Below are 214,658 nucleotides of genomic sequence, written 5' to 3' on the forward strand. Positions count from 1 at the left end.
TGCAAAACTGTGCGGCGGTGTAAAACTTGATAACGAAGTGATTCTTCGTCAGGTAAAAAATCTTTTCCCGCTGAAGCAGGAACTGGATGAAAAAACACAGACTTCCGGAAAAACTTCATCCCGCGAAAAAGAAGCAGAGAAACTGGCAGCAGAACAGAATCTGAACGTTGCGCAGCTGTATGCGGCAGATTTTACGACAGAAGTCATCGAATATAAGAAAAACAGTGAACTCTGTGAAAAAGATGCGCTGGATTTTGTCAACACACTGACAGAAAAAGAGCTGATCGATCTGGCAGCCGGAGATCCGGGCAAAGCACAGGGCGGAAACCTCGGTGTGGCAGGTATTTCTGTTCCGGGATCCGCAGGTGAAACACACCGCTGTGCAATCGACAAAGGCCTGGCAAGTATCGTACTGGCAGACGGTCCGGCGGGACTTCGTCTCATGAAATACTACCACGTGAACGATGGAAGCATTGTGACCATGCCGTTTGAATTCAGTCTGGAAGGCGGCCTTTTCTACGATGATTCCAGAGAACTTCCGGGCGAGAGATACTATCAGTACTGTACCGCGATTCCTGTAGGAACCCTGCTTGCACAGACATGGAATCGTGCACTGATCCGTGAAGTTGGTGCGATGATCGGTACAGAGATGGAATATTTCGGTGTGACACTCTGGCTGGCACCGGGAATGAACATTCACAGAAATCCGCTCTGTGGAAGAAACTTCGAATATTATTCTGAAGATCCGTATGTGGCAGGAACCATCGCAGCAGCAATGACAGAAGGTGTACAGTCCAACTATGGATGTGGCACAACCATTAAGCATTTCGCATGTAACAACCAGGAAGACAACCGTATGGGATCTGACAGTGTGATTTCCGAGCGTACACTCCGCGAAGTATACCTTAAAGGATTTGAAATCGCAGTCAGAGAATCTCAGCCACTGTCTATCATGACAAGCTATAACCTGATCAACGGTGTTCATGCAGCGAATAATTATGATCTCTGTACAGAGACCGCACGTAATGAATGGGGGTTCAAGGGTATGATCATGACAGACTGGACAACAACAGAAGTTGATGAGAAATGCACCGCATCCGGATGTATGAGAGCCGGAAACGACCTCGTGATGCCGGGATGTTTCGGAGACCATGACAACATGCATAAAGAACTGGCAGAAGGAACCTTAAAGATCGAAGACCTGAAAGCATGTATTGCACGACTGGTAAGTGTGATCTGGAAATCCAACCAGTACCTTCAGTAAAGCTATGAATCGTTTAATTTTTCATATTGATGTAAACAGTGCGTTCCTTTCATGGGAATCGGTACGCAGAGTGAAACAGGGACTTCCGGATCTCCGGAGTGTCCCTGCTTGCATTGGAGGAGATCCGAAAAAGCGTACGGGAATCGTTGTGGCGAAGTCCATTCCGGCAAAAAAATACGGAGTTCAGACAGGAGAACCTGTGGCAATGGCACTCCGAAAATGTCCGGACCTCGTCATTGCAAAAAGTGATTTTGAACTGTATATCAAATGCTCCAGAGCGTTCAAAGAGATCTGTGCATCCTATGCGCCTGTAATGGAATCTTTTTCAATTGATGAAGTTTTTCTGGACATGACAGGCACTTCATTGATTTATCCTGATCCGGTTCGGACGGCTCACGAGATCAAAGACAAGATACGAAATGAGCTTGGTTTTACAGTAAATGTGGGGATTTCTGCGAACAAACTTCTGGCAAAAATGGCATCTGATTTTGAGAAACCGGATAAGGTGCATACTCTTTTTCCAGAGGAGATTCCGACGAAGATGTGGCCGCTTCCGGTACGTGATCTTCTGTTCTTGGGTAAAGCTTCCGAGAAGAAACTGACAGAAGCAGGCATTCATACGATCGGTGATATGGCACATGCAAGAGAGGCGGAAATCCAGACTTTACTCGGGAACAAAGCTGGCCATCAGCTTTGGCAGTATGCGCGCGGAATTGATGATTCTCCGGTCAGGGCACAGCCGGAAGAAGCAAAAGGTTTCAGTGTGGAAACAACCTTTAATGATGATATTGTTTCCGTAGAACAGGTGCTTCCGATCCTTCTGGAACAGTGCGATGTTGTAGCGACAAGGATGCGCAGAAAAGAGAAAAAATGTACCTCCGTATCGGTAACTTTCCGCACACTGGATTTCCGAAACAAATCGCATCAGACAACTCTTCCGAATGCAACGGACATGACAGATGAGATATACAAAAATGCGAAAAAACTGTTTATCGAATCATGGAAGGGGGAGCCACTTCGGCTGATCGGGGTGGCACTTACAAACCTTACGGACGAGAGCTTTGAACAGATGTCTCTGTTCGAAGACAATGAGCAGAAAGAGCGCCACAGAAAGCTGGATGCTACGATGGATGCAATCCGTCAGAAGTTCGGCAATGACAAAATTACCCGTGCGAGTATCATGAACAGCAACACCGGAATTGCGCGAAAAGCACGCGCACAGATGAAAAATGAGGACGAGAATAAATAGAGGGAGAACCATAATGAGAGTACTAATTACAGGGACGAGCTCCGGTATCGGAAAAGGAATTGCAGAAAAATTTCTGAAAGAAGGACACAATGTTACAGGCATTGACCGTAAAGATGCATCAATACAGCATAAGAATTATACGCATATCTGCATGGATATCCGGGCAAAAGAGCAGTATCCGGAATTGGAGCCGTTTGATATTGTGATTAACAATGCAGGTGTACAGAACGAAGAAGATATTGATGTAAACTTAAAAGGGACCATAGGCATTACAGAAAAATACGGGATTCGTCCGGGCATCCGATCGGTACTGATGATCGGATCTGCCAGCGGACACAACGGCTCGGAATTTCCTGAATATGTAGCAAGCAAGGGAGGAGTTCTTTCCTATACAAAAAATGTTGCCCTGCGCATTGCAAAATACGGTGCAGTATGCAACAGTCTTGATTTTGGCGGAGTCCTTACAGAATTGAACAAACCTGTCATGGAAGATAAAGCTTTGTGGGACGAGATCATGGAGCAGACGCCGCTTAAGAGATGGATGACTGTAGAAGAGACTGCTGACTGGGCATATTTTATGACCGTGACCAACCGTTTCTGCACCGGCCAGAATATCCTGATCGATGGACTCGAAGCCGGAAATGCGCATTTCGTATGGCCGGAGACAGACAACTGAAAAAGAATGATAAGTGACCGGATCCGAAGAGGATTCGGTTTTTTTTGAGCCTTTTTGAGATTGACGTTTTTTTGTCAAAATGCTACAATGGTGGAAACTGAAAAACTTAAAAGAGTTTCCGGGTTTCCAAATGGAGGATTGAATGCGGGAAAAAATTATTGATGCAACGGTTGAGGAATTTAAACAGAACGGTTTGAAATTTACAATGAACGATCTGGCGAAACGGCTGGGAATCAGTAAAAAGACAATCTATACCGTTTTTGAAAGCAAACAGGCAGTTCTGGTAGCGGTGGCTGACCGTTATGCAGCAGATTTATACAGTATGCAGGAAGAACTGGAGGCGGACGTAAGCCTGAATGTGGTACAGAAACTGGAGAAGCTTTTGTGCGCGCTTCCGGAGAAATATTCCAACATTGGACTGAGCCGGATTTACGAACTTGCGGAGAAATATCCGAAGCCATACAGACATCTGATGCGGTCAGTAAACAATGGATGGGAACAGGCAGAACAGTACCTGAGGAAAGGCATGGAAGAAGGTCTGATACGGGAAGTTTCCATTCCGGTAGTCATGGCAATGGTAAAAGGTACTGTAATCCGTTTTATGGAGTCAGATGTTCTGTACCAGAATGAACTGACCTATGAACAGGCCAAAAAAGAAATGGTGGAAATATTAATGAAAGGAATAAAAGCAGGTGGAAAAAGTTAGAATTCTTGAGATTAAAGAAAGCGTGTTTGCAGACAATGACAGACAGGCTGACCAGCTTCGAGCCAGGCTGAAAGAAAAAGGCGTATTCCTGATGAACCTGATGTCATCACCCGGTTCCGGTAAGACGACAACACTGAAAAAAACGATAGAAGCACTGAAAAATGATTTCCGTATCGGTGTTATGGAGGCAGATATTGATTCGGATGTGGACGCACTTGCGATTGCAGAAACAGGTGCAAAAGCAATCCAGTTACATACCGGCGGCATGTGTCATCTGGATGCAAAAATGACAGAGCAGGGGATCGAAGGATTGGGCATTGAAGATGTAGATCTGGCAATTCTTGAAAATGTGGGAAACCTCGTCTGTCCTGCCGAGTTTGACACAGGTGCATCCAAAAATGTGATGATTCTTTCCGTTCCGGAGGGACATGACAAACCGCTGAAATACCCCTTGATGTTTGAAGTATGCGATGCTGTTCTGATCAATAAGATTGATGTACTTCCATACTTTGATTTCGATATGGAACTGGTGAAAAAATACATTCATCAGAGAAATCCCAAAGCAGAGATTTTCCCGGTCAGTGCAAAGACAGGAGAAGGTATAGAGGCATGGACAACATGGCTGAAAAAGCAGGTTGCTGACTGGAAATCATAAAAAGAAACAGAGAGAAGGGAAAGGAAAGAGAGATGAAAAAAGGACTCGACAAAGAACTTTATCCGGATTATGTTTACCCGGAATTTACGCCTGATCCGAATGAACCATTTCGTGAACCAATTGCGAAACTGGGTAAAAAGATCACGGACCGTATTCCGCAGAAACTGGGCCTTAAAAAGATCACCAGAAACGATCCGGAGTATTGGGGACTGGCCGGAGTGCTTTCCGATGAGGAAGCAGAACTGGCACTGAAACTTGGGGTGAGAAAGCCAAAAACACTGCCGGAGATCGTGAAATTATCTGGTATGGAAGAGAAAAAATGTGAGGCGCTTCTGGAAGAAATGTCACGCAAAGGCCTTCTCGAATACAACTGGGAAAACGCTGCACATGAGAAGCAGTATGTCCTGCCGATGTATGTACCGGGATGCGCAGAATTTTTTAATATGAATGCAAAAATTCTGGAATCCAATCCGGAGATGGGAACATTTTTTGAGCATATGTCCCGCCTGCCGCTGGAAAAAATCACCCCATTTGTACCGGAGGGCGGTGCCGGAATAGGCATGCATGTCATCCCTGTAGAAAAAGCAATTGAGATGGAAAATGAGTCTGTAGATCTGGAACACATTTCCTACTGGCTCAGTAAATACGAGGGAAAATATGCTGCAAGTCCATGTTCCTGCCGTCGTTCCAGACTGACACATAACGAAGGCTGTGCAGATGATCCGGAAGGCTGGTGCATTGCGATCGGAGACATGGCGGACTACGTTGTGGAGACGCAGAAAGACGGACGTTATATTACGAAAGAAGAAGCTCTGGATATTTTCAGACAGGCAGAAGAAAACGGCTTTGTACATCAGATCACAAATATTGATGGCAAAGATAAAATTTTTGCTATCTGTAACTGTAACGTAAATGTCTGTTATGCGCTTCGTACATCACAGCTTTTTAATACACCGAATATGTCCCGTTCTGCATACATTGCAAAAGTTGAGAAACAGAACTGTGTTGCATGCGGCAAATGTGTGGAGGCCTGTCCGGCAGGTGCTGTCAAACTGGGACAGAAACTCTGTGATAAAGAAGGCTGTGAGATTACATATCCACGTATCCCGCTTCCGGGTGATCAGCCATGGGGCGAACATATGTGGTCACACAACTACCGCGATACGAACCGCATCAACTGCTATGATACAGGTACTGCACCGTGCAAAACAGCCTGTCCGGCACATATTGGCATACAGGGATATCTGCAGCTCGCAAAAGAAGGTCGCTACGAGGATGCACTTGCGCTGATCAAAAAAGACAATCCACTTCCGGCTGTCTGCGGACATGTATGTAACCGCCGCTGTGAAGATGCCTGCACAAGAGGCACGATCGACGAAGCGGTAGCAATTGATGAAGTTAAACGCTTTATCGCAGAACGTGATCTGAATGCAGAGACACGCTTCATTCCGAAAAAAACAATTCCGTCACTGAAAGGTGGATTTAAAGAAAAAATCGCGATTATCGGCGCAGGACCGGCTGGTTTATCATGTGCATATTTCCTTGCACTGACCGGATACAAACCGACGATTTTTGAAAAAAATGCAGAACCGGGCGGCATGCTTCGCTATGGAATTCCGTCCTACAAACTGGAAAAAGATCTTCTTGCTGCAGAGATCGATGTGATCCGTCAGCTTGGCGTAGAGATCCGCTGTGGTGTAGAAGTCGGAAAAGACGTTACAATCGAAGATTTACGAGAGCAGGGTTATAAAGGATTTTATGCTGCAATCGGATGTCAGAGAGGAAGAAAACCGGGAATCAGTGGAGAAAATGCCGAAGGTGCATATACGGCGGTGGATTTCTTAAGAAAAGCAGGTGGATCAGAAAGCTTCCCGCTTGAAGGTGATGTGGTCGTGGTCGGCGGCGGAAACGTAGCCATTGATGCGGCAAGAGTCAGCAGCAGATGTACCGATGCGAAGATTTCCATGTTCTGTCTGGAAACAAGAGAAAAAATGCCGGCGAGCAACGAAGAAATCGAAGAAGCTCTCGAAGAAGGAATTGAGCTGAACTGTGGCTGGGGACCGAAAGAAATTCTGGAAGAAGACGGTCATGTAAGAGGCGCCGTTTTCAAAAAATGTACTCGTGTGTTTGATGCACAGGGCAGATTTTCACCTGAATATGATGAGAATGATACAGTGACAGTGCCGTGTCGTCATGTGATCTTTTCCGTAGGACAGGCAATCGACTGGGGCCATATGCTGGACAATCTTCATGTGGAACTTCGCCCGAACGGCGGCGCACTTGCCAACAAACTGACTTACCAGACTTCCGAACCGGATATTTTTGTAGGCGGTGACGTCTATACAGGTCCGAAATTTGCTATCGATGCGATCGCAGCCGGACGTGAAGGCGCGGTTTCTCTGCATCGTTATGTGCATGAGAATTGTACACTGACCATCGGACGTAACCGACGCGATTTCATTGAACTGGATAAAGAAAATATTAAAGTGGAAACTTACGACTCATCCAGCCGTCAGATTCCGCCGAAAGCCGATGTAAAAGAACAGGCAAAAACTTTCCGTGATCTGTCACAGAGCCTGAGCGAAGAGCAGGTGAAAAAAGAAACTTCACGATGCCTGTCCTGTGGCGCATCTGTCGTGGATCCGAATAAATGTATCGGTTGTGGTATCTGTACTACGAAATGTATGTTTGATGCAATACATCTGCACAGAGGACTGCCGGGAGCATCTGTGATGCATACATCCGAAGAAAAACTGAAATACATTCTTCCGAATATGGTGAAGCAGTCGATCAAAGTGAAATTCAAAAAGAAAAAATAAGAGCTGTGCAGCAGCTCTCGGGTAAAGGAGAAGCGTTATGCACGAGCTTGGAGTAACATTTCATATCATGGACCACCTTGAAAAGGTGGCCGAAGAAAATAAGGTGACACATATTCGTAAAGTCACCCTTGAGCTGGGGGAGGTCTCGACAGTGATCGAGTCCTATCTGCAGAATTGCTGGACGTGGGCGGCCCAAAAACGGCCGCTGTTCAATGAATCTGAATTAGTGGTGGAAACATTACCTGCAGTTACATACTGTGAAGACTGTCAGAAGACATATCCGACCGTGGAGCATGGCAGGATCTGCCCACATTGCGGAAGCGAGCACACATATTTACTGCAGGGAAATGAGTTCAACATTAAGGAAATAGAAGTAGAGTAAAGGAAAGAAAGAGGGAGAGAGTATGTTTTTTCAAATCTATGGAGAGACAGCCGGATGGCAGCTTCTTGGATGGCTGCTGGTATTTACCGGACTTGTCGTAATGAATGAAATCGCAAGAAGATCCAAAGCAGGCGGCATTGCATGTTTTCTGATTCTTCCTGCAGCACTTACCGTGTATTTTATTGCTATCTATGTCGGTGCAGCAATGGGAGCTGAATGGGCACTTAATAATGATACGTACGTGCATATGAACAGCTGGTTCCATTATGCAAAACTGTATGCTGCAACAGCCGGCTGTATCGGATTTATGATTCTTAAGTATCACTGGGGAAAACTCGGAAAATCTCATGGATTTAAAGCGTTTCCGTTTATTATCGTTGCAATCAACATCCTGATCGCGGTAGTATCAGACTTTGAATCAGCAGTCCGTGCCGGTTCTCTGGCAGGTGGCTGGTGGCTTTCTTCCGAAGGCGTATGGCTTTACGGCGGCTGGTGGAACGTATTAAACGGACTGGCCGGTCTTTTGAATATTTTCTGTATGACAGGCTGGTGGGGAATCTACTCCTCAAAAGACAAAAAAGATATGCTTTGGCCGGACATGATCTGGGTATATGTCCTTGCATATGACATCTGGAATTTCCAGTATACATATCTGAACCTGCCTATACATTCCTGGTACTGCGGTCTCGCACTTCTGCTCGCACCGACCTTTGCAGCAGCACTCTGGAACAAAGGCGGCTGGATACAGAACCGTGCCAACACGCTGGCACTCTGGTGCATGTTCGCACAGGTATTCCCGCTGTTCCAGAATGCAAGCCGTTTTACAACAGTCACTTCCGTATACGGACAGGGCGGCATCGCAGCAGCAATGGGAAGCAGTATGCCGACTACCGCAGAACCGACCGCACAGGGAATTATTTCCGTACTGTCATTTGCAGTGAATGTATTCGTCTTCGCATACATCCTGAAACGTGCAAAAGTACAGAAAAAGAATCCGTGGAAGAACGAGATTTTTACAGATACAAAAGACTACAAAGAAGCAATGGAAAGAGCATAAAGAAGAGAAGGGCACTGACGGAGGGCAGTGTCTTTTTTTGCATAAGATAAAGAGATATAACTCAAGATAGAAGAAGCTAATATTTAAGCATAAAATATTTTAGAATATAAACACTATTCGCAAAATTCATGAATATACGTACTAATATTCGGTTAATATTACGAGTTGTATGATTGATGAAAACGACATATAATGACCTTATACTAAGGATGAAGGGGGAATGAGGGAATCAGACTTTCTAAATATAAGATTTGGAAAATCGAAGAATCCGTTTGAAGTTGTAATTGAAGATAAAGAATGTCTATGGTACAATAAGAACAAAAATTTGATATTAAAGAGGGAAAATATATGGCAGTATCATACAACGGATTATGGAAATTATTGATCGATAAAAACATGAAAAAAGTTGATTTGATGAACCGTATTGAAATCAGCAGCAGTACCATGGCAAAAATGACAAAAGAAGAACTGGTGTCTCTAAAAGTCCTGGAAAAAATCTGTGCAGAACTGGACTGTGACTTCGGAGATATTATCCATTATGAAAAAGTGCAGAATAAGGATAGTGTACAGTAATGGAATACATCTATTATGGTAATTGAAAATATGTGTGTAGAAAGGAATAAAGAGGTCAATATGGGAAAAATTGAAGGTGTTCAGATTAAAAATTTTGGTCCACTTAGAGATATTGTAATGGGAAAAACTTTAAACTATCAACAGGGGGATGCTCTTGGAAATGTTACAGCCATCATTGGGCCGAGTGGTAATGGAAAGAGTACACTTGCAGATGCATTTGGATTTTTGGCCGATTGTTTGGAGATGGGTGTAGAAGAAGCTTGTGATACAAAAAACAGAGGTGGTTTCCAGCAAATTCGTTCACAGGGAGTTGAAGAACCTGTAAAATTTGAATTATATTATCGAGAAAAGAGTAACACACGTCCAATCACATATGAACTGGAAATAGATGAAGATTCTATGGGCCGTCCATATGTAAAAGAGGAACGTCTGCGTCAACGCGTAACCAAGAGAGGGCGACCGTTATCTTTTTTACTTCTTCAAAATGGGCGCGGTTATGCGTATGAGGGAAAAGAAGGCGGTGCAGATGATGATGGACGTAGCGTGCAGGGAGAAAAAGTAGATGTAGAATTGGCTGATATCAGAAAACTTGGTATTGTAACTTTGGGAGCAATGAAACAATATGAGCGAATTGAAAAATTTTTGAATTTTTTAAAAAGCTGGTATCTCTGTTATTTTTCACCAGATGCTGCGCGTACTTTGCAAACAGCGGCACCACAGCCATATTTGAATCGTACGGGAAGTAACATAAATAATGTTGCGCAGTATATGTATCGAGAAAATAAAAGGGAGTTTACGAAAGTCTTAAAAGAAATTCAAACAAAACTGCCCAATATTGAGAAAATTGAGCCGGTCAAATTTGACAATGGACAAATGATGCTTAAATTTTGGGAAAAAGGATTTGAGAAAGCGATTTATTCTCCGAAGATGTCTGATGGTACTCTGAAATTGTTTGCTTACTATTTATTATTGCACGAAAGTAATCCACGTCAGCTAGTATTTATTGAAGAACCGGAAAACGGATTATATCATCAATATTTAAAACTTCTGGCAGATGAAATGGTGAAAAGTGTTGGGACGGGATTTTCAAAGCAGTTGTTCGTTACTACACATAGTCCTTTTTTTGTAAATGCGTTATCTCCAGAAAATGTGTGGGTACTTGAAAAGGGTGATGATGGCTTTTCAAAAGTTAAACGAGCGTCAGAATATGCATTTGTAAAAGAACTTTCAGAAGAAGGAATTCCGTTAGGGGACATGTGGTATAGCAAATATTTCGGATGATGGGAGAGAACTATGTATTTTCAGTTTTTGATAGAAGATAAATCAACAGAGATTTTGGTAAATCATATCATGGAAAAAATAAAGGAAATGTATCCAGATATATTTATTGATTTCAATATAAAATCATTTAACGGGATTGGACATTTATCAACACATGGAAGTCTACAGGAACGCAAAGGAAGCGGATTGTTGAATAATCTTCCTTTATATTTGAGAGGGTTTGATCGTTCTCTGGCGCAAATGCCGCAGGCAGTTATTGTTGTTGTGTTGGACAATGATAAACGTGATTGCACAGAATTCCAAAATGCGTTAGACAAAATTGCAAAAGAATCTGTGCAATTAATTGACTGGGTAGTTTGTATTGCTGTAAAAGAAATGGAGGCGTGGTTATTAGGAGATGAGAATGCTATTACCAGTGCCTACCCAAATGCAAAGAAAAAATATTTGAAAGCCTATGAGCAGGATGGCATATGTGATACATGGGAAGTGTTGGCAAACATGTTATATCCCGGTGGACTGGCAGCTTTAAAGAAAAAGTCTAAGAATAGCTATAGTGTAACCGGAAGTGCAAAGTGCGAATGGGCAGATAAAATTGGTAAAGAGTTAAATCTGGAATGCAATCTTTCTCCAAGCTTTAATAGATTTTTACGGTCACTTCAATTGCGAATTGATGCTGCATAATACATATTAGGAGAGAGGACAAAGAGACTTGTAAAATATACAAAGGATGTGAAGACATAGAATCTTATTGATGAGATGATTTGCTATTTGTGAATATTGAGAAAGACACTGACGGCGGTCGGTGTCTTTTTTGGGCTAAAAATACAGGTATCAGAGTTGTAAATATTGTAGCGGCTTGGTGGAAAAAGTAAGAATAAATGAATTAATTCCTGTCTGGGAAGAAGAACACCATATTAAAATAGAGTATGTAAAACGGACCGATACATTGTATGTGTGAACAAAAATTCCGAAAACGAAACACCAGACAGGCACGACAGAGAATGGAAGAGCTGTTTCGAAATATTGAAAATGAAAATCCAGAGATAAAGAAACTGGCATTTTGCTGAGAGAGAATGGTTATTTTGGAGAATATAAGAAATATTACAGAATAACGTGTAAAGCATGAAATTGTATTAGTATAATCTGGCTGTTATGCTATAATTAAAAATAACAGTTCATAAAAGTAAACGTACCTTCGGAGGAAACCATGTGTAAAAAGAACTATGCTACAAAATTATGTGCAGTAATGACTGCAATGTCCATAGTATTGTCAGGATGTGCTCAAAGTACGGGGACAGATGTAAATGACAATTCATCATCAACATCTGAAAATCAAATAACTGAAGAAGCGAATAATAAAATTGCAGAGGATATCGAAGCAGAAGCGGACGATATCATTGATTCTGAAGACGTAGAAGAATCAAGTTTAACTCCTACACAGCGAAATTCTGTTAATATGTTGAACTATATGTCCGCACTAACCCAAGAAATAAATGCATCAAGTGGAAATCAGATGTTTTTGGAAGAGGCATATTCTTCGCTGGTTAATGATATTTATCCTAATGCTGTAGATACGGAAACACAGGCAGAGATTACCAGTCTTATGGATACGATAGAGAATTATAGGATGATTACAGTAAAGCGTAAAAGACTGGAGTATATCTATGAGCAGAATCGTGCGCAAGCACTTCGTCAGAAAATTCCCAATCCTGTTGGGGTATTAAGTGCTGTTCAGTCTGGAAGTATATTAAAGTCTGCTGCATCTGTTCTTTATATGGCAGTTGACTCTGTTTCCAGTTATAAGGCGGCTACTTCACAGGCAGATCTTCAATATATACAAGATGGATGGGAACTTGAAGATCAAGAGCTAACTGAATTACATAACAGTACAAAAAATGCTTTGAGCTATATGTTTGATATGGTAAGAGATTACAATTTTGATGGAGATTATGCTTTATCGGAGGAGGCAATAAAAGATTTTGTTAAATGGAAATCTAAACCAGATTCGCAGCTTATCAGTAAAATTGAATGGTTCAAATCTCATAAGGATACTTATCAGAATTTTGGTCGGTATTGGCTGGAATTGGTAAAGGACTATTATAATTCAGAGGATTATGAGAATTGCATTGAATCAATTAGGCAGTATGAATCTGTTTCAACTCGGATTTTTCGTAAAGATACAGACAAAGCAAATGTTCTTCCTATGGTCATCATTGCGGCAAAAGAAACTTTAAGCGAGGCAGAATATATTGAACTTGCCAATAGCTATTGTTCTGAAATTTATGATAACACAAAGGATGATGACTGGAGCCTTAGATATTTTGTGGCTCAGATATACATGGATTTAAATATCTTAACAAAAGATGAGCTATATTTGGAGAAAGCCTACGAAATTGCGCTTGGCAATGTTAATGTTCTGGTTGACGAGCAAAGAACTTTGAACAAAACATATATGGAGGAAATCCAAAAAATTGAAGCAGATAAAGATTCTACAAAAAGAGAAAAAGAGGAAATCAAAAAGTATAATAAGTTGTTGAAAGAACAGCGAAAAGTAGAATTACCTCCTGTAAGTGAAGCCTTGTATCTCAATATAGAATTGTTATTTGCATTAGCCAATGAGATGCAAGTTTCAGATGAAGAACAGAAACGGATAAATGCAATTTTACATGAAAATGGAAATGAAATTTTCCTTACAAAAGCATTAGATAATAGATTTTGGTTTGGTAAAAAATCAGAAGATATCAATCTGGATGAGGTAGAAATCTCTTTTGATGGAGAAAATTTATCTATTCCGGCAGCGTACATTGCAGAGGGATATGCTATCCAAATGACAATATCCGGTGGCAAAAAAGACACTCAAATAGAAGACTGGAGTGTTAAAAAAGTTAAAAGACCTAAAAAGGAAAAAGAATGTTCGGAATTTGTTGTTTCATTTGAAAGTAAAAAGGCAAAGGATTATAAATATCATGTCGGTGATAAAATAACGATAAAAGTAGATCCTGTTGCAGATACACCTGATGGTAATATAACGCTCAATTACAAAGTAAAGTCGAGTAAAAAATTCGGTGTATTTGATGGCATTAAATTTGAAAGGCAGAAATAATGATTAAACGCATATGGGTACTGCTTTTGAGCTGTCTCCTTTTCTTTTCTTTAGCAACGACTGCAGTGGCTTGTGATGAAGAGCAGACAAATACATGTGTTCCGCAAATACTATTTGGGAAAAGTTTGCCAAGAAAAGTTAATGATGAAAATGTTCAGATGCTTTTGAGCGCATTATATCTTTGTAGTATGCAAGCTGATGGAGTTGGAGAAGACAAGGTTAAATACTTAAAACAGCGAAAAGTTTCGGGCGTTTCAAAGCTGAAAAAATTAGATGTTTCTGGAAAAACGGTATTAGAATGTTCTCATAATACCTGGGAACATGAATGTGTAAGGGTTAAGAAACAGCAGGAAAATAGAAAAGAAGTCCTTCAAAATACTGTTAACAAAATTTGTGACTTTGGTTTTATTAATAATTTAGTTGGGAGTAAAAAAGGCAAATGTAATAGTTTTGCTGCATTACTTTATTATTCCCATATCCTATCTGATTATTTGGCTGATGAATCTATTGAAACAGGTGTAAATATAAATGGAAAAGAAGTTCCGTCATACACCGGAGAAAAAGTTGTTAAATTGAATGGAAATAGACCATCTTTTACTCCAAAACAGAAAAAAAGTTCGGAATCCTTTATTGAAACAAGTCCACTGGACAGTCAAAAAAGAGCTGGAGTTGTATTTGCTAATATAGGAACTGATATATTGGACACTGTGGGTGAAAGAGAGAATATGGTGGGAATAAGACCATCGGGATGGAATCAAAAGAAATATAAAGGACTGGTTACTTCGCAGCCACCGTATCTTTATAACAGATGTCACCTGCTTGCTCATCAGCTTGGTGGAAAAGAAAAAGAAAATAATTTAATTACCGGAACGCGCTATTTGAATGAAGCAATGATACCTTATGAAAATGAAGTTGCGGACTATGTAAAAAATACAGGCAATCATGTTTTGTACCGTGCAACGCCAATTTTCAAAAAAGATAATAAACTTGCTTCAGGAATTCAGTTAGAAGCATATTCAGTTGAAGACTCAGGAAAAGGAGTATGCTTCAATGTTTATTGCTATAATGTTCAACCGGGAGTTGACATTAACTATATGAATGGTAAAAATAAAAAAGCCGATTACATATTCGGAAAGAAAAAGGTTCTTCCGTTCATAGCCCCAAAAGGTTCTTCGAATCTTATTGATGAGATGAATAAACATCTTGCTGTTTTATTTGATAGTTCCCAAAACAAAAATACATATCATGCAATGATAAATGATATTAAAACCATTGCGAACGAGGCCCGTGGAGTTGAAGGTAGAAAAAATAGCGCGAAGTACTATATAGATTTGAAGAAATATGAATACAAGTATTTGGAAGTATTAAAAAGTTATGTTCCTCGGTTGCTTAAAAAAGAAGAATTTTTTCAATCAGCGTTTTAATTAAAAAATTGTTATTTGAAGGAGAGACGACAATGGACTTAAATAAACTACAAACCATTTTTACAATAGGAGAAACCGTAGCAGTAGAGTTTAAACGTTGCGGCAATGGAATCGAATCAGATACCTATGAAACTGTGTGTTCTTTCCTGAATCGGTTTGGTGGAGATGTTTTTCTTGGTGTGCTGGATGATGGAACAGTAGTTGGAGTGTCGGAAAAGGCGGCAGCAGATATGGTGAAAAACTTTATAAAGACAGTAAGCAATCCAACAGTATTTTCACCGACAATATATCTGGTACCAGAGATTATAAAATATGATAATAAACGTACGATTATTCATGTTCATATCCCACCAAGTGCAGAAGTACACAGTTACAAAAAAGTGATTTATGACCGTATAGATGATGCTGATGTCAAAGTAACTGCTACTGGGACGATTGCACAGATGTATATTCGTAAACAGAATATTTTTACAGAGAAGAAAATATATCCATATGCCAGAATGGAAGATTTACGTTTAGATTTATTACCACAAATTCGAGTTATGGCGCAGAATCATGCAGGTGGACAACATCCCTGGACGGCAATGAGCGATGAAGAATTATTAAAAAGCGCAGGATTATATGGTCGTGATATTGCTACAGGAGAAGAGGGATATAATCTTGCGGCAATCATGCTTTTGGGAAAAGATGATGTAATTTTAAATGTAGCACCGGCATACGTGACAGATGCATTGGTACGTAAAGTTAATGTAGATCGATATGATGACCGTGAAGTTGTAAAAACAAATTTAATTGAGAGCTATAAACTGCTCATTGAATTTGGGCGGAAAAATTTGCCGGATAAATTTTTCTTAGAAGATACAGTGAATAAGAGCCTAAGAAATACAATCGTAAGAGAAATGGTAAGCAATACTTTGATGCATCGTGAATTTACAAGCAGCTATACGGCAAAGTTTGTAATTGAAAAGAATCGTATGTATGTTGAGAATGCGAATCGTGCTTCACGCGAAGGCATTATTACTGTGAACAATCTGGAACCAAATCCAAAGAATCCTATTATTGCAGCATTTTTCAGAAATATTGGTTATGCAGATCAGCTTGGTTCAGGTGTACGAAATCTGTTTAAATATAGCAAGTTTTATTCAGGAAAAGAACCAGAGTTTGCAGAAGGAGATGTGTTCAGGATAGTTGTTCCGCTGGATGAAGCGTATTCATACGACTTTGGTCAGGATAATGAAGTCAAAATTGCGACTAAAGAAGAAAAAACTGCGACTAAGGATGGCGAAATTGCAACTATAGGAGTCAAAAATGCGACTAAGGAAGCAATAATTGAGACTAAAAAGGAATTAACAAAAGAGGAAATACAAATCCTTCGTCTAATTGAAGAAGACCCGTTTGTTAAACAGAAAATGCTTCATGAAAAAACAGGTATTTCTCTGGGAACAATAAAAAGAATTTTACCAAGATTACAGGGAAAAGGCGTACTTGTCAGAGAAGGTGGTAAACGTTTCGGAAAATGGATTATTAAAGAGATAAAACAGGAGTAAGAATAGTGACAGGAGAAACAATAAAACAGATTTTAAAATTTCGAGATGACCGTGACTGGAAACAATTCCACAATCCCAAAGATCTGGCGATTTCCATTTCCCTGGAGGCGGCAGAACTTCTTGAAGTATTCCAGTGGAGTGGCACGGATGTTTCCAATGAGGGAAAACAGGAAAAAATCAAAGAAGAACTTGCAGATGTTTTAAATTATTGCGTGCTCATGGCAGATGCCTGTGGGCTGGATATCGATGAAATTGTACAGGAGAAAATTAAGATTAATAATGAGAAATATTCTGTGAGTAAGGCAAAAGGGAAGAAAGAGAAATATAATAAGCTATAAAAAAGAAAAGATTTTGTAGCCGCTTTTTTATATATTGGATAATGTAGTGAAAAAGAGTGGTATAGGATATAGATTGATGCTATAATTTAAGAAACATTAATTGGTAAGTAATAGTATTAGACAAAAATACATAACAGGAACTAGAAGATATGCTCAGGAAAAAAGAAAGTCTATCTGAAAAGTACGCTACTAAAGCATATGAGCTGTTTGAAAAGAAAAAATGGAAGGTGGAGTATTGCGAAACGGAACGATCAGTATTTGATTGTTTTTGTGATAGACTGGCAATGCTGGATAACGATGAACAAAGGGATTTAATATTAGAATTAACAGAAGATTATCTGAAAATAACATTAAAAGATTACGAAGCTCTTTTGATTGAGGTATGGAAAGAATACTTAAAAAATAATAAAATTCAACTTAATAGCGAAGAACGATTTTGTATATGTCCAATATTGATAGAAGCGGACTTCAAAAAACAAAAAAGCAGTACAGCGATGTTATATTTATGTGGCTCTTTGGAGTTGAGAAGTTTTGGTATGTTTGCAGATGAACAAATAAGATTGTGTTCAACACCAGAAGCATTGGTTCGTGATATAGTTGACAAAGAAGTTCCATTGGGACGGCTTGTTTTGATTGATGATTATATTGGATCAGGTGAAACTGCTTTGGAATGTATTGAATATATTAAAAAGAATCATGTGGATGTAGAAAAAGTTGATGTACTTTCTTTGGTTGCGCAAGAGGAAGCAATAAATAATTTAGAAAAAGAAAATGTAAAAGTGTATGCAGCAGTGGTTAGAAAAAAAGGAATTTCTGATAAATATGCAATCGGTATAGTAGAAAAGAAAAAATGCATTATGCATGAGATAGAAGATATATTAAAGGTGGATTCTAAATATAGTTTCGGATTTAACCAAACGGAGGCATTGATATCTCTAATAAAGACACCTAATAATACATTTCCTGTATATTGGTATGAAAATAACTCAATTAAATCCAAGGCACCTTTTCCAAGAAAAGAAAATATTAAAATGTTATGAGACAGCGAGAGTAAAATGAAAAAAATGATTGAAAAGATGATATTAGAAACAATTAACAATACAGGGTCTATAATGCCGTTGTTTAAGACGGGATATGCATATTCACAGGTTCTTAACTGGTGCAATGAATTAGAAAAAGAAGGCTTGATTTGTCGGAATGAAGATGATATTCGAATATTGAGTGTAAGTGGGTGTCAGAAGCTTAATGAATACAATAAAATATCAGAAAAGACAATGTATTATATAAAACCGTTAAAACAGTATGAAACAGAAAAATTAGGAGTTGAAGATGTTTTTTTGCCGTGATATAATTATAAAAATTAATATTCCTCGATTCTTAGAACTATGCACAATGGTGCGGGAATGGCGAGTCGTCATTCTTAGAAGAACTTGCTTTTCTAGCCATATGACAGATTACTCGTCAATTTATGGGAATAAATTACCAAGTAATCTGTCACAGTGCTTCCCAAACTGAAAAGTATTGCTCAGCTTGTATACTGTTGATGAATATTCATTCATCAACAGTATACAATGATATATAGTGAGAATCGAGGTTTTTTATGGATTGGAATAAATATAGAGAAGATTTTTTAATTAAAGCGAAAAATCAAAAGAAAGATAAAAAATACTGTGATAAATGGTTAAGCTATGCACATAATTTATATGAACAAGAACTTCCTATTATTTATAATCAAGAGCACTTCTGTAAATTGGTAGGCTATATGCCAGAATATGTCTATGCAGCTTCTAATTCTGCAGATCATTTTTATCGCACTTTTTTTATCCCCAAAAAGAGCGGAGGATTGAGAAAAATTTGTGAGCCGTTACCTAATCTTAAAGAAATTCAAAAATGGATTTTAGAAACTATATTAAGTAAGATGCAGGTAAGTGTATATGCGAAAGCATATATAAAAGGGAAAAATGTGAAAGAGAATGCGAGATTTCATAGAGCTCAGAAAAAAGTACTTTCTTTAGATATTCAAGATTTTTTTTCAAAAATTTCTCCGTTTTTAGTGTATGAAACATTTATAAATGTGGGATATAATAAAGATGTTTCGATGATGATAACAATGTTATGTTGTAAAGAAGGAGGATTGCCGCAAGGTGCACCAACGAGTGCATTGTTATCTAATATTATAATGAAAAATTTTGATAATGTTATAGGGGATTATATAATAAAAAATAAGATTAGGTATACTCGTTATGCAGATGATATGACATTTTCAGGAGAGTTTGATGAATTAGAAATAATTAGGTTGGTAAGGCATGAGTTAAAAAAATATGGATTTTGTTTAAATGGAAAGAAAACAAGACTGAGGCAAGAAGGTCAGAGACAAGAAGTTACTGGAATAATTGTTAATAAAAAATTGCAAATATCAAAAGATCAACGAAAAAAAATTCGTCAGGAAATTTATTTTATAAAAAAATATGGATTGCAATCTCATTTGACATATACAAATGAGCAGCGAAAAGGTTATATTGAACACTTATTTGGAAAAATAAGTTATGCTTTATATATTAATCCTAAAGATGAAGAATTAAAAGAATATCGTGAGTTTTTATTGCAATATAAAAGTAATAGTGAGATTTCTTTAAATTAAAATTCAGGGTCAATAGATTATCTTAATTAGACCGGATTCTGGAAAGAGTCCGGTTTTTTGCATTTTATCTGTAAATGTGCTAGTTACGGAATGTAAAAGAGTGGTGGAAAATATTGAGGGATGATCTAGTTTAGATAGAGTTGATTGTTTTTTTACATTTATAGATTAGAAGATAAAAGTATATTTGACGGGAGGAGCACTTTTGGAAAAAACGTGATTAGTGAAATTAATAATGGATTAGAAACAGCTTTTATCAACAGCACAATAGACTCTAATCTTGCCTATAGACCGCAGTTTATCACCAACGATCATAAACGTGGGATTAAAGTTCTGACACATATTGAAAATCAATTGATGCACTGTGATGAATTTTCAATTAGTGTGGCTTTCATTAGTCGAAGTGGTTTTGTGGAGCTGTCGGAAACTCTTAAGGAACTAGAAAGAAGAGGTATCAAGGGACGGATTTTGACTACGGATTATTTACATTTTAGTGATCCGTATGCACTGGACAGGCTTGCAGCTGGTGCTAGAATATAAATAGTACAAGCCAAAATGAGAAATTCCAAATATATATAAGCATGGTACAATAGAAACATGCTGAAGGAGGATCTCATATGAGGCTGTGAGAAAAAGTCTGTAAATAAGATTCTTCTATGATATGCAAGGGTGACAAGCCTGAAAATCAGGCTTCTCACCCTTGTTTTATATATAACAGTTGTTGAATGGCATGTCAAGAGCAGGCGGTTTTCCGCCCGTCTTATTCGCCCGTTTATTCGTTACTCTGGGAGGCGTCCTTCGTACATAATACTCAGTTCACCATACACCTGTGCCCAGTTGCGGATCGTACTGGTCCATTTCTTTGTAGCTTCAAATGTGGCAAGATACAGTGCCTTTAATAGAGCTGTATCGCTTGGAAATACGCTTCTCTGGCGATTCAGTTTCCGGTATGCAGTTTACGGCATCCAGCGGTCGCCATTCTGTTTTAGAACGGCCATTTTCCGAAACCAACGGCCGCCCATTTTTTAGTTAGAAGATTACCGCTTATCGTGTGTTAATCTTAATCGTGTAGTGTTTTGTAGCTCTCTTCATGATGGAATTGGCAGATACCTCATCGTTGAGAATCATTGCTTTCCAGTTATCCGGATCACGTTGTGAGCATACGATGGTGCTTTTTCTCTGCTCGTTCCGCTTCTCGAGAAGCTCAAAGAGGATTTTAATCTCTCTTTCGTCAGTGATTGTGTGGAGCAGGAAATCATCCAGGATGATCAGTTCCCATTTGAGATACTTCTTCATCTTGCGGGCATATTTATCGTAATCTTGCTCTTTAAGAGCTACCATGCTTTCCAGAAGTTCCTCGCTGTGAAAGTAACCGACGTTATATCGGTTGCAGGCCTTTATGCCGATAGCTTTTGCAAGGTAAGATTTTCCGGAATCTGATTCTCCGAGAATACAGACATTGTAACCTCTTTCAATAAAGTCAAAAGAGGAAAGCACCTCTGTTATACCAGCAGGCAGATACTCCCGCTTGTCAGAGTCCACACAGCCTGACAATTCTTCAGGTGAGCCCTTCAGATGTGCAGCTGTTAAGCGATTCTTTAATGTCGTGCTGACCTTTTCCTGAAACTGTGGTCCAATCAGTTCTGCAATAAGCGTAAGTCGATCCATTTCCAGAAATCCGGGTTTGTGATACAGATCATCCAATGTAGCTGCCATAGTGGAAAGCTTAAGTTCGTTCAGTTCATCAACGAGTTCATTTATCAGTGCAGTTCCTGTAAGCATCATTCATCGACCTTCTCTCGTATCTGATCAGCAAGAGCCTTGCTGCGTGATAAAAGAATGTCGATACTGGAAGCTTCCGGTGGCATTACATACCCTCCTCGTACCGGTTCTTTCTTTGTAGGTGTGGAATGACGGTATCCTGCCTCTCCGAGATCATCTGCTACAACAGATATCGTATTTTTAATAAAGGTATATTTTTGCTTATTCAGAGCAATCGCTTGCTTACAGCACTCCTCCAGAGCCTTATTGCTATACTTCTTTGTAAAGTTCAGAATACCTAAGCACATACGATAGGTCTGTACTTCGTATGGTCTGGATTTGAGGATCGTCCGGATAACAGTTTCTGTATTCCTGCCAATGAGCTGCGCTTTCTGGATAAAGTAAGGACCATTCCACTGAGTGAATCCTTTATAGTTATCTGGCAAGTGTTCAGGATTGGTTGACCACTGTCCTTTGCGGGTAGCTCTGGGCCATTCACAAAGGAACTCTCCGGCAAGAGAATAAATACGAACAACAGTTGAAGATGCCTTAATAGATACTTTCTTATGCAAAAACGCTTTATCTACGCTATAATAAGCATTGTCAAAGCGTACGTGGAAGTCACTTGACACCTTTGCCGTTTTTCTCTCCATGTACTCGTAATGCATGGAGGGGAGCGGCATCAATTCAAGTTTCTCTTCTTCCCAATAGTAGCATCTATTGTGTTCTTTCTTCTTGAATGGCTCTTTATTCAGAGCCTCCAGTTCCTTCCAGAGATCCTTATTAAACTGTTCCAGTGAGAAATACTGGCGTTCTTCAAGTTTGTGGAAGAGGCCCTTCTCGAGAATGCCTACTGCGTTTTCTACAGAACTTTTGAACTTCGGCTTACGAACCTTCGCTGGAAGAATAACGGTGCCATAGTGGTCAGCCCAGTCAGCATAATCCTTGTTTAGTTCAGGTTCAATCCAGTCTTGATTAACGATAACAGCTTGTTTACAGTTATCACAGACTACTAATGCAGGAACTCCACCAAAGTAATTCAATGCATGATTATTGACATCAATCCACTGTGGCTCCTTCGTTGAGAGCATTCCTTCTGCATAGATATACTGTGAATAAGGCAGGATAGCTACAAAAACGACGATGGTCATAATCTCACCGGTAAGAGGATCTGTCATGGAGAACGTCTGTCCAGCAAAGTCAACTTCCATCTTTTGCGCGACAACAGCATCAAAGTGGGCGGTCTCATAATTCTCTTCACACCACTTGTTGTAGAGCTCACAATACTGGCCGTATTGATAGAAACGAGTGCCTTCTTCTTCACACTTTTTCTTATAGCGGTTCCAAAGAAACATGAGTGCCATGTTTTTACGGGTAGCCATAAGCTTGGCAGCCTCTTCATAATCAGGTAACTCGATGTTCTCATTTCGACCTCCTGATCCAGGTACAGATCCATACACCTTCAGGGCAATACCATAGTTAGTGATGCCTGCTGGTAATGGATAGCTCAGATCTTCGCACTTCTTGAATGCTCTCAAGAAGTCATTAACGCCAGACTTGCTGAAACCAGTCTGACGAGCTATTTCGCTACCGGACATTGATAGCGCGTAGTGTTTGATAATGATGTCCTTGTAATCCAACTGCATACATTATCCTCCTTAAAATGATGTATTCACCATCCCTGAGATGGCTACTATCATTATAAGGATTAGATTACACAGACTGGTAGCAATTCGGCTGTTCAGAAACGGAATGCGACCGTTTTGCTTCGCAAATCCGGCCGTTTAGCTTCGCAATATGCACGGTAGGTAGAATTCAGGGATTCAATAGCATTTGTCGTATAAATCACCGTTCTGACCGTCGTTGAAAATTTAAAGATCGGCGAGATTGCGTCCCAGTTATCCTTCCAGCGCTTCATGGAATTCGGATATTTCGGTGTCCATTTTTCTGTTACACGCTCTAAGGCTGCCAGAGCTTTCTTTTCATCTGTGGCCTGATAAATGGTTTTCAGATCCGTAGCGAAGGCTTTTCTGTCTTTATCCGGGACATATTTCAACGTGTTTCTTACCTGGTGTACAATACAGCGCTGGTATTCCGTCTTTGGAAAAGCTGCTGCGATCGCTTCTTTGATTCCGGTTAAACCATCGGCACAGATGATTAATACATCTTTGACACCACGATTTTTCAGTTCATTCATAATGGAAAGCCAGTATTTTGCGCTTTCGTTATCGCCAACACTGATGGTTAAAACTTCTTTTTTTCCTTCCGTGTTGATTCCCAGAATCACGTAAGCAGCAAGCTTTCGGATCACGCCATTATCCCTTACAGAATAATGGATTGCATCAATGTAGAGAATGGGATAGACCTCGTCCAGTGGCCGGTTCTGCCAGTCTTCGATCTGTGGTAGGATCTTATCAGTCACATCAGAAATAAAGCTTTCAGAAGTTTCAAAGCCATAAATATCTTCGATGGTTTCGGAAATCTGCCGGGTAGTCATTCCTTTGGCATACATGGAAATGATCTTCTGATCAATATCGGAAATATCTTTCTGACGTTTTTTCACAACCTGTGGTTCAAACGTTGATTTGCGATCCTGTGGCACTTCGATTTCCATCGAGCCATACCGGCTGTTGACCTGTTTCCGCTTATAACCATTGCGATAATCATCATTATCTGAGCGTTCGGATTTTTCGTAACCAAGATGATCATCCATTTCAGCTTCCATCATTTCCTTAATGGTGCCGCCTAAAAGATCCTTGAGCGCATCCTGAATGTCTTCTGCAGACTGGATATCATACTCTTCCAGGAGCTGATGGATAATGTTTCGCTTTCCTTCTGTCATTTGTACACGATGTACAGGTTTCTTTTGTCTTGCCATAATAAAAGGCCCTCCTAATGATATTTATTGTATCATAGAAGAACCTTATAAACATTATTTTACAGAAAAAGTTTCATACTCTCTCTTATATGGCAAAGCAACATGACAAACAATTTAAACTTGACGCAGTCCAGTATTATCAGGATCACAAAGATTGAATAATCCGGTGCCCGTGGCTCTTCCGCAATTATCCGTTATTATTGTTATATCCCATGTACCTCAACTTTGCTTCAAGCAACTGCCTGCCACATCTTCCATACATTGTACGTTTTATCATTTTTAATCTGCTATTAGTTCCTTCCACAAATCCATTACTGTAATCATATGCTACAGCATTTTCAACTGCATCTATATCTCTTTTTAATCCCTCAGCAAAACTTCTTAAGGGTTTAAGAAGATTTTTACTATATTTTTCAACAAATAAATAGAGCATTGGCACATTATGATTTTTAAAAATATTTCTAAACTCTCTTATGCAGCATTGAAGTTCCCAAATATTTGGATACTTTTCATAAATATATTCCTTATGATTATCTGAAAGCTCAGTATTCATCCACATGTACCTAAACACACCTTCTCGTGTAATATAATCTTTATCTTTTCCCTTACTGCCGGTTTTGTATTTTAAACACTCCGTCATTGTTCTGACATATGGCTGTGGCTCAAAACATTTATTTTCTTTTTGCTCTATTTTGCACAAATAATCAAAAGCATTGCTTTTGAATCCAGAATATCCTTTTTCGTATATTGCCTTTACAGTTTTGCTTTTACTCCATCCTTCTTTAAGACAATCTATAATAAAATCATGAAATGGATCAAGTTTGCTTTGATGAATTCCATACATACTTAATTCTTTTGGATCACCTTTACGATATTTTGCAATTGTGTTGCGACCTATTCCCATACGTTTGGCAATTTCACGGTAACTACAGCCTTCTTTTAAAAAATTTTGCATTTGGCAGATCATTTGATAACGTTTTTCTGAAAAAGCAGCATAATTATCCACATCAGATGCGATTTTTTTTACAATGTTCTTCTGCATCGATAAATGTATCATTGTGTGGGATACTTATTGTTGCAGGGATTTCTTGATTCAGAGCTTTTTTTATTGTTTCCAGTAGGTTCTGATGTAAATGAAATCGGTCTGCCACTTGCATTGCATCGGGTAATTCTTCTGATATTACTTTCGCATATGCACTTGCCCTATCTCTTGTAACCACTTTAACATTTTTATTATTCTTAAGCCATTCCCGCAATGTATCCCCATTTCTTCCATTCAACAATGTTATAGGCTCGTGCGTTTTTTCATTTACTATGATCGTCCCATATGTATGGCGCTTTTTATATGCAAAATCATCCACACCTATTACATCACTAACTTCCGGTTGGGGAAGAGATTCATATCTTTTTAAAAGTAATCGTATTACGGTATCACCACTAGTTTTTATCCCTAATGTGTGGCAGACACGGGCACAGCCTTCACAACTGGTTTCAAGAGCCAATGTACAGATAAAATCAGCACATCTTTCTGTCATACGACTATAATTATTAAGGAATCCATCAAAAGTCTCAGCAATAGAAATAACCTCACATTCGTCATTCAAACATGCATACTCATGTGAACAAATTTCAAGTTGAACATTTTTGCCTAAAATAGGTAAATCCTGTACTTTACGAGTATATGTTCCATGATATTTTTGTGTTATACGATTACACTTTGGACATTTACAGCTGCTTGAAGTTGATTTCATCTGAATTATAATTTTATCACTTTGCTGATCAATATCTGTTATCATCAAATCCTTTTCCGGGTAAAATTTATCTAAGCATAATGTATTATTAGACTTTGCCATAAATAATTCTCCTCATACATCCTAATACAAACATTATACTATATATCTGATCATGCTAAAAGAGCCAAAACGGATAATTGCGGAAGAGCCAGAGAGCCCCGGAATAATCATGACATACAGTTGGTAAAAGATTTGTGGCTGTATACAATAACAAAAATTGTACAGTTAGGATGTGATGATCCATTTGAAACAGAAAATACAGCGCAGGATATTATGGATAAATTAGAAATTGACCACGAGATTTCGGTTTCTGAACATTTGAATGCCATGGAATGGAACGGAGCATATCAAAAATATATTGAAAGTGCATTTGGAGAAAACCTTATATATCCGGGAATGTTCTGGGAAATGTTGGCATGTATGAATGGCAGGGAAGAACAAGATGGCGATGATGTTACAATTTATTTTGTCAAGAAGTATTTGGATTTTTTGAAGGCGTTTGGAAATTATTTGAAATTATGTAATCAAAACATGGATTATGATGAGGTGATGCAGGAATACATTAATGATTTTTTTTATAAACAAAGGGGAATTGGAGAGAAAATGGGACAATATACTGATCAGTCATTATTAAATCCACTTGTTAATAATTCAGAGAAGTAAAAAACGATAAGGTTTCAGATTGACGAGTGCTGTAAACCAAGTATAAGATTAAGACACGTTGAAGGTGCACTGTTTCAATAATAATTCTTGGAGGATACTATAATGAATGGATTGAAATATATAAGAACACGCTGCAATTTATCGTTAAGTGAGTTGGCAGATATGATTGGGGTAAGCAGACAGGCATTAAGTTTCTGGGAAAATGGAAGAAAAGATATTCCGGAACAAAGATTGGAACAGCTGGCGGAATTCTTTGGTGTTAACAGAGAATTTCTGGGAGAAATCTCGGATGAGATGAAAAATGAACTCATCGATAAAGCAATGTTTCGTTATGATGAGAATGGAAAAGAATATTATCGTTTTAGACCACAGGAGGGTGTGACGAGTCTGGATCAAACCAGAGTTTCTTTCTTTTTTGATAATTCACAAAAAAGTCTGGATGAAGAATATATTCTGGCAAGGCATAAGAAACAGGAGATGCTTGAGGCAATAAAGAATATCATTAAATGGACGGAAAATGCGGGAAGTATTTCTGCGCAAATTGTATGTATCAATCGAGGATGTTATGTTTATGGTATGATTAATGAAATGATGGAGGAAATGAAGAAAAAGGATGCTCATCTAAAAATGCCGTTTTTCTATGAATTGGTAGATGTGTGGAAAGCAATGCTTGTAGCGTATGGTATAATAGATAAGGAAGAAATCAGTAAATGCGACAGAAAAAAGAGTTATTGTGGCGAAGATAGAGAATGGATTTTAGAATTGAGCAAGCAAATTAAAGAACATTGGGACACAGAATATGTTTATTGTGAAGAATATCGTCAAGATATGCAGAACAAATTGAAAGTCAAAGAGACTGAGCTCAAAGAAACGAAAAGTCTTGAGGAGCAGATTGCAGATATAGAAAATGACAGAAAAGAATTTATTATGAGCCGTACATTAATGGAGAAAAAGAATTGCGTGAGCTCAATGAAGAATACAGAGGCAACACAGGGATTGTGAAATAGGTAGCATTAGGAGAATAAGATGAACATACAGATTTTTGGCACAAAGAAATGCAATGACACTAAGAAAGCAGAACGTTTTTTCAAGGAACGTGGCATTAAGTATCAGTTTATCGATATGAAAGAAAAAGGTATGAGTAAGGGTGAGTTTACATCCGTTGCACAAGTAAATGGCGGGCTTGAAAATATGATCAACTGGGAAGGCAGGGACAAAGATACACTTGCGTTGGTCAAGTATATTGCGGATGAAGATAAACTGACGAAAGTACTCGAGAACCCGCAGGTAATTAAAACGCCTGTAGTCCGAAATGGAAAACAGTCTACACTGGGATACCAGCCAAATGTGTGGAAGAGTTGGAAATAATATATGAACCAAGACAGAAGCATAACTGTTCCATTATATATAATTGATTAAGATTGACATCTGTCAGAAATGGCAGGTGTCTTTTATAAATTACAAGATATACAAAATAAACAAAAATATAAAATATATAACAAAACCATTGTATAATTAAAATAAAAATGATAGTATCACTATCATAAAGAAATAAATGAAAAATCACATTGAAAAACATTAAAATATTACACAAAGGGGAGAGGAAGGCACTGGAAATGATAGAGAAAGCAATTTCGACAAGGGAGCGTCAGGCGCAGCAGCGCAGGGAGCGGATACTCGGGGCTTCTATGGAGTTGTTCTGGGAAAAGTGTGTGGAAGACGCATCGATGGAAGAGGTGGCGAAGCGCGCAGGAGCAGGACCGGCTACAGTGTATCGGTATTTTTCTACCAAGGTAGAGCTGGTGATTGAAACTGCCGAATTATATTGGGAGAGGGTTGCGAGGAAATATCTGCAGGAACTGGAAGAGGCAAACACCGGTTATGCGCAGATTGAGAAGACACTGGATATTTTTTATAAAATATTTCAGGACGAAAAACCTTTTTTGAAGTTTTTGCAGGAGTTCGATGTTTTTGTAAAAAAATATCAGATATCAGAAGAAAGGCTGACGGATTATGAGAGTGGAATCCTGAAGTTGAAGCCATATGTGACAGATTCACTGGAAAGAGGTTTAGCAGACAATAGCTTGTTTTTTACCTGTTCTGTAGATGAGATGTATTTTTCGCTGATGCATACGTTATTGGCATTGATGGAAAAACTGGCAGTCGGAGGGGATATTCTTTCTTCGGATCAGGAAGTCGAAGGGCAGAAACAGTTTCAGATTGTCACGGAGTTACTGTTACGAGGAATCAAAGGATAAAATCATCTTATTGGGAGGTGCAACATGAAAAAATTAACAACAGCAAAAATATGGCAGTTTGCAGCAGGACAGTTTGGGTGGGCAATGTTGTCCGGTATTATTTCGAACTGGCTCGTTTATTTTTATCAGCCGGATCAGGCATCGATCAGCCAGGGACAGACGGTATTTATTCCACAGGGGCTTGTTGTGCTTGGTATTTTTACGATTATCGGCGGAATCACGGCATTCGGAAGAATTTTTGATGCATTTACGGACCCGATGATCGCATCATGGTCTGACCGATGCACTTCGAAGAACGGGCGCAGGATTCCGTTTTTGAAGTGGGCTTCATTGCCATTGGCACTTTCAACGGTGCTTGTTTTCTGGTCGCCAGTAAATAAAAACAGCTGGATCAATGCAGCCTTTTTGCTCGTAATGATTCTGGCTTATTATCTTTCTATCACTGCCTATTGTACTCCGTATAATGCATTGATTCCGGAGCTTGGACATACACAGCAGGAAAGACTGAATATTTCAACAGTGATTTCGTTTACTTTTATTGCCGGAACTGCGGTGGCATATCTGGCACCGACGATCTGGGGAGCCTTTATTCCGACATTTGGAAGAGTTGGAGCTATCCGTATTACATTTACTCTGATGGCAGCGGTGGCTTTTATCTGTATGCTTGTTCCGGTCTTTTGTATCAGAGAAAAGGATTATGTAAATACGGTTCCGGCGAAAGAATCTGCTTTTCGTTCTCTTGTTTCCACATTCAGAAACGGAGAGTTTCGCAAATTTGTAGGCTCGGATATTTTTTACTGGATCGCACTTACTATGTTTCAGACAGGCCTGCCTTTTTTTGTTACCAGCCTTCTGAAACTTCCGGAAACCATGACAACACTATATTTTGTCGGGATGACGGCATTATCACTGGTATTTTATGTTCCGGTGAATAAACTTACACCGAAACTTGGCAAGAAAAAGATGATTTTGTTTGCATTTGCAGTATTCAGTCTCGCTTATTTCTATACAGGATTTATGGGAAAAATATCGTTTATTCCGGCGACAGTTCAGGGGGTGATTCTGACTGTTGCAGCGGCACTTCCGATAGCAATTTTCGGCATTCTTCCACAGGCGGTTGTGGCGGATATTGCACAGAGCGATTCTATAAAAACGGGAAGCAATCGAGAAGGTATGTTTTATGCAGCAAGAACCTTTGCGTTCAAACTGGGGCAGAGTCTTTCTATGCTGATTTTTACAGCCGTTTCTACCATTGGGTCAGGAGACGGAACGGGATATCGCATGGCGGCTTTTGGTGCGGCGGTGTTCTGTTGTATCGGAGGAATCATACTGGTATTTTACAATGAGAAAAAAATCAACGGCATTATTTGTGGAAAACAACAGCAGGGATAAAAGAAGTGGTGCAAAAATCTGGAGTATACGAATATGAAAATCATACAGGAAGAAAATTATGAATATGCAATGCGAAATGAAGTAGAACCATATCTGGCAGAACACTGCCGGGACAAGTTTGTTACTGGAGCAAAGGAAGACGGACAGGGAAAAACAACTCGGGCAGCGAAACTTCATGTTAAATTTTATGAGACGGAAAGGCCGAAAGGTGTGGTGATCGTCAGTCACGGTTTTACCGAAGGTGTACCAAAATATGATGAGATGGTTTACTATTTCCTGAAAGCAGGTTATCATGTATGCATACCGGAGCATACGGGACACGGTTTAAGTTACCGGCTTACAGAGGATCCGTCGTTAGTACATATTGATACATGGAAACGTTTTGTACGGGATTTTTTGAAAATATGCCATCATACAGTAAGAAGATATCCGAATCTTCCCCGTTTTTTGTTCGCTCATTCGATGGGCGGTGCAATCGGTACGATTGCCGCTGCGTGGGAACCGGATCTATTTCAGAAAATCATACTGAGTTCGCCGATGATCCGGCCACTTACGGGAAATGTGCCGTGGCCGTTGACTGTTGCAATCGCACAGACGGAATGTCTTGTGGGAAGAGCGAAGAAATATGTGATTGGACAGAAGCCATACGAGGGAAATGAAACTCTTGAAACAAGTGCGGCTGTGTCAGAAGCACGATTTACAAGATACAATGAAATCCGCAAACGGTGCAAAGATATTCAGACAAGTGCAGCTTCCTATGGCTGGTTGCTGGCATCCATAAAAATGAGCTGGTATTTGCAATATTATGGATGGAAAAAACTTGCTGCACCGGTTATCGTTTTTCAGGCGGAAAAAGATGCATTTGTTTCAGTCCGCACAATGCAAAAATTTGCAAAGAAGATACAGCGGCGAGGGAAGACTTCCTGTGAGTATGTTTACATAGCGGAAAGCAAACATGAAATTTTCGGAAGTGATGATAGGACTGTGAAGGCATACATAGAGCGGATTTTAAATTTTATGGCGAAATAAAGACAGCAAGGAGCTTTTTATGGATCAAAATGAAACACAATGGGACAGGTTATTAAAAATAAAAACGACCGGACGGGATGATTCGCATTCGGATCAGTATCGTTATCCATATGAGCCGACGCAATATTGTGTACTGGAGCGGCTGGCACACAGTGGGCTGATCGGCAAGAAAAATGTGCTGCTTGATTATGGAACCGGAAAGGGGCGCGTCTGTTTTTATTTGTCTTATCAGACACGATGCAGATCCATTGGGGTAGAATATGATGAACGGATTTTTAAAGCTGCAGAAGTAAATGTGAAACATGCGGTGTCAGGAAAAAGGATTATTTTTGAACCTGTCAGTGCAGAAGATTATCCGGTACCGACAGAGGTGGACAGATGCTATTTTTTTAATCCGTTTTCGGTAGAAATTTTGCGGAAAGTGCTGGCAAGAATTTACGAATCGTATTATGAAAATCCGAGAGAAATTTTGCTGTTTTTCTATTATCCGTCAGAAGAGTATGTAAGCTGTCTGATGACCGAAGAACAGTTGATGTTTTATGATGAGATCAGCACAGAAGATCTATTTGAGGGTAAAAATACCCGGGAAAAGATTTTGATATTTTCAGTGGAATGAGGAGAAGAATGTAAAATAATGCAGACGGACTACAATACCTACGAAGGGCTCCGGGCAATACTGGAGAAAGAAACACCGATTCTTATTGCTCAGATTCGTGCGTTGTATAGAGAATTAGATAAAAAATTTCATCTTCAGGGAGCAAAAGTGCCTATAACTTTTGGATTTGAGACGGATTCATTGGGATCCTATAATCAGAATGGACACGGGCAGAAAGAACATTTTCATTTTTCACTGTTTTTTATAGGATATGCAGTGAAAAATCCGCTCAGTAAAGAAGATAGAATGGATCTTTACAAACACGAATATGCACATTACATGAGATACAACATGTCTGTGCCGAAGCAGTATCAGTGGCAGCCGGGAATTCACGGAAGTGCATGGAAATACTGCTGTTCGTTAGTTGGTGCGGCACCAACTCCCTATTACAAAGCAGGCGAGGCACTGATGAATCATAATTATGAAAAAACTCTCAGGAATCCGATTCACGACAAAACAGTTGTTATACGGGATCAGCATCGAAGAGAGCAGGAATACAGAAGAACTCAGAATGTGATCATAAAATATGAAACAGGGGAAAGCGTCGATCACCCGAAGTTCGGTGAGGGAATAATAGAAAAAATAGAACAGCAGCCGGGCTCTGTGACGCTTCATATCCGCTTCGGAGAAGACCTTAAAGTTATCGATCAGAAATGGCTTATTCAGACAAAATACAAAAAGGGAAAGATCCAGAGAGATTGAATAATCAGTAACAAATCATGAAAGGAGGAACTGGATCATGCGTCAGGAAAAATTTAAGATGGAGAGACCGGGACTTCTGGAAATCGGAGATAAAGTGCAGATCTCGGAATTTCAGTCTTATATGAATTACAGTTATATCATAGAACCGGCCGTTGCAATGTCCGGCTGCTACAAAAATGCAGACCGCATTAAGGCAAAAGAAGGCATTGTAACCAATATCGAGCATACACCGCAGGGATATTACATAACAGCGGAATTTGAAGCGTAATGAAGATGGATATATGGCTTTGGTATGGCTGATGAATTCATTGGAAATGCCGTTGGCAAATGTATGCGGCCATGGAGATGTCCGGATTCCAGCAAGAGACGTGATTATGAAATGTTGCAAAAAAGTAGGGTTAAAAGTGGAAAATTTGGAGTGGCACTGATGATAATGATATAGCACGAAAAGTTTTAGCATATCTTCCGGATGATTTTTCAGGAAATTCTTTTGCATGTTATATTCTTTTTCAGAAAGAAAGACTATATATACAGGTAAGAAAAGTGATATTTGCTTTTATCTCAAGACAAAAAGCAGAGGCATTTCTGAAAATATGCTCCCTGACATATAGGACATTTGCAAATTTCCTTGCAGGCCAGTGCCTTGAAGCTATAATTCTGGGCTCTATGTTTGTTCTTAAAAGCCGATACAGAATTTTGGGATCCAGTATCGGCTTTGTTGATTGTACAAAGGTTTTGAAAAATTTATTTGCTATGGTTCATCAGTGCTTTGATGTCTTCTTCTGGTGTGGTGACAGGTGCTATACCATAATTTTCCACCAGAAAATTCAGAATATTAGGAGACAAAAACGCCGGAAGTGAAGGACCAAGACGGATATTTTTAATACCAAGGTGCAGGAGCGTTAACAGGATGCAGACTGCTTTCTGTTCGTACCAGGAGAGAACGAAGGAAAGCGGAAGCTCATTTACAGAACATCCAAATGCATTCGAAAGTGCTACGGCAACCTGAATCGCACCATAAGCATCATTACACTGGCCCATATCCATCAGTCGTGGCAGACCACCAATTTCTCCCAGATTGAGATCATTGAAACGGAATTTGCCACATGCCAGGGTGAGGATGATACTGTCAGAAGGTGTCTGTTTCACAAATTCGGTGTAATAGTTTCGTCCCGGTTTAGCACCATCACAGCCGGCAACAAGGAAGAAATGGCGGATCGCACCTGATTTTACAGCTTCTATTACAGTATTTGCATGGGACAGGATAGCAGCATGACCAAAACCGGTTGTCACTGTTGTTCCGCCATTGATGCCTGTGAGTATCTGATCTTCTTTGTAACCACCCAGTTCCAGCGCTTTTTCAATGACCGGCGTAAAATCTTTCTTCTCGTCGATATGAACCGTACCTGGGAAAGCAACCACTTCTGTTGTAAATACTCTGTCAGCGTAGCTGTTTTTTGGCGGCATCAGACAGTTGGTGGTATAGAGAATCGGAGCCGGAATATGATCAAACTCTTTCTGCTGATTCTGCCATGCGGTTCCGAAATTCCCTTTTAAGTGTGAGAATTTTTTTAAAAGTGGATAGGCATGGGCAGGGAGCATTTCACCATGAGTATAGATGTTGATTCCTTTTCCCGCTGTCTGTTCAAGTAAAAGCTGCAGATCTTTCAGATCATGACCGGTCACGACAATAAAAGGTCCTTTTTCTATCGTAAGAGTAACATCGGTTGGTTCTGGCGTTCCATAGGTTTCTGTATTTGCCTTATCAAGAAGTGCCATACACTTCAGGTTGATTTCTCCTACTTTCAGTACGGTAGGAAGCAGAGTCTCCGCACTTTCTTCATACCCAATCTTAAATAATGCCTCGCAGAAGAAACGATTTACTTCGGCATCTTCGTAATTCAGAACACTTGCATGGTAGGCATAGGCTGCCATTCCACGAATTCCGAATAGAATAAGAGACTTTAAAGAGCGGATATCTTCGTCGGCATTCCACAGCTGCTGCATATCGTATTCGTCTGTTTTACCGCACGGTGACTGACAGTTGCCGCAGTCAGGAACCAGTCTTTCTTTCTCAGCTCTGACCTTTTGTATCATATTTCTGATTGCTGCATCATCAAAACTTACATTTGTAACTGTAGTAAACAGCCCTTCGATTATGACCTGTCCGGTACTTTGGGAAATAGTTTCTGCGCCATCGACAGCTCTTGCAAGACCAATCAACGCACCTGTCAGTTCGTCCTGTAATTTAGCTGTATCCGCCTTTTTTCCACAGACACCGGCATTTCCTGTGCAGCCGGTACATCCCACTGTCTGTTCACATTGATAACAAAACATTTTTTTATTCATTGTTGTATCCTCCTTTATTCTATAATATTTCCATAAATACTTATCGTTATAACCTGCCATGGTAAGAATTTTCCACTGCTTTGAAGTGCTTTTTTGCCGCCATTTCCAGTCCACCACAGCATGGAACTTCCATTCTTACAATTGTCACACTTTGAATATTGTTGTTTTGAATAATCCAGGTCAGTTTCTCACTATAATCCACCTGATCTAATTTTGGACAACCAATTAAAGTTACCTTTCATTTTTTTCCTCCGTCAATAGCATTTAACTTTTGTTTCTGCTGGAATTATAGTATGATAAATACAACTTGTATGTTTGATTTCCAACAGGAGGAACGATTTTGGAAAAATATTTACATATTCTAAGAAACAGCCCATTTTTTAAAGGTCTTACTGATAACGAGATATTAAAGTTACAAAAAGAAGGCTTTATAAAAACAAATCGAAATCATTTTGAATTGATTTTCTCTAATGATGCGGATTCAAGAATAAGAATATGATATATATCACGGAAAATATAAAATTAATTAGAAGGCTATTATATGTGCAAGAGGAGGAAACTTTAAATGATCAATAAATTACATTTGGCAATGATTGAATTATACAGAGGGGATACAAAGAGAATTCAACATTTTTGCAAAGTGCATAGCTATGCAAAATTGATAGCAGAAACGGAGAATGTAGATGAAAAATGTTTGTTTATCATTGAAGCGGCAGCTTTGACACATGATATTGGAATTCATTTCTGCGAAGAAAAATATGGAAATTGCAATGGAAAATTACAGGAGCAAGAAGGCCCTGCAATAGCAGAAAGGCTGCTTGAAAAACTGGGATTTGAGAAAGATATATCTGAGCGTGTTCAGTATTTGATCGCACATCACCATACATATAATAATATTAATGAAATTGATTATCAGATATTGGTGGAGGCTGATTTTCTGGTTAATATTATGGAGGATGGCTTATCGAAAGAAGCAGCTCTAAAAGCATATCGTAATATTTTCAAAACAGTATGTGGAAAAACAATTTGCAGGGAGATGTTTGATATTGACATAAAATATGAAAATTTTTAGTTAGATTTTAAACATTTTATGGTAAACTAATATTGTATATCAAAAATGGGAGGGAAACTTAAAAATGAGCAAAAGAGAAGGAAAAGGGTTAAAGTCTTTTAACAAGGGATTCCAGGTGCCTGATACCTACATTATCATCTTTTTTGTAGTTGTTGTCGCAGCACTTCTGACATTTCTTGTACCAAAGGGATTCTACGAAACACAGGATATTTCATATATGATCAATGGTGTTGAGAAAACCCGTACAGTAATCAAAGATGGAAGTTTCCAGTATCTGACAGATGATGCAGGAAATGTAGTAACAGAAGGAGTAGCACTCTTTAGTGGAGATGGCGGAACTGGATTCTTCAACTATATGTATAACGGAATTGTAAATAGTTCTGCAATCGAGATTATCGCATTTCTTATGGTAGTAGGTGGTGCATTCGGTATCATGATCCGTACAGGTGCGATTGAATCCGGATTGATTGGATTGATCCGTAAGGCAAAGGGAGCAGAAAAACTACTGATTCCGGTACTTTTCGTACTGTTTTCTCTTGGTGGAGCAGTTTTTGGGATGGGAGAAGAAGCACTTCCGTTTACCATGATTCTTTGTCCATTGTTTGTAGCAGTTGGATATGATTCAGTGATTGCAGTTCTTGTTACTTATGTTGCAACACAGATTGGTTTCGGTTCATCTTGGATGAATCCATTCTCTGTAGGTATTGCACAGGGTATTGCAGGTATTGACGTATTCTCCGGAGCAGGATTTCGTATGGTAATGTGGGTAGTATTTACAGCACTCGGCTGCGGAATGACTATGTTCTATGCATCAAAGATCAAAAAGACTCCGACAATTTCAATCGCATATAAGACGGATGCATATTTCCGTGAGCAGAATGAAAAAACAGGAATTGACGAAGGACATTCATTTGGTCTTGGACACATTTTAGTTCTTCTGGCACTGGCTGTTACAGTAGTATGGGTAATCTGGGGAGTTATGACTCAAGGATATTACATGCCAGAGATTGCTACACAGTTCTTCATTATGGGAATTGTTTCCGGTGTGATCGGAGTTATCTTTAAACTGAACGATATGAAACTGAATGATATCGCAACATCATTCAAAGATGGAGCAAAAGATCTGATCGGTGCTGCACTTGTTGTTGCTATGGCACAGGGTATCATGCAGGTTCTTGGTGGATCTGATCCGACAACACCTACAGTTATCAATACAATTATGTATAATATTTCAAATGCACTGTCTGGAGTTTCAGGGGCAGTTGCAGCAGTACTTATGTATCTGTTTCAGTCCGTATTCAACTTCTTCGTTGTCTCCGGAACAGGACAGGCTGCGATCACAATGCCGATCATGGCTCCACTGTCAGACCTGTTAGGTGTTTCACGTCAGACAGCAGTAGTTGCATTCCAGCTTGGTGATGCATTTACAAACCTGATTGTTCCTACATCCGGATGTCTGATCGGATCTCTTGCGATTGCAAAGATTGAGTGGTCTAACTGGATTAAATTCATGTGGAAATTCCTTGGCGTCTTAATGATTGGTGCAATCATTACAATTCTTATTGCAGTTGGAATTGGATTCTAAAACATGCATCTGACAATTGGGAGTGATTTATGATGAAATTAATTCAGAATATTGATGTTTATGCCCCACAGCATCTGGGGAAAAAAGATGTACTTACAATCAATGATAAGATTGTTAAGATTAAAGATGCAGGTTCCATATCCGCAGACGGATTTCTTGCTGAGGCAGAAATGATTAATGGAGAGGGGTTACTTTTAACTCCGGGATTCATTGATAGTCATGTTCATGTACTCGGAGGCGGTGGCGAAGGTGGATTCGCCAATCGTACTCCGGAAGCAACTATGGAAGGACTTACGAAGTTTGGAGTCACAACAGTTGTTGGCTGCCTTGGAACAGATGGAATTGGCCGTGATATGTGCGCACTGGTTGCAAAGACAAAAGGATTGAATGAGCAGGGAATGTCTGCATACTGTTATACGGGCAGTTATCAGATTCCGGTTCGCACGTTGACTGACAGTATTGTGAAAGATATTATGATGATTCAGGAAATCATTGGAACTGGAGAAATCGCGATTTCTGATCATCGTTCTTCACAGCCGACTTTTGAGGAATTTACACGTGTCATTGCGGATACAAGACTTGGTGGTGTTCTTTCCGGGAAAGCTGGTATTGTAAATGTTCATCTTGGTGACAGTCCGAGATGCTTAGATCTTATTGAACGAGTAGTAGATGAGACAGAGATACCGGTTTCTCAAATACTGCCAACACATATCAATCGAAATGAGATGCTTTTTGGCAAGTCAATTGAGTATGCGCTGAAAGGCGGAGCAGTAGACTTTACCGGAAATGAAGATATTGATTATTGGGAAACTATCTGTGATGAGGTACGTGTATGTAATGGTATCAAACGGATGTTAGATGCAGGAGTAAATCCTGACCGCATGACAATTTCTTCTGATGGACAGGGGAGCCTTCCGATGTACAGTAGTGATGGAGAATTTCTTGGAATGGGTGTTGGACGGTCCAGCTGCCTTCTGAAGGAAGTAAAGGAATGTGTATTTAAAACAGAAATTCCTTTAGAAATAGCTATTTCTACAATTACATCTAATCCAGCAGAAATTCTTCGTCTCAAAGGAAAAGGTAAGGTTGAAGAAGGCTATGATGCTGATCTTTGTATTCTTGACGCGGAACTTCAGCTTGTTGAAGTAATTGCAAAGGGGAATACAGTTTATACAAAATAAAGTATATTGATGATGGAGAAAACGAAAATTATGATTAAAAGACTATTCATCTGCCATGGCAGGACTATGGAATATCGGACAGAATGAACTGGAATGGGGATAATTGTTAAAAGGTATTAAAGGAAGAATATGGATATTATTAGGGCGTGTGAGGAGTGAGACTTGCACGCCTTTTTGATATAAAAAGCACTTTTAATGGTTCATCAGTGGTTTGATGTTTTCTTTCGGTGTGGTGATAGGTGCAATACCATAATTTTCCACCAGATAGTTCAGAATATTAGGAGACAGGAATGCCGGAAGAGAAGGATCAAGACGAATGTTTTTGATATCCAGGTGTAAAAGTGTCAGCAGAATCCATCAGACATTCATCGTTATCGTTTGATATTCCGTTTGACCGGCAGCAGCTGGCAGATTATCTTTGTATTGATCGTGCAGCAATGTCTACAGAGATATCAAAGTTACAAAAAGAAGGCTTTATAAAAACAAATCGAAATCATTTTGAGTTGATTGCTTGTAATGAAACAGATTTACAAGATAACAAATGATGGTATAATTCTATTGTTGAGCTGATAGAAAGGGTATAGATATGAGAAAAGCAATCATATTTGCATCGGTACATCATGGAAATACAGAAAAAATAGTAAAAAGCATAGCAGAAAGATGTCAGGTTGATTTGATTGATGCAGTAAAACAGTCAGATGCAGATCTGAGAAGTTATGATATGATCGGGTTTGCATCAGGAATCTATTTTTCGAAATTTCATCAGTCGATATTAAAATTTGCAGAAAAGAATTTGTCAGATGACAAAAAGGTATTCCTGATCTGCACTTATGGTGGAAGTGCGAATTATAGATCCATAGAGCAGATTCTGGATAAAAAACATGCCAGCGTAGTAGGGAAATTTGGATGCAAAGGATATGATACATTTGGTCCCTTCAAACTGGTTGGAGGTATTGCAAAAGGACATCCGGATGATAAAGATATCCAAAATGCAGTGGAGTTTGTAAAAGACTTATAAACACGTAAAGAAGAAATAGAAATATAGGCAGGAATGTGAAATAATGCAGACAGATTATAATACTTGTGAAGGCCTTCGTGCAATACTTGAGAAAGAAACACCGATTCTTATAGCGCAGATTCGTGCGTTATACAGAGAATTAGATAAGAAATTTCATCTTCAGGGAGCAAAAGTGCCGATTACTTTTGGGTTTGATACGGACTCATTGGGGTCTTATAATCAAAATGGACACGGGCAGAAAGAACATTTTCATTTTTCGCTGTTTTTTATAGGATATGCCGTAAAGAATCCACTCAGTAAAGAAGACAGAATGGATCTTTACAAACACGAATATGCACATTATATGCGTTACAATATGCCTATTCCGAAACAGTATCAGTGGCAGCCTGGGATTCACGGAAGTGCATGGAAATATTGCTGTTCGTTGGTAGGCGCGGCACCAACGCCCCATTACAAAGCAGGTGAGACACTAATGAATCACAATTATGAAAAAACTCTCAGGAATCCGATTCATGACAAAACTGTTACCATACGGGATCAGCACCGAAGAGAGCAGGAATACAAAAGAACGCAGAATGTGATTTTAAAATACAAAAAAGCTGCAGAACAATGAAGACTCAAGTTCTGCAGCTTCTTTTGTGTAAATATGATGTGTCTTTTGCGGTTGAGATACAGCTATAGATTTTCCGGTCTGCAAAATAACGGCAGAGGGGCAAGGGAAATCAGGTATGGCTTCCTTCGGTCAGGGAACAGCCATCCATCATGCGGATTCCGTTTATGGTATCCAGATAGGTGTCATACATTTCCTTCCATTCGTCAGAGGCATCCTCGGAGTACTGGCTGATGGTGGAAAGAAGATCGTATTTTTTGCCATCGACTGTTTCGATACGGCCGAGATAGCCCTGCCATACACTGTCCAGAGGCTGGTCTTCGCCATCGTAATATCTGGCTTCCAGGGTCAGCACAGGAACATCCTCATTGTAATAAGTCAGTTTATATCCACCATTTTCGGTTTCGGTCGTTTCATAATGGCAGAGATATTTCCAACGCTCCGGAGTAAGAACCTGGAAGTAATCCGTCATGGCCATATCTACAGACTCTGCGTAAATGAAATCTATGGATTTGATCAGCTCTGTAGCTTTCTTTTCAGCAGCTTTATCATAGGCGTCTGACGGAGTCAGGATAAAAAGTCCAAATGTATAATCGTCAGTCTGGCATACAAGCGCATCAACATTTTTTTCTTCTTCGTTGACTGCGGTTAAATATTGATATTTCGTAGCAGGATAAGATTCAAAGGTAAGATCCTTTTGAGTGATGATCTCACCCTTTACCGGATAGTATTCTGCCAGAAAACCCTTCAGGGAAGAATCCTCCAGAGAAGAATTAGCTACTTTTAAAGCAAAGGCAGTACTTTTTCCCTCATTTACGGAACGTTGCTCGAAATAACTTTCTTTTTCAGGCATGGATTCTCTGATCGTATCATCAGCAGTGAATCCAACCCGCATATGAAGTTCGCCACGCTTTTCTGATTTAGAGTATTCTTCTGAAGAATCCCCGGAGGAGGAAGCAGCTTCTGATTCGGAATATTCCTGAAGATTGCCGTAGTCATCAATATAGTATTTATCTCTGGAGCCAATATAAGTGGTTCCGGTAGCGTCCTCCAGCCACACACTGCCATCCTCATAATAATAATGAGGTTCAAAATAACCGTCCTGTTCGGTCCAGCCGGCATCGTTGCCTTCCATCAGTTCACCGGAATCCGGATCAGGGGCATAATTACCTTCGCCGATATATTCATCCTCGGAACCATTGCGGTACCAGTAATCTCCGTTTTCATCCTGCCAGATGTACTGACCATCATCAGTTGGAGGGTCAGAAGCGAGGGCTGGGATTGCAGATATGGAAAGAGCGATCAAGCCTGTTAAAAGAAATAAGATTTTTTTATGCATAGGCACCTCCTGATAAAAAGAACTTGTCTGTTAAGTATATTGTAACAGACAGATTCTGATATTCAGAAATGTGAAGAAAAAGAGACATTTACCGGCAGGTAAAAAGATATCCCTTACCATAAACCGAGACAATGTCATATTCATCGGTATCCTCGGCACCGATCTTAACCCGTAAGTTAAAGATATGCCGTCGTACCGTGCTGGTATCTGTTCCCGCACAGCTGCCCCATACTGCTTCATAGAGTTCCTTTGCAGAAAAAACCTTCTCCTGGTTTTCGGCAAGGAGACGCAGCAGGGAGAATTCGGTACGGGTAAGACCTGTGTCGGCATTATTGAGATATGCATGGCCGTCCGAAAGATCCAGCCGCAGGCTTCCGATGGTGATCTGGTGGGAAGCCTGAAATTTTTCTTTTATTTTTTCTTCTATTCGTTTCTGGCGTTCCAGAAGCATCTGGATCACGGCCAGAAATTCGTCAAAATTATAAGGTTTGGTGAGATAATAGTCGCCTCCCTGCTGAAGCCCTTCTACCTTATCGCGGATATCGCTTTTTCCTGTGAGAAAAAGAACAGGGTTCATGGTTTTTTCGCGGAAGTGGCGGCAGATATCCAAGCCGTTTCCGTCCGGAAGCATAATGTCCAGGATGAGAAGATCCGGCAGCTGTTCTTCAAGCTGATGACAGACTTCGGAGACTGTCTGTGCAGTGCGGACATCGTAGCCACGGCGCCGTAGCATCCGGCAGTTGGTATTCAGCACCTGTTCTTCATCCTCAACCATAAGGATAAGCGATTTCTTTTCATTCATTTATGATACCTCCTCCGGAAGTGAGAAGAACACCTGAGTTCCCTCGCCTTCTTTGCTTTTCAGCCATATTTTGCCGCCGTGGGCAGTGATGATCTGATGACAGACATAGAGGCCTATGCCGTGTCGCCAGTAATCTTTATCTGCGGAAACATAACCCTTAAGTGCGTTTTTTCGCATTTCTTCTGACATGCCGGTTCCGGTGTCGGAGACGCAGATGGTCTGCCAGCCCGGTTCACCTGTAAGGGAAATGGTGATGGTTCCGTTTTGGGTGTGACGCTCTGCATTGGAGATCAGATTGGTGATAACCTGGATCAGCCGTTCAGAGTCTGCAGAGATTTCCGGGAGGTCAGATTGTATCGTAAGGACCAGCTGGTTATTCCCGGAACTTGGATGACTGCTGAAATCTTTTTTTACAGAATGTAAAAGTGCTCCCAGATCTGATGGTACAAGGGAAAGGGCCAGCCGTCCCTGCTCAATGGAAACGGTATCCATCAAATCCAGCACGATCCGGTCGATCCGCATTACCGACTGTTCAATGGTATGGAGATTTTCCTGCATAAGAGAGAAATCCAGAGGTTCTTCCGCAAGGAGCTCGGAGGTGTCCCGGGCATGGAGGGAGATGGAACTCAGAGGATTTTTGATCTCGTGGGCAACGGTGGTCAGGAAAGTAGACTTGGCATTGTCAAGGGAGCGCAGCCGCCGGTTCTGTTCCTCTAGAAGGAGCTGCTGCTGGTTGTATTCCTTCAGATGAAAATAGAGAACAATGCCGCAGACAGTACTTACAGAGACAAATGCCAGAAGAATATCTGCCAGCCGGTCTGCTTCCGTGGCAAAAGGAGTTACAAAGTGCGGAAAATGGTATGCGACCAGACACAGTCCTATATATAGGACAATCTCCAGCAGAGAAACGATCAGAGCCCGTCTTTTTTCCAGCATCAGCACGGTAAAAATAATGGCAAACACGAAGAAGGCCGGCATACCGCCATGATATCCGCCGCTGGTAAAAAACATCACCGGAAAAACGATCAGAAAAATCATGACAATGGTGATCAGATAGCATCGCTGATATTTCCCACTGTAATAGGAATAAAGAAAAAGTCCTCCTGAGACTGCGACCAGCACAATGTTGATCAGGACATTTCCCCAGGAACCAGTTCCGAGACTGAGAAGGGCCATGATCAGGCTGATCACAGTGCCTCCTAAAGCCAGGATATTAAACAGCCGGACACGAAAATCAAGGGTGAGACTGAATAATGAGTGAAAAAAATGATGTATTTCCTGCATTGAAAAATCCTCCGGTAAAAAGAAAACAATGGGAAAGTTTCTGAAGTTACTGTGATTTTATCATAAACAGAGTAAGAAAAACAGTCTGGTTATGTGAAATCGGAGGAGGCGTGAAATGTAATGGAAACTGGATTGGAAAAAATATGGAAAACTGGATAACCGTTAGAGTGAAGGATTAAGATGATTGTAAAACATGCACTTTGTAGGCTATGATTCCTGCCCGATGTTTTGTATAATATTACCATAAAATATACGGCAGGAGGTAAGTGTTATGGCATTTTCACTTGACAGCAAAGTAAAGGATATCCTGAAAAATCCGGAAGCGTCAGCAGTTCTGGATAAGTACAGCCCTGACGCTTCAAAAAATCCACAGATGAAACTGGTTGGTGGTCTGACCTTACGGAAACTGGCATCTTTCCCGCAGTCGGCATTTTTGAAACCACATCTGGAAGAACTGGAAAAAGAGCTTCAGGCAATCGAATAATCTTCAAAAAAGAAGCAGTCTCCAATTTGGAGACTGTTTCTTTTTTTGAACTCAAATCTGGAAACATTTTTCTGTGTGAAGTAGATCACAAACTTTTTAGACATGGCATAGGCCAGACCAGCGCGGAAAAACTCACCTTTGACCATATTGACGGTTCCAATTGCATTGATGCGGATGATATTTTCTGTTGTTGTGTCGCTCGGTGAGACTCATATATATCCTCCCTTATTTTTTAGAAACATGTCCAGCCGCCGTCACATTTAAGTTCTTCACCGTTAACATAGCGGGACTGGTCGCTTGCGAGAAACAGGATTGCGTCAGCCAAGTCCTCCGGCATAGCAAGCTCACCGGAGAAGTTCAGCAGCATGCTGGTTCGGCCAAAGCCGAACTCGTCGGAAGGAGGCATGACCAGAGGAATGTCAGTTACGACACCACCGGGTGAAAGTGCATTACAGCGGATGCCTTCTTCCATGTACATGAATGCTGTGTTTTTTGTTGCTGCCAGCACAGCACCCTTGCTTGCACAGTAGGCAGCACCGGAAGTCTGGTGTGTTGCGCCGACGGAGCAGATGTTGACGATTACGCCACCGTTGCCCTGTGCAAGATACTGTCTGCATTCTTCACGCATTCCATACATGAGACCAAATGTGTTGATGCGGAATGTTTCCATAAGCATTGTGTCAGACATGTCCGCAATAGCGGTGTTGTCATCCATGATACCGGCATCGTTTACGGCGATATCCAGTTTTCCGAATGTCTCCACTGCTTTTTTTACCATGTTTACAGCAGTTGCCGGATCACCGACATCACCTGCATGCCAGATTATCTCGCCAGGTAGTTCGCTGCATTCTTCGGCCAGGTCTCTAAGACGCTCTTCGCGGCGAGCAACCGCCACGACCTTGGCACCTTCACGGCAGAACAGTTCTGCTGTGGCACGGCCGATACCTGCAGATGCACCTGTTACGATACAGACTTTTCCATCTAATCTTCCCATAATGTCCTCCTTTCTCAGCAGAAAACTTTGTTTACCACGATGGCCGGAGAATCATTGCAGCCAACGGTCAGCTCCGCACCATCGGGTATGTCAGCGCGGACGGTGGCAAAACCAATGTTTTTGTCGACTGTATAGCCGTAGATTGTCTGTGCACAGCGGCCGACTTCCACACCGTACCAGTATACACGCTCCCAGATGGAGATATCTTCTGTTGATTCACGTGAAAATTCAAGACCGACCATACGATATTTCGGATGTTCTTTACGCGCCAGTGCTGCCTCTTTACCAATGAAATCTTTATCAGCGGCAACGGCCCATCCGAGTCCACACTCATATGGACTCAGGTGCTTAAAGTCCTGTTTGAGCGCGAAGCCTTTTTCCATTGGGATAGATCGGACATAGACTTCAAGAGTTTGAAGTTCACGTCCTCCGACAGCTTCGACAGCTTTCAGTGCTAAATTGTGAATTTCTGCACTCTTATCAAATGCAGAATAGATTTCATAGCCATTTTCACCGGTGAAGCCGGAACGGTGAATATAGACAGGAATATCGCCAATCTTACGCTCGCAGATGCCAAACCGTTTGAGTTCGTCAATCGGTTTATCTAACATGGCATTCATCGCATTGATACTATCAGGTCCCTGTATGGCATACATATCCCAGTCATAGGTGATGATTTTTGTCTGAATATCAGCTGTACCTTTGTGCTTCTCAATCCACGGTAGCAAACGTGGTCCATAGAGGTCGGAGACCCAGTACAGACCATCTGCCATGTGCATGACGATCACATCGTCAATGATTTCACCGTTTTCATCCAGCGATGCAGTGTATTTTGAACGTCCGACAGCAACTTTGGAAATGTTGCTGATATAAATCTTTTGAAGAACCTCCAGTGCGTCTTTGCCGGTAATCTCTACGATATCGTGTGTCCAGCGGTAAAATCCCACACCCTTACGTATAGCATCAGCGTCTGCACGTGCGACGTTATCTTCTCTAAACAGCATATTTTGTCCTCCTCCTTTACAGCATTCGCGAGTCTTCCTTGCGGATGACCTTGATGTACATTTCTTCTTCGTCACGATTTTCGATTACACAGGACCATTCCGTGCTGACCAGCGTTTTAGCTGCACCATTCCACTGTGCCTCGTAGGCATCTACCAGTTCATCCAGAGGTGCCATCTCATAACGGGCAGTAAAGTCCTCTGATTTGACCTTGATCCAGGTTTCATCCTTGGTCCAGCGAACCATCTCATAGGGGACCTGTTGTACGTCCAGCATATAGCGGATATATCCGCCGAGAATACGGCCGTCGTTCTCGTCCATATCATGAGGAATGCCCAGAAAACTCCGCAGACCTTCTTTTGCAAAGGGATCGATAAACTGATTTTTACCGGCAGTAGCAAAGATAATGCGGAATACTCGCATGAATTCATCTTCATCAGGCGCCATCTCTTTAATAGCCATCATTGGGAACTGGATAGACCATACCCAGCCCATTTGCGCAACCCAGTGATATGCTTTTTCCAGCGATGTTTCCTCGCCGAAGTTCTGTGTGTATTGACCATTACGCAGACACTGACCATCTTTGACCATGCGTTCTCGAGGCGTATCATGAATAGGATCTACAGGTTGCTGCATATGTTCCAGCCAATCCTGCTTCGGCAGTCCATAGACATCCCGTCGTTCTGCCACGACACGACAGTGCTTGTTACCACAGCCTCGTGCCTGGCACATATTCAGTGCCACTTCGTTTTCTGTTCCGTTGGAAGAAGCCAGATCGAAGTTTGCAGTGAACATACTGGTGGTCATATTGCACAGTTCGCTGCCCACAATATCCCAGGGACAGGTATCCAGCTCTTTTTCCACTCGATTTCGGGTAAACTGTATTACTCGACCGGCCATATTTTCCCATTCATCGCCGGAGTCACCGGTAATGCCACCAAGCCAGCTGGATTTTTCACAAAGCTCCGGGATGTTAAATGCTTCATAGAGAGCAGCATTAACATAGTTTTTCTGTTCATCGGGGCTTCCTGCAACTGCCATATTCATCATATTGGCAATATTGCAGATGGCTGCGGTGCGTTTTTCCCAGTTAGGTTCAAAAATGCGCATGACCTGAAAAAGATTGGCAGTCATAGCGGCAATTTGGCGATTCAGCTGTCGATAGGCTTCTTCCTCCGTAATTAGTCTGCCCCAGGCAGTTGAAAAGCATTTTTTCGTCTCCAGTTTTTCTTTTAGCATGGTATACCTCCTGTCTACTTTTGTTTTGATTTATTATAGTCAAAAAATACTGCATCGAACATTCTACAAAAAGATGGTTTTTATCTTCTTCTTTACATACAATTTGTATTCTAAAAAACCATACAATTTATATGGCCATTATTTGTGAATAATGCATATAAAACACAGATGCCACCCATACAAAACGTATGGGTGATATCTTGACAGCTTTTTTTTGAAAAATTATAATATTTTTAGAATAATTTGGGAGGCTGGTTATGAAGTTATGCGCGGATATTCTTTATTGGAGGCTGAAAGAAGAACTGACAGGAGTTTTGTTTCATGGCAGGAAGAACAGTACACTGATCTTGAACCGACCGGAATTTTATCTGGATCGATCTCAGTCCTTTGAGGAAAATAGTGTCTATGTCTGTTCTGCAGATCATTTACCACAGACACCAGAGTTGGGAGAAAATGTCTGTCTGGTATGTTTGGGAGAACACTGGAATCTTAATGCCTACTATGAGCGGTGCAGCGTTATTCTTATACATGGCAGCCAGGACATTTTTCGAATATTCAATTTGGTGCAGGAGGTATTCAATCAATATGATACCTGGGAGGAAAGGCTCTGGTTCATCCTGCGCCATGGTGCAGCTTTGTCTCAAATGCTGGATGCCAGCAGAGGCATCTTTGAAAATCCAATGCTGCTTATAGGCTCGGATTTTCGCTATCTGGGAGTGACGGAGGAAGAGTACCTGAAAAAACAATTGGGATTGCAATTGGATACGCAATCTTTCGATGTTGAGAAAATGGCAACATTTCTGTCTCTGCATGATATGTCCAACTATGTTCGCGAACCTCTGTTGCTGGAATTACAGGGAAAGCGTTCTCTCTCTGTAAATATTTTCGATCAGGAAGAATACTTAGGATGTCTGACTGTTTTTGAAGGATCTCGTCCATTCAGGTCCTCTGACAGGGCATTGGCAGTTTTCTTTTCCAAACTTCTGCGACAGGCTATTCAGCAGAATCCGATTTTGTCCAGTACCCGTACCGCTGTACGACGAGCCTTGCGCAGCGTCATTTCCGGGCAGCGTATTGATTTTGAATATCGTCGTGCTTTGAGTATGGAAAATGGAAAGCATGATTGGATCTGTATGAAGCTGATTCCGGAATCCAGCGGTAGTCATCTTTCAGGAACCTATCTTTCTGCTGCTTTGGAGGAGCGACATCCAGGATCATTTGCATTTGAATTTGAGGATGCTGTTGTAGAATTTCTGCCTGCTGATCAGGTTCAAAAGGAATCAATGGATTCGCTGACTTCCGTTTTGGAAAAACTTGGAGCCATTTGTGGTGTTTCCTCCTCATTTAACAATCTCTACGATGGAAATCATGCCTGGTTTCAGGCTTCTGCGGCGTTGCAGAACGGACTTTCTCAGGAAGATAATTCTATCATATTCTATTTTCAGGACTATTTGCTTCCGCAGCTTCTCAACAGTGCTCTGGCGGGACGGCCAAGCTGGGTTTATTATACGGAAGGCCTGAAACGCCTGAAGAAACATGATGACAGTTCACAGGTTTCTTATTTACATACTCTGAGGGTGTATTTGGACAATAATCTTTCTGTTACAAAAACTGCTGCGGCGCTTTATCTGCATCGTTCTACTCTGCTCGATCGGTTATCTCATATTACTGCCATGCTTGGCAGTGATCTGAGGGATCCGGACTATTGTCTGACACTTGGGATTATTCTTAGGGCCGAGTTGGAGCAACGACGAATAGAGAAAATTTATCTGAAATAACTTATCACATAAGACTGTAAAATGTCACATTAAAGATATAGATGATGTCTGGGATGCAACATGATAGAATGGTTAGAATAAAAAATTTGTAGGAATATAAAGATATGGAATTAAGATTATTACGCTATTTTTTGACAGTAGCAAAAGAACAGAGCTTTACAAAAGCAGCAGAACAATTGCATATTACCCAGCCAACACTTTCCAGACAAATGGCAACATTTGAAGAGGAACTTGGAGTAACATTGTTTAATCGAAGTGGAAAGAAGATTTCTCTTACTGATGAAGGAGTTTTGTTAAAAAGACGTGCTTTGGAGATTCTTGATCTTGAAGAAAAAACATTGGAGGAACTTAAGGGAAAAGAAGATGTTGTGGAAGGTACCATAACCATTGGCTGTGGTGAATTTGCAGCGGTGGAGACATTGGCGGAGATATGCAAAACATATAAAGAAAAATATCCACTGGTTCAGATTGTGTTGCATACTGCAACAGCAGATACAGTGTATGAGATGATGAACAAAGGACTTGTAGACATTGCATTATTCCTGGAGCCGGTGGACACGGAAGGGCTGGATTATATCTGGATTACGGATTCTTCTTTAAAATATCATCTTCAAAATGCAAAAAATCATGGTGTAACACAAAAAGAGATGGTATTTCCTATCGGTGCACCAAATGATGGGTTTGCACCGTATTTTCCGGCAGAAGTGAAACACTGGCATGGTGCCGCACCGGATGAATGGTTTTCTCATCTTGCTGTGAACGATAGCAACAGTGCTAACCAAATAGCTCACAGAACCCACCACGTCTCTTGGTGAGGGGAAGCGCGTTGGGGCTTTTGAAAGGATATTGATTACAGAGAATCCGTTGGGGTTCTCTTTTTTGTTCTTTGTAAAAAATAATTAATAGAAAGAAGAAACATTGTTTGATAAAAATAGTAAAATACAGGCGAAATACACAGCAAATCATACAAAAGTAGTATTTTTCTAAAAGAAAGCTGCGGCTATAATAAAACCATAAAAAAACATAGAAGGAGGTTGGCAAGTGAGCGATAATCCATTACTTAACCTGAATCCGGATGACTTGGCCGGTATGAGCCTTCAGAATCTGGAATCACTGGAGCAGGTTTTCAGTAAAGGTCTGATCGGAAAAACGCTGTTGTGATCGGAGGAGCTACAGGGCTTGCTTGTAATGAAACAGATTTACAAGCTGACAAATGATGGTATAATTCTATTATTGATCTGATAGAAAGGGGAGATATGAGAAAAGCAATTGTATATGCATCGGTGCATCATGGAAATACAGAAAAAATAGTAAATAGTATAGCAGAAACGTGTCGGGTCGATATTGAAAATAGAACAACAATCTACAAAAAAGAAAATGAAAAGAATCATTTTTATTTACTGTAATAAACTAATATGATGTAGGGAGAATAATATGGTTATAAATAAAGAATGTAAAAAATGTCAGATAAAACGAAATGTTGATAAATACCCTGATAATGTAACTAAAGAAGAAATAAAAAAATATCAATATGAAGTTAACGAAATCATAAGGAATAGTGATGGATTAACTACACCACAGATAGCAGAGAAAATGGACAACCTTCGTCGGGATATGTTTGGGAATTTAATGGACTATACGGAAATTAAAAAACATTATAATCAATTAATGTTGGAATGTCTTCCATATATGAAAAATAGAGTTAATATAGCTGAAGATCATTTGAAAATGGCAATACAGTATGCGATGGTTGGAAATTATATTGATTTTGGTGCATTAGAAAATGTGAATGAAATTAAGTTAAAAACTCAGCTGGATGAAGCAGTAAATATACATATAGATCCTAATCTGCTGACTGTTTTTCAGAAAGATATAGTCAATGCAAACAGGTTAGTTTATTTTACAGATAACTGCGGAGAAATTGTAACAGATAAGTTATTCATTTCAACTCTTCGAGATATTAATCCTGATTTGTATATATCTGTAATTGTAAGAGGAAAGCCGGTTCTAAATGATGCGACATTAGAGGATGCAAAATATATTCATATGGAAAATGTTGCGCAAAAGGTAATTGGAAACGGTACAGGAATGCCAGGTAACGTTATAGGAGCAATATCCCAGGAAGCAATGGAGGAGATCAAGAACGCTGATTTGCTGATTTCTAAAGGTCAGGGGAATTATGAAGGATTAAGTGGTTGCGGATTAAATATTTATTATTTTTTCCTATGCAAATGTGAAATGTTTATGAGACGTTTTGGCGTTGAACAATTTACGGGGATTATGACAAGAGAAGAAGTTATTAAATGATACAGGGTGATCAAGGTAGGGTAAAAATTCACTCAAGAAAATAATATATCATGGATTAACCGTTTTTCTAAAAGATGAGTCGGAGGTCACGGATAACAATGTGGCTTTCGGCTTTTTTGTTTTTGAACGTTAAAACGGTTATTTTTTTTCTTGTGTATAATAGAGCGTTAAAGTATAATAAAATCAGTTTTTTGCATAAGTTTAAAAGCTATAATCTATAATAAGGAAATCGGCAAACCAGATGAAAGTCTGGGACGCAAAGCTACAGGGCCTTTAAAATGGCAGCCAGTTGCATGAAATGAGGTGCACTGTCTGTCTGACGGTGCTTTTTTACGGTGTTATTTCATAGACGTAACAATAATGATTTTGTCAGGAAAGAATGAGGAAAATAAGAGTATGAAAAAGGCAAAACGTTGTCTGATAGCAGTGGTGTCAGGTATACTTGCAACAACTGCTGTTTTGTCTGGATGTGGACAGTCAAAGAAAGAAATATCTAAAAACGATGATCATCTTACCGTTTATCTGTGGGAAAATCGTTTGATGAAAAATATTGCACCTTATATCCATGAACAGTTTCCTGATCAGGATATTGAATTTATTATTGGTAACAATGATACCGATTTATACAGTTATTTTAAAGAACATGATGAATTACCGGATATCATAACAGTACGTCGATTCTCCGGAACAGATGCACAGGACTTACAGCCTTATCTTATGGATTTTGCTTCTTATGATGTTGTTTCTAAGTATTATTCTTATGCGGTGCAATATTATAAGAATGAGGAGGATGAAATCCAGTGGCTGCCAATCTGTGGTATTCCGCAGACGATCATTGCCAACAAAACACTATTTGATCAGTATGGCGTAAAGATTCCAGAAAATTATGAGGAATATGTACAGGCCTGTCAGCAGTTTTATGATAATGGCATAAAACCGTATTCCATGGATCTTGGGGAAGACTGGTCTAATAATGAAATCATCCAGGCGGCGGCAATCGGTGAGTTTACAAGCCTGGATGGTATTGAATGGCGAAACGGTGCAGAGACTGCAGCGGATGAAGTGAAGTTTGATGATGTATTATGGAAACGTATTTTTTCAGAAACCAGTCAGTTTCTTAAGGACTCGCATTTTGGCAAAGAAGATATCAATATTGACGTCGATACAGGAATCCAGATGTTTGTCGAGGGAAAATCAGCAATGTTTCATGGACATCCGACGGTTATGCAGCAGGTGCAGAAACAGATGGATGCGGAGCTGATCCGTATTCCTTACTTTTCACAGACATCGGATGAATCCTATGTGTACATGACTCCGTCCTTAAACATTGCATTTAACAAAAATCTGGAAAAAGACCGGGAGAAACTGGATACTGCACTGGATGTGCTGGATTGTATGATTTCAGAAGAGGGGCAAAAGCTGATTGCGGATGGAAGCGGTGTTATTTCATTGAATACAGATGTTCCAACCATGATGCAGGATGTGCCAGGACTGAAAGAGGAAATTAATAATAATGCTGTTTATATCCGGTATTCCGCTCAAAAATCATTTGATGCAAGTCTTGAGGCTGTTCACGGATTACTGACAGGGGAAATGGATGAAACACAGGCTTATGATACTTTTCGCAGTGTAATGAATCGTAAAGATCCAGAAGAAAAAGCAATGGTGAATTTTGAAAATGAATATTCCATTTCACTGAACGATAGAAATGGCCGTGATGCAGCATCTTCCATTTTAACTACGATCAGAGAAGAAAATGATGCACAGCTGGCGCTGGCACCATATTATTATTTTACTTCTTCTATGTACAAAGGAGAATGCACCAATAGCCGGGTTGGCATGATGACAGCGAAGAGTTCAGATACAGTATTATATTTTGCAAAAATTAATGGTAAACAGGTTTATGAACTCGTGGAAAATTATCTCGCCGAAGCTGATGAGAATTTTTATGTAACAAATAAATACGAATTACCAATTGCATCCGGTATGAAAATGATCGTCAATCAAGAGGAAAGTGGATTTTCATTAAAGGACTTGACAGTTAATGATAAGAAAATAGACAAAGAAAAGGAATACTCTATTCTTCTTACAGACACCACAATGTCTGTTTTGAAAAAAATAAATCCGAAATGTGAGATTGAGCAGCTTAAAGATACAACATTATCAAGTGCATGGATCGAAGCAATGTCAAAAGGACAGCAGCCGTCAGCACCGGAAGACTATATAGAGGTTGAACAGTAAAAGTGGAGGTAGAACAAACGGTAAATAAAAGAAAAAAAATAACAAGGCTGTTGCTTATACTACTTATTATTCTTTTAAGCTTAGTTTGTATAAAGTATCTTATAAGTAAGTCTGGCAAGTATATCAGCGAAAATGGAAAAAGCAGTATGGAAGCTGTTGTTGAACAGATACAGCAGACCTATGATCTTCAAGTGAGTGGATACTACAACCAGCTGCAGTTGGTTGAGGAATTTTTACTTCATGAGAGGGAGCTGTCTCTTGAAACGGATGTGAACAAAAGTTTCTTTGAAGCATGGGAAAAAGAATCGGAAAGTACACTTATATTCCTTCAGGAAAATGGTCAGGCAATATCAGCAGGTGGAACAAAAATGCGGATTGATATGCCAAGTAAACTTCTGCTGGACTTAAAGAACGGATACAATATTGGAAAACTGGTGCGTCTTGATTATGATCAGAAGAAAAAAGACGGTTATCTGGTTGCGATCCCATGTCAGGAATATACCATCAATGGGGAAACTTATACGGCAATTGGAACTGTGTATGATCATTCGAAACTGGATTCCATGTTAAAATTGAAAGGTTATCATGGGAAAGCATATTTGTTCATGCTGGATAATGACGGAAATATTACGTATACGAACCAGAGTGGAGATAAATACCTGCGTAATTATTCTTTGTTAAAACATTTAAAAGGGGAACAGGCTATTACAGAAGAAGAGGCTGATTTGTTCAAAAAGAAGTTTGATAACAGAGAATCCGGAGTTGTATTTTTGGGAAAACAGAATCCCTATTATCTGGGGTATTGCCCGATAGAAAGCAACAACACCATTTTGGTATGCATTGTGGCAAGGGGAGTTGTTGACAATGTGCTGACGGATTACCAGAAAACGGTGTTGTTTACAACAATACTCATGGCAGGTTTTATACTTTTACTTTTTACCGGATTATTCTACAGTATTTCCAGACTCAGTCTTGCAGATCAAAAAGCAGAATATGAAAAAAGAAATAATGAACTTCATTTACAAACAATGAAGGAAATGGAAGTAGTCAATCAAAAACTGAAAAAGGCAAAGAACGTTGCAACAGAGGCTTTACAGACAGCTGAAAATGCAAATAAGGCGAAAACGGATTTCCTGTCTAATATGTCACATGATATTCGCACACCTATGAATGCAATCATTGGTATCACATCTTTGATCAGACATGATGCAGGTAATAAAGCAAAAGTTATAGAGTATGCAGAAAAAATAGACATTTCATCACAGCATCTGTTGGGAATTATCAATGACGTTCTGGATATGAGCAAGATTGAAGCAGGAAAAACAGTCTTCAAGTATTCTGACTTTTCTATTCTGGATTTTATGCAGGAACTTGACATTATATTTCATTCTCAAATATATGAAAAGCATCAGACCTTTACAATCATAAAAGAAAATATTCAGCATGAGTGGGTGAATGGGGATCAGGTTCATTTGATGCAGATTTTCAGTAATCTGCTGTCTAATGCCATAAAATATACGCAGGAGGGTGGAAAAATTCAGCTTCTGGTAGAAGAATGTGAGACAAAGTCATCTGTCTATGCAAAGTACCGTTTCTTAGTCAGCGATAATGGTATGGGAATGTCGGCAGATTTCAAGGATACAATTTTTGATGCGTTTACCCGTGCGGAAAGTTCCCTTACAAATAAAATACAGGGAACCGGACTTGGAATGGCGATTACTAAGAATCTGGTTGAGGCAATGGGAGGTACTATTGATGTGGAGAGTGAATTGGGACAGGGAAGCTGTTTTGAGGTTCTCTTGGATCTGAAAATTGCAGAGGATAGAACGGTTGCTCTGGCGGCACAAGAAGAAACAGATGAGCAGGATGGAAATATTCTGCAGGGAATGAAATTCCTGTGTGCAGAGGATAATGAGTTGAACGCAGAGATCCTGACGGAACTGTTAAAGATTGAAGGTGCGGAATGTACCATCTGTGAAAATGGCGAAGAGATTTTGAAAGCATTTGAGCAGTCTGCTCCAGGTGATTATGACATGATCCTGATGGATGTGCAGATGCCTGTTATGAATGGTTATGAGGCAACGAAGGCAATCCGCAGAAGCTCCCATGAACTGGCAAAGACGATTCCGATCATTGCCATGACTGCGAATGCATTTTCAGAAGATATTCAGCATTCTTTTGCTGCTGGCATGAATGCACATGTTTCAAAACCGGTTGAGATGAAGATGCTGGAAAAGACGATCAGAAGCATAAAATCTGGTGGGGGGGGTACCGAACCGCAGGTCACTGAACAGTGACAAATGGATTTGATGCGGCAGTGCAATTTTATTAAACCAGGAGATTACAAGGAGATGTATAGAGAAATATGTTTGACAGACAGGAGATTTAAAATATGATTTCGAGAGCTAAGAAATATGTGGCAGTGTTACTGGCTTTTGTATGCGTGTGTATGATATTTTCTCCCCAGACTGCATATGCAGCCGAGGACAGTTCGCAGCATGAAACTGTCAAAGTCGGTTTCTTTGCCATGGATGGTTATCATGTGATGGATGAAGAAGGCAACCGCAGTGGGTATGGCTATGATTTTCTTCGGCTGATGGCCCGTTATTGGGATGTAGATTACGAATATGTCGGATATGATAAGAGCTGGGATGATATGCAGCAGATGCTTGAAGATGGCGAGATTGATATGGTAACATCTCCCCGCAAAACACCGGAAAGAGAAGAAAAGTTTGATTTTTCACATCCGATCGGAACCAATAATGGGATTCTGACCGTCCGCAGTGACAACAGCACGATTGTGGATGGCAATTACAGTACTTACAACGGTATGCGTGTGGCATTTTTGAATGGAAGCTCCGAGATAAAGAGTTTTGCGGATTTTGCAGGCAACAAAGGATTTACATATGATCCATTTTATTTTGATACGACAGCAGAGATGGAGGAAGCTCTTCAGAGCGGAAATGTTGATGCTATTGCTGCTAGTTCTCTGAGAAAAACAAACAATGAGCGTATCGTGGATAAATTTGACAGCAGCGATTTCTATGTCATGGTTAAAAAAGGTAATACAGAATTGCTGAATGAGATCAATTATGCAATCGACCAGATGAATGCAGTTGAGGGTGACTGGAAAACGACACTTTATAATAAAAATTATGAAAGCATAGAAACTAAGAATCTGGAATATACGGAGAAAGAAAAAAGTATTATTTCACAGTATTCCAAGGACAACCCGCTTCATGTTCTGTGTGATCCGACCCGTTATCCATATTCTTATAATGAAAATGGTGAGATGAAGGGTATTATCCCGGATTACTTCCGGAAAATTGCAGACTATGCCGGGATTTCCTATGAGTTTCTTACACCTGCCACCAGAGATGAGTATATTGCTTATCAGAAAAATAAGGAAACCACAGATATGAGCATCGATGCGCGCCTGGAAACAGATAACTATGCTGAGACGAAAAAATGGGGGATTACTGCACCCTTCATTATGATGCAGCTGGCAAGGGTGACACGGCGTGACTTTGATGGAAAAATTAATGTTGTTACTACTGTTGACCAGACAGTATCAAATTCAATTGAAGATGCAATGGCACCCGGTGCAGAAAAACTGATGTGCAGTACCCGACAGGAAATGATGGAAGCTGTCCGTGAGGGTAAAGCAGATGCTGCCTTCGTCTACTATTACATGGCACAGGCGTTTGTGAACAGTGACGCTACGGGCACCATGACATATACTCTGCTGGAACAGCCTACATTCACCTACCGCATGGTAATTTCATCAACTGAGAACCATGCGCTGGCTGGTATTCTGACGAAAGCAATGTATGCCATGCCCAAAAATCTTGTTGAAGATCTTGCAGCACAGTATACCACATACAAAGCAACAGAGCTGACATTTGTTGACTGGATCCGTCTGCATCCTGTTGTTACTGTTTGGGTTCTTCTTATTTTTGGATGGCTGCTGACTATTATGGCTGTGACAATGGTGCGTCTCAGTGCAAGAAAAAAAGCTCAGAAGGCGGCCCAGGAGAAAGCTGAGAAAATGGCGGAACTGGCAGAGCATGCACAGGCTGCAAACAAGGCAAAAACAGCATTTCTGTCACATATGTCCCATGATATGAGGACACCGATGAATGCAATCATAGGATTTACCGGTATTGCAATGAAAAACAATCCGTCAGACGAAGTGAAAAATTGTCTGGAAAAGATTGACGAAAGCTCAGAGCATTTACTGTCGCTGATCAATGATGTATTAGATCTGACCCGCATCGAAAGTGGAAAAGTGAAATACAATCCGGTACCGGTGGATGTGAAAAACATTACAGATTCTGCATTGGATATTACAAAAGGTTTTCTTACGAACAGGGATATCAACTTTAAGATTCAGCGTGAAGAAGCAAAGATTCCAAATGTACTTGCGGATTCTGCACGCCTGCGTGATGTGCTGGTCAATATTCTGAGCAATGCCGTGAAATTCACTCCGGATGGAGGGACGATTACATTTGAAGCCCGGTGTCAGGAAAAGGGCGGGGATGGATATATAAATATGCGTTACCGCATTTCGGATACTGGTATTGGCATGAGTGAGGAATTTACAAAAGAAGTTTTTGAGGAATTTGCACAGGAAGATTCCGGTGTGAGAACGCAGTACCATGGAGTTGGACTGGGGATGGCTATCGTAAAGAAGTATGTAGATATGATGGGTGGGACCATTTCCGTGCAGAGTAAAAAGCATGAGGGAACCACATTTACTGTGGATATTCCTTTGGAAATTACAGATAAGGAATGTAATAAGTCAGACACAGGTATTTCTGAAAAGGTGAATCTTACAGGTGTGAATGTCCTTCTTGCAGAGGATAATGAACTGAATGCAGAGATTGCTGCCGTGCAGTTGGAAGAGTTCGGGATGAATGTAGAAAGAGCTGTGGATGGAAAGAATGCTGTTGAGATTTTCAGAAATCATCCGGAAGGCACATTTGATGTAATCCTGATGGATATCATGATGCCTGAAATGAATGGTTATGAAGCAGCAAAAGCAATCAGGGCAATGAATGACAGACCGGATGGAAAAAACATTCCTATTATAGCAATGACAGCTAATTCATTTGCAGAAGATGTTCAGGCATCACTGGATGCAGGAATGAACGCACATTTGTCAAAGCCGATTGTGATTGATGAAGTTATAAAAACGATTATAAGGTATGTATATAATTGATTAGCAGAGGTTCATGAATTAGTGGAATACAATTGACAGGAGGACTAAAATATGACAATGCGAGAGTGCTTGGAAGATCATAAAAAACGAGTGGATAAAGGAAAGAAAAATATGGATAAAAAACAAAAATACTGATTGTAGATGATGCTTTTAGATATGCAACAGCTACATTTTCATCATTTACACATGAACCGGAAGTAGTGAAGTTCTAAGGATAAGATAAGATGGCGAAAAGTAAGAAGAAAAAAATACATAAAAAGATAGATGGTCAGCTTTTACAGATGAACAAGAAGTTTAGTAATCTCAAGGTGAAACAGAAGGATAAGATTACAGGCTGGGTGTATGAAGAATACAAAAAGTATGTAACAGAACATGATAAAACACCTGATTCGCTGGCAGATGCACAGATTGTTGAAGCTGTACTTGATAAGATAAATGAGGCACAAATCTGGATACCAGATGCAGAAATATACGATTATTATCGAAGAAAGAAACCACAACTTCAAAAGAGGCTGGATAATGAAAAGGTGATTAAGTTTAAATCTTATGTCAGCTTTTATAAAAGTATTGTTGATCAGGACAGAGCATCCATTGTTATATGCAATCTTAATCATGAGATTATTTACATGAATCCGGCAGCTGTTATCAGTTATGCGAAGCGAGGTGGCGATAAACTAGTTGGAAGAAGTTTGTTAGATTGTCATAATCCGGAATCAAGAGATAAAATACAGCAGGTAGTGGACTGGTTTGCAGTAGATGAAAGTCATAATATCGTTTATACTTTTCACAATGAGAAACAGAATAAAGATGTTTATATGGTGGCACTCAGAGATGATGGGAAGTTGATAGGATATTATGAGAAACATGAATATCGAAATACAGAGACTATGAAACAATACGAATTGTGGTGATGACATGACGAAGGATGAATGGTACAAGCAGTTATTTGAGCGACTGGATAATTCCAAGTTTCGAAGCAGTTTCCATCTGAAGCAGAAGGATATTGATTACATAAACGAAAAAGGACTGGATACAATCAGACAACATGCAAAGGAGTTTATCGCAAAGAGAGAAGCTCCGGCATATATAGCAAATGATGGCAAGCAGACACCAATGCGTGGGCATCCGGTATTTATTGCCCAGCATGCAACGGCAACATGTTGCAGAGATTGCATTCGGAAGTGGCATAAAATGCAACCGGGAAAGAAACTAAGCCAAGTGCAGCAGGAATATCTTGTAGATATAATTATGACATGGATTCAAAAAGAAATGGAGAGGAACTAGTGCAAATATTTGTTGATGCAGATGCCTGCCCTGTAGTTGCAATGGCATTGAGAAAAGGTGCTTATGCTATTCATCAATCAGGTAAATGGTACACGAATGATAAAAATGTGAAACAGGGTCTTCAGCTTTTTCTGCAAGTCCTGTTTTTCCGGAGGGCAGCAGCCTGTTCTGATTCAAGATTTTCTATCTGATTCTGGATTTTATTAGAGCTTGGGATTTTGGTAATACTGAGATCCTGAAGCTCTTTTTTTAATGAATCGTGGAGCTGGTATTCTGCCTGATGCTTGGTTCAGTAAGCTTTTGGATTTTTTGCAGATTTGCAATCTTCTATCACTTTACGGCAGAGCCGGTAAGAATCGCAGTGTTTCTGAATGACTTTCTGCGTGCTCAGATCACTGTTGATGTGTGCTGCTCTCTGATCAATGAGGCCTTCCGTTAATCGGTCAATGGGTATATACTCATATTAACCGAACTGGTCAACGGAGGTGATTTATAAATGATAAATTTTTCGCTTTGTCGGAAGAAAAACAATCACAAGTATTGAATGTCGCCCATACGACATTGGAAATGGTTTATAGGAAGGGGAACAGAAAATTACATTAGTGTTTTTACCGGGACTTACGGCAGACCACCGGCTTTTTGAGAAGCAGACAGAATATTTTGAGAATAAACAGAATGTGTTTGTATGGGATGCACCATCACATGCATTATCCAGACCATTTACGAATAATTACAGTTTATCAGACATGGCAGAATGGCTTTATGAAATCCTGGCAAAAGAAGAAATTTATAATCCGATCATTATCGGTCAGTCTATGGGCGGATATCTGGCTCAAATGTATATGGAATTATATCCGGATAAGATAAAAGGCTTTATCTCCATTGATTCGGCACCGCTTCAAAAGTCTTATATGACTGCGATGGAAATATGGCTTCTTGAAAGAGCAGAGCCATTATATAAGATATATCCATGGAAAGCACTTCTTAGGGCTGGTTCAAGAGGGTGTGCAGAGACGGATTATGGTCAGAATCTTATGCGGAAGATGATGATGTCCTATAATCCAGATCATAAAGAATATGCAAGGCTTGTCGCTGATAGAGAAAAAGCAAAAGACATTTTAAAAAGAGTAAATTATTATCGCTTTACGGGTTATGCTTTGCAATTCAGACAAGAGCCTTCTGGTAGTGACTATATTGAAAAAGCAGAAGTATATTATAGGACACAGATAGTATATGGATTTTCAATAGCCAAATGTATAGAAGCTCCGCATGATTAGCATTACGATGAAAATAATTTCTATAACAAAAAGGGTTACAAGGAAGTTATGGAAAATTTCAGCAGGGAGAAAAATTATTATAAAGATAGTCTGATTGTAAAACATCACAAATTGAAATATTCTAGCAAAATGCCGTTGTGGGTTATTGTAGAATTTAGTAAGAAATCATTGATTCAGACGGTGGAAACAGTGATAGATGAATATAGGGACGACATTGATTTGAATCTGATTGGATTCCCGGAAAATTATTTGGAAATTATGAAGAATAATTTGTGAGAAAGCGAATAATTATATAGTTTATATTGAATACGATCAGAAAGAACCTGAACATAAACAGGTTCTTTTTGTTATAATGCTGCATACTCACTTTCGGTAAAAAGATATATGGTATCATTATTGCGTAGCAAGATAATATTTTCAATAGGTATCTCACATTGATTCAAATAAATTTTCTTTTCAATGTTAGCCAAAGGTGCTATATGGGTAATGCAGATTTCACTCATCTTTATATGTTCAAAAGAGAAGATATGTAAAGATTGGTATGGAATAATTGAATATAGTGGTTCAGTTGAGGAAGAGTAGGTGAGTAATATGAGATACGAAGATTCGATGAAAGGTGTAGCTGATCAGATAATCAAAGAACAGCAGCGAGCCAGTAAAATTAAAAACAATCCAGAAGAATTCCATTGGCATGACGAATATGCAACGTTGAATTTCTTTCGGTTTATCTGCAAAAATATCGGTAACTTGAGAAATGGAGAAATTGAAAAAATGGTCACACGCTTAAAGAACATAGATCAGAAAGCAGTGGAAAACCATGTGAATGGTGCGGTTTGGGCATTTGCTTAGGATAAGATGTTCTGTGTACTGATGGAAAATGAAATTTGCCGAAAGGTGTGTGAAAAGAATAAATATAATAGTTGGACGAAGCTGATTGGACAGTATTGTGTTTCAAGGACTTAAAGACGAAGAAAGTTGTTGTAGAGAAATAATTTCCAGCAACTCTGTCTTTAATGAATAGAGTTCATTTTTTTATTCAACTATTCCCATGATATATACAATATGTAAATGTGCAATTCAAATATCAGTTTATGCTAAGTGTAAAAATGATAATAATTACTATTATTGACAAAAGAATAATTATCATGTATAATACAGATATACAAGAAACAAAGTGTTAGAAAAATTGCTAGAAACTTGGTAACAAAAATAAATCGACATTGAAAATGGAAAATGACTATGATAAAATATGAATGTGAACCATGTGGATATATTTATGATTCGGCAGTAGGAGATCCAGACGCTGGTATCGATCCAGAAACTGCATTTGAGGATATTCCAGATGACTGGACATGCCCAATCTGCGGATTAGGAAAAGATGTTTTCGTTCCTGTAGAAGACTAAGCAGAAAATGCAGGTACGAAACTGCCATACATTAAAAGAGCCTAAGAGAACATATAAAAGAAATGGAGGTCAAATTATGACTTACGATTTAAACATTACCTTTGATGACAATTTAGTAACAGGAAATGAAACAATTGATACCCAGCATAAAGAATTGATCGACCGTATCCAGAACTTTGTAACTGCCTGTCAAAATGGCGACAGCAAAGTAAAAGCAATCAAAATGCTGGATTATCTGGATGAATATACTGACTTTCATTTCAAAGAAGAGGAAAAGCTTCAGGAAAAATCCGGTTATCCAGAGCGTGAAAAACATTATGAAAAACATGAAGAGTTTAAAAAGACAATTCAGGAACTGTATGAATACCTTCAGGAGTATGAAGGACCAACAGATCGGTTCAGTGAACTTGTACAGAAAAATGTAATCGACTGGCTGTTTGGACACATTAAAACATACGACCGCTCTGTGGCAAAATTTATCTTTATGAAACAAAATCCAGACCGATGCTAAAATAAACCAGGGAACGAGTTCACTCAGAATGTAGACAACGTGATGAAGTAAACTAGGGGCTGTCACAATGCAGCCCCTTTCCTGTTATAGCGATATTCTAGGTAATATATTGCGCTGGCATGACATATTATTTTACTACTACTATATGGGAAGAGCAAGCAGCTCTTCTTTTTTGTTGTCCTTTTTATCCAATTTTAAGTTGTAAAGTCTCTTTTCATTCGACAAAATTCTCCACAGACAGAGGATATGCGACGAGCATTGATATGAACATCTATTTATGGAAAGAGGATATTGAAGACGGGGAATCGGTAATGACAGCCGAATATAGACCTGTAGAATACGGAAAGGACTATGATGTTGTCAATAATCCTGATAAATTTCAACTATATATAGATGGAAAAGAGATTAAATAGTAATCTCCTGAAAGCAAGCTTTTTGTCAATTATTTCAAAGAAAAATTAAAGGATAACAATACATAGTTTTGACAATGATATTTTGAAAAAATTTATAGGAATGCTCTATTATCAAATTGACATAGGAATATGGTAGCGTATAATTAGAATTGAATACACTGAAAAAATGGAGGAATTACATGAAAGCACATAAATATTGGTCAGTAGGAGCATTGATCACAATGCTTGGGACTTTTTACACTGGATATAAAAAGCAAAAATCAAGTCACAAATACTTTGCTTTAAGTTCTATGTTATGTATGGTAATGGCGATATATACAGGTCATAAAATGATTACCAGGAATAGGAAAAAAAAGGCGAATAAAGAGAAAGATACAGAAAGGGAGGGATAAATAATGTTGGAAGTAGGGGTTAAGGCACCGGATTTTGAGTTGCCAGATCAAAATGGGAAAATACATAGATTATCGGATTATACAGGAAAAAAAGTGATCTTATATTTCTATCCCAAGGATAATACAGCGGGATGCACGAAACAGGCATGTGGGTTTTCTGAGCGATACCCTCAGTTTACCGAAAAAGGAGCAGTTATTCTTGGAGTCAGTAAGGATTCTGTATCCTCTCATAAGAGATTTGAGGAAAAATATGGATTGACATTTACACTTTTAGCAGATCCAGAGCGGAAAGTTATTGAAGCATATGATGTATGGAAAGAAAAGAAAAATTATGGCAAAGTCTCTATGGGAGTAGTAAGAACCACATATCTTATTGATGAACAGGGGATTATTATAAAGGCAAATGATAAAGTCAAGGCTGCAGATGATCCTGAAAATATGCTTAAGGAATTGGCATAATGAAGATTATTTTATCACCTGCAAAAAAGATGATTGTAGATACCGATAACTTAGCACCGGTTGAACTGCCTGTCTATATTGATAAGACAGCAGAAGTATTAAACTGGATGAAAAGCAAATCAAAAGAAGAACTGAAAGCTATCTGGAAATGTAATGACAAGATTGCAGAGCAGAACTTTAACAGATTGGAAAATATGGATCTTTATAACAGTCTTACTCCGGCTGTTTTAGCATATGAAGGGATTGCATTTCAATATATGGCACCATCTGTGTTTGAAATCCAGCAGTTTGAGTATTTGCAAAATCATTTAAGAATCTTGTCTGCGTTTTATGGCATTTTAAAACCAATGGATGGTGTGACCCCTTATCGTCTTGAAATGCAGGCAAAGGTTGGAATTGGAGATGCAAAAAATCTGTATGAGTACTGGGGAGAATTGTTATACCGCTCAGTAATAGATGACAGTAGGATTATCATTAATCTTGCATCAAAAGAATACTCAAAATGTATAGAAAAGTATCTGACACCACAGGACAGATATATTACGATTGTATTTTGTGAGTTATCCGGAGATAAATTGGTAACAAAAGGTACCTATGCCAAGATGGCTCGTGGTGAAATGGTCAGATTCATAGCGGAAAATAATATTGAAAATCCGGTGGAGATTCAGAAATTTGACAGACTCGGATATTCGTTTAGGTCTGATTTATCTTCAGATTCAGAATATGTATTTGAACGCAAAATAAAATGGTTATTCATGTGAAAGATGCTCAGTTTGGCGACTTCTTAATAATAAGAACTATTACTATTTGTTGACAACAGGATAATAGTGGTATATAATCCTTATTGAGAACTAATCCTAATAAGGAGGACGAATGACAAGTAGGAGAAATACCATTCAAAAAGATCTTGTAAGAAATACCGTATACGAAATGAAAAGACACGTTACGGCAAATGAAGTGTATGAATTTATAAAAGAAGCATATCCAGCAATTGGAAAAGGAACTGTATATAGAAATCTTGATATATTGGTAGAGGAAGGTGCATTAAGAAAGGTTGAAGTTCCGAATGGACCGAACCGATTTGATTTTACATTGAAAAATCATTACCATGTAAGATGTATAAAGTGCGGTGAAATTTTTGATGTGGATATGGATCAAATACCGGATTTGCTGGAAAGAATTCATAACACTCATGGAATTGAATTTGTGGATTATGATATTTCATTTAAAGGCATTTGCCCGAAATGCAGGGAGAAGGTAAAGTAGGAATTACCAGATGACTTTATATGTCCTTTGTGCAAGCACCCGGCATCAGATTTTGAAAATGTAGTAAAGAAAACGGAGGTAAAAGAGATGGAAGCAAACAAATATGCAGGAACACAGACAGAGAAGAATTTACAGGAGGCATTTGCAGGGGAATCACAGGCAAGAAATAAGTATACCTTTTTTGCTTCTGTAGCAAAAAAGGAAGGTTACGAGCAGATGTCAGCATTGTTTTTAAAGACTGCAGATAATGAGAAAGAACATGCAAAGATGTGGTTCAAGGAATTAGCAGGAATTGGTGATACAAAGGAAAACCTGGCAGCAGCGGCAGAAGGCGAAAATTATGAGTGGACAGATATGTATGATGGCTTTGCTAAAACAGCTGAGGAAGAAGGATTCCCTGAGCTTGCAGCAAAATTCAGGGCAGTAGGTGAGATTGAGAAGCACCATGAGGAAAGATATCGTGCACTTCTTAAGAATATTGAAACTGCACAGGTATTTGAAAAGAGCGAAGTTAAGGTATGGGAATGCCGTAACTGCGGACATATTGTGGTAGGAACTAAGGCGCCTGAAGTATGTCCGGTATGTAATCATCCACAGAGCTATTTTGAAGTACATGAAGAGAATTATTAAGGAGATAAGATTATTATGAAGAAAGTGATTAATTCAAAAAAAGCAGTAATGATAGGCTGTGGCTTTGTTGGTTCTGCATCGGTATTTGCTCTGATGCAGAGTGGCTTGTTTACAGAGATTGTCCTTATCGATGCAGATAAGAACAAGGCAGAAGGAGAAGCAATGGATATCAGTCATGGTATTCCATTTGCAAGTCCGATGAAAATATATGCCGGAGATTATGATGATGTGGCTGATGCTGCAATTGTTGTCATATCTGCCGGAGCTGGACAGAAACCGGGAGAGACAAGGCTTGATCTCGTAAATAAAAATGTAGCAATATTTAAGTCAATCATTCCTGAAATAGCAAAGAGAAATTTTGCAGGTATCATGCTTGTAGTTGCGAATCCGGTAGATATCCTGACTCAGGTAGCCATAAAGTTATCCGGACTTCCAGAAAACAGGGTTATTGGATCGGGTACTGTGTTAGATAGTGCCAGATTAAGATATAAGCTTGGTGAGCATTTATCTGTGGACAGCAGGAGTGTTCATGCATTTATAGTAGGTGAGCATGGAGACAGCGAAGTTGTAGCATGGTCATCAGCCAATGTATCTGGTGTTCCATTAAGTGAAATGTGTGAAATGCGTGGACATTACAAGTACAAGGAAAACACGGCAGAAATAGCTACAGCAGTCAAGAACAGTGCTTATGAGATTATAAACAAAAAGCACGCTACATATTATGGAATTGCAATGTCTGTAAAAAGAATCTGCGAAGTGATTATGAGAGATGAAAAATCAATACTTCCTGTATCACACATGATTCATGGAGTATATGATATTGACGAAGTATCGTTAAGTATGCCAGCTATTGTAGGTGCAGATGGTATTGAGTCTGATATACCTATTAATTTAAGTGGCGAGGAAGCGTTAAAGCTTAAGGAATCTGCAGATTCATTGAAAAAGATTATGGAGACAATTGAATTATAAATTTTACACATGGAAGGAGAAAAAGGCATGGAAGTAAGGTATTATATTTGTAAGCATTGTGGAAACATTGTTGAAAAGGTAAAGGATAAGGGTGTACCTGTAATTTGTTGCGGAGAACCTATGCAGGAATTAAAAGCCGGAGTGACAGATGCTGCTGTCGAGAAGCATGTACCTGTATATACGGTAGAAGGCAGTCATGTTCATGTCGTGGTCGGAGAGACAAAACATCCAATGCTTGAAGCGCATTTCATTGAGTGGATTACATTAAATACAAACCAGGGAATATACAGAAAACAGTTAAATCCAGGGCAGGAGCCGGTAGCAGATTTTTGTCTTTGCGATGGTGAACAGGTAGAAGAAGTATATGCATATTGTAACCTGCATGGATTATGGAAATGCTAAAAGCATTTATACATATTAAGGTTACAGAACAACACAAATACAACAGTAATATATGCTGTGTATTAATATATTTATAAGGAGGAACAAACTAATGAAATATGTATGTGACGTTTGCGGATGGGAATATGATGAAGAGGAAGGTTATCCTGAAGGTGGTATTGCACCAGGAACAAAGTGGGAGGATGTTCCGGAAGATTTTGAATGCCCATTATGTAATGTTGGAAAAGATCAGTTTTCAGAAGTTGAATAGAAGCCTAATCTTGTGTTAAATATGGATGGATAAATCAAAACCCTGTTGCGTGAGCAACAGGGTTTTTTATTGCGATATTTTGTGATGATATCACAGAAAATAATCTACCTTTTGCTTATAATGTAGCTAGAAACTAAGTAAGGAGGTAGTCTAAATGAGATTAAAAGATAAAGTTGCAATCATCACGGGTGGAAGCCGTGGCATAGGATTTGCTACAGCTGATAAATTCTTGAAGGAAGGCGCTACAGTTGTGTTGGCAGCAAGTTCACAGGAATCGGCAGATGTTGCTGTAGATAAATTAAAAGAAAAATATCCCAATGCAATAGTTGCTGGAATTAGTCCAAATCTGGCAAGCATGGAGTCTGTCAGAAAGGCTTTTAAAGAGGCAACTGAAAAATATGGATGTGTCGACATACTGGTAAATAATGCAGGGATTTCAGAAAACACCTCATTTATGGATTATACAGAGGAGACTTTCGATAAAGTCATGGATCTAAATGTAAAAGGAGTATTTAATACTACTCGTGTAGCAGCAGAATGTATGGTGGCAAGAGGCAAGGGGGTCATTCTCTCAACTTCTTCCATGGTGAGTATTTCGGGACAGCCAAGTGGGTTTGCTTATCCGGCATCGAAGTTTGCAGTAAACGGATTGACTGTATCATTAGCAAGAGAACTAGGACCTAAAGGTATTCGTGTTAATGCTGTTGCACCTGGGATTACAGAAACTGATATGATGAAGGCCGTGCCAAAGGAAGTTATCGAACCTATGATTGAAAGAATTCCATTGCGTCGTCTTGGACAGCCAGAAGATATTGCCAATGCGTTTGTGTTTCTTGCTTCAGATGAGGCGAGTTACATTACAGGTGTTATATTAAGTGTAGATGGTATGGCAAGAAGTTAAGTTAATGAGGTATGGTGATGTAATCACGGAAAATAAATGAAATTAAGACTATAATAAATTTACAAAAAGAAAAAGATAAGGAGGACTGTAAAATGTCTGCTATTAATATCAATAAAAATAATTTTCAGAACGAAGTACTGAATTCCGATAAACCCGTTCTTTTAGATTTTTGGGCATCTTGGTGTGCACCTTGCCGCATGGTAGTACCTATTGTAGAGGAGATTGCAAGTGAGCGTAGAGATATTAAAGTTGGAAAGATTAATGTAGGTGAAGAGCCTGAACTGGCAAATAAGTTCAGTATTATGAGCATTCCGACTTTAGTGGTTATGAAGAATGGGAAGATTGTACAGCAGGTTTCAGGGGCGAGACCTAAGAATGCGATTTTAGAAATGCTTTAGGGAGGTGTGCTAATGGGATTTTTTGATCTCTTTAAACAGTCAAATATTAATCAAGGCATAGAAGAATATAAAAGGACTGATGATGCAGTTCTGCTGGATGTACGTACACCGCAGGAATATCAGGAAGGACATATACCAGAAAGTAAAAATGTGCCGTTGCAGCAACTTGACAATATTGCTTCTGTAGCGAAGAATAAGGATATCCCACTGTTTGTATACTGTTATTCCGGTTCACGAAGCCGCCAGGCAACTGGGATACTGCAACGAATGGGATATTCTAAAGTAAATAATATCGGTGGCATTGCTGCTTATTCAGGAAAGGTGGAAAAATAAGATGAAGGTAATAATTGTAGGCGGTGTAGCTGGAGGAGCTACAGCCGCAGCAAGAATACGAAGACTGGATGAACATGCAGAAATTACTGTGTTTGAAAGATCCGGATACATATCCTATGCGAATTGTGGGCTTCCATATTATATTGGAGATGTGATCACAGATCCGGAAGAACTTACACTACAGACACCTGAGAGTTTTTTTAAACGCTTCCGTATTAATATGAAAATTCATCATGAAGTTATCTCCATACATCCGGATCGTAAAACGGTTTCAGTGAAGAATTTAGAAAACGGTGAAATATTTGAAGAAAATTACGATAAACTTATCCTTTCTCCAGGTGCAAAGCCAACACAGCCGAGACTTCCTGGAGTAGGTATTGATAAACTTTTTACACTTCGTACTGTAGAAGATACTTTTCGGATAAAGGAATATATAAATAAGAATCATCCAAAATCGGCTGTATTGGCTGGTGGCGGTTTTATTGGTTTAGAGCTGGCAGAAAATTTGAGGGAGCTTGGCATGGATGTTACGATTGTCCAGCGGCCTAAGCAGCTGATGAATCCTTTTGATCCGGATATGGCATCCATGATCCATAATGAAATGAGAAAGCATGGAATAAAACTGGTATTGGGCTATACAGTAGAAGGATTTAAAGAAAAAGACAATGGAGTGGAGGTCTTATTGAAAGATAATCCATCTCTTCAGGCTGATATGGTGGTGCTGGCAATCGGAGTTACACCAGACACAGCATTAGCAAAAGAAGCCGGTCTGGAACTTGGCATCAAAGAAAGTATTGTAGTGAATGACAGAATGGAAACCTCTGTACCGGATATTTATGCTGCAGGTGATGCAGTTCAGGTAAAACATTATGTTACTGGCAATGATGCGTTAATCTCTTTGGCGGGACCTGCTAATAAACAGGGCAGGATCATCGCGGATAACATTTGTGGTGGTGATAGTCGTTACCTGGGCAGTCAGGGAAGTTCTGTTATCAAAGTATTTGATATGACAGCAGCCACTACAGGTATCAATGAAACCAATGCCAAAAAGTCAGGATTAGAGGTAGATACAGTAATTCTTTCTCCTATGAGTCATGCCGGTTACTATCCCGGTGGAAAAGTGATGACCATGAAGGTGGTTTTTGAAAAAGAGACTTATCGCTTGCTTGGTGCTCAGATTATTGGATATGAAGGAGTTGATAAACGTATTGATGTACTGGCAACAGCAATTCATGCAGGGCTGAAGGCAACCCAGTTGAAAGATTTGGATCTCGCATATGCACCGCCTTATTCCTCTGCAAAGGATCCTGTAAATATGGCCGGATTCATGATAGACAATATAGCAAAAGGGACCTTAAAACAATGGCATCTGGAAGATATGGATAAGATTTCTAAAGATAAAAATGCTGTGTTGCTGGATGTGAGAACGGTAGATGAATTTAGCAGGGGGCATATTAATGGATTCAAAAATACTCCTGTAGATGAACTGAGGGAACGAATTAACGAAATTGAGAAAGGAAAGCCTGTGTATCTGATATGCCAAAGTGGTCTGCGCAGTTACATTGCCAGCCGTATTCTGGAAGGAAATGGATATGAAACATATAACTTTTCCGGTGGATTCCGCTTCTATGATGCAGTGGTTAATGACCGTACGCTGATCGAAAGGGCATATGCATGCGGTATGGATTATTAGAAATAAACAAATTTTTTATAGTTTAATCGTAGTATAAAAAGATCCCCCATTTATTAGAACGACTTTCATAATTCTGATAAATGGAGGATTCTTTAAATGTTATAGAAAAACAGTTTTATGATCTTTGTAGTGTTTCCAGTCTTTTCGAATCAAGGATTGTGATTTTACCGCGGGAGAGTTTGACGAGTCCTTCGCTTTGAAAGTATCGGAGCATTCGAGTGATAACTTCCCTGTGGGAACCAAGATGGTTGGCGATGGTTTCGTGAGTGATCTTTAATTCATTTGTTCCTTCGATAGAGGTCTCTTCTAAAAGAAATGAAGCAACACGCTTATCCAAACTCTTCCACATGATTTGTTCAATCAGCCACATGACATCAGAAAAACGGGTAGCCATTAACTCATTGGTATAGTTTGCGACAGGAGCAGAATCCTTCATGATGCCCTTATAGATTTCAGCAGGGATAATCCAAAGATCAGTATCTTTTTCAGCTTCAATGGTTACTTCAAATTGGATGGACCGCATGATACATGAGGCGGATAAAAGACACATATCCATATCGAACAGACGGTAAAGTGTAATCTCCCGTCCTTCATCTGAAAGTATGTAGGTTCGAAGCTGCCCAGATTTAACCAGTAATAATCCAGTACAGTCCAGGTTTCCGTTGTGAATGATCGTTCCTTTTTTAACAACCTGTGTGATTAAATTGTCTGAAATTAGTTTTTTCTGTGCTGTATTTAAGTCACTCCATAGTGGAAAATGATTTTCGAAGTTCATAACAGTTATCTCCTTTACGAACATAGTATACTTGCTTTTTTAAGATGCGTCAATTAAATAATTGACATATGCCATAAATAAAAATATACTGACTATAGTACATGACGGTTGTAAATATGAGGGAGGGATAAATAATGCAGGGAGATGTCAGTTTTACATTTTTGAACCGAATTGAAGAAGTAGAACTGAATATTGTAGATGGACGATGGCAGTCTGCACTGGCATTGGCATTGACTTTGCCAGATATTTGTGGAGGTATTGCTTTCCCGGAAATTGTTAAACATTATCGATATGGCCGGGTTATGCTGGATCGGCAAAAAAATCCGACTCGTGATGTGGGAACCCAATATATCCGCTGGTTTGATGAATATGCAGGGGACCACTTTAAATATGGTAAGGGGTAAAATATCGTTTGCGACAACATATAAAATTGCTTTTAATTAGTTTATGGTGATGAGCTTTCAATTTTGAATGCCAGGTTCGATGTAATCAGAGTAGTTAAACTGCTGCCCCTTAAAAATTCTCTATCCCGAATGATGTTTCTGGGATTTTCCTGCCTGCTGCCCTGGCCGTTTCTATCCATTCACTGATCACATTTTTCACATTTTCAAATGCCTCGTTAGGCGTCCTTCCATCCGCCATACATCCTAGCAGATCTGGAACGGTCACAATATAGCAATTTTCTTTTGCGGAATATTTCATCACTATACAATAATTCATCAAAATCCCTCCAAACAAATTAAACTATAAACAGTATAGCATAAAATTTAGAATTGAAAATAGAATGGATTATTATTTGTTAGGCAAATGATTAAAAACAGAAGAAAAACAGATAAAATACGAAAAAAATGGAGAGATTACAAGACACTATCTGATTTTTTTCTGTTTTTCATAAAAAATCACATATTAATACCGATAAAAAGATTTTGAAGAAAATGGAGGTATTAATATGATTACAAAGAATGAAGTCCCGCTCTGGAAAAAATATGCACTTACCCTTTCAGAGGCTGCTCAGTATTTTGGGATTGGCGAAAGAAAACTGCAGCAGATTGCAGATGATAATCGTGATACCGGTATTGTGATATATAACGGTGTCAAGTTGTTATTCAAACGTGAGAGATTTTCTGAATGGCTGAATGAAGTAAATTCGATTTGAGAGCGTGATGACAAAAGGACACCAGTATGATATTATAATTTTACTGGTGCCCTTTTTATATGAAAGGGTAGTTTGTATATGAAAAAGGTTAGCACAAAAAGACGTGATAGTAAAGGAAGGATTTTGCAAAACGGCGAAAGTCAAATGTCGGACGGACGTTATCGATATTTCTATTACGTCGGCGGTAAACAGAAAAATTTGTATTCCTGGAAATTGGAAAAGAATGACCGGTTACCGGCAGGAAAAAGGGAATGCGTAGCACTGCGCGAGAGAGAAAAAGAACTGCAGTTACAAAACTTACAGGGCGTTAATCCTGAAAAAATGACAGTTCTTGAACTGGTGGAAAGATATCTTGCAATCAAAGATTTAAGTGTAAAAAAGACTACAAAAGCAGGACACCAGACAGTGTTAAATGTCTTGAAGAAAGAGAAGTTTGCACAGATGGAAATTAGCAAAGTGAAGGTATCTGATGCAAAGCTATTTCTCATCAAATTGCAGCAGGAGGATGGGAAGAGTTACAGTACGATTCATATATCATCCGGGGTGTATTAAGACCTGCTTTCCAGATGGCGCTTGAAGATGATCTCATTTTAAGAAATCCGTTTGAGTTTCAGGTATCAGTAGTGTTGGTAAATGATTCCGTAACCAGAGAAGCAATCACTGTAGACCAAATGCGGAAATTCTTAAACTTTGTAAAGGAAGATGAGCATTTCAGCAGGTATTATGAGGCATTTTATATTCTGTTCCATACCGGCATGCGTATTTCGGAATTTTGCGGATTGACGGTAAAAGATCTGAATATGAAGGAAGGCAAAATTAATATTGACCATCAGCTTATGAGATGGTCTGATATGAAATACGGAATAGAAAGCCCCAAGACTAATGCCGGAACCAGGCAGATCCCGATGACGTCTGAAGTTTATGAATGCTTCAAAATTATTTTGGAGCAGCGTAAAAAATACAAGGTTGAGCCGGTTATCGATGGCTACAGGGGATTCCTGTTTTTGGATAAAAACAAAATGCCGTTGGTGGCATTGCACTGGGAGAAGTATTTTCAACACGCTGTCGAAAAATATAACAGTATCTATAAAGCGCAGCTTCCAAAGATCACGTCTCATGTATGTCGACACACCTACTGTAGCAATCAGGCGCGTGCCGGCATGAATCCAAAAACACTGCAGTACCTGATGGGACATTCTGATATCGGGGTTACACTCAATACATATACTCATATCAAATACGACGACGCTAAAGATGAAGTTCTTAAAATGGCTGGAAGTCGCTAAAAATGTGTAATGTTAAGAGTTTTCAATTTAACATGATTGACGACAGAGATATGAAGAGATATGAGGAGTTATGCAGAATTACACCAGAAACACAAAAATCCGGAAATGCTTGTAAAATCGGCATAAATCCGCATAAGTCAGCATAAAGGAGTATAAGTCAACAATGATAAAAGTACTTTTCGTATGCCACGGCAGTGTTTAAGGGATGCCGTGAAAGCCTTGGTTTTAAAGAATTTTTTGATGATTGACGAATAATTTGCACCTTATTTATACCTTTGGAAGACCGGATCGGAATAATAGAGAAAATAAAGAAATAGATAAATATAACAGGAAGCAATTTTGTCATATTGGAAATAATTAGAATTTGCTGAACCGTGTTGATTTTTTGATTGATTGAGTATAATAAAAGTAAGAACAGAAATGTTCTCGATGTAAGAGCATCGTTAAAAGTTGGGCTGCAGATGGAGCAGGATAAAATTCCATCTCATTAGATGTCTTAACTGGATATCGAGGCTGACAACCAGCAGAAAACTCTTTTACAAAAGTAATTCTCAGAAGAGTGTGGTTAAATGCCACACTCTTCTTTGCGTATAAGGTATAAATGGCAACAAAGGTAGATAAGAAAAACGCAATACGACAAGGTATTATAGAGGCGGCAATTGTATATAGCCAGAGTTTGGCGGGTAAAACATTTCTGTATGTATATGGAGATGAATATTTTGAAGCTTCTTTTCCGGTGGATCATTTTCTGCATTTAACAGGAGTGGAGACAAGACGTTCTGCAAAGGATTTTTATAGGAATGCAAAAAAGGCTATTCTTACAAATAATCAGTTTTATTTTGATGCAAGACATATATATGCAAATGCCAAAAAGAACTTCTCTATTTCGGATTCCGCATCATAGATGGTCATTCCGTCAAAAATGGTAGCTTTCTCAAATTGCTCAAAGCACTCTCGGAAATCTTTTCCATGACAGCGAAAAACATAGTTCTCATCGCCGAAGCACTCGAAAATAACTGTCGGAGGGTAAGACTGCGAATCCTTGCAGTAAGTTCTTCCAAATAGAACGGCTTTGCCAAATAATCGTTTGCACCTGCATCCAAACCGTCAACCTTATCAGACACTTCACTACGGGCAGACAAAATCAGCACCTTTGTGTCACGGTCGTTTTTTCTGAGTGTTCTCAAAACAGTCATGCCGTCAGCACCCGGTAAATTCAAATCAAGCACAACGAGGTCAAAGTTATCGTCAGCAAGCATTTGCATTGCGGTTATTCCGTCATAGCAACAGTCAACGCTATAAGCAAGACGCTTCAAGCATTTCTGTTCTTAACGAAAATTTTATATCCGATGTGCTACAATGACGCCAGAAAATGAAAGGAGTGATTGAATTGACCAGAGCAAAAAAGGCTTTATCACAGGCAGTACTGCTTATTTCGGGGGCTATTATGCTCGGCTTCGGTGCGATGCGTGGCGAAGTTGAAACCGTTTTGAGCAAGGCAATCAGGCTTTGTTTGGAGTGTGTAGGAATTGGATAAAAAGAAAACAAAGAATAAAAACCATAATAAGAAAAAACATTCGGCATCTAACCAATTAGCCAAATTTTGAGGATGGATTCAGGCAGGAGCAACTCTGCTGACAAATATTCATCTGCCAAACTTTTTCAAAGGCGAAATATATCAGGGCAATGGCAAAGCCGTTTGTGTGCCGGGTCTGAACTGCTATTCCTGTCCTGCTGCATCGGGTGCTTGCCCAATCGGCTCGTTTCAGGCAGTAGTCGGCTCGTCAAAATATAAGTTTTCCTATTATATAACAGGATTTCTCATTTTGTTGGGAGTTCTGCTCGGACGCTTTATCTGCGGATTTTTGTGTCCGTTTGGTTGGTTACAGGATTTGTTGCACAAAGTCCCGACCAAAAAGTTTTCAACAAAAAAACTCAAGCCACTGACATATATCAAATATGCAGTACTGCTGTTGGCAGTTGTTTTATTACCGGTGCTCATAGTAAATGATTTGGGGATGGGCGACCCATATTTCTGCAAATATATATGTCCGCAAGGTGTGCTTGAGGGTGCGTTGCCACTTTCGGCAGTCAACGAAGGTATCCGTTTGGCATTAGGAAAACTGTTTTCGTGGAAACTTGTTGTGCTGATTTCGGTAGTCGTTTTGAGCGTGCTGTTTTACAGACCGTTCTGCAAATGGATTTGCCCACTCGGTGCATTCTACGCACTGTTCAACAAGGTTTCGCTGTTTGGGATGAAGGTAGACGAGCACAAATGCGTTTCGTGCGGAAAATGTGCAAAGGTGTGCAAAATGGATGTTGATGTTACAAAAACGCCTAACAGCACCGAATGTATCCGATGCGGAAAGTGCATAAGTGCCTGTCCTACCGACGCAGTCAGCTTTCAATACGGCTTTGGCATGCTTGGAAAAACAGTAGACGAAAACGCAAAAATCGAAAACAAAACAAACAAAAAAGAAACAAAAGAGGAATTATAACGGAGGAATAATTATGAAGTTTTCAAAACTCTCAAAAATCTTAACAGTAGTATTATTAGTTCCTGTGTTGGCAATCAGCCTTATTGCTTGCTCAACATCAAAGGACAACAAAGACGAAAAACAATCAACAGATTCAAGCATTTCAACCTTGATGGCAACAGAGCCAAGTGATGCTGATGAAGCTTCAAAGCTCTACAATCAGTTTATGAAAAAAGAAAACGAAATTTTGTCAACAGACAAAGCCCTTTGGGAAAAAGTATTTATGGCTTCAAACAAGGAAACCACAATGATTGAGGACGGCACAAATTACGGCGACTTTCTTCTCAAGACAATCGAAAGTGCAAAGGACCAATTCACAGATGAGGAATACAAAAAACTCGTTGCCGGTGCAGAACAAATCAAGGAAATTGAGGGCAAGCTCACAATCTTGGAGCAAAAATATCCTGAATGTGCAAATGCACCTTCAAACGGTGACAGCGTTCCGGCTGACAGCAACGGCGTTGTTTCAAACAGCAGTGACGCAACAAGTTTTCCGTCATTTGACGGCAAGGACCTTGACGGCAACGATGTAAAGAGCAGTGAACTTTTCGCAAACAGCAATGTAACAGTTGTTAACTACTGGTTCAGCACTTGCAAGCCTTGTGTCGGCGAACTTTCCGAATTGGAAGCACTCAACAAAAAGCTTGCAGAAAAAGACGGTCAGGTTGTCGGCATCAACACTTTTACACTTGACGGTGACAAGACAGCAATTTCAGAAGCAAAAGACATCCTTTCAAAGAAAGGTGTAACCTACAAGAACATCTGGTTTGATTCAAACAGCGATGCAGGCAAGTTTACATCAGGTATCTTCTCTTACCCAACAACATATGTTGTCGACAAGAACGGCAACATTGTAGGCGAGCCAATCGTTGGTGCAATCACTGAAAAAAATCAAGCAAAGACACTTGAAAAACTCATAGACCAGGCTTTACAGGTCAAATAAGAATAAGGCATACACAGCTAAACCGAAAGCTCTTTGACGTTATGACGAAGGGTTCCGGCGATGCCCGTATGCAGCCTTTGTATTTCCTGATCACGACTGCCGGAACCGATACCAATTCTATCTGCTATGAAACACACCAGAAGGCAGTGGATATTTTGGAAGGAAGGAAAAAAGACAGTACTTTTTATCCAGTGATTTATGGAGCTGAGATGGATGAGGACTGGACTGATCCAAAGGTCTGGAAGAAGGCAAACCCATCTTTGGGGGAGACGATCGGCATGGATAAGGTCAAAGCAGCCTGCGAATCAGCAAGGCAGAATCCCGGAGAAGAGAACTCCTTCCGGCAGCTCCGTTTAAACCAGTGGGTGAAACAGGCAGTTCGTTGGATGCCGATGGAGAAGTGGGATGCCTGTGCATTCCCTGTTGATCCGGAAGAACTGAAAGGACGAGTATGTTATGGTGGACTTGACCTTTCCAGTACCACAGACCTTACCTGCTTTTGTCTGGTGTTTCCACCGGAAGATGAAAGCGAGCCATATTATATTTTGCCATATTACTGGCTTCCGGAAGAAACCCTGCCGCTTCGAGTAAACCGGGATCATGTTCCCTATGATGTTTGGGAACGGCAGGGATACATTCAGACTACGGAAGGAAACGTGGTGCATTATGGATTTATCGAAAAATTCATAGAAGCCTTGGGAGAGAAATATAACATTCGGGAGATTGCTTTCGACCGATGGGGAGCCATTCAGATGGTACAGAATCTTGAGGGTATGGGATTTACCGTTGTACCAATGGGACAGGGATTTGCAAGCATGAGTCCACCAACTAAAGAACTGATGAAGCTGTCTATGATCGTGTACGGCTATACATGGCTGGCAATTTTTCATTGCTAAATACATCCACGCTTTTTTATGTTATACTGCCCGTATCAAGTACATAGGAGGTATGATATGAGAAAAAAAGCGTTTAAATTGTGGCTGGAGACATATGGAAAACATGGTGTAGAACCAATGTCAAAGAGACCGATTGATGATGCCTTGTCGCGATGTAATCGGATAGAAAAAGGACTTGCTGTTGATCTGGATATCGAATATGAACAGGATCGAGGTGAGAGCATTCTTGCTCTGTTAGAATACACAAAAGATGATAAAAATGTGGGAAAGGAAGCACCAAAAGGGCTGTTCTTTAAACAGGGGGCAGATTTATATAATGCAATGGCTTCGTTAAGGAGTGCAGTAAAAAAGTATTTTGAATTTTATACAGCAACAAAATAGTAACACAGGCATCTACCAGAAATGGCAGGTGCTTTTTTCATGCAGATTTTGAGGAGGGATTTACAGCAATGAGTTTTTTACAGGGATTATTTCGTACCAGAGATATCTGGCAGCCGTCTTATCAGTCTGGGGAGCCGGATCGTGTGCTTGGCTATGAAGTACATACTTCTGCGTATGCTCCGAAGGATGCGATTTCCTTTGGCGATTACAAATACTACAATATTGGTGATCGTGGAGCCAGATCTTTTAAACAGTTGAATGAGTTGTTTGCCGGAAATGGTATGATCGGTTATGTGGCAAAGGAACGTGTGTATGGATATCGCCCGGGTGGAAGATCAGCAGGAGTTTGAACAAAGTCCGAATGCCAAGATTGCAGTCCAGTATGCCGTTGCTTATCAGTATGAACACAGGGAAGAAGCAGACCACCATGGCGTAGTGATTCCAGATGAATTTTGTGAAGGAAGTTTTTGCAGTAGGCTTTATGAAGAAATAGCAAAACGAAAGAAAAAGATTTGTGAAAAACTTCAGGTAGATGAAGATATAGATCTTGAGCATATCATCAATTTCATGGAAGATTTTACAAGGTATATGTCTATGAAAATGTATGAGTACGGTGCTTTGATGGGTACAAAAGAGTAAAGGTTATACTATATAGTGGCACCTGGCAAAAAAGTCAGGTGCCTTTTTAGGAATAACTTTAGCAGAGAGTTAAAAATTATCATGTTATAGTATCAACAAATGAAGGATTTTTTCGTATAATATCACGAAATAGAAAGTCTATTGTGATTAAAAATTCAAGAAAGGTTGTCGTAAAACATGGAAAGAAATAATAATGGATTCACACTTGTAGAATTGGTAGTTGTGATTTCTATTATTGGTGTATTGATTGCAATTTTAGCTCCAGGGTATACATCGAAAATACACAAGGCGAAAGTAGCAACGGATTGGGCGAATGTGAAATCTTATTATAATGAGATACAAACAGATTATATGTTTACTGATAAGTACAATCCTAAAGTTCCCACTGATTGGCATACAAATCCAAATTATAATTGGAAGATGCTTACTTCATTAAGTGGGGAAAAAGTACCGATGAAAACAGGAGTGTGTGCTGTGAGTTTTGAAGAAAGCAACGGCTATTCCATAACATATCAGTGTAATGCAGGACATTCACAATGCGAGTTTGAGGTGGGAGTACAGAAATCTGATTCATAATAAAAAAAGAGATTGATTGTGAAAAGCCATATGGTAAATAGTATTTTAAGATATATACGGTTGTAAATGATCATTTGTTAGTTTGAAAATTTTATAATGTTACATAGAACATCTGTCAGAAATGGCAGGTGTTTTTCATTTGTTTGGAGCTCAAGAGGCTCCTTTTTTTGTATCCGTTTTTAAGGAGGTGAGAGTTTATGGCAGGTCGTATTCAGGGTATTACTGTAGAGATTGGCGGAGATACAACTAAATTACAAAATGCCCTGAAGGGTGTGAACGGACAGATTAAGTCTACACAGCAGCAACTGAAGGATGTGGACAAACTTTTAAAGCTAGATCCGGGAAATACAGAGCTTTTGGCACAAAAACACAAGCTCCTTGGAGAAGCAGTGGAGGGAACGAAAGAGAAACTTACTACTTTAAAGGCAGCCGCAGAACAGGCAAATACAGCCCTCGCAAATAGAGAGATTTCGCAGTCACAGTATGATGCGCTTCAAAGAGAGATTATTGAGACTGAGCAGGACTTAAAGAGACTGGAGGAACAGGCCAATCAGTCTGCAACTGCTGCAAATTTTGAGTCCTCCATGGTGGTGAAATGAGTGTAAAGCGGGAAGATAATATCTGTACGATTACTTTTGAAGATGAAAACTGGAAAGAGGAAGCACCGGAAGTATTCACTGTTACGGATGGTGCAGTTCCTTTTTATACAGCAGATACGTGGAAATATAATAAAAAAAATACATTCCGAAGTGGAGAGATCGGAAACAGTGCGACCTCAGAGACAACGATCAAGGTCATGTATGAGGAAGAAGGGTTACTGAATTTAAACTGTGCAGTATTCAGTGAGCAGGGCTATGACAAGCTGCACGTTCTGATTGATGGAGTAGAAAAGGTTACGCTTTCCGGTACGGTAAATTTTAAAGAATATGAGTTTGCTATGACAGCCGGAGAACACAGGTGTAACTTTGAATGTATATACTCATGTGGGATTGGACGATGCAGAAAAAGAATTGAAAAATGCAAAAGTTGTAGAAATATGCAATTTTATAGATGGAATTAGGAGAGTATATAGTTTTTCGAATCTTAATGATTTTTTTAAAATGGATATTCCAAATATAAAAAGTATATTGGAAGCGATTGATATTAATGAATTAAGTAAAGAAAAAAAGACTCGGAAGATAGCAGTGGAGAAATTAAAAATTAAATTACAAGAATACTTAGAACTCATTGAAACACCTATATACAAAATATAAAATACACAGTATTATGATTATTGTGAAAGAACACTTTTTTACACAACTGGTATCTTAATTTAGCTTTTATAAGTATAATGATAAAGAGGATGCTGATAGTAGTCTGCACCCCCTAAACTGACTACGATTTGACTACTACACACGGAAGTGATTTACTCCGTTTTGCAGTATTATGCAAAAAGTGTAGTCTAAACGATGAAAATAAATGCTCTTGCCGGACAGGGCAAAATGCCCCAAAACTCGGCATCTCTTAGCATTTTAAGAGGAGAAAATATTATGATACGAGTACTTTTCATCTGCCACGGCACTCTTTGAAAGCTTCGTCAAAAAGCCAGTAAAATCAAGATCTGGAGGGCATAGGCGGTTAGAAAATAACCCGAAAATAACCCATGGGATTTTGTGCAGGTATTACATGTAAATATAGATGATATTTGGGACGCAACATGATAGAAAAGCTGTAAGATTTTGAAAAGAGAAATCTTATGGCTTTTTTGCAAACAAATAGAAGAGAAAAATAGTGTTAAAATGTAAAAAAATATTTTACAATATTATTGATAAATACTCTTTATTTGAATATAATTAGGGTAGAAAAGAGAAAAGGAGGTCATCACAATGAAGTTTGATGAATTATTTGAACAGAGAAGTCTGGTGGCTTCGAAGTTAAAAGATTGTATTAGAGATATGGGGTATACAAAAGTATCCTTTGCGACAAAGGCAGATATTTCACGACCAACTCTTGATAAGTTGCTGAATGGCAGTATAGACAGCAAGAGTTCTTTTGATCGCCATCTGCAGAAAATACTGAAATTACTCAATATGACGGTAGAAGACTTGATGTTGTATCATTCAGCTCCCTCAAAGCTCTCTACAGCAACGGTGTATTCACAGAACGCACCGATGGATCATGAAATGAACGATACAGCAAAGAAGCAGTATAATTTACTTCTTGATGTAATTGATTTGTGTGCGATTTATTATTAAAGGTACCTATAATTTACCGAATAGCAGTTTTGTGTCAATCGAAATGAAATGGAGATGTGGATTAGATGAGTGAATTAATTACTGCCCAAAATTTGGAGCTTGTTATAGAAAAGAATCATGAGATTAAAGAGGAAGTTCTAGCACAGGCAATTAGACTCCAGACAAATCCATCTATAATGAAAGTTGCATCAGCTCCCCAACTTGCACTACTAATTTTACAGGGATTTGGTTTGATTCAGATGCCTATAGAAGATAAATATTGGAGTGGAGCTATATTTGTTAAGGACGAAAAGATTATTCCTGTTATAAATACTGCACTCCCCAGAGCAAACCAATATTTTACAGCGTGGCATGAGATATATCATTTGATGTTTGATAAAGTATCATTTGACCATTTTATTGAAACTGATAATACACTAGAAGAGAGAAAAGCGGAGTATTTTGCAGCATGTATGCTGTTAAATGGTGTTGACAGGTATTTTACAGAACTTCCGGAAGCAGAGTTTGTTTCAAAAATATTCCATTGTATGTCAACATTTCAAGCACCATATAAAGCAGTGTTGGTATCTTTATATGAATATGCTATACAAAGTGAAAATGAAAAGCTTTGTGGCAAAATCAAAGAAGTATTTGACCTTCAATTTGATGATTTACCAAACAGATTCAGAATGCTTGGATTGGACGACAGTCTGGTATGCCCTTCTTATGTTGTCAATACGTCTTCTTTACAAGAAAAAATAAAGAGGACAAGAGATGAAAATCCTGAGCTTCGTTATCATGAAGATAATGAGGATTATTTAAAGAATATTATGGCTGAAATAGCTCTGATAACAAGGAGGAGGGAATGATAGATATAGAAAAAATTGAAAACATAGATGATAAAAAGCATATCGCTCTTTTAGATACTTCATCAATCTCTTTTATGCAGGGACTGAAAATGAAAGGCATACAACCAGAGGACATATTGAAAGATTATGATTTGATTCTGATTCCGGAATGGGTGTTAACTGAAATAAATGATGCTCCAGGAAGAGCTAATTATGTACAAGGATTAATAGAAATGGGATACCCGATATACTGCATTAAAGAGGAATCATATTCGGATTTGACAAATAACGAAGAAGGGAATCTTTATCAGATAGTCCTGGCATCAACGCACCAGTTGGAAAGAATCAGAAGCTATTTGCGTCGTCATGTTGAAAAAGTGGATCCGCTTGATATGGAAGCATGTCTGGGATGCAATATGATAGAATGATTTACAAGAAAAATTTGTAGGAATATAAAGATATGGAATTAAGATTATTACGCTATTTTTTAACAGTAGCAAAAGAACAGAGCTTTACAAAAGCAGCAGAACAATTGCATATTACCCAGCCAACACTTTCCAGACAAATGGCAACATTTGAAGAGGAACTTGGAGTAACATTGTTTAATCGAAGTGGAAAGAAGATTTCTCTTACTGATGAAGGAGTTTTGTTAAAAAGACGTGCTTTGGAGATTCTTGATCTTGAAGAAAAAACATTGGAGGAACTTAAGGGAAAAGAAGATGTTGTGGAGGGTACCATAACCATTGGATGCGGTGAATTTGCAGCAGTGGAGACATTGGCGAAAATATGCAAAACATATAAAGAAAAATATCCGCTGGTTCAGATTGTATTGCATACTGCAACAGCAGATGCAGTGTATGAGATGATGAACAAAGGACTTGTAGATATTGCATTATTCATGGAGCCGGTGGACACTGAAGGGCTGGATTATATCCGGATCACAGATTACGATCACTGGTGTGTCGGAATGCGGCCGGATGATCCGCTGGCAGAAAAAGAGTTTATAAAAAAAGAAGATCTTATTGGAAAGCCCTTGATCCTGCCGGAAAGAATGAACGTTCAAAGTGAACTTGCCAACTGGTTTGGGAAAGACTTTTCAAAATTACAGATTGCTTTTACGAGTAATCTTGGAACGAATGCCGGAGTTATGGCGGCAAATGGACTGGGGTATCCGATTTCAATTGAGGGTGCTGCAAAGTATTGGCGAGAGGATATTCTTGTACAGCGAAGAATTTCTCCTGAAATCACGACCAGTACGGTGATTGCCTGGCGACGGAATATCCCATATTCTTTGGCAGTCCGTAAAATGATCGAGGAGATTAATGCTTTTCAGGCATAAAACAAAATTCAATATAAGCATTAGACATAATGAAGCGATAGAGCTTAAAATAGATGTGTAAGATGAATGTAAATCTTATACATCTATTTTTTTGTGAAAAATACGTATAGAAAGGGGCTTTTTATTATGAGTAAAAAATTAGTGGCATTTTTCAGTGCAAGCGGAACAACAAAAAAAGTAGCACAGATGATCGCAGAGGAAGCAAAAGCGGATTTGTTTGAGATTGAGCCGAAAGTTCCATATACAAAGCCTGATCTTGACTGGATGAATAAAAAATCCAGAAGCAGTGTGGAAATGAGTGATAAAAAATATAGACCGGCGATTATGAAAAAAGAGATGGATATGAGTTCTTATGACGAGATCCTTCTGGGATTCCCAATCTGGTGGTATGTGGCTCCGACAATCATCAATACATTTTTAGAAACTTACGATTTCAGTGGTAAAAAGATTGTGCTTTTTGCAACATCCGGAGGAAGTGGATTTGGGAATACTGTGAAAGAATTGCAGTCATCTGCATCAGACGCAGTTATTACAGAAGGCAGACTGTTAAATTGTGGAACGAAACAGGAAATCACTGAATGGGTAAACTCTTTATAAATAACAGCGTTATGGAGGTATCAGAATATGGGAAAAATAGTACAGACAGCAGGAAGAAATACACTTGGTGAATTCGCACCGGAATTTGCACATTTTAACGATGATGTACTTTTCGGCGAAAACTGGAATAACCAGGACATCGACGTAAAAACAAGAAGCATTATTACCGTGGTTGCTCTGATGGCTTCCGGAATTACGGATTCATCTTTAAGATATCATCTTCAAAATGCAAAAAATCATGGTGTGACACAAAAAGAGATTGCTGCAGTGATCACACATGCTGCATTCTATGCAGGTTGGCCAAAAGCATGGGCTGTTTTCAATCTTGCAAAGGAAGTGTGGGAAACAGGCGAAGGAGATTTGCCATACGAAGAGGAAGCGATGCGGGCGCATGCAAAAGAGATGGTATTTCCAATTGGTGCACCAAACGATGGCTTTGCACAGTATTTTTCGGGCAGAAGTTTTCTTGCACCGATTTCTATTTCTCAGGTTGGAATTTTCAATGTGACATTCGAACCAGAATGCAGAAATAACTGGCATATCCATCATGCAAAAAGTGGAGGCGGACAGATTCTGGTATGCGTTGCCGGAAGAGGATATTATCAGGTAGAAGGTAAAGAAGCTGTAGAAATGAAGCCAGGCGACTGCATCAATATTCCGGCAGAAGTGAAACACTGGCATGGCGCCGCACCGGATGAATGGTTTAGCCATCTTGCAATAGAGGTGCCGGGCGAAAATAGTTCCAATGAATGGCTTGAACCGGTAAGTGATGAAGAATATAGAAAACTAAAATAGGAAGGTTGAAAAAAGTATATTTACAAGACAATTTGCAGATGGGGGTTATATTTATGTTGAAAACAGAAGAATTAAAACTAGTATCAGAATGGGATAAAACTTTTCCAAAAAGTGAAAAAGTAGATCATGAGAAAGTAACATTTGTAAATCGTTATGGAATCACACTTGCTGCAGATTTGTATAAGCCGAAAAATGCATTTGGGAAATATCCAGCGATTGCTGTAAGTGGACCATTTGGTGCAGTCAAAGAACAGTGTTCCGGACTGTATGCGCAGACGATGGCTGAAAAAGGATACCTTACTATTGCATTTGATCCTTCTTTTACGGGAGAAAGTGGAGGCAATCCAAGATACATGGCTTCTCCGGATATTAATACAGAAGATTTCATGGCTGCTGTTGATTTCCTTTCTGTTCGGGAAGAGGTAGATCAAGATAGAATAGGAATCATTGGAATCTGTGGCTGGGGTGGGATGGCTCTTAACGCAGCTGCACTCGATACAAGAATAAAAGCAACGGTTGCATCTACCATGTATGATATGACAAGGGTAAATGCGAATGGGTACTTTGATTCTGAAGACAGTGAAGAAGCACGTTATGCGAAGAAGCAGTCGCTGAATACCCTCAGAACACAAGAATACTGTAAAGGCGAATATTCCAGAGCTGGTGGTTGTGTTTCTCTTCCGGTTCCAGAGGATGCCCCTTTCTTTGTAAAAGATTACAGTGAGTATTATAAAGGCAGATGTTATCATAAAAGAAGCCTGAATTCCAATGATGGCTGGAACAGTATTGGATGTATGTCATTTATGAATCAGCCAATATTAAAGTACAGTAATGAAATCAGAAGTGCAGTCCTCATTGTTCACGGAGAAAAAGCACACAGCTATTATTTTGGAAAAGATGCTTATGAAAATATGATTAAGGACAGCAAGTACACATCCAATAAAGAGCTGCTAACAATTCCAGGGGCTGTTCATACAGATCTTTACGATAATCTGGATGTAATCCCATTTGATAAAATCCAGAAATTTTTTGAAGAAAACGGAGTTGGTTAATTATGGTAAAAAAAGTATTGATCATATCGACAAGTCTTCGAGGAGGGAGCAATTCTGATATACTTGCAAATGAGTGTGCAAAGGGAGCAAAAGAAGCGGGGCATGATGTGGAACTTCTTTCTTTGAAAGGAAAAGATATAAAATATTGTATCGGTTGTCTATCCTGCCAGAGGACTGGGATGTGTGTACAGAAGGATGATATTGCAGATATTATGGCAAAGGTAAAGAATGCAGAAGTTATTGTCTATGCAACTCCAATTTATTATTATGAGATGTGCGGTCAGATGAAAACACTTCTTGATAGATTGAATCCTTTATATTCGGCAGATTATTTATTCAGAGATATTTATATGATTGCAACTGCGGCAGAGAATGATGAAAGTGCATTTGAGAAAGCCTATAATGGGCTGCAAGGCTGGGTAGATTGTTTTGAAAAGGCTTCCTTAAAAGGCATGGTCGGTGGCGGTGGAATTGATGCAGCAAATACAGCTGAGGATCATGTGGATATAATGAAGAAGGCATATGAACTTGGAAAAAATTTATAAGTTGATAAAATAATTCTAATTATTAAAACTAATAGTAACTCAATATTATCAATAGCAAAGCTATAAGATTTCAAAAAATGGAGTCTTATAGCTATTTTTTGCATTTGCCCACTGTATTTTACCCTCTGAGCGTTTCGTTATATGAGGGCGTAAAAAAGAAAGTCTGATGCAGTGGCAAAGAAATTAAATCCATAACACTGGTCAGATAGACAAATCCATCTATTGTCCAGATGTAGGTAATATCCGAACACCAGACTGCATTCGGACGATCAGGATTAAATTGCTCATCAAGGATATTTTGTAATTCAGTGCTGAAATCGGAATCTTTTGTGGCAATCGTCCATGGTTTGCTCAACTGAGCACGGATTTCCATTTGGCGCATATGAGAGCGTTTCAAGTTTTGTGTAAACAGAAAAAACTGATATAAGATATGTCATTAGTTATCGAGGACAGAACCTGTTTTTCAGGCTTCTGTCCTTGTTTGTATTATAATGCAGTTTTAGGGCATATATTATGGCTCTATATACATACTGTCTGTCAGCAAGAAAAGCGGTGGTTTTGGAAAATATAGAGATGGAGGGACTTTCGGAAGCGGAGCTTTCTATGGTAAAATTAGAGAGTGTCAGGGAAGTGTTATTTCAGGCATTATTGCTTGATGATCCATTGTATAAGTCAAATTGCTGAGCAAGCTAATAAATTAAGTGCTTTTCATAATGTGTCGGCTTTTAACTATCCCGAGATGCAAGAATTAGAGAAAATAGCTGATAGATACAATCATATATCGAATGATTTGGAAACCGTGATAGATGATGGTGCGAATAACCAATACCATGAGGATGAAAATGAAACTATATATGATAAAAAAGAAGATAAAGATACAAAGTAGAAATACATTTTGTTTGAATTGATTGAAATGGAATGTATTAATTGAAGGAGAGAATAGATGTGGATAGTTTGAAATTAAATCTAGTACAAAAAGCAGCATTTTCATTAATCCAGCAGGATCTTCAATATATTTATACGGTCATAAAATACATAAAACCGCACGAATCAAATTATATACCTTCTATGTTGCCGTATTTGGGTGTTGTTATAGATGGAGCAGAGGATTGGGTAAAGGCTATTAATAATTCAAGTAAATGCAAATTACAAATACCTTTATTTAAAGAATCAGAGTCCGTTTTTTATGAACAAATCAGAAATAGTATTAAGATGTGGAATCAGGACTATGACAAAATATATAAACTTTTAAAAAATGCCTATCATAAAAGCGATGAGTATTTTGGAAGTGTCTGCAATCCAATTGCTAAAGCGGTTCATCTCTATGATATTTATGGGATGGATACTATAAATGGCGCAATTTGTGGTAACACTATTCTATGCCAATATTATTCACCCTTTTTTTCATATACTGGCAATAATGGAGAGTACATAAAATCAATGACCGAAATTGCTGGTCAATATATTAGACTGTTTAATAGCATAAGTGAATACACTGTAAATAATGATTTTAAATTAGATGTTCAAGATTATGGAGGCTTTGTGAAATCGCCGGTTGGCAATAGATTTAGTGATAAATTTGTGCTGGTATCAATTATATGTCAGATTAATTTTTTGCTGTATGGTGTTGAACAATGGATAAAAGAAGAAATACCCACAAAATTGAGATTTGGGTATATATTGTATTTTTATCTAATAAATGTGGTTGAGCAAATAAATACAAAGTTAGGAATTACTTTAAAAATCGATACAAAATGGAAATCAGATAGATTTCGGAATGCTATGGCACATTACAAGTTGGGAATAGTATTAAAAGAGGATGAATTGATAAATAGCGATGTAATGTTTGGATTAACAAGAAAATTACTTGGAGAGGATTATCTTATCGTAAAGAAATCAATTTATAAGGAACTTAAGGGATTAGCGAAACAGATAGGTGAGTATCTTGAGTTGCCCAAAAGAATGGTATATTTACAGTAATTAGTAGTAACTCCACCCGCTTTTTACTACGTTTCTACTACGATTGCTGTACACATCTTGCAGTATTTTGCTAAGTTTTGCATTTTATGTACAGAAATGACCGATACATAATGAAGAATTTACACCGCGCAAATCGCTGCAAATGGCAGCAGGACAGCGCATTTTGAAAGGAGTTTTTATGAGTATACGCGTACTTTTCGTTTGCCACGGCAATGTTTAAAGTATGGCGAGAAAGACTTGATTTTGTAGGATTTTCTAGATAGAAACAGATAATTTACACCTTATTTATACCTTTGGAAGACCGAATCGGAATAATTAAAAAAGTTGTCATAATTCAGTTGGTCAAAAAATAATACTACACTCAAAATCAATTAAAAAATCAATCGTAAAAAAATACGATTGATTTTTTGTGCATTTTTGCATATAATATAATCATTATGGTTGGAAAGGGAACGATTACTATGCGTGAAACAAGAATATTAGAATTCAAGGAAACGATTACGAATACTTTTTTGAAAACAGTTAGTGCCTTTTCGAATTACAATGGTGGAACAATTCTTTTTGGGGTTGATGATAATGGAAATGTGAAAGGATTGCTAGATGTAAAACAGGCCTGTCTGGATATCGAAAATAAAATCAATGACAGTATATCACCTCAACCAAACTATACACTTGAAATACAGAATAATGACCAGACGATAAAACTTACTGTAAAAAGTGGTCTTCAAAAACCGTATTTATATAAATCAAAAGCATACAAACGAAATGATACAGCAACGATAGAGGTAGATACATTGGAATTTTCAAGGCTTGTATTAGATGGAAAAAATATTAGCTTCGAAGAATTACCTTGTAAAGATCAGGAGCTATCTTTTAAAATTTTACAGTGTAAACTGAAAGAAAATATTTACATTGAAACTTTCAATCAAGATACTTTAAAGACATTGAACCTGTATGACAATATAAATGGTTATAATAATGCAGCGGGACTTTTGGCAGATAAAAATCATTTTTCAGGAATTGATATTGTTAAGTTCGGTGAGAATATCAGTATTATTCAAAAAAGAGTAACGTTTGAACATATATCGGTTTTAGAAATATATGAAAAAGCACTTGCTGTATTTAGAGATTATTACCAATATGAAGTAATACAGGGGGCTGACAGAAAGATGGTAGAGAAAATACCGGAAGCAGCTTTCAGAGAAGCAATTGCAAATGCTTTGATTCATAGGGTATGGGATATTAATTCACACATCAGAGTTTCTATGTTTGATGATAGAATAGAAGTAGTGTCTCCTGGTGGATTGCCGGCTGGAATAACGGCAGAAGAATATTTATCAGGTAAACTATCTATTTTAAGAAATAGAAATCTTGCAAATGTATTTTACAGACTGGGATTAGTAGAGATATTTGGAACAGGAATTACACGAATCAAACAACTGTATGCAGAGAGTTTGATAAAACCAGAATTTGAAGTGTCAGAAAATGCTATAAAAATTGTACTACCGATATTTGAAACGAATGTCAATTTAACCGAAGACGAAAAAGTGATTTACAAATTTTTAAGTAAGACGATGCTGAAACCAATAAGTGAAATTGCACCATATGTCCCATTTGGCAAATCAAAAACAACACAATTACTGAAAGCTATGGAGAAAAAGGGTGTGATTGCAGTTGAAGGAAAAGGCAGAGGAACAAAATATATCATTAAGTGATTGAGAACATAGAGGGTTCAAATTACACAATCTTTCAATAACACAAGGAGAAAATCATATGATAAAAATCTTATTTATATGCCACGGCACTCCAGTTTTACTATAATGCAGGGCTTTGCAAAGTGGGGCAGAGTACGGCAAAATATGGCAAAAAGTATTGGAATTACTACGGTTTAGACTACTAAGGCTCATGGGCAGAATCGGGATAAAGGCAAAGGTTTTGGGAGAAATCCTTAGTAGTAATGAATTACTTAGAGAGATGAAATATGAATGATAAAGCCACAATCGTTGGTGGGGAGATTACCGGGATTGTGGCTATTTTTTTATAAAAATATTTCCTTTTCAAAATTTTTAAGTGCATTAGTTTTGCACTCATCAGCTTTATCATAATAAACCTTTGCACCATCTTTTGCGTCATTGAATCTCTTTACTATATCTTGTTGAATTGGAATGGAAGGCACAGGAATTCGAATGGCACCGATTTCATCACTGTTTAAGTTGTATTGTCCGCCACCTTGTCTTCTCATAACAGCTATTTGCTCTCGAACAAGAGGTGTCATAAATAAAATATTTACATATTCCGGCAATACAATACTTGTGTCAAAGCGATATCTTATAAGATAAGATGCATATGTATAAACATCATCACTATCGAATACCGCAGATTTACCTACTAAATCTTTGCTTCCATTAGTACGAGTTATTAAAAAGTCGCCTTTCCTTAAAATCCATTTATTAGGCTCCTTTGCTGTAGATGCACAACTCGCAGGTAAATACTTCAATTCAGAAAAATCCAATTCCCCATTTATAACGTTTGACATTCTTAATACCGGAATCATTCCTTTTTTCTGCTCTAATGAAGCTTTTACAGAAAGTCCAAATAGTGATTCTACTTGCAAATCTTTTATTCTGTATTCGGTGTATTTGAAACTGTTATACACACTTTCCAATCGACCTTCTTTTTGAATATATCCAACTTCCCAACGTCTGGTTGAAGTAAAGGGTATTATTTGCAAAATGGAAGATGATACATTTTCTTTTTTAACCTCTTTCTTAAAATCTGAAACACCTGACTGAATATTTAACAGCAAGCCATCACTGTAATTGTTGCCTTTCTTTATATTATCTTCAGCCTCACCAAGCTTTGTGTGATAAATATCAAGTATTTTCTGCTGAACTGGTAAAGAAGGCACCGGAATATTAAAGTTTTTAATAAATTCATATCTAGCTCTAGTTTTCATTCCTTTAGGTTTTACCATTGCTACATACTCCATAAAAGCAGGACATCTTAAAGTTAAAAACAAGTATTCAGGTATAACCTTTGTTGTGTCAATAATATAAGAGGTATAGTCTGTTGAAGCGTAAATATCTCCCCATTCGTTTACTGCAAATGCTCCTTTTTCAAAATTTATATTTGACACTAGTAAATCATTCAAATATGATTTATTCATATCATTCTTAATTACTCTGTCTTTGAAAAATACAGCACCATCCACAAATCTAATTTTGGACACAATTGACCTCTTTTTAGGTATATCGGCAGGTTTAATTTTTTCTTTTCGAGGCACAATGATTTTCTCCAATTTCATCATGGAATAAGTGCTTGATAAGTCTTTTGAAAACAAAATCATATCAATATTCCAATCCTTGAATTGAGAAAACTTTTTTGGAGTTAAAATCATAGATTTCTAACCTCCTTACCATCTAGTGAGCAACAATATTTACAGTCGTTATTCTGATAATATTCGTACGCTAAATGCTTATCAGACCACAAATTATTCTGTGTTCTATATGTTAAATATTCATCTACTAACTGAGGGAGCTGATTACCTTCAGATGCTGCACCAGTAGTTGTGATTCCGGCATCATCAACCTTTGCAATAGGAATATCATAATCAAACTTTTTTTTGATTACAGGCTTTACTTCTTCCGAAATCTTCTTCTTAAGATCTTTTAATTCTTTTTCAGCTTTTTTCTTATTTGCTTTATTATCTACCTGCTCCTGTTTAATTGTAGCAATTTCAACTTCTATAGAAGATGTGTTCTTCTTGTCTTTCTTTGCCTGTTTTAATCTTGCATGAGCATCTTTTAAATCATCTTTCAATGAATCTGTGAGGCTGTCAGCAATAGCTATTGCATTTTCAAAAGAATCTAATTCAGCCTGATGTAATGCAGTGACCTCAGCAAGCGCCTCTGTTTTACATCTTGCATATTCAGCTTCTTCGTCAACAGTAAATCTACGCATGAATACAAGGCTTGGTTTTACCGTTGCGCCTGCAGCGATAAACACATCCTGAGGGATAGAACAAATAAGAATGATTTTAGCTCTGCCCTCAAAGTATTCACGAACTGATTGAAGATTCTTATTGTTAAGTACTCCCTCTGGAAGAACCATACCCATACGACCTCCCTTTTTAAGAAGTCTAAGGCATCGTTCCATAAATAAAACCTCTGTCAGAGTAGAAGTGCTACCAAGATCGTAAAGTGAAAGTAATGTTTTACCAATGTGGTCATCAACTTGCTTTAATGCCTCGTCATAAGCTGTACCATACTTTTCTTTATATTTCTTCTTCATTTCCTCATCGGTAAATTTGTCTGCTTCAGAAATAATCTGATTTTTATCGACATTTTGACCGAATGGTGGATTAGTCAGAATCACATCAAATCTTTCCTCGAATATGCCATTTACATTGAGCAGTCCATCGTGATGATGAACGCCGCCATGTCCATCGCCATGCATGATCATATTCATCTTTGATGTTCTGGCCATTCTTGGGTTAGCATCTGTACCATAAATACAATTATGAGAAAGTTGATACATACGGCTATTTTCAATGCTTGTATCAAGTTCAGTATTTAAGGCAGATTGCATATCATCTATTTTTTCACTGATTTCAGCCTGCTCCTGTTCAGATTTAGAGTTGAAATCTGCCCCTTCTAAATCCTCTCTGAGTTTATCTTTTTGCACTTTGATATCGCGCTCAATTTTTTCTCTTACATACTCAAAAGCCTTGATAAGGAATCCACCAGAACCACAAGTAGGGTCGCATATAACCTCGCCTTCTTGAGGGTCTAAGATTTCTGTCATAAAGTCAACGATAGTACGAGGGGTAAAGAATTGACCAAGTTCACCTCGGAAAGTTGTTCCGAGGAACTGCTCGAAGGCGATACCCTTAACATCGTCCTGTGTATCAGAAAGATTGAAATTCTGTAGTTTTTCTAAAATCTGAATAAAACTGTTTTCTCTGATTTTAATTTCGTCACTTTCCTCAAAGAGATGATCGTCCTTAAATTCAACCTTTGTAGTATTGAAAAGGTTCTGCATATAAGGCTGGTCAATACCTGCCGATTTTAAGCCTGGACGGATATTCTTTTCATAGTTCTCAGCCTGTGCAATATATTCTTCCTTAGTGAATACTTTAGTGCCTTTCTGTTGACGCTCATATCTAATCTTCATAAATAGGAGCTTACTGATTTCATCGAATGCAGCTTCAGGAGAAAGTTTATCGTTATTTCTGATGATGTTATGACAGGACTGAAGTGTTTTTGTGAATTCCTCACGAGTAAAAGTTTTGGTTTGATTTTTTAACTGTTCAATTTTCTTAGCATTATCGACATCTTTAGCGGTTGGAATTGCAACGACTTCTTCAAGCTTCTGAGGAAGATATGCTGGGTCAACATTAAAGAATTTTGTTTCCTTTTCATTTGTGGTTACGAAGAACTCTGCATGTGCCCATGAAGCATAGTTAAATCCCTGATAGAAGTCCTCTACATGGATTTTTACATTTTCTGCTTTACATTCAACTACAATAAAGGCGGCTTTTTTAGCATCCTTATCTGACTTATTTTTCCATATAACAATATCTGCACGAGCTTTACCCTGTCCACGTTGTGAGTTTGTTACCTTGATTTCTTGTGCCATCTGGTCAAGAGAGTATCCGTAATCGTTTACAAGAGTACAAATATATCTCTGGCGCACTTTTTCCTCTGGCTTGGCTATCAACCAAGCATTTTTGAGCGGACAAAATATTGTTCCGTTCTTTTCCTGTACTTCCAACTTCGCCATAATAGTTCTCCTTTGCTGCATTCTATCCTCCCGTGGGGGATTAATAATCTCTACCTCTTTTTGGACTATAGACCGATGCCCCCTCAAACGCATATTTCTGTGAAATTGCATAGGGGGTATTCCGTCAGCCAAGATAAAAGGCTATTTTCTTATAATTCTCTATAACCACGTACAAATTACTTATAGAGAATAGCGTACATTAATCTGATCTTGCGTCAGATTGTTTCGATTTTTGTCTCTTTTTCTGCTCTGAATGAGCCTTTTTAATAGCTTTTCGCTCCCGATAGGCTTTCTGCTTTCGAGCATTTCTAACTTTTTGACATTCTTCAGAATCACAAAATTCCTGTCTGTTACTTTTCCTTATTATAAATTTGCCACAGTTACGGCAGCATATCATAATGCCTTCCGGTCTTGAATCATTATTGAATCTGTTTTCAAAAGCAGGATCTTCTGAAATCATTTTTGCGAGAGTGTACCACGCTATATCAAATACGGAATCAATATCAGCAGAAAATTCGTATCTTCCGGTAGCAGAATTGAGCTTTAATTTCATATTAAATTCTGGGATAAAGTCTGCAAGCGTTTTCCGAAGCTCATCATAATCATCATAGGGATTATTGTTAAAATCAAACGAACCTTCTGGCGGTTGTTCTACAGGGTGATTTTCTATGTACTGATTAGTACGCATCATGCTTTCCAACAGTTCTTGAGGAGTGTTTGGTTCACCAACTATATCATTCGGTACTTCGGGAACTGCATGTTTGTATTTCTCAAAGTAGGAGTAACTTTCAAAATATCGTCCTTCTTCATAAAGATTATATGCTACATCATCTTCGGCAAAGAGGATTCCTTCAAGTGCAACATAGAATCGAACGGCATTATAAAGCTTTCCTAAATCATTCATAAACCTGTCAATCTCAAAGATGCCATCATGCTCGACCATTTCTGCGTCAATAGTATTGATATCGAAATTTTCTACAAGTTCTGAGTAGATAAAGTCAATGCTGTAAGGGTGCATATTTTCCATACACCATCGGACTATAAGTTGTTCCTTAGGAATCTTGTTCTCAAAACTGTCTATTACCTTTGCAAGATTACATAGGCTTACAAGGATTCCTCGTCCTGTCAGAGTATCATCATTAGGGAATATTGGCTCTTGCCCCTTCTTGCATACGGGATAAGCACAATAATCTTTTCCGTCATAGCTGATATCATAACTTGCAAATCTGAATGGGTGATATATGAGCTGTCCGATACCACCTATTTCTTTTGAACTCAATATGTCGGTTGTCTTATCTGCCTTAGACGGAATATAGTCTCCGTTCCAGTTAAATGGCATTTTCTCACCTCACAAATCTATCATTAATCTGTAACCGTTAGCGTTACCGTCAGTTTTTGGACTTCGGTTATATTATATCTTAAAATACTCTTGAAAACAATAAAAAGTTACACAAAATAGTGTAACGGATTTGTACCTTGACAATTTCATCCCGTTCTCAATGAACAAGCCTTTGTTACTGCCAAGACTGGTAGCCGCCAAGAGCGGTAGTAGAGAAACGACTCATTGAAGAGACGGACACAGCAAAATTCACGAAAGGAGCAACAGTTTATGGAAAAAACAACTATGAGTGTGCAGGAATTATCCGCACAGATGGGAATCAGCCTGCCAAAGGCATATGAACTGGTAAAGACACCGGGATTTCCGACAATACGAATCGGAGCAAGAATTCTGATTCCGATTGAAGCCTATAAAGAATGGCTTGTAAGAACATCTATTAATCATTAAACAGGATTGCAGAAAAGGAGGAGGTGAGCAGGATGGGAGATATGACAGTGGATGAATTAAAGGATAAAAAGCTGTGGTTTTTATGGTCAGCAAAACCCGGCAGGAATGGGAAAGTTACCAAAGTTCCATTCGCAGCAAACGGAGGAGCTACAGGAACAGATGATGCACATAAGGGTACATGGGTATCTTTTGATGATGCAGAATCAGCCAGAAATCAGTTTCAGGCATCGGGGATTGGCTTGAAGATTCCGAAAGGCTTCTTCTTATTAGATATAGACCATAAGGATATTTCAGATCCATTTGCACAGCTTATGTTATCTCGGTTTTCCTCCTATGCAGAAGTATCTCCAAGTGGCAAAGGGATTCATATTATTGGTCAGTGTGATATTACAAAACTTCCGGTACATTTTGATGACAGAAGGAAGAAACTTGTGCTGGACAGTGAATATTATCAGAAACGTTCTGATATTGGATTGGAACTTTATATCGGTGATATTACAAACCGATATGGCACTTTTACAGGAAATACGATTAACAGTCTGCCAATAGCTGATTGTACACAGGCGGTTCTTACCACCTTGGATAAGGAAATGAGGAAAAAGCCGAAAGCGAAGTATAGTGCAAAGCGTGATGGAGATAGGGCAGTATTTGATATTGTCTGTGATCTTCGTAAGCAGAAGAACGGAGACAAGTTCATCCGGCTTTATGATAAAGGTGATTTCAGTGAATATGGTTCCCAGTCTGAGGCGGATGCTGCCCTTTGTGCTTTAATAGCATTTAGGACAGGAGCAGACCCGGATGCGATTGATGAAGTGTTTCGCAGCTCTGCTTTATATCGAAGCAAATGGGAAAGGGATGATTACAGGGAAAACACAATCAATGCAGGAATTTCAGCCTGTAATGGTGTATTTCACAGGTCGAAAATGGAACATCCTGATTTCATAAAGTTTAATGAACAGACAGGAGAACCATATGTGAGTGTACCGCTTCTTGCAAAATATGTAAGAGAGCATCTGCAATATATTTTAGTCCGGGACAATGGTAAACAGGGACTTTTGAAATATGTATACGAAGGTGGATGTTACAGGCTTTATGCAGATAATATGCTGCTTGGAATCATAAAAAAGTATATTGCTGATTATGACGAGGAACTTGTAAAGATGAGTAAGGTCAATGAGGCGCTTTTGCATATTACCACAGACCTTACATATGTAAGTCAGGATTCGCTGAATGCAGATGAGGATATCATCAATTTTCAGAATGGAATTTTGAAGATTACTGCAACTGATACAGAACTGATACCACATTCAGCAGATATACTTTCCACTATACAACTTCCTTGTGAATGGTCAGATGAGGATATTGATACTCCAGTATTTGATTCTTATATGGACACGCTTACTAACGGAGATGAGATGGTAAAGCAGCTGCTGATGGAATTTATTGGTGTCTGTATTTCCAATGTGAAAGGCTGGCGGATGAAAAAAGCATTATTTCTTGTAGGGCAGGGAGATACAGGAAAATCACAGCTTAAAAGCCTTGTGGAGCGTCTGCTTGGCAGGGGCAACTTTATAGGCATTGATCTGAAAGAAATTGAATCCCGGTTTGGAACAGGAGCAGTATATGGGACAAGGCTTGCAGGAAGTTCGGATATGAGTTTTTTGTCTGTTGATGAATTGAAAACATTCAAGAAAATGACAGGCGGGGACAGCCTTTTTGCAGAATTTAAAGGACAGCAGGCTTTTGAATTTACATTTAATGGATTGCTGTGGTTTTGTATGAACCGACTGCCGAAGTTCGGAGGAGATGACGGCAAATGGGTATATGACCGCATCATGGTGGTGGATTGCCCGAATGTGATACCGAAAGAACAGCAGGACAAGCAGCTTTTAGAAAAAATGTTTGCAGAGCGCAGAGGCATTGTGAAAAAAGCTGTGAAAGCGTTGCAGACTGTTATAGCAAATGGATATCGATTTACAGAGCCGGATAGCATTGCAGAGGCAAGAAGAGATTACCAGAGTGCAAACAGTACAGTGATTTCTTTTTATGAAGAATGCATGTGTCCTTGGGAGAATGGAAAGATTGTCAGACATTGTACCACAGGGAGGATATACAAGGTATATCAGGCTTGGTGCAGGGAGAACAATCATGGTTATGCCAGAACTGCAAAAGAGTTCAGAGAACAGCTTGCAGGATATCTTGGTGGTACGTTTGCTGATGTGACAACAAGGCAGAAGGGTAATACCTATTACAAAGATTTCACGATAACAGAGGAAACCAAGGAACTTTATGCCAAGGAATATGGATATGAGGAAACAGAGTTCCTTGCCGGGTAGCAGAGGTAGCAGTACGGGTAGCAGTGATTTTAAAGACTGCTACCTATGAAAAGTCAGTAAACACAAGGCTTTGAGTATATTGGCAGCAATGGGTAGCAGAGTTTTTAATTTCTTAGCTGAAAAATAAAAAGTTTAATGCAGAAATAAAACGGCATATAAAAAAGAGTAATTGTGATTATAAAACAGTGAGAACTGCTACCTTCTGCTACCGAATAGCCGGAAACCCTTGCTATATAAGGGAAAAACGGGGTAGCAGTTACAAAAACTGTTGCTACCTGTACTGCTACCTCGGAGGAAAGAACTGCTACCCACAGATAAAAGGAAGGAGAGAAGAAGATGACACACAGAATATTTTATGGCACAGACTTCAAGTTGACAGATACTGATAAGAAGATGTTTTCGAGAGAAGGGTATGAATGCAAAGATTTATTGCAGGGTAGGGCAGGATTGCCTGTGGTGGTATCTCAGAAACAGGATAAGGATTTTCCAATATGGAAAGTGCAGTATGGATTTTCGTGTCTGGTGTTTCCTACTTATGAAGATGTGATGGATTTCTGCAGAGACAGATTTACAAGATTAGATGGAAAGGCGGTGTAGCAGATGCAGATGATAAGATACCATCCATTGATTGATGGAGATACAGATGGACTGGAAAAGGTACCGATGTTTTTATCAACAGACAGGGAGGCAGTACGACAGAACAGTAGAATGTACCTGTCGGAGATCATTTTCAATTATTACAGGCTTTATTCTAAAGAGCCGATGGGTCAGAATGCTACTGACAGCATAGAAATTCACTGTCCTTTGTGCGGTGCAGTATTAAGGCAGATGGCTCAAAACCATGATACAAATAAACTTGGTCTGTATACCTGTGACAGGTGCAGACGATAGAAAGAAGGAGGATTTTACTATGGTATTTCCATTAACAAAACTGAATAAGGAAGGAACATTGCTGAATGCGTCCCATTCCTATTATACTGAAGAATATGCACAGAGAATGTGCAGCTTGTATTTGACAGATGAACTGAGCCGGGATGAGACAGGAAAGACAAAGAGAACGTACAGACTTCATGCGAGCAGTGATCATACAGAGGAAATGGCATTTGCGTATGAAATTCATTGCCCGAAGTGTGGCAATCATCTGAAACAGATTGGGAGACAGCTGACATTAAATACACTTGGACTTTATAAATGTCCTGTGTGCGACAGAAATTAAGGAGGAGAAGATTATGATTAGTAATACGCAGATTACGGCACAGCCAGAATATGATATTCAGTTCTGGAATGCGATGAGAAATAAAGAGGCGAGAGAGGATATTCTTGCAAAGGGTAGGGATATTAGTACAGGAACTTACAGTATGCCGACTGTTGCAGCCGGAAAGGTTATGAATGAAATTGAAAAGGAATCTGATTTCAGAAAGATAGCGACAGTTATTCGTGCATATAAAAATGGTTATAGAATCTTTGCGAAGGATTGTAAGGATAAAGCGGAATTTGTAGCGGAGGGAGCTGCAATTCCAGTATATGAAAGTGCAGGAGATTTCAATGAAAAAACGATTGAAAGCTATAAGCTGGCATCTATCGTTACATTGGATGAGGATTTTGTAAATGATGCAGGATTTGATATTGAAAAGTATCTGACACAAAAGCTTGGAAAGTCATTTGGAAAAGCTGAGGATAACGCATTTATTAATGGAACCGGAGCAGATGAACCTACTGGTATTCTTCATAATACAGATGGAGCTAAAACAGCACTGACAGCAGAAACGCTGACTTATGATGATGTGATTTCTTTATATTTTAGTGTTGATAAGGAATATAGAAGAAATGGTATCTGGCTTATGAATGATAAGACAGCACTTGTACTCAGAAAACTGAAGGATAATGATGGCAATTATTTGTGGAATCAGGCAAATGATACAATTCTTGGCAAACAGGTTATTATTTCGGAATATATGCCGGATATCGAAACAGGTACTAAGCCGATTGCATTTGGTGACTTTTCTTATTACTGGATTGTGGGAAGAAAGCCTGTGACGGTAAGAACATTGTTGGAAAAATTTGTACTGTATGATCAGATTGGATATCTTGCATTTGAGTTCCTTGACGGAAAACTTGTAAGAAATGAAGCAATCAAGGTTATTCAGATGGCAGATGCAGGGAAATAATCATAGAATTGTTTGATTTTATTTCTATCATCTTGAATGGGATATATGCCCCTTGTATGGTATTTCGCTGTATTGGGGGTTAATACCCCGTTTAAATTCGCAGTTTTTGTGCGTGAAGGGGCGGCACCGTTGCCCGGCATAAAAGGTGACAGAGATTTAGACCGCCCCTGGGGGCAAATATCACAGAATCAGAGTGAAAATGACAAAAAAGAAAAAATAGTACAAAGGAGTCAGCTGTGTGACCACCTTGTCGGAAGGAGAGATACTATGAATGCAGAAAGCAATGAAACGCTTCCTGTTAGTGAGAAGTATATGCTCACCATCAAGGAGGCAGCAGCTTATTTTAATATTGGTATAAAGAAACTGAGAAGACTTGCAGAGGATAACCTTGGAACAGTAGCGGTGTACTGTGGAAACCGATTCCTGATCATCCGCCCGAAGTTCGAAGAATTTATCCTTAATTCTTCAGAAATATAGTTCCTTTTATCTGCCGAAAGTAGTTGCTATTACAGGGCATAAGAGCGAACATAGGATGACCCCGAAAGCCCTTGAAAACAGCCACTTTTGGCAGGAAGGAATGTGATTTTATGGCAAGACCAAGTTTAGCAGAAAAGGATATTTTGAATCCTTCTGAGGCAATTGAATATTTTGTTCTGAGCCGGAGAAAATTTTACGATTTATTGAATAATACGGATGGGGAAGATTTTCTGGCATATTACGGAGAACGCAAGCTGATTCTTCGTGTAGCCTTTGAAAGGTATCTGCGTAACCATCCAGAACTAAGGAGGCGGGTATAATGGCAAAGGCAGGAAGAGGACAGACAAGGCGGGACTCCAAACGCAGAGTATTAAGACCGGGAGAAAGCATAAGAGCAGACGGAAAATATCAATATAAATATCACATTGATGGAAAACCACATTTTGTATACAGCTGGAAACTAGAGCCTACGGACAAACTTCCAAAGGGCAAGAAGCCATGCCTCTCCCTTCGTGAATTGGAAAAACAGGTAAACACAGATTTGGATTTGCTTGTAAATATCGTAGACGGACAGATGACTGTCTGTGAACTGGTAGACCGATATTTGCAAACAAAGACAGGAGTAAGGCAAAGCACAAAACAGGGATATGTTACAGTACAGAGATTACTTGCAAAGGAAGCATTTGGCAAAAAGACGATACGAAGTGTGAAAACATCCGATGCAAAGCTGTTCCTTATCAAATTGCAGCAGGAAGATGGCAAAAGCTACAGTTCCATTCATACCATCCGTGGAGTGTTGCGACCAGCCTTTCAGATGGCGGTGGATGATGACATTCTGGTAAAGAATCCATTCGGATTTCAGCTTGCCGGAGTATTGGTAAATGACGCAGTCACAAGAGAGGCAATCACAAAAGATCAGATGAGAAAGTTCTTAAAGTTTGTGCATGACGATGTGGTGTACTGTAAATACTATGAAGTGGTGTACATACTCTTTCATACGGGAATGCGAATATCAGAATTTTGTGGACTGACGTTGAAGGACATTGATTTGCAGAACAAAACTGTGAATATCGACCATCAGTTGCAGAGAACATCAGATATGCGGTATATCATAGAAACTACAAAGACGGATGTAGGAACAAGAGTGTTGCCGATTACAGAGGATGTGGCACAAATGTTTCAGGCGATCATTGAGGACAGAAATGCACCGAAAGTGGAGAAGTCCATAGATGGATATAGCGGATTTTTATTCTATGATGATAATGGAATGCCACTTGTGGCAATGCATTGGCAGCATCGATTCAATCATATGGTCGGCAGATACAATGACATCTACCGGGTGCAGATGCCAAACATCACGCCTCATGTATGCAGGCACACCTATTGCTCGAATATGGCAAAATCGGGAATGAATCCAAAGACATTACAGTACCTCATGGGGCATTCGGATATTAGCGTTACCATGAATGTGTACACGCATATCGGATTTGATGATGCTGAGGAAGAACTGAAACGAATGGAAGAGTTTAGGAAGACACAGGCGGAGGTTGAGCAGAAGAAAGAGAAACCAATGTCACAGAAGATGTTTAAGGTAATTTAATATGGAAGATAGGTAACGCTCTGGCTTAGGCTGGGGCGTTTTTTCTATGGAAAAGAAATATAAATGGCGATATAATATAATTTAGGGAGATTTAGCATTTAGGAGATGATATGGTGAACATATATGAGTTATTGAATCGGAGTATTGTGAATAAAAGATATTCGTTGTCACCTAATTTGTTTATTGAAGCTGATAGGATCGAATTAAGTGAAGAAGAAAAAAGTATTTTTGATTTATTGAAAAACATAGTTTCATTGGGAACAAAAATTCATGATGATGGAATAGAATTTCATCCTATGTTTGTAATGGCAGATGGTAGTCGAACTTTTTCAATAGAAGATATATCAGAAGATGATTATTTGATATTGCATAGTTTGGAATTAGATAAAATGCCATTGATTTTACGTGCACTGATTGCGGATATATTGTGGACTAATAAAAAAGAATTTAGTGCTGCTAAAATTGCAGCAGATGCATATTGGAAATTATTTATGTTGTGGTATACGGATGAAGATAATGTCGGTACAATTGATATGATTCGCAGAGCAGTATGCATTTCAGTACAAACAAAACAAACTACATTGTATAATGAAATACAAGAGTGGTTTAACGAGTTTATAGATACTAAGGCTGCAAGTGCCGAAGGCTTTTTTTCGTTGAGAATAATGGAACTTTTCTTTAAGCAAAAGAATTTTGATGTATCCATAATTTTGAAAGTATTAGATGATTTGATTGATGGCAACAGTGATAATATTGCAAAGGTAGAACAAGCATATAAATTAAAAACGAAATGTTTGTTTAAATTGAAAAGAAAGGAAGATGCAATAAAAAATAACAATTTATTGGCAGATTATTATCTGGAGTTTGCAGAGAAAATATTCAAGAAGGATATACAAGAGGCATTAAGGGCTGTCAATTTTTATCAAAAAGGAATAATGCTATATCACAATAATGGAGAATCAGACAAAGCAGATGCCGCTCATAAAAGACTCGTTGAAATACAAAAAGAAATACCTAAAATAATGGTGCCATTTTCTGTTGAATTAGATATAAAAGGTGTTATCGATAATCTAAAAGCAAATATGGAAGGATTATCATTTGAAGAATGTGTAATTCGGTTGACACAGATGTTTGTGTTTGAGAAACAGGAAGATATAAAAAAACGTGTAATAGAAGAATTTAAAGATAATCCTATTTCACATTTATTTGGGAAGAGTTTAATAAATGCTCAAGGACAAACGGTATTGGCGTTACATCCGCTAGATATTCATGACCCAGAAAAAGATCCGAAACTTATGGAGCTACATATGTATCAAAATGCATTGGAAAAACAAAAAGTTGCTGGTGATATTTGGGTGAAGAATGCTTTAATTATAATAAGAGATAAATTTGTTATTGATAAGTCTATGGTGGAGTTTTTAGTTAAAGATAATCCAATTATTCCCGATGGAAGAGAACGAATTTTCCAAAGCGGATTATATATGTTCTTGAACGGAGACTATTATGAAGCGTTACATATTCTTGCACCACAGGTAGAAAATCTTTTTAGAAATATTGCACGAGAGGTAGGTGGATTAACAGTAACTTTAGAAAAAGATGGCTCGTCAATGGAAAAAGTGCTGAGTTCTATTCTGTCGTTGCCAGAATTGGTTGATTGTTATGATAATGATATTTTATTTACATTTAGAGGACTGTTAAATGAACAAGCGGGTGCAAATATAAGAAATGAGATTGCACATGGTATCATAAGTGAATATGCTTGCTCTACAGGTGTTTGTTTATATTTTGGAGTGGCGGTTATAAAATTACTTTCGCTTACATCTGCTTCATGCTATCAGATATTAAAGAATAGTGAAAAACTAAAACATTTTGAGATGCCAAGAAAGGATGCACTTAAAGTAATACATTGATGATAAAAATCCTTAGTAGTAACCAAATCCCGTTTTACTACCAACTTTACTACTAACAGCCCACAACAACTTGCTCCATCTTGCCCTATTTTGCCAAGATGTCAGCCAATACACACATTTCACAAATCACCGAAATCCCTTGCAAAACAGGGCATTCCGGGGCAAAACAAGGAGAACCAAAACAATGATAAAAGTACTTTTCATTTGCTACGGCAATATCTGCCGTTCACCCATGGCCGAATTTATCTTTAAGGATATGCTTGCTCGTCGCGGCATGGCCGACAAATTTTACGTCGCTTCTGCGGCGACGAGCACGGAGGAAATCTGGAATGGAATCGGCAATCCGGTGTATCCGCCGGCGAAGCGGGAACTGGCAAAACATGGAATATCATGTGAGGGAAAACGTGCGATGCAGCTTCAGAGGACCGATTATGACAAATACGATTACCTGATCGGTATGGAAGAGCGGAACCGCAGAAATATGCTTCGAATTCTCGGCAGTGATCAGGAGGGAAAGGTCAGCCTGCTGTTGGATTACGCCGGGAGTCACGGCAACATTGCTGATCCGTGGTATACCGGTGATTTCACCACGACTTATTCTGACATTGTCAGAGGATGCGAAGGTTTTCTGACATTTCTTGACCAGGAAGGAAAGCTGTAAAAACAACACTTTCAGACAATGGCTTGTCGAGCTTTTGCGTGAAACCTACGCAGAGCGCGGAATATGTCGAACGAATTTTGTTTACAGAAAGTCAAATATGCTGTATGCTCAATGCATAGCAACTCTTAGAGGGAGCGTCTGCTTCCTCTTTTTATTCCAATCTATACTTCATGGGCATGTCGCCCGAATATTCAGAAAGAAGAGGAAATCTATATGGAAAAGAATTATGAGACTTTTGTAAACAACCTTCGTGAAAGACTTCTTAAAGCGACGGGATACCAGGAGGAGATGATCTGTTACAAGACAGCAGAGGAATATCCGCCTACAGATGGAGATCGCCTGCTTTTGAAGAATCGGCAGCGGGAGGGTGTGTATGAAGTCTGTGCACTTTATGTGGCAGATCTATATGAATGGCATCAGAATGGCGCCACGATGGAGCGGATTGTGCAGGAGATCATGCATCGGCTGGATGCTATTGTCAGATCAGAATGTTTTGAAAAGAGCAAAGACCTGGAAGATTATGAAAAGATTAAAGATGATCTGTTTATCCGTCTTCTGAATGTCGAGAAAAACAGAGCTGAGTTAGACGACGCAATTTTCCGTACAATCGGGGACATTGCTCTGGTTCTTTATGCCCGAATGGGAGAATTGGATGGATGCAGTACCAGTGTAAAGATTAAACAGCATATTTTTGAAAAGTGGGATAAAGATGAACAGATGGCGTTTAATGATGCGTTGCTGAATACATATTTTATTTCACCACCGAGGATCTATTGCTGGGAAAAACTGATCTGCAATATGGATTATGAAGGCGAAAATTTCATGAATCTGTTATTTGACGAGCCGTTAAAGAAGAGTGCAATCGGGAATTGCCTGAGTACTGCAACGCGTACTAATGGAGCTGTTGCGGTGTTCCTGCCGGGTGTAGCGCAGCGCCTGAGTGATTTGCTGGATGGTGGATTTTATATGGTATTTACAAGTATTCACGAGGTGATGATCCACAGTGAAAAAACAGCGGATCCTAAAGATCTGAAAAGAGTTTTGGCAGATACAGTGCGCGACACGACTCCGGACGAAGATTTTCTGACATATTATGTGTACCATTATAACCGTGAGACCGGACGGTTTACATACTGTTGATGTCCATATCTGTGGATTATCCGGCCCCTGTATACAGGGCAAACTTTTCATGCCGTCTGCATATACTAATTAAAAAGTGGTCAGGAGAGCAGAAGTGGCATATAAGATCGTATTGGATGCCGGGCACGGGGGTACGGATCCGGGAGCTATATATAAGGAAAGAAAAGAAAAGGATGATAATCTTGCTCTGACGCTTGCTGTCGGCAAAATCCTTGAAGACAACGGTGTGGATGTGGTATATACTAGAACCGAAGATGTCTATCAGACTCCATTTGAGAAGGCGCGCATTGCAAATCAGTCGGGCGCTGATTATTTTATTTCGTTTCACCGGAACAGCAGTCCGGAAGATAATCAATATCAGGGTGTGGAAGTCCTTGTATATGATAAAAGCGGAATAAAATATGAGATGGCGCAGAATATCGTTGGTGCGCTTGGAGAACTTGGATTTCGGGAAATAGGAGTAAAGGAGCGACCGGGACTTGTAGTGCTTCGGCGTACACGGATGCCGGCGCTTCTGATTGAAACCGGCTTTCTGAATTCTGATGAAGACAACAAATTATACGACGAAAAGAAAAATGAGATTGCCGAAGCTATAGCCGGAGCGATTCTCGGAACGCTTTCAGAAGAAACAATAGAGGCGCCGGTTTATTATCGGGTGCAGACCGGTGCGTACCGCAACAGGGAAAATGCAGATCGTATGCTGTATCAGCTGAATGACGTGGGTTATCCGGCGTTCCTTCTATATGAAAATGATCTGTACAAAGTTCAGGTAGGTGCTTTTCAGCAGATTGGCAATGCCATTAATATGGAGCAGCGGCTGCGGGATGACGGCTACAGTACAGTGATTGTAACAAAATAAATAGCACACAAAGGAGAAAGACTATATGTACCACAGATTTATAGAGCAGATCAGTGAATTTATTTTTGCTGAAGATGAACCGGAAAAAGCGGATATCATTTTTATTCCGGGGAATGGTTATTCTCAGATGGCGGAGAAGGCGGCAGCACTTTATGGGGAAAATTATGCGTCGTTTGTTCTTCCGAGTGGAAAATACAGTATCACTGTCGGCAAGTTTGGCGGAGTATTGTCGGGACAGGAGCGTTATAACGGCAATTACCGGACGGAATGGGATTTTTTAAAAGATGTTTTAATAAAAAATCATGTTCCGGACGAAGTAATTCTTAAGGAAGATCAGGCAACCTTCACATGGGAAAATGCCAGATTCTCCCGTGAAGTTACGGACAAAGCAGAAATAGAAATAAAAAAAGCACTATTATGCTGCAAAAATTATCATGCAAGAAGATCACTGATGTATTATCAGAGGGCATATCCGGAAGTAGAATTTCGGGTATGCCCATGTTGTGTTGATGGAGTTACGAAAGAAAATTGGATGAACTCCGAGGAAGGTATTCAATCTGTTTTGGGAGAAGTACAGAGAATCGTCACGCAATTCTCACTAATGATGTAATCTGTGGGAATATAAAAAAAATAATTTTGGGGTGTCGAAAAAAGTAGAACTGTGCTATAATGTCTGTGTCGTAAAATAAAAGATTTTGTTACAAAAGGTTTACGAAAAGATAAAAATACAATATATTGATTGAGGATGTATTTCATAAAAAAGTAAAAACATCCATTATAAATAGACTAAAGCAGACGTTAATTCATGTTTAAATAGATTGAGGTGTATAGATTATGATGAAAAAGAGGAAGAATATGCAGTTTTTTGCTGTAGCGGCACTTACAGCGACACTTATAACAGGTCAGTTTACTTATGTTCCGGTTATGGCAGGAAGTACGGCGGAAGTTGAGGTCAGCAGCCTGATTCCTGATAATGTTACAGTAGAACAGCCGGTTCCTCTTTCTGAAATTTCTCTTCCGAAAAGTGATTATGGCACATTGTCATGGGTGGACAGCTCCAGTGTTCCAACTAAGAGAGTACAGTCATATGATGTGGTTTTTCGTCCGTACAAGGCATCAGACCTTGCGAAATTTTCTGGATGGGACGGACAGTCGGATACGATTTACAGCAGCGTGACAGTAGTTGTCAGCAGTTTCAGCAAAGATATAGATTATACAGATAACGGTTATGAGAATCAGGATTCTCAGGAAACACAGGAGAATGGAAATACAGGAGAAAACAGTGAAGATACGACGACAGAGACACCGGGAAGTACAGAAATATCAGATAATGGTGAGGTAAAAGACGAATCAGAGGCAAAAGATCAGTATACACCAGATACAGCTGGTGGAGATATTGATGCAGCTGATACAGTGGACAAGGCTCAGGATACAGCAGAAACACCTGACAATAAAGACGTTTCAACTGACACTGAGAAAAAAGATTCCGCAGATGCGACAGAAACACCAGAAGTTACAGCTGCACCGGATGATGCAGAGAATCCGGAAGTGACGGAAACACCAGAAACGACAGCGACACCGGATGTTACAGCTACACCAGATGTTACAGAGACACCAGATGTTACAGAGACACCGGAAGCCGATAAAGACAACATTTTCGACGGCACGGAAAAGGAGATTGTTCCGGATCAGCGTGCGCAGACGGTGGCAGAGGAAGAACCATCCGACGAAGAAAAGATTGAACTTGCAGCGACAAATCATACCTGCAACGGTATTTCTGTATCAGGAATCAATCTCCCATGGTATGTACAGTTTCGTGCAGCAAGCGGCGAAAATTATGAATTCAGTAATGAAGCAGAGGCAAATCTGTTTAAATCTTACGAATTTGAGCTTTGGGATTTGAAAAATAATACAGAATATGAGATTCCGGACGGTGAATATATCAGCGTGACTGTTCCGGTCAAAGCAGGATATGACTATACAATAGAGCATCTTCTGGACAGCGGCGCTATGGAGACGATCGTTCCGAGTGTGGATGGAAGTACTATGGTATTCAGCACACATTCATTCAGTCCGTTTGGAATCGCCGGAAGCAAGACTCTGGTAGGTGAAGAAATCGAGGACGGAAGCTATTCTTCCGGAACAACAACTACAGCTTCTACGACAGTAAGCCCGACAACAGCTTCGTCATCCACAACGACCGCTGCGAATAGCAGTACTTCAGGAACTTCTGTACAGTCATCAGCCGATCAGTCGGGTACAGATAATTCGACTTCAGACCAGGGCACACAGAGCGGAAGCCGCTCTGTAAAGGCAGTATCTACAGGAGACAGCACACCGATACTTCCGTTTGTGATTATCGGAATCGCGGCAGCAGTAATTGTAGCAGTACTTGTATACCTTAAGAAGAGAAAGTAAATTTCCGATTTTGTACATATGAAGAAAAAGCCCTCCATATATTTCAGTATGGGAGGGCTTTTTATGCAGATAAAAACAATCTTGAGATCTTTACTTCTGGCATATGCATTATCGGGAATATGTCTTCTGCTTCTTGCACTGATGGTATTTAAGCTCGATATCGGGCAGGGAACCGTGACGGTTGGAATTCTTGTGATTTATGTAGTTTCCTGTCTGGCGGGCGGCTTTTTGTCTGGAAAACTCATGCGTCAAAATAAATATAAGTGGGGTTTTCTGGTAGGACTGTGTTATTTTGTACTGCTTATGGTCGTTTCATTTATCGTGCAGAGACGATGGGATATGAGTACACAGCATGCGATTACGACGTTTTTTATGTGTCTGGGAGGCGGCACGCTGGGCGGCATGCTCTCGTGAAAAAAAGGCTTTTATTTAGGGCAGTTTTATGCTATACTGTCTCCAGATAATTATACATAAGGAGGGATATATAATGGAACATATCAAAACATTAAATACAAAAAATCTGCAGAACACAGTGAAAAAAGGCGGCTGCGGTGAATGTCAGACATCTTGCCAGTCAGCATGCAAAACTTCCTGTACTGTAGGAAATCAGAGCTGCGAGAACAAATAAGCAGGTTCAGAACAATCAGTTAAGCAGCGGAGTGAAATCCGCTGCTTATTCTTACGTTACAGGAAATTACTTTGTAATGCTCTGATAACGTAAAGAAAAAGATACAGGAAAGGATTTTCAGAAAGATGAGTCTGATACATAGATACCAGAGCAACGGTTACAACATTGTTCTGGATATTAACAGTGGGTGCATTCATCTGGTAGATCTTGTGACATATGAAGTACTTCCTTTTATGGAGGAGGGACTGTCAGAGCAGGAGATCGTAGACAGACTGAAGGATCAGTATCCGGAAGCTGATATCCGTACTTCCGTTTCTGAATGTGAGAAGCTGAAAGAGCAGGGTATGCTGTTTACCAGAGATGTATACGAAAATATAATAGAAGAATTTACTGAAAATCGACAGACAGTAGTCAAAGCGCTGTGCCTGCACATTGCCCACGACTGTAATCTGGCCTGTCGATACTGCTTTGCCGAGGAAGGCGAATATCATGGAAGAAGAGCGCTGATGTCTTTTGAAGTAGGAAAGAAAGCACTTGATTTCCTGATTGCGAATTCGGGTTCCAGAAAGAATCTGGAAGTCGATTTCTTCGGAGGAGAGCCGCTGATGAACTGGCAGGTTGTCAAGGATCTGGTGGCATACGGAAGAGAGCAGGAGAAGCTGCACAATAAGAAATTCCGTTTTACACTGACAACAAACGGTGTACTTCTCAATGACGAAGTTATGGAATTCTGCAACAAAGAAATGGGAAATGTTGTTCTCAGTGTAGATGGACGTAAAGAGGTTCATGACTACATGAGACCATTCCGTAAAGGTGCAGGAAGCTACGATCTGATTATTCCGAAATTCCAGAAATTTGCAGAATCCAGAAATCAGGACAAGTATTATGTGCGTGGTACCTTTACCCATCACAATCTTGATTTTTCAAAGGATGTTCTGCATCTTGCAGATCTCGGATTCAAACAGATCTCTGTAGAGCCGGTTGTGGCTGCTGATACAGAGGAGTATGCAATCAGAGAAGAAGACATTCCGCAGATTAAGGAAGAATATGATGCACTGGCAAAAGAAATGATAGCCAGGGAAAAAGCCGGCAAGGGATTCAATTTCTTCCACTTTATGATCGATCTTACAGGTGGTCCATGTGTTTACAAACGTCTGTCCGGATGTGGCTCAGGTACCGAATATCTGGCTGTAACACCGTGGGGTGATTTTTATCCGTGCCATCAGTTTGTTGGTGAAGAACAGTTCCTTATGGGAAATGTGGATGAGGGAATCACCAGACCGGAGATCCGTGATCAGTTCGGTAAATGCAACGTTTACACAAAAGAAGCTTGTAAGGATTGTTTTGCAAGATTTTACTGCAGTGGTGGCTGTGCTGCCAATGCATATCATTTCCAGAAAGATATTAATGGCAATTATGGTATCGGATGCGAACTTCAGCGTAAGAGAGTGGAGTGCGCAATCATGATAAAGGCCGCGTTAGCGGAATAAAATAATGTAAGAAGGGAAAGAACAATGAAGAAAAACAGAGCAATCGTTGTACTGCTTCTGACCGCCATTATCACAGTCTTTCTGTGTTACACGGCCGGAGTAGGCATCGGACCTACCGGAACCGGTTCAGCGACGAATATTAAGACCGGTCTGGATCTGTCTGGTGGTGTCAGTATCACTTATCAGGCAAAAGACAGTAACCCGAGTGCTGAAGACATGTCAGATACTGTATATAAGCTCCAGAAGCGTGTGGAACAGTACAGTACTGAAGCGCAGGTGTACAAAGAAGGAAACGACCGTATCGCTGTTGAAATCCCGGGTGTTACAGATGCTGATGCAATCCTGAATGACCTTGGTAAACCAGGTTCCCTGTGCTTTATCACAGCAGAAGATGACGACGGCAATGCAAACTTTACCAGCACAGGAAGCGGTTATGTACTTGCAAGAAGTCTTGACGAGATCCGTGAAGCAGGATCTGTCGTTCTGGAAGGTACAGACGTGAAGGATGCGCAGGGTGGTGCATTCCAGTCTGACAAAAACAGTTCCAGAGAATATGCCGTAAGCCTGACACTTACCGATGAGGGTAAGACAAAATTTGCAGATGCAACAGAGGCAAACGTCGGCAAACAGATCGCAATCGTTTATGATAACCAGATTTTAAGTGCACCGAAGGTAAATGAAGCAATCACAGGTGGACAGGCGCAGATCACAGGTATGGCTGATGTAGAAGAAGCACAGAACCTTGCTTCCTATATCCGTATCGGTTCTCTGAGCATCGAGCTTGAAGAGCTTCGTTCCAGCGTTGTTGCTGCACAGCTTGGTGAAGAAGCAATTTCCACAAGTGTAATGGCAGGTCTGATCGGTCTGATCATCGTAATTATCTTTATGATCATTATGTACCGTCTGCCGGGCGTCGTTGCCGGTGTGGCACTGATTCTGTATACGGCAATCGTACTGATCACATTAAATGCATTTGACATTACACTGACTCTTCCGGGTATCGCAGGTATCATTCTTGGTATTGGTATGGCGGTCGATGCAAACGTTATTATTTATGCTCGTATTCAGGAAGAAATTGCAGCAGGAAATTCTGTAAGAGCTTCTATCAAGTCAGGATTCTCCAAAGCGTTCAGTGCAATCTTCGATGGAAACATTACAACCCTGATCGCATCACTGGTACTGATGTGGCTTGGTTCCGGTACTGTTAAGGGCTTTGCTTATACACTGGCACTTGGTATCGTTGTCTCCATGTTCACAGCTCTGGTTGTTTCCAGATTTGTAATGAATGCACTTTATGCAGTTGGCTTCCACGATGAAAAATTCTACGGCCGTGCAAAACAGCGTAAAATATTCAACATCGTTGGTAAACGTAAAGTTTTCTTTATTATTTCCATCGTTCTGATTCTGAGTGGTCCGGTTGCAATGCTTATTCATCATAATGTAGATGGAACAGCATTAAACTATGCGCTTGATTTCTCAGGTGGTACAGCAACAACTGTAACATTCAACGAAGATATGGATATCAAGCAGATTGATTCTGAAGTAACTCCTGTTGTAGAGGAAGTTACCGGAGATAAGAACGTACAGCCTACAAAGGTTGTCGGAACAAATCAGGTAGTGATCAAAACACGTACTCTTTCTCAGGCAGAACGTGAAAAACTGGATCAGGCACTGGTTGACAAGTTCGACGTAGATGAATCTCTGATCGCGACAGAGAGTATTTCTTCCACAGTAAGTTCTGAAATGAGAAGAGATGCGGTTGTCGCTGTAATTGTTGCTACACTCTGTATGCTTGTTTATATCTGGTTCCGTTTCAAGGATATTCGTTTTGCAAGCAGTGCGGTACTCGCATTACTGCATGACGTTCTGGTTGTATTTGCGTTCTATGGAATCTCCAGAATTTCCGTAGGTAATACCTTCATCGCCTGCATGCTTACGATTGTAGGTTATTCTATCAACGCGACGATCGTCATCTTCGACCGTATCCGTGAGAATACGAAGGGCAGCAGAGCAAAACTTGATGAGATCGTTAATGAAAGTATCACACAGACACTTACAAGAAGTATGTACACTTCCTTTACCACATTTGTTATGGTAGCAGTTCTGTACATTCTGGGTGTATCTTCCATTCGTGAATTTGCAGCACCTCTTATGGTAGGCGTTATTTGCGGTGCATATTCTTCTGTCTGCATCACAGGTGCTTTGTGGCTGGTAATGAAACGTTATTACAGAAAACCGGTTCCACAGGCTGCGATTGCAGCAAAGACAGCTGCTTCCTCTGCAAAACAGAATAACTCTGGTAAGCAGAACAGCCAGCCGGCCAAAAAGGATCCAACACAGCCAAAGAAGAAAAACCGTAAAAGAGTAGCGGAAAGACTTGCAGCGCAGGAAGCAGCAGCGAAAGAAAATGCTTCTGGTGAAGAAAAGTCCAAATAATGAAATAAAAGAAATTAGGTTCCCGGGACAGATATTTGCCCCGGGAATTGTTCTATCTGGAGTAAAGAAATGCGCATATTTCAAAGGGGGCAGAGGAGAATACATGGAAAAATGGATGGTATATGCCAAAAAGGCGGATTTTCAGGGGATTGGCAGGAAATTCGGAATCGATCCTGTGATTGCCCGGCTTATTCGAAATCGTGATGTAGACGGAGAAGAGGCAATACAGTCATATCTTCATGGAACACTTGAAGAGCTTCCATCGCCATGGCTTATGAAAGATATAGGCAAGGCAGTGGAAATTTTGAGAACAAAAATTGCAGAAAATAAAAAAATTCGTATTATCGGTGATTACGATATTGACGGTGTGACGGCTACCTGTATTTTACTGAAAGGGCTGAGATATCTGGGGGCACAGGTGGATACCTGTATTCCCGACAGAATTAAAGACGGATACGGGCTTCATGAACAGTTGATTGATCAGGCAGCAGAAGATGGGATTGATACGATCGTGACCTGTGATAATGGTATCGCGGCAGCGGATGAGATTGCAGATGCCAGACACAGAGGGATGACCGTGGTTTTGACGGATCATCATGACGTTCCATTTCGAGACAGCGAAAACGGACGTGAATGGTTTATACCGTGTGCGGATGCAGTGATCAATCCGAAGCAGCAGGATTGTCCATATCCTAACAAAAATATCTGCGGCGCAGTCGTAGCATGGAAACTGATCTGGGCACTGTATGAAAAGACAGGTATTGATAAGTCCGAGATATTGGACTTTACAGAACTTGCAGCGATTGCAACAGTTGGTGATGTAATGGATCTGCAGGGAGAAAACAGAATCATTGTAAAGCATGGTCTCAGACAGCTGGCGAGTACATTAAGACCGGGGCTGCAGGCGCTGATCAGGGTAAATAATCTGGAAGGAGCAGAAATCACAGCCTATCATGTGGGATTTGTACTCGGACCATGCATCAATGCAAGTGGGCGTCTTGATACTGCGACAAGAGCGCTGGCGCTTTTGTGCGCGGAAAAAAGAGAAGAGGCTGAGAAGCTTGCGGGTGATCTTTATGATCTGAATCAGAGCAGAAAGGCAATGACAGAACAGGGAAAAGAACGGGCAATAGAAGAAATCGAGATCAGGGGACTGAATAAAGACCGGGTTCTTGTCGTTTACCTCTCGGAATGTCATGAAAGTCTTGCGGGAATTATTGCCGGGCGTATCCGTGAACTGTACCATAAACCTTCCTTTGTGCTGACAAAAGCGGAAAATGGGGTAAAAGGAAGTGGACGCTCGATAGAAGCATATTCGATGTATGAGGAACTTGTCAAATGCAGTGATCTACTGACACAGTTCGGTGGACATCCGATGGCAGCAGGACTTTCGATGGCGGAAGAAAATATTGAAAGATTCAGGAAGAGGCTTAATGAAAACTGCACATTGAGTGAGGAAGATCTCATACCGACAGTTATGATCGATGTGCCGATGCCGATTTCTTACCTGACAGAAACACTTATCGAAGAACTTAAAGTTCTGGAACCTTTTGGAAAGGGAAATACAAAACCGTTGTTTGCTCAGAAAAATCTGTGCGTTTCAAAATTGAGAATCTTTGGGAAAAACAGAAATGTAGCAAAAATGACATTAACAGATGCAAATGGCATCTGGAAAGATGCGGTATTCTTTGGTGAAGCAGATGAATTTGCAGAATTTGTTTCAATGCATGATACCATATCTGTAACGTACTACCCTGAAATCAATGAATATCAGGGCAGAAGAACGTTACAGGTTGTGATCAGAAATTATTGTTGATATATATTATACAAGTTTGTGGCGGATCATATCAGGATTCAGTGCATATTTGATTGCGGTATCCTTATGGATCCGCCCTTGTTTATACAGCTCTACAAGACTGTAATCCATGGAACGCATCTGGTCTTGGGAGGAGGAAGCAATGACACCTTCAATCTGATGCAGTTTATTGTCACGGATCATATTACGGATCGCAGGTGTAAGGCGCATAACTTCAAACACAGGAATAACCTTTCCGTTTACATCAGGAATCAGCTGCTGGGAAATGACTGCCTGCAGAACCATGGAAAGCTGTACGATGATCTGATGCTGCTGCGCCGGTTCAAAAACATCTATGATACGGCTGATGGAGTTTGCGGCACCGAGCGTATGCAGGCTGGAAAGCACAAGATGACCGGTCTCGGCAGCGGTCATTGCCGTCTGGATCGTTTCATGATCCCTCATTTCACCCAGTAAAATAACATCCGGACTCTGACGCAGAGTGGCGCGAAGAGATGTCAGATAGTTTTCTGTATCTGTGCAGATCTCACGCTGACTGACAATACAGCGGTCGTGTCGATGCAGATATTCGAGCGGATCTTCCAGAGTGATGATATGCCCCTCTCTGGAATGATTAATTCGGTCGATCAGGCAAGCCATAGTTGTTGATTTTCCACTTCCGGCAGAACCGGTTACAAGAACCATGCCTTTGGTATAATCAGCAGTCTGCATAACATCATCCGGGATAGAGAGTTCTGACGGATCCGGTAAGCGGAATGCAATCACACGTATAACAGCGGCCAGTGAACCGCGCTGTTTATAGGCGTTGATCCTGAATCTGGAAAGACCGGGGATGGAAAAAGAAAAATCGTCATCCCCGGTATTCAGAAGGTGATTGATGTCGCGGTTGTTTGCCATCTGATAAATGCATTCGAGAATCTGTTTTGTATCATCCGGCATTAAACGTTCTCCAAAATCAGTAAGATGACCGTCCACTTTAATGGACAGCGGACGACCGGCAATAATAAAGATATCAGACGCATGCTGGTTTGCGGCAGTTGTAAGAAATTCCAGTGTTTGTTCATTTGTCATGATTGAGCTCCTTTGTATACAGGCTGATGGGTGTCAGGTGTCCATGATGCTGTATTGTCTGTTTTCCATTGTAATATTTCAATAAAAGGTTCTGTGTCCGAAGATGGGTACAGGACTTTTAATTTTACAGATAACTTCTGTGTATCAGATAACGCTTCCGAGAATGAAATAACATTCGCAGAAGAATCGTATGCGAGACCGTCAATTTCATCAGGAATCTGGCCGGCAAGTGAAAAGTAGGCATCTGGATCAGAAACCTGATTGTAATCAGAAGTAAGCTGCTTTTGAATTGCTGTGACAGTTCCTGTGGCTTTTTCGCATGTCTTGTAATAAAGGTCGGTTTGTTGGACAGCAAAATTGGAGGCTTGCAGTTCATCACGTGATTTCCCGAGTGTAAGAAGAGACAATACCGCGAGACAAAGTACAGAAAAAATAAGAAACAGCGACGGAATACCGGTTGCTGCAAAAAATGTTCGGTTGTGTTTCATGATTCTTCCTCCTTAAGAGCAGACTGGATGGAGGGAAAACGAAGTTCCGTGGAATGAAGCAGGGCATGATCTGCATCCATCCGGTAGAAGGAAAGCATTCCTGCCTTTTCGTATCGGGAAGATGACAGTTCAAGAAGCATTTGATAGAAAGCATCCTGTTTCTCGCAGATGTCCCAGTCGCTGTCATAATACCAGCTTACAGAAGAGGCAGCGGAAATACCGCCGAAAAGATACTGGATAAAACTGTCTGTACTTCCGTCACTTCCTTCCATAATCTCACTGACAGAAACAGTATGCGCCTGTATCTGTCGTCTTTCAACAGCCTGTACATGGTTCCCCGCGGCAGCTGCAAAAATACGGACACATGCAGCACTGGAAAGTGCAAGAAAAAGGAGGACAAAAATCATTTCCATCAAAAAAAGACTGTTTTTAGAATGTGATTGTATCGGTTTCATGTTACCTCCTTTTAATCTGCGCTGCTGTGCAGAAAGAATTCAGATGTGTTTCCGACAGTGCTTTGAAGAAAAATATAATAAAAACCGTTTCCTTTTTCTTCTATCTGAAAGTCTGACAGAGATGCGATTACGGTACCGGCATTTGCCTGTGCAGAAGATCCGGACGCGGTAAAAAGTTCTTTCAGGCTGCCGTCATCCAGATAAAGGTATGTGATGTAGTCACGATTATTTATGGTATCACGAAAACATAAAGCCGGAATATCATTTAATTCATCCGTAAAAATACCATCCTGAACATCATGCTGCCGGAATTTTGTGGTGATATAGGAGGAAATGGTGCCCAGGTCTGTTTCGGAATCTGCTTTTTTGATGGATCGCTGATAAATCTGTGCAGAGAATAACAGCATGATCAGTAGAAACCGTACGAAGAGCCCGAACAGCAACAGCGAAAAAAGTCCGGATATCGGATGAGAAGTCTGTGCTGTCTTTTTCATGATGCAGTATTCCTCCTTTCAAAATTTGTTCCTGTAAGTGGGATAACACTGATAGAAGGAAGAAGGTTGGAACCGTTAGGAACATATTCAATCACAAATCTGGAAGAGTCATAGATGATGTGATAATCACTCAGAAGTTCGTCCAGACTTTCCGGATACTGCCCTTTCAGTGCGTAAGTACGAACCGCACCATTTTCCAGCGTCTGCAGCAGTGCACTCTGTTCTTTCTGGATCGTTGTATCAGAAGTCTGCCCGATTGCAATGAAAAAAACGAGGCCTACGCAGAGTAGCAGGAATAATGGGAAAAGAAGCGTGATATTTTTAAAAAATTTTTCTTTACGGCTTTCAAAAAGCTTCATAACAGATCACCTCACATTGCGATATCTGCAAGTACACCAAGAAGCGGCATCATAACAGAAAGCAGAACCAGACCTACCAGAAGCGAAAGAATTATGACAATGGTCGGCTCGATAACAGAAATTACGCGTGTGATCAGTGCGGAAGCATTGTTCTGATAGCGACTGGAAAGATCTGCGAAAGCCTCATCTGCGGTTCCGGACTGGAAAGCAACCACGATCAGTCGAATTTCCATGCCGCCCAAAAGTCCGGATTCTTTCAGAGCGTCAGAAAATGTACAGCCGGTATTCAGAAGATCAGCAGCTTTTTGAAGACGTTCCAAAACAAGTGGATGAGAAATCATCTGTGTAGCAAGCGCAAGACTGGTTTCCGGTGTGAGCCCGCTTTTTTGTCCGAGCGCCAGTCCTTGTGCCATACGGCTGTAGTCGAGTGCAACCGGAATGTCACGAAGTACCGGAAGATGCAGGACAATTTTTGCAAGCGTCTGCTGGCCTTTTTTATTAAGACAAAGAAACAGGATACATCCGATCAGGAGCGCAGCCAGAATCAGAAAAAAGGCAGAATAACGAGTGATGATATTTCCGGCATTCAGAAGCCGACTGGAAAATCCGTTCATTTCCATTCCCATCTGCTGGAAAACCTGACGGAAGATCGGAAGTACCTTGACAAGAAGAACAACGATTACGATTCCCATCATACCGAGCATAAGAAGTGGGTAGGTGACTGCACTTCTGATCTGTTCGGAAGTTTCCTGTTCCTGTTCGTAATGTTCAGAAAGACTGTCCAGAATTTCATCAAGACACCCGGTTTGCTCGCCGGTTTTTATGTAAGCAGCCATAGAATCAGGAAAAAATCCTGAATCTGTGACAGCCTGGGATAAAGAACCTGTTTTTTCCATGGAAGACAGTAAATTGGAAAGAACTTCATGGTCTGTGTCGGTCGTACTTTCTTCCAGAAGAATATGGAGACTTTCAAGCGGCCCCATTCCGGAATGAATCAGTACTCCAAGCTGTTGACAGAAATTGCAGAGTTCCTGTGCGGTAAGTTTATGTTTCATAAAAAGGTCTCCTTTTGCCATTATCGTGTGAACTGTACAGTATAGTTATCTGCATTGCCGATGTAATCCTGAATTGCCTCACTGTCATCGGAGTCTGCGCTGGAATCGAAGGTCGGATCCATAAGGCTCCAGCTGTCACCATTGAATGATACAGCATTTGTTACCCAGCCTTTGGAACGGATGTAGACATCGATCCAGGCATGTTTAATATCTCCGGTATATCCAATCTGAAGTTTGCATGGGATATCACAGCTTCGAAGCATGGCAGTAGTCAGTGCGGCATAATCAAAGCAGATGCCGGTTTTGGTAGAAAGCGTTTCGTCTACATCCGGCAGATAACCGGTTTCTACCGTCTCGGCTTTGTCATAATCGTAAGAGAGATTATTAACTACATAATTATAAATCTGCTTCAGCGCATCTATATCGCTGGTATTTTCTGAAACCATAGACAGTGCGAGTTTGCTTGCCTCGCTGTCCGGCGAAAAGTTTACATATTGATTTGGATAAAGAAACGGAAGAAATTCATTTTCCAGTTCTACCGTCAGCGTTTCGCTGTACAGCGCTGCATACTGGTCTCCCTGAATCTGCTGGTATCCGACAACCGTGTAGTCTCCGTCTCCTTCTGTAAACGGAATGACAGCATTTTCCCCGGGTTCTATAAAATAGGAATAAAGAACTCCGGTAGGAGCTGTGATCTGAAGACTGGTAACAAGATCAGCAGAATCAGACTGTGCTGCGAAATAGCCCTGTGTGATATTTGAAACATCCAGTGTCAGAGGGGAAGATCCAAGCGTATCACTGCCGGGAGCTTCCGGGACAAGGACGCGCAGCGGAGAGTAGACAGGTGGCTCTGACGAAGAACTTTTGCTGCTGGAACCACATCCGGATAAAATGCTGCAAAATATGCAGGAAATCAACAATATGGCAAAGGAACGGGCAAAAACTGATTTTTTCATAAAAAAGCCGCTCCTTTTTGAATTTTTTAATTACGGTTTTGTGAACAGTATACCAGAAAATGTAAAAAAAAAAGAATGCAATCAGAAAAAATATTGACATTATTTGGGGAAATCGGTTTAATAAATTCAAAGGCAAACCTGTCGAAAGGCAGGGACGCAAAGCCATGGGTCTAAGGTCGTGAGATTATGACAGCCGGTTGCCGCATTAAATTCTGATTTAGTGACGTATTCTATATGGTAGAACTGGATTGGTTTATGCGGCCGTTTAATATTTATTATTAAGCGGTCTTTTTGCATGCTAAAACGGGAAAAGCCGCATCGAATATGTCGATATCTGAGAGGTGTGATAATCATGAAAAAGAAAAGCATTAAAGAGTTCTTCAGACAGAAGAAAGTTGCAGCAGGATGCGTTGCAGCAGCTGTAATCATTGCAGCAGGTAGTTTTGGTATCAGCTGGCAGTCACAGGATGCAGTAGTATTTCCATCCTATACAGATCCGGTACTTGAGACATCACTGACAGGTGATGATACTCCACTGGCATCGAAGCCAAAGGTTACCACAAAGAGAAAGACAAGTACCAAGACAACGAGTAAAAAGGTAAGAATGCGAACCGCGTCAAGGAAATCTTATACTAAGAGACTTCCAACGAAGCAGAAATCAAGCACAAAAACAAAAAAACAGAACAAGTCTACAACAGTTAAAACTCAGACGGTTGTAAAGACCGCTACAACTGAGAAGTATACAAGAAGATCCAAACAGAAGGTTGTTACGCAGAAAGTTACAACGACAGTTACAACGACAACGACAGTGGCTGCAAGTACACAAGCTGCAACTGGGACAGCTTCGACATCCAGTGCGTCTAAGTATACTGTTACCAACATTGCATCTGTAGCACCGAAAATGGACAACAGAGTTCTGAATGCATTCACAAAGCTGGGATTTACTGTTAAAGTTGATCCAAGTGTAAGTTATTCCGGACATTTTGATGCACGTACACGTACGATCACTATGAAACAGATGGATGATACCATTTATCACGAACTGGGACATTTCCTTGCATTCATGGCAGGAAACATGGACACGGGAAGTAAATTTTCATCTGTCTACAGCAGTGAGAAAGGTATGGTTACCGGTTATAATAAAGCATATGTGACACGGAATGCTTCAGAGTATTTTGCAGAATCTGTCAAAGATTATATGCTCAATCCGGGAAGCCTGAAAGCTCAGCGTCCGAATACATACAAAGCAATCGAGAAAGCACTTTCTATGGTTACTGAACAGCAGATCGAGCTGTATAAAGGCTTTTATTAATACAGACAATAGTGTACATACAATTTTATAACGAAGAGATTGAGGCTGCCTGTCTGACGGGCAGCCTTAGTTTTTGCATTGATTCTACTATAAAAAAGTGATATACTTATAACCTAGATTTACAGAAAACAGGCGGAGGCACGCAATTATGAAAAAATTAGAAGAGTATGTAAGAAGTATCCCGGATTTTCCTGAACCGGGAATCATTTTCAGAGATATTACCACTGTTCTGCAGGATGCGGATGGTCTGCATCTTGCAATTCAGTCTATGCAGGACTGTCTGAAAGATACAGAGGTAGATGTGATCGCAGGTACAGAGTCCAGAGGCTTTATCTTTGGTGTGCCGATTGCTTATAACCTTCATAAACCATTTGTACCAATTCGTAAGAAAGGTAAACTGCCATGCGAGACAGTTTCACAGGAATATGATCTGGAATATGGTACAGCAACGATCGAGATGCATAAAGACTCTATCAAACCAGGACAGAAAGTCGCTATTGTAGATGACCTGATTGCTACAGGCGGGACCGTAGAAGCCGCAATCAAACTGGTCGAGGAGCTTGGTGGAGAAGTTGTCAAAGTAGTATTTCTTATGGAACTTGCCGGATTAAAAGGCAGAGAAAAACTTGCCGGATACGATGTAGCTTCTGTTATCAAATACGAAGGTAAATAAGTATTTCGTGCAGGAACGGCAGCGATAAGCTGTATGAATGAAAGAATCAGATGGAAACAACGGCAGGCAGGTGGGAGAGAATGACAGAGAAGAAAGAAAATGTACAGCTCGATAAAAATATTGACCCGAAAGAGCGGGAAAAGCTGGAATCTGTAAGGAAAGCAGATGCCGCAGTAAAGACCATGCAGGATTTTACGAGCCCTGAAGTTTTGTATCAGGAGCTGATTGCCAGTGTCCGGAAATATCATCCTTCTACAGATATTTCCATGATACAAAAGGCATATGAAGTCGCAAGTGATGCGCACAAAGACCAAAAAAGAAAATCCGGGGAACCATATATCATTCACCCGCTTTGCGTGGCTATTATTCTTGCAGATCTGGAGCTGGATAAAGAGACGATTGTTGCAGGGCTTCTCCATGATGCAGTAGAAGATACATGGATGACGACAGAAGAAGTAGAGAAGGAATTCAGTGCAGAGGTAGCATTGCTGGTAGATGGTGTTACGAAACTGGGACAGTTGAGCTACTCGGCAGACAAAGTAGAGCTGCAGGCAGAAAACCTTCGTAAAATGTTCCTTGCAATGGCAAAAGATATCCGTGTCATTCTGATTAAACTTGCAGACCGGCTTCACAATATGCGTACTTTGCAGTATATGAGACCGGAAAAACAGCAGGAAAAAGCCCGTGAAACGATGGATATCTATGCGCCGATCGCAATGCGTCTCGGTATTTCCAAGATCAAAGTCGAACTGGATGATCTCTCCCTGAAATATCTGAAGCCAGATGTATACTATGATCTTGTCAATAAAGTAGCCCTGCGTAAGAGCGAGCGGCAGGAATTTGTAAATAACATTGTCAAACAGGTCAAGCAGCATATGGATGAAGCTGCAATCAAAGCTCAGGTTGATGGACGTATCAAACATTTCTTTAGTATATATAAAAAAATGGTCAACCAGGACAAGACGATCGATCAGATTTACGATCTGTTTGCAGTTCGCATTCTTGTAGACACAGTCAAAGACTGTTATGCGGCACTCGGTGTGATCCATGAGATGTATAAACCGATCCCGGGACGATTCAAGGATTACATTGCCATGCCGAAGCCAAATATGTATCAGTCTCTGCATACTACACTGATCGGTCCGAACGGACAGCCGTTTGAGATTCAGATCCGTACTTTCGAAATGCATAAGACTGCCGAGTATGGTATCGCCGCACACTGGAAATATAAGGAATCTTCTGACGGTAAGGTGCCGGTTGACAAAAGGGAAGAAGAAAAACTGAACTGGCTGCGTCAGATCCTTGAATGGCAGCGGGATATGTCAGATAACAGAGAATTTATGAGCCTTTTGAAAAATGATCTGGATCTGTTTGCAGACAGTGTGTATTGTTTTACTCCACAGGGAGATGTCAAGAATCTTCCGAATGGTTCCACACCGATTGATTTTGCTTACAGTGTACACAGCGCAGTCGGTAACCGTATGGTGGGAGCACGTGTCAACGGTAAACTGGTACCAATCGAATATCAGATCAAAAACGGTGACCGTATTGAGATCATTACTTCTCAGAATTCACAGGGACCGAGCCGTGATTGGCTGAAGCTTGTCAAGAGTACACAGGCAAAGAACAAAATCAATCAGTGGTTTAAGAAAGAATTAAAAGAAGACAATATATTGAAAGGCAAGGAGATGCTTGCCCAGTATGCCAAATCAAAAGGATATAAGATAGGAATTTATACGAAACCACAGTTTCTGGAATCTGTTATGCGCAAATACGGTTTCCGTGACTGGGATTCTGTACTTGCCGCAATAGGACATGGCGGACTGAAAGAAGGTCAGGTTTTTAATAAGCTGATCGAAGCATACGACAAAGAAAACCAGAAAAATCTGACTGACGAGCAGGTTCTGGAGGCTACCGGTGAGACACAGGAAAAGCTTCATGTCACCAAAAACAAGGGTGGCATAGTTGTAAAGGGTATCCACGATGTGGCGGTTCGTTTTTCAAAGTGCTGCAGTCCGATTCCTGGAGACGAGATCGTTGGTTTTGTGACGAGAGGACGTGGAATCACCATTCACCGTACAGACTGTGTCAATGTTCTGAATATGTCAGAGATGGATCGTGCGCGTCTGATTGAGGCGGAGTGGCAGCCGGCAGAAAATAAATCCGAGAAATATATGGCAGAGATTCAGGTATATGCAAATAACCGTACCGGACTTCTGGTAGATCTCTCCAAGATTTTTACCGAGAGAAAGATAGATATGAGAACCATCAACAGCCGTACCAGCAAGCAGGAAAAAGCAACGATCTCTATCAGTTTTGAGATTGCAAGTAAGGAAGAACTTTCTTCTCTGATCGCAAAGATCCGACAGATTGAAAGTGTGCTGGATGTAGAACGTACTACAGGCTGATCATCAGAAAGGAAAGCATATGGGAAAGCTGGTTTTACAGAAATGCATTGTCGGCAGTGTATTCACAAACTGTTATTTTCTGAAAAATAAAGAGACAGGAGAGATGCTGATCATCGATCCGGGTGATAATGCAGAAAAAATCGAACAGAAGATTCTTGAAATGCAGGGGAAACCTGTGGCAATTCTTCTGACACATGGACATTTTGATCATATTCTGGCCGCAGAAGCTATTCGCGACAGATATCAGATTCCGATTTATGCCTGTCAGAAAGAAGAAAAAACGCTTCAGGATCCAAAAATTAATCTGACGGCATATCATATGGATAGTTATACATTGAAAGCAGATGTTTATCTTACAGATCTGCAGGCAGTCGAGCTGGCTGGATTTTCTGTACAGATGATCGAGACACCGGGACATACTGCAGGAAGCTGCTGCTATTACCTGAAAGATGAGGGCGTGCTTTTCAGCGGAGATACTGTCTTCTGTGGTTCTGTGGGAAGAACAGACTTTCCAGAGGGAAGTACGGCAGCAATTGTAGAAAGTCTGCACAGACTGCTTGATGCACTTCCGGATGATACAGAGGTATATCCGGGTCATGATGCATCTACCACAATTGGTTACGAAAAGAGGTATAATCCATTTGTTTAAGATTGGTATTCTGTTTGAAGACAGAGAATTTGAGCATGATATATATGAACTGATCAGGGCATTTTATCCGGGAAGTGAGATACATTCTTTCTATGAAAAAGAAGAAGAGGCCTGTGACCTTTTTTTCAAAATCACAAAACAGGCTGATTCCTGTGTGATTTCCTGTGAAAATGCGGAAACCAAAGGCGTGACAAGTGCAGAATTTATAAAGGGGCAGTCTTCGGATGCCCTTGTTTCTTGTATGGACACAGAGGGGCAGGATGAAAGCGAACAGAAAGAACGGGCGCGTGCAATCCGCAAAGAACGTAAAGATATTGTAAAAATTGCTTTATATAAACTTCTGGTGAAGCTGACGGGCAAGACTCTTCCGTGGGGAAATCTTACCGGTATCCGTCCGGCGAAACTTGCGATGGGGCTGATTGAATCCGGAATGAAAAATACAGAAGCTGCGCAGGAGTTGAGAGAACGTTACATGGTGAGCCCGCAGAAAACAGCGCTGGCAATAACCATTGCAAACAGGGAACGAGAAATCCTTAAAGATATCGATTATGAGAATGGATACAGTCTGTATGTAGGAATTCCGTTCTGTCCGAGTATCTGCCTTTATTGTTCGTTCAGTTCCTATCCATTGAAACAGTGGAAGGACAGAGTATATTTATACCTGGATGCTCTCTGCAAAGAAATACATGCAGTTGCGCAGATTATGAATGAGAAAGGCAAAAAGCTGGATACGGTTTACATTGGAGGAGGTACACCTACTACACTGGAACCGGATCAGCTTAAGATCCTGCTGGATGCGCTCATTGCAAATTTTGACTGTGAGCATCTTGCAGAATTTACGATTGAGGCCGGACGTCCGGACAGCATTACACGCGAAAAACTGCAGATGATTCGTAACTATCCGATTACGAGAATTTCTGTCAATCCGCAGACAATGAATCAGGAAACTCTGGATATTATCGGACGGCGCCATACGGTGGATGAGACAAAGCAGGCATTTGCTCTTGCCAGAGAGTGCGGATTTGATAATATCAATATGGATCTGATCGTGGGACTTCCGGGAGAAGATCGTAAGATGGTAGAACACACTTTGGATGAAGTAAAGGCTCTTGCTCCGGACAGTGTTACCGTACATTCTCTTGCAGTGAAGCGTGCGGCGCGCCTGAATATTTTTAAGGACAGATATCAGGAGATGACTTTTGAAAATAATCAGGAGATCATGGATATGACCATGAGAACCGCCTGTGAAATGGATATGGGACCTTATTATCTGTACCGACAGAAAAATATGAAGGGAAATTTTGAGAATGTTGGCTATGCAAAGGTTGACAAAGCCGGGATTTACAATATACTAATTATGGAGGAAAAGCAACCGATCATCGCATTGGGTGCAGGTGGCTCTTCCAAACTTGTCTTTGATCATGGGAAACGTATCGAACGAGTGGAAAATGTCAAAGACGTTGCGAATTATATCGAACGTATTGATGAAATGATCGAACGAAAGCGTAAAGGAATCAATACATGGCTGTAAATCAGGAGGTGTATACGTTGGAGACAGCACAGAGTGAGACAGTTAAGTCAACGGACCGGATTCTGGATTTTGATCTGTCTGCGGAACTGAATCATGGAGTCGTCGTAAGTAATCTGGCGTATGCAGTAGCTGTTGAGATGGGGCTGGATGAAGAATTCTGTTACCAGATGGCAATCGCAGGTATGCTTCATGATATCGGTAAGCTGAAACTTACCGGCTATATCAATGGTCAGGAAAGAGACCCGCTTCTGATCGAGGAACTGAAGTATGTGAGGATGCATTCGTCGCTGGGATATGAAGAACTGAAAGATCAGGGGTATTCGGATATTGTACTTCAAAGTATTCTTTATCATCATGAAAATTATGATGGCAGTGGTTATCCATCAAATCTTTCTGAGAACAGTATTCCGCTTGGTGCACGCATCTTAAGAGTTTGTGATGTGTATGCGGCGCTCAGTTCGGACAGACCATATCGCAAAGCGTTTGATGTAAGTACAGTTATAGAACTGATGATTGACGAAATCAAGAATTTTGACATGGAAGTATTTCTTGCATTTCAGAGAGTGGTACATAATAATGAATAACAGGAGGACAGCATGGCATTAAAGAAAAAACCGGTTACCGGTATGAAAGACATTTTACCTAAGGAGATGGAGATCCGTAATTATGTAATGAACATGATCCGTGAAACATACGGAAAGTTCGGATTCTCTGCGATTGAAACTCCATGTGTGGAGCACATTGAAAACCTCAGCAGCAAACAGGGGGGAGAAAACGAAAAATTGATTTTCAAGATCCTGAAACGTGGAGAAAAACTGAAACTGGATACTGCAGAATGTGAGGCAGATCTGGTAGATTCCGGTCTTCGCTATGATTTGACTGTACCGCTTTCCAGATATTATTCTAACAACTCCGGACAGCTTCCGGCACCATTTAAGGCACTCCAGATGGGCAATGTATGGAGAGCAGACCGTCCGCAGAGAGGTCGTTTCCGTCAGTTCATGCAGTGTGATATCGATATTCTTGGTGAGCCTACTTACCTTGCTGAGATTGAGCTTGTTATGGCAACAACTACTCTGCTTGGCAAGCTGGATTTCCACAATTTTACGATCCGTATCAATGACAGAAAAATCCTGAAAGCTATGGCACAGTACAGTGGTTTCCCGGAAGATAGCTTTGATACAGTATTTATTATTCTGGACAAGATGGACAAGATCGGTCTGGAAGGTGTTGCAGAAGAACTCGAAAAAGAAGGTTTTAAGAAAGAGTGCATTGATACCTACCTTGGTATGTTCAAAGAAATTACTTCTGACATTGAAGGAGTGCGTTACTGCAAAGAAAAACTGAAAGACGTTCTGGATCCGAAAGTTGCAGAAGATCTTGAAACGATCATTACAGCAGTAGATTCTGTTAAGAATGCAGACTTCAAGATTTCTTTTGACCCGACACTGGTTCGAGGAATGTCTTATTATACAGGACCGATTTTTGAGATTGCCATGGATGAATTCGGTGGTTCCGTAGGCGGTGGCGGACGTTATGATGAGATGATCGGTAAATTTACCGGACAGAATACTTCTGCATGTGGATTTTCCATCGGATTCGAAAGAATCGTAATGCTTCTTCTTGAAAGAGGATATGAGATTCCTGAGAGCAAAGCAAAGAAAGCATACCTGATCGAAAAGAATATGCCGTCAGACAAACTTCTTCCAATCCTGAAACAGGCGGAAGAAGAGCGCAAAAGCGGTGTACAGGTAAACATTTCTATTATGAAGAAAAATAAAAAATTCCAGAAAGAACAGATGACAGCTGAAGGTTATACAGAATTTGTGGAATTTTTCAACAGATAAAAAAAGGAGACAGAATCATGGCTGAAAGTATGAAAGGTCTGCACAGAACATGCCGATGTGCAGAAGTGACAAAGGAAATGGTCGGCAGCAAAGTGACCCTGATGGGATGGGTGCAGAAAGCCCGTAACAAAGGCGGAATCGTTTTTGTTGACCTTCGTGACCGTTCCGGTATCATGCAGTTGATCTTTGAGAATGGAAATATTGATGAAGAGGGATTCGAAAAAGCCGGAAAACTTCGCAGTGAGTTTGTTATTGCTGTAACAGGAACCGTTGAGAACCGTGGTGGTGCAGTTAACGAAAATCTTGCAACAGGTGCAATTGAACTTCGTGCAGAATCTTTACGTATTCTGGCAGAATCAGATGTTCCACCGTTCCCGATCGAAGAGAACAGCAAGACAAAGGATGAAATTCGTCTGAAATATCGTTATCTGGATCTTCGAAGACCGGATTTACAGAGAAATATCATGCTGAAGAGCAAAGTTGCCCAGCTGACACGTAAATTCTTCACAGAAGAAGGTTTCCTTGAAATCGAAACACCAATGCTTGGTAAGAGTACTCCGGAAGGTGCGAGAGATTATCTTGTTCCGTCCAGAATTCATCCGGGTTCTTTCTACGGACTTCCGCAGTCTCCTCAGCTCTACAAACAGCTTCTGATGTGCTCTGGTTATGACCGTTATATCCAGATCGCACGCTGCTTCCGTGATGAGGATCTCCGTGCAGACCGTCAGCCGGAATTTACTCAGATCGATATGGAACTTTCTTTTGTAGATGTAGATGATGTTATCGATGTAAACGAAAGATTCCTTGCATATCTTTTCAAAGAAGTTCTGGATGTAGATGTAAAACTTCCGATTCAGAGAATTACATGGCAGGAGGCTATGGATCGTTTTGGTTCCGACAAACCGGATATGCGTTTCGGTATAGAACTGCATGATGTAAGTGAAGTTGTCAGAGACTGTGACTTTGTTGTGTTTAAGAGTGCACTGGAAAATGGCGGAAGTGTTCGTGGTATCAATGCAGAAGGCCAGGGTGGCATGCCTCGTAAAAAAATTGACAAGCTGGTTGAATTTGCAAAAGGTTATGGTGCAAAAGGTCTTGCTTACATTGCAATTGCAGAAGACGGTACACGCAAATCTTCCTTTGCAAAATTCATGACAGATGAAGAAATGGATGCACTTGTTGGCGCAATGGAAGGTAAGCCGGGAGACCTGCTTCTTTTTGCAGCAGATAAGAACAAAGTGGTTTATGATGTACTTGGAGCCCTCCGTGTAGAACTTGCAAAACAGATGGATCTTCTTGATAAGAATGAATATCGGTTTGTATGGGTAACAGAATTCCCGCTTCTTGAGTGGAATGAAGAAGAAAACCGTTACACAGCGATGCATCATCCGTTCACAATGTTGATGGATGAGGATATCCCGCTGATCGAAAGTGGAGATCTTGGAAAAATCCGTGCAAAAGCATATGATATTGTACTGAATGGTAATGAGATCGGCGGAGGAAGTGTCAGAATCCATCAGAACGACATTCAGGAAAAGATGTTCGAGATGTTAGGCTTCACAAGAGAAGCTGCTTACGAACAGTTCGGATTCCTTCTGAATGCGTTTAAATATGGAGTTCCGCCTCACGCAGGACTGGCTTATGGTCTTGACCGTCTTGTTATGCTGATGGCAAAAGTTGACAGCATCCGTGACGTTATTGCTTTCCCGAAGGTAAAAGATGCATCCTGCCTGATGACGGAGTCACCAAGCAGAGTAAGTGAGCAGCAGCTTAAAGAACTCGGCCTTGAAGTAGAACCTGAAACAGAAGAATAAAAGAGTAAATATAAAGGCTGTCCCGAATAACGGGGCAGCCTTTTGAGTGATAAATTTATTAATCTTCGGATTCTTCGGCGTAAGAGTCGTCTTCAGAGGAATCTGCATCTTCTGTTTCTTCACTTACAGGGGAATTACTTAAGGTTCCGAAAATGGCATTGCCAATGGTGGTATTACTGTCGTCAAGCTTCCACGAAACTCCATCATTGGTCAGATGGAAGTCTGCTGTGGAGGTGATGTTCGCTGTGTTATTTTTAATATCATTAAGAAGCATCTCAAGCGATTTTTGATATCTTTTTTCCGAACCGTCTATTACAGCATCCGCAGAGCTTAAATAAGCATCCTGTTCTTGACTGAACATGTTCAGAATTGAGGCACTGTCAAACGTTGTGATGGTTGTACTGACGGTTGCAGTATATCCCTGTTCTTCGCAGTTTGTGATCTTGAAATCAAAATTCTGGTGTACCTGTTCTACAAGCGCGGAAGCAATGGAATTTTTGTCGGAGTCGGAAGTATTGAGCAAACTTTCGATGCCCAGATAATTTCCCATCTGTTCGGTATTCATGGATTTCAGGGTGTTCAGATAAATAGTTAATGTTTCTTCAGGTGAGAGCAGATTGTTATCAGAGAGATAACTTATAAGACCGCCGACAAGATCATTTTCAAGGGAATGTGATCTTTGAATTTCCCATTCATCATGATCGCTTCCGGTATTTTGGAGCGTCATGGTACAGTCTCGTGTCACCGTTTCATATTTGCTTTTTTTGAGCAGACTATCTATGATAAGATAACGTTCCTCAAGGGAATCTGTTGTCTCCTCTGTTGCAGAGGTATCAGAGGCGGCTGCTTTTAAAATGGCAGTTTCAAGAGATGCCTGTGCATAGTCTTTGGCAAGTGTCCTGGCATCCAGTGTAGAAAGCTGCAGGGAAACGCTGGCTTCTTTTGTATCGTTGTCGACATCAACATTCCGGATTTTGTAATCAAAATCCCGGAAAAAGAGAGAAAAAACTTCTTTAACTTCTTTGGATAATTCTATCTCCTGTGTCGTGTCAGGAAAAAGTTCTTTATAGGATACGTATTTCTGGGTCGTATCAGAATCCAGATTTTTCAGCAGATTCAGTTCGTTGGTAATTACTGCCTCTACATCCGTTTTATCCACGTGGGAACAGCCTGTCAGAAATGTGACAGACATAAGGATAAAAAGGAGAAAAGGCATCAGACCTTTTGCGATCTTCATAGGTATCTTTCCTTTCAAAAATAATCCCTTATATTTTACCAGATAAACGTATAAAAGTCAAAAAACGGTAAAATTACGTCGGATTTCGAAATAATTCGTGAAAAAAATGTGAAACAGTTACGGATTTTCCACAGCTCTTTTATTTTATTTCAGAATCTGCTATGATAATTAAGTTAAAAATACCTTTTACAGGGTTAGAAAAGAAAATTGTTATGATATAGGAATTAAAAGTACCTTTTACAAAGTTAGGAGGAACACAGCTTAATGAAAAAACGTATATTGATCCTTCTTGGGATATTGATAATTGGCGGCGGAGCAACAGGGGTATGCTGGAAGATGGGAATCATAGGAAATCAGCAGCAGACCAGCGGCGATGCAGTTTACGTGACGAAAATTAGTGATCTGACAGATCAGACATCTGGTGTTTCCAATCGTTATGCCGGCGTGGTCGAACCTCAGGAGACGGTATCTGTTGAGTTGGAAAGTGGTCGAACAGTTAAAGAAGTAAAAGTCAAGACAGGCGATCAGGTCAAAAAAGGACAGCTTCTTTTTGAGTATGACCTGAGTAGCATTCAGGAAAATCTGGAGGAAGCACAGCTTGATCTGGATCGCCTGAAAAACGAAGCGAGCAGCCTGACCGAGCAGATAGCAACTCTGGAAAAAGAGAAGAAACAGGCAGCACAGGATAATCAGCTTTCTTATACGATTGAGATTGAGACAAACAAAATGAATCTCAAAAAAAATGAATACAGCCAGAAAAGCAAACAGGCTGAGATTGATAAGCTGCAGAGTGCAACGGGGAACACAGAAGTTCGAAGCAGCATTGACGGTGTGATTCAGAAGATTGATACTTCAAAGCTGACATCGGATGATAACAGCAGTGTGGATGACAGTGCAGGTGATTCGGATATGTCATATTCAAGTGATAGCAGCAGCGGCAATGCATTTATTACGATTCTGAGTACAGGTGCATATCGTATCAAAGGAACTGTCAATGAGATGAATGTTAAGAACATCATCGAGGGAGATCCGGTTATTATCCGTTCCCGTGTGGACAGCAGTCAGACATGGAAGGGAACTATGGGGACAATTGATCGTGAAAGTGCCACCAGCAGCAACAGTAGTTCAAGTTTGGGAATGGTGGACAGCAGCGGAGATTCACAGACAAGTACAAGTACATATCCATTTTATGTGAATCTGGATTCTTCTGATGGTCTGATGCTCGGACAGCATGTCTATATAGAAATGGATGAAGGCCAGGATACGCAGAAGACCGGTGTATGGATCAGTGAGGCATATATTGTAGATGCAGATACAGAAAGTCCTTATGTCTGGGCAGCAGATAAAGATGACAAACTCGAAAAACGAAGTGTGATCCTCGGGCAGTATGATGAGGAACTTGGGGAATATGAGATTGCAGATGGTCTTACTAAGGATGATAGCATTGCATTTCCGTCTGATGTTCTTGAAGAGGGCATGGCTACGACAACAAATATTGAAGAGGCGATGGATACAAGTACTGTAGATATGCAGCCGGTCGATGAGCTTGGTGCGGACAATCCTGGCGCGGATAATCTTGATGGCGAAGATGCTAATGTTACGGATGATTTTTCTGATTCTGAAGATGACTGGAATGCAGATGAATGGAGCACAGACGATGAGTCCTGGGACACTGAGAATGAGTATGAATCTGATGGTGAAAGTACAGTGATCGATGATCCAGATGCGATGGGAGATGCGGTCTCTGATGATGACTCCGACGGAGTAAGTGTGCCAATGGATGAGGACCTTGTTCCTGTCCAGGGTGATACGGAGGATGCAGAATGATTCTTGAACTAAAAGGCATATATAAGAATTATCAGCAGGGAAAAATGAGTGTGCCGGTACTCAAAGATGTCAATTTTTCCATGGAAGAGGGAGAATATGTGGCAATCATGGGACCGTCCGGTTCTGGAAAAACGACCCTGATGAATATTATTGGCTGTCTGGATAAACCAACAGAGGGAAGTTTTTCACTTGATGGACAGGATATTTTGAACTGTTCAGAGAATGATATGTCAGATCTGCGATTAAATAAGATTGGATTTGTATTTCAGAGCTTTCATCTGCTTCCGAGACAGTCGGCTCTGGCAAATGTAGAATTACCATTGAACTATGCAAAAGTACCCAAAAAAGAAAGAAGAGAACGTGCATTGAAAGCTTTGGAGCGTGTGGGACTGGCAGATCGCGTAGACTTCCTGCCAAACCAGCTTTCAGGTGGACAGATGCAGAGAGTGGCGATTGCCAGAGCAATTGTCAATAATCCGAAGCTTTTGCTTGCGGATGAACCGACAGGTGCACTTGACAGTAAATCAGGTGCACAGGTCATGGAGCTTTTTCAAAGGTTGAATGATGAGGGGGTAACGGTACTGATGATCACACATGATGCGGATATTGCAGCACATGCAAAACGTGTAGTAACGATCCGTGATGGTGAGCTGAAGGAAAAAGAGGTGAAGTAATAGAATGAAAAAAAGAATTATTATAGGCATTCTGATTGCTGCTCTCGTTGCAGGCGGTTCAGCAGGAGGCGCAGTTTACTATAAAAAGTCTCATCAGAAAACAGTTTCTGTTGTAAGCGTGGATAATCTGGCCGGGCAGTATTATATGGATGATACGAACCTTGATGGAAATATTGTGACAAGCGCCATTCAGAATATTACTGTAGATAAGGATATGATTATTCAGGAAGTGTATGTATCGAAGGATGACGAGGTAAAAAAGGATGATAAACTGATTTCTTTTGACATGACACTGGTTCAGATGGAACTGAATATTGCGAAGTTGAAGCAACAGCAGCAGGAACAGGATCTGAATAAAGCTATCAATCGTTTAAATAGCCTGAAAAATGGAGGAGCGATTGAGGAGAGTGATGCAGATACGTCAACTCCTACCGATTCGGACACAGATAAAGACAGTAGCATGAATGGAACGGACAGCGCGGATACGGGAGATGAGTATGTATCTGCATCTGGTAATGTCAATGGTGCATATCTGGCAACTGTAATGAATTCGATTCTGGCAGCTGCAGTAAACGCAGAAGATGTGTCTGATGAGGCAACTTATCAGGCAGAGACTTCAGCAGAAAGTGACAGTACACAGTCTGGTGATACGGGAACACCGACCGGTGAATCCGGAAGTATTGCAGCAAGTGATGACGCAGGAGAGGATGCAGGAGGAGATAATACCGGAGGAGATAATACCGGTGATGCCAACGGAGACACCGGTGGAAACAGTGGCACTGACAGTTCCGATGACAACAGTGACAATGGGGAGCAGATAGACATCATAGATGGTGGTGATTCAGGAGATTCCAATAGTTCTGAGGACAACATAGGAGATTCATTCGGTGACGGATCGGATGATCAGATTGAAATCGTGGATTCAGATGAAGGCAGCGATAAAGAGGCGCCGGATATGACGGACGGTGATCCGACATTTTATCAGATCCTTGATAATAATACAGAACCTCTTACCGGAAAAGGAACGAAGGAAGATCCATATGTATTCCTCTGTAGTTCTGCAAAGGGTTATGTAATTGTGAGAGGTTCTTTCCTGAATAAGATGGCAGCTTTTGATGCGAACGGAAATAAAGAGGCCGGCAAGAACGGTTATTGGTATCAGCTTGAATTTCATCAGAATGATACGGTAGAAGATCTTGGCGACCGTAAGAAATCATGTACAGGATATTATCTGATTGATGGAAGCCTTCTTGAAAAGATGGTGCCGGATTATTCTGAGGTAGAGTTCACACTGGAGGATGCCTCTCATTATGATAACAGTTCAGATGATGATGACGGAAACGATGGTGGATATGACGGAGATCAGGGTGATGGCGGCAATACATCTATTTCGCGTGAGGATGCGATTAAGATACAGCAGAACAAAATTGACAGTCTGAAACTTGATATTCGTGAGAGTAAACTTAATATTGAAAAACTTGAGAAAAAAGTTAAAAAAGAGGTTATTTACAGTAAACTGGATGGAACAGTTGCAAAAGTTGGTGATCCTGCTACGGCAGCTTCAGATGGAAACACTTTTATGACTATCAAAAGTAAGGAAGGTTTTTATGTGAAGGGTACAGTCAGTGAACTGATGCTGGACCAGGTAAAAGAAGGGACGATTTTGAACTGTTCCGGGCAGAGCGGTGACTTTGAGGCTGAAGTTGTAGATGTTTCAGAATATCCGGTTTCCGGAGACAGCTATTCCGGCAGTGGAAATCCGAATGTTTCCTATTATTCCTATACGGCGACCATCCCGGACAAATCAGTCAAAGTATCTGATGCTGACTGGCTTACGATCACCCTGAAAAGCGATGCGCAGAGCAAAGGAATTGTACTGGATCGTGCGTTTGTACGCTCCGAAAACGGAAGCAGTTATGTTTATAAGGATGACAATGGTGTGCTTAAAAAACAGAAACTGAGTGTCGGCGGAAATGTAAATGGTGGTTACAGTGTGCTGGTTACGGGCGGAATTACGCGGGATGATAAGATTGCATTTCCTTATGGAGACACAGTCAAAGAAGGTGCAAAAACGCAGGAAGTTTCTGTGAATGAGCTTTATGGTTATTAGGAGGATGGTATTTTATGCTTGAAAATATGAGAATATCGATTCAGGGAATCTGGTCCCATAAAATGCGGTCCTTTCTGACAATGCTGGGAATTATTATAGGTATTGCTTCGATCATTGCAATCGTTTCGACAATTAAAGGTACAAGTGAGCAGATTAAGGAAGATCTGATCGGTGCCGGAAACAATACAGTTTCGGTCAGCCTGAATTACGGTGACAGTGAGTATGATCCGGAGTATGGAATGACGGATGGCACTGCACCGCCGCTTCTTTCTGATCAGCAAAAAGAAGATATCAAAAACCTTGATCATGTGCAGAATGCTACGTTTTTTTACAGCCGTACTTATTCCAGCAGTGTATATTATGAAAATACCACCTTCCAGGGTGGAAGTATATATGGTATCGATACAAATTATTTAAGTACCTGTGGATATATGGTGCAGTCGGGCAGAGGATTTGTACAAAAAGATTATGATAATATGCGTAAAGTAGCACTTGTAGACAGTAATGCGGCGGATAACCTGTTTTCAGGTGAAAATCCTGTCGGTAAGACTATCGAGATTGGCTCCGAACCGTTCACAGTCGTTGGTGTTGTTCAGCAGAGCGACAATTACCTGCCAAACATTAAGACGATTGATGAGTTTAATGAATATTATCAGACGATTATGGGGACTGTCATGATTCCGAATAAATGCTGGCCAATGGCATTCAAGTTTGATGAACCGGAGAATGCGGTGGTTAAAGCAGATTCCACAGACAATATGAGTTCTGTAGGAAGTGCCGCGGCAGATGTGATGAATCAGGGAATCGATACCAATTCTTCGAAATACAAATACAAAGCCGATGACATTATGCAGCAGGTACGTAACATGCAGAAACTCAGTGAGAGTACCAATACACAGCTGATCTGGATCGCAAGTATTTCTCTTCTGGTAGGCGGTATCGGAGTTATGAATATTATGCTTGTTTCTGTTACGGAACGAACCAGTGAAATTGGTCTGAAGAAGGCTATCGGTGCAAGAAAGAAGGTAATTCTGTATCAGTTTCTGACGGAGGCAGCAATGCTGACAAGTATTGGAGGAATTATTGGTGTGATTGCCGGTATTATTTTGTCTAAGATTGTATCACAGCTTTCAGGAGCTCCAACTGCAATCAGTATTCCTGCAATCATTGGTTCTGTACTGTTTTCCATGCTGATTGGGGTGGTTTTTGGATTACTGCCATCTGTAAAGGCAGCGGATTTGAACCCGATCGATGCTTTGAGAAGCGAATAAATTTTTATTTGAGTTACTGTCGGAGGTATGATAAACTAAAGACAGTATGCAATATTTCGGATATGTATATCTGATAAATGAAAAAATACACAGGGAGATGCAGTATGGGAAAAATTGCAATTGTAACAGACAGTAACAGCGGCATCACACAGGATGAGGGCAGAGAACTCGGTGTTTCTGTCCTGCCGATGCCTTTTTATATTAATGATGTGATGTATCTGGAAGGAATCACCCTTTCACAGGAAGAGTTTTATGAGCGTCTGAAAAGCGATGAGACGATTTCCACTTCTCAGCCAAGCCCGGCAGAGGTATGTGGATTATGGGACAATCTTCTGAATGAATATGATGAAGTTGTTCATATCCCGATGTCAAGCGGGCTGAGTGCTTCATGTGACACAGCAACGATGCTTGCACGTGACTATGACGGTAAGGTTGAGGTAGTCAATAACCAGCGGATTTCTGTTACGCAGCGTCAGTCAGTACTGGACGCATTGGCACTCAGAGCTGCAGGAAAATCTGCAGCTGAGATCAAGAGAAAACTCGAAGAAGAAAAAATGGAATCCAGCATTTACATTACACTTGAGACTCTGAAATATCTGAAAAAAGGCGGAAGAATCACACCGGCTGCGGCAGCAATCGGTACAGTGCTGAATTTGAAACCGGTTCTTCAGATTCAGGGAGAAAAGCTGGATGCTTATGCAAAAGTCCGCGGCAAAAAGCAGGCAAAGAGAATGATGATGAAGGCTATGCAGGAAGACTGGAACACCCGTTTCAAACAGTATGTGGAATCCGGTGAGATGTGTCTGCAGATAGCTTATACAGGCAATAAAGAAGAAGCCGAAGAATTCAAAAAAGAAGTAGAGGCGGCATTCCCGGGAAGGGATATTCATATGGATCCGCTGTCACTCAGTGTAGCCTGTCACATTGGCCATGGAGCGCTTGCAGTTGCATGCTCAAAAAAAGTTACTGTATAAATAAGGAGTCGCGAATAAAATGAAAAAGCTTATGGAATTAATGGCAGAGGAACTTGCTTCTGCCTTTGAAAAAGCCGGATATGATCCGGAATACGGCAAGGTTACGGTTTCCAACAGACCGGATCTTTGCGAATATCAGTGCAACGGGGCAATGGCTGGTGCCAAAGCATATAAGAAGGCTCCGTTTATGATTGCAGATGATGTTGTTGCTTTTCTGAAAGACAGCAATATCTTTTCTGTAGCAGAAGTTGTAAGACCGGGATTTATTAACTTACGTGTAAAAGAAGAATTCCTCGCAGAGTACCTTCGTGAGATGTCCGCAGATCCGAAATATTCTGTCAATGCGGCAGAGCAGCCAAAGACGATCATTATCGACTACGGCGGACCGAATGTTGCAAAACCACTTCATGTAGGACATCTTCGTTCTGCGATCATCGGTGAGAGCATCAAACGTATCGGACGTTTTGTGGGACATAAAGTAATTGGTGATGTACATCTTGGTGACTGGGGTCTCCAGATGGGACTGATCATTACGGAACTAAAACACCGTAAACCGGAGCTTGTATACTTTGATGACAGCTTTGAGGGAAAATACCCGGAAGAAGCTCCATTCACGATCAGTGAGCTGGAAGAAATCTATCCATGTGCAAGCGGTAAATCAAAAGTAGACGAAGAGTATCGTAATGAAGCTCTTGAGGCAACGCATCAGCTTCAGCAGGGCAAACGAGGATATATGGCACTGTGGAACCACATTATGCAGGTTTCCGTGACAGACCTTAAGAGAAACTACAACAATCTGAATGTGTCATTTGACCTCTGGAAGAAAGAATCTGATGCACAGCCGTACATTTCGGATATGGTGCAGCAGATGAAAGATCAGGGATTTGCTTATGAAGATCAGGGTGCACTGGTTGTTGATGTAAAAGAAGAAAGTGACACAAAAGAGATTCCTCCGTGCATGCTTCTGAAATCTGACGGAGCTTCCCTTTATACGACTACTGATCTTGCAACGATCGTAGAACGTGTAAAACTTTTTGATCCGGATGAGATCCTTTATGTAGTAGATAAACGTCAGGAACTGCATTTCATTCAGGTATTTCGCTGTGCAAGAAAGACCGGTCTTGTAAAACCGGAGACCGAGCTTTCTTTCCTTGGGTTCGGTACCATGAATGGCAAAGACGGCAAACCGTTTAAGACAAGAGATGGCGGTGTTATGCGTCTGGAAAACCTCATTGCAGATATCGATGAGGAAATGTTCCATAAGATCGTTGAGAACCGCAGTGTCAAAGATCAGGATGCAAAAGAGACAGCAGAAATCGTAGGACTTTCTGCAATCAAATACGGAGATCTTTCCAACCAGGCTACAAAGGATTATGTGTTTGATATTGACAGGTTTACTTCTTTCGAGGGAAATACCGGTCCGTATATTCTTTATACGATCGTGCGTATCAAATCCATTCTGAACCGCTACAAAGAAGAAGGCGGCAATCTGGATGCCGGTGAAATCCTTCCGGCAGTAAATGCAAGCCAGAAAAATTTGATGTTGGAGCTTACCAAATTCGGAAATACGATCGAAAATGCATTTGAAGAAAAAGCACCTCACAAGATTTGTGCATATATTTATGAAGTATCCAATGCATTTAACAGTTTCTATCATGAAACAAAGATCCTCAGTGAGGAAGATCAGGCACAGAAAGAATCTTTCCTGAAACTTCTCGGACTGACCAAGGATATCCTTGAAAAAAGTATTGATCTTCTGGGCTTTTCCGCACCGGATCGTATGTAAGACTGTAGTTGTAATAAAATAAGCGGAAATGAAATCCTCCATATGCTTCGGCAGGTGGAGGATTGTTTATATTTTTTTTAGAAATAAAAAGTACAGTTTGTGCTATAATATGTTTCATAAATCTATAAATTTCTGATTTCACTGTCGGTATTCTCCGACGAACATCCACAAAAGAGAACGAGAATAAAATGCGGGAGGAGCGATTTCTATCGAACTGACAGGAATAATCTTAAAGGGCAGATATTGTATTGTTGACCAGATAGGAAGCGGCGGCGAAGGACGGATGTATCTGGCGCGAGATCTGGAACTGGGGATTTTTCGCGCTGTAAAAGAACTTCCGATTTCGAATCGGCGGGAGGCGGGACTTCTGCGTCTTCTGGAACATCCGGCACTGCCAAAGATGATCGACTATGCAGAGCGAGAAGAATTTTGCTATATCATTATGGAGTACATTCGAGGGAAATCTCTTGAAGATCTGTTAAAAACCGACAGGACATTTTCGCTGGAAGAAATTCTTAAGATCACAGATACTGTATTAAAGGTATTGGACTATCTTCATTCAAGAAAACCGGCCGTTTTTTATGGAGATCTGAAGCCGGATAACCTGATGATGACATCGGCAGGTACGTTGTATCTGGTGGATTTTGGCAGTGCCACATTTGAATATCAACAGAGAAGCCATAAGCTGGAGTGTAAGGGGACGCGAGGTTTTGCAGCTCCGGAGCAGTATCATGGGGTGGTTGATCAGGCGAGTGATTTTTACTGTCTTGGTAAGACACTGGAGCGTTTGTGTGGAAGAGGAAAATGGATATATATTTTGCGATGCCCGTATTTCGGAAAGTTTATCTTTAAATGCTGTCGCCCGGAAGCAGGAAAGCGCTGGAAGAATGCGGCAGAAGCAAGCGAGTTTCTTAATAATATCCATCCTTTGAAGCTAAGGCTCCGTTCTGCTCTTGTGCCGCTGGCGGCGGCTGTTCTGATGCTGGCGGTTGTGGTAAGCAGCGGTGGCCGTATGCAGAAAACATTACCGGAACTTTCAAAGGTACTGACAGTGATTACGCAGGAATACTATGGATTTGCATATCAGTCAGGGAATCCCGTATTTCAGGCAAGGGTGTACGCGCAGGCTGAAGCGAGACTTCAGAGATTATTAAAGCAATACCATACTCCAAAAGAAGAGATTCGGATTCTTGAATTACTGGCATACAACGGGGAGCTGGCGGATCATGCTGACCGTGCGGAATTGTATTATCGTCAGCTGCTGACATATGAGCCGGAGTATGAAAGAGGATATCTGGAATATGGAAGGTTCCTGTGCAGGCAGGCACGATATCAGGAAAGCCGTGCTGTTTACCGGCAATGGCAGAATAACATTTCAGAAAAAAGTGCACAAAAGGAAGGGGCGTATTCTGATGAGTGGAAAAAATGGAAAAAAGAAATTCTTCCTGTTATTGGCAGGAATACTTCTGGTTCTTAACAGCATAAGTTCCGGCGTGTATGCGATGGAACTTGGTGGATTTGATGTGACGACAGGTGTCGATGATGTGAATGACTGGTCAGACTGGGATGAAGATGGGACAGATGGAGTATCCGAGAATGAATCAGCGGGCAGTGTGGACAGTGTAAGCGGGGATACTTATGGAGAAACAGAGAATACAGTATGGGAAGAATCATCTGATCGGGAAACTGAAAGCAGACAGGAAGAGCCGGCCGGAACGGAGAACCGGGCAAATGCAGGAAATACAGAAGTGATGAATCAGGCAGATACAGGTGGCGGTGTAAAGTCAGATCAGATACAGGCAGGAAATTTAGATTCGATGAATACGGACGGATATAGACAGACATATACCGGAAGCGCAGAAATTAATAATCAGGAGATAACAGAAGTACCGACTGATACACCGGTGCCCATGCCATCTCCGACGATAACACCCACAGCTATACCGTCACCTGTGCCTACTGAAGTGTCGGAATCCGAAGTCGATAAAGTGACCGAGTTTCATGAAGAATATCGGATTCCGCCCGCGGAATGTCTGAAAAAGATGAAGCTGTTTTACTGGAAGGAAACTGTGCGGGGAAGAGAGAAAATGGAAATTAAGCTGAATCACAGAGTGGTGGCTGCTGTCGCATCTCTCCGAATCAATGGTCAGGAAATATCATGGACGACGGATTGGGGAAATATATGTATTGATCAGCTGCAGGAAGACAAAGAAAATCAGATAGAGCTGACAGCGATGGTTCCGGCAGATTTATCGTGGACGGAAATCAAAAAGAATGCTATACTGTCGTATAATGTTTTTTGATATACATAAGAAAACAGTTGGATTTTTGGATACAAAAATTGGAGGAACCATGTATAAAGCGATTTTATTTGATCTGGACGGGACACTGACGGAATCCGGGGAAGGAATTACAAAATGCGTGCAGTATGCACTGGAAAAACTCGGAAAACCGGAAGAGGATCTGAAGAAACTGGAAGTATTTATCGGACCGCCGCTTAAAGAACAGTTTATGAAATATGCAGGACTGGATGAAGAAACTGCAGTGAAGGCAGTGGAATATTACCGTGAACGTTATTCAAATGTGGGGATATTTGAGAATAAACCATATCCGGGTGTGGAGAATATGCTTCAGGAACTAAAACGCAAGAAATATATTCTGGCAGTTGCATCATCAAAACCGGAATATTATGTGAAACAGATACTGGATCATTTTTATCTGACAGAATATTTTGATGAGATTGTCGGAAGCGAGATGAATGGTGCCAGAAGCAATAAAACAGAAGTTATTGAAGAGGCACTGGAGCGCATCGGAATGAAAAAGCATCGGGAGCAGGTGGTCATGGTCGGAGACAAAGAGCATGATGTGCTTGGCGCACGAGAAGCAGGACTGGATTGTGTGGCAGTTTCCTATGGATATGGGACACAGGAGGAACTTAAAGAGGCAGCTCCGTTACAGATAGTAGCTTCTGCTGATGAAGTACTGGATTTTTTCGACTGAGCCCCCGACGCAGGCAGTCATATAGCAGACAGATCTGGCGTATAGCTTATCCCTGCGGGATTCATTTCCTGATTTCGCAGATTATCGGATATATGGCTCTCTGGCTGATTACACGCTCCGGCGGGGGAATGGAAATATATTATAAACAGGTGGTACTGCTTACCGGTCTGACAGGAATACTTTCTATAATTCCGTGTCTCTGGTTTTACAGCAGGGACCGCATAGCAAGGAAACATGGAGGACTTGTTCTGCCGCAGAAACCCTGGAAACTTGATCTGCCGGAAATAATCCTGTTTTTGGGAATGGGGGCAGCTTTTTCACAGTATGCAAATATGTTTGTCGGAATGCTGCAGTCTGTATTGAATTATAAGGAATATCAGGAGACGATGGATCAGATGACTGCTGGAAAGAGTATGTGGTTTTTGATCATATGTATGGGTGTTATAGCGCCTCTGGCAGAGGAAATCGTATTTCGCTGGCTGATTTATCTGCGGCTCAGAGACTACGTGAGAATGGGAGCTGCTATGGTAATTTCAGGTCTTATCTTTGGGATTTATCACGGAAATCTGGTGCAGGCGGTTTATGCAGGTATTCTCGGAATGATCTTTGCGTATTTTCTGGAAATCAGCGGTTGTCTGTGGGGCAGCGTACTATTGCATATGGGAGCAAATATCTGGTCACTTGTATCTCCGGATCTTGTGAGCTGGATGCTGCAGAAAAATCCAATGTACATTCTGATCATGCTGTTTGCACTGATACTCATTTTGGTTTATGGGATTCCCTATTTTCAGGCAAGGGCGAAAGGACGGACAAAAAGGGTTTTGTAAATGCTTATATAAAAGCTGAATTTTGTTTTGAAATAAAAATGAACAGAAATCTACAGAAGAAAAGCTTTCAGGTTAAAAGAAACCTGGGAGCTTTTTGCTTTACATAAAAGTACTTTGCAATATTTCTGAGTTTAGAATTATTTTATAATTATTTTATATTTATTTTATAGATGCTTGATTGCATAGTGGAGGAAAATATGATAGTCTAAGTGTACTAAAACAATTAATACATTATACACACGCAAATCACATACAAAGTGGAAAGGAAGGGAAATGATCATTTTGGATTATCAGGACAGGCGTCCGATTTATGAACAAATTACAGAGCGATTTCGAACGTTGATCTATCAGGGAGCATTGCCTGCCGGATCCAGACTTCCTTCTGTGCGTCAGCTTGCAATGGAACTGTCCATCAACCCCAATACGATTCAGAGAGCATATATGACGCTGGAGCAGGAGGGACTGATCTATCCTGTCAGGGGAAAAGGCAATTTTGTTGCGGAGACCACACGGATACAGGAAAAGAGCAGGGAAGATTTTCGAAAGGAATTTCTGGAATTGGTAAAAAAGGGAATACAGACGGGAATCACGGAAGAAGAGATGCTTTCGATGGTTCGGAAGAACTGTGAGGAGGAACAGAGATGATTGAGATAAAGAAATGCAGTAAGTCTTTTGGGACGCTTAAGGCCGTCAGTAAACTTTCAATGGATATCGGAGAGAGGGAAGTATTTGGGCTGGTTGGAAGCAATGGCGCAGGAAAGAGTACACTTCTTCGGATGGCAGCAGGGATACTGAGACCGGACGAAGGCGAGATAAGGATTGATGATATTTCTGTTTTCGATAATGAAGATGCGAAAAAGCAGATTTTTTATATTTCGGATGACTGCTATTTTCCTGCAAACTATACCGCAGCGGATATGGCTTCATTTTACCGTCTGTACTATCCGGGATTTGAACGTCAGCGTTTTTCGAAACTGATGCGTCAGTTTCAACTTGATGAAAGTCAGAAGGTCAGTAGTTTTTCAAAGGGAATGAAGAAACAGCTGATGACGCTGATTGGCATCTGTGCGGGGACAAAATATCTTCTCTGTGATGAGACATTTGACGGACTGGATCCGTTGGTACGTCAGGGAGTAAAAAGTCTTTTTGCCGCTGAGATCATGAGCAGAGAATTTTCACCGGTTCTTGCGTCTCACAATTTAAGAGAACTGGAAGATATCTGTGATCATGTGGGCCTTTTATATAAGGGAGGTATGCTTCTGAGTAGAAATCTGGAAGATATGAAATTCCATATTCACAAGATACAGTGTGTATTTACTGATAAGAAGCAGGAAGACGCACTGAAAAAAGAACTTGATGTGTTGAAAGTGGATCATCAGGGCTCACTTGTAATGATCACAGCACGAGGCACAAGGACAGAGATCATGGCAAAAATTCAGGAAAAGAATCCACTTTTCTGTGAAGTGCTTCCACTGACTCTGGAAGAAATATTTATCAGTGAAACGGAGGTGGCTGGCTATGAAATCCAGAATATTTTCTTCTAAACATCTGAAAACAATATCCAAAGGACAAATCTGGATACCGGCATTTATTACACTTGGATTTCTGCTGGCATTTCCGGTGACTGGTATGGTAAAGCTGAGCTCCTGGAGGGATCTGCAATACTCAGATTTACAAATTCTGATTTTGTATAATAATTTGTGGAAAGATGGTTTTGTGCTGTCGGGTCTGATCATTGCATCCATAGCGGCTTTCATAAACAGTGTGAACGGATTCATTTATCTGTATTCTGGTAAAAAAACAGATTTTTATCATGGACTTCCGATGAAAAGAGCAGAACTGTTTCTGGAAAGAGTAGTTTCAGGACTGGTATATTATCTGATGCCGTATATCATCACAGAGTTTCTGATGATCTGTATTGGAGCAATGCGAGGATTTTTCAGTCTGAATATTATGGGGATGGCAGTCGGGATGCTTTTCCTGCATCTCCTTATCTACCTGGTGATCTATTTCAGTATTGTGCTGGTAATCAGTGTGACGGGAAATATGCTGATGGGTATTCTGTGTCTGGGAGGTATGTACCTGTATGGGATTGTACTCAATTTGCTCCTTGTAGCCTATGGACAGTCATTTTGGCGTACCTTCTTCTCGGAATACCAGTATGGTGGCTTTAATACGCTTTTACATACGGCATCTCCGGGAACGCTGATTCTCAGTATGGTCAGCGATTATGCGGAAGGAAAGACAGGAAAATTACTTGCAGCAGTCATTATTCTTGGTGTTATACTTGGAGTCCTGGCATGGATTGCATATAAGAAAAGACCATCAGAAGCAGCAGGAAAATCTATGGTCTATACTTGGGTATCCATGGTAGTAAGATTTATGGTCGTGGTACCGGGCGGTCTTGCAGTTGGCTGGATATTCTATTCACCTACTACCGGAAAAGTCAGAATTCTCTGGTGGATTTTCGGAATGATTCTTGGAACAGTCGTAATACATGGTTTATTAGAAACGATATATCAGATGAGTTTCCAGGGCTTTTTTGCGAAAAAAATACAGCTGGTAATTGCAGGGGTACTTGTAGCAGTTTGTGCACTTTTTTTCCAGAAAGACCTGTTGCATTTTGATAGCTATATTCCAAAACAGGAAGACATTGTATCAGTTAATCTCAACATGATGTCTTTTGATCAGGACTATTATGAGAATGTCCAAAAGACAAAAGATGGAGACTATGAAATAACAGATGCAAATAACTGGGCAGAATCTGCTATGGCATTTATCGGTAAAAATGGTATAGGTGACCAGACTTATAAAGCTCTTCAGGATATCGTTGCCGGCAATCCGAAAAGTGAGGCAATCGACGGAGATTATACATATTATACAAGCATAAAATACACACTTAAATCTGGAAAAGAAATCTACCGAAAATACTGGATAGAGCCGGAAAACTTAAGTGCTCTTGTAAAAGGATTATATGAGGAAGAAAATCTGAAAGAACAGAAATTCGGTTTTCTTGATCTTGATCAGAAATATCTGAAAAATATTGGACTGAATGATGCAAGTGGAAAGGGATTCAGTATCTTCCAGAATGATCCTGATAAAATAAAGCAACTCCTTGAAGCGATGAAGAAGGATGTCGATGCTGCAACAGCAGAAGATTTTATGCAAACACCTGAGGTAAAAATTGATTTTGCTTATCAGCTTCCTGGTAAACAGGATGTGAATAATATGATACCAGGAAATACTAAGGCAGATGTACAGTATGCAGAATGGATAGTTGGTATATATCCTTCATTTAAAAATACTCTTGCAATTCTTAAGGAAACAGGTTATCCTCTGACGGTAGAAGATCTGGATATTGAAAAGATCATGCTGAACTATTTTAATGATGAGGATGGACAGCAGGAAGATGTGACCTATGAGAAGCCGGAAGAAATAAGAGCTTTAAAAGAGGCGTTGACCGTAAGATACAATGGATACGTTGACAAAGATTCAGAAATCTATCAGAATATTTATGTATCAGTGTTTACAGATAAAGGCGAGGCTGTGAATACATATGGACTGAAGAAAGAAAAACTTCCTGATTTCGTAAAAGAAAAGATTACAGAGCTGGGAATCATACAGAGTAGTATGCAGGTGGATGCACCGGTGACAAAAGAAGAGACAGTGTATACAGATGATGAGGAAGATGTGGTAACACAGGCAATTATTGGAGGGGCAGATGCACCTTCAGAAATATATCTGGATAGTACTGTTGAATCAGAATAAGGAGTATATATGGCAAAGGCAGTGAGGCTGGATAAGTTTCTCGCAGATGCGGGAAAGGGGACCAGAAGTGAAGTGAAAAAATTCATACAGAAAGGGCAGGTTCAGGTGAACGGTGTACCGGCGAAGAAACCGGAGATTAAAGTCGATCCGGAGAATGATGTGGTTGTGCTTTCAGGGGAAACGGTGTGTGCGGCACCGGAATTTGTCTATTATCTTCTGAACAAACCGGCCGGCTGCGTCAGTGCGACGGAGGACCGTAACGATCGGACAGTTATGGAATATGTTCCATCTGACCGCAAAGGGCTGTTTCCTGTAGGACGTCTGGACAAAGATACAGAAGGCTTACTTCTTATTACAGATGACGGGATGCTAGCACATGAGCTTCTTGCACCGGGAAAACATGTGGATAAAACATATTTTGTCCGCGTGGAGGGAAAGCTTACGGTGGAAAACATCGAGAAACTGGAGAATGGTGTGGATATCGGAGAAGAGAAACTGACCATGCCAGCCAGAGCGGAGATCGTCGGTGGAAGCTGGGAAGGGGCCGGTGATTTGCAACCAGGTCGTGTGCGCATAGAAAATCTGCCGGAAGTGTATACAGAATTGCATCTGACAATTCACGAAGGCAAGTTTCATCAGGTCAAGAGGATGATGGCAGCAGTCGGAAAACCAGTCATCTACCTCAAGAGAATCTCCATGGGTCCGCTTACCCTCCCCGACAATCTCAAGAAGGGTGAGTGCCGTCCTCTGACTGAGAAAGAACTTTTACGGTTGAAGGGATAGCGTTATCGCCACTAAATATGTTTGCTGTGTTTTTAATTGCATTTTGCCGGTATCAGTATGATGTAGTTACAGTATTGTCGTAGCAGACATTTACAGAGCGCCTTTAGGTACTGACGAAATACAGCTGTTACGGAGACCCATTCTTGAAGGTTGTCCTGAAAGAATGCATGGTCGGAGTTACCGATTAGTTCGTCAGACCGTTGCTCTGGTCTGCGAGGCAATATGTGAACGGCATCGTGCGTGAACATGGTAAAATCCAGCAAAAATATACCGAAAACTGCGAAAACCCTCTTTACACGGAGGGTTTTCCTATGCTATACTCTAGAAGTTGCAATGTGCGCACTGACGCACAAATAAAAAGTCACGTACAGAGATTCCGATGGATGGTGCCCTTACGGTGTGAGGTTGGGTCCGGATAGAAAATGATCTGTACGGAAGAATTTAACCAAAAAGGAGAACAAACATGAGCGTTATTTCAATGAAACAGCTTTTGGAAGCAGGTGTTCATTTCGGACATCAGACAAGAAGATGGAACCCTAAAATGGCTCCGTACATCTACACAGAAAGAAACGGTATCTACATCATCGACCTTCAGCAGTCTGTAGGTATGGTAGACGATGCTTACAATGCAGTAGCTGATATCGTAGCTAACGGCGGAAACATTCTTTTCGTTGGAACTAAGAAACAGGCTCAGGATGCTATCAAAGCAGAAGCAGAGCGTTGCGGACAGTTCTATGTAAACGAAAGATGGCTTGGTGGTATGCTTACAAACTTCAAGACAATCCAGAGCCGTATTGCAAGACTGAAACAGATCGAAGCTATGGAAGCTGACGGAACTTTCGAAGTACTTCCAAAGAAAGAAGTTATTGAATTAAGAAAAGAACTTGCTAAACTGCAGAAAAACCTTGGCGGTATCAAAGAGATGAAACGTCTTCCGGACGCAATCTTCATCGTTGATCCTAAGAAAGAAAGAATCTGCGTTCAGGAAGCTCATACATTAGGTATTCCGCTTATCGGTATCTGCGATACTAACTGTGATCCGGAAGAACTGGATTATGTAATCCCGGGTAACGATGATGCTATCCGTGCCGTAAAACTGATCGTTTCAAAAATGGCAGACGCTGTTATCGAAGCAAATCAGGGAACAACAGAAGCTGAAGAAGCAGAAGTTGAAGAAGCTACAGAGGAATAATTAATTTAATAATTCCAGGAGGAAAATACAATGGCTATTACAGCAGCTCAGGTAAAAGAATTAAGAGAAATGACCGGTGCCGGAATGATGGACTGTAAGAAAGCTCTTACAGCTACAGATGGCGATATGGACAAAGCAGTAGAATTCCTGCGTGAAAAAGGTCTTGCTACAGCTCAGAAAAAAGCAAGCCGTGTTGCAGCAGAAGGTCTTTGCAAGACTCTTGTTGCTGATGATGAGAAGAACGCAGTTGTTGTAGAAGTTAACTCTGAGACAGACTTCGTTGCTAAGAATGAAAAATTCCAGAGCTATGTTGCAGATGTTGCAGCACAGGCACTTACAACTTCCGCAGCTGACATCGATGCTTTCCTTGCAGAGCCATGGGCGCTTGATACAACCAAGACTGTAAACGAAGCTCTTGCAGCTCAGATCGCAGTTATCGGTGAGAACATGCACATCAGAAGATTTGCTCAGGTGAAAGAAGAAAACGGATTCGTTGCTTCTTACACACATATGGGTGGAAAAATCGGCGTTCTTGTAGACGTTGAAACAGATGTTGTTAACGATGCAGTGAAAGAAATGGCTAGAAACGTAGCAATGCAGATTGCAGCTCTGAAACCGCAGTACACAAGCGACAGCGAAGTAAGTGCTGAATATATCGAGCATGAAAAAGAAATCCTTCTTGCTCAGATCCAGAACGATCCGAAAGAATCCCAGAAACCGGAGAAGGTTATCCAGGGTATGATCACTGGACGTATCAAGAAAGAACTCAAAGAGATCTGCCTTCTTGACCAGGTATACGTTAAAGCAGAAGACGGAAAACAGACTGTTGCTAAATACGTAGAAGAAGTTGCTAAAGTAAACGGCGCTAAGATCACAATCAAAGGTTTCGTTCGTTTCGAAACTGGCGAAGGTATCGAAAAACGTCAGGATGACTTTGCAGCAGAAGTTGCAGCTCAGGTTGCAGGTAAATAATCTGTAAAGCTCAGATTTATCTTTTTGTTTAACTATTAAAGGCCCGTAAAGTCTTATGAACACTCTGTTTCAGAGCAGATATAAGCTTTTGGGTCTTTTTTATGTACTGGAAACAAAAACAAGCAGACAAAATATCTTGTGATTTTGTTTGCGTTGATACATAATATATTTAAGACGGCTGATTTAGGGGAGAAGAAAAAGATGAAAGTTCTGGAAATAATATCACCGGTACTGGTGATGATCATTCTTGGTATTTTATGCCGGAAATGGAAAGTGCTGAACAAGAACGGCATCGACAACATGAAAGCACTGGTTACAAACATCATGCTTCCGGTGGCAATTTTTCATGCACTGGCAACATCGGATTATGGAGCAGAAACGGCAAAGCTAGTCGGGATCATGTTCATCATGTTGGTTGTATCTTTTGGCATCGGATTCCTTATGAAGCCGCTTATGACAGAAAATTACCGTAAGTATCTGCCATTTATGGTCAGTGTGTATGAGGGCGGCTCGATGGCATATCCTCTGTACACAAGTCTCTGCGGACAGGAGAACCTGTCACAGATTGCAGTTCTTGATATTGCGGGACTGCTTTTTGGATTCAGTATTTATATGGGAATGCTTGGCCAGACTGAGAACGGCGAGAAGATCAATGTAAAGAATCTTGCAGTAAGCGCAGTAAAAACACCGGCATTTATCGCAAGTGTTTTGGGAATCATTGCGGGATTGACAGGCGTGATCAAACTTCTGCTTGCAAGTCCGGCAGGCGGGATTTATACAAGCGTCGAGAGTATTCTGACTACAGCTTTGACAGCAATCATTCTGATCGTAGTAGGTTTCAGCATGGAACTGACACCGGAACTTTTTAGACCGTGTGTTCGGACAATCGTGATGCGTATTGTGCTGCAGGCAGTTATGATCGTGTGTGTCCTTCTGGCGGTACATAGTTTTATCGGAAGTAATAAATTACTGGATCTGGCAGTGATCACCTATATGTCCGCACCGGCTACGTTTAGTATGCAGACTTTCCTTAAGCGTGAAGACGGAAGCGCATATGTATCTACGACAAATTCACTGTATTGTATTGTGTCGGTCGTGGTGTATATGATCCTTGCGTTTTTTACATATTAAAATAGAGAATAATTATAAACAAGTGCCATACGGAGCAGAAAACCGTATGGCACTTGTTAGATGTATTGTATATAGTGAAAAAATGAGCTGAATATTACCGGCGAATGGAAGAAACTGCAATACCGAACTCAGGCAGAATGGGTCATGCCGGAAACATTTGACGAAACACTCAGCTACATATATAGACAGTATCGGATCATGTTCATCGATTGACAACAAAAGCAGGGCTTGCTACACTGAAATCATACTGGCAAAATTGCAGAAATCAGAGGAAGATACAATGAATTATAAAAGTATAAAAATATCAGAAGATGCGAGAACCGCAAAGCAGTCGGTGATCACAGGAGATGTGACAATTGGGCGGGACAGCTGTGTCCTTCATTTTGCTGTGATCCGTGGGGATGAAGCTCCGGTTGTGATTGGGGAGGAGTCAAACATTCAGGAGAACTGTACAGTTCATGTGAGCCGTAACATGCCGGTTTGTATCGGAAATAATGTTACAGTGGGACATAATGCAGTGATTCATGGCTGTACGATTGGGGACAGAACGCTGATTGGAATGGGGGCAGTGATACTTGACGGTGCAAAGATTGGAAATGACTGTATTATAGGAGCAGGAAGTCTTGTGACGAAGAATACTGTGATACCGGACGGTTCCCTTGTGATGGGAAGTCCTGCAAAGATCAAACGAAACCTTACCTGGGAAGAAAAACTTGGAATCCTTGAGAACAGCAAAGAATATGTTTCCGTGTCCAGAGAGATGCAGGAGCAGGGAGTGTTATAAGTTGCTGCGAACAGAGTGGACAGTAACTATTATAATTTACAGAGAGCGAGGTTAAATATATGTCCTGTACAATAAGAAAAGCTACACAGCGGGATCTTCCGAGAATCCGGGAAATCTACGAGATAGCAAGACAGTTTATGAGAAAAAATGGCAACCATTCACAGTGGGGGAAAGGTGACGAACCGGAAGCTCTGATTGAGGAAGATATCTGTCAGGGAAATTTGTATGTACTGGAGGAAGCGGACATTCATGCAGTATTCGCCTTTATTATAGGAGAAGATCCGACCTATCTGGAGATAGAAGAAGGAAACTGGAAGTCAGAGGAACCTTATGCTGCCGTGCATCGTGTAGCCAGCGACGGAACAGTGCAGGGTGTTCTTGGTCATGTCATGGATTACTGCAGCGCACAAGTGCCGCATATTCGGATCGATACACATACGGACAACAAAGTAATGCAGCACGTATTGGAAAAATACGGTTTTGTAAGCTGCGGCATCGTACATGTCCCGGATGGAAGCCCGCGTATTGCATACGAACTGCTCCCATAATATGTTCTTTGATAAAAACTTGTATTATCCTGCGGAAAGGAACATAATGTCAAAGTCGGCATGACCGCCGGTAAAGTTTGGAAATGAATTATGGGGGAGTTGAGTGAAAATGGAACAGCAACAGCATATGTTTTCTAATCGCCTGATTTGCAGTCTTCTGATTCCGGTCGTGCTGGAACAGCTGCTTAATTCCATCATGGGAACTGCGGATACCATGATGGTAAGTAATGTCGGTTCGGCGGCAATCTCAGCGGTATCACTGGTTGACTCAATCAACGTGCTTGTCATTCAGGCATTTTCCGCACTGGCTGCAGGCGGTGCGATCGTCTGTGCACAGTACATAGGACAGAAAAACAAAGAAAAAGCAAACGAATCTGCAAGACAGGTGTTGTTTATCATAACAGCTATTTCGGTAGCGGTAAGTCTGATCTGTCTTGTTTTCCAGAAACCACTCCTGAGGCTGATTTTCGGCTCGGTAGAACCGGCGGTCATGAGTGCTTCGGAAACATATTTCTTCTATACAGCTCTGTCGTTCCCGTTCATCGCAGCTTATGATTCAGCAGCTTCTATTTTCAGGGCACAGGATAATACAAAAGGACCGATGATCATTTCGATGATTTCCAATGTCATGAATATTGCAGGAAATGCAGTGATGATCTGGGTATTTCATATGGGAGTCGCAGGTGCGGCACTTTCTACATTGATTTCCCGTATTTTTTGTGCAGTTGTCGTTATAATCCAGCTTCGAAAAGAAAGAGAAGGTCAGGAGATTGTTGTACGTGATTATTTCAAAATCCGTCCGGACTGGAGTATGATCAGACGTATCCTTGGGCTGGGCATTCCATCAGGTGTCGAAAACAGTATGTTTCAGCTTGGTAAACTTGCAATCCAGTCTACAGTTTCTACGCTGGGGACAGCGGCGATCGCAGCACAGGCAATGACAAATATTCTGGAGAATTTAAATGGTATCGCGGCAATCGGTGTCGGAGTTGGTCTGATGACGATCGTCGGCCAGTGCCTTGGTGCCGGAAGAAAAGACGAAGCAGTCTATTACATAAAAAAACTCTGCGTGATCGCAGAAGTTATTATCATCATAAGCTGTCTTGGCGTATTTGCACTGACAAAACCAATCACAATCCTTGGTGGTATGGAAAAAGAAAGTGCAGATATGTGTTTTCATATGGTGATGTGGATCACAATTGTAAAGCCGCTTGTCTGGATCATGGCATTCATACCTGGATATGGACTTCGAGCTGCCGGTGATGTGAAATTTTCCATGATCGTTTCCTGCTGTACGATGTGGGCGTGTAGATTCTGTCTCTGTGTATTTCTGATCAGAGTTATGGGATTCGGACCGATGGGTGTCTGGATCGGTATGTTTGCAGACTGGACACTTCGTGGAATTATTTTTACATGGAGATTTCACAGCCGGAAATGGTTGCAGCATAAAGTCATCTAAATATACATTTTCTATTCACGTATTTTGTGGTAAAATAGAGAGAAACTGAATAGTTATACATAGAAAGGAATTATTATTATGGAAAAGGGAACAATTTTTAAATTTCATAATGACCTTGATACAGACCAGATCATTGCATCCCAGTATCTGCTTCTGCCGAACCTGGATGAAATGAAAGGTCATGCATTTGAATCATTAGATCCTGATTTTGCAAAAAAAGTAAAACCTGGAGATTTCGTAGTAGGCGGAGAAAACTTCGGCTGTGGTTCGTCCAGAGAGCAGGCACCGGGCGTCCTTAAAGCACTTGGTGTACAGGCTGTCATTGCAAAATCTTTTGCAAGAATTTTCTTCAGAAATGCAATCAATATCGGACTTCCGGCAATTGTCTGTAAAGATCTTCCGGACAATGTAGCAACCGGAGATACCATGGAACTCCATATGTCTGATGGAACAGCAGTTGCAAACGGCAAGACTTATACCTGTACAAAACTCCCGGAATATATGCAGGGAATTCTGAATCAGGGCGGTCTGATCGCTTCACTGAACAAGGAGGAGAAATAACCATGGGAATGACAATCGCAGAAAAAATCATTGCAGCAGCAGCCGGAGTAGAGAGCGTAAAGCCGGGCGATATCCATACCGTACAGCTTGACCGCCTGATGAGTAACGACGGAACGACACATCTGACTGTTGATATGTATAACAATAAATTGAAAAATCCGCATATTGCAGATACAAAGAAACTTGTATTTATCGTAGACCATAACGTACCGTCTGATTGCCCGAAGACTGCAGCGTCTCAGAAAAAAATGAGAGATTTTGCAAAAGCAAACAACATTGATTTCTGGGAAGGTAAAGGCGTATGTCATCAGGTCATGATTGAAAATTATGTGCGTCCGGGCGAACTGATTTTTGGCGCAGACAGCCATACATGTTCCTACGGTGCACTCGGTGCATTTGGTACCGGCGTGGGATGCACAGATTTCCTTTACGGAATGGTAACAGGTACTTCATGGGTACTTGTTCCGGAATCCGTAAAATTCAATCTGACAGGGGAACTTCCGGAAGGTGTGACCGCACGTGACCTGATCCTTACGATCATCGGCGAAGTCGGGGCAAACGGATGTAACTATCAGGTAATGGAATTTACCGGAGAAGGTGCAAAGACATTGAGTATCAGTGACCGTATGACACTTTGCAACATGGCAGTAGAAGCCGGTGCAAAGACCGGTATCTTCGAAGCTGATGAGAAAGCAATGAAATATCTGAAAGAGCATGGACGTGAGCCAAAAGCTGTATTCCACAGCGATCAGGATGCGAAATATGTAAGAGAATATAGATTTGACCTCAGTAAAGTCCGTCCGGTAGTTGCCAGACCGGATTTTGTAGACAATGTTGTTCCGGCAGAAGAAACATGTGGCATCGAGATAAACGAAGCATTCCTTGGTTCCTGCAACAATGGACGTATCGAAGATCTGCGTGTAGGGGCTGAGATCATCAAAGGAAAGAAAGTATCAGATAAAGTACGTTTCCTTGTTGTTCCGGCAAGTCAGACCATTTACCGTCAGGCATTAAAAGAAGGACTGATTGACATCTTTATGGAAGCCGGTGCAATCGTTATGAACCCGAACTGCAGTGTATGCTGGGGAAGCTGTCAGGGAGTGATCGGAGAAAACGAAGTTCTGATCAGTACCGGAACACGTAACTTCAAGGGACGTGCAGGACATCCGAGCTCCAAAGTATATCTCGGATCAGCAGCAACCGTTACAGCTTCGGCAATCGCAGGAAAGATCGCGCTGCCGTCTGAAATTTGAGAAATATAAAGGCAGAATACAAACAACGAATACATATTCAGTGAGGGAACATAGATTATGGAAAAGTTTACAGGTAAAGTCTGGGTACTTGGCGATGACATCGATACAGATATTATCATTCCGACCGAGTATCTGGCACTCAAAACAATCGACGATATGAAACAGTACGGATTCAGCCCGCTTCGCCCGGAACTGGCTGGTCAGATCCAGAAAGGCGACATCATTGTTGCGGGCAAAAACTTCGGCTGCGGTTCATCAAGAGAGCAGGCACCGGAGATCATCAAGGCACTTGGAATCCAGTGTGTCATCGCGAAATCTTTTGCAAGAATTTTCTTCAGAAATTCTATTAACAATGGTCTTCTTCTGATCGAACAGCCGGATCTTCATGAGGATGTCAAAGAGGGAGATTCTGTGACTGTTGTGATGAATGAACATGTAGATTACAATGACAAACAGTACCCGATCGCTTCCCTGCCGGAGAACCTGATGAGCATCATTCAGGCGGGCGGACTTGTAAAAGCCATGCGTAAACTGAACGGACTGGACTAAGGAGGTAGATCAGATGGGCGAAACAGTTATTGAAAAGATTATCAGAAACAATGTAGGCCATGCCGTAAAACCGGGTGATATCGTCACAGTCAATGTCGACAGAGTGATGATCCACGATATTTTTATTCCGTTTGTTGCAGAGAAATTTGAAGAAATGGGATTTCAGAAATTATGGGATCCGGACAAAGTAGTCCTGATCTATGACCACCTTGTTCCGGCAAGCCAGCTTGATGATACCAGGCATTTCCACACAGGAGATGCTTTTGCAGAAAAATATGGCATGAAAAACGTACATAGAAGTGACGGAATCTGCCATCAGTTAATGACAGAGGCTGGTTATGTGAAACCGGGCAACATCGTATTTGGTACAGACAGCCATACGACTACTTACGGATGTGTCGGCGCTTTTTCTTCCGGTATCGGTTATACCGAAATGGCAAGTATCCTCGGAACAGGTACTATGTGGATCAAAGTTCCGGAAACGATCAAAGTTGTGATCGACGGAGAACTTCCGGAAAATGTTATGTCAAAAGATGTGATCCTGCGTCTGATCGGAGATCTCGGTGCAGACGGAGCTACATATCGTGCACTGGAATTTACAGGAAGTGCAGTGAAGAATATGTCTGTGGCAAGCCGCATGACAATTGCCAACATGGCAATCGAGGCAGGTGCAAAATGTGCGCTCTTTACTCCGGATGAAAAAACGGCAGAGTACTGCGAGATTGAGCTGAACGATTTCCAGAAGAGCCTTGTCGGAGATGAGGATGCCACATATCTTAAAACTGTGACCTATCGTGCAGAAAATCTTGTTCCGGTTCTGGCATGCCCGTCTCAGGTAGATAAGATTCGTGATGTCAGCGCACTGGAAGGAACTGAGATCGATCAGGTATTTATCGGCTCCTGTACAAACGGACGTCTGGAAGACCTTGCAGCAGCAGCGGAAGTTCTGAAAGGCAAAAAAGTTGCTGATTATGTAAAACTGATCGTAACACCGGCAAGCCGTAAGATCTACAGACAGGCAATCGAGCTTGGTATTCTGGATACTCTGGCTGAAGCAGGGGCGATGATCACACATCCGGGATGTGGATTGTGCTGCGGACGAGCAGGCGGTATCCTGACAGACGGAGAGCGCGTTGTGGCAACAAACAACCGTAATTTCCTCGGCCGTATGGGAACATCCAAAGTGGAAATTTATCTGGCATCTCCGAAGACTGCGGCAGCATGTGCAGTAGCAGGAAAGATTGTCAGCCCGAAATAAAATACATTTAATTAACAAAAAATGTCAAGAGGGAAGAAAAAATTTTCCCTCTTGACATCTTAATGATTTAGCACTATAGTATAACGCAGTGACAGCAATAACGAGGAGAAGTTTGCAGGAAAGAGGCCAGGGCCCACCGAAGGAGTAAAACTCTCAGGTATCCGTGTTATCGGACAGAAACTGTAAATGGATCGTTTCTCTGGAGACACCTGTTTCAGTACAGGGGCCGAAGGTGCAAGCGACGCGTAAGCGTCTTGAATCTCTCAGGCAAAAGGACAGAGGATGCTTTTTTATAATTACATCCTGGAAGTTTATTCTTTTATTAGTTCTGTTTTTATAGTCTGAGTTTCACAGATTCGTGTTTTTATCCTTTTCTTATCAGAGATTGATTCTTTTATTATTTCCCTTGTTTATGATGCTGAAAAATACATACGTAAGGAGAACTTTTTGAGATGTGGGAAGCAATCAATAATTTCTTAGTTGCAGTGGATGACAAAGTCTGGGGAGTGCCGCTTATGGTATTGATCATAGCCGGTGGTGTCCTTCTTACCAGCAGACTTGGGTTCCTTCAGGTGCGTCGTCTTCCGTTGGCTCTGAAATGGATGTTTAAGAATGAAGAAGAGGGAGACGGAGAAATCTCCAGTTTTGCAGCTTTATGTACAGCACTGAGTGCAACGATCGGTACCGGTAATATCGTCGGCGTGGCAACAGCAGTCTGTGCCGGAGGTCCGGGAGCATTGTTCTGGATGATCGTGGCAGCCTTCTTCGGAATGGCAACCAAATATTCAGAAGGTCTTTTGGCAGTCAAATATCGTGTGGTTGCCGAGGACGGACACAGCCTTGGCGGACCATTCTACTATATCGAAAAAGGTATGGGAAGCAAATGGAAATGGCTTGCAAAGATCTTTGCATTCTTTGGAGTATGTGTTGGTCTCTTTGGTATCGGTACTTTCAGCCAGGTAAATGGTATTTCCAGTGCGGTACAGAACTTCTTTGATCCAAATAAAACAAACTGCATCAATATCCCGTTTTTGGGACAGTATTCTGTGGCTGTTGTTGTTTCTTCTCTGATTCTTGCATTCTGTGTGGCAGCAATCCTGATCGGAGGTCTGAAGCGAATTGCAACAGTCAGCCAGATCATTGTACCATTTATGGCAGTAATCTATATTGTGCTCAGTGTTGCTCTGATCATCTGCAACATTACGGAGATCCCGGCAGCAATCGTAACTGTTGTAAAAGCAGCGTTTAACCCGAGGGCAGTGACAGGTGGTGTGGTTGGATCCATGATCGTGGCAATGCAGAAAGGTGTCGCACGAGGAATTTTCTCCAATGAGGCAGGTCTTGGTAGTGCACCGATCGCAGCAGCAGCAGCTCAGACAAAAGAGCCGGTACGTCAGGGTCTGGTAAGTATGACAGGTACTTTTATTGATACGATCATTATCTGTACAATGACAGGTCTGTCTATTGTCCTGACAGGCGCATGGCAGGTAGAAGGTATTGAAGGCGTACAGGTTACTACATATGCATTCCAGCACGGACTTCCGCTTCCGGCGAAATTCACAGCATTTATATTGATGCTCTGTCTTGTATTCTTTGCATTTACTACCATCCTTGGATGGGATTACTACAGTGAACGTTGTCTGGAATATCTGACAAACGGACACCAGAAAAAAATCATTGTATACCGTTGGTTATATATTCTCGCAGTATTTAGCGGACCTTACATGACAGTAAGTGCTGTATGGACCATTGCAGATATCTTCAATGGTCTGATGGCAATTCCGAATATGATCGCACTGTTTGCATTGAGTGGAGTCGTAGTAAAAGAAACAAAAGCGTTCTTTGACGCAAAGAAACATAAAATGTAAAGGTGTAAAATGAATAATTCCTTCTGTTTTTCATAAAATAGACATTAGAAATGTCGAGAAAAACAGGAGGGATTTTTTTGAAGAAAAGAACAAAAACACTGCTCACCTGTCTGGCAGTGCCGCTTGGAGTTGGGGCTGTTTCCGGATTTCTGACACAGGGAAGCATGGATACATTTGAAAAATTAAATCAGCCTCCGCTTGCTCCGCCGGGATGGGTATTTCCGGTAGTGTGGACCGGACTGTTTGCAATGATGGGAACAGCATCTTATCTGATCGCGCGTCTGCCGGAATCGGAAGAGAAGAAAAAAGCATTGACGCTGTATGGAATACAGCTTGCAGTGAACTTTCTGTGGCCGGTATTTTTCTTTAATGCGGGATGGTATCTGTTTTCGTTTGCATGGCTGTTGCTGTTGTGGTACCTGGTATATCTCTGTACAAAAGCCTTTTATCATCTTTCGGAGAAGGCAGGATACCTGATGATCCCATATCTGGTGTGGCTGACCTTTGCAGGATATTTGAATTTTGCTATTTTTCTTTTGAACTGATACAAAACACTGTCTGAAAATGGCAGTGCTTTTGTATTTTACAGAAAAACATCTGATTTTCACACAAAAACAGTGCTTGACAAAGAATGAGGAATCCTGTAATATAGATAAGGATTATGGTTAACAATACATATGTTGAACATTTTTCCAACTGCCGTAATGAATGGAAGTGACAGGAATTGTCATGATACCTTCTGCGACAGCTTTTTTTATGCAACAGGGATGTCCTGCTGCAAATGGATGAGGGATATAAACAGATGGGAAGAAGCAATACTCACAAGGAGGAAGATGCATGAACTATGATGTAATCATTATTGGTGCCGGCCCGGGAGGGATTTTTGCAGCATATGAGCTGATGAAGGAAAAACCGGATTACAAAGTGGCTGTTTTTGAAGAGGGATATTCTCTTGAAAAAAGAAAATGTCCGATCGACGGCAAAAAGATTAAAAACTGTATCAACTGTAAGAGATGCTCGATCATGTGCGGTTTCGGCGGCGCAGGTGCATTCTCTGATGGAAAATATAATATCACCAATGACTTTGGCGGAACACTGTATGAACATATCGGCAAGAGCGAAGCTATTGAGCTGATGAAATATGTAGACGATATCAATATGGAATACGGCGGACAGGGAACAAAGCTTTATTCTACAGCTGGGACCAAATTCAAAAAACTCTGCCTGCAGAACAAACTGAATCTTCTGGATGCGTCCGTACGTCATCTCGGAACAGATATCAACTATATCGTTCTGGAGAATCTGTATAATGCAATGAAAGATCATGTGGATTTCTATTTTGATACACCGGTTGAAAAACTGGAGGTTTTCGAAGATGGATACCGTGTGATCTGCGCAAAAGGCTCTTACGAGTGTAAGAAATGTATTGTTTCTGTTGGAAGAAGCGGAAGTAAATGGATGGAAAACGTCTGTAAGGACCTTAAGATTCCTACCAAATCCAACCGTGTGGACCTCGGTGTCCGCGTAGAGCTTCCGGCAGTTATTTTCTCACATCTGACAGATGAGCTTTACGAGAGTAAGATCGTTTACCGCACAGAGAAATTCGAAGATAATGTCCGTACATTCTGTATGAACCCGAACGGAATCGTTGTAAATGAAAACACCAACGGAATCATCACCGTAAACGGTCACAGCTATGAGGGAGATGAGAAGAAGACCGAGAATACCAACTTTGCCCTTCTTGTTTCCAAACATTTCTCTGAGCCGTTCAAAGACAGTAACGGATACGGTGAAAGTATTGCAAGGCTTTCGAACATGCTTGGCGGTGGTGTCATTGTACAGCGTTTCGGTGACCTTGTACGTGGACGTAGAAGTACCGTGAAACGTGTGGAAGAGGGACTTGTCACACCAACGCTTACTGCAACACCTGGAGACTTGAGTCTTGTACTTCCGAAGCGTATTCTGGATGGTATCATTGAAATGATTTATGCACTGGACAAAGTAGCTCCGGGAACTGCCAACGACGATACACTGCTGTATGGTGTCGAAGTCAAATTCTACAATATGGAAGTTGAGATTGACGATAATCTTGAGAGCTGCTACAAAGGACTGTATGTGATCGGTGACGGAAGTGGTGTTACCCATTCCCTGTCCCACGCATCTGCAAGTGGTATCTACGTAGCAAGACATATCGCAGAACAGAACTAAATATAATTTAAGACTAAAGAAAAGCCCATGAACTGTAAGGTGACAGTTTGTGGGTTTTTTGCATTGTACATCGAGGAGGTGCAGGTGGCTTTCTCAGAAAAAAGCTGTTATAATAAATGCAGAATAATCATAGGGAGGCTTTTTGTACTTTGCATACAATTGAAAACGAAGAACTCCGTGTAATGATCAGTGACCACGGGGCAGAACTGTTAGGAATCTTTGATAAAAAAACAATCGTGAGATTCTCTGGAATGCAGATCCGAAATACTGGAAACGCCACGCGCCGGTACTTTTTCCGAATGTAGGACGTTTTTATAAGGACACCTGCCTGATCGGAGGAGAGACTTATACATCCGGACAGCACGGATTTGCCCGTGATATGGAATTTGTCTGTGTTGAAGAAACAGAAACATCTGTGACACACTTACTGGAAGCAACAGATGCAACGAAGAAAGCATGGCCGTATGAATTTCAGCTTTACATTACCCATACGTTAAACGGACGCGATCTGACGGTGGCATGGAAAGTTGTAAATAAAGATCAGGAGATCATGTATTTTACAATCGGTGCACATCCGGCATTTAATGTTCCGGTTCTTCCGGACACGGTGCAGAGCCAGTACCATCTGACATTCAGTGGACAGAAAGAACTTACCTATTGCCTGCTGCACCCGGAATATGCGACGGCAATGCCGGATCAGCCGCATACACTTTCTTTGGAAAACGGCACCTGTCTGATCGATGAGCATATGTTTGATGAAGGTGCACTGATCTTTGATGACGGACAGATTACAAAAGCCGGAATCGTTTTACCGGACGGTACTCCTTACGTGGAAATTTCATGTGAAGGTTTTCCGAACTTTGGTATCTGGTCTGCAATCGGAGCACCATTTGTATGCCTTGAACCATGGATGGGACGCTGTGACAATACCGGCTATAATGAAGAATTGTCAAAGAAACCGAATATTAATACGCTGAAACCGACAGAAATATTTGACAAATCTTATGTGATTTCCGTGAAATAGACGAAAGATATTTTAAGCATAAAAGAAAAGCTGGAGTGCTATCAAAATCAGAGTTGATAGCATCCAGCTTTTTTGTACTGCAAAGCAGATATGTAATTATTTTTTCTCGTCGATTTTCAGACGACCTTTTAATGCGACACAGCATGCAAGGTCTCCGATAACGTTGACACAGGTTGCACCCATATCACAGAGCGTATTGATACTGATGTAAACGCCCATAACACCGGCAGGAAGTCCAGCCATAGTTGCGAGTGCTGCGAAAGATGCGATTGCACCTCCAGGTACACCTGGCGTTCCGACAGAGAGGAGTACGTTTGCAAGAAGTACGATTACCATCATGGAGACGCTGACGTTGATTCCGCATGCGTTGGCAAAGAACATGATCATAAAGGACATCAGGATGGATACGGCATCCATGTTTACGGTAGCACCAAGTGGAATAGCGATACTGGTGATTTTGTTGGAAACGCCCATACCTTCTTCCATACACTGTTTACTGATCGGAATCGTAGCAGAACTGGAACATGTTCCGAAAGCATTCAGGGCAGCCGGCATAATGGTTTTGAAAAACTTGACAGGGCTTTCTTTACCGATTATTTTTACAGCAAGTCCGTACACTACAAATGCAAAGATGAAGAATGCAAGATAGAGGATGATCAGCTGAGTTGCCAGTGAGATGATCGTCTCGGTACCGTTTGCTTCGACAACAGGAACGATCGTACAGAAAACACCGATTGGTGTAAAGTACATGATTGTGCTGATGATTTTTAAGCATACTTCGTTGAGTGAATCAATTACATTCAGAAGTGCTTTTCCCTTGTCACCGACAGAGATCAGGGTGAATCCGATGATTACTGCAAAAACAAGAACCTGAAGCATATTTCCCTGTGCAAAAGCACTTACTGGATTGGATGGGATCAGATTTTTGACTGTTTCCAGAATATTGCTCATATCAGTAGCGGCAATATCGGAAGTAGCCATCTCGAAGGAAACACCCTCACCGAGATGAATCAGTCGCGGAATGATCAGTCCGGCAAGACTTGCAAGTGCTGTTGTGCAAAGGAAAAATACCATAGCGGCACCGGTGATCTTTCCGGTTGTGCGGATATTTCCGATGCTGCAGATTCCCATAACAACGGAACAAAATACAAGTGGAAAAATCATCATGTTCAGGGCATTCATGTAAATGCCACCAAGAAGACTGGTTACGGTCAGAACCGGGGTAAAGCGGTCTGCCAGAAATAGTCCGGTCAGGATACCAAGAAGCAGGCCGATGAAAATCGCACCGGTGATGTGCTTCTGATACCATGCATAGAATTTCTTCATTTTATCTCCTCCTCAAAAAGTGGTATGCTTCGGCAATAATCCCCGAATACATACAAACATAACAAAAATTATAGCATGCGTGTATATTTAGTGTCAAGAAAACCAACAGTATTCTATTATAGAAGAAATACCTGTCAACATAAAATATCTGGGGGAGTTTTATGCTATCGTTTGAGTAGATTTTGTTTTATTTTCTGATAAAATATGGTATAGTAACAAAGATGAATTGCATCAGAAAGATGCAGAATACTTGAGAGAAGAATATTGGGGGAATAGACGGTGGAACAGACCGTATTACATAAAAAAGAACTGGAATATTTTTTTGTAGAGGAATCCTATGGAGGTAATCAGGATCTTTTTACGGATGTGACTATGCGTGATGGAGGATGCGGTGCGATTGCAGCTTGTGAGAGCTGTATTTATTTTGCAAGAACAAATGATATGAGAAATCTTTATCCACATCCGCTTCAGGAGATAAGCTGGAATGAGTATCATGATTTTGCTTACATTATGAAACATTATCTCTGTCCGAGACCAAATGGAATTGATACGCTGGAACTCTTTATGGAAGGCTTTGGGGAATACCTGAAAGATGTGAAGGACACACGGCTTCAGATGGAAGGATTTCACGGGACACATACATATGAGGAAGCTGTGCAGGCAGTAAAAACACAGATTGATGCAGCCTGTCCGATCCCATATCTGATGTTGAAGCATAAGAATGAAAAAGGAGCACTGGAGGATTATATCTGGCACTGGTTTATTCTGGCAGGATATGAGATAACAGAGGATGACCTTCTGGTAAAGGCAGTTTCCTATGGAGAGTACAAATGGTTCTCTTTAAGTGAGATGTGGGATACCGGATATGACAAAAAAGGCGGAATGATCTTGTATCATATATAGAACAGTCGGGAGGATGTGTGTAGCATGCTCCCTTGCTTTTAGGAGGTACAGAGTTGGAAACCAGAGAAATACTGACAAGATTTAAGAATGGGGAGCTTTCTATCGAGGAAGCAGAACATTATTTTCGTAAAGAACCGTTTGAAGTGATGGATGATTATGCAAAGCTGGATTCACACAGAGAAATCAGAAATGGATTTCCGGAAGTGATCTTCTGCAGTGGAAAAGCTGATCAGCATTTTGTCCATATCTTTAAGAAGTTGTATGAGGATAATGGTGAAGTGTTTGGAACGAGAGCATCGAGACATCAGTATGAACTTGTGAAAGACCTTTTGCCGGATGTGGAATATGATGAACTGTCTCACATTATCAAGATAGAGAAGAAAGAAAAGGAGCATATCGGTAAGATTGCGGTATGTACGGCAGGAACTGCCGATATTGCAGTGGCAGAGGAAGCGGCTCAGACGGCAGAATATTTCGGCTCACATGTAGACAGAGTCTTTGATGTCGGAGTCAGTGGCATACACAGACTGTTTTCCAGACTGGAAGTGATTCAGGATGCCAACTGTGTGATCGCAGTTGCAGGTATGGAAGGTGCGCTTGCGAGTGTGCTTGGCGGACTTGTAGATAAACCGGTGATCGCGGTGCCGACTTCAGTGGGATATGGTGCAAGTATGAACGGACTGTCTGCACTTCTGACGATGATCAATTCCTGCGCAAACGGAATTGCAGTAGTAAATATTGATAACGGATATGGTGCCGGATATATTGCGACGCAGATTAACCGTCTGGCAGCAAGAGAATATAACATAAAATAAAACGGAATGGGAAGTAAATGGGAAAAACATTATATTTAGAATGCTATTCAGGAATCAGTGGAGATATGACAGTGGCAGCGCTCCTTGATCTGGGAGCAGACAGAAAAGTACTGGAAGAAACTCTTCAAAGTCTTCCGGTTAATGGATTTCGGACAGAAATTTCAAGAGTAAAAAAATCAGGGCTGGATGCATGTGATTTTAATGTGATTCTGGAACATGATAATCATGACCATGATATGGAATATCTGCATGGACATGACCATGATATGGAACATGACCATGATCACGAACATGCGCATGACACAGAACATCACCATGATCACGAACACACACATGCAGCAGAACATCACCATCATGATCATGAACATGTACATGAGATGGGACATCATCACGATCATGAGCATACACATGAAAAAGAACATCACCATCTGCATGAGCATCGTGGAATGCAGGAGATCACAGAAATTATTCAGGGATCAGAAATGACAGACAGAGCTAAAAAGATGGCGCTGCATGTGTTTGATATTCTTGCACATGCGGAATCAAAGGCTCATGGTGTAAATATAGAGGAAGTTCATTTTCATGAAGTAGGTGCCATTGATTCTATCGTGGATATCGCTGCGATTGCAGTCTGTATGGACAATCTGGATATTACTGATGTGATCGTACCGGTTTTATATGAGGGAACCGGATTTATCCGCTGTCAGCATGGACAGATTCCGGTGCCTGTACCGGCAGTTGCACACATTGCAGAGGATCATCACCTGAAACTGAAAATCACTGATATACAGGGCGAGCTGGTGACACCGACAGGTGCAGCTGTAGTGGCAGCTTTCTGCACATCTGAAAAACTGCCGGAAGATTTTTCGATATTAAAGAGTGGACTTGGTGCGGGAAAAAGAGAATATCGCTGTCCTGGAATTCTCCGTGCAATGCTGATTCAGACAGAACCGGCAGATGCAAAACTGACAGATACTGTCTGGAAATTGGAGACGGACATTGATGACTGCAGTGGTGAAGTTATGGGACATGTACTAAAACTTCTCATGGCAAACGGGGCAAGAGAAGCACACTATATGCCGATCTATACAAAGAAAAACAGACCTGCATATACTCTGACAGTGATCTGTAAAGAGAAGGACAGAGAAAATCTGGAAAACCTGATTTTTGCAGAGACGACAACAATTGGTATCCGCAGAGGAAAAATGCAGCGTACAATCCTGAAAAGAGAGCTTTGTACATTTGAAACATTACTTGGCAGGGCAACGGTCAAGATTTGTACCCTGCCGGACGGACAGATAAGATGTTATCCTGAATACGACAGCGTGGCAGAACTGGCAGAGCGAAACCAGATCAGTTTCCACGAAGCATATGACAAGATCAGGGGCTATTGGACAACAGAGAGGTGAGACAGAACGATGAAAACAGGACTTGTTTTGGAAGGCGGCGCAATGCGCGGAATTTACACAGCCGGTGTACTGGATGTGTTTTGGGAACAGGGAATACATTTCGATGGAGTGATCGGTGTTTCTGCAGGAGCACTCCATGGTTGCTCCTTTGTATCCGGGCAAAAAGGAAGAAGCCTTCGTTATTTCCAAAAATATCGGAATGATAAACATTTTATGAGCTGGTGGAGCTTTTTGCATACGGGTGAAGTAGTAGGAAAGCAGTTTTGTTACCATGATATTCCGGAACGGCTGGATCCGTTTGATTATGAGGCTTTTGCAAAATCTGATACAGCTTTTTATGTGACCTGTACGAATGTTGAGACGGGCAGGGCAGAATATATAAAAATTACTGACATGCTGAGCCAGATCGATGCCATGCGTGCGTCGGCTTCAATGCCATATGTTTCAAGAATTGTTGATTATAAGGGAATGAAGCTCCTTGACGGCGGCTGCGCAGACAGTATTCCGGTCGAGGCATTCAAAAAGATGGGATATGACCGGCTTGTGGTCGTTCTTACAAGAGAGGCAGGATTTGTCAAAAAGCCTGAGAATGTAAAAATGGCAGAGCTCCGTTATCATAAATATCCGGAGTTTGTGCATACACTGCAGAACAGGCATGTGGTATACAATCACAGTCTGGAAGTGCTGAAAAAAATGGAAAAAGCAGGCGAAACATTTGTGATTCAGCCGGATAAGAAGCTGGACATCAGCCGTATGGAAAGTAATGTGGAAGTGATCCGACAGACATACGATCTTGGCGGCAAAGATGCACGTATCCGCATGAAAGCACTGAAAGCCTGGATGGAACAGTAACTGGAACAGAATAAAGGTTGAGTTGAGATATAAATTTCAGTTGCATGCTGTAGTATTCTTCTGGTATAATCAGTTACATAAATAAAAACGGCGTAAAAAGTACAAGGGTGTACAGCGCGCAGATTGCGTGAAGTACGTCCTTGTGCTTTTTTCGTTGCCATGCATCCGAAGGAAGCTGCCAGTGGCAGGTTCTGTTGGTTGAAAAAAGCGAGGGAGGAAATAATATGGATGTAATAACAAACCTGATCAATCAGATTGATGCCTGGGTATGGGGCTGGTGGATGATTCTTCTGCTTCTGGGTACACACATTTTTATGACGATCCGAACCGGAGTGATCCAGCGAAAAATTGGTACGGCAATTAAGCTGTCAGTTACGAAAGATCCTGATGGAGAGGGGGAAGTCAGTCAGTTTGGTGCTCTGACGACAGCACTTGCTTCCACAATCGGTACAGGAAACATTATCGGTGTGGGAACGGCAATTGCCCTCGGTGGTCCCGGAGCAGTGCTGTGGTGCTGGCTTACCGGTGTGTTCGGTATTGCGACAAAATACAGTGAATCACTGATCGCAGTTAAATATCGTGTCAAAACAAAAGACGGTCGTATGCAGGGCGGTGCAATGTATGCACTCGAGCGTGGACTTCATATGAAATGGCTCGGATTGATCTTTGCCATTTTTGGCGGTTTTGCATCTTTTGGAATCGGATGTGCGACGCAGGTAAATGCAATTGCAACGGTCTGTCAGGAAAATCTTCACATTCCTCCGGCAGCGGTAGGAATTGCAGTAGCTGTACTGACTGCGCTGGTTATTTTCGGAGGAATCAAAGCAATCGCAAATGTCTGTGAAAAACTGGTTCCGTTTATGGCTGCATTTTATGTGATTGGCTGTTTTATCATTCTGTGCATCAACTATGATTTTATCATACCGGCAGTAGTGACGATCTGTAAGATGGCTTTTACACCCGGCGCAGCAGCAGGTGGTCTGGTAGGACGCGGAATTATGATGGCAATGCAGTATGGAATTGCAAGAGGTCTTTTTTCAAACGAGTCCGGTATGGGCTCGGCACCGATCGCAGCGGCAGCAGCACAGACGAGAAATCCGGTCCGTCAGGCTCTGGTTTCCAGTACAGGTACATTCTGGGATACCGTTGTTGTATGTCTGATGACAGGACTGGTACTCGTTACCAGCATTATGAAAAATCCGGCGATCGATATGGGAGAAATCACGAATGGAGGTGTCCTGACGACGCTGGCATTTCAGCAGATTCCGGTTCTGGGTCCGGTCATTCTTGTGGTGGGAATTATTTCTTTTGCATACTCTACCGTGCTTGGATGGGCATATTACGGGGAACGTTGTGTGGAATATTTTGCCGGAAGAAAAGGCCTTGTGCCATATCGTGTCCTTTACATAGCGGTAGCTGTGATCGCACCGGTCATTTCACTGAATCTTGTCTGGACGATCGCGGATATTCTGAATGCGTTGATGGCACTTCCGAACCTTGTGGCGGTATTGCTTTTGTCGAATGTGATCGTGGCGGAGACAAAAAAATATATCCATAATCTGGATGCCAGAGATGATACGGAGATTGAAATCATTGACCGCTGAAAGATTAAGCGCTAATATAATAGTGAAATAGCAAAACAGTCTGTGTGAAGCAGGCTGTTTTTGCTGAAAAAATAACGCTAAGAAACAGGAGGAAAGAATGGAAGAAGAGCACGGAATGAAAGTGATTGCAAGAATCCATAATGATTTTCCGACAAAATTCGGGATTCCGCATCAGAGCAACCGGCTGGATGCATTAAAGGCAAAGATTGTGTTTGAACCAGAATACCGGGTGCCGGAGGCATTTCGCGGACTGGAAGAATATGATTATATCTGGCTGATCTGGCAGTTCTCTGAGACAGTCAGGGAGAACTGGTCCCCGACTGTCCGGCCGCCGAGGCTTGGTGGAAATACACGTATGGGTGTATTTGCCACGAGATCTCCATTTCGTCCAAACAGCATCGGGCTTTCTTCAGTGCGTCTCGAAAAAATAGAGCTGCATCCGGAATTGGGACCGGTTCTTCATATTTCAGGTGCGGATCTTATGAACGGTACGCCGATCTATGATATCAAACCATATCTTCCTTACGTAGACAGCCACCCGGAAGTGAGAGGCGGTTTTACGGATAAAATAGAAGATTACCGTCTGGAGGTGGAATTTCCGGAAACACTGATAGAGAAAGTACCGGCAGAGCAGAGAGAAGCTTTGGTGGAAGTGCTTTCCAACGATCCGCGTCCCCGTTATCAGAACAAACCGGATAAGATTTACGGGCTGGCATACGGCAGCAATGACATTCACTTTACAGTCAGAGAAAAGAAGCTTACAGTTTGTGATGTGACAGAATTAAAAGAATTCTTTGACAAACAAAACAATATATGATAATATTTTATATACAGTTAGCGCAAGCTAACAGATGAAGACATTAAGCGGAACTATGCGTCCGCTTTACTTTTAAAATACGAGTTAGTCAAAGATAACAAAAGGAGAGTGAATCTATGAGTATCGTAATCGTAGGCGGAAATGAACGTATGGTATGTCAGTATGAGGATATCTGCAAAGGATATGGATGTAAGGCAAAAGTATTTGCAAAAGAAAAAGGAGCCATGAAGAAAAAAATCGGTGCACCGGATCTTCTGATTTTGTTTACAAGTACGGTTTCTCATAAAATGGTGAACTGTGCAGTGGAGGAAGCAAAGAAAAAATCCATACCGGTATGCAGATGTCACACTAGCAGCGCATCGGCTCTTGAGAACATTCTCCGCGAATATTGTGCATAAAAAGCGAATTTTTATGTAATATTATAAAGAAACACTTGCAAAACCCCGAGGTTTTCAATAAAATAAGAAACAGATTTTCTGACTGAAAAGAGAAAACAGAAGGGTGATAAGTATTATTATGAAAAAAGTGGTAAAATTCGGAGGAAGCTCTCTGGCCAATGCAGAACAGTTTCAGAAGGTCGGAGATATCATCAGAAGCGATGAGAGCAGACGTTATGTGGTACCGTCCGCACCGGGAAAGAGATTTTCCGCAGACACAAAAGTAACTGATCTTCTGTATACATGCTATGGCAAAGCAGAAGCAGGAGAGGATTTCACAGATGTCCTTACGGAAATTAAGGGACGTTTTTATGAGATCATCAAAGGCTTGAATCTTGACCTGTCTCTTGAGGAGGAGTTCAGACAGATTGAAGCAGATTTTAAGGCACATGCAGGCAATGAATATGCAGCATCCCGTGGGGAATTCCTGAACGGTAAAGTAATGGCTGCATATCTCGGATATGAATTTATTGATTCTGCAACCGTGATCCGTTTTGATAAAAATGGTAATTTCGATGCAGACAAAACAGATAAACTTTTAAGCAAGCGTTTCCAGAAATGCGAGAGAGCAGTTATTCCGGGATTCTATGGTGGTATGGAAGACGGAACTGTAAAGACATTCTCCCGTGGCGGATCGGATGTTACCGGTTCTCTGGTAGCAAAAGCTATCCATGCAGACATTTATGAGAACTGGACTGATGTTTCCGGATTCCTTGTCACAGATCCGAGAATCGTCGATAATCCGGCAGTGATCGAAACAATTACATACAGAGAACTTCGTGAGCTTTCTTATATGGGTGCGACCGTTCTTCATGAAGATGCGATCTTCCCGGTTCGTAAAGAAGGCATTCCGATCAATATCCGTAATACAAACCGTCCGGAAGATAAGGGAACCTTTATCGTAGAAAGCACCTGCCGCAAACCGAAATATGTGATCACCGGTATTGCAGGTAAGAAGGGCTTCTGTTCCATTAATATTGAGAAATCCATGATGAACAGTGAAATTGGTTTCGGAAGAAAGATTCTTCAGGTATTTGAAGATCAGGGAATAAGTTTTGAACATGTTCCTTCTGGAATCGACACAATGACTGTTTACGTTCATCAGGATGAATTCGAAGAAAAAGAGCAGCAGGTAATTGCAGGCATTCACAGAGCCGTTCAGCCGGATTTTGTAGAGATGGAATCTGATCTGGCGCTGATCGCAGTTGTGGGCCGTGGTATGAAGTCCCAGAGAGGAACTGCAGGCCGTGTATTCTCCGCACTGGCACATGCGCATGTCAATGTAAAAATGATCGATCAGGGATCCAGTGAGCTGAATATTATCATTGGTGTGGAAAACAGAGATTTCGAAACTGCTGTAAAAGCAATTTACGATATTTTTGTCCTGACACAGATGTAAGCAGGTAATATTTTTCAGATCTGATTCAGGAGGATAAAGCACATGGTTGAAAGACATATCAGATTAAATGAAACAGAAGACGTAAAAGAATTTGTGAATGAGGCTGCCAAATGTGATTTTGATATTGACATATCTTATAACAGAATTATCATTGATGCAAAATCCATTTTAGGTATTCTGAGCATGGATCTTACACGGGAACTGACAGTAAGATGCTACGGAGAGAGCAAGAGATTCAATGAAGTAATTGCAAAATTTGCCGTAGCATAGGTAAAAATGCGTGGGCGCATATTCCGGGAACGGGTATGCGCCTTTTGCATTGCAGAGTAAGGAGGCAGAAACAGCATGGAAAAACCGATCGTCCGTATTTCGGTTCGAAATCTTGTAGAATTTATATTACGAAATGGTGATCTGGTGAGCGGAAGTGGCACTTCGGATAAAGAAGCCATGCTGAAAGGAAGCAGGCTTCACCGTAAGATACAGAAGCAGATGGGAAGCCACTACCAGCCTGAAGTTTCTCTGAAAAAAGATACAGAGTATGATGATCTGATCCTTCGCGTAGAAGGCAGGGCAGACGGTATTTTTTCGCAGGATGACAGATTCTGTATTGATGAGATCAAGGGTGTTTATAAGAAACTTGAACTTATGGAAGAACCGGTACTGGTGCATCGTGCGCAGGCACTTTGTTATGCATGGATCTACCTGGATGAGCATGAACTGGAGAAAATAGACATACAGATGACTTATGCACATCTTGACACCGAAGTGATTAAACGTTTTCGGGAGACACTTACCAGAGCAGAACTGAAACAATGGTATGAAGAACTTACTGACAGTTATCATAAATGGCTGGCATATCAGATCGAATGGCGCGAAAAACGAAATGAATCGATGAAAAAACTGGAATTTCCCTTTGAATACCGCAAGGGGCAGCGGAAGATGGTATCTGGCATTTATCATGCCATTTCAAAAAAAGAACAGATTTTTATCCAGGCTCCGACCGGTGTCGGAAAGACCATGTCGGCTGTTTTTCCGGCAGTACGCGCAATCGGGCAGGGAATGGCTGAGACGGTCTTTTATCTGACGGCAAGGACGATTACAAGGACAGTAGCACAGGATGCTTTTGAAATATTACGGGACAGAGGTCTTCTGTTTAAAGTTGTTACGATCACGGCAAAAGAAAAACTCTGCTTCTGCGACAAGCCGGAATGTGATCCGGAAAAATGTCCTTATGCGAAAGGACATTATGACCGGATCAACGATGCAGTCTATGAACTCTGGACAACGGAACAGTCATTTGACAGGGAAACACTTCTTCGTCATGCGCAGAAGTGGCAGGTCTGTCCTTTTGAGTTGAGCCTTGATCTGGCTGTCTGGATGGATGGTGTGATTTGCGACTATAATTATGTGTTTGATCCGAATGTCTATCTGAAACGTTTCTTCGGGGAAAATGTATCTGGAAATTATCTTTTCTTGATTGATGAGGCACATAATCTGGTGGATCGGGGAAGAGAGATGTACAGTGCGTCTATCTCTCTGGATGATGTGATCGAGACCAGAAAATTTGTGAAGCCCTACAGTCAGAAATTATGGAAAAAACTCGGCAAAGTCAAAAAACAGCTGGAGAAGTTACGAGAAAACTGTGGTGAATGGAAAGTAGAAGAAAATGCCGGAGTACTGCCGATCAGTCTCCTAAGTGTGCAGGGAGAACTGGATCAGCTTCTTGAAGAACCACCAGCGCAGGAAGTGGTGGACGGAATCCTTGATTTCTATTTTGCGGTAAGAAACTTTTTAAATATTTCGGAGCTGGTGGATGACAATTATGTGGTCTATACGGCATTTGATGAAAACGGAAGATTTTATATGAAACTGTTTTGCGTCAATCCGGCGGAAAATCTGCAGAAATGTCTGGATAAAGGTAATAGTACGGTGTTTTTTTCGGCAACACTGCTTCCGTTACAGTATTATCGGAAGATGCTGAGTACAAGAAGTGAAAACTTCGGTATGTATGTGGAATCACCGTTTGAACAGAAAAAGAGGTGCCTTATGATTTGCCGGGATGTCAGCAGTAAGTATACCCGAAGAGGCTATGAGGAATACAGAAAGATTGCAGAATATATTGCGAGGATGAGTTGGCAGAAGAAGGGAAATTACATGGTATTTTTCCCGTCTTACCGTCTGATGGAAGATGTTTATCAGGTTTATCAGGATGAATTTTCTGTTTCCTGGGTGCGATGCATCAGCCAGCATGCTTCAATGACGGAGCTGGAGCGTGAGGAGTTCCTGGAGGAGTTTACAGAGGAAACTGAAGAAACATTGGTAGGATTCTGTGTTATGGGCGGTATTTTTTCGGAAGGAATTGATCTGATCGGTGATCGGCTGATTGGAGCCGCGGTTGTGGGAACCGGACTTCCACAGGTAAATTGTGAACGGGAGATTTTGAAAGGGTATTACGACGAAAAAGGCGAGCAGGGATTTGATTATGCCTATCGCTATCCCGGGATGAATAAAGTCCTGCAGGCGGCAGGACGTGTGATACGTACAAAAGAGGATACGGGAGCAATTCTTCTTATGGATGAACGATTCCTGAACCGGGATTATCGGAATCTTTTCCCCCGTGAATGGAATGATGCCTGCACATGTACACTTGGGAATGTGGAAAAACATCTGCAGGCGTTCTGGGATGTTTCAGAAGAAAATGACATAATAGGTTAGCTTGACATAAAGAAAATATCAGGTATACTATGGACAATTACTATTTAAACGATAGACAAGGAGAACCAGATGAAAACCGGAAACCGTTTGAAAAACTGGAAAATTTTGGCGGCAGGGCTTGTGTTTATGACCACAGCATCTGCAGTGACTGCACCGGTGGCGGCAAGCAGTCTTCTGTCTGTAACAGGGGAATCCCAGATACGTCCGATTGAAGACGGGGCAGGGAAATATATTTTAAAAAGTGATGGATTTTACTGCCTGAAAGAAGATGGGAGTAAGGATATCTCTCCGGCTGTTCATTATTTTGATCATGTGAATATTGATGGAACGATGCTGGACGGATTTTATTACCATGATGAGACTGGATGTTTTCAGGCAGGAAGTTCCCACATGGTAAAAATCACGAAGCTTTCCTGTGCAAAAAGTACCGATGAAGATGCAGAGACGGTGGATTTTGACGGCTATTATATGGTCAATAACCTTGGAAAACTGACAGCAGCTCCACAGGTTCGGTATATCAGCAATTACGTGATCGATAATACAACATATGACGGATATTATTATTTTGATGAGAATGGAAAGATGGTGACGGAAACAGGGACACATGATCTGGAAATGACAGCGAACGGCCAGATGTTTTCCGGAACGTATTATTTCGGAGGACCGAATGGGGCACTGCTTCAGGAAGCCGGAGTGACTGAGGATGGTTTTCCGGTGGATGCGACGGGAAAAGTAACCGGACTTGATGAGCTTGGGATGGATACACTGGAGCCACAGCTTACATCTATGCTGAGTGGATATGATGGTATATGGAGCGTTTATGTCAAAGATCTCAATACGGATGAAGAAATAGTACTGAATGATACACAGATTTATTCGGCAAGTCTTATCAAAGCTTTTGTGATGGCGAAAACATATGAGGATATGGATACCGTTCTGGAACACGAAGCAGCTCTGATGAAAACGGACAAAGACAACGCAAAGGTGAAGGATAAGGTAGATACTCTTCTGTGGAATATGATCACAGTCAGTGACAATGAATCCTGTAATGAACTTGGAAGACTCCAGTCTGAAAAACATGATTTTCTGGATGGAGCAGAACTGGTAAACAAATATCTGGAAAAAGAAGGCTATACAGAAACTACATATCAAAATACGCTGCATCCTTCTTCGTCCCAGAAACTGAGTCTTGGCGGACATAATATGACGACTGTGAAGGACTGTGGCAAACTGCTCGAACGGATATACAAAGGGGAATGTGTCAGCAAAGAAGCTTCAGAAGAAATGCTGAATCTGCTTCTGAACCAGGAAAATACAACGAAGATCCCGGAGGGTGTTCCGGAAGATGTAAAGACTGCCAACAAAACCGGAGAAACGGATGAAGAGCAGCATGATATTGCAATTGTCTATGGACCGAAGACTACCTATATTTTGTGTGTGATGTCCGAGAGCAGTGCAAATGCAATTGCAAATATCCGGTCAATCTCAAAAGTTGTTTATAATTATTTGAATCTGTAGGCAGTTATCGGAGCTGTCCGCGTTGATTTTTTATACAGAATCATGTATAATAACGGATTGTATAAAATAGGTTTTTTGTATGCTGCTCTGAGAAAATATGACAGCATCACACATTAAATGCAGGAGGAGAAAAATAAATGCGAGTCGATACGGATGACTTTGCCCGACCTCGTGGGTGCGGGAAGAATCACCTTGTAGAAGTAGAGGAAATTTTAATTGAACCGGGAGCGGTAAATGCGCTTGAGGAAGCTATGTCAGAGGGATTCCTGAAGGAATACATATCTCCGCTTCTGATCTGTGACACAAATACCTGTAAGGCAACAGAAGAAATCATGGAAGATATTTATGACCGATGTCAGGTTCTGGTGTTGGATGCAGATGATCTGAAAGCTGACCAGCATGCAGTAGAGATCGTTGAGAACTATATGGATGAGGATATTGATCTGATCCTTGCGGTAGGTTCTGGTACGATCCATGACATCAGCCGTTATGTGGCTTCTCAGTACAAAATTCCTTTTGTTTCTGTGCCTACAGCAGCAAGTGGTGACGGATTCGTATCTACGACGGCAGTTATGATTTTTAATGGAATAGAGGAAGAAGTGCCGGCAGCAGTGCCTGTAGCGTTGTATGCGGACACGGACATATTTGCAAACGCACCGGCAGGGCTTAATGCCGCCGGAGCAGCAGAACTTTCGGATGACAAAATATCCCTGTCCCTCATCGAAGAGGGTGATCCGGAAACCTGTGAAAAACTGATGTATGCACTGATTAAATCCGGGTTTTCCGGTCAGGCAGAAGGAGAATAATATGAGAGTTGGAATGGGATATGATGTACACAAACTGACAGAAGGAAGGAAACTGATCCTTGGCGGAGTGGATATTCCGTGGGAGAAGGGACTTCTGGGACATTCGGATGCGGATGTACTGATTCATGCAGTGATGGATGCCCTGCTTGGTGCTGCGGCACTTGGCGATATCGGGAAACATTTTCCGGACACAGATCAGGCATACAAGGGAATCTCAAGTGTGAAGCTTTTGGTGCATGTGGCAGGTCTTTTGCGCGAACATGGCTATGAAGTCGGAAATATCGATGCAACGATCATTGCACAGAAACCAAAGATGGCACCACATATCCTGCAGATGCGTAAAAACATGGCGGAAGCGCTTGGCATTCCGGAATCAAAGATCAACGTAAAGGCAACGACAGAAGAAGGACTTGGTTTTACGGGAAGCGGAGAGGGGATTTCTTCTCAGGCAATCTGCCTGCTTACAGAAATACAGAACTGATTCAGCTTAAAATAATATCGGAGGAAAGAGATATGAAGCTTTTTAATACAATGTCACGCAGAAAAGAAGAATTTGTACCACTGGAAGAAGGCAAGGTACGGATGTATGTATGCGGACCGACGGTATACAACCTGATCCACATCGGAAATGCGAGACCGATGATCATTTTTGATACCGTACGCCGTTATCTGGAATACAAAGGATACGAAGTAAACTATGTATCCAACTTTACAGATGTTGATGACAAGATCATCAAAAAGGCAATCGAAGAAGGTGTAAGCTCTGAAGAAATCTCACAGCGCTACATTGCAGAATGCAAGAAAGATATGGCCGGCATGAATGTAAAACCGGCAACAACTCATCCGCTGGCAACACAGGAAATCGACGGAATGATCGATATGATCCAGACACTGATTGACAAGGGATATGCTTATCCGGTTGCTGATGGTACCGTATATTTCCGTGTAAAGAAATTCAAAGAATACGGCAAATTATCACATAAGAATCTGGACGATCTGCAGTCCGGCTTCCGTTCTCTGCAGGTATCTGGTGAAGACCAGAAAGAAGATCCGCTTGATTTCGTACTCTGGAAACCGAAGAAAGAAGGTGAACCATTCTGGAAATCCCCATGGTGCGACGGAAGACCGGGATGGCATATCGAGTGCTCTGTTATGTCCAGGAAATATCTCGGGGAAGAAATTGACATTCACGCAGGCGGAGAGGATCTTGTTTTTCCACATCACGAAAATGAGATCGCACAGAGTGAATGCTGCAATGGAGTTCCTTTTGCAAAATACTGGATGCATAATGCATTCCTGAACATCGACAACCGTAAGATGTCCAAATCTCTTGGAAACTTCCGTACTGTCCGCCAGATCGGTGAGCAGTATGATCTGCAGGTGCTTCGTTTCTTTATGTTGAATGCACACTACAGAAGCCCGCTCAATTTCAGCGCAGATCTGATGGAATCTTCCAAGAACGCGCTGGAGCGAATCACAGATGCGGCAGCAAGACTCCGTGACCGTCAGACAGCAGCTTCTGTACAGGAAGCATCTGAGGATGAAAAGCAGATGATGCAGGAAGAAGCTGGATTTATAACAAAGTTTGAAGAGGCAATGGATGATGATTTCAACACAGCAGATGCACTTGCAGCAGTATTTGAACTTGTCAAATTTGCGAATACAAATGTTCAGGAAGGAAGTTCTGCAGAGTTTGCTGCATATACTCTTGAAGTGATGACAAAACTTTGTGATGTTCTCGGTCTGATCCTTGACAAAAAAGACGATATCCTTGATGAAGAAATCGAGAATCTGATCGCCGAACGTCAGGCAGCCAGAAAGGCAAAAGATTTCGCGAGGGCAGATGAGATCAGAGGATTACTTCTTGATAAAGGAATCGAACTGAAAGATACTCGTGAGGGTGTAAAATGGAAACGAATCTGATGCAGCTGAAAGAGTTGTTTCATCTGGAAGATCAGGATCTGCGGAGCTATTCTCCGCTGACTCTGGCGTATATAGGGGATGGAGTTTATGAACTGGTCATCCGGACAATTCTTGTTAAGAAAGGCAACTGCCCGGTAAATCGTCTCCATAAGAAAGCAAGCAGTCTGGTAAAAGCCGGGGCGCAGTCTGCAATCATGGAAGTGATCGAGGAGAAACTGACACCGGAAGAATTGAGTGTTTACCGGAGAGGACGGAATGCACATTCTCCGACGATGGCAAAACATGCAACAATGGCAGATTATCGTCGGGCGACCGGTTTTGAGGCGCTGATGGGCTATTTATATTTAAAAGAGGATTACACACGGATGCTCACTTTGATCCGTATGGGAATCGGAGAGGACATTTTATGAGTGAACAGATAGAAGGACGCAATGCGGTATTGGAAGCTTTCCGTTCCGGAAAATGCGTGGACAAGCTTTTTATCCTTGACGGATGTCAGGACGGACCGGTGCGTACGATTGCAAGAGAAGCACGCAAGACCGATACAAGCATCAACTACGTGTCAAAAGAACGCCTGGATCAGCTCAGTGAGACAAGAGCACATCAGGGTGTGATTGCGCAGGTTGCAGCGTATGAGTACAGTACAGTGGATGAGATCCTTGCCCGAGCAGAAGAAAAAGGTGAAGCCCCATTTTTGATTCTTCTGGATAATGTAGAGGATCCGCACAATCTTGGTGCAATCATCCGTACTGCGAATCTTGCCGGTGCACATGGCGTTATCATTCCGAAGAGACGTGCAGTAGGTTTGACATCTACTGTAGCAAAAACTTCTGCAGGTGCAATAAATTATACACCGGTTGCGAAGGTAACAAATATTGTAAGAACGATTGAAGAACTGAAAGAAAAAGGCATCTGGTTTGTCTGTGCAGATATGGGTGGAGAAATCATGTATGATCTGGATCTGACAGGACCGATGGGTCTTGTGATCGGAAATGAGGGAGAAGGTGTCAGCCGTCTGGTACGCGAAGCATGTGATTTCACAGCATCCATACCGATGAAGGGAGACATTGATTCGCTGAATGCTTCTGTGGCAGCAGGAGTCCTTGCTTATGAAATTGTAAGACAGAGACTGGTAAAAAGCAGCAAATAAAAGGGGAAACAGAATGAGCCGTTACGATCAGTACAGCGACGAAGAACTGATTTTCAGACTGCGACAGGGAGAGATGGAAATATCTGATTATCTGATGGAAAAATACAAGGAGTTTGTTCGCAAAAAGGCAAGAGCCATGTTTTTAATCGGAGGAGAAACAGACGACTTGATTCAGGAGGGAATGATCGGACTTTTTAAGGCAATCCAGAATTACCAGCCGGATCGGGAGGCGTCTTTTCAGACATTTGCAGGTTTATGTATTGACCGGCAGCTTTACAGTGCGGTACAGAATTCAAACAGGCAGAAACATCTTCCGCTGAATACGTATATTTCGCTTAGCAATGAGGAAGAATCTGAGCATCTGGAAGGCTCGTGGGATTCCCGCACAGAAGACCCGGAATCTATTGTGATCGATCAGGAAAGTACAAGAAATCTGGAATTGAAGATCAGCAAGGCCTTAAGTCCGATGGAAAATAAAGTGCTGGATTATTATATGAAAGGATACGGCTACGTAAAGATTGCGGAGATCATGGGCAAAACACCGAAATCCATCGACAATGCGTTGCAGCGTATCCGAGGTAAGATTCGCAATTTTTCTCTTCCTTTTTTGATACAAAAGTAGTAAAATAACACTAACATTATTCAGAGTATCGGATAGATGGTTTCTGTATATGAAAGGAGATACGAAATTATGGCAAAGATTAATAAATATTGGGGATTTGTAGCAGTCGGAGCAGTTGCTGCCGCAGCAGCAGGAGCAATCGCGGCACTTGCATTCCGCAAAGACCCGCTGGATGATTTCGAGGATTTTGATGAAGATTTCGAGGATGAGACCGAAGAAGAAACATCAAAGTCTGAAGAAAAGAAAGAAACATCAGAAGCTTTTGAAGCATGGGATGAGGCTGAAGATGCTGTAGAAAAGGCTGTAGAAGAAACTGCTGAAACAGCAGATGCCGAGCATGCAGTAGAAGAAGCAATCAAAGAAGAGAAAGAAGAACAGGAAGAAGAATAAAACTGAATCCGGTTCAGTTTAATAATAAGAACTATGAAGATAACAAGAGGCAGGTCGATTGACCTGCCTCTTGTTTGTTACATCATTCATTTCCGAAAGAATTATTTCGGAAGACGGAAAGAACTCTTAAGGGATACAATACGGTTAAATACCGGTGCACCTTCTTTGGAATCATGGATATCTGCACAATAGAATCCGTTTCTTACGAATTGATAGCTGTCGTAGCCTTTGGCTTCCATAAGCGCCGGCTCTACGTAAGCGGTAACGGTTGTAAGGGAGTTCGGATTTACGTTCAGGGATCCATCTTCTTTATTGTATACGCCTTTTTCTTCATCTACGATGTTTTCATAAAGACGTACAGTTGCCTCTTTTGCGTTGGTAGCTTCTACCCAGTGAATTGTACCTTTTACTTTACGTCCGTCCGGAGCGTTACCGCCTTTGGTAGCCGGATCGTAAGTACAGTGTACAACACGTACAGTGCCGTCATCATCTGCTTCATAACCGGTACAGGTAACAAAGTATGCGTTCATCAGACGAACTTCTGTACCGAGGAACAGTCTCTTGTATTTACGCGGCGGGTCGATCATGAAATCGTCGCGTTCGATATAAAGTTCACCACTGAATGGAATCTTACGGGTTCCGAGAGCTTCGTTTTCCATGTTGTTCGGAGCATCCAGATATTCTACCTGTCCTTCTGGATAATTGTCGATCACAAGTTTGACCGGATCCATGACAGCCATCATACGAGGACGTTTTAATTTGAGGTCTTCACGAATGCAGTACTCAAGCATTGCGTAATCTACAGAGCTGTTTGCTTTGGAGACACCACAGAGATCTACAAACATTTTGATGGATTCCGGAGTGAAACCACGTCTACGCAGTGCGGCGATGGAAACAAGACGAGGATCATCCCATCCGTCTACGATGCCGTCTTCGACCAGTTTCTTGATGTAACGTTTGCCTGTTACGACATTTGTAAGGTAAAGCTTTGCAAATTCAATCTGTTTCGGTGGCTGCGGATATTCAAGCTCACGTACTACCCAGTCATACAGTGGACGGTGATCTTCGAATTCAAGTGTACAGATAGAATGTGTTATACCCTCGATTGCATCTTCAATCGGATGCGCGAAGTCGTACATCGGATAAATGCACCATGTATCGCCGGTCCTGTGGTGAGTCATATGAGCCACACGATAGATGACCGGATCACGCATGTTCATATTCGGAGATGCCATGTCTATCTTTGCACGGAGAACTTTTTCTCCATCGGCATATTTGCCTTCTTTCATTTCCTCAAAAAGCTGAAGGTTTTCTTCTACGGAACGGTTACGGTACGGGCTTTCTTTACCAGGCTCTGTCAGAGTACCACGATACTGGCGGATCTCGTCAGCAGTCAGGTCACAGACATAAGCCTTGCCTTTTTTGATCAGCTTGATCGCTGCTTCATACATCTGACCGAAATAATCGGAAGCGAAGAAAAGTCTGTCCTCCCAGTCAGCACCGAGCCATTTGATATCTGCTTTGATAGATTCTACAAATTCACTTTTTTCTTTTGTAGGGTTGGTATCATCAAAACGCATATTAAACTTGCCGTTGTATTCTTTGGCAAGTCCGTAATTTAAAAGAATGGATTTGGCATGTCCGATATGGAGGTATCCATTAGGTTCCGGTGGAAAGCGGGTGTGGACAGTGTCGTAAACGCCATCAGCCAGATCCTTGTCAATGATGTTTTCAATAAAATTTTTAGAAACGGTTTCGTTATCCATCTCTTTCCCTCCTGAATGGTTCTTTAAAGGTTAATCATATCATAAAAATGTGGAATTTAAAAGATTTCCTGAGAAAAATATAGAAAAATATAGAAAAGAAAAAAAGTTAGAACAGATCATAAAATTATTGAAATCAGGTGTATTGCTTTACGGAAACACATATGTTATAATGCCAATAGGCAAAAATGAATTATGTTCCAACTATGGACGACAAAACGAGAACCCCAGTGTTGCAGCACTGGGGTTCTCTATTCCTATTTTGGGTATGGAAGGCTTAAATCCATAGGCTAGTTACCGACTACCGCTTGTCTAACCATTTGTTTAATACAATCTTACAGCAAAAGCATTTTCGAATTTAAAGTCTATAACAAGAGGAATGTTGAAGAGGGCTAAAAAAAGAAAATTAATAGATTGGAGTCCTGAAGAGATGTTACAAGATCTTGATACCTCTGATTCCGTCTTTAAAAAAATCATTAAGGAGCCGGAAGAGGTTGTTTTTACTGAAGATGAATTTCCGGTATATACTGAATATCTGGAAAGGTACTTAGATTAAAAAAAGCTTGGAATATTCTATTTATCATAAAAACAGAAAATCCATTGATCGGAAGAAAGAAATTTTGAGTAATATTCCAGATTTTCAGGCACAGAAAATGCCTAAAATAGGGTGAACACATGTTTTGATTACTATTTTGACTACTATTTGATACCGAAACATCCGAAAACCCTTTAAAATAGGCAAAAAAATAAAGCTGCTGACGGGAATCGAACCCGTGACCTCCGCCTTACCAAGGCGACGCTCTACCGACTGAGCCACAGCAGCATTTACATATTTGAGGGCAATTTACCGCTCACAGTTGATTATAATATCAGAAAAACAATATACTGTCAACAGGTAATTTTAAATTTTATTCCATATATTTGGCGTAAATATGTTCTGATTATGAAAAATGTTTTTCGCAGTTGCACGATTTTGAGGGACAGGGTATACTGTTACCGAAGTAAAACAAAGAAAAGGAAGAACTTTATGAGAAAAATCATACTTGCATCTGCGTCACCGAGGCGGCGTGAACTGCTTGCGGCGGCAGGTGTTATTTTTCAGATATGTGCAGCAGAAGGCGAAGAAAAGATTACAGCAGAAAGACCGGATGAGATCGTCTGTGAATTATCTGCCCAGAAAGCTGAAGAGATCGCTTCGAAGTTTGAACTGGAAGATGGGACAGTGATCATTGGAGCAGATACGATCGTTTCTTATAAGAGTGAAATCTTAGGAAAGCCGTCAGATGAGCAGACTGCATTTGAAACGTTGAAGATACTGCAGGGAAATACCCATCAGGTTTATACCGGTGTGACAGCCCTGGTCAAAAAGTACGGAGAATGGGAGAAACATTCTTTCGCAGAACGCACGGATGTTACTTTTTATCCGGTGACAGATGAAGAAATTCGTACATATATAAAGAGCGGGGAACCAATGGACAAAGCTGGAAGTTACGGGATTCAGGGAAGCTTCGGCATCTATGTAAAGGAAATTCAAGGCGACTACACCAATGTAGTCGGTCTTCCGGTCGGAAGACTTTTTTATGAAATGAAGAAACTGGGAATTGAGTTAAGAGGATAAACAGATGATAAAAGCATGTATTTTTGATCTCGATGGAACGCTTGCAAATACATTAGAATCCATGGCATATGTGGCAAATGAGATTCTGGAAAAAATGGAACTGACACCGCAGCCGGTGCAAAATTTTAAATATTACAGCGGTGAAGGTGCAGATATGCTGATCAGGCGATGCCTGAAAGATGCAGGTGATCCGGAACTGATGCATTATGAGGAATGCCGCAGCCTCTACAGAGAGAAATTTGATGCAGATCCACTCTATAAAGTGGTTCCATATGATGGGATTATGGAGACACTGAAAGAACTGAAAAATCGTGGGATGAAGCTGGCCGTCTGCTCCAACAAGCCACATGTGGCAGCGGTGAAAGTAATTGCGCAGATGTTTGACGGATATTTTGACCTGGTGATCGGACAGAGCAATGTGATACGCCGAAAACCGGCACCGGATGGCCCGTTAAAGGCAGCACAGGAGTTTGGAGTGACACCGTCAGAATGTATGTATGTGGGAGATACCAAAACAGACATGGAAACCGGAAATGCAGCCAAGATGCATACGGTAGGGGTACTATGGGGATTCCGCGACCGCCGGGAACTTGAAAGTAACGGTGCAGAAGTAATTGCAGAAAAACCGCAGGATTTACTGAAGATATGTGAGGAATGGAAAAATGATTAAGTTAGTTGCAAGTGATCTGGATGGAACGTTATTAATGAAAGGTGCGCAGGGCCTTCCAGAGGATATTTTTCCGCTGATCAGACAGTTAAAAGAGTTAGGGATACTTTTTGTAGCTGCAAGTGGACGCCAGTATGCCAACATGAAAAAAATGTTTGCTCCGGTAGCAGATGATATGGCTTTTATCTGTGAAAATGGCGGGCTGGCAGTTTATCATGAAAAGGTAATGTATCAGAATTATTTTGATCAGAATCTGGTCAGAGAAATTGCAGAGTGTATTTATAACAGGGAAGGATCTGAATTTACCTGTTCAACCAAAGATTTCTACTATATAAAACCAAAGACGGAACATTTTCGTGACCTTATGCTTCATGTGGTCGGAAATGTCTGCATGGAAATTCAGAGCTTTAATGAAATAAAAGAGCCATGCATGAAACTTGCTGTGTATGAGCAGGGTGGACTGCAGGAGGACACAATTTACTACTGGAGAGAAAGATTTGGTGACAGGTGTACAGTTGTAACATCAGGGACAGCATGGGTGGATTTTATTCCTTTTACAACAAATAAGGCAAGAGGACTGGCAGAATACCAGAAAATTCTGAATATCAAACCAGAAGAATGCATTACATTCGGGGATGAATACAATGATATTGATATGCTGAAATCAGTTCCGTATGGATTCGCGATGGCACATGCAAAACCAGGTGTAAAAGAAGTGGCAGCATATGAAACGGACAGAGTACAGACAATATTGAGAAAGCTGATCAAAGCAAAAGGAAATATAGAGGAGGTGCTGAAATAATGTATTCAGAAGAAGCAGTAGAAGTTTTTCTCAAAGATCAGAGCAGACTTTATGATGAACCGGTCGCAGAGACACCGGAGGAAGCTCTGGAATTTCTGGAAGACTGTATGGCGGTAGAAGTGGAAAATATCAAAGAAGTCAGAGCGTATCTGGATGAGGCAGGTGCTGATGTCAGTGGAATGACTGATGAGGAGCTGGAAGAAGCGTGTGAGGTATTTACATTGCCATCCGGTGGATATCTGATTGTAGAAGCCTGAGATTTGAAAATCTGAAAACAAAAGAAATATTGTGGAAATATCCCTGTCCGGTAATGAATGGATGGGGATATTTTATGTCCGTAAAATAAAAAAACGGTCATCCGGGAAATATTAACAGAGTGTAAAACATAAATTACATCCGTAAAAAATGCTGTGGTATAATTCTTTACAGAAGAAGGGCAGAATGCCCCACATAAAGATAAAATAATATAAGACGTAATTTCAGATCGCTTATAAAAAGAGACTAAAAGGAGGGTGTGTTATGCGGAAAGAGAGAGTTCTTGCAGTTATTATGTCAGTGCTTATGGCATTATCTATGCTTCCCATAACCGTATTTGCGGCAGAGACGACCGCTTTGAACGGAAAACTGAATATTCAGGGAATCGCAGCAGAAGGAAAGACTCTGAGTGCCGATTTTAAAGAAGTTAATACTGAGGGAATGACAGAGGATGATGTCACTTATCTCTGGTCCAGAAAGACGTTTGATGACGAGGCAGCGGAAAATGCAGGGGAAACTCCTGAATTGAAAGAGCTGGGCAAAGAGAAGACTTATACAGTAACACAGGAAGATATCGGTTCCAAGATCGTGCTGACAATTACCGGCAAAGAAGAAAACGGTTATAGCGGCACACTGACAGTAACTTCTGATGAAGTGGTTGATGCTGAGAGCGGAGCTGCACTTGAAGCTGCAGCAGAGACACAGAAAGAGGATGCTTCCGAAGAAACAGGAGAAGATCAGACAACTGATGAGGAGAGTACCGACGATCAGCAGGACAATGCAGATAGTACCGAGGATATAGACGCTGCGGGCACAGAAACGGTAGATGAGATACCACCGGCGACTTCTGATGATCAGCAGACAGAGGGACAGGTGACAGAAGAACAGCCGGAGCAGACTGGTGAGATCCAGGAAGTGCCGACAGAGGATACGTTGGTAAAGGATGACCAGATGGAAGACAATCAGCTGACGCAGGCGGATGATTCTGCTGAGGGAGAAGATAAGGCCGGTACTGAAACGGTAGATGGAATTCCGCCGGCAACTTCCGATGATACCTATCCGACAGAGGATGGAAATAACGGAACGACAGAAGATCCATCGAACGAGAATCCATCAAATGAAGAACCGTCAAATGAAGAGCCGTCAAACAAAGATTCATCAAACGAAGAACCGTCAGGAGGAACACAGTCAGAGCAGAATCCGGATCCTGCAACCGCAAATCAAATATCTGTTGAAGGAGAAACTCAGCCGCAGTTCTCTTTTGTACAGGATTATACGGCGGATGATGCTACAGCAGCGCAGAAGAAAGTAACATTTAAAAATAATAGTGATACAGCAGTGTCTCTTTCTGTTACTGCATCAGGTGATGAGAATCAGGCAGCAACGGCGGTTTGGGCTGAGCAGACAGACGCGCAGACGAACACAGTTACAGTGGATCCGGGTGCATTAGCAACACTTACGATTACACCGGTAACCGGACTTGGCGCAAATGCAAATCCATATCAGCAGACATTTACGGTCAATAATGTCAATGATCCGGCAGCGATGATAGCTACAATCACTGCTACTGTGACGGTACAGGATATTTCACATGACCTTACCCCGAATCCGAATGAGCCTCTGGACTTTGCAACTGCAAAGAAGGGTTATTCTGCAGTTGATGCGAAGACGATCACTTATATAAATAACGGAAATGTACCAGAGACAGTAATTATGCCGGTGAGTCAGAGTGGAAATTATGAGATCACTACAGAAGATTCTCTGAAACTGGCGCCGAATGGAGAAGGCAGAATCACATTTTCCGTACGTCCTAAGGCAGGTCTGGCAGTCGGCAGCTATACAGAAACGATTAAAGTAGCAACAGAAAGCGGATTTGAAGCAACAACTCCGATTTCTGTAGCGTTTCAGGTGATTAAAGATACCGCGACCATTACGAAGATTCAGCAGCCAGCGGCTGTCAGTGGACTTCCGAACGGAACCGAGAAAAGTGCTTCTTCATTGAATCTTCCATCCGCAGTTGTGATTGAAACAACAGCAGGCAATATGAAAGCGGCTGTTTCCTGGAATGTGAAAGGGTCTTCCTACAGACAGTCAGCAACAGAGGAACAGAACTTCACCGTATCAGGAACGATTACTCTTCCGGACGGTGTAGACAATGACAATAATCTGAATCTGGCGATATCTATAGATGTCAATGTAAAGGCATATAGTCCGAAAATCGCATCTGCCGAAAATAATATAATCACCGGAATTGATTACAATGGTGTATATACGACGCAGTCAAAGATTTCCTTTACGGCAGTAGGTGCCGGAATGGATAATACATCTCCGCGTAATGGAGACACACGTTATGAACCGAAGTCATGGACTGTACTCAATAATACTCTGGGATGGGATGCGGCACCGTATACAGCATCTTTTGGTCTGGCAAAGAGTGGAGACTACACATTAAAAGTTAATTTTGAACAGCAGAAGTACGATGGTAATTCCTGGCAGCCGACTAATACAACAGATACACGTCAGGTATCATTTTCTGTTACGAAAGCTAATGTAACAGCTCCGGGCGCTGATCTGACACCGGCAATCAGCAGGACAGGCGCCGTGAAGACAGGAGATAGTACGCAGATTCTTCCGTTTATATGTATTCTGATTATTGCAGCCGGAGCAATAGGCGGAGTTGTGTTTTACAAAAAGAAAAATAAAAACAAATAAATAAAAAAGTTTTTGTTAGCACTCATTTTAAATGAGTGCTAATTTTTTCTTGACTTTTGGAAAAAAGGGGATTAGTATATAAAAAGATGAAAAAACGAATCTAAGGAGTGTGGATAATATGGCTGAAAAGCATGGAAATTTATCAATTAACAGTGAGAATATTTTCCCGATCATTAAGAAATGGCTGTATTCTGACCATGACATTTTTGTTCGAGAACTTGTATCCAATGGCTGTGATGCAATCACAAAGCTGAAAAAACTGGAAGTAATGGGCGAGTATACATTTGCAGATGATTACAAACCAGCAGTGCAGGTTGTAGTTGATTCAGATGCCAAGACCCTGAAATTCATTGATAATGGTATTGGTATGACTGCCGATGAGGTAGAAGAATACATTACACAGATTGCATTTTCCGGAGCAACAGAGTTCCTTGAAAAATATAAAGATAAGACAACAGATGACCAGATGATCGGTCATTTTGGTCTCGGTTTCTATTCCGCTTTCATGGTAGCCGATGAAGTACACATTGATACACTTTCTTTCAAAGAAGGCGCGACACCGGTTCACTGGACCTGCGACGGTGGTACAGAATATGACATGAAAGATGGCGACCGCACAACAGTCGGAACTGAGATCACACTGTTTCTGAATGATGAAAGCCTGGAATTCTGTAACGAATACCGTATGCGTGAGGTTATCGAGAAATATTGTTCTTTCATGCCGGTAAATATTTATCTTTCCAAAGCAAATGCAGAGCAGGAATACGAAACAATCGATGAAGCGGATCTGAAAGATGATGATGTTGTTGTTGAGCATATCCATGAAGATGCAAAGACAGAAGAAAAAGAAAACGACAAAGGTGAGAAAGAAGTTGTCGAAGTTTCTCCTGCAAGAGACCGTATAAAAATCAACAAACGTCCGGTTTCCTTAAGTGATCCGAATCCACTGTGGATGAAACACCCGAACGAATGCACTGATGAAGATTATAAAGAATTTTATCGTAAAGTATTTATGGATTACAAGGAGCCACTGTTCTGGATTCATCTGAACATGGACTACCCGTTTAACCTGAAAGGTATTCTGTATTTCCCGAAGATCAATACAGAATATGATTCCATTGAAGGAACCATCAAATTATATAACAATCAGGTATTTATCGCAGACAACATCAAAGAAGTAATTCCGGAATTCCTGCTTCTTCTGAAAGGTGTGATCGATTGTCCGGATTTGCCGCTGAATGTTTCCAGAAGTGCACTTCAGAATGATGGGTTTGTGCAGAAGATTTCCGAATACATTTCCAAGAAGGTTGCCGACAAGCTGACCGGTATGTGCAAGACCGACCGCGAATCTTATGAGAAATACTGGGATGATATCAGCCCGTTTATCAAATTCGGCTGTATCAAAGACAGCAAGTTTGCTGAGAAACTGCATGATTATATCCTCTTTAAAGATATCGACAACAAGTATCTGACACTGAAAGACTGCATCGAACAGAATAAGAAAGCAGACACAGAAGAAAAGGCTGAGGATACAGAAAAAACAGAAGATACAGAGAAGAAGGACGAAAATAAAGAACCGGAAAAGACAACAATCTTCTATGTAACAGATGCTGTACAGCAGAGCCAGTATATCAACATGTTCAGAGAAGCAGGAAAGAATGCAGTGATTCTTTCTCATAACATTGATACAACATTTATTTCTCATCTGGAGCAGAAGGATCAGACAATTCAGTTCAAGAGAATCGATGCTGATGTAACGGAAGAACTGAAAGGTGAGGGTGCGGCTGATGAAGAAACAGCAAAAGCTCTGACAGAGCTTTTCCGCAAGAGTCTTAATATGGACAAGCTTGAAGTGAAGGTTGAAAACCTGAAAAATGAATCAGTTGCTGCAATGATGACACTTTCTGAAGAAAGCCGTCGTATGCAGGATATGATGAAAATGTACAATATGTATGGCATGGATCCGGGTATGTTTGGCGGTCAGGAGACACTGGTGCTGAATGTAAGTCATCCACTTGTTAAATATCTTGCTGAAAATCAGGAATCTGCCCATGCAGAAATGATCTGCCAGCAGCTTTATGATCTGGCAATGCTGAGCCATAAACAGCTTTCGCCGGATGAAATGACAAAATTTGTACAGAGAAGCAATGAAATTCTGATGCTTCTTACAAAATAAAAACATCAGATATATGCGTAATTTATAAAAATAAGAAACATGTAAGCAAAGATTATTATACAGTTCCCAAATACGGTTTCAGAGACGGTATTTGGGAACTTTTTTTCAACAAAAAATTAATTCTTGACAACAAAAGGCAAATCGAATATGCTGATGCGTACATGGTATTAAAAACAAAGGCTTTTAGTTGAAAAAAGTGGGGTTCTCTCTGAAAATGTCGTTTTTTCTCGAACTTGAACGAGTTTGGTAGGCAAAAGAAAAATAGAAAGATTTTGTCGTATAATAATGACAAAACAGGAAAAGGCGGAGGGAGAGCACATGAGAAAAGTATATAGACTGATCAGACAGCTGGGTATGACTTCAAAATATAAAGGCTATTATTATGTGGCAGAAGCAGTGATGATGTCTATGGAGCTTCAGGATTATCCGATTAAGATTACAAAAGATATTTATCCACATCTGGCTAAGAAGTTCAAATCAACACCGGTCAATATAGAACATGATATTCGCACAGTGATCAACGTCTGCTGGACGGCAAATAAGGAAACAATGGATCGGATAGCCGGTTATCCACTGAGATACAGACCGACGAACAGTGAGTTCGTAGATATGCTGGCATATTATCTGGTGCAGACAGAGTATGAAGAGGAAGAAGAACAAAATCCCCTGATAGGCGATTCACAATTTAAAGCCTGTCAAAATTTATCTGGCGGGATCTGAAATAATCAGTAATAAAGGAATCCCAGATAAATTCCGGTGATTTGTCCAGAAGAAAGCCGTCTGAGGAAATTCCGGATGTACAGAACAATTCATGGTTTTTGTACTGTAGATTCAGATTCAGCCCACGGATGGCAGGGTCAGTGATCACATCGGAAAATGCAGGAAGAATCTGCGTTAACTGAGAGGAATTTAACTGAAATGTAATTCGAAAATGCAGAGGCGGAAGCTTGCCTCGAATAATAGAGTAGCAATAAGATTTCAATTCTTTCCATGGACAGTAGAGAGCACTCTGAACGGAGGGCTGTTTACTGTCACTGTCAAAAAAATCTCTGTGGAGTGTCCCGTCAATCATAAAACTGCAAAAAGTTGTGATCGAAGCATCTACAAGAGAAAAATCGTCGAAAGTCTGGCCGATCAGAAGCTGATTCATAAAATTTTTAACGTCATTTATTTTGAGTACAAGCATTTTTTTTACTCCCTTGAATTAATGTAGCTTCTATTATAAATCAGAAAGAAAAAAAAGAATAGAGTTTTTCGAAAAAGTCTTTTCAAACATGTGGCTATATGTTAATATAGATGTGGTATTCGATACTACATATTATGGAAAAGAGGACGATATATTTGAGCTATAAAATTGTTATAGATAGTTGTGGGGAATTACTTGATGAATGGAAGCAGGATCCACGCTTTGAGTCAGTCGCTTTGATATTGAGCGTAGATGGTGTAAATATTATAGATGATGAAACATTTGATCAGGCCGATTTTTTGAAAAGGGTTGCAGAGTGTCCGGAATGTCCAAAATCTGCATGTCCGTCACCAGAGCGTTATATGCGTGCATTTGACTGTGAGGCAGAACATGTATATGCAGTAACACTTTCGGCAGAGTTGAGCGGATCGTACAACAGTGCTGTCCTTGGCAAAAATCTTCTGCAGGAAGATCATCCGGACAGACAGATTCACATCTTTAATTCGAAATCTGCATCAGTAGGTCAGACTCTGATTGCAATGAAAATTCAGGAGTGTGAAGAAGCCGGTTTTCCATTTGATAAAGTCATTGAGACGGTTGAGGAATATATTGAACAGCAGCATACGTTCTTTGTATTGGACAATCTGGAGACACTTCGTAAAAACGGAAGACTCAGCAAGGTGAAAGCGCTTGTGGCAAGTGCACTCAAGATCAAACCGGTCATGGGATCTACAGAAGAAGGTGCAATCTGTCAGCTTGATCAGGCAAGAGGAATGAACAAAGCACTGGTTAAGATGGCACAGATAATCGTGGAGAAGACTGCTGACAGCGGACAGAAGACTCTTGCAATTTCTCATTGCAATTGCCATGAAAGAGCAATTTTGTTAAAGAATGCGCTGGAAGAGCGGATGCCGATGAAAAAGATTGTGATTCTGGATACCGCAGGTGTCAGCAGCATGTATGCGAATGATGGCGGTGTGATCGTAGCGGTGTGAAGATCCTGTGAACAACGACTGTATAAGCGGTAAAGATGCTTCACTTTTTAATGATAGTGTGATATAATGGCAAAAGCATGAGCTTATACAGCAAAGGAGATTCTTGATATGAGTCAGAAGAAAGTAGATAACTACAGAGCAGGCAAGTATGGACGTTCTAAAGCCTCCAGAAAGGAAAGAATCATCGACAAACTGGAAATCCTTGCATGGATTGCTATCTGCGTTGCGATGGTTGGCTGGATCGGATTTTCTGCCTACGCTAAAATTGAAGCAAAAGAAGCATCTACAGTGACAGAGACAGTTATGGATACTTCAGCAATCGACAATTATGTTTCAGGCCTTTCGTCTGATGCAGAGTAAATGAGATAATAAAAAACCCCGGGAGTCCCGGGGCTTTTTATTTGAAGGTTATGAAACCTGAAGTATCAGATGTTAATTATAATTTTGTAACGTTAGCAGCCTGCATTCCGCGAGCGCCTTCTGTTAAATCATAAGTTACTGCCTGTCCTTCGTCCAGTGATTTGAATCCTTCACCATTGATTGCAGAAAAATGTACGAATACGTCAGCGCCATCCTCTCCTGTGATGAAGCCATAGCCTTTTTCTGCGTTGAACCATTTTACAGTTCCCTTGTTCATGATGTTACCTCCATAAAAATAAAAAGTTAAATGTCCATCTGACGAAAAAATCACCAGATTTTAGAGACTATATCGTTGGGTAATATATAATCTCTAAAAACTAGTGATTTTATATTAAGGTACTTTTCGTCTATGAATGAATTATAGACCGAGGGTATGAAAATGTCAAGGTCAATATGTAAAAAACACTTTATTAAATCGCCCTTTTCGTGTATGATATTGGTGATAATGTATATAAAACTATAGAATATAAATCATCAGGAGGAAGCAGTTATGATTAACAAGCTTATTGAAAAAATCCGTAAAACCAATGCACCGATCGTTGTAGGACTTGATCCGATGCTGAACTATATTCCGAAACATATTCAGGAAAAGGCATTTGTGGAGTTTGGTGAGACTCTGGAAGGAGCAGCAGAAGCAATCTGGCAGTTCAATAAAGGAATCGTTGATGCAACATATGATCTTATTCCCGCTGTGAAGCCGCAGATTGCCATGTATGAACAGTTTGGAATTCCGGGATTGCAGGCATACAAAAAGACTGTAGATTACTGCAAATCCAAAGATCTTGTTGTGATTGGTGATATCAAACGTGGTGATATCGGTTCTACATCCGCAGCGTATGCAGTCGGACATCTCGGACATGTACAGGTTGGTTCTAAGAAATATGCAGGATTTGATGAGGACTTTGCAACACTGAATCCATACATGGGATCTGACAGTATCAAACCGTTTATCGAAGTATGTAAAGAAGAAAATAAAGGTCTGTTTATTCTTGTTAAAACTTCTAATCCGTCCAGTGGAGAGTTCCAGGATCGCCTGATCGACGGACGTCCGCTGTACGAATGGGTTGGCGAAAAGGTTGCTGAGTGGGGAGAAGACCACATGGGTAAAGAATATAGTTATGTAGGTGCTGTAGTTGGCGCTACTTATCCGGAAATGGGCAAAGTGCTTCGTAAGCTGATGCCTAAGACGTTTATTCTTGTACCGGGATACGGTGCACAGGGGGGAAAAGGTGCTGACCTTGTTCATTTCTTCAATGAAGATGGACTCGGTGCAATCGTAAACTCTTCCAGAGGAATCATTGCTGCATACAAACAGGAGGCTTACGCAGAATTTGGTGAGCTCAATTATGCAGATGCATCCCGTAAGGCTGTAGAAGCGATGATCGCAGATATCGACGGTGCATTACAGAACCGTTAATTGAGGGCAGGAGGAGACAGATGAGTACAAAGACAAAAGAAAATCTGACTGTTGTCAGTCAGGAAGAAATAGGCAAAGATATTTTCAGCCTCTGGCTGCAGACAGATCAAATGGCACAGTATGCACGGCCGGGACAGTTCCTTTCTTTATATACAGGGAATTCCAGTAAATTACTTCCGAGACCGATCAGTATCTGTGAGATTGATAAAGAAACCAGCCGAATCCGTCTGGTTTACCGTGTGACCGGCAAAAATACCGGTACAGAAGCATTTTCAAAGATGCAGCCGGGTGACAAGATCGAAGCACTTGGACCGCTTGGAAATGGCTTTCCGCTCGAAGAAGCTGAAGGCAAAAAAGTATTTCTGATTGGCGGCGGTATCGGTATTCCTCCAATGCTGGAGACTGCCAAACAGTTAAATGCAAAGAAAACAGCTGTTCTTGGTTACAGAGATGAATTGTTCTTGAATGAAGAATTTGCAAAATATACAGATGTTTATGTTGCAACGGAAGACGGAAGCTCAGGAACAAAGGGGAATGTTCTGAATGCAATTCAGGAAAAAGCGCTGGAAGCAGATGTGATCTTTGCCTGCGGCCCGACTCCGATGCTTCGTGCATTGAAGGAATATGCAGCTGCAAATCATATTACTTGCTGGATTTCCATGGAAGAAAGAATGGCATGTGGAATTGGTGCATGTCTGGCATGCGTCTGCAAATCAAAAGACATCGATGCGCATTCTCAGGTACATAACAAACGTGTCTGCAAGGACGGACCGGTATTCTTAAGTACGGAGGTGGAGTTATGATCAATACAAAGGTAACTCTTGCAGGAGTTGAATTGAAAAATCCTGTAATGACTGCTTCCGGTACATTTGGTTCCGGAGCCGAATACAGTGAGTTTGTAGATCTGAACAAACTTGGCGGTGTTGTGACAAAAGGTGTTGCAAATGTGCCGTGGCCGGGTAATCCCACACCAAGGGTGACAGAGACTGCCAGCGGTATGTTGAATGCTATTGGACTTCAGAATCCGGGAATTGATCTTTTCTGCAAAAGAGACATCCCGTTTTTGAAACAGTACGATACAAAGATTATCGTTAATGTATGTGGGAAAAGCACTGAAGATTACTGTGAAGTGGTGGAAAGACTGGCAGATGAACCGGTAGATCTTCTGGAGATCAATGTATCCTGTCCAAATGTTAAAGAAGGCGGAATTGCCTTTGGGCAGAATCCGCATGCGCTTGAAGCAATCACAAAAGAAGTTAAGAAATATGCAAAACAGCCGATCATTATGAAACTCAGTCCGAATGTAACTGATATTACAGAGATGGCGAAGGCAGCAGAAGCTGGTGGTGCGGATATTTTATCCCTGATCAATACGCTGACCGGTATGAAGATTGACATTTACAGAAGAACATTTGCACTTGCAAATAAGACCGGAGGTATGTCCGGCCCGGCAGTGAAACCAGTTGCTGTCCGTATGGTTTATCAGGTGGCACAGGCAGTTGGCCTTCCGATTATCGGAATGGGAGGTATTGCAACAGCAGAGGATGCGCTCGAGTTTATTATGGCCGGTGCGACTGCGGTTTCTGTAGGTACTGCGAATTTCTTTAATCCTTATGCGACGGTTGAAATTGCAGAAGGAATTGAGAAGTTTATGGTACAGCAGAAGGTTGAAGATATTAGCCAGATTATTGGGATTGTGAAGTAAATAAAAACAGACGAAAAATAAGAGAATTGAGAAGTATATAAGACAGCAGGCAAAGCGGAAAAGCTTTTTCTGCTGTCTTGTAATGAGAAAGGAAATAGATTGAGCAAAGACAGGACAAATGATATGACAGTCGGAAACCCGGTAAGATTGATTATTCAGTTTATGATACCGATGTTTCTCGGCAATGTTTTTCAGCAGTTTTATAATATAGTAGATTCTATTGTTGCGGGGCAGTTTATTGGCGTAGATGCACTTGCGGCAATTGGAAGTACCGGATCTTTGATGTTTTTTGTGACGGGGTGGCTGAATGGCCTGAGCAGTGGTTTTGCTATTATCGTTGCGCAGAGATTTGGCGCAAAAAAATACGAAGATATGAGACATTTTGTGGCAATGTCAATCTATCTGATGATGGGGTTTGCGGTGGCAATGACTATTGGATTTCTTGTGTTTAATATTCCAATCTTACGATTGATGAATTCACCAGCAGAACTTATGGATGATGTTGCCGGATATATGGGAATTATTTATGCGGGACTTCTTGTAACTGCAGCGTATAATACTTTGGCGGCATTTTTACGTGCCCTTGGTGATTCTAAATCTCCGTTGTATTTTCTGGTTATTTCAGCAGGAATCAACGTTGTACTTGATGTTGTATTGATTCGTTTTGCTGGAATGGGAGTAGAAGGATGTGCATATGCGACAGTCATCGCACAGGCCGTTTCTGCAGTTTGTTGTCTCATATATATTATAAAGCGTTATCCGATTCTTCATCTGAAAAAGGAAAATTTCAAACTTCAACAGGGCAGTTTTGGAAGACTTCTTTCGCTTGGAATACCAATGGGACTGCAGTTTTCTATTACTGCAATTGGCACGATTATTGTGCAGAGTGCGGTCAATATTTATGGAGCAACATATATGGCTGGTTTTTCGGCAGCAGGTAAGATTCAGAATATCATTGGCATGGTTGCTGTTTCCATGGGAGCTACTATTGCAACTTATGTCGGTCAGAATCGTGGCGCAGGTCGGATGGATCGTGTAAAACAGGGAGTAAAATATTCCTGGATCATGCTTCTGGTCTGGAGTGGGATTGAAATGTTATTGGTTTACTTTGGCGGAAAATATTTTACTTATCTCTTTATCAGTCCATCACAGACAGACGTTATACAGGTTTCTGTAACATATTTCCGTACAGTTTTCTGGGCATATCCGTTTCTGTGTACAATTTTTGTATTTCGAAATGCTCTTCAGGGAATGGGCTATGGATTAGTGCCTATGCTCGGAGGTGTATTTGAACTGGTGGCGAGAGCAGCAATTGTGTTACTGGTTGCAGGAAGAACCAGTTTTGCCGGAGTTTGTCTTGCGGATCCGATGGCATGGATCGCTGCGCTTATCCCGCTGATTCCGTACTATTTTTATGTTATGAAATATAGACAAAATAGAGCTTATAATATAAAATAATTACAGTTACATTGAAAGGACAGGAGAAAATACGACGAAGAATATCAAAAATGAATGGAGGAGTCATATGAAAAAGAAAAAAGGTTGTATTTTATTGTTGATGGCATTATTCTGCTGTATTCTGTTTACAACATCTGCACAGGCTGCAGTCAGGAAAAACCGATTTGTAAAAAGCAGTTACGGAAATGTTTATTATTACAATGCGCAGGGCAAGCGAGTAAAAGGTCTTGTAACAATCAGAGGCAGAAAGTACTACTTTGATTCAAGAGGCGTTCAGAGAAACGGCTGGCGTTATATCAGAGGAAGATATTATTACTTCCGCCAGACAAGCGGCGCTGGTGCATATATGCTGAAATCTACGAAAGTAAATTCTATCAGTTTGCGGAGAAATGGAAGTGCATACTACAACAGTCAGCAGTTCCGAAAACTTAAACTGATGGTTCTGGCCAGCTCCGAAGTGGACAGATGCACAAATAACAAAATGACGAAAGCACAAAAGCTCAGAGCAGCTTTCAAAAGGGCAGTATCCTATGGGTATGGTGCTGATACAAACTTTTACAGTGCTTCTGACTGGGATATACATTATGGTGAAATTATGCTTTACAGAAAAAGAGCAGACTGTTTCGGATTTGGCTGCGCATTTGCATATCTTGCAAATGCAGTAGGATACAGGGCATATGCAGTATCTTCCGGAGGCCATGGATGGGCAGAGGTTGATGGCAGAGTCTATGATCCGGACTGGGCAAAAGTGACTGGGAAAATAAATCTGTACTGTGGTATGAATTATAATGTGACAGGACCGGGGATTCCATATTATAAAGGAAACCGGTTATATGTAAAGAGAATATAAGTATGATAAAGAGCATTCCTGCGGAAGTTGTTATTTTCGCAGGAATGTGTTAAAATGAGCCAATATGGAGGATAAAACTATGGAACAGTACAAACAGGAATTTATTGAATTTATGGTTGACAGCCAGGTGCTTAAATTTGGCGAATTTACTTTGAAAAGCGGAAGAAAATCTCCGTTCTTTATGAATGCCGGCGGATATGTGACCGGATCTCAGTTAAAAAAACTTGGTGAATATTATGCAAAAGCAATCCACGCAAAATATGGTGATGATTTTGACGTACTCTTCGGACCGGCATATAAGGGTATTCCGCTCAGTGTTGTAACTGCAATCGCATTCAGCGAACTGTACGGAAAAGAAATTCGTTATTGCTCTGACCGTAAAGAAGAAAAGGATCATGGTGCAGATAAGGGAAGTTTCCTTGGAAGCAAGCTGAAAGACGGTGATCGTGTTGTCATGATCGAGGATGTTACCACATCCGGTAAGTCCATGGAAGAAACCGTTCCGAAGGTAAAAGGTGCAGCAGATGTTGAAATCGTCGGTCTGATGGTATCTCTTGACCGTATGGAAGTCGGCAAGGGCGGTGTGAAATGCGCACTTGATGAAGTACACGATCTCTATGGATTTGAGACAAATGCGATCGTTACCATGGCAGAAGTTATTGAACATTTGTACAACAAAGAATACAAAGGACAGATCGTTATTGACGATAAACTCAAGAAGGCAATTGATGCATATTACAGTCAGTATGGGGCAAAATAATACGATCTGCTCCGGTAAAATCAGAGAGTCAGTTATATGAGGAGGCTTTGCCGTGAACGAAAAAATATATAAAACGATGAGCAGAACAGGAGCATGCAGCATTGCAGTAGGAATCGTTACACTGGTTACCGGTATTACTGCAGGTGTTTTGATGATTGTCAGTGGAAGCAGACTGTTAAAAAGAAAATCAGATATTCTGATCTGATGCCGGGCAGGGAGAAACATTGAAAGACAGTACAAAACGTAAAATAAAGCATATTGGTGTCATGCTTTTTCTTCTGTATGTGTTGCTGCTTGTATATTTTCTGTTCTTTTTCGAGGAATACGGAAGAGTAGCAGCAGAAGAAAGGGCGTATCGATATAATCTGATCCCGTTTCTGGAGATCCGCAGATTCTGGATATACAGAGAACAGCTTGGCATGCTGGCGGTAGTTTCCAACATATTTGGAAATGTGATCGGGTTTATTCCATATGGATTTATACTTCCGGTTATTGCACATAAATGCCGTAGCGGATTTTTTATTATATTGTCAGGATTTTCACTGAGTCTTGTGGTCGAGGTAGTACAGCTTGTGACAAAGGTAGGGTGTTTTGACGTGGATGATCTGATATTAAATACGCTTGGGGCGGCAATCGGTTATGGAATATTTGCTGTCTGTAATTACCTGAGGAGAAGACACTATGGCAAAAAGATATAGATATGCAATCATAAAGAAGAAAGAAGCAAAAAAAGGGAAGCTGTCAGTGGGACTGGCAATTGCTTCCCTGCTTCTGTTTGGGGCGGCAGTTGGCACTGCTTATGCACTCGAAGGCAGTTACGGATTTATTGTAGGAGGAATCTGTCTCTTTGCCACGCTGCTGTCTGTATATGGATTCCTGATGGGAATCGCAAGTTTTTCGGAAGAAAACTGTAACCACCGTACCAGCATTGTAGGAACGATTCTGAGCGGAGTTTTTCTTGTAGGCTGGCTGCTCTTTTTCCTGATGGGAGTTTAAATTATGATGGAACGATTAGAAAAACAGATGGAATTTATTCTGGAAGTGGATAAAGTAAAGAAAATTGTCCGACAGACGTATCTGTCAGATGCAAGCCGAAAGGAGAATGATGCAGAACATTCGTGGCATCTTGCACTGATGGCGGTTCTGCTGAAAGAATATTCGAATGAGGAGGTTGATCTTGCGAAGGTCATTCCGATGGTGCTGATCCACGACCTTGTGGAAATTGATGCAGGGGATACCTACGCATACGATGAAGCAGGAGCAGAGACGAAGCGGGAACGTGAAACGAAAGCAGCCGACCGGATCTTCGGATTGCTTCCAGGCGATCAGGGAACATGGTTTCGGGAGCTCTGGGAGGAATTTGAAGCATACGAAACAGCGGAGGCGAAATTTGCCCATGTTCTGGACAATGCACAGCCACTTCTTCTCAATGATGCATCAAACGGACGAAGCTGGGCAGAACATGGCGTGCACAAAAGTCAGATTTACAAAAGAAATGAGCATACTTCCGAGGGTTCGAGGGAAATCTGGGAGTATATGAAAAAGCTGGTAGATAAGCATATTCAGCTTGGACATGTGATTGATGACTGAGAATAAAGGAGAAAATAAATTGGACGAATTGCTGAAAGAGAGATATGAACTCGCAAAAGGCAGACTTTCGGAAATCTGTACAGAAACAGTGGTGGAAGAGAACTTTCTGGACTTTTTTCACAAAGAGGCTGCTTTTCTTTTAAAGACAGGTGAGATCCTGGAAAGAGACCAGAAAGATTTTTCCATGGTGGAACTTCAGAGCGAAAACAGCAGCCTTTATGAAGAACTTTTTCCGGAAAATTACGGACAATGCTATGGAAATCCTGCATGTGCAGCCCGGAAACTTGGAGAATACGGGAAAGCCTTTTCTTTTCTTTATACAGAACTGAGGGGTACGATTGCCTATGCATATGAAAAAAAATACTGGGATTATACCGTTGCGGTAGAATTATTTCTGGAAATATATGCTGCATTTGAAGGTGAAGAAAAGCCCTCTGTAAAAAGTACAGAGGATATTTTGCGCTCCTATGTCAATGATTATTGCCAGGATATGATGGAACAACGAATCGCAGAGGGTGTAGATACGTCGCTTGATTTTGCTGTACGCATCATTATGGATTCTGACCTTACCGATTTGCGTTACCTGTATCAGTATGGAGAATATATTTCTGTAAATGAGACAGGAGTGGCAGAATTTTTGAACAGACTCTCCGAAGAACAGATCAACAATATGGCAAGAACTTATACAGAGGGATACCGCATCGGATTTATCAATGGAAGAAAAGATATCACGAAGAAAAAATCAGTCAATATCCGATATAATCTTGGATTTGAGAGAATGGTCCGTGCAGCAATCATTCAATTCCGTGAGATGGGACTGGAACCGGTGATATACCGTCATGCGACACATGCAGTCAATAAGAGAGGTACTGCTCGCATTGGCTTTACCGGAGGAAATCCGAATCCACAGTTTGACTATGATCACAGGCAGGATCAGGCTCTGTTTATGGACAGCGATTTTGTACAGCGCAAACTGCGCTCCATGCAGAATGCCTATGAGACGTATAAGAATCAGGCGGCTGTCCACGGAGGACCGGCATGCATTGAAACATTTGGTGAAGAACCGTTTTCACCTGTAACGACACCGGAAGCATGGGCTTTGACGGAAACACAGCAGAAACTGCAGGTTGAGCTTGATAATGAATCCGGTCAGATCGTGAACCGCTATATAAAGGGTGATGAGAGAAGCTTTACGATCATTGCTTATCCAGTGCCGGAGATTGGGGCGGATTTCCCGGAGATCTTTGAAGAGATCGTAAAAATCAATACACTGGATTATAAACTGTACGAGCGGATCCAGCAGACGATCATAGAGACGCTGGATACCTGTCAGTGGGTAGAAATTAAGGGAAAAGATGATAATGAGACTGATCTGATCATTCATCTGCATGAACTTGACGATATCAAAAAACAGACAAATTTTGAAAACTGTGTGGCAGATGTGAATATTCCGGTGGGGGAAGTGTTTACGTCCCCTGTTCTCGCAGGAACCGGCGGAATCCTTCATGTAAAGAAGGTTTATCTGAACGGACTGCAGTTTAAAGACCTGAAACTTGTGTTTGACTGTGGTCAGGTGATCGATTACTCCTGTGCGAATTTTGAAACAGAAGAAGAAAACCGTGCTTATATTGAGGATAATATTCTTCATCATCATCCGAAGATTCCGATGGGGGAATTTGCAATCGGCACAAACACAACTGCATATATGGCAGCCGAAAAGTACGGCATTGCCGACAAACTTCCGATTCTGATCGCAGAAAAAATGGGCCCGCATTTTGCTGTGGGAGATACCTGTTACAGTTGGGCGGAGGATACACCGGTGTTCAATCCGGACGGAAGAGAGATTATCGCGAGAGACAATGAAATTTCCATTCTGCGAAAAGAAGACATCAGTCTGGCGTATTATGGATGCCATACAGATATCACGATTCCTTATGAAGAGCTGGGAAGTATCCGTGTGATTGACGAAGATGGAGAAGGTGTTTCTATTATTGAAAACGGTCGTTTTGTTCTGCAGGGAACCGAAGAACTGAATATTCCTTTTGACCGGTAAAAGCAGATTTTTTCTGGCGGGTGAACTTTTTTATACAAAAAGAGTTTGCTCGCCAAAATATTTCTTTTCTGTAATTTTGTTGACACAATTTTAGAATCTTAGTAGAATCAACCTGAGATGTAAGAAAAAACGAGGAGGCCACCAACCAATGAAAAAAGTAGGAATTGTAATGGGAAGCGACTCAGATATGCCAGTTATGAGTAAGGCAGCGGCAATTCTTGACAAGCTGGGCGTTGAATACGAAATGAAAATTATTTCTGCACACAGAGAACCGGATGTGTTCTTTGAATATGCAAAAACAGCAGAAGAAAAGGGATTCAAGGTAATTATTGCAGGAGCGGGGATGGCAGCACATCTTCCGGGAATGTGCGCAGCAATCTTTCCGATGCCGGTAATCGGTATTCCGATGCATACCACTTCTCTTGGAGGAAGAGATTCTCTGTATTCAATCGTACAGATGCCGTCAGGTATTCCGGTAGCAACTGTAGCTATCAACGGCGGTGCAAATGCAGGACTTCTTGCAGCGAAGATCCTTGCAACATCAGATCCGGAACTTCTTGATAGATTGAAAGCATACAGTCAGGAACTGAAAGAACAGGTTGAGGCAAAAGATGCCAGATTACAGGAAGTCGGATATCAGGCTTATTAATTAAAAAGGTGGAGGATCAGAAGAGTATGGATTACAAAAAAGCAGGTGTGGATATTGAAGCAGGCTACAGATCAGTAGAGTTAATGAAGAAACATATTGCAAAGACCATGAGACCGGAAGTTCTGGGAGGAATCGGTGGATTCTCCGGTGCATTTTCCATGAATGCATTTAAAGATATGGAAGAACCGACACTGGTATCAGGAACTGACGGATGTGGTACGAAAGTAAAACTTGCTATGCTTATGGACAAACATGACACCATCGGAATTGATGCGGTAGCTATGTGTGTGAATGATATTGCATGTGCAGGCGCTGAACCGTTATTTTTCTTGGACTATATTGCATGCGGTAAAAACTATCCGGAAAAAATCGCTGAGATCGTAAGCGGTGTGGCTGAGGGATGTGTACAGTCCGGAGCAGCTCTGATCGGTGGTGAGACCGCAGAACATCCGGGACTTATGCCGGAAGATGAATATGATCTGGCTGGATTTGCTGTAGGGGTGATTGACAAGAAAGACCTTCTTACCGGCAAAGAACTGAAGGCAGGAGATGTCCTGATCGGTATGGCGTCTACAGGTGTTCACAGCAATGGATTTTCACTTGTCCGTAAAGTTTTTGAGATGACAAAAGAATCTCTGGATACATATTATGAAGAACTGGGAACAACTCTTGGCGAGGCACTGATCGCTCCGACAAGAATTTATGTGAAAGCACTTAAGAGCATCAAGGATGCAGGTGTACGCATTCATGCATGCAGTCATATCACAGGCGGCGGATTTTATGAAAATGTTCCGCGTATGCTGAATGAGGGAACAAGAGCCATTATTGAAAAAGACAGCTATCCGGTACTTCCGATTTTTGACCTCCTTGCAAAGACGGGTAATATCGAAGAAAAAATGATGTACAATACATTTAACATGGGACTTGGTATGGTTCTGGCAGTGGACCCGTCGGATGTTGACAAGACTATGGCAGCTATTCGCGAAGCAGGCGATACACCATATGTTGTAGGCCGTATTGAGGACGGAGAAAAGGGAGTAACCTTATGTTAAGAGTCGGGGTTCTGGTATCAGGAGGAGGAACGAATCTGCAGGCAATCATGGATGCTGTTGACAGCGGAAAGATCACCAATGCAGAAATCAGTCTGGTAGTCAGTAACAATCCAGGTGCATATGCATTAAATCGCGCAGAGAGCCGGGGCATCCCGGCTAAGTGCATTTCTCCGAAAACCTTCGAAAACAGAGAAGAATTTCATAAAGCACTTTTACTGGAATTACAGGAAAATAAAATAGACCTTGTGGTGCTGGCAGGTTTCCTTGTTGCCATTCCACCGATGATCGTGGAGGCTTATCCCAGCAGAATCATCAACATTCATCCATCCCTGATTCCGTCTTTTTGTGGCGTGGGATTTTATGGACTGCATGTGCATGAAGGTGTGCTTGCAAGAGGAGTAAAAGTCACGGGGGCAACCGTTCATTTTGTGGATACCGGGACAGATACAGGTCCGATCATTCTTCAGAAAGCAGTAGAAGTACGTCAGGGAGATACACCTGAGGTGCTTCAACGTCGTGTCATGGAAGAAGCGGAGTGGAAGATTCTTCCAAAAGCAATCGATCTGATTGCAAATAATAAGGTGTCCGTACAGAATGGAAAAGTTTGTATTGAAAATGAATAAGGTCTTTGCTAAAGGAGGCAGATGAAACTCATGAAAGTATTGATTGTTGGAAGTGGTGGAAGAGAGCATGCAATCGCATGGAGTGTTGCAAAAAGCCCGAAGGTTGACAAAATTTACTGTGCACCGGGAAATGCCGGAATTTCTGAATATGCAGAGTGTGTGCCGATTGGTGCTATGGAATTTGAAAAACTTGCTGATTTTGCAGGAGAACATGATGTGGATCTGACGATTATCGGTATGGATGATCCGCTGGTGGGTGGAGTTGTAGATGTCTTTGAGGCGCGCGGACTGAAAGTATTCGGACCGCGTAAAAATGCTGCAATTCTGGAAGGCTCCAAGGCATTTTCAAAAGATCTGATGAAAAAGTACGGAATTCCGACAGCCGGATATGAAAACTTTGATGATCCGCAGAAAGCGTTGGAATATTTACATACACAGGCAAAATTTCCGATCGTCCTCAAGGCAGATGGTCTTGCACTCGGAAAAGGCGTTCTGATCTGTAATACACTGGAAGAGGCAGAAGCCGGTGTCAAAGAAATCATGGAAGATAAAAAATTCGGCAGTGCCGGAAATACCATGGTCATCGAAGAATTTATGACCGGACGTGAAGTATCTGTACTTTCTTTTGTAGATGGCAAAACAATCCGCACCATGACATCCGCACAGGATCACAAACGTGCAATGGATGGTGATAAAGGATTAAATACAGGAGGCATGGGAACCTTTTCGCCAAGCCCATTTTATACAGAAGAAGTGGATGAATTCTGTAAAAAACATATTTATCAGGCAACGGTGGATGCTATGGCTGCAGAGGGACGTCCATTTGTAGGCATTATTTTCTTTGGACTGATGCTTACCGCAGAGGGGCCGAAGGTGCTGGAATACAATGCCAGATTCGGTGATCCGGAAGCGCAGGTTGTACTTCCTCGAATGAAGAACGATATTATAGAAGTTATGGAAGCCTGTGTCAATGGAACTCTTGATCAGGTAAATCTGGAATTTGAAGACAATGCGGCAGTCTGCGTCGTTCTGGCAAGCGAAGGTTATCCGGTAAAATATGAAAAAGGCATTCCGATGTACGGATTCGAAAATTTCAAAGATAAAGACGGATATTACTGTTTCCATGCAGGCACGAAGTTCCAGGACGGACAGATCGTGACAAACGGTGGCCGTGTACTTGGAATCACAGCAAAAGGAAAGACTCTGAAAGAAGCTCGAAAAAATGCATATGATGCAACGGAATGGATTCAGTTTGCAAATAAATATATGCGTCACGACATTGGCAAAGCCATTGATGAAGCGTAAGAATCGCATAAGATGGAACTGAACAGTAATGCTGAATAGAAATCAGGATAGAAAAATCACCAAAAAGGTGTGCCATTTTTCGTGAAATATGGTATAATTGATATATATCATGCAGAAGCGATAAATGAAAGGAAAACAAAATGGGTATTAGTGTAGAAGATGCAGTGAAGGAACTTCAGGCAAGGGAGACAGTATTTGTGGCTTATTCACAGGTGACGAAGCTTCCTTATGTGACCTGCGGAGAAGAATCATATAATGATCAGGTGTGGCTTTTTGCAGAAGAAGAGACATTAAAAGAATTCGGCAAGAAAAAATTAGAAGATAAAGTTCTTCTGATGGGAATGCGCTATGAGAAAAAAGATTTTCCGAGAATGTACGGACTTCTGTTTTCAATTGATGCAAACACAGTAATCTGGAATAACGGAACAGATGAGATTGAAATTGATCTGGAAAAAATTGTTCGCAGACCGGATCTCAGTAAGATGGAACCGGCAAAACGTCCGGTATTGAATCCGGCATTACAGCTTTCCGGTATTTATTTCATGCAGGAACTTCGCCGTCCTGTTGAAAAAGAGGAACACAAGAACTTAAGAGCACTGGAAGAAGAGCTGATTGCAAACATTAAGAAGTCTCAGTTTCTTGTTGCAATGGAACGTAGCGAAGAAGAGCCGAAAAAGATCAATATTCCATATCTGAAGAACAAGGACGGACAGATTTTGCAGCCGGTATTTTCGGATATCATGGAATTTGAAAAATTTGCAAGAGGCAAAAAGCTTCGTCTTGCGAAGATTCCATTTGACAAACTTCCTACAGTTCTGATCGAACAGGCAGAGGCGCTGGTGATCAATCCGATGGGATTTAACCTGATTCTTAACAGAGACCAGCTCAAAAAAATTAACGGATAAAATATAAAATGTGTTTTTTGACAGGCAGCCGCAGGGCTGTCTGTTTTTATACTTGCAAAATTTTGATTTTGTGCTACCATATGTATAACATGAAAACTGTGAGGACTGTTATATAGTGTGACGGTTTTCATATACGAAAACAACAGGAGGTCGGGAATTTGGTCATAGAAATAGATTTTAACAGTGACGAGGCGATTTATGTACAGCTTATGAATCAGATAATCCTGGGGATCGCAACTTCCAGACTACAGGAGGGAGATCCACTTCCTTCCGTTCGACAGCTTGCAGATACGATCGGAATCAATATGCATACGGTAAATAAAGCGTATTCTCTGCTGAGGCAGGAGGGATTTGTGACGATTGACCGCAGACGTGGAGCAATTATAGCAGTCGATGAAAATAAAATCAAAGCCATGGAAGAAATGAAAGAGAATCTTATCGTTGCACTTGCAAAAGGCTGCTGCAGAAATGTCAGCAGAGAAGAAGTACATCGTCTGATTGATGAAATTTATGATGAATATGGAATTGATTAAAATCATCTGAAAATATGTGAAGACAGCAGTCCCGTTCCATGCGGGCAGACAGGAGGAGCGAACTATGCAGGACAGATTTACCAGACAGGCGTTGCAGGCATTGAAACTGGCAAAAGCCACCGCACAGTCATGGAAACATTCATATATAGGCACAGAACATATACTTGCCGGGTTGCTGAAGGAAAAAGAAGGCACTGCCGGAAGAATTCTGGAAGAATTTGGAGTTGCAGAAGAGGCACTTGAGAAGCTGATCAATAAGCTGATTGCGCCATCAGCGGAAATATTGGTGGCAGAGAGGACACCGGTATACAGTCCGCGCGCGCGTAAGCTGGTTGAACTTGCAGTCCATGAAGCAGAAAATCAGCATGAAAATGAAGCAGGTACAGAGCATCTCTTACTTGCAATGCTGAAAGAAACGGATTGTGTGGCAACCAGACTTTTATATACAATGGGTGTTAATATTCAGAAATTATATACGGCACTTTTAAATGCTATGGGAATCGAAAATCCGGTGATGGCGGAAGAACTTCAAAATACAAAAACGAAAGGACAGAAAGGCTCGGCAACACCGACACTGGATCAGTACAGCCGTGATCTGACTGTGATGGCGGCAGAGGGAAGACTGGACCCGGTGTTGGGCCGTGACAAAGAAATCATAAGACTCATCCAGATACTCAGCCGCAGAAGCAAAAACAATCCGTGCCTGGTTGGAGAACCAGGCGTAGGTAAGACTGCAATCGTAGAAGGACTTGCACAGAAAATCGTGAACGGAATGGTTCCGGATTCTGTAAAAGATAAGCGTGTAGTTGTACTGGACATGTCCGGAATGGTGGCGGGCAGCAAGTACCGTGGTGAATTTGAAGAACGAATCCGTAATGTGATCGATGAAGTGCGAGCAAATAAAGGCATTCTTTTATTTATCGATGAACTGCATACGATTATCGGAGCTGGTGGTGCGGAAGGGGCATTGGATGCATCCAATATTCTGAAACCATCTCTGTCCAGAGGAGAAATCCAGCTTATCGGAGCAACGTCACAGGAAGAATACCGCAAATATATCGAAAAGGATGCCGCGTTGGAACGTCGCTTTCAGCCGGTTTCGGTGGAGGAACCGACGGAGCAGGAAGCACTGGAGATTCTGAAGGGACTGCGCCCGTATTATGAAAAGCATCATGGCGTGACCATTGAGGATGAAGCGCTGGAAGCGGCAGTAAAAATGTCTGTCCGTTATATTAATGACAGATTTTTGCCGGATAAGGCAATCGATATCATAGATGAGGCTTCGTCCAAAGTCCGGCTCAGCGGCTATCGTTCCGTGACTGAAATTGATCAGTTTGAGGCTGAAATCAGAGAAATCCTCCAACAGAAAGAACTGGCAATCAAGAATGCAGATCTTTCTATGGCGAAGGAACTTCAGCAGCGTCAGAATGAAATAGAAGAGCAGATTCAGGTCTGTAAAACTAAGGAAGAACGCAGAAATAAACGCAAAAATCTGACAGTGACTGAAAATTCTGTGGCAGACATTGTCTCAGACTGGACAAAGATTCCAGTTAAGAAGCTGACCGGTGGAGAAACAAAACGTCTTGCAGCACTTGAAAAAGAACTTCATAAACGAGTGATCGGTCAGGAAGAGGCAGTAAAAGCTGTGGCACAGGCAGTTAAGCGAGGAAGAGTAGGGCTGAAAGATCCACAGCGCCCGATTGGTTCATTCCTGTTCCTTGGCCCGACAGGTGTCGGTAAGACAGAACTTTCAAAAGCTTTGGCAGAGGCAGTGTTTGGAAGCGAACAGGCAATGATCCGTGTAGATATGTCGGAATATATGGAGAAACACAGTGTGTCTAAACTGATTGGATCTCCTCCGGGATATGTTGGCTATGACGAGGGCGGACAGCTTAGTGAAAAGGTGCGGAGAAATCCGTACAGTGTTCTTCTTTTTGATGAAATTGAGAAAGCACATCCGGATGTTTTTAACATTCTGCTTCAGGTACTTGACGACGGACATATTACCGATGCACACGGACGCAAAGTGGATTTTAAACAGACAATTATCATCATGACATCAAATGTAGGTGCACAGGCGATCATTGAGCCGAAGAAACTCGGATTTATGTCAGAAAAAGATGATAAGCAGGATTATGAACGAATGAAATCCGGAGTCATGGAAGAAGTAAGACGCCTTTTTAAACCGGAATTTCTGAATCGTATTGATGAGATTATGGTATTCCATCCGCTGAAAAAGCCAGAAATTAAGAAGATTGTAAACATTCTTCTTAAGAACCTGGTGAAACGATGCGAAGAACAGCTTGG

The 214,658-nt window shown here is 41.0% G+C and carries 215 protein-coding genes, 1 tRNA gene, 12 pseudogenes and 4 riboswitches (2 of these 232 running past the window's edge); of the genes and pseudogenes, 193 read left to right on the forward strand and 35 right to left on the reverse strand.

Annotated elements, in window-relative coordinates; all coding sequences use genetic code 11:
* The 19 genes from BQ7344_RS14665 to BQ7344_RS14755 all read left to right on the forward strand — a co-directional run.
* Nucleotides 1–1,264, forward strand: the 3' portion of a protein-coding gene (locus tag BQ7344_RS14665) for a glycoside hydrolase family 3 N-terminal domain-containing protein (protein WP_235816129.1). Its footprint begins 863 nt before the window's first position; 1,264 of the gene's 2,127 nt are visible here — the last part of the coding sequence; the start codon falls outside the window, past its left edge; the stop codon is at nt 1,262–1,264.
* Between the two features lie 4 nt (nt 1,265–1,268).
* Nucleotides 1,269–2,513: a DNA polymerase Y family protein gene (locus BQ7344_RS14670; RefSeq protein WP_072523140.1), complete on the forward strand. Its 1,245-nt coding sequence runs from the start codon at nt 1,269–1,271 to the stop codon at nt 2,511–2,513.
* A gap of 13 nt (nt 2,514–2,526) precedes the next feature.
* Nucleotides 2,527–3,189 carry an SDR family NAD(P)-dependent oxidoreductase gene (locus BQ7344_RS14675; RefSeq protein ID WP_072523141.1) on the forward strand — a complete coding sequence of 221 codons (663 nt, stop codon included), beginning with the start codon at nt 2,527–2,529 and terminating at the stop codon, nt 3,187–3,189.
* A gap of 142 nt (nt 3,190–3,331) precedes the next feature.
* The gene (locus tag BQ7344_RS14680) at nt 3,332–3,895 is read left to right on the forward strand and encodes a TetR/AcrR family transcriptional regulator (protein WP_072523142.1); all 564 of its coding nucleotides are present in this window, start codon (nt 3,332–3,334) and stop codon (nt 3,893–3,895) included.
* Nucleotides 3,882–4,550: a hydrogenase nickel incorporation protein HypB gene (gene hypB, locus BQ7344_RS14685; protein ID WP_072523143.1), complete on the forward strand. Its 669-nt coding sequence runs from the start codon at nt 3,882–3,884 to the stop codon at nt 4,548–4,550. The genes BQ7344_RS14680 and hypB overlap by 14 nt, the downstream gene beginning before the upstream one ends.
* A 32-nt stretch (nt 4,551–4,582) precedes the next feature.
* A complete protein-coding gene (locus BQ7344_RS14690; protein ID WP_072523144.1) occupies nt 4,583–7,369 on the forward strand; it encodes an FAD-dependent oxidoreductase in 2,787 nt (928 codons plus the stop codon).
* A gap of 37 nt (nt 7,370–7,406) precedes the next feature.
* Nucleotides 7,407–7,751: a hydrogenase maturation nickel metallochaperone HypA gene (locus BQ7344_RS14695; protein WP_072523145.1), complete on the forward strand. Its 345-nt coding sequence runs from the start codon at nt 7,407–7,409 to the stop codon at nt 7,749–7,751.
* 22 nt (nt 7,752–7,773) lie between these two features.
* Nucleotides 7,774–8,808: a DUF5692 family protein gene (locus BQ7344_RS14700; protein ID WP_072523146.1), complete on the forward strand. Its 1,035-nt coding sequence runs from the start codon at nt 7,774–7,776 to the stop codon at nt 8,806–8,808.
* Nucleotides 8,809–9,156: 348 nt separating this feature from the next.
* Nucleotides 9,157–9,381 carry a helix-turn-helix domain-containing protein gene (locus tag BQ7344_RS14705; protein WP_072523147.1) on the forward strand — a complete coding sequence of 75 codons (225 nt, stop codon included), beginning with the start codon at nt 9,157–9,159 and terminating at the stop codon, nt 9,379–9,381.
* A 60-nt stretch (nt 9,382–9,441) separates the two neighbouring features.
* Nucleotides 9,442–10,662 (forward strand): AAA family ATPase, encoded by a 1,221-nt coding sequence (locus tag BQ7344_RS14710; protein WP_072523148.1) that lies wholly within the window; start codon nt 9,442–9,444, stop codon nt 10,660–10,662.
* Nucleotides 10,663–10,674: 12 nt separating this feature from the next.
* Nucleotides 10,675–11,343 (forward strand): DUF4276 family protein, encoded by a 669-nt coding sequence (locus BQ7344_RS14715; protein WP_072523149.1) that lies wholly within the window; start codon nt 10,675–10,677, stop codon nt 11,341–11,343.
* Between the two features lie 526 nt (nt 11,344–11,869).
* Nucleotides 11,870–13,765, forward strand: a complete 1,896-nt coding sequence (locus BQ7344_RS14720) for a hypothetical protein (RefSeq protein ID WP_072523150.1) — start codon at nt 11,870–11,872, stop codon at nt 13,763–13,765.
* Complete coding sequence (locus BQ7344_RS14725) at nt 13,765–15,189, forward strand: DNA/RNA non-specific endonuclease (RefSeq protein WP_072523151.1); 1,425 nt, start codon at nt 13,765–13,767, stop codon at nt 15,187–15,189. Before BQ7344_RS14720 ends, BQ7344_RS14725 begins: the two co-directional genes overlap by 1 nt.
* Before the next feature lie 32 nt (nt 15,190–15,221).
* Nucleotides 15,222–16,736, forward strand: a complete 1,515-nt coding sequence (locus BQ7344_RS14730) for an RNA-binding domain-containing protein (RefSeq protein WP_072523152.1) — start codon at nt 15,222–15,224, stop codon at nt 16,734–16,736.
* Between the two features lie 5 nt (nt 16,737–16,741).
* Nucleotides 16,742–17,074, forward strand: a complete 333-nt coding sequence (locus tag BQ7344_RS14735; RefSeq protein WP_072523153.1) for a nucleotide pyrophosphohydrolase — start codon at nt 16,742–16,744, stop codon at nt 17,072–17,074.
* A 149-nt stretch (nt 17,075–17,223) separates the two neighbouring features.
* Entirely contained in the window at nt 17,224–18,114 is an 891-nt protein-coding gene (locus BQ7344_RS14740) for a phosphoribosyltransferase (protein WP_072523154.1), read from the forward strand.
* Nucleotides 18,115–18,129: 15 nt separating this feature from the next.
* Nucleotides 18,130–18,420 carry a hypothetical protein gene (locus BQ7344_RS14745; protein WP_072523155.1) on the forward strand — a complete coding sequence of 97 codons (291 nt, stop codon included), beginning with the start codon at nt 18,130–18,132 and terminating at the stop codon, nt 18,418–18,420.
* Nucleotides 18,421–18,674: 254 nt separating this feature from the next.
* Entirely contained in the window at nt 18,675–19,715 is a 1,041-nt protein-coding gene (locus tag BQ7344_RS14750) for a reverse transcriptase domain-containing protein (RefSeq protein WP_072523156.1), read from the forward strand.
* Between the two features lie 213 nt (nt 19,716–19,928).
* A complete protein-coding gene (locus BQ7344_RS14755) occupies nt 19,929–20,252 on the forward strand; it encodes a phospholipase D-like domain-containing protein (RefSeq protein ID WP_072523157.1) in 324 nt (107 codons plus the stop codon).
* A 239-nt stretch (nt 20,253–20,491) separates the two neighbouring features.
* Here the strand turns inward: BQ7344_RS14755 and BQ7344_RS16875 are convergent.
* The 6 genes and pseudogenes from BQ7344_RS16875 to BQ7344_RS14785 all read right to left on the reverse strand — a co-directional run.
* A pseudogene (locus tag BQ7344_RS16875) lies at nt 20,492–20,668 on the reverse strand (IS256 family transposase); the annotation flags it as partial.
* A gap of 88 nt (nt 20,669–20,756) precedes the next feature.
* On the reverse strand, nt 20,757–21,497 hold the full coding sequence (locus BQ7344_RS14765) for an ATP-binding protein (RefSeq protein WP_235816130.1): 741 nt from the start codon (nt 21,495–21,497) through the stop codon (nt 20,757–20,759).
* A complete protein-coding gene (gene istA / locus BQ7344_RS14770; protein WP_143143572.1) occupies nt 21,494–23,119 on the reverse strand; it encodes an IS21 family transposase in 1,626 nt (541 codons plus the stop codon). The genes BQ7344_RS14765 and istA overlap by 4 nt, the downstream gene beginning before the upstream one ends.
* A gap of 95 nt (nt 23,120–23,214) precedes the next feature.
* Nucleotides 23,215–24,351: an IS256 family transposase gene (locus tag BQ7344_RS14775; protein WP_072523158.1), complete on the reverse strand. Its 1,137-nt coding sequence runs from the start codon at nt 24,349–24,351 to the stop codon at nt 23,215–23,217.
* Between the two features lie 187 nt (nt 24,352–24,538).
* Nucleotides 24,539–25,393 (reverse strand): transposase, encoded by an 855-nt coding sequence (locus BQ7344_RS14780; RefSeq protein WP_072523159.1) that lies wholly within the window; start codon nt 25,391–25,393, stop codon nt 24,539–24,541.
* The gene (locus BQ7344_RS14785; RefSeq protein WP_072523160.1) at nt 25,359–26,204 is read right to left on the reverse strand and encodes an ISL3 family transposase; all 846 of its coding nucleotides are present in this window, start codon (nt 26,202–26,204) and stop codon (nt 25,359–25,361) included. The genes BQ7344_RS14780 and BQ7344_RS14785 overlap by 35 nt, the downstream gene beginning before the upstream one ends.
* A 213-nt stretch (nt 26,205–26,417) precedes the next feature.
* On the opposite strand from BQ7344_RS14785, the gene BQ7344_RS14790 reads away from it, so the two are divergent.
* The 9 genes from BQ7344_RS14790 (at nt 26,418) to BQ7344_RS14830 (ending at nt 33,111) form a co-directional block, all read left to right on the forward strand.
* Nucleotides 26,418–26,807, forward strand: coding sequence for a hypothetical protein (locus BQ7344_RS14790; RefSeq protein ID WP_143143573.1), 390 nt, complete (start codon nt 26,418–26,420; stop codon nt 26,805–26,807).
* Nucleotides 26,808–26,909: 102 nt separating this feature from the next.
* Entirely contained in the window at nt 26,910–27,809 is a 900-nt protein-coding gene (locus tag BQ7344_RS14795) for a helix-turn-helix domain-containing protein (protein ID WP_072523162.1), read from the forward strand.
* Nucleotides 27,810–27,833: 24 nt separating this feature from the next.
* Nucleotides 27,834–28,175: an arsenate reductase family protein gene (locus BQ7344_RS14800; RefSeq protein ID WP_072523163.1), complete on the forward strand. Its 342-nt coding sequence runs from the start codon at nt 27,834–27,836 to the stop codon at nt 28,173–28,175.
* Nucleotides 28,176–28,423: 248 nt separating this feature from the next.
* Nucleotides 28,424–29,065: a TetR/AcrR family transcriptional regulator gene (locus BQ7344_RS14805; RefSeq protein ID WP_072523164.1), complete on the forward strand. Its 642-nt coding sequence runs from the start codon at nt 28,424–28,426 to the stop codon at nt 29,063–29,065.
* 24 nt (nt 29,066–29,089) lie between these two features.
* The gene (locus BQ7344_RS14810; RefSeq protein WP_072523165.1) at nt 29,090–30,457 is read left to right on the forward strand and encodes an MFS transporter; all 1,368 of its coding nucleotides are present in this window, start codon (nt 29,090–29,092) and stop codon (nt 30,455–30,457) included.
* 33 nt (nt 30,458–30,490) lie between these two features.
* Nucleotides 30,491–31,486 (forward strand): alpha/beta fold hydrolase, encoded by a 996-nt coding sequence (locus BQ7344_RS14815; RefSeq protein WP_072523166.1) that lies wholly within the window; start codon nt 30,491–30,493, stop codon nt 31,484–31,486.
* A gap of 19 nt (nt 31,487–31,505) precedes the next feature.
* Nucleotides 31,506–32,102: a class I SAM-dependent methyltransferase gene (locus BQ7344_RS14820; protein ID WP_072523167.1), complete on the forward strand. Its 597-nt coding sequence runs from the start codon at nt 31,506–31,508 to the stop codon at nt 32,100–32,102.
* Between the two features lie 18 nt (nt 32,103–32,120).
* Nucleotides 32,121–32,843, forward strand: a complete 723-nt coding sequence (locus BQ7344_RS14825; RefSeq protein ID WP_072523168.1) for a hypothetical protein — start codon at nt 32,121–32,123, stop codon at nt 32,841–32,843.
* 37 nt (nt 32,844–32,880) lie between these two features.
* A complete protein-coding gene (locus BQ7344_RS14830) occupies nt 32,881–33,111 on the forward strand; it encodes a hypothetical protein (protein WP_072523169.1) in 231 nt (76 codons plus the stop codon).
* A gap of 476 nt (nt 33,112–33,587) precedes the next feature.
* Here the strand turns inward: BQ7344_RS14830 and hcp are convergent, their stop codons facing one another.
* Together hcp and BQ7344_RS16885 are read right to left on the reverse strand one after the other, a co-directional pair.
* Nucleotides 33,588–35,192, reverse strand: a complete 1,605-nt coding sequence (gene hcp / locus BQ7344_RS14840; RefSeq protein ID WP_072523170.1) for a hydroxylamine reductase — start codon at nt 35,190–35,192, stop codon at nt 33,588–33,590.
* A 14-nt stretch (nt 35,193–35,206) separates the two neighbouring features.
* Nucleotides 35,207–35,430, reverse strand: a pseudogene (locus BQ7344_RS16885) (ferredoxin); the annotation flags it as partial.
* Nucleotides 35,431–35,532: 102 nt separating this feature from the next.
* On the opposite strand from BQ7344_RS16885, the gene BQ7344_RS16620 reads away from it, so the two are divergent.
* The 4 genes from BQ7344_RS16620 (at nt 35,533) to iadA (ending at nt 39,030) form a co-directional block, all read left to right on the forward strand.
* On the forward strand, nt 35,533–35,691 hold the full coding sequence (locus BQ7344_RS16620) for a hypothetical protein (RefSeq protein ID WP_235816131.1): 159 nt from the start codon (nt 35,533–35,535) through the stop codon (nt 35,689–35,691).
* Between the two features lie 66 nt (nt 35,692–35,757).
* Nucleotides 35,758–36,264: an HD domain-containing protein gene (locus BQ7344_RS14850; RefSeq protein WP_072523171.1), complete on the forward strand. Its 507-nt coding sequence runs from the start codon at nt 35,758–35,760 to the stop codon at nt 36,262–36,264.
* Nucleotides 36,265–36,328: 64 nt separating this feature from the next.
* Complete coding sequence (gene yfcC, locus BQ7344_RS14855; RefSeq protein WP_072523172.1) at nt 36,329–37,849, forward strand: putative basic amino acid antiporter YfcC; 1,521 nt, start codon at nt 36,329–36,331, stop codon at nt 37,847–37,849.
* A gap of 32 nt (nt 37,850–37,881) precedes the next feature.
* Nucleotides 37,882–39,030: a beta-aspartyl-peptidase gene (gene iadA, locus BQ7344_RS14860; protein ID WP_072523173.1), complete on the forward strand. Its 1,149-nt coding sequence runs from the start codon at nt 37,882–37,884 to the stop codon at nt 39,028–39,030.
* A 192-nt stretch (nt 39,031–39,222) separates the two neighbouring features.
* Here the strand turns inward: iadA and BQ7344_RS16890 are convergent.
* Nucleotides 39,223–39,384 (reverse strand): annotated as a pseudogene (locus BQ7344_RS16890) (hypothetical protein); the annotation flags it as partial.
* Between BQ7344_RS16890 and BQ7344_RS14870 the strand changes: the two are divergent.
* The 3 genes and pseudogenes from BQ7344_RS14870 to BQ7344_RS14880 form a co-directional block, all read left to right on the forward strand.
* Nucleotides 39,372–39,575 (forward strand): annotated as a pseudogene (locus tag BQ7344_RS14870) (helix-turn-helix domain-containing protein); the annotation flags it as partial. The pseudogenes BQ7344_RS16890 and BQ7344_RS14870 overlap by 13 nt on opposite strands.
* 41 nt (nt 39,576–39,616) lie before the next feature.
* On the forward strand, nt 39,617–40,048 hold the full coding sequence (locus BQ7344_RS14875) for a flavodoxin family protein (RefSeq protein WP_072523174.1): 432 nt from the start codon (nt 39,617–39,619) through the stop codon (nt 40,046–40,048).
* Between the two features lie 43 nt (nt 40,049–40,091).
* Entirely contained in the window at nt 40,092–40,661 is a 570-nt protein-coding gene (locus tag BQ7344_RS14880; RefSeq protein WP_072523175.1) for a hypothetical protein, read from the forward strand.
* Nucleotides 40,662–40,770: 109 nt separating this feature from the next.
* Here BQ7344_RS14880 and BQ7344_RS14885 read toward each other — a convergent pair whose 3' ends face one another.
* The 3 genes from BQ7344_RS14885 to BQ7344_RS14895 form a co-directional block, all read right to left on the reverse strand.
* The gene (locus BQ7344_RS14885; RefSeq protein ID WP_072523176.1) at nt 40,771–41,997 is read right to left on the reverse strand and encodes a hypothetical protein; all 1,227 of its coding nucleotides are present in this window, start codon (nt 41,995–41,997) and stop codon (nt 40,771–40,773) included.
* 88 nt (nt 41,998–42,085) lie between these two features.
* The gene (locus BQ7344_RS14890; protein ID WP_072523177.1) at nt 42,086–42,799 is read right to left on the reverse strand and encodes a response regulator transcription factor; all 714 of its coding nucleotides are present in this window, start codon (nt 42,797–42,799) and stop codon (nt 42,086–42,088) included.
* A complete protein-coding gene (locus tag BQ7344_RS14895; protein ID WP_235816132.1) occupies nt 42,800–43,990 on the reverse strand; it encodes a sensor histidine kinase in 1,191 nt (396 codons plus the stop codon).
* A gap of 364 nt (nt 43,991–44,354) precedes the next feature.
* On the opposite strand from BQ7344_RS14895, the gene BQ7344_RS14900 reads away from it, so the two are divergent.
* On the forward strand, nt 44,355–44,567 hold the full coding sequence (locus BQ7344_RS14900) for a hypothetical protein (protein ID WP_055066385.1): 213 nt from the start codon (nt 44,355–44,357) through the stop codon (nt 44,565–44,567).
* 232 nt (nt 44,568–44,799) lie between these two features.
* On the opposite strand, the gene BQ7344_RS14905 is transcribed toward BQ7344_RS14900, so the two are convergent.
* From BQ7344_RS14905 to BQ7344_RS14915, 3 genes are read right to left on the reverse strand one after another with little or no spacing between them, the layout of a single operon-like run.
* Nucleotides 44,800–45,561, reverse strand: coding sequence for an SDR family NAD(P)-dependent oxidoreductase (locus tag BQ7344_RS14905; RefSeq protein WP_005426714.1), 762 nt, complete (start codon nt 45,559–45,561; stop codon nt 44,800–44,802).
* Between the two features lie 14 nt (nt 45,562–45,575).
* The gene (locus BQ7344_RS14910; protein ID WP_005426712.1) at nt 45,576–46,565 is read right to left on the reverse strand and encodes a glycine cleavage T C-terminal barrel domain-containing protein; all 990 of its coding nucleotides are present in this window, start codon (nt 46,563–46,565) and stop codon (nt 45,576–45,578) included.
* 16 nt (nt 46,566–46,581) lie between these two features.
* Nucleotides 46,582–47,802 carry a hypothetical protein gene (locus BQ7344_RS14915; protein WP_005426710.1) on the reverse strand — a complete coding sequence of 407 codons (1,221 nt, stop codon included), beginning with the start codon at nt 47,800–47,802 and terminating at the stop codon, nt 46,582–46,584.
* Nucleotides 47,803–48,059: 257 nt separating this feature from the next.
* On the opposite strand from BQ7344_RS14915, the gene BQ7344_RS14920 reads away from it, so the two are divergent.
* The 29 genes and pseudogenes from BQ7344_RS14920 (at nt 48,060) to BQ7344_RS15045 (ending at nt 71,931) form a co-directional block, all read left to right on the forward strand.
* Entirely contained in the window at nt 48,060–49,580 is a 1,521-nt protein-coding gene (locus BQ7344_RS14920; RefSeq protein WP_072523179.1) for a PucR family transcriptional regulator, read from the forward strand.
* 104 nt (nt 49,581–49,684) lie between these two features.
* Nucleotides 49,685–50,170 (forward strand): annotated as a pseudogene (locus BQ7344_RS14925) (LysR family transcriptional regulator); the annotation flags it as partial.
* A gap of 666 nt (nt 50,171–50,836) precedes the next feature.
* The gene (locus tag BQ7344_RS16340; protein WP_182001928.1) at nt 50,837–50,986 is read left to right on the forward strand and encodes a hypothetical protein; all 150 of its coding nucleotides are present in this window, start codon (nt 50,837–50,839) and stop codon (nt 50,984–50,986) included.
* A gap of 28 nt (nt 50,987–51,014) precedes the next feature.
* Nucleotides 51,015–51,887 (forward strand): damage-control phosphatase ARMT1 family protein, encoded by an 873-nt coding sequence (locus BQ7344_RS14930; protein WP_072523180.1) that lies wholly within the window; start codon nt 51,015–51,017, stop codon nt 51,885–51,887.
* A gap of 221 nt (nt 51,888–52,108) precedes the next feature.
* Nucleotides 52,109–52,184, forward strand: a riboswitch (cyclic di-GMP riboswitch).
* A gap of 99 nt (nt 52,185–52,283) precedes the next feature.
* Nucleotides 52,284–54,128 (forward strand): ABC transporter substrate-binding protein, encoded by a 1,845-nt coding sequence (locus tag BQ7344_RS14935; RefSeq protein ID WP_072523181.1) that lies wholly within the window; start codon nt 52,284–52,286, stop codon nt 54,126–54,128.
* Between the two features lie 146 nt (nt 54,129–54,274).
* Complete coding sequence (locus tag BQ7344_RS14940) at nt 54,275–56,425, forward strand: ATP-binding protein (RefSeq protein ID WP_117942426.1); 2,151 nt, start codon at nt 54,275–54,277, stop codon at nt 56,423–56,425.
* A 95-nt stretch (nt 56,426–56,520) separates the two neighbouring features.
* Nucleotides 56,521–59,349: a transporter substrate-binding domain-containing protein gene (locus tag BQ7344_RS14945; RefSeq protein ID WP_072523182.1), complete on the forward strand. Its 2,829-nt coding sequence runs from the start codon at nt 56,521–56,523 to the stop codon at nt 59,347–59,349.
* A 281-nt stretch (nt 59,350–59,630) separates the two neighbouring features.
* Nucleotides 59,631–60,260: a PAS domain-containing protein gene (locus BQ7344_RS14950; protein WP_235816133.1), complete on the forward strand. Its 630-nt coding sequence runs from the start codon at nt 59,631–59,633 to the stop codon at nt 60,258–60,260.
* 4 nt (nt 60,261–60,264) lie between these two features.
* Entirely contained in the window at nt 60,265–60,633 is a 369-nt protein-coding gene (locus BQ7344_RS14955) for a DUF4186 domain-containing protein (protein WP_072523184.1), read from the forward strand.
* Between the two features lie 32 nt (nt 60,634–60,665).
* A pseudogene (locus BQ7344_RS17000) lies at nt 60,666–60,755 on the forward strand (YaiI/YqxD family protein); the annotation flags it as partial.
* 137 nt (nt 60,756–60,892) lie between these two features.
* Nucleotides 60,893–61,072, forward strand: a complete 180-nt coding sequence (locus tag BQ7344_RS16350; protein ID WP_200793053.1) for a hypothetical protein — start codon at nt 60,893–60,895, stop codon at nt 61,070–61,072.
* A 145-nt stretch (nt 61,073–61,217) separates the two neighbouring features.
* Nucleotides 61,218–61,721, forward strand: a pseudogene (locus tag BQ7344_RS14965) (alpha/beta fold hydrolase); the annotation flags it as partial.
* A 207-nt stretch (nt 61,722–61,928) separates the two neighbouring features.
* A pseudogene (locus BQ7344_RS17005) lies at nt 61,929–62,186 on the forward strand (hypothetical protein); the annotation flags it as partial.
* 315 nt (nt 62,187–62,501) lie between these two features.
* Nucleotides 62,502–62,759: a hypothetical protein gene (locus BQ7344_RS14975; RefSeq protein WP_330392886.1), complete on the forward strand. Its 258-nt coding sequence runs from the start codon at nt 62,502–62,504 to the stop codon at nt 62,757–62,759.
* 390 nt (nt 62,760–63,149) lie between these two features.
* The gene (rd, locus tag BQ7344_RS14980; protein WP_015541208.1) at nt 63,150–63,314 is read left to right on the forward strand and encodes a rubredoxin; all 165 of its coding nucleotides are present in this window, start codon (nt 63,150–63,152) and stop codon (nt 63,312–63,314) included.
* 76 nt (nt 63,315–63,390) lie between these two features.
* Nucleotides 63,391–63,825, forward strand: coding sequence for a bacteriohemerythrin (locus BQ7344_RS14985; RefSeq protein ID WP_015541209.1), 435 nt, complete (start codon nt 63,391–63,393; stop codon nt 63,823–63,825).
* A gap of 263 nt (nt 63,826–64,088) precedes the next feature.
* On the forward strand, nt 64,089–64,238 hold the full coding sequence (locus BQ7344_RS16355) for a hypothetical protein (protein ID WP_015524977.1): 150 nt from the start codon (nt 64,089–64,091) through the stop codon (nt 64,236–64,238).
* Nucleotides 64,239–64,417: 179 nt separating this feature from the next.
* The gene (locus BQ7344_RS14990; RefSeq protein WP_015541210.1) at nt 64,418–64,630 is read left to right on the forward strand and encodes a DUF6219 family protein; all 213 of its coding nucleotides are present in this window, start codon (nt 64,418–64,420) and stop codon (nt 64,628–64,630) included.
* A 3-nt stretch (nt 64,631–64,633) separates the two neighbouring features.
* Nucleotides 64,634–65,089, forward strand: coding sequence for a thioredoxin-dependent thiol peroxidase (gene bcp, locus BQ7344_RS14995; protein ID WP_015541211.1), 456 nt, complete (start codon nt 64,634–64,636; stop codon nt 65,087–65,089).
* Nucleotides 65,089–65,850: a peroxide stress protein YaaA gene (gene yaaA / locus BQ7344_RS15000; RefSeq protein ID WP_072523185.1), complete on the forward strand. Its 762-nt coding sequence runs from the start codon at nt 65,089–65,091 to the stop codon at nt 65,848–65,850. Before bcp ends, yaaA begins: the two co-directional genes overlap by 1 nt.
* A 112-nt stretch (nt 65,851–65,962) precedes the next feature.
* Nucleotides 65,963–66,355 (forward strand): Fur family transcriptional regulator, encoded by a 393-nt coding sequence (locus BQ7344_RS15005; RefSeq protein WP_015541213.1) that lies wholly within the window; start codon nt 65,963–65,965, stop codon nt 66,353–66,355.
* Between the two features lie 87 nt (nt 66,356–66,442).
* Nucleotides 66,443–66,985: a rubrerythrin gene (gene rbr / locus BQ7344_RS15010; RefSeq protein ID WP_015541214.1), complete on the forward strand. Its 543-nt coding sequence runs from the start codon at nt 66,443–66,445 to the stop codon at nt 66,983–66,985.
* A gap of 15 nt (nt 66,986–67,000) precedes the next feature.
* A complete protein-coding gene (locus BQ7344_RS15015) occupies nt 67,001–67,954 on the forward strand; it encodes an L-lactate dehydrogenase (protein ID WP_015541215.1) in 954 nt (317 codons plus the stop codon).
* Between the two features lie 27 nt (nt 67,955–67,981).
* Complete coding sequence (locus BQ7344_RS15020) at nt 67,982–68,356, forward strand: desulfoferrodoxin family protein (protein ID WP_015541216.1); 375 nt, start codon at nt 67,982–67,984, stop codon at nt 68,354–68,356.
* Nucleotides 68,357–68,447: 91 nt separating this feature from the next.
* Nucleotides 68,448–68,606, forward strand: a complete 159-nt coding sequence (locus tag BQ7344_RS15025) for a rubredoxin (RefSeq protein ID WP_005339874.1) — start codon at nt 68,448–68,450, stop codon at nt 68,604–68,606.
* 154 nt (nt 68,607–68,760) lie between these two features.
* On the forward strand, nt 68,761–69,507 hold the full coding sequence (locus tag BQ7344_RS15030; RefSeq protein ID WP_072523186.1) for an SDR family NAD(P)-dependent oxidoreductase: 747 nt from the start codon (nt 68,761–68,763) through the stop codon (nt 69,505–69,507).
* A gap of 92 nt (nt 69,508–69,599) precedes the next feature.
* Nucleotides 69,600–69,905 carry a thioredoxin gene (gene trxA / locus BQ7344_RS15035; protein WP_072523187.1) on the forward strand — a complete coding sequence of 102 codons (306 nt, stop codon included), beginning with the start codon at nt 69,600–69,602 and terminating at the stop codon, nt 69,903–69,905.
* Nucleotides 69,906–69,917: 12 nt separating this feature from the next.
* A complete protein-coding gene (locus BQ7344_RS15040; protein ID WP_005421613.1) occupies nt 69,918–70,238 on the forward strand; it encodes a rhodanese-like domain-containing protein in 321 nt (106 codons plus the stop codon).
* A 1-nt stretch (nt 70,239) separates the two neighbouring features.
* Nucleotides 70,240–71,931: an FAD-dependent oxidoreductase gene (locus BQ7344_RS15045; protein ID WP_072523188.1), complete on the forward strand. Its 1,692-nt coding sequence runs from the start codon at nt 70,240–70,242 to the stop codon at nt 71,929–71,931.
* A gap of 115 nt (nt 71,932–72,046) precedes the next feature.
* Here BQ7344_RS15045 and BQ7344_RS15050 read toward each other — a convergent pair whose 3' ends face one another.
* Complete coding sequence (locus tag BQ7344_RS15050; RefSeq protein WP_235816134.1) at nt 72,047–72,706, reverse strand: Crp/Fnr family transcriptional regulator; 660 nt, start codon at nt 72,704–72,706, stop codon at nt 72,047–72,049.
* Nucleotides 72,707–72,840: 134 nt separating this feature from the next.
* Between BQ7344_RS15050 and BQ7344_RS15055 the strand changes: the two genes are divergently transcribed.
* A complete protein-coding gene (locus BQ7344_RS15055; RefSeq protein WP_235816135.1) occupies nt 72,841–73,110 on the forward strand; it encodes a hypothetical protein in 270 nt (89 codons plus the stop codon).
* 109 nt (nt 73,111–73,219) lie between these two features.
* Here the strand turns inward: BQ7344_RS15055 and BQ7344_RS15060 are convergent, their stop codons facing one another.
* The gene (locus BQ7344_RS15060; protein ID WP_072523190.1) at nt 73,220–73,426 is read right to left on the reverse strand and encodes a type II toxin-antitoxin system HicB family antitoxin; all 207 of its coding nucleotides are present in this window, start codon (nt 73,424–73,426) and stop codon (nt 73,220–73,222) included.
* A gap of 229 nt (nt 73,427–73,655) precedes the next feature.
* Between BQ7344_RS15060 and BQ7344_RS15065 the strand changes: the two genes are divergently transcribed.
* From BQ7344_RS15065 to BQ7344_RS15075, 3 genes and pseudogenes are all read left to right on the forward strand, one after another.
* Nucleotides 73,656–73,862, forward strand: coding sequence for an excisionase (locus BQ7344_RS15065; protein WP_015541219.1), 207 nt, complete (start codon nt 73,656–73,658; stop codon nt 73,860–73,862).
* A gap of 78 nt (nt 73,863–73,940) precedes the next feature.
* Nucleotides 73,941–75,148: pseudogene (locus tag BQ7344_RS16895) on the forward strand (tyrosine-type recombinase/integrase).
* Between the two features lie 601 nt (nt 75,149–75,749).
* Complete coding sequence (locus tag BQ7344_RS15075) at nt 75,750–76,052, forward strand: PBECR4 domain-containing protein (protein WP_015541223.1); 303 nt, start codon at nt 75,750–75,752, stop codon at nt 76,050–76,052.
* A 112-nt stretch (nt 76,053–76,164) separates the two neighbouring features.
* On the opposite strand, the pseudogene BQ7344_RS15080 reads toward BQ7344_RS15075, so the two are convergent.
* Nucleotides 76,165–76,464 (reverse strand): annotated as a pseudogene (locus tag BQ7344_RS15080) (response regulator); the annotation flags it as partial.
* 56 nt (nt 76,465–76,520) lie between these two features.
* Here BQ7344_RS15080 and BQ7344_RS15085 point away from each other — a divergent pair.
* The 18 genes and pseudogenes from BQ7344_RS15085 (at nt 76,521) to BQ7344_RS15170 (ending at nt 88,509) form a co-directional block, all read left to right on the forward strand.
* The gene (locus tag BQ7344_RS15085; protein WP_015541225.1) at nt 76,521–76,685 is read left to right on the forward strand and encodes a CD1871A family CXXC motif-containing protein; all 165 of its coding nucleotides are present in this window, start codon (nt 76,521–76,523) and stop codon (nt 76,683–76,685) included.
* A gap of 76 nt (nt 76,686–76,761) precedes the next feature.
* A complete protein-coding gene (locus tag BQ7344_RS15090; RefSeq protein WP_083585563.1) occupies nt 76,762–77,646 on the forward strand; it encodes a 4Fe-4S binding protein in 885 nt (294 codons plus the stop codon).
* A 13-nt stretch (nt 77,647–77,659) separates the two neighbouring features.
* Entirely contained in the window at nt 77,660–78,628 is a 969-nt protein-coding gene (locus BQ7344_RS15095) for a TlpA family protein disulfide reductase (RefSeq protein ID WP_072523191.1), read from the forward strand.
* Nucleotides 78,629–78,636: 8 nt separating this feature from the next.
* Nucleotides 78,637–79,482: pseudogene (locus tag BQ7344_RS15100) on the forward strand (terminase TerL endonuclease subunit); the annotation flags it as partial.
* 99 nt (nt 79,483–79,581) lie between these two features.
* Nucleotides 79,582–79,905: a hypothetical protein gene (locus BQ7344_RS15105; RefSeq protein ID WP_072523192.1), complete on the forward strand. Its 324-nt coding sequence runs from the start codon at nt 79,582–79,584 to the stop codon at nt 79,903–79,905.
* Between the two features lie 68 nt (nt 79,906–79,973).
* Nucleotides 79,974–80,255, forward strand: coding sequence for a phage major capsid protein (locus BQ7344_RS15110; protein WP_330392890.1), 282 nt, complete (start codon nt 79,974–79,976; stop codon nt 80,253–80,255).
* Nucleotides 80,218–80,544: a hypothetical protein gene (locus BQ7344_RS15115; protein WP_072523193.1), complete on the forward strand. Its 327-nt coding sequence runs from the start codon at nt 80,218–80,220 to the stop codon at nt 80,542–80,544. Before BQ7344_RS15110 ends, BQ7344_RS15115 begins: the two co-directional genes overlap by 38 nt.
* A 177-nt stretch (nt 80,545–80,721) precedes the next feature.
* Nucleotides 80,722–81,120 (forward strand): type II secretion system protein, encoded by a 399-nt coding sequence (locus BQ7344_RS15120; RefSeq protein WP_072523194.1) that lies wholly within the window; start codon nt 80,722–80,724, stop codon nt 81,118–81,120.
* A 197-nt stretch (nt 81,121–81,317) separates the two neighbouring features.
* Nucleotides 81,318–81,686, forward strand: a pseudogene (locus BQ7344_RS15125) (phage tail tape measure protein); the annotation flags it as partial.
* 29 nt (nt 81,687–81,715) lie between these two features.
* Nucleotides 81,716–82,180 (forward strand): hypothetical protein, encoded by a 465-nt coding sequence (locus tag BQ7344_RS15130; protein WP_072523195.1) that lies wholly within the window; start codon nt 81,716–81,718, stop codon nt 82,178–82,180.
* Nucleotides 82,181–82,985: 805 nt separating this feature from the next.
* Nucleotides 82,986–83,354, forward strand: coding sequence for a helix-turn-helix domain-containing protein (locus BQ7344_RS15135; RefSeq protein WP_072523196.1), 369 nt, complete (start codon nt 82,986–82,988; stop codon nt 83,352–83,354).
* A gap of 65 nt (nt 83,355–83,419) precedes the next feature.
* On the forward strand, nt 83,420–84,202 hold the full coding sequence (locus BQ7344_RS15140) for an ImmA/IrrE family metallo-endopeptidase (protein WP_072523197.1): 783 nt from the start codon (nt 83,420–83,422) through the stop codon (nt 84,200–84,202).
* Nucleotides 84,199–84,609 (forward strand): hypothetical protein, encoded by a 411-nt coding sequence (locus BQ7344_RS15145; protein WP_200793054.1) that lies wholly within the window; start codon nt 84,199–84,201, stop codon nt 84,607–84,609. Before BQ7344_RS15140 ends, BQ7344_RS15145 begins: the two co-directional genes overlap by 4 nt.
* Before the next feature lie 32 nt (nt 84,610–84,641).
* Nucleotides 84,642–85,520, forward strand: coding sequence for a LysR family transcriptional regulator (locus BQ7344_RS15150; RefSeq protein ID WP_072523198.1), 879 nt, complete (start codon nt 84,642–84,644; stop codon nt 85,518–85,520).
* A 126-nt stretch (nt 85,521–85,646) separates the two neighbouring features.
* Complete coding sequence (locus BQ7344_RS15155) at nt 85,647–86,117, forward strand: flavodoxin (protein ID WP_072523199.1); 471 nt, start codon at nt 85,647–85,649, stop codon at nt 86,115–86,117.
* Nucleotides 86,118–86,144: 27 nt separating this feature from the next.
* Nucleotides 86,145–86,912 carry a carboxymuconolactone decarboxylase family protein gene (locus BQ7344_RS15160; RefSeq protein WP_072523200.1) on the forward strand — a complete coding sequence of 256 codons (768 nt, stop codon included), beginning with the start codon at nt 86,145–86,147 and terminating at the stop codon, nt 86,910–86,912.
* Nucleotides 86,913–86,965: 53 nt separating this feature from the next.
* A complete protein-coding gene (locus BQ7344_RS15165; protein ID WP_055215576.1) occupies nt 86,966–87,964 on the forward strand; it encodes an alpha/beta hydrolase in 999 nt (332 codons plus the stop codon).
* Between the two features lie 2 nt (nt 87,965–87,966).
* The gene (locus tag BQ7344_RS15170) at nt 87,967–88,509 is read left to right on the forward strand and encodes a flavodoxin family protein (RefSeq protein WP_072523201.1); all 543 of its coding nucleotides are present in this window, start codon (nt 87,967–87,969) and stop codon (nt 88,507–88,509) included.
* A 118-nt stretch (nt 88,510–88,627) separates the two neighbouring features.
* Here the strand turns inward: BQ7344_RS15170 and BQ7344_RS15175 are convergent, their stop codons facing one another.
* A complete protein-coding gene (locus BQ7344_RS15175) occupies nt 88,628–88,882 on the reverse strand; it encodes a hypothetical protein (protein ID WP_235816136.1) in 255 nt (84 codons plus the stop codon).
* A gap of 572 nt (nt 88,883–89,454) precedes the next feature.
* Here BQ7344_RS15175 and BQ7344_RS15185 point away from each other — a divergent pair.
* Both BQ7344_RS15185 and BQ7344_RS15190 read left to right on the forward strand, forming a co-directional pair.
* Nucleotides 89,455–90,489, forward strand: a complete 1,035-nt coding sequence (locus BQ7344_RS15185) for a hypothetical protein (RefSeq protein ID WP_072523203.1) — start codon at nt 89,455–89,457, stop codon at nt 90,487–90,489.
* 461 nt (nt 90,490–90,950) lie between these two features.
* Nucleotides 90,951–92,204, forward strand: a complete 1,254-nt coding sequence (locus BQ7344_RS15190; RefSeq protein WP_072523204.1) for an ATP-binding protein — start codon at nt 90,951–90,953, stop codon at nt 92,202–92,204.
* A 323-nt stretch (nt 92,205–92,527) separates the two neighbouring features.
* Here BQ7344_RS15190 and BQ7344_RS15195 read toward each other — a convergent pair whose 3' ends face one another.
* From BQ7344_RS15195 to BQ7344_RS15205, 3 genes are all read right to left on the reverse strand, one after another.
* Entirely contained in the window at nt 92,528–93,886 is a 1,359-nt protein-coding gene (locus BQ7344_RS15195) for a restriction endonuclease subunit S (protein WP_072523205.1), read from the reverse strand.
* The gene (locus BQ7344_RS15200; protein WP_072523477.1) at nt 93,883–96,270 is read right to left on the reverse strand and encodes an N-6 DNA methylase; all 2,388 of its coding nucleotides are present in this window, start codon (nt 96,268–96,270) and stop codon (nt 93,883–93,885) included. The genes BQ7344_RS15195 and BQ7344_RS15200 overlap by 4 nt, the downstream gene beginning before the upstream one ends.
* Nucleotides 96,271–96,469: 199 nt before the next feature.
* Nucleotides 96,470–97,609 (reverse strand): hypothetical protein, encoded by a 1,140-nt coding sequence (locus BQ7344_RS15205; RefSeq protein ID WP_083585564.1) that lies wholly within the window; start codon nt 97,607–97,609, stop codon nt 96,470–96,472.
* Nucleotides 97,610–97,879: 270 nt separating this feature from the next.
* Here BQ7344_RS15205 and BQ7344_RS15210 point away from each other — a divergent pair, with 270 nt between their 5' ends.
* The 20 genes from BQ7344_RS15210 to recJ all read left to right on the forward strand — a co-directional run bounded on the left by BQ7344_RS15210 (nt 97,880) and on the right by recJ (nt 117,995).
* Nucleotides 97,880–98,056 (forward strand): excisionase family DNA-binding protein, encoded by a 177-nt coding sequence (locus BQ7344_RS15210; RefSeq protein ID WP_072523206.1) that lies wholly within the window; start codon nt 97,880–97,882, stop codon nt 98,054–98,056.
* A 32-nt stretch (nt 98,057–98,088) separates the two neighbouring features.
* Nucleotides 98,089–100,392: a phage/plasmid primase, P4 family gene (locus tag BQ7344_RS15215; protein WP_072523207.1), complete on the forward strand. Its 2,304-nt coding sequence runs from the start codon at nt 98,089–98,091 to the stop codon at nt 100,390–100,392.
* A gap of 336 nt (nt 100,393–100,728) precedes the next feature.
* Nucleotides 100,729–100,989 (forward strand): hypothetical protein, encoded by a 261-nt coding sequence (locus BQ7344_RS15220; RefSeq protein ID WP_072523208.1) that lies wholly within the window; start codon nt 100,729–100,731, stop codon nt 100,987–100,989.
* A 3-nt stretch (nt 100,990–100,992) separates the two neighbouring features.
* Entirely contained in the window at nt 100,993–101,283 is a 291-nt protein-coding gene (locus BQ7344_RS15225) for a hypothetical protein (RefSeq protein WP_072523209.1), read from the forward strand.
* A gap of 19 nt (nt 101,284–101,302) precedes the next feature.
* Nucleotides 101,303–101,608: a hypothetical protein gene (locus BQ7344_RS15230; protein ID WP_072523210.1), complete on the forward strand. Its 306-nt coding sequence runs from the start codon at nt 101,303–101,305 to the stop codon at nt 101,606–101,608.
* Between the two features lie 13 nt (nt 101,609–101,621).
* Entirely contained in the window at nt 101,622–102,560 is a 939-nt protein-coding gene (locus BQ7344_RS15235) for a phage major capsid protein (protein ID WP_072523211.1), read from the forward strand.
* 267 nt (nt 102,561–102,827) lie between these two features.
* Entirely contained in the window at nt 102,828–103,037 is a 210-nt protein-coding gene (locus BQ7344_RS15240; protein WP_072523212.1) for an excisionase, read from the forward strand.
* A gap of 110 nt (nt 103,038–103,147) precedes the next feature.
* Nucleotides 103,148–103,357, forward strand: a complete 210-nt coding sequence (locus BQ7344_RS15245; protein WP_044941017.1) for an excisionase — start codon at nt 103,148–103,150, stop codon at nt 103,355–103,357.
* Nucleotides 103,357–104,637, forward strand: a complete 1,281-nt coding sequence (locus tag BQ7344_RS15250) for a site-specific integrase (RefSeq protein WP_072523213.1) — start codon at nt 103,357–103,359, stop codon at nt 104,635–104,637. The genes BQ7344_RS15245 and BQ7344_RS15250 overlap by 1 nt, the downstream gene beginning before the upstream one ends.
* A 110-nt stretch (nt 104,638–104,747) precedes the next feature.
* A complete protein-coding gene (locus tag BQ7344_RS15255; RefSeq protein ID WP_072523214.1) occupies nt 104,748–106,547 on the forward strand; it encodes a DUF4209 domain-containing protein in 1,800 nt (599 codons plus the stop codon).
* 184 nt (nt 106,548–106,731) lie between these two features.
* Complete coding sequence (locus BQ7344_RS15260; RefSeq protein WP_072523215.1) at nt 106,732–107,208, forward strand: low molecular weight protein-tyrosine-phosphatase; 477 nt, start codon at nt 106,732–106,734, stop codon at nt 107,206–107,208.
* Between the two features lie 213 nt (nt 107,209–107,421).
* Nucleotides 107,422–108,348 carry a DUF5688 family protein gene (locus BQ7344_RS15265; RefSeq protein ID WP_072523216.1) on the forward strand — a complete coding sequence of 309 codons (927 nt, stop codon included), beginning with the start codon at nt 107,422–107,424 and terminating at the stop codon, nt 108,346–108,348.
* 94 nt (nt 108,349–108,442) lie between these two features.
* The gene (locus tag BQ7344_RS15270) at nt 108,443–109,207 is read left to right on the forward strand and encodes an N-acetylmuramoyl-L-alanine amidase (protein ID WP_072523217.1); all 765 of its coding nucleotides are present in this window, start codon (nt 108,443–108,445) and stop codon (nt 109,205–109,207) included.
* A 25-nt stretch (nt 109,208–109,232) separates the two neighbouring features.
* Nucleotides 109,233–109,817 (forward strand): YdcF family protein, encoded by a 585-nt coding sequence (locus BQ7344_RS15275; protein ID WP_072523218.1) that lies wholly within the window; start codon nt 109,233–109,235, stop codon nt 109,815–109,817.
* Nucleotides 109,818–110,062: 245 nt separating this feature from the next.
* Nucleotides 110,063–111,625: a hypothetical protein gene (locus tag BQ7344_RS15280; protein WP_072523219.1), complete on the forward strand. Its 1,563-nt coding sequence runs from the start codon at nt 110,063–110,065 to the stop codon at nt 111,623–111,625.
* A 63-nt stretch (nt 111,626–111,688) separates the two neighbouring features.
* Nucleotides 111,689–112,039: a TIGR04086 family membrane protein gene (locus tag BQ7344_RS15285; RefSeq protein WP_083585565.1), complete on the forward strand. Its 351-nt coding sequence runs from the start codon at nt 111,689–111,691 to the stop codon at nt 112,037–112,039.
* 73 nt (nt 112,040–112,112) lie between these two features.
* A complete protein-coding gene (scfA, locus tag BQ7344_RS15290) occupies nt 112,113–112,253 on the forward strand; it encodes a six-cysteine ranthipeptide SCIFF (protein WP_015541285.1) in 141 nt (46 codons plus the stop codon).
* Nucleotides 112,254–112,378: 125 nt separating this feature from the next.
* Complete coding sequence (scfB, locus tag BQ7344_RS15295) at nt 112,379–113,743, forward strand: thioether cross-link-forming SCIFF peptide maturase (RefSeq protein ID WP_181985307.1); 1,365 nt, start codon at nt 112,379–112,381, stop codon at nt 113,741–113,743.
* 24 nt (nt 113,744–113,767) lie between these two features.
* A complete protein-coding gene (locus tag BQ7344_RS15300; RefSeq protein WP_072523220.1) occupies nt 113,768–116,179 on the forward strand; it encodes a protein translocase subunit SecDF in 2,412 nt (803 codons plus the stop codon).
* Nucleotides 116,180–116,282: 103 nt separating this feature from the next.
* Entirely contained in the window at nt 116,283–117,995 is a 1,713-nt protein-coding gene (gene recJ, locus BQ7344_RS15305) for a single-stranded-DNA-specific exonuclease RecJ (RefSeq protein WP_072523481.1), read from the forward strand.
* A gap of 6 nt (nt 117,996–118,001) precedes the next feature.
* Here recJ and BQ7344_RS15310 read toward each other — a convergent pair whose 3' ends face one another.
* From BQ7344_RS15310 to BQ7344_RS15340, 7 genes are read right to left on the reverse strand one after another with little or no spacing between them, the layout of a single operon-like run.
* The gene (locus BQ7344_RS15310; RefSeq protein WP_072523221.1) at nt 118,002–119,066 is read right to left on the reverse strand and encodes a type IV pilus twitching motility protein PilT; all 1,065 of its coding nucleotides are present in this window, start codon (nt 119,064–119,066) and stop codon (nt 118,002–118,004) included.
* Nucleotides 119,063–119,554 (reverse strand): hypothetical protein, encoded by a 492-nt coding sequence (locus BQ7344_RS15315; protein WP_072523222.1) that lies wholly within the window; start codon nt 119,552–119,554, stop codon nt 119,063–119,065. The genes BQ7344_RS15310 and BQ7344_RS15315 overlap by 4 nt, the downstream gene beginning before the upstream one ends.
* A complete protein-coding gene (locus tag BQ7344_RS15320; RefSeq protein WP_072523223.1) occupies nt 119,551–120,009 on the reverse strand; it encodes a hypothetical protein in 459 nt (152 codons plus the stop codon). Before BQ7344_RS15320 ends, BQ7344_RS15315 begins: the two co-directional genes overlap by 4 nt.
* 11 nt (nt 120,010–120,020) lie before the next feature.
* The gene (locus tag BQ7344_RS15325) at nt 120,021–120,503 is read right to left on the reverse strand and encodes a DUF4860 domain-containing protein (RefSeq protein WP_072523224.1); all 483 of its coding nucleotides are present in this window, start codon (nt 120,501–120,503) and stop codon (nt 120,021–120,023) included.
* Nucleotides 120,500–120,862, reverse strand: a complete 363-nt coding sequence (locus BQ7344_RS15330) for a hypothetical protein (protein WP_072523225.1) — start codon at nt 120,860–120,862, stop codon at nt 120,500–120,502. Before BQ7344_RS15330 ends, BQ7344_RS15325 begins: the two co-directional genes overlap by 4 nt.
* Nucleotides 120,863–120,873: 11 nt before the next feature.
* Nucleotides 120,874–121,917 (reverse strand): type II secretion system F family protein, encoded by a 1,044-nt coding sequence (locus BQ7344_RS15335; protein ID WP_072523226.1) that lies wholly within the window; start codon nt 121,915–121,917, stop codon nt 120,874–120,876.
* Nucleotides 121,918–121,937: 20 nt separating this feature from the next.
* Nucleotides 121,938–122,873 (reverse strand): transglutaminase-like domain-containing protein, encoded by a 936-nt coding sequence (locus tag BQ7344_RS15340; protein WP_083585566.1) that lies wholly within the window; start codon nt 122,871–122,873, stop codon nt 121,938–121,940.
* A 121-nt stretch (nt 122,874–122,994) separates the two neighbouring features.
* Nucleotides 122,995–123,078: riboswitch (cyclic di-GMP riboswitch) on the forward strand.
* A 147-nt stretch (nt 123,079–123,225) separates the two neighbouring features.
* On the opposite strand from BQ7344_RS15340, the gene BQ7344_RS16625 reads away from it, so the two are divergent.
* The 8 genes from BQ7344_RS16625 (at nt 123,226) to aspS (ending at nt 133,107) form a co-directional block, all read left to right on the forward strand.
* The gene (locus BQ7344_RS16625; protein ID WP_235816137.1) at nt 123,226–124,185 is read left to right on the forward strand and encodes an anthrax toxin lethal factor-related metalloendopeptidase; all 960 of its coding nucleotides are present in this window, start codon (nt 123,226–123,228) and stop codon (nt 124,183–124,185) included.
* Nucleotides 124,186–124,333: 148 nt separating this feature from the next.
* Nucleotides 124,334–124,858 carry an adenine phosphoribosyltransferase gene (locus BQ7344_RS15350; RefSeq protein ID WP_015541296.1) on the forward strand — a complete coding sequence of 175 codons (525 nt, stop codon included), beginning with the start codon at nt 124,334–124,336 and terminating at the stop codon, nt 124,856–124,858.
* An 80-nt stretch (nt 124,859–124,938) separates the two neighbouring features.
* Nucleotides 124,939–127,266, forward strand: coding sequence for a RelA/SpoT family protein (locus tag BQ7344_RS15355; RefSeq protein WP_072523227.1), 2,328 nt, complete (start codon nt 124,939–124,941; stop codon nt 127,264–127,266).
* 19 nt (nt 127,267–127,285) lie between these two features.
* Entirely contained in the window at nt 127,286–127,915 is a 630-nt protein-coding gene (locus tag BQ7344_RS15360) for an MBL fold metallo-hydrolase (RefSeq protein WP_072523228.1), read from the forward strand.
* Nucleotides 127,866–129,446 carry a coproporphyrinogen dehydrogenase HemZ gene (gene hemZ / locus BQ7344_RS15365; protein ID WP_072523484.1) on the forward strand — a complete coding sequence of 527 codons (1,581 nt, stop codon included), beginning with the start codon at nt 127,866–127,868 and terminating at the stop codon, nt 129,444–129,446. The genes BQ7344_RS15360 and hemZ overlap by 50 nt, the downstream gene beginning before the upstream one ends.
* Nucleotides 129,437–130,030, forward strand: coding sequence for an HD-GYP domain-containing protein (locus BQ7344_RS15370; protein WP_015541299.1), 594 nt, complete (start codon nt 129,437–129,439; stop codon nt 130,028–130,030). The genes hemZ and BQ7344_RS15370 overlap by 10 nt, the downstream gene beginning before the upstream one ends.
* A gap of 12 nt (nt 130,031–130,042) precedes the next feature.
* Nucleotides 130,043–131,293, forward strand: coding sequence for a histidine--tRNA ligase (hisS, locus tag BQ7344_RS15375; protein WP_072523229.1), 1,251 nt, complete (start codon nt 130,043–130,045; stop codon nt 131,291–131,293).
* 17 nt (nt 131,294–131,310) lie between these two features.
* Entirely contained in the window at nt 131,311–133,107 is a 1,797-nt protein-coding gene (gene aspS, locus BQ7344_RS15380; RefSeq protein ID WP_072523230.1) for an aspartate--tRNA ligase, read from the forward strand.
* Between the two features lie 58 nt (nt 133,108–133,165).
* Here aspS and BQ7344_RS15385 read toward each other — a convergent pair whose 3' ends face one another.
* Complete coding sequence (locus BQ7344_RS15385; protein WP_072523231.1) at nt 133,166–134,344, reverse strand: hypothetical protein; 1,179 nt, start codon at nt 134,342–134,344, stop codon at nt 133,166–133,168.
* A gap of 264 nt (nt 134,345–134,608) precedes the next feature.
* Here BQ7344_RS15385 and BQ7344_RS15390 point away from each other — a divergent pair, with 264 nt between their 5' ends.
* From BQ7344_RS15390 to BQ7344_RS15525, 29 genes are all read left to right on the forward strand, one after another.
* Nucleotides 134,609–136,171: an efflux RND transporter periplasmic adaptor subunit gene (locus tag BQ7344_RS15390; protein WP_072523232.1), complete on the forward strand. Its 1,563-nt coding sequence runs from the start codon at nt 134,609–134,611 to the stop codon at nt 136,169–136,171.
* Nucleotides 136,168–136,845 (forward strand): ABC transporter ATP-binding protein, encoded by a 678-nt coding sequence (locus BQ7344_RS15395; protein ID WP_072523233.1) that lies wholly within the window; start codon nt 136,168–136,170, stop codon nt 136,843–136,845. The genes BQ7344_RS15390 and BQ7344_RS15395 overlap by 4 nt, the downstream gene beginning before the upstream one ends.
* Nucleotides 136,846–136,849: 4 nt before the next feature.
* Nucleotides 136,850–138,955, forward strand: a complete 2,106-nt coding sequence (locus BQ7344_RS15400) for an ICP22 family protein (RefSeq protein WP_072523234.1) — start codon at nt 136,850–136,852, stop codon at nt 138,953–138,955.
* Between the two features lie 14 nt (nt 138,956–138,969).
* The gene (locus tag BQ7344_RS15405; protein ID WP_072523235.1) at nt 138,970–140,226 is read left to right on the forward strand and encodes an ABC transporter permease; all 1,257 of its coding nucleotides are present in this window, start codon (nt 138,970–138,972) and stop codon (nt 140,224–140,226) included.
* 104 nt (nt 140,227–140,330) lie between these two features.
* Nucleotides 140,331–141,200, forward strand: coding sequence for a DegV family protein (locus BQ7344_RS15410; RefSeq protein ID WP_072523236.1), 870 nt, complete (start codon nt 140,331–140,333; stop codon nt 141,198–141,200).
* 19 nt (nt 141,201–141,219) lie between these two features.
* Nucleotides 141,220–142,986, forward strand: coding sequence for an arginine--tRNA ligase (argS, locus tag BQ7344_RS15415; protein WP_072523237.1), 1,767 nt, complete (start codon nt 141,220–141,222; stop codon nt 142,984–142,986).
* 259 nt (nt 142,987–143,245) lie between these two features.
* Nucleotides 143,246–144,463, forward strand: a complete 1,218-nt coding sequence (locus tag BQ7344_RS15420; RefSeq protein WP_255367548.1) for a serine/threonine protein kinase — start codon at nt 143,246–143,248, stop codon at nt 144,461–144,463.
* Nucleotides 144,399–145,289 (forward strand): hypothetical protein, encoded by an 891-nt coding sequence (locus tag BQ7344_RS15425; RefSeq protein ID WP_072523239.1) that lies wholly within the window; start codon nt 144,399–144,401, stop codon nt 145,287–145,289. The genes BQ7344_RS15420 and BQ7344_RS15425 overlap by 65 nt, the downstream gene beginning before the upstream one ends.
* Before the next feature lie 49 nt (nt 145,290–145,338).
* Nucleotides 145,339–145,986, forward strand: a complete 648-nt coding sequence (locus tag BQ7344_RS15430; protein ID WP_072523486.1) for an HAD-IA family hydrolase — start codon at nt 145,339–145,341, stop codon at nt 145,984–145,986.
* 128 nt (nt 145,987–146,114) lie between these two features.
* Complete coding sequence (locus tag BQ7344_RS15435) at nt 146,115–146,813, forward strand: CPBP family intramembrane glutamic endopeptidase (protein WP_235816138.1); 699 nt, start codon at nt 146,115–146,117, stop codon at nt 146,811–146,813.
* 273 nt (nt 146,814–147,086) lie between these two features.
* Nucleotides 147,087–147,458, forward strand: a complete 372-nt coding sequence (locus BQ7344_RS15440) for a GntR family transcriptional regulator (protein ID WP_072523240.1) — start codon at nt 147,087–147,089, stop codon at nt 147,456–147,458.
* Nucleotides 147,455–148,357 carry an ABC transporter ATP-binding protein gene (locus tag BQ7344_RS15445; protein ID WP_072523241.1) on the forward strand — a complete coding sequence of 301 codons (903 nt, stop codon included), beginning with the start codon at nt 147,455–147,457 and terminating at the stop codon, nt 148,355–148,357. The genes BQ7344_RS15440 and BQ7344_RS15445 overlap by 4 nt, the downstream gene beginning before the upstream one ends.
* Nucleotides 148,332–150,581 (forward strand): DUF6449 domain-containing protein, encoded by a 2,250-nt coding sequence (locus tag BQ7344_RS15450; protein ID WP_072523242.1) that lies wholly within the window; start codon nt 148,332–148,334, stop codon nt 150,579–150,581. The genes BQ7344_RS15445 and BQ7344_RS15450 overlap by 26 nt, the downstream gene beginning before the upstream one ends.
* 9 nt (nt 150,582–150,590) lie before the next feature.
* The gene (locus BQ7344_RS15455) at nt 150,591–151,364 is read left to right on the forward strand and encodes a pseudouridine synthase (protein WP_072523243.1); all 774 of its coding nucleotides are present in this window, start codon (nt 150,591–150,593) and stop codon (nt 151,362–151,364) included.
* Between the two features lie 463 nt (nt 151,365–151,827).
* Nucleotides 151,828–152,556: a 30S ribosomal protein S2 gene (rpsB, locus tag BQ7344_RS15460; RefSeq protein ID WP_015541316.1), complete on the forward strand. Its 729-nt coding sequence runs from the start codon at nt 151,828–151,830 to the stop codon at nt 152,554–152,556.
* A gap of 30 nt (nt 152,557–152,586) precedes the next feature.
* Nucleotides 152,587–153,528 carry a translation elongation factor Ts gene (gene tsf / locus BQ7344_RS15465; protein WP_072523244.1) on the forward strand — a complete coding sequence of 314 codons (942 nt, stop codon included), beginning with the start codon at nt 152,587–152,589 and terminating at the stop codon, nt 153,526–153,528.
* Nucleotides 153,529–153,729: 201 nt separating this feature from the next.
* On the forward strand, nt 153,730–154,659 hold the full coding sequence (locus BQ7344_RS15470) for an AEC family transporter (protein ID WP_072523245.1): 930 nt from the start codon (nt 153,730–153,732) through the stop codon (nt 154,657–154,659).
* Nucleotides 154,660–154,939: 280 nt separating this feature from the next.
* Nucleotides 154,940–155,443, forward strand: a complete 504-nt coding sequence (locus BQ7344_RS15475; protein WP_072523488.1) for a gamma carbonic anhydrase family protein — start codon at nt 154,940–154,942, stop codon at nt 155,441–155,443.
* A gap of 59 nt (nt 155,444–155,502) precedes the next feature.
* Nucleotides 155,503–155,991 (forward strand): GNAT family N-acetyltransferase, encoded by a 489-nt coding sequence (locus BQ7344_RS15480; protein WP_072523246.1) that lies wholly within the window; start codon nt 155,503–155,505, stop codon nt 155,989–155,991.
* A 109-nt stretch (nt 155,992–156,100) separates the two neighbouring features.
* Nucleotides 156,101–157,450: an MATE family efflux transporter gene (locus BQ7344_RS15485; RefSeq protein WP_072523247.1), complete on the forward strand. Its 1,350-nt coding sequence runs from the start codon at nt 156,101–156,103 to the stop codon at nt 157,448–157,450.
* Nucleotides 157,451–157,528: 78 nt separating this feature from the next.
* Nucleotides 157,529–158,011: a LeuD/DmdB family oxidoreductase small subunit gene (locus BQ7344_RS15490; protein WP_072523248.1), complete on the forward strand. Its 483-nt coding sequence runs from the start codon at nt 157,529–157,531 to the stop codon at nt 158,009–158,011.
* Nucleotides 158,012–158,013: 2 nt separating this feature from the next.
* Nucleotides 158,014–159,264: a 3-isopropylmalate dehydratase large subunit gene (locus BQ7344_RS15495; protein ID WP_072523249.1), complete on the forward strand. Its 1,251-nt coding sequence runs from the start codon at nt 158,014–158,016 to the stop codon at nt 159,262–159,264.
* A gap of 57 nt (nt 159,265–159,321) precedes the next feature.
* Nucleotides 159,322–159,813 (forward strand): LeuD/DmdB family oxidoreductase small subunit, encoded by a 492-nt coding sequence (locus BQ7344_RS15500; protein WP_072523250.1) that lies wholly within the window; start codon nt 159,322–159,324, stop codon nt 159,811–159,813.
* 13 nt (nt 159,814–159,826) lie between these two features.
* Entirely contained in the window at nt 159,827–161,071 is a 1,245-nt protein-coding gene (locus BQ7344_RS15505) for a 3-isopropylmalate dehydratase large subunit (protein ID WP_072523251.1), read from the forward strand.
* Nucleotides 161,072–161,175: 104 nt separating this feature from the next.
* Nucleotides 161,176–161,258, forward strand: a riboswitch (glycine riboswitch).
* Between the two features lie 2 nt (nt 161,259–161,260).
* Nucleotides 161,261–161,360, forward strand: a riboswitch (glycine riboswitch).
* Between the two features lie 163 nt (nt 161,361–161,523).
* Nucleotides 161,524–162,939: an alanine/glycine:cation symporter family protein gene (locus tag BQ7344_RS15510; protein WP_072523252.1), complete on the forward strand. Its 1,416-nt coding sequence runs from the start codon at nt 161,524–161,526 to the stop codon at nt 162,937–162,939.
* 77 nt (nt 162,940–163,016) lie between these two features.
* On the forward strand, nt 163,017–163,484 hold the full coding sequence (locus tag BQ7344_RS15515) for a TspO/MBR family protein (protein WP_208893080.1): 468 nt from the start codon (nt 163,017–163,019) through the stop codon (nt 163,482–163,484).
* A 292-nt stretch (nt 163,485–163,776) separates the two neighbouring features.
* Nucleotides 163,777–165,147, forward strand: coding sequence for an NAD(P)/FAD-dependent oxidoreductase (locus tag BQ7344_RS15520; protein ID WP_072523253.1), 1,371 nt, complete (start codon nt 163,777–163,779; stop codon nt 165,145–165,147).
* Nucleotides 165,148–165,296: 149 nt separating this feature from the next.
* The gene (locus tag BQ7344_RS16750) at nt 165,297–165,452 is read left to right on the forward strand and encodes a hypothetical protein (protein ID WP_330392894.1); all 156 of its coding nucleotides are present in this window, start codon (nt 165,297–165,299) and stop codon (nt 165,450–165,452) included.
* Entirely contained in the window at nt 165,389–166,171 is a 783-nt protein-coding gene (locus BQ7344_RS15525; RefSeq protein WP_330392909.1) for an aldose 1-epimerase family protein, read from the forward strand. The genes BQ7344_RS16750 and BQ7344_RS15525 overlap by 64 nt, the downstream gene beginning before the upstream one ends.
* 96 nt (nt 166,172–166,267) lie before the next feature.
* Here BQ7344_RS15525 and BQ7344_RS15530 read toward each other — a convergent pair whose 3' ends face one another.
* The gene (locus BQ7344_RS15530) at nt 166,268–167,497 is read right to left on the reverse strand and encodes a dicarboxylate/amino acid:cation symporter (protein WP_072523254.1); all 1,230 of its coding nucleotides are present in this window, start codon (nt 167,495–167,497) and stop codon (nt 166,268–166,270) included.
* A gap of 279 nt (nt 167,498–167,776) precedes the next feature.
* On the opposite strand from BQ7344_RS15530, the gene BQ7344_RS15535 reads away from it, so the two are divergent.
* The 18 genes from BQ7344_RS15535 (at nt 167,777) to BQ7344_RS15620 (ending at nt 184,857) form a co-directional block, all read left to right on the forward strand.
* Complete coding sequence (locus tag BQ7344_RS15535) at nt 167,777–168,400, forward strand: hypothetical protein (RefSeq protein WP_072523255.1); 624 nt, start codon at nt 167,777–167,779, stop codon at nt 168,398–168,400.
* A gap of 53 nt (nt 168,401–168,453) precedes the next feature.
* Entirely contained in the window at nt 168,454–169,215 is a 762-nt protein-coding gene (gene larB / locus BQ7344_RS15540) for a nickel pincer cofactor biosynthesis protein LarB (RefSeq protein ID WP_072523256.1), read from the forward strand.
* Nucleotides 169,216–169,232: 17 nt separating this feature from the next.
* Nucleotides 169,233–170,624 carry a nickel pincer cofactor biosynthesis protein LarC gene (larC, locus tag BQ7344_RS15545; RefSeq protein WP_072523257.1) on the forward strand — a complete coding sequence of 464 codons (1,392 nt, stop codon included), beginning with the start codon at nt 169,233–169,235 and terminating at the stop codon, nt 170,622–170,624.
* A gap of 9 nt (nt 170,625–170,633) precedes the next feature.
* Entirely contained in the window at nt 170,634–171,476 is an 843-nt protein-coding gene (locus BQ7344_RS15550; RefSeq protein WP_072523258.1) for a patatin-like phospholipase family protein, read from the forward strand.
* 224 nt (nt 171,477–171,700) lie between these two features.
* A complete protein-coding gene (locus BQ7344_RS15555; RefSeq protein WP_072523259.1) occupies nt 171,701–173,080 on the forward strand; it encodes an alanine/glycine:cation symporter family protein in 1,380 nt (459 codons plus the stop codon).
* Between the two features lie 97 nt (nt 173,081–173,177).
* Entirely contained in the window at nt 173,178–173,897 is a 720-nt protein-coding gene (gene tsaA / locus BQ7344_RS15560) for a tRNA (N6-threonylcarbamoyladenosine(37)-N6)-methyltransferase TrmO (RefSeq protein WP_072523260.1), read from the forward strand.
* A gap of 116 nt (nt 173,898–174,013) precedes the next feature.
* The gene (locus BQ7344_RS15565; RefSeq protein WP_015541344.1) at nt 174,014–174,295 is read left to right on the forward strand and encodes a DUF2325 domain-containing protein; all 282 of its coding nucleotides are present in this window, start codon (nt 174,014–174,016) and stop codon (nt 174,293–174,295) included.
* A gap of 118 nt (nt 174,296–174,413) precedes the next feature.
* A complete protein-coding gene (locus BQ7344_RS15570; protein ID WP_072523261.1) occupies nt 174,414–175,733 on the forward strand; it encodes an aspartate kinase in 1,320 nt (439 codons plus the stop codon).
* Between the two features lie 42 nt (nt 175,734–175,775).
* Nucleotides 175,776–176,003, forward strand: coding sequence for an HPr family phosphocarrier protein (locus BQ7344_RS15575; RefSeq protein ID WP_072523262.1), 228 nt, complete (start codon nt 175,776–175,778; stop codon nt 176,001–176,003).
* Nucleotides 176,004–176,078: 75 nt separating this feature from the next.
* Nucleotides 176,079–178,448, forward strand: coding sequence for an ATP-dependent DNA helicase (locus BQ7344_RS15580; protein WP_072523263.1), 2,370 nt, complete (start codon nt 176,079–176,081; stop codon nt 178,446–178,448).
* 69 nt (nt 178,449–178,517) lie between these two features.
* On the forward strand, nt 178,518–179,966 hold the full coding sequence (locus BQ7344_RS15585) for a serine hydrolase (protein ID WP_072523264.1): 1,449 nt from the start codon (nt 178,518–178,520) through the stop codon (nt 179,964–179,966).
* A 137-nt stretch (nt 179,967–180,103) separates the two neighbouring features.
* Nucleotides 180,104–180,772, forward strand: a complete 669-nt coding sequence (locus tag BQ7344_RS15590) for an iron-containing alcohol dehydrogenase (protein ID WP_072523265.1) — start codon at nt 180,104–180,106, stop codon at nt 180,770–180,772.
* Between the two features lies 1 nt (nt 180,773).
* On the forward strand, nt 180,774–181,253 hold the full coding sequence (ispF, locus tag BQ7344_RS15595) for a 2-C-methyl-D-erythritol 2,4-cyclodiphosphate synthase (RefSeq protein WP_072523266.1): 480 nt from the start codon (nt 180,774–180,776) through the stop codon (nt 181,251–181,253).
* Nucleotides 181,254–181,285: 32 nt separating this feature from the next.
* Nucleotides 181,286–182,695: a cysteine--tRNA ligase gene (gene cysS, locus BQ7344_RS15600; protein WP_072523267.1), complete on the forward strand. Its 1,410-nt coding sequence runs from the start codon at nt 181,286–181,288 to the stop codon at nt 182,693–182,695.
* Nucleotides 182,680–183,105, forward strand: coding sequence for a Mini-ribonuclease 3 (locus BQ7344_RS15605; protein WP_072523268.1), 426 nt, complete (start codon nt 182,680–182,682; stop codon nt 183,103–183,105). Before cysS ends, BQ7344_RS15605 begins: the two co-directional genes overlap by 16 nt.
* On the forward strand, nt 183,102–183,845 hold the full coding sequence (gene rlmB, locus BQ7344_RS15610; protein WP_072523269.1) for a 23S rRNA (guanosine(2251)-2'-O)-methyltransferase RlmB: 744 nt from the start codon (nt 183,102–183,104) through the stop codon (nt 183,843–183,845). Before BQ7344_RS15605 ends, rlmB begins: the two co-directional genes overlap by 4 nt.
* A 13-nt stretch (nt 183,846–183,858) precedes the next feature.
* Nucleotides 183,859–184,467 carry a sigma-70 family RNA polymerase sigma factor gene (locus tag BQ7344_RS15615; RefSeq protein ID WP_072523270.1) on the forward strand — a complete coding sequence of 203 codons (609 nt, stop codon included), beginning with the start codon at nt 183,859–183,861 and terminating at the stop codon, nt 184,465–184,467.
* Between the two features lie 69 nt (nt 184,468–184,536).
* On the forward strand, nt 184,537–184,857 hold the full coding sequence (locus BQ7344_RS15620) for a hypothetical protein (RefSeq protein WP_072523271.1): 321 nt from the start codon (nt 184,537–184,539) through the stop codon (nt 184,855–184,857).
* A 101-nt stretch (nt 184,858–184,958) separates the two neighbouring features.
* Here the strand turns inward: BQ7344_RS15620 and BQ7344_RS15625 are convergent, their stop codons facing one another.
* Entirely contained in the window at nt 184,959–186,623 is a 1,665-nt protein-coding gene (locus BQ7344_RS15625; RefSeq protein ID WP_072523272.1) for a glutamine--tRNA ligase/YqeY domain fusion protein, read from the reverse strand.
* A 49-nt stretch (nt 186,624–186,672) separates the two neighbouring features.
* On the opposite strand from BQ7344_RS15625, the gene BQ7344_RS16240 reads away from it, so the two are divergent.
* Together BQ7344_RS16240 and BQ7344_RS16245 are read left to right on the forward strand one after the other, a co-directional pair.
* Nucleotides 186,673–186,909: a hypothetical protein gene (locus BQ7344_RS16240; protein ID WP_159431383.1), complete on the forward strand. Its 237-nt coding sequence runs from the start codon at nt 186,673–186,675 to the stop codon at nt 186,907–186,909.
* A gap of 90 nt (nt 186,910–186,999) precedes the next feature.
* The gene (locus BQ7344_RS16245) at nt 187,000–187,176 is read left to right on the forward strand and encodes a hypothetical protein (RefSeq protein WP_159431384.1); all 177 of its coding nucleotides are present in this window, start codon (nt 187,000–187,002) and stop codon (nt 187,174–187,176) included.
* Between the two features lie 194 nt (nt 187,177–187,370).
* On the opposite strand, the gene BQ7344_RS15630 is transcribed toward BQ7344_RS16245, so the two are convergent.
* Nucleotides 187,371–187,443, reverse strand: a tRNA-Thr gene (locus tag BQ7344_RS15630).
* Between the two features lie 204 nt (nt 187,444–187,647).
* Here BQ7344_RS15630 and BQ7344_RS15635 point away from each other — a divergent pair.
* The 7 genes from BQ7344_RS15635 (at nt 187,648) to BQ7344_RS15665 (ending at nt 195,570) form a co-directional block, all read left to right on the forward strand.
* Complete coding sequence (locus tag BQ7344_RS15635; RefSeq protein ID WP_072523273.1) at nt 187,648–188,238, forward strand: Maf family protein; 591 nt, start codon at nt 187,648–187,650, stop codon at nt 188,236–188,238.
* A 4-nt stretch (nt 188,239–188,242) separates the two neighbouring features.
* Nucleotides 188,243–188,908 carry an HAD family hydrolase gene (locus BQ7344_RS15640; RefSeq protein ID WP_072523274.1) on the forward strand — a complete coding sequence of 222 codons (666 nt, stop codon included), beginning with the start codon at nt 188,243–188,245 and terminating at the stop codon, nt 188,906–188,908.
* A complete protein-coding gene (locus tag BQ7344_RS15645) occupies nt 188,901–189,707 on the forward strand; it encodes a Cof-type HAD-IIB family hydrolase (protein WP_072523275.1) in 807 nt (268 codons plus the stop codon). The genes BQ7344_RS15640 and BQ7344_RS15645 overlap by 8 nt, the downstream gene beginning before the upstream one ends.
* Nucleotides 189,707–189,964: a glyoxalase gene (locus tag BQ7344_RS15650; RefSeq protein WP_072523276.1), complete on the forward strand. Its 258-nt coding sequence runs from the start codon at nt 189,707–189,709 to the stop codon at nt 189,962–189,964. Before BQ7344_RS15645 ends, BQ7344_RS15650 begins: the two co-directional genes overlap by 1 nt.
* Before the next feature lie 262 nt (nt 189,965–190,226).
* Nucleotides 190,227–192,674, forward strand: a complete 2,448-nt coding sequence (locus BQ7344_RS16630) for a midas domain-containing protein (RefSeq protein ID WP_235816139.1) — start codon at nt 190,227–190,229, stop codon at nt 192,672–192,674.
* A 118-nt stretch (nt 192,675–192,792) separates the two neighbouring features.
* Nucleotides 192,793–194,850, forward strand: coding sequence for a molecular chaperone HtpG (gene htpG, locus BQ7344_RS15660; RefSeq protein WP_072523277.1), 2,058 nt, complete (start codon nt 192,793–192,795; stop codon nt 194,848–194,850).
* A 318-nt stretch (nt 194,851–195,168) separates the two neighbouring features.
* Entirely contained in the window at nt 195,169–195,570 is a 402-nt protein-coding gene (locus BQ7344_RS15665) for a sporulation initiation factor Spo0A C-terminal domain-containing protein (protein ID WP_235816140.1), read from the forward strand.
* On the opposite strand, the gene BQ7344_RS15670 is transcribed toward BQ7344_RS15665, so the two are convergent.
* Entirely contained in the window at nt 195,536–196,036 is a 501-nt protein-coding gene (locus tag BQ7344_RS15670; protein WP_072523279.1) for a DUF5721 family protein, read from the reverse strand. The genes BQ7344_RS15665 and BQ7344_RS15670 overlap by 35 nt on opposite strands.
* 155 nt (nt 196,037–196,191) lie before the next feature.
* Here BQ7344_RS15670 and BQ7344_RS15675 point away from each other — a divergent pair, with 155 nt between their 5' ends.
* Nucleotides 196,192–197,031 carry a DegV family protein gene (locus tag BQ7344_RS15675; protein ID WP_072523280.1) on the forward strand — a complete coding sequence of 280 codons (840 nt, stop codon included), beginning with the start codon at nt 196,192–196,194 and terminating at the stop codon, nt 197,029–197,031.
* A gap of 108 nt (nt 197,032–197,139) precedes the next feature.
* Complete coding sequence (locus BQ7344_RS15680) at nt 197,140–197,391, forward strand: hypothetical protein (RefSeq protein ID WP_072523281.1); 252 nt, start codon at nt 197,140–197,142, stop codon at nt 197,389–197,391.
* A 76-nt stretch (nt 197,392–197,467) separates the two neighbouring features.
* Here the strand turns inward: BQ7344_RS15680 and BQ7344_RS15685 are convergent, their stop codons facing one another.
* Nucleotides 197,468–197,668, reverse strand: a complete 201-nt coding sequence (locus BQ7344_RS15685; protein WP_005425201.1) for a cold-shock protein — start codon at nt 197,666–197,668, stop codon at nt 197,468–197,470.
* Nucleotides 197,669–197,941: 273 nt separating this feature from the next.
* Here BQ7344_RS15685 and pyrF point away from each other — a divergent pair, with 273 nt between their 5' ends.
* The 18 genes from pyrF to BQ7344_RS15770 form a co-directional block, all read left to right on the forward strand.
* On the forward strand, nt 197,942–198,868 hold the full coding sequence (gene pyrF, locus BQ7344_RS15690; protein ID WP_072523282.1) for an orotidine-5'-phosphate decarboxylase: 927 nt from the start codon (nt 197,942–197,944) through the stop codon (nt 198,866–198,868).
* A 20-nt stretch (nt 198,869–198,888) separates the two neighbouring features.
* Entirely contained in the window at nt 198,889–199,671 is a 783-nt protein-coding gene (locus tag BQ7344_RS15695) for a dihydroorotate dehydrogenase electron transfer subunit (RefSeq protein WP_072523283.1), read from the forward strand.
* The gene (locus BQ7344_RS15700; RefSeq protein WP_072523284.1) at nt 199,668–200,573 is read left to right on the forward strand and encodes a dihydroorotate dehydrogenase; all 906 of its coding nucleotides are present in this window, start codon (nt 199,668–199,670) and stop codon (nt 200,571–200,573) included. The genes BQ7344_RS15695 and BQ7344_RS15700 overlap by 4 nt, the downstream gene beginning before the upstream one ends.
* Nucleotides 200,574–200,696: 123 nt before the next feature.
* Nucleotides 200,697–202,031 carry an MATE family efflux transporter gene (locus tag BQ7344_RS15705; protein ID WP_083585608.1) on the forward strand — a complete coding sequence of 445 codons (1,335 nt, stop codon included), beginning with the start codon at nt 200,697–200,699 and terminating at the stop codon, nt 202,029–202,031.
* Between the two features lie 67 nt (nt 202,032–202,098).
* Nucleotides 202,099–202,881, forward strand: coding sequence for a hypothetical protein (locus BQ7344_RS15710; RefSeq protein ID WP_072523286.1), 783 nt, complete (start codon nt 202,099–202,101; stop codon nt 202,879–202,881).
* Nucleotides 202,882–202,960: 79 nt separating this feature from the next.
* Nucleotides 202,961–203,641, forward strand: coding sequence for an orotate phosphoribosyltransferase (gene pyrE / locus BQ7344_RS15715; protein WP_072523287.1), 681 nt, complete (start codon nt 202,961–202,963; stop codon nt 203,639–203,641).
* A gap of 52 nt (nt 203,642–203,693) precedes the next feature.
* Nucleotides 203,694–203,846 (forward strand): hypothetical protein, encoded by a 153-nt coding sequence (locus BQ7344_RS16360; RefSeq protein ID WP_181985308.1) that lies wholly within the window; start codon nt 203,694–203,696, stop codon nt 203,844–203,846.
* A 19-nt stretch (nt 203,847–203,865) separates the two neighbouring features.
* Nucleotides 203,866–204,339: a VanZ family protein gene (locus tag BQ7344_RS15720; RefSeq protein ID WP_227195809.1), complete on the forward strand. Its 474-nt coding sequence runs from the start codon at nt 203,866–203,868 to the stop codon at nt 204,337–204,339.
* Complete coding sequence (locus BQ7344_RS15725) at nt 204,323–204,637, forward strand: hypothetical protein (protein ID WP_072523288.1); 315 nt, start codon at nt 204,323–204,325, stop codon at nt 204,635–204,637. The genes BQ7344_RS15720 and BQ7344_RS15725 overlap by 17 nt, the downstream gene beginning before the upstream one ends.
* Nucleotides 204,638–204,643: 6 nt before the next feature.
* Nucleotides 204,644–205,231, forward strand: coding sequence for an HD domain-containing protein (locus BQ7344_RS15730; protein ID WP_072523491.1), 588 nt, complete (start codon nt 204,644–204,646; stop codon nt 205,229–205,231).
* Entirely contained in the window at nt 205,224–207,284 is a 2,061-nt protein-coding gene (locus tag BQ7344_RS15735; protein WP_072523289.1) for an aminopeptidase, read from the forward strand. Before BQ7344_RS15730 ends, BQ7344_RS15735 begins: the two co-directional genes overlap by 8 nt.
* 148 nt (nt 207,285–207,432) lie before the next feature.
* Nucleotides 207,433–207,933 carry a 5-(carboxyamino)imidazole ribonucleotide mutase gene (gene purE / locus BQ7344_RS15740; protein ID WP_015541377.1) on the forward strand — a complete coding sequence of 167 codons (501 nt, stop codon included), beginning with the start codon at nt 207,433–207,435 and terminating at the stop codon, nt 207,931–207,933.
* Between the two features lie 26 nt (nt 207,934–207,959).
* Nucleotides 207,960–208,985 carry a phosphoribosylformylglycinamidine cyclo-ligase gene (gene purM / locus BQ7344_RS15745; protein WP_072523290.1) on the forward strand — a complete coding sequence of 342 codons (1,026 nt, stop codon included), beginning with the start codon at nt 207,960–207,962 and terminating at the stop codon, nt 208,983–208,985.
* Nucleotides 208,979–209,608, forward strand: a complete 630-nt coding sequence (purN, locus tag BQ7344_RS15750) for a phosphoribosylglycinamide formyltransferase (RefSeq protein ID WP_072523291.1) — start codon at nt 208,979–208,981, stop codon at nt 209,606–209,608. Before purM ends, purN begins: the two co-directional genes overlap by 7 nt.
* A 30-nt stretch (nt 209,609–209,638) precedes the next feature.
* Entirely contained in the window at nt 209,639–210,913 is a 1,275-nt protein-coding gene (gene purD, locus BQ7344_RS15755; RefSeq protein WP_072523292.1) for a phosphoribosylamine--glycine ligase, read from the forward strand.
* A gap of 140 nt (nt 210,914–211,053) precedes the next feature.
* Nucleotides 211,054–211,818: an SseB family protein gene (locus BQ7344_RS15760; protein ID WP_072523293.1), complete on the forward strand. Its 765-nt coding sequence runs from the start codon at nt 211,054–211,056 to the stop codon at nt 211,816–211,818.
* A 158-nt stretch (nt 211,819–211,976) separates the two neighbouring features.
* Nucleotides 211,977–212,351: a GntR family transcriptional regulator gene (locus BQ7344_RS15765; protein WP_072523294.1), complete on the forward strand. Its 375-nt coding sequence runs from the start codon at nt 211,977–211,979 to the stop codon at nt 212,349–212,351.
* 64 nt (nt 212,352–212,415) lie between these two features.
* Nucleotides 212,416–214,658, forward strand: partial view of an ATP-dependent Clp protease ATP-binding subunit gene (locus BQ7344_RS15770; protein WP_072523295.1) — the 5' portion only. Its footprint extends 256 nt past the window's final position; the window shows 2,243 of its 2,499 coding nt (coding positions 1–2,243); its start codon is at nt 212,416–212,418; its stop codon lies beyond the right edge, outside the window.

It is taken from the genome of Blautia sp. Marseille-P3087, from assembly GCF_900120195.1.
Taxonomy (GTDB): Bacteria; Bacillota; Clostridia; order Lachnospirales; family Lachnospiraceae; genus Blautia_A.

Coding starts and splice junctions, on each gene's coding strand:
- BQ7344_RS14670 (WP_072523140.1), top strand. CDS start 1,269: ATGAATCGTTTAATTTTTCATATTGATGTAAACAGTGCGTTCCTTTCA.
- BQ7344_RS14675 (WP_072523141.1), top strand. CDS start 2,527: ATGAGAGTACTAATTACAGGGACGAGCTCCGGTATCGGAAAAGGAATT.
- BQ7344_RS14680 (WP_072523142.1), top strand. CDS start 3,332: ATGCGGGAAAAAATTATTGATGCAACGGTTGAGGAATTTAAACAGAAC.
- BQ7344_RS14690 (WP_072523144.1), top strand. CDS start 4,583: ATGAAAAAAGGACTCGACAAAGAACTTTATCCGGATTATGTTTACCCG.
- BQ7344_RS14695 (WP_072523145.1), top strand. CDS start 7,407: ATGCACGAGCTTGGAGTAACATTTCATATCATGGACCACCTTGAAAAG.
- BQ7344_RS14700 (WP_072523146.1), top strand. CDS start 7,774: ATGTTTTTTCAAATCTATGGAGAGACAGCCGGATGGCAGCTTCTTGGA.
- BQ7344_RS14705 (WP_072523147.1), top strand. CDS start 9,157: ATGGCAGTATCATACAACGGATTATGGAAATTATTGATCGATAAAAAC.
- BQ7344_RS14710 (WP_072523148.1), top strand. CDS start 9,442: ATGGGAAAAATTGAAGGTGTTCAGATTAAAAATTTTGGTCCACTTAGA.
- BQ7344_RS14715 (WP_072523149.1), top strand. CDS start 10,675: ATGTATTTTCAGTTTTTGATAGAAGATAAATCAACAGAGATTTTGGTA.
- BQ7344_RS14720 (WP_072523150.1), top strand. CDS start 11,870: ATGTGTAAAAAGAACTATGCTACAAAATTATGTGCAGTAATGACTGCA.
- BQ7344_RS14725 (WP_072523151.1), top strand. CDS start 13,765: ATGATTAAACGCATATGGGTACTGCTTTTGAGCTGTCTCCTTTTCTTT.
- BQ7344_RS14730 (WP_072523152.1), top strand. CDS start 15,222: ATGGACTTAAATAAACTACAAACCATTTTTACAATAGGAGAAACCGTA.
- BQ7344_RS14740 (WP_072523154.1), top strand. CDS start 17,224: ATGCTCAGGAAAAAAGAAAGTCTATCTGAAAAGTACGCTACTAAAGCA.
- BQ7344_RS14745 (WP_072523155.1), top strand. CDS start 18,130: ATGAAAAAAATGATTGAAAAGATGATATTAGAAACAATTAACAATACA.
- BQ7344_RS14750 (WP_072523156.1), top strand. CDS start 18,675: ATGGATTGGAATAAATATAGAGAAGATTTTTTAATTAAAGCGAAAAAT.
- BQ7344_RS14765 (WP_235816130.1), bottom strand. CDS start 21,497: ATGATGCTTACAGGAACTGCACTGATAAATGAACTCGTTGATGAACTG.
- istA (WP_143143572.1), bottom strand. CDS start 23,119: ATGCAGTTGGATTACAAGGACATCATTATCAAACACTACGCGCTATCA.
- BQ7344_RS14775 (WP_072523158.1), bottom strand. CDS start 24,351: ATGGCAAGACAAAAGAAACCTGTACATCGTGTACAAATGACAGAAGGA.
- BQ7344_RS14780 (WP_072523159.1), bottom strand. CDS start 25,393: ATGCAGAAGAACATTGTAAAAAAAATCGCATCTGATGTGGATAATTAT.
- BQ7344_RS14785 (WP_072523160.1), bottom strand. CDS start 26,204: ATGGCAAAGTCTAATAATACATTATGCTTAGATAAATTTTACCCGGAA.
- BQ7344_RS14790 (WP_143143573.1), top strand. CDS start 26,418: ATGGATAAATTAGAAATTGACCACGAGATTTCGGTTTCTGAACATTTG.
- BQ7344_RS14795 (WP_072523162.1), top strand. CDS start 26,910: ATGAATGGATTGAAATATATAAGAACACGCTGCAATTTATCGTTAAGT.
- BQ7344_RS14800 (WP_072523163.1), top strand. CDS start 27,834: ATGAACATACAGATTTTTGGCACAAAGAAATGCAATGACACTAAGAAA.
- BQ7344_RS14805 (WP_072523164.1), top strand. CDS start 28,424: ATGATAGAGAAAGCAATTTCGACAAGGGAGCGTCAGGCGCAGCAGCGC.
- BQ7344_RS14810 (WP_072523165.1), top strand. CDS start 29,090: ATGAAAAAATTAACAACAGCAAAAATATGGCAGTTTGCAGCAGGACAG.
- BQ7344_RS14815 (WP_072523166.1), top strand. CDS start 30,491: ATGAAAATCATACAGGAAGAAAATTATGAATATGCAATGCGAAATGAA.
- BQ7344_RS14820 (WP_072523167.1), top strand. CDS start 31,506: ATGGATCAAAATGAAACACAATGGGACAGGTTATTAAAAATAAAAACG.
- BQ7344_RS14825 (WP_072523168.1), top strand. CDS start 32,121: ATGCAGACGGACTACAATACCTACGAAGGGCTCCGGGCAATACTGGAG.
- BQ7344_RS14830 (WP_072523169.1), top strand. CDS start 32,881: ATGCGTCAGGAAAAATTTAAGATGGAGAGACCGGGACTTCTGGAAATC.
- hcp (WP_072523170.1), bottom strand. CDS start 35,192: ATGAATAAAAAAATGTTTTGTTATCAATGTGAACAGACAGTGGGATGT.
- BQ7344_RS14850 (WP_072523171.1), top strand. CDS start 35,758: ATGATCAATAAATTACATTTGGCAATGATTGAATTATACAGAGGGGAT.
- yfcC (WP_072523172.1), top strand. CDS start 36,329: ATGAGCAAAAGAGAAGGAAAAGGGTTAAAGTCTTTTAACAAGGGATTC.
- iadA (WP_072523173.1), top strand. CDS start 37,882: ATGAAATTAATTCAGAATATTGATGTTTATGCCCCACAGCATCTGGGG.
- BQ7344_RS14875 (WP_072523174.1), top strand. CDS start 39,617: ATGAGAAAAGCAATCATATTTGCATCGGTACATCATGGAAATACAGAA.
- BQ7344_RS14880 (WP_072523175.1), top strand. CDS start 40,092: ATGCAGACAGATTATAATACTTGTGAAGGCCTTCGTGCAATACTTGAG.
- BQ7344_RS14885 (WP_072523176.1), bottom strand. CDS start 41,997: ATGCATAAAAAAATCTTATTTCTTTTAACAGGCTTGATCGCTCTTTCC.
- BQ7344_RS14890 (WP_072523177.1), bottom strand. CDS start 42,799: ATGAATGAAAAGAAATCGCTTATCCTTATGGTTGAGGATGAAGAACAG.
- BQ7344_RS14900 (WP_055066385.1), top strand. CDS start 44,355: ATGGCATTTTCACTTGACAGCAAAGTAAAGGATATCCTGAAAAATCCG.
- BQ7344_RS14905 (WP_005426714.1), bottom strand. CDS start 45,561: ATGGGAAGATTAGATGGAAAAGTCTGTATCGTAACAGGTGCATCTGCA.
- BQ7344_RS14910 (WP_005426712.1), bottom strand. CDS start 46,565: ATGCTGTTTAGAGAAGATAACGTCGCACGTGCAGACGCTGATGCTATA.
- BQ7344_RS14915 (WP_005426710.1), bottom strand. CDS start 47,802: ATGCTAAAAGAAAAACTGGAGACGAAAAAATGCTTTTCAACTGCCTGG.
- BQ7344_RS14920 (WP_072523179.1), top strand. CDS start 48,060: ATGAAGTTATGCGCGGATATTCTTTATTGGAGGCTGAAAGAAGAACTG.
- BQ7344_RS16340 (WP_182001928.1), top strand. CDS start 50,837: ATGAGAAAAGCAATTGTATATGCATCGGTGCATCATGGAAATACAGAA.
- BQ7344_RS14930 (WP_072523180.1), top strand. CDS start 51,015: ATGGTTATAAATAAAGAATGTAAAAAATGTCAGATAAAACGAAATGTT.
- BQ7344_RS14935 (WP_072523181.1), top strand. CDS start 52,284: ATGAAAAAGGCAAAACGTTGTCTGATAGCAGTGGTGTCAGGTATACTT.
- BQ7344_RS14940 (WP_117942426.1), top strand. CDS start 54,275: ATGGAAGCTGTTGTTGAACAGATACAGCAGACCTATGATCTTCAAGTG.
- BQ7344_RS14945 (WP_072523182.1), top strand. CDS start 56,521: ATGATTTCGAGAGCTAAGAAATATGTGGCAGTGTTACTGGCTTTTGTA.
- BQ7344_RS14950 (WP_235816133.1), top strand. CDS start 59,631: ATGAACAAGAAGTTTAGTAATCTCAAGGTGAAACAGAAGGATAAGATT.
- BQ7344_RS14955 (WP_072523184.1), top strand. CDS start 60,265: ATGACGAAGGATGAATGGTACAAGCAGTTATTTGAGCGACTGGATAAT.
- BQ7344_RS14975 (WP_330392886.1), top strand. CDS start 62,502: ATGAGATACGAAGATTCGATGAAAGGTGTAGCTGATCAGATAATCAAA.
- rd (WP_015541208.1), top strand. CDS start 63,150: ATGATAAAATATGAATGTGAACCATGTGGATATATTTATGATTCGGCA.
- BQ7344_RS14985 (WP_015541209.1), top strand. CDS start 63,391: ATGACTTACGATTTAAACATTACCTTTGATGACAATTTAGTAACAGGA.
- BQ7344_RS16355 (WP_015524977.1), top strand. CDS start 64,089: ATGAACATCTATTTATGGAAAGAGGATATTGAAGACGGGGAATCGGTA.
- BQ7344_RS14990 (WP_015541210.1), top strand. CDS start 64,418: ATGAAAGCACATAAATATTGGTCAGTAGGAGCATTGATCACAATGCTT.
- bcp (WP_015541211.1), top strand. CDS start 64,634: ATGTTGGAAGTAGGGGTTAAGGCACCGGATTTTGAGTTGCCAGATCAA.
- yaaA (WP_072523185.1), top strand. CDS start 65,089: ATGAAGATTATTTTATCACCTGCAAAAAAGATGATTGTAGATACCGAT.
- BQ7344_RS15005 (WP_015541213.1), top strand. CDS start 65,963: ATGACAAGTAGGAGAAATACCATTCAAAAAGATCTTGTAAGAAATACC.
- rbr (WP_015541214.1), top strand. CDS start 66,443: ATGGAAGCAAACAAATATGCAGGAACACAGACAGAGAAGAATTTACAG.
- BQ7344_RS15015 (WP_015541215.1), top strand. CDS start 67,001: ATGAAGAAAGTGATTAATTCAAAAAAAGCAGTAATGATAGGCTGTGGC.
- BQ7344_RS15020 (WP_015541216.1), top strand. CDS start 67,982: ATGGAAGTAAGGTATTATATTTGTAAGCATTGTGGAAACATTGTTGAA.
- BQ7344_RS15025 (WP_005339874.1), top strand. CDS start 68,448: ATGAAATATGTATGTGACGTTTGCGGATGGGAATATGATGAAGAGGAA.
- BQ7344_RS15030 (WP_072523186.1), top strand. CDS start 68,761: ATGAGATTAAAAGATAAAGTTGCAATCATCACGGGTGGAAGCCGTGGC.
- trxA (WP_072523187.1), top strand. CDS start 69,600: ATGTCTGCTATTAATATCAATAAAAATAATTTTCAGAACGAAGTACTG.
- BQ7344_RS15040 (WP_005421613.1), top strand. CDS start 69,918: ATGGGATTTTTTGATCTCTTTAAACAGTCAAATATTAATCAAGGCATA.
- BQ7344_RS15045 (WP_072523188.1), top strand. CDS start 70,240: ATGAAGGTAATAATTGTAGGCGGTGTAGCTGGAGGAGCTACAGCCGCA.
- BQ7344_RS15050 (WP_235816134.1), bottom strand. CDS start 72,706: ATGAACTTCGAAAATCATTTTCCACTATGGAGTGACTTAAATACAGCA.
- BQ7344_RS15055 (WP_235816135.1), top strand. CDS start 72,841: ATGCAGGGAGATGTCAGTTTTACATTTTTGAACCGAATTGAAGAAGTA.
- BQ7344_RS15060 (WP_072523190.1), bottom strand. CDS start 73,426: ATGAATTATTGTATAGTGATGAAATATTCCGCAAAAGAAAATTGCTAT.
- BQ7344_RS15065 (WP_015541219.1), top strand. CDS start 73,656: ATGATTACAAAGAATGAAGTCCCGCTCTGGAAAAAATATGCACTTACC.
- BQ7344_RS15075 (WP_015541223.1), top strand. CDS start 75,750: ATGGCAACAAAGGTAGATAAGAAAAACGCAATACGACAAGGTATTATA.
- BQ7344_RS15085 (WP_015541225.1), top strand. CDS start 76,521: ATGAAAGGAGTGATTGAATTGACCAGAGCAAAAAAGGCTTTATCACAG.
- BQ7344_RS15095 (WP_072523191.1), top strand. CDS start 77,660: ATGAAGTTTTCAAAACTCTCAAAAATCTTAACAGTAGTATTATTAGTT.
- BQ7344_RS15105 (WP_072523192.1), top strand. CDS start 79,582: ATGAGAAAAAAAGCGTTTAAATTGTGGCTGGAGACATATGGAAAACAT.
- BQ7344_RS15110 (WP_330392890.1), top strand. CDS start 79,974: ATGAGTTTTTTACAGGGATTATTTCGTACCAGAGATATCTGGCAGCCG.
- BQ7344_RS15115 (WP_072523193.1), top strand. CDS start 80,218: ATGGATATCGCCCGGGTGGAAGATCAGCAGGAGTTTGAACAAAGTCCG.
- BQ7344_RS15120 (WP_072523194.1), top strand. CDS start 80,722: ATGGAAAGAAATAATAATGGATTCACACTTGTAGAATTGGTAGTTGTG.
- BQ7344_RS15130 (WP_072523195.1), top strand. CDS start 81,716: ATGAGTGTAAAGCGGGAAGATAATATCTGTACGATTACTTTTGAAGAT.
- BQ7344_RS15135 (WP_072523196.1), top strand. CDS start 82,986: ATGAAGTTTGATGAATTATTTGAACAGAGAAGTCTGGTGGCTTCGAAG.
- BQ7344_RS15140 (WP_072523197.1), top strand. CDS start 83,420: ATGAGTGAATTAATTACTGCCCAAAATTTGGAGCTTGTTATAGAAAAG.
- BQ7344_RS15145 (WP_200793054.1), top strand. CDS start 84,199: ATGATAGATATAGAAAAAATTGAAAACATAGATGATAAAAAGCATATC.
- BQ7344_RS15150 (WP_072523198.1), top strand. CDS start 84,642: ATGGAATTAAGATTATTACGCTATTTTTTAACAGTAGCAAAAGAACAG.
- BQ7344_RS15155 (WP_072523199.1), top strand. CDS start 85,647: ATGAGTAAAAAATTAGTGGCATTTTTCAGTGCAAGCGGAACAACAAAA.
- BQ7344_RS15160 (WP_072523200.1), top strand. CDS start 86,145: ATGGGAAAAATAGTACAGACAGCAGGAAGAAATACACTTGGTGAATTC.
- BQ7344_RS15165 (WP_055215576.1), top strand. CDS start 86,966: ATGTTGAAAACAGAAGAATTAAAACTAGTATCAGAATGGGATAAAACT.
- BQ7344_RS15170 (WP_072523201.1), top strand. CDS start 87,967: ATGGTAAAAAAAGTATTGATCATATCGACAAGTCTTCGAGGAGGGAGC.
- BQ7344_RS15175 (WP_235816136.1), bottom strand. CDS start 88,882: ATGGAAATCCGTGCTCAGTTGAGCAAACCATGGACGATTGCCACAAAA.
- BQ7344_RS15190 (WP_072523204.1), top strand. CDS start 90,951: ATGCGTGAAACAAGAATATTAGAATTCAAGGAAACGATTACGAATACT.
- BQ7344_RS15195 (WP_072523205.1), bottom strand. CDS start 93,886: ATGATTTTAACTCCAAAAAAGTTTTCTCAATTCAAGGATTGGAATATT.
- BQ7344_RS15200 (WP_072523477.1), bottom strand. CDS start 96,270: ATGGCGAAGTTGGAAGTACAGGAAAAGAACGGAACAATATTTTGTCCG.
- BQ7344_RS15205 (WP_083585564.1), bottom strand. CDS start 97,609: ATGCCATTTAACTGGAACGGAGACTATATTCCGTCTAAGGCAGATAAG.
- BQ7344_RS15210 (WP_072523206.1), top strand. CDS start 97,880: ATGGAAAAAACAACTATGAGTGTGCAGGAATTATCCGCACAGATGGGA.
- BQ7344_RS15215 (WP_072523207.1), top strand. CDS start 98,089: ATGGGAGATATGACAGTGGATGAATTAAAGGATAAAAAGCTGTGGTTT.
- BQ7344_RS15220 (WP_072523208.1), top strand. CDS start 100,729: ATGACACACAGAATATTTTATGGCACAGACTTCAAGTTGACAGATACT.
- BQ7344_RS15225 (WP_072523209.1), top strand. CDS start 100,993: ATGCAGATGATAAGATACCATCCATTGATTGATGGAGATACAGATGGA.
- BQ7344_RS15230 (WP_072523210.1), top strand. CDS start 101,303: ATGGTATTTCCATTAACAAAACTGAATAAGGAAGGAACATTGCTGAAT.
- BQ7344_RS15235 (WP_072523211.1), top strand. CDS start 101,622: ATGATTAGTAATACGCAGATTACGGCACAGCCAGAATATGATATTCAG.
- BQ7344_RS15240 (WP_072523212.1), top strand. CDS start 102,828: ATGAATGCAGAAAGCAATGAAACGCTTCCTGTTAGTGAGAAGTATATG.
- BQ7344_RS15245 (WP_044941017.1), top strand. CDS start 103,148: ATGGCAAGACCAAGTTTAGCAGAAAAGGATATTTTGAATCCTTCTGAG.
- BQ7344_RS15250 (WP_072523213.1), top strand. CDS start 103,357: ATGGCAAAGGCAGGAAGAGGACAGACAAGGCGGGACTCCAAACGCAGA.
- BQ7344_RS15255 (WP_072523214.1), top strand. CDS start 104,748: ATGGTGAACATATATGAGTTATTGAATCGGAGTATTGTGAATAAAAGA.
- BQ7344_RS15260 (WP_072523215.1), top strand. CDS start 106,732: ATGATAAAAGTACTTTTCATTTGCTACGGCAATATCTGCCGTTCACCC.
- BQ7344_RS15265 (WP_072523216.1), top strand. CDS start 107,422: ATGGAAAAGAATTATGAGACTTTTGTAAACAACCTTCGTGAAAGACTT.
- BQ7344_RS15275 (WP_072523218.1), top strand. CDS start 109,233: ATGTACCACAGATTTATAGAGCAGATCAGTGAATTTATTTTTGCTGAA.
- BQ7344_RS15280 (WP_072523219.1), top strand. CDS start 110,063: ATGCAGTTTTTTGCTGTAGCGGCACTTACAGCGACACTTATAACAGGT.
- BQ7344_RS15285 (WP_083585565.1), top strand. CDS start 111,689: ATGCAGATAAAAACAATCTTGAGATCTTTACTTCTGGCATATGCATTA.
- scfA (WP_015541285.1), top strand. CDS start 112,113: ATGGAACATATCAAAACATTAAATACAAAAAATCTGCAGAACACAGTG.
- scfB (WP_181985307.1), top strand. CDS start 112,379: ATGAGTCTGATACATAGATACCAGAGCAACGGTTACAACATTGTTCTG.
- BQ7344_RS15300 (WP_072523220.1), top strand. CDS start 113,768: ATGAAGAAAAACAGAGCAATCGTTGTACTGCTTCTGACCGCCATTATC.
- recJ (WP_072523481.1), top strand. CDS start 116,283: ATGGAAAAATGGATGGTATATGCCAAAAAGGCGGATTTTCAGGGGATT.
- BQ7344_RS15310 (WP_072523221.1), bottom strand. CDS start 119,066: ATGACAAATGAACAAACACTGGAATTTCTTACAACTGCCGCAAACCAG.
- BQ7344_RS15315 (WP_072523222.1), bottom strand. CDS start 119,554: ATGAAACACAACCGAACATTTTTTGCAGCAACCGGTATTCCGTCGCTG.
- BQ7344_RS15320 (WP_072523223.1), bottom strand. CDS start 120,009: ATGAAACCGATACAATCACATTCTAAAAACAGTCTTTTTTTGATGGAA.
- BQ7344_RS15325 (WP_072523224.1), bottom strand. CDS start 120,503: ATGAAAAAGACAGCACAGACTTCTCATCCGATATCCGGACTTTTTTCG.
- BQ7344_RS15330 (WP_072523225.1), bottom strand. CDS start 120,862: ATGAAGCTTTTTGAAAGCCGTAAAGAAAAATTTTTTAAAAATATCACG.
- BQ7344_RS15335 (WP_072523226.1), bottom strand. CDS start 121,917: ATGAAACATAAACTTACCGCACAGGAACTCTGCAATTTCTGTCAACAG.
- BQ7344_RS15340 (WP_083585566.1), bottom strand. CDS start 122,873: ATGAAAAAATCAGTTTTTGCCCGTTCCTTTGCCATATTGTTGATTTCC.
- BQ7344_RS16625 (WP_235816137.1), top strand. CDS start 123,226: ATGAAAAAGAAAAGCATTAAAGAGTTCTTCAGACAGAAGAAAGTTGCA.
- BQ7344_RS15350 (WP_015541296.1), top strand. CDS start 124,334: ATGAAAAAATTAGAAGAGTATGTAAGAAGTATCCCGGATTTTCCTGAA.
- BQ7344_RS15355 (WP_072523227.1), top strand. CDS start 124,939: ATGACAGAGAAGAAAGAAAATGTACAGCTCGATAAAAATATTGACCCG.
- BQ7344_RS15360 (WP_072523228.1), top strand. CDS start 127,286: ATGGGAAAGCTGGTTTTACAGAAATGCATTGTCGGCAGTGTATTCACA.
- hemZ (WP_072523484.1), top strand. CDS start 127,866: ATGCATCTACCACAATTGGTTACGAAAAGAGGTATAATCCATTTGTTT.
- BQ7344_RS15370 (WP_015541299.1), top strand. CDS start 129,437: ATGGCTGTAAATCAGGAGGTGTATACGTTGGAGACAGCACAGAGTGAG.
- hisS (WP_072523229.1), top strand. CDS start 130,043: ATGGCATTAAAGAAAAAACCGGTTACCGGTATGAAAGACATTTTACCT.
- aspS (WP_072523230.1), top strand. CDS start 131,311: ATGGCTGAAAGTATGAAAGGTCTGCACAGAACATGCCGATGTGCAGAA.
- BQ7344_RS15385 (WP_072523231.1), bottom strand. CDS start 134,344: ATGAAGATCGCAAAAGGTCTGATGCCTTTTCTCCTTTTTATCCTTATG.
- BQ7344_RS15390 (WP_072523232.1), top strand. CDS start 134,609: ATGAAAAAACGTATATTGATCCTTCTTGGGATATTGATAATTGGCGGC.
- BQ7344_RS15395 (WP_072523233.1), top strand. CDS start 136,168: ATGATTCTTGAACTAAAAGGCATATATAAGAATTATCAGCAGGGAAAA.
- BQ7344_RS15400 (WP_072523234.1), top strand. CDS start 136,850: ATGAAAAAAAGAATTATTATAGGCATTCTGATTGCTGCTCTCGTTGCA.
- BQ7344_RS15405 (WP_072523235.1), top strand. CDS start 138,970: ATGCTTGAAAATATGAGAATATCGATTCAGGGAATCTGGTCCCATAAA.
- BQ7344_RS15410 (WP_072523236.1), top strand. CDS start 140,331: ATGGGAAAAATTGCAATTGTAACAGACAGTAACAGCGGCATCACACAG.
- argS (WP_072523237.1), top strand. CDS start 141,220: ATGAAAAAGCTTATGGAATTAATGGCAGAGGAACTTGCTTCTGCCTTT.
- BQ7344_RS15425 (WP_072523239.1), top strand. CDS start 144,399: ATGAGTGGAAAAAATGGAAAAAAGAAATTCTTCCTGTTATTGGCAGGA.
- BQ7344_RS15430 (WP_072523486.1), top strand. CDS start 145,339: ATGTATAAAGCGATTTTATTTGATCTGGACGGGACACTGACGGAATCC.
- BQ7344_RS15435 (WP_235816138.1), top strand. CDS start 146,115: ATGGAAATATATTATAAACAGGTGGTACTGCTTACCGGTCTGACAGGA.
- BQ7344_RS15440 (WP_072523240.1), top strand. CDS start 147,087: ATGATCATTTTGGATTATCAGGACAGGCGTCCGATTTATGAACAAATT.
- BQ7344_RS15445 (WP_072523241.1), top strand. CDS start 147,455: ATGATTGAGATAAAGAAATGCAGTAAGTCTTTTGGGACGCTTAAGGCC.
- BQ7344_RS15450 (WP_072523242.1), top strand. CDS start 148,332: ATGAAATCCAGAATATTTTCTTCTAAACATCTGAAAACAATATCCAAA.
- BQ7344_RS15455 (WP_072523243.1), top strand. CDS start 150,591: ATGGCAAAGGCAGTGAGGCTGGATAAGTTTCTCGCAGATGCGGGAAAG.
- rpsB (WP_015541316.1), top strand. CDS start 151,828: ATGAGCGTTATTTCAATGAAACAGCTTTTGGAAGCAGGTGTTCATTTC.
- tsf (WP_072523244.1), top strand. CDS start 152,587: ATGGCTATTACAGCAGCTCAGGTAAAAGAATTAAGAGAAATGACCGGT.
- BQ7344_RS15470 (WP_072523245.1), top strand. CDS start 153,730: ATGAAAGTTCTGGAAATAATATCACCGGTACTGGTGATGATCATTCTT.
- BQ7344_RS15475 (WP_072523488.1), top strand. CDS start 154,940: ATGAATTATAAAAGTATAAAAATATCAGAAGATGCGAGAACCGCAAAG.
- BQ7344_RS15480 (WP_072523246.1), top strand. CDS start 155,503: ATGTCCTGTACAATAAGAAAAGCTACACAGCGGGATCTTCCGAGAATC.
- BQ7344_RS15485 (WP_072523247.1), top strand. CDS start 156,101: ATGGAACAGCAACAGCATATGTTTTCTAATCGCCTGATTTGCAGTCTT.
- BQ7344_RS15490 (WP_072523248.1), top strand. CDS start 157,529: ATGGAAAAGGGAACAATTTTTAAATTTCATAATGACCTTGATACAGAC.
- BQ7344_RS15495 (WP_072523249.1), top strand. CDS start 158,014: ATGGGAATGACAATCGCAGAAAAAATCATTGCAGCAGCAGCCGGAGTA.
- BQ7344_RS15500 (WP_072523250.1), top strand. CDS start 159,322: ATGGAAAAGTTTACAGGTAAAGTCTGGGTACTTGGCGATGACATCGAT.
- BQ7344_RS15505 (WP_072523251.1), top strand. CDS start 159,827: ATGGGCGAAACAGTTATTGAAAAGATTATCAGAAACAATGTAGGCCAT.
- BQ7344_RS15510 (WP_072523252.1), top strand. CDS start 161,524: ATGTGGGAAGCAATCAATAATTTCTTAGTTGCAGTGGATGACAAAGTC.
- BQ7344_RS15520 (WP_072523253.1), top strand. CDS start 163,777: ATGAACTATGATGTAATCATTATTGGTGCCGGCCCGGGAGGGATTTTT.
- BQ7344_RS15530 (WP_072523254.1), bottom strand. CDS start 167,497: ATGAAGAAATTCTATGCATGGTATCAGAAGCACATCACCGGTGCGATT.
- larC (WP_072523257.1), top strand. CDS start 169,233: ATGGGAAAAACATTATATTTAGAATGCTATTCAGGAATCAGTGGAGAT.
- BQ7344_RS15550 (WP_072523258.1), top strand. CDS start 170,634: ATGAAAACAGGACTTGTTTTGGAAGGCGGCGCAATGCGCGGAATTTAC.
- BQ7344_RS15555 (WP_072523259.1), top strand. CDS start 171,701: ATGGATGTAATAACAAACCTGATCAATCAGATTGATGCCTGGGTATGG.
- tsaA (WP_072523260.1), top strand. CDS start 173,178: ATGGAAGAAGAGCACGGAATGAAAGTGATTGCAAGAATCCATAATGAT.
- BQ7344_RS15565 (WP_015541344.1), top strand. CDS start 174,014: ATGAGTATCGTAATCGTAGGCGGAAATGAACGTATGGTATGTCAGTAT.
- BQ7344_RS15570 (WP_072523261.1), top strand. CDS start 174,414: ATGAAAAAAGTGGTAAAATTCGGAGGAAGCTCTCTGGCCAATGCAGAA.
- BQ7344_RS15575 (WP_072523262.1), top strand. CDS start 175,776: ATGGTTGAAAGACATATCAGATTAAATGAAACAGAAGACGTAAAAGAA.
- BQ7344_RS15580 (WP_072523263.1), top strand. CDS start 176,079: ATGGAAAAACCGATCGTCCGTATTTCGGTTCGAAATCTTGTAGAATTT.
- BQ7344_RS15585 (WP_072523264.1), top strand. CDS start 178,518: ATGAAAACCGGAAACCGTTTGAAAAACTGGAAAATTTTGGCGGCAGGG.
- BQ7344_RS15590 (WP_072523265.1), top strand. CDS start 180,104: ATGCGAGTCGATACGGATGACTTTGCCCGACCTCGTGGGTGCGGGAAG.
- ispF (WP_072523266.1), top strand. CDS start 180,774: ATGAGAGTTGGAATGGGATATGATGTACACAAACTGACAGAAGGAAGG.
- cysS (WP_072523267.1), top strand. CDS start 181,286: ATGAAGCTTTTTAATACAATGTCACGCAGAAAAGAAGAATTTGTACCA.
- BQ7344_RS15605 (WP_072523268.1), top strand. CDS start 182,680: ATGGAAACGAATCTGATGCAGCTGAAAGAGTTGTTTCATCTGGAAGAT.
- rlmB (WP_072523269.1), top strand. CDS start 183,102: ATGAGTGAACAGATAGAAGGACGCAATGCGGTATTGGAAGCTTTCCGT.
- BQ7344_RS15615 (WP_072523270.1), top strand. CDS start 183,859: ATGAGCCGTTACGATCAGTACAGCGACGAAGAACTGATTTTCAGACTG.
- BQ7344_RS15620 (WP_072523271.1), top strand. CDS start 184,537: ATGGCAAAGATTAATAAATATTGGGGATTTGTAGCAGTCGGAGCAGTT.
- BQ7344_RS15625 (WP_072523272.1), bottom strand. CDS start 186,623: ATGGATAACGAAACCGTTTCTAAAAATTTTATTGAAAACATCATTGAC.
- BQ7344_RS16245 (WP_159431384.1), top strand. CDS start 187,000: ATGTTGAAGAGGGCTAAAAAAAGAAAATTAATAGATTGGAGTCCTGAA.
- BQ7344_RS15635 (WP_072523273.1), top strand. CDS start 187,648: ATGAGAAAAATCATACTTGCATCTGCGTCACCGAGGCGGCGTGAACTG.
- BQ7344_RS15640 (WP_072523274.1), top strand. CDS start 188,243: ATGATAAAAGCATGTATTTTTGATCTCGATGGAACGCTTGCAAATACA.
- BQ7344_RS15645 (WP_072523275.1), top strand. CDS start 188,901: ATGATTAAGTTAGTTGCAAGTGATCTGGATGGAACGTTATTAATGAAA.
- BQ7344_RS15650 (WP_072523276.1), top strand. CDS start 189,707: ATGTATTCAGAAGAAGCAGTAGAAGTTTTTCTCAAAGATCAGAGCAGA.
- BQ7344_RS16630 (WP_235816139.1), top strand. CDS start 190,227: ATGCGGAAAGAGAGAGTTCTTGCAGTTATTATGTCAGTGCTTATGGCA.
- htpG (WP_072523277.1), top strand. CDS start 192,793: ATGGCTGAAAAGCATGGAAATTTATCAATTAACAGTGAGAATATTTTC.
- BQ7344_RS15665 (WP_235816140.1), top strand. CDS start 195,169: ATGAGAAAAGTATATAGACTGATCAGACAGCTGGGTATGACTTCAAAA.
- BQ7344_RS15670 (WP_072523279.1), bottom strand. CDS start 196,036: ATGCTTGTACTCAAAATAAATGACGTTAAAAATTTTATGAATCAGCTT.
- BQ7344_RS15680 (WP_072523281.1), top strand. CDS start 197,140: ATGAGTCAGAAGAAAGTAGATAACTACAGAGCAGGCAAGTATGGACGT.
- BQ7344_RS15685 (WP_005425201.1), bottom strand. CDS start 197,668: ATGAACAAGGGAACTGTAAAATGGTTCAACGCAGAAAAAGGCTATGGC.
- pyrF (WP_072523282.1), top strand. CDS start 197,942: ATGATTAACAAGCTTATTGAAAAAATCCGTAAAACCAATGCACCGATC.
- BQ7344_RS15695 (WP_072523283.1), top strand. CDS start 198,889: ATGAGTACAAAGACAAAAGAAAATCTGACTGTTGTCAGTCAGGAAGAA.
- BQ7344_RS15700 (WP_072523284.1), top strand. CDS start 199,668: ATGATCAATACAAAGGTAACTCTTGCAGGAGTTGAATTGAAAAATCCT.
- BQ7344_RS15705 (WP_083585608.1), top strand. CDS start 200,697: ATGACAGTCGGAAACCCGGTAAGATTGATTATTCAGTTTATGATACCG.
- BQ7344_RS15710 (WP_072523286.1), top strand. CDS start 202,099: ATGAAAAAGAAAAAAGGTTGTATTTTATTGTTGATGGCATTATTCTGC.
- pyrE (WP_072523287.1), top strand. CDS start 202,961: ATGGAACAGTACAAACAGGAATTTATTGAATTTATGGTTGACAGCCAG.
- BQ7344_RS15725 (WP_072523288.1), top strand. CDS start 204,323: ATGGCAAAAAGATATAGATATGCAATCATAAAGAAGAAAGAAGCAAAA.
- BQ7344_RS15730 (WP_072523491.1), top strand. CDS start 204,644: ATGGAACGATTAGAAAAACAGATGGAATTTATTCTGGAAGTGGATAAA.
- BQ7344_RS15735 (WP_072523289.1), top strand. CDS start 205,224: ATGACTGAGAATAAAGGAGAAAATAAATTGGACGAATTGCTGAAAGAG.
- purE (WP_015541377.1), top strand. CDS start 207,433: ATGAAAAAAGTAGGAATTGTAATGGGAAGCGACTCAGATATGCCAGTT.
- purM (WP_072523290.1), top strand. CDS start 207,960: ATGGATTACAAAAAAGCAGGTGTGGATATTGAAGCAGGCTACAGATCA.
- purN (WP_072523291.1), top strand. CDS start 208,979: ATGTTAAGAGTCGGGGTTCTGGTATCAGGAGGAGGAACGAATCTGCAG.
- purD (WP_072523292.1), top strand. CDS start 209,639: ATGAAAGTATTGATTGTTGGAAGTGGTGGAAGAGAGCATGCAATCGCA.
- BQ7344_RS15760 (WP_072523293.1), top strand. CDS start 211,054: ATGGGTATTAGTGTAGAAGATGCAGTGAAGGAACTTCAGGCAAGGGAG.